Genomic DNA, 230,686 nt, shown 5'->3' with positions numbered 1-230,686 from the left:
ACAGATGCTCTCGTAACAATTCATCACGTTTGATATTGTCAGAATGCATCACCTTTGATAATTCTTCAAACACTTTTTCCTTATTGTACATTCTATATCAGTCCTATAAAGTAATTTTCGTCTTCTCTAAGTTAAATCCTACCCCACCATTATATGACGAAAACCCATGAAAGTTAAATGGTTTCAGTTGGCAGATGTGAATCCCCTTCGAATGAACCTCATTAATTGGAAAAGAATGCTTTATTATAGGTCGAAAATATGAAAAAAGAATGTTCCCATCTTAAGCAAAGTAAGATAGGATAGAACTAACAAAATATGTTATAACGTCTATTTAACTATTAAATTATACAATTTAGGGAGGAGGAAGCGAATTGGCCAGATTATATGTAGCCTTAATTGGTTTAAGCCTCATTTGGGGGATGTCGTTTGTTTTTATCAAGTGGATGGTGGATCCCGTTGGTGTGTGGGGGACGGTATTTTTACGTTGTTTAGCCGGGGCGCTTGTGCTTCTTCCGATCTTTTTCATACAGAGGAGAAAAAAGGAGAGGAAATCGCTCCCTATTTGGAAACTGATCGTCGTTGGGATTGGTAATGCGGCGTTACCATGGACCCTGATCGCTTTAAGTGAAACACAGATTAATAGTAATACAGCCTCCATTTTAAACGCAACGACTCCCATTTGGACGGGGCTGGCAGGATTTTTGTTTTTCTCTGTCACACTGACCGGGTATCAATGGATTGGAATTGTCGTTGGATTTATGGGAATTCTTGTCCTGATGAATTTCGAGGTGAGCGGGATTTTCACTTCTGATTTTGTAGGGGTAGGGACGATGGTGCTTGCGACCATGAGCTACGCGTTTGCTTCACAGTTCACAAAAAAATACCTGGCTGGAACGAGTGTCGTTGTCATTTCTACATTTCAGCTTTTGATTGGGGCAGCGGTAGGTTTTGTGGGAATGATATTGACCAATCCGATTTCTATTGGAGACTTGTTAACAGGAGAGGTCATCCTCGGTATCTTAGGATTAGGCTGTTTAGGATCAGGAGTAGCAACGCTTCTTTATTTCTATATCATGACGAATGGAAGTCCGGAGTTCGCTTCGACGGTGACATACTTGATTCCAGGTACCGCGATGATTTGGGGATTCGTTCTTCTGAGGGAACCTGTCACGCATAACCTGATACTGGGATTACTCATCATTTTTGCAGGAGTATTCCTATCGTCAAGAAAATCGAAAAAAATCGTCTCATCATTGCCTGTTGGCACGAGGTAAGACCTTTAAACAAACGTTTGATTAGGACATGGGACCCCTTGTACCATATGGGTTCAGAGTCTTAAACAAACGTTTGTTTCGTTTTGATGAGCCGAAACTCCCGAGAAACTAATGCAAACCAACTTGTTTTCATATAAAATGAAAAGGATACATAAGGTAGACTAGACAAGCTCGCAGCACGGGCTATAAAAATAAACAATAAGGATGGTAATTCTATGAAAACGGCAATTGTAACGGATAGTACCGCCTACATCCCGAAAGAATTGCGTGATCAACTGAACATACATATGATTCCTCTCAGCGTCATTTTCGGAGGAGAAACCTATCAAGAAGAAGTTGATATTACGGCAAGTGAATTTTATGAAGAGGTCAGCACCCAGGAAAAGCTTCCAACCACTTCACAGCCTCCAGTCGGAAAGTTCGTCGAGCTATTCGATAAGCTTTCAAAGGACTACGACGCCGTCATTTCCATCCATCTATCCAGTGGAATCAGCGGAACGTATCAAGGTGCCGTACAAGCTGGGGAAATGGTCGAGGGTATTAAAGTGTACCCCTATGACTCGGAAATCAGCTGCATGATCCAGGGCTTCTATGCCATTGAAGGGGCCAAACTTGGCCGTGAAGGGAAAACGGCTGAAGAAATCATTGCGCTATTGGATGAAATGAAGCAATCGGTACAGGCATACTTCATGGTTGATGACCTGGCTCACTTGCAGCGCGGAGGCAGGCTATCACAAGCTCAGGCCATCATCGGAAGCCTTTTGCAGGTGAAACCCTTGCTTCACTTTGTTGATAAAGTGATTGTTCCATTTGAAAAAATCCGTACGAAGAAGAAAGCGTTGAAACGGGTAGAGTCTTTGCTTGAAGAAGCTGTTTCTTCCAGAGAAGAGTTTCAGGCATCGATTATCCATGCGAATCGTGAAGAAGATGCGATTGAGTGGAAGAACGAGCTTCAAGAGAAGTATCCGAATGTGGAGTTCAATGTTAGTATTTTCGGTCCTGTGATCGGTACTCATTTAGGTGAGGGATCGATGGGGATGGGATGGGCTCGGAAGATGAGTCGATAGTTTTGATTGTACCAGGTACAAATTGCGTTTTTTGTACCTGGTACATTTCCCACGATTTGTACCAGGTACAATTTGGTCATCATGTATCAGGTACAATCCCTAACTCCCCGGTGCCCGGCACAAAACAACGTTTTTGTGCCGGGCACCATTTTTATTAGGCAGGATTTTCACGTCCTTATGTAGAATACATCACTATCCAAGATAAGGAGTGATGTTTTTGCGCTTTGCTTTTGCAGATAATGGGTTAATACCAGAACCCCTTATAGAACATGAAACCCCCGTTCTACAAAGGATATCAGAATTCCCTTTCCTTCCACCTCAACCTCTCAACCTGTCATTTCGTTTTTCTCCAGAGCTTCAATCCTTTCTTAGCGGACGTTCATTGCTACTGGACGAGATCCCGTTTTCAATCGACACCCTTCAAGATCACTACGTGAATGGCTTTGTATCCTATCAAAAAGGTGTGGAAAAAAGCTGTTGCCACCGTTGTGGAAATACCAGCCCCCATCTATTCACTTCATTTTCCTGCTCCAGATGCCACACTCCGTGCACCTACTGCCGTAACTGCATCATGATGGGCAGGGTATCGGAGTGCACACCACTCATAACCTGGAAAGGACCGGTGCCAACATCAGAAACGATTCCCACTATTAAATGGTCAGGCACTCTATCACAAGCGCAAAAGACAGCTTCTGAACAAATGGTATTGGCCGTTAAAGAAAGTAAGGACCTGCTCGTTTGGGCGGTGTGCGGGGCTGGAAAGACCGAGGTTCTCTTTGAGGGAATCCATGAAGCTCTTAGGGAGAATAAACGGGTATGCATTGCCGCACCTCGAACGGATGTCATCCTTGAATTGTCTCCACGGATTAAAAAGGTGTTCCCTGATACTGGGGTGACCACCCTTTATGGAGGCTCGGAAGAACGGAACACCTATGGCCAGCTTGTTCTATCCACCACCCACCAATTGTACCGATTCCATGACGCCTTCGATGTCATGATCATTGATGAAGTGGACGCCTTTCCATACTCCTATGATTCTTCCCTGCAATGGGCAGTGGAAAAAGCTCGTAAGCCTCAGTCCTCGATTATCTACCTTACAGCTACCCCTGATCGAAATACACAGAAGCAATGTGCAGCAGGAAAGCGCTCCTTTATCCAGATCCCGGCCCGTTTCCACCGCCATCCCATCCCTCTCCCAAAGTTTGTATGGTGCGGTCTTTGGAAAAAGACTTTGAAGAAAAATCGAATCCCACATCCTTTGAAAAAATGGACATTATCAAAACTCCAGCAATCCAAACAAGCCCTCATATTCTTCCCGACTGTCAAATTTATGGAAAAAGCCCTGCCATTATTTCAAAAAATGAATCCCCTTATCGAATCCGTCCATGCCGAAGACCCAGAACGAAAAGAGAAGGTAATGAAAATGCGAAACAAAGAGATTCCGATTCTATTGACCACCACCATTTTAGAGAGGGGCGTGACGATTCCGAACATCGATGTCGCCGTCCTGGGAGCAGAAGAAAAGATTTTTACGGAAAGCGCCCTCGTGCAAATCGCTGGAAGAGTAGGGCGCAGTGCTGACTATCCAAAAGGAGACATTATCTATTTTCATTACGGTCGAACGGGGGAGATGATCAAAGCCCTTCTTCATATTAATCAGATGAATAAAGAAGCAGGGAAAAGAGGATTGCTTAATGGTTAATAAATGTTTGATTTGTGATGATAAACTGGACGAGATCATGTCCTGGAGAGGGTTGTTTTACCGGGAACCTCAATTTCTGTGTTCTGCGTGTGATAAACAACTGGTGAAGATAGAAGGGAAGCGTTGTTTGGGGTGCTCCCGGTCATTAGATGATCTGGCTCCGCAATTAATTAAGGGCGACGTGTGCCTGGACTGTCATCGGTGGGAAGTGGATCCTGAGTGGAAAGGGATTCTACATCAGAATTTTTCATTATATCGTTATAATGACTTTCTTAAAGAGTATCTGGCAAAGTATAAGTATCGGGGGGACTACGTGTTGGCAAAAGCGTTCTCCCATACTATTAAAACCTATATCGCTAAAGTGGATTACGACCTCATCATTCCCATCCCGCTAAGTGAGGAACGCCTCTATGAGAGAGGGTTCAACCAATCTACCGCTCTATTGGAGGAAGCAGGGGTCCGTCCCTCCAACATACTCACACGACTGCATTCTGAAAAACAGTCGAAAAAGTCAAGGAAGGACCGTCTTCGTCAAGAACAGGTTTTTCAGTTGGTTGAATCCGATCTGAAGGGTAAATCGGCTTTGCTTTTTGACGATATTTACACGACGGGAACGACCTTGAGGCAGGCGGCAAAGCTTTTGAGGGAAGCGGGGGCTGAAAAGGTATCTTCCCTAACTCTTGCCAGGGGTTAAAGCAATTTTTATTACTGCCGATATAACGAATAAGAGAAGCTTCATCGGGAGGAACCAATTATGTCAGAGATTATCAACTGTCCACGCTGCAACGCTATTTTTATGAAAAATAAATTCCGTGATGTGTGTGACAAATGCTATAAAGAAGAAGAAACGATGTACGAAACTGTCTATCAATTTTTAAAAAAGCGGGATAACCGAGCTGCGACAATGGAGCGTGTCATTGAAGTGACGGGTGTAGATGAGGAACTTCTATATAAATGGGTGAAAAAAGGCCGCATTCAGACGAGACAGTTTCCAAATATGGGTTATCCTTGTGATAAATGCGGGAAGATTATAGGGATGGGTAGGATTTGCAGTGATTGTTCCTCTGAACTTGCCAGTGATTTGAAAAAGTTCGAAACCGAGCAGGAATGGAAGAATAAATCAAAGGACTCCGGTCAGAGAACGTATTACACCATGAGAGAGAAGAACTAGAAGGTCAGTACATAAATCAGGAAAAACTAACCAGGCCCTAAAGCTAAACAAACCACGTTTTTATCCGATATACTAGGTAGAAACAATGGACGTGATGAAAGCGAGGAGAAAATGATGAAGATTAACAATATCGGAAATCAGAACATCAATCCTTATAAGCGCAATCTTAACAAGATGGACCAGGTCGGCAAAACGGAAAAGAACATATCCGACAAAATTGAAATTTCTTCTGCTGCAAAAGAAATGCAGGAGGTTTCCAAACTCGGCAAAGAGCGCCAGGCTAGAGTGGAAGCTTTAAAAGATCAAGTTCAGAGCGGGAACTATACCATCGACCCGAGAGCCATCGCTAAAGGATTGAAGAATTTCTATAACGGACAATAAAAAGGGAGCGAACAAACATGTCAGCAACCAATCTAACGATAACTCTTGAAAAACTGTATAAGCTGCATAAAAGTTTGTTCGATCTTTCAATGGATAAAACGGACGTCATCAAAAAAGGTGATATGAGTGAACTCGATCGTGTCCTGAAGGATGAACAAAAGCACTTGGCTGCCATCAATACGGTGGAAGCTGAGCGGCAGCGGGAATCCAGTCACTATCTTCAATCACGGGGAGTGCCTTTCAACGGGGCACCCACGATATCTCAGTGCATCGAGCACAGTTCACCCCAAGACCAAGAAACGCTCGCCCATTGGCAGCAAAAATTAGTCGGAATCATCGGAGAGTTGAAAGTCCGAAATGAGCTGAATCAAAAGCTTGTCTATCAATCTCTTCAATTCGTGAATATGAATCTATCCATGACGCAACCGCAGCCGGATCAATCAACCTATTCACGTCCAAATGGTGAAAAGAAATCACCAACCGGAAGATCCATGTTTGATTCGAAAGCTTAGCACTTACTAATTGAAACGGAGGCAACACCATGCGATCCACTTTTATGGGCCTGGAAACGGCAAAACGAGGCATGTACACCCAGCAGGGCGCCCTTTATACAACCGGTCACAATATCTCCAACGCAAATACCCCTGGATATACCCGTCAACGAGTCAATTTTGAACAAACGACACCCTATCCTGCCCCCTCTATGAACCGTCCGCAAATCCCAGGTCAAATCGGAACCGGAGTCGACGCCGGTTCGATTCAACGCGTGCGTGATTCTTTCCTCGACATGCAGTATAGAGGTGAAAACCAAAAGCTTGGCTACTGGGAAACAAAAATGGAAGCGATGAAGAAGATGGAAGAGGTCATGAATGAACCATCGGATTCAGGCTTATCTAAAACGATGGATATGTTCTGGCAGTCCCTTCAGGATCTAGCCGTTAATCCGTCCAACTCAGGTGCACGGTCAGTCGTTGTTGAAAGAGGAAAAGCCGTTGCTGAAACATTCAATTACTTATCGTCATCCTTAACGAGTGTCAGGGGCGACCTGAAAAATGAGCTGTCTGTCAGTGAAAAGCAAATCAATTCCCTGTCCAGACAAATCGATAACATCAATAAACAAATAGCTTATGTTGAACCACATGGCTATCTTCCAAATGATCTATATGATGAACGGGACCGATTGATCGATGAACTTTCACAGCATGTCTCCATTCAAACGAGCTACCAATCCAATGGGGGAGCGTCTTCACCTATCGCAGAAGGTGCGGTCACTGTCACATTGGTCGGTAAGGATGGAAACCTGGCCGTCAACCTGGTCGGGCAAGGTGGAGTCAATGAACTTAAGCTTACCTATGAAGGCCCTCAAAATACGGTGGATTCCGTAACCATCGGTAATCAGACGCTCGACATTAAAGACTTCTTATCACAAGGCGAAGGGAAATTGAGAGCCCTTGTCGATACATACGGCTTCAAAAATAAAGAAGGTGAAGCAGAAGGCTCCTACATCAGCATGCTCGATGAACTGGACAGCATGGCGTACGAGTTCGCCAAAGCATTCAATGACCAGCATCAAAAAGGTTTCACACCTGAACAAATGAACGATCCAAACTTTGATCCTGACAACGATACTCCGGATACACCGAAGTTCTTCCAGGATGCAATGAATGCCGCAGCAGATTTGGACGGTGTGCCTAAAGCAGGATTCGCTCAAAGATTACAGGTTGCCGATGAAATGAGTAACCTCGATAACATCGCCACAGCGGGTGCAGATAATCCCACACTTGGTGACGCATCAAATGTTCTGGCGCTTGCCGACATCATCACTACGACTAAACTGCCTTATGGTGAAAAAGAAGCCTCATTCCAAGGGCACTTTGAATCCGTGATCGGAAAAATGGCAGTAGAATCACAAGAATCCGTGCGACTCGCAAGCAACTCCGGCGTACTAAGAGGAGCAGTGGACGAACGCCGAATGTCCGTCAGCGGTGTGTCCCTTGACGAAGAAATGACCGACATGATCAAATTCCAGCATGCCTACAACGCCTCTGCCAGAATGATCACACTGCAGGACGAAATGCTCGATAAAATCATCAACGGCATGGGAACCGTTGGAAGGTAGGTAGGTGAAATAATATGCGCGTAACACAAAGTATGCTGACAGCGAACTCAATGAGAAATCTTAGTTCTTCTTATGGACGAATGGGACAACTTCAGGACCAGTTGGCGACAGGGAAGAAGATTACGAAGCCTTCGGATGATCCGGTTGTTGCGATGAAAGGGATGTTTTATCGCTCGAATCTGACTGGGATTGAACAGTATAAACGGAATCTATCGGAACTTTATTTATGGATGGAGAACTCCGAATCCGGAATTGAGCAGGCAAATCAAGGGTTGCAGCGTGTCAGGGAATTGACGCTTCAAGGGAAAAATGGAACATTGAGTCCGGAAGACCGTAAAGCCGTAGCTGTTGAGATTGAACAGATTAAACAGGATTTGGTCAGTGTCGCTGAAACGAAAGTAGCGGGGAGATATATTTTTCATGGAACGGACGTTGGGAATTCTCCGATTAAGGATGGGAATCCTGCAGATGGCAGTGCTCCTAAGGTTGCTGATAATTTAGGAAGCGGTGCAATCGATGCTTATCCTGTAGAGGTTTCACAAGGTGTTTCTTTAAAAGCCAATGTTAATCCTAATAAGGTCTTTAATCAGAAACTGTTTGATACAGTGCACAACATTCAAAAGGCATTGGAATCTGGAGATGATTCGGCTCTTGATACCGAGCTTGAGAACCTGGACAGCGTAATGAACACATTATCAGCAGAACGATCTGAATTAGGTGCTCGCTACAATCGTCTTGAAATGGTAGATGACCGATTAGCGCAGCAGGAAGTGACAGCTAATCGCATTCTTTCAGACAACGAGGATGCTGATATTGAACGCGTTATCACGGACTTGAAAACCCAGGAAAGCGTACATCGCGCAGCACTCAGCGTTGGAGCCAGAATCATTCAGCCGACATTAATGGATTTTCTACGATAAAAGCAAGGGGACTGACCCTTTAAGGTGTTTTGTCACCTTAGGGTCAGTCCCTTTTTATATGGAGGTGAGTATGTGTGAACGTTCCACAAATAAGATTGCAGTCCACGTCAGCTGCCCTGAGCATCCGGACGACTCCAGGCCGTATGGACATTGAGCAGCCACCGGCAGAATTGGATATCCAACAGCCGCAGGCAAAGATGGAAATTGAACGGAAGCCATCCAAACTGACCATCGACCAAACTGAGGCACGAGCTGATATGGACTTGAAATCAGTGCGTCGCAGGATAGAAGAATATTCCCAACAAGGATATGAAGACTGGCTGGCGGGACTTGCCCGTGTCGCCAAGGACGGGGATGAACTGATGATGATCGAGAATGGCGGGGATGCGATTACCGCTCAGGCTAAGCGGAACAGTGAGGATCCGATGTATGAATTTAACATAGGATGGATTCCTTCGGCTGGAAGTGTCAAGATTGGATACGATCCTGGAAGCGTCAAGGTTAACATTGAACCGCAAAAAGTGGTGAATCACTCCCGTCCTCAAAAGCCCAATATACAGTATACTCCAGCCAATGTAGATGTCAGTTTGAAACGGTATGCAGACTTACAAATTGATTTTGCAAACTTAAAACACGTAGGGATCAACTACGAACAAGAAATATAGAATGAAGGAATGAAGCGGATGAAAATTGATACGAAATATCATGGAGTAATAGAAGTAATTCCAGAAGAAGTTTTGACATTCGAACACGGGATCCCCGGGTTTGGGGAAGAGAAGCAGTTTGTCCTATTGCCACTTCCGGAAAATGAGTGGTTTCATATATTACAATCGGTGAAGACTCCCGAGCTTGGGTTTGTGGTGACAGATCCGTTTGTGTTCTTTAAGGAATATGATTTTGAGCTGGATCAGGCGATCGTGGAGTTACTGAGTAATCCTTCTGAAAAAGAAGTACAGGTGCTTTCTATTCTTACCGTACGTGAAGTGCTAAATGAATCTACCGCGAATTTGCAGGCACCGATTATTCTTAATCTCGCAAATCGTAGAGGAAAACAAGTTATCTTAAACAACCCAGACTATCAAACCAAGCATCTGATCTTTGCTCAGCCTGCAGGAAAGAAGGGTTGAGGGGATGTTAGTACTGACAAGGAAGACGGGGGAAACCATTCAGATTGGGGATGACATTGAGCTAACGGTCATTTCTGTAAAAGGTGATCAAGTGAAACTCGGGATCAATGCCCCAAAGAACGTAGATATCCATCGGAAAGAAGTCTATCTGTCTATTCAGGAGGAAAACACCGAAGCTTCGAAAGGAATCGACAATCTGTTTAACCTTTTGCCAAAAAATGATTAATTATTTTTCTCAAACTATTAAACACCAGTAGAAACGACCGATAATAGTACTGTAAGCAATGAGGAGAAGGGCGGCCGACCTTTGTGACTTGTTGCAAACTACTAAACTTTTATAGTTCACATGGATGTGGGCTTACTTTCAAGGAGGAAATTTAAGTTATGAGAATTAATCATAATATTGCGGCTTTGAATACTTATCGTCAGTTGAATAGTGCTGGAAACTCACAATCTAAATCTATGGAAAAACTTTCATCAGGTCTTCGTATTAACCGTGCAGGAGACGATGCTGCCGGGTTAGCAATTTCTGAGAAGATGCGTGGGCAGATCCGAGGATTAGATCAAGCCTCTAAAAACTCACAAGATGGTATTTCTATGATTCAAACAGCTGAAGGAGCATTAAATGAAACACACGATATTCTTCAGCGTATGCGTGAATTAGCGGTACAATCTTCAAATGATACGAATACTGATTCTGATCGCAAAGAATTACAAAAAGAAGTAAACCAGTTAACTCAAGAAATTGATAGAATTGCTAACACTACCGAGTTTAATACTCAAAAATTACTTGATGGGTCAAAAGTTGGACTGAAAGATAAAGTAGATGGTTCTGTAACATTACAAAATAATAGTAATGCTACAATAACGGCAGTTGCTTCTGATAGTGATGCTCTAGCAAAATCAGGTACAATCACTATTACTAGAACTACTGAAGCTGCTAGTGATGATACTGCTTTCTCTATTTCTAACCCAAATGGATTAGGTACGATTGCATTAGCTGCTGATCTTTCATCTATTAGTTCAACTGACTTTGGAGCAGCGACAATCGATTTAACAGGGTTAGCTAACATGAAATCTGGAGAAAGTATTACACTTTCAATTGGAAAAATGGAAGCTGCAGAAACAGATGTTAGCGAAGCATTTTCTTTCCAAATCGGGGCGAATTCTGGCCAAAATATGCTTGTAGGCATAAACAGTATGAAAGCTGATGATTTAGGTGTAACAGACGGTTCAGGGAATGGTATTGACATTACTTCGGCCGAAAAGGCAACTGCTGCAATTACCTCCATTAATACAGCTATTGAAAAAGTATCAGGTGAACGTTCTAAACTTGGGGCTTCACAAAATCGTTTAGAGCATACTATTAACAACTTGAATACATCTTCTGAAAACTTAACAGCTGCAGAATCACGTGTTAGAGACGTCGATATGGCGAAAGAAATGATGAATCAAACAAAAAATTCCATTCTTTCTCAAGCAGCACAAGCAATGTTGGCTCAATCCAATCAAATGCCTCAAGGAGTTTTACAACTTCTGAGATAAATGACTCGAGGGCGTCCAGTTTGGTAACGAGCTGGAGAATAACTGGGTGAATTGCTGGAACTTCCTAAAGCTTTATCAACCACAACGTAACTGGAAACGGTAGGCGGAAGGGTTTGAAAATGATATAGATGCAACAATGGATAATCAGCAGCCAAGCTCCTGTGAGGAAACTCTGGAGAAGGTTCAACGACTAGAGAATACGGTCTAAGGCGAAAGCTATGACTATGAATCTCGTAGGACAGGGAATCCTGTTCGAAGTGCCCAGCCCCTTACATACAAGGGTGAAGATATAGTCTATTCTGTAATTGAAAGATACAGTCGCAAAGCAAGCGAACCAACAACCACAAGGAGTTTTACAACTTCTTCGTTAATTTTAAATTGTTTTCGAGAGACTCTAAGGCTTCCTAGAGTCTCTTTTTTTGATATTTCCAAATAATTATAATATCCCTTCACTTCGCAATTCTTTTAGTTTGTAAACTACGGACCAATAGCTTCTACCTAAAGTTTTGGCAATCTCTATATCTTTAACACCACTCTTCTTTAGGAGTATCATTTTTCTTACTTCTTCAGCAGTATAATTTTTGGATCTATCCGAGGAAGAAGCGATAATTTGATATTTAGGATATTGTTTAAAAAACTTTTCCTCCTCCTGTTTCAGCCTCCATTCCCAATTAGACTTATAGTACATACTTTCACATGTCAAAGTAATGGGAGAAAGTAAGTTCAAGAAATTGTATGTTAAGTCTGTTGAGGTTCCTTTTAAAATATAACCATGACCATCTCTTCTTTTACTTAGTTTGAAATCAATTTGAAATGTATTTAAAATGTGTTGCTGTAGTACTTCCAATCCCTCTTTGGGGTAATTTTGAAGGTATAAGTAAATATGAGGGGTTAAGTAAATCTTCTTGTTTCGATGATTAATTCTTTTAGAGATTGATAGAGAACCATCATCTAGATAAAGAGCTGTTAAAAAATAGGGAGAGGTACAATACTTCAGAATCTTTATTGGGATTTGCTTAGAATGATTATTGTAGAAGTATGGGAATAGCTCGGTGAAAAGTGGATCAGATTTTGAACGCATGGTTTGACTTTTCTTTGTTAGATATAAGAGCTCTGGGAAGAATGAAGCTTTCCAAATCCGGTAGCTTTCTTGTTCTATACCATAATGCTCACGATAACTATGATTTTTCCGACGTGAATGAGGGTATATTTTTGTGATTTCACCGTCACCCAGTATGCTCCCTACAAGTAAATTCCTTTGTATAGAAGACAGATTTAGGAACTTCTCCATCCATTACAACTCCCTTTAATAAGAACATATGCTCTGAATTTATTTTACTATATACCCTCATGGAAACAAAATAAAGCCTATTCTCCCTAAACTTTCCCCTTCAAAATCCGATATAACCCATATAACCCTCAGGAGGATCAAAAGATGATTGATAAAGTGACAGGCGGAGTTTCAGGAGTACAATCATTTACTAAATTAGAGAACCAAACAAGCGAAGAAGTGAAACAAATTCAAGCACAGGAGCGACACCATGAAGAAACCACAACCAAAGAACCTGTCACCAAAGTAAAATTGGAAGATGTCGTTCATGGGATGAATGAGTTTATGTCCACTTCGAATACACACCTCAAATTTGAATTTCATGATAAATTGAAAGAATACTATGTGACCATTGTTGATGATCGTACGCAGGAGATAGTGAAAGAAATACCGGCAAAGAAAATGCTAGATATGCATGCCGCAATGACGGAATTTGTTGGTTTACTAGTCGATAAGAAGGTTTAATGGAAGGAGATACATATGGCTGATATGCGAATTGGTGGCCTTGCCAGTGGTATGGACACGGATCAAATTATAAAGGACTTAATGAAGGCGGAGAGAATCCCTTTAGATAAACTGGAACAAAAGAAACAATACCTTGAGTGGCAGCGCGATGATTACCGAGATATGAATAAGATGATGTTTGATTTTAGTAATCTTATTTTTGACGGGGTGATGAAGCAGGGGACATATACTCAGAAGTCAGTTACAGTCTCAGATCCGAATGAAGTTTCGGTTAAAAACATCAATTCAACTACCGATTTTACCGGGACATTAAAAGTTGAGAAGCTGGCTACTGCTGCTACTATGTACAGTTCAGCTATTACTCAGTCTGACGGTGGCGCATTTGATTCTAAGAAAAAATTGAGTGAATCATTCGGAATGACTGGTGAGCAAAGTATTAAAGTAAAGGCAATCAAAGCAGACGGAACGATGGCGTCTGATTTTACTGAAATTAAATTTAATGCTGAAGATGAAACATTGGACAGTTTAATATCCAAAATCAATGCGCAAACAGGTGTGACGATGTTTTATGACCAGCATACAAAGCAAATGTCAGTGATGAGTAAAAATACAGGAAGTAATGCCAGTGGGGCTGAGATCGAGTTACAGGGTGATCTATTTACCACACACCTGAAATTGGATGCGGATAATGATGTTGCCCTGGCTAATAATCGGGGTTCCATCGGTGAGAATGCCAAATTTACATACAACGGAATGGCAACTGAACGGTCGTCCAACACGTTTACCATCAATGGTTTTGAACTGACACTGAAGAACGCATCCAATACAAATGTAACTTTCGCTTCACAACCCGACACCGACAAAATCCTGGAAAAAATCGTCAAATTCGTCGACGAATACAACAAACTCATCGAAAAAGTGAACGGCGAAGTAAACGAAAAGAAATACCGTGATTTTCAACCGTTGACTGCTGAACAAAAAGAGTCGATGGAAGAAAAGGAAATCGAATTATGGGAAGAAAAGTCACGCAGCGGTACTCTGAGAAACGATTCCGTTCTAACGTCTGGGCTCAACAAAATGAGAACGGACATGTACACACCAATCTCTGGTGGAACATCAGGTGTTGACCAGTTAGCCCAAATCGGTATCAAAACTTCAAGTAACTACCTTGATCGTGGAAAATTGATTATTGATGAAAGCAAGCTGAAAGAAGCGATTTCAAAAGACCCGAACGCCATCTATGAGATTTTTGCTAAAGATGGTGCCACGTCTAATGAACAGGGAATCGCCCGTCGTCTACGTGATACGTTGAAAGATACAATGGACAGCATTGAGCAAAAAGCAGGGAAAGCTTCGAGCACCAATAATACATTTACCCTGGGCCGTTTACTAAACAACATGGACAGTCAAATGGATCGATTCGAGGATCGGCTGATTCAAGTCGAAGACCGCTACTGGCGTCAATTCACCGCCATGGAAAAAGCCATTCAGCGTTCCAACCAACAATCCATGTTCCTCATGAACCAATTCGGCGGCTAATCATAAATAAAGGAGTGTCACTATGGCCATCAACAACCCGTATGCAACATACCAGAATAACTCGGTCAACACCGCATCACCAGGTGAACTCACCCTTATGCTCTATAACGGAAGCCTGAAATTTATTCATATCGCGAAAAAAGCGATTGAAGAAAAAAATATTGAGCTGAAAAATACCAATATCCAAAAGACCCAAGCCATCGTGAATGAGCTGATGGTTACATTGAACACGGATCTTGAAGTCTCACAAAATCTCATGTCCCTTTACGACTACATCAACCGTCGCTTAACAGATGCCAATATCAAGAATGATGTGGCGATTTTAGAAGAAGTAGAGGGACTCATCACTGATTTCCGTGATACATGGAAACAAGTCATTCAACTGAACCGCCAAAAGCAGCATGCCGGACAAGGTGGACAGGCGTAATGAGCTCGGTCCTTCTTTGCTATACGATCACGAAGCAATTGAAAGAAGCATTGGAACAGGTGAATGATGAAAACAGGGAATCTACGATTGAGGAAGTGGAATCTCTTTTAGAGAAAAGACAGAGTGTACTTGGGACAATTAAGCCGCCTTATACTCAGGATGAGCAGAAGCTCGGCAAGCAGATGATTGCCTGGAACCATCAGATTGATCGGCAGTTGTCTCAACTGCGTTTGGAAATCAAGCGAGATATGAATGGGTTAACGAAGAAAAAAACTTCCGTTCAAAAATATTCAAATCCATATGAATCACTGCAATATGATGGAATGTTCTACGATAAAAAGAAATAGGTGGTTCTTTGACAACGAAATTAGACGAAAAACAGTACGAATTGGTCAGCCAATACGTCGGAATGCTCGACACGATCGAAGAAGCACTGAAGTATGTAGAAGCAAGCTTCACGGATTTAAGCAAAACAGAAGGGGACAGGGTACTTTCAGATGTCTTCATGGCCATTGGTCAGATTTCAGAAAGCAATCTCTTGTTGAAAGAAATGTTTGATGGACGTGAAGACATTCAGCAAGCTCTAACTGGATTTGATACGGTGACGGATCAAGCATGGAAACTGGACGGACAGTTAGACAACAACACAGTCAAACAAAGTATCGTCCAGGAAAAACTGTCACCAGCCTTTTCTAAATGGAAAACGTCGATTGAAATCGAACTAAATCCTTATCTAACACACTAAGTCTCGAATCTTCGAGGCTTTTTTTTCTTTTTCCAAATAATCTCATGCTATAATAATAAAAAAATGCTGGAGGAAGACTTGATGAAAAATAGTCTGGTAGAAGAAATCAGAAGTCTTTGCGGAACCTACCCTGAAGTTCATGAACATATAGACGGCTTTGGACATACTTCTTTCCGGGTGAAGGACAAGCCATTTGTAATCATTGGAGAGGAGAACAATCTCTCCCTATCCATTAAAACGCTCCCCACCACTCAAGAAATCTTACTCGAGCAGCAAGGCTACACTAAAGCCCCCTACATTGGAAGACATGGCTGGGTGTTAGTAGAGACAGAGGAAGTAGGATGGCAAGCAATTGAAGCCTTGATTCACGAAGGTTATTTGAGAGTGGCTCCCAAAAAACTGGCAAATCAAGTACGAAACGGATGAAGACACATGATTAACCTAGTCACCAATGAACTTTTAAAACAACTTTCCCGTCCCCGCATGTGGATTTCCCTTGGGATCATCGTATTCATCAACTCCATCGCATCCCTATTCGTCTACATGCTATTCGAAGGAATCCAATTCTCCTTCTGGGAGTATATGCGAATCAGCTCAAACCTTATCATCGTCCTACAAGTCTTCTGCCTCATCATAGCAGGTGACATCGTATCCAATGAGTTTTCGTCAGGTACCATCAAGCTGCTACTCATACGTCCGGTCAACCGTGTGAAAATACTGCTCTCTAAATACTTAGCCGTTATCGTCATAGCAACCATTCTTACTTCTGCCCATTTTTTATTTTCTGCCGTACTGGGCGCTCTGTGGTTCTACGACAGCTTCTTTGAATTCAACGTAAACTTTTTCCTGGTAGCGGGCGCTTATGTCCTGAGATTTCTTGAACTGATCGCCATCTGTTCTGTGGCTTTCACTCTGTCTGTGCTGACGAGAAGCAGTTCCTTTGCCATTGGAACGACTCTTTTTCTGACGTTTTCCGCAGGAACGTTATTGATTGTCATGAATGAGCGGGGAATGGAATGGGGGAGGTATTTGTTGTTTGCCAATACCGATTTACAGCAGTATTTCTTCGGAACTCCACCTTTTGAAGGGATGACGTTTTTGTTTTCTGTTGGGGTGATTGCAGTGTATTTGATTGGGTTTGGTGGTTTGGCAGGGTGGGTTTTTGGACGGCGGGATGTGGATGTTTAGTGGATCTGTTCTGTATTAGAGAGCAGGTCTTTTTTTGTTTGTCTGTTAAGTTTAAGGTGATTTTGCCTGTTAAATATCACAGGTTTTTTAACAGGCAAATGTTCTGGATTATTTACCTGTTAAATTTCAGAGCTAATTCAACAGGCAAACTCCACGCTTAGCAGGAATTTTGTATAAGTATGTCGAAGATAGAGATACCAAAAGTAGAAAGGATGTTGACATGGCGAATAAAAGAGAGTGGTTCCCTGGTTATATCTATCATATTACGGCAAGAGGAAATCGGAGATATACCATTTTTCGTAACAAGGAAGATCGTTTAAAGTATTTAGAAATTGTAGAAGATGCAAAAGAAAAGTTCCCCTTTATTCTTCACTCCTATTGTCTCATGACCAATCACGTTCATCTCCTGATTGAAACCATCGATGAACCTCCAGGCAAGATCATACAATATATCCATTACCGTTATGCCCGTTATTTTAATAAGAGAAATGGGTTTGAAGGCCATCTTTTTCAAGGACGTTTTAAATCAGTCATTATACGGAACAACAAGCAAATGGTTGACACAAGCTGCTATATTCACTTAAATCCTGTAAGAGCCGGTATTGCAACTGAACCCGAAAAATATCAATGGTCCAGTTATCGATCCTTTATTACTAATAGAGAGAATAAGCATGTTGATACAAGAAAAATACTTTCATTTATGAATAATGGTTCGAAAAATCATTATAAATTTTATGTGGAAATTAGGTTGAAGCAATTTAATAACTGAGGATAAGAAAACACCTACTGAGTTCTGCAGGTGTTTCTACGTTTTGGCCTTAACAGATGAAAACAACTTTTAATTTGCCTGTTAAATATGACTGGAAATTTAACAGTTGAAATTCTAATATTATTTAACAGGCAAACTTATTGAGATATTTAACAGGCAAAAAAAGAACAAAATTCAACTGACAAATCTACCGCTATTTTTAACAGTTAAACTTATAACCCCCTTTCACAAATCCGCCCCAAACCATTCACAAATCCTCCAAATTCCCACCGTTTAATCTCTTCAAAAAGTGAGAAAATAATAATATAAAGAGTGAAAGGTGAACCCTACATACTCGCAACCCTCAACTCACTCTTTCATTCTCCAATCCCAGATCCATCAACACTCTCGACACCGTAATACAAACTTTACAAAAAATTGACAAAAAATTTAGAAAGTTTAAGAAGGAATAATTAAGGGAATGGAGAATATATAAACATAGCTTTATTTTTAAAAGGAGGAGTTTACATGTTGAATTACAACATTCGAGGCGAGAACATTGAGGTAACTCCAGCGATTCGCGAACACGTGGAGAAGAAGATTGGCAAGTTAGATCGTTACTTTAATGAAACTCCTGATGCAAATGTACATGTTAATTTAAAAGTGTATCCTGATAAAAATACGAAAACTGAAGTGACTATTCCAATGCCGCAATTAGTGTTACGTGCAGAGGAACGCAACACGGATATGTATGCGGCCATTGATCTGATTGTAGATAAATTGGAGCGTCAAATTCGCAAACATAAAACAAGAGTGAACCGTAAGATGCGTGAGAAGGGCAGCCCGAAGGAATTCTTCGCGGCTCAGGAAGATCTGAATCACGTTTCTCCAAATGGTGCAGCTGCGGTTGAACTGGAGGAAGAGGACGATACGGAAGTAGTAAGAACGAAGCAGTTCAATCTTAAACCGATGGACAGCGAAGAGGCGATCCTGCAGATGAACATGCTGGGTCATACATTCTTCATCTTCACGGATGCAGAGACTAACGCAACGAATATTGTGTACAAGCGTCGTGACGGGAAGTATGGCTTGATCGAAACAAACTGATACCCTTAAATCCTGCGGTCGCTGAGACCGCAGGATTTTTCAATTCCAAAGGAGGTTTTTTCCATTTTTTGTCGAAGTTTGAAAGTAGACAAAATTTAGGGGGATACCAAGTGAGAGATCCAAGACTAGAAAGGTTGGCAGAGGTACTGCTGACCCATTCCTTGAAATTAATAGAAGGGGAGAAGCTCTATATAATGGGAGAACATTCGACTAAACCGCTTGTAAAGGAGGTTCTCCAGAAAGCGTATGAGATGGGAGTGATTCCATACTATGAGCTCGGCGATCAGGAGTTACTGCGTATCATGGCCACTCATGCGAAACCGGAACAAATGATTCTGCAAAATAAATGGAATATGGAAAAATATCAGGATATCGACGCGTTTCTCAATATTTCAAGCGAAGCAAATGATGCGGAGATGAGTGAAGTTCCGGCCGAACAGTGGCAGCTCCTCATGCCCCATATGAAAGAATCCAATGACTATCTCATTCAAAATAAGAAATGGGTTCTATTAAACTATCCAAACCCGTCACTTGCCCAGAAAGCGAAGATGAGTTATGACACGTTCTTCGATTATCTTCTGGAAGTCTGTACGGTGGACTACAAGCAGATGGAAGAAGCCCAGAAGCCTCTTAAAGAGCTGATGGATAAAACCGATAAAGTACGGATTACAGGTGAAGGGACGGACCTCACTTTCTCCATTAAAGATATTCCCTCTGTCATGTGCTTTGGAGAGCGAAATATTCCGGACGGGGAAGTGTATACTGCTCCCGTGAAGGATAGTGTAAATGGGACGATAACATACAATACACCGACACTGTATCGCGGATTTTCTTTTGACAACGTTTCTTTGACGTTTGAAAACGGGAAGATCGTGAAAGCAACGGCAGATAAAACGAAGGAACTGAACGATATTCTGGATACAGATGAAGGTGCCCGTTTCATTGGGGAGTTTGCACTTGGTGTGAATCCGAAGATCAATGAACCGATGCTCGATATCTTATTTGACGAAAAAATAAACGGAAGCTTCCATTTCACGCCAGGACAGGCCTATGAAGGGGCGGATAATGGAAACCGTTCGAATGTGCATTGGGATATGGTCTGCATCCAGCGTCCGGAATATGGTGGAGGAGAAATTTACTTCGATGATGTTTTAATTCGGAAAGATGGGTTATTTGTAGTAGAAGAGCTAAAAGGATTAAATCCTGACGCTTTAATTTAAAGGAGGACTTCATCATGACGTATTCCATTGTAGGTTATGACCCGGAAGAGAAAGAGTGGGGGATTGCGGTACAATCCAAATTCCTCGGTGTTGGTTCTGTCGTACCTTTTGCGAAAGCGGGAGTGGGAGCCGTGGCGACTCAGTCTTACGCGAATACTTCGTACGGGCCTCATGCACTTCAATTAATGGAAGAAGGAAAGACGGCAGAGGAAGCGCTGGATATCATCACAAAGGATGATCCCGAGCGTCCATTACGACAGGTGGGATTGATTGATGCTGGTGGAAATGCTGCCACTTTTACAGGGGAAGGATGCTATGACTGGGCCGGTGGACAAACTGGTAAACACTTTGCTGCTCAAGGTAATATTTTAGTAGATGAAAATACCGTAAAAGCGATGGCAGAGACATTTGAGTCGACAACCGGATCTCTTGCTGAACGATTACTCCATGCACTCGATGCCGGTCAGGACGCTGGTGGTGATTCCCGGGGCATGCAGTCTGCTGCACTTCTAGTAGTGAAGGAAAACGGTGGATATGGTGGCTTCAATGATCGGTATATCGATCTCAGGGTGGATGATCACCCGTCTCCCATTAAGGAATTGAAACGAATCTACTTGATGCATCAGCTCTATTTTAAAGAGTCTGAGCCTGGTAGAGTCGTATTGCTGGAAGGTGAAATCCTTGATGAAGTGGAGCGGGAACTTACCCGTCTTGGTTATGCAAAAGAAAGACAGTCTCTTCATCAGAGCTTGAAAGACTATCTCCATACAGAAAACTTTGAAATGCGGGAGCAGGATGAGAACTATATTGATCTTGACGTGTTGGATTATATGAAAAAACAGGGACGATAGAAATTAAAAGAACCAATCCAAAAGCGATTGGTTCTTTTTTCTTGTTCTAAAACAGTTTAATGAACGCCAGAAATGTTATATAATGAACATTTGTGTACGGGACTCAAGAAGTTGGAGGTAAATACAAACATGAGTACAGTCGGAAGAAACGAACCATGCCCATGTGGCAGTGGGAAAAAATATAAGAAATGCTGTGAAAAAGAAAATGTTGTGAATATAGATACGCTGGTGAGTCAGGAGCTTGATGTGCTTCAGGCGCAGCTCTATGATTATATTGCTACGGCCCAGTCTACAGAGATGGAAGAATCCTATCACCACTACTTAGCAAAAATGGATCTGATGCAGGCTGATCCGGATATATATGAAATGGCATTTGTCAGCTGGTACGGAGCGACTCAAAAGGATGCTGACGGTGTTCGTTTGATCGAACGTTTTGTTGATAAGCAGTTGAGTACGGTGACTCGTCCTCAGACCGCTGAAGTACTGGAGTCGTGGAAAAACGTGCGTGTGACTGCAGGTACCGTAGAGAAGCTGGATGACAATACGTTACGTGTGGAAGAAGCCATCACCGGTGATGTGCTGATTGTAACGGAAAAGTTCGGTAAATTAGAAGAGAATAGTTTCTTCTTGGGGCTATTGCTCCCGAATGGGGAGAAGTATCTTCCCTTCGCTCAGTACTTCATTTACCCTGCGATTGAGAAAGCAGCGATGGAACTGGTGAAGATCCGATTTGAACAAGGTGAGTTTGGAAATCTACATGACTACTTATCAGGGCAGTACTTGGAAATAGCAGATGTAGGATTCGTCCTTTATAGTGCTGAGAAGAAAAAGACCGGAAAAGCAGCAGCATCTACTAAAACCACGGATGAAACAGATACTGCCAAGAATTCGGATGAGAAATCTGAAGAAGCAATCGAAGGAGTAGAAATCTGGAAAACGCCGGAATACGTTGAAGCGATCACTTCCCTTCAAAGCTTCCTGACTGAAAAAGGGGAAGACAAAAAAGAAAGTGAGCTGCTGGTAGCCGTATTGGAAAAATACTTCTACACAGAGCGCCCAACGATCCGCAATCCGAAAATCTACTCGGGAGCACTGGTGGACATGGCGAAAAACATCGACGAAATCAGTATCCGCCACGTCCAAAAAGAACTGGCTGAATACTTCGATGTCTCTGCCAACAGCATCTCAAGACGAAGCAAACAAATCTGGGAAAGCTACCAGGACACCGTCAACGAGCTACTGAAAGCTACCAAAGCCTGATCATTCACATACACAACACCTAAAAGTCGTCTGCATAGTCGGCTTTTTTGTTTTTGAGGGACGGACCTCGGATTTTACCCAATATATGAGGGAATGCTGTAAAGTCGCCAAACCTAGACTGATAAATATATTATGTGAGGTCCGTCCCTAAACCTGAATCGATGCTATTTCTAGACGTGACGAATATCGCGTCTCATGAGCAATCCAGGAATACCGCGTGATAGTAAAGCATCCAACCTTTGAAAGCTCTGTGATTGAGAGGTCCGTCCCTCCTTGAGTTGTAACCCATATAGGATAGTGGTAAGATTGGAAGGGAATATATCGTGTTTTTGTGGGAGGATATTTGGATTTTGTAGCGAATTTTAAGTAGAGTGATTGGAAACGGATATAGGTGACTTTTTACATGGATTTTTCATGATTCTCATCTGAATTTCATTTTCTTTCGTTATTCTAGTGACGTTCGGCTCTCATTTAAACACAGATAAAGGAGCGTTTATACATGCTTGGTCTATTAAACAAAGTGTTCGATGCGAATAAAAGAGAATTAAAGAGGCTTGAAAAACTGGCTGATCAAATAGAAGAATTAGGCCCCGATATGGAGCGATTGACGGATGATGAAATCCGTGAAAGAACAGAACGATTCAAGGAGCGCTATCAAAAAGGTGAAGACCTGGAAGATATGATGATTGAGGCTTTTGCTGTCGTGCGGGAAGCGGCTCGCCGCGTTCTTGGTTTATATCCATACCGCGTTCAGCTTATGGGTGGTGCCTCCCTTCATGGCGGTAATATCTCCGAGATGAAAACCGGTGAAGGTAAAACGCTGACAGCGACTATGCCTGTGTACTTGAACGCCATCACTGGAAAAGGCGTTCACGTTATCACAGTCAACGAATACCTGGCCAGCCGTGATGCTGAGGAAATGGGCAAGCTATACAATTTCCTTGGGCTCACTGTAGGACTGAACTTAAACTCGATGTCCAAAGACGAAAAACGTGAAGCATACAAAGCGGATATCACGTATGGTACGAATAACGAATTCGGATTCGACTACCTTCGTGACAATATGGTCCTGTACAAAGATCAAATGGTGCAGCGTCCTCTTCATTTTGCCGTAATCGATGAGGTTGACTCGATTTTAATCGATGAAGCACGTACACCTCTGATCATTTCCGGTAACGCTCAGCGTACACCTCAGCTTTACATTCAGGCAAACGCTGTTGTACGTACCCTGAAAAAAGATGAAGATTACACATATGATGAAAAAACAAAAGGTGTTCAATTAACGGAAGATGGGATAAGCAAAGTGGAAAGAGCGTTCCACATTGATAACCTGTTCGATATTTCACACGTAACCCTTAACCACCATATCAATCAAGCGTTAAAGGCTCACGTCAGCATGCACCGTGATGTGGATTATGTGGTTCAGGAAGGAGAAATCGTCATCGTTGACTCTTTCACAGGGCGTCTGATGAAAGGTCGCCGTTACAGTGACGGACTTCACCAATCAATCGAGGCAAAAGAAGGTCTTGAAATCCAGAATGAAAGTATGACGATGGCAACGATTACGTTCCAGAACTACTTCCGTATGTACGAAAAGCTTTCCGGTATGACAGGTACGGCGAAAACGGAAGAAGAAGAGTTCCGTAATATCTACAATATGAATGTTATTGTGATCCCAACGAATAAGCCAATCGTTCGTGATGACCGCGCCGATCTGATCTATGCTTCTATAGAAGGGAAATTCCTTGCTGTAGTCGAGGATATCAAAGAGCGTCATGAAAAAGGACAGCCTGTACTGGTTGGTACGGTTGCCGTTGAAACGTCAGAGCTTATCTCTAAACTATTGACGAAAAAAGGCGTTCGCCACAATGTATTGAATGCGAAAAACCATGGACGCGAAGCGGAAATCATTTTGGAAGCAGGTCAGCCTGGTGCCGTGACCATCGCGACAAACATGGCCGGCCGTGGTACGGATATCAAGCTTGGAGAAGGCGTCATCGAACGCGGCGGTCTAGCCGTTATTGGTACCGAGCGTCATGAATCACGCCGTATCGATAATCAGCTTCGTGGACGTTCCGGACGTCAGGGGGATCCTGGTGTGACTCAGTTCTATCTTTCAATGGAAGATGAATTGATGCGCCGATTTGGTTCTGACAATATGAAGAGCATGATGGAGCGCCTTGGGATGGATGACACTCAGCCAATCCAAAGTAAAATGGTCAGCCGTGCTGTAGAATCGGCTCAGAAACGAGTGGAAGGAAACAACTTCGATGCTCGTAAACAGCTTCTGCAATACGATGATGTTTTACGTCAACAGCGTGAAATCATCTATAAACAGCGTTATGAAGTAATCGATTCTGAAAACCTTCGTGAAATTGTTGAGGGTATGATCAAATCAGCGATCGAACGTCAGGTAGCAGCCCATACTGCTGAAGAAGACATGGAAAACTGGAACCTTCAAGGTATCGTTGATTACGTGAATGCGAATCTTCTTCCTGAAAACGACGTAACAGTTGATGATCTTCGTGGAAAAGAGCCGGAAGAAATGATGGATCTGATCTATGAAGATGTGAAACACCGTTACAATGAAAAAGAAGAAGAGCTTACGCCGGAGCAAATGCGCGAGTTTGAAAAAGTCATCCTGCTTCGCGCTGTTGATACAAAATGGATCGACCATATCGATGCCATGGATCAATTGCGTCAAGGTATCCACCTTCGTGCCTACGGTCAAACCGACCCACTGCGCGAATACCAGCATGAAGGATTTGCCATGTTCGAAAGCATGGTACTTGCAATCGAAGAAGACGTGGCAAAATACGTCATGAAAGCTGAAATCCGCAGCAATCTTGAACGTCAGGAAGTAGCTAAAGGTCAAGCGGTGAACCCGAAAGAAGAAGGCGGTAAGGCTAAGAAACAACCTGTCCGCAAGCAAGAAGACGTAGGGCGCAACGACCCATGCCCATGCGGAAGCGGCAAAAAGTACAAACACTGCCACGGCATAACTGGATAAATAAAGAGATGCTACCTGGTGCTTATTTTGATAAAATAAGTGCCAGGTACTTTTCCGTTTTTTATGGGTGCCTGGAATAGGGTTCACTAATAATTGGATTTTTCTTGTAATAGTGTTTTTAAAGTAGGTTATGTAATAGCATAACTTTAAATTTGATTTCCGCTCCAGGTGCTCAACTCACGCCCCGCGGAAAGCGAGCACCTGGAGCGGAAATCAACCACTACTGTCTAATAAAACACGGCCACTCTATTCCAGCTATCATCAATACAAAATAAATTCAACAACCCAAATAACTATAGAGGTGACCACACATGGAACTATCAGAAATCAGAGCAGAGTTAGAAAAATCAGCTAAAACATTAGCGGACTTCAGGGGGTCTCTTTGACTTAGAAAACAAAGAGGCAAGAATCCAGGAACTTGACGAAATCATGGTTCAACCCGACTTCTGGGATGACCAGCAAAAAGCTCAAGGATTAATCAATGAAGGAAACGGTTTGAAGGATCTTGTAAATGAATACAAATCATTGCTTGAATCCCATGAAAACCTTGAGCTTACCCTTGAACTTATCAAAGAAGAACCCGACGAAGAACTTCAAAAAGATCTTGAAGAAGAGCTGGGTGATTTGGTCACACGATTAAATGACTACGAACTACAGCTTCTTCTAAGTGAAGAACATGATAAAAACAATGCGATACTTGAGCTGCATCCCGGGGCAGGTGGAACGGAGTCACAGGATTGGGGTTCCATGCTTCTTCGCATGTACACGCGTTGGGGTGAAAAACGTGGATTCAAGGTGGAAACCCTTGATTATCTTCCTGGCGATGAAGCGGGAATCAAGAGTGTGACTCTTGCCATTAAAGGGCATAATGCGTACGGTTACTTAAAAGCTGAAAAAGGCGTACACCGTCTTGTTCGTATTTCACCATTCGATTCTTCAGGACGTCGTCACACTTCCTTCGTGTCCTGTGAAGTCATGCCTGAGTTTAATGAAGAAATCGAAATTGAGATCCGTACGGAAGACCTGAAAATTGATACGTACCGTGCAAGTGGAGCCGGTGGACAGCATATCAATACGACGGACTCGGCTGTCCGTATCACTCACTTACCGACGAATGTAGTGGTAACGTGCCAATCTGAACGTTCTCAGATCAAGAACCGTGAGTCAGCCATGAAGATGTTGAAAGCGAAGCTCTACCAAAAGCGAATCGAAGAGCAGGAACAGGAACTCGCCGAAATTCGTGGAGAGCAAAAGGAAATCGGGTGGGGAAGCCAGATCCGTTCCTACGTCTTCCATCCATACTCCATGGTCAAAGACCACAGAACAAACACAGAATCAGGAAACGTACAAGGCGTCATGGACGGAGACATCGACCCATTCATCAATGCTTATCTGCGTTCCAAAATTCAATAATCATACTCAAGCTGGATCCTCCATTCAATTGGAGGATCCAGCTTTTTTTGAGGGACGGACCTTAAAAGAGATGAGTTTCTTCCATTATATGTATAAATATGAACGTGGTTTGAACATGTAAAACACTCACAAACAAACGCCGATTACCGGTAATATCAGTTATTGCAGCAGCAGAATCAAAATTTGCCGTTGCAGAAATCCCATATTCAGTTGTAAAGCCTCTCATTAATCAAGGTCCGTCCCTCAGCACAACAACACCCCAACATATTAATGCTTTACCACGTTATTGAAGTGTTATTTACACCTCCAAGTACCCATGCTATACTCTCAAAGGTTGATACAGAGCGTGTTTGAAGGGTGGAGAAGTAAATTTGAACCTGATTCAAACATATGCTTTACAACTATATCAAGTGAAATTTATGTACAATTTTCATCTTCAGGGGTTCAAGACGTGACCAATTAGAGGTCCGTCCTTCTTCATACTGTCCCTCTGCATATTCTGCATGAATGGAAGAGGTTGTACTCATACTATAAATACATAGGTAAAAGGAGTCGTACTGGATGGGTTTGAAAGAGAGACGTCGTGGGCAGGCACTTAATCCGCGGAAAGAGAAGTTGTTAGAGTATTTGTTTGTTGTGATTGGGTCAACGATCGTTGCCCTTGCGTTTAATGTGTTTTTACTGCCGAATGAGGTGGCTTCAGGAGGGGTGAGCGGGATATCAACCATCCTGAAAGGTCTGTTTGATTGGAAGCCTGCCTTTGTTCAGTGGGCATTTAATATTCCGTTGTTCATTGCAGGATTAATTTTTCTGGGCCTTCAATTTGGTGTGAAAACAGCCATCGGTACGGTTTTCCTGCCGCTGGTAGTATTTTTAACAGAAGACTGGAAGCCGTGGACGGAAGATCCCCTGCTGGGTGCTTTATTCGGTGGGATTGGTGTAGGACTGGGATTGGGAATCGTCTTCCGAGGTAAAGCATCTACAGGAGGGACGGACCTTGCAGCCCAGATTGTAAACAAATTCACCGGATTGTCCCTGGGAACATGTGTCGCGCTTATCGATGGAATGATTGTTCTTTCTGCTGCGATCGTGTTTGACATCGAACGTGGTTTATATGCACTCATCGGCCTCTATGTGACAAGTAAAACGATTGATTTAGTCCAGGTCGGCATCAGCCGTTCAAAAATGGCACTGATCATTACAAACAGACAGGAAGAAGTTCGTGAAGGAATCCTGAATAAAATTGATCGTGGTGTGACAAAACTATCTGCATACGGTGGTTATACGGACGATGAGCGCCCGATCCTTATGTGTGTGGTCGATCAAACAGAATTCACAAAACTGAAACAACTGGTCAAAACCATTGACCCCTCTGCTTTCGTCGTCACAATGGACGCTTCAGAGGTGTTAGGTGAAGGTTTCAAACGGGTTTAACCTTGGTATAATTAAGTAATAGAGGGACGGACCTCGATACATCCCGTACCTCTTAAAATGTTTTCCTAGGGGGATAAAAAATGAAGAAAAAGCTACTTGGTATTGTATTTGGCGCTTCATTGGTACTTGCAGCCTGCGGTGGTGGCGGCGGTGAAGAAAGTACAGAAACAAGCTCCGGCGGAGTAGACCCTGAAAAAATCGTAAACAATAAATGCACCAGCTGTCATGGTGGAAACCTTGAAGGCGGAATGGGGCCAGCACTTAATAAAATCGGTGCTGAATTAAACAAAGATCAAATCTTGGAAGTCATTCAAAATGGTAAAGGTCAAATGCCTGCAGGACTCATAAAAGGTGAAGAAGCAGAAGCCGTGGCAGAATGGTTGGCGAATAAAAAGTAAGTAAGGAAGAAGAGTCCGGAACTGAGGATTCTTCTTTTTTGATTTATCTTCAAGCTTTCTCCTTTCCCTTCTTTAAAAATATGTTACAAAAGGAAATCTAATAAATATATTAAGAAATCAGCAATTGAACCGCAAATAATTATAACCTAGTAACTTACTGAGATTAGCACCCCCCTAAGGTTTACCCTCCTCTTATTATCAAACTTTTTTACTTGCTTATAGTACCAGGTAATAGATAAAAATACCTATGTTTATAACGGAAAATAGGTATAACTGACAATAAAAAAGGTAAAATATACACATTATTTCAATCTTTGAAACGTAAATGTAATAATTTTTTTCCTTAACAACATACAAAGTGATGTTATAATAATTTTCGGGAGAGCAATTCGAGGTTTTTCGCCATTTCATGTCTAATTATGGTAAAGACGTCGTTGTGTTCAAACCATGTACATATGTCGATAACAGCCAAGAGGGTAACTACATAATACAAATTAGGTGATTTTAAAATGATAGAAATGAAAGACGTGTATAAGCAGTACAGCAACGGTGTCATGGCTGCCAATGGCTTTAACGTCCACATTAAGCAAGGTGAGTTTGTGTATGTTGTGGGTCCAAGTGGCGCCGGGAAATCTACATTCATCAAGATGATGTACCGTGAAGAGAAGCCTTCTAAAGGCGATATCATCGTAAATGGTATTAATCTTGCAAAATTAAAAAATAGTAGAGTTCCATACTTAAGAAGAAACGTTGGAGTCGTGTTTCAGGATTTTAAGTTGTTACCAACTCTTACAATCTATGAAAACATTGCCTTTGCACTTGAAGTAATAGAAGAACATCCAAAGCAAATAAAGAAGAGAGTCATGGAAGTACTGGATCTGGTAGGGTTGAAGCATAAAGCAAGAATGCTTCCGAATGAATTGTCAGGCGGAGAGCAGCAGCGTGTATCGATCGCACGATCCATCGTGAATACGCCGAAACTTGTGATTGCCGACGAGCCTACGGGTAACCTCGATCCGGAAACATCCTGGGATATCATGAACATCTTAGAAGATATCAGCAATCGTGGAACAACGGTGATCATGGCTACTCATAATCGTGAAATCGTAAATACCATCAAGCATCGGGTAATTGCCATCGAGAATGGCCGAATTGTTCGTGACGAACAGCGAGGTGATTACGGTTATGAAAGCTAGGACGTATGGTCGACATCTAAGAGAAAGCTTCAAAAGTATCGGACGTAATGGCTGGATGACATTCGCATCCGTGAGTGCCGTTACTGTAACCCTGCTACTTGTTGGTGTGTTTATGGTACTTATGCTAAACATGAACAAGGTTGCAACCGATATTGAGAAAGACGTTGAAGTACGCGTACTACTTGAGATCGGTACTGAAAAAGCTCAAGTAGAAGAAATAGATAAGAAGATCAACCAAATTAGTGGAGTGGAATCCGTAGAATATTCTTCTAAAGAAGAAGAACTTCAGAATCTGGTAAAGGATTTAGGAGACGATTTCAGGTTATTTGAACAGGATAATCCATTATACGATGTATTTATCGTAAAAGCGGAAGATCCCCGTGATACTGGGAAAATCGCTGCTGAAGTCAGCAAGTATGAAGGTGTGAACGAAGCACTTTATGGTGAAGCGAAGATTGAAAGATTATTTAATGTACTGGAAATGAGTCGTAACGTTGGATTAGTGTTAATCATCGGTCTATTGTTTACCGCCATGTTCCTCATCTCAAATACAATTAAAATCACCATTGTCGCCAGAAGAAGGGAAATCGAGATAATGAAACTCGTGGGTGCAACCAACTGGTTTGTACGCTGGCCATTCATTCTAGAAGGATTATGGCTTGGAATTTTAGGTTCTATTATCCCGATCGCTCTTGTCACAACAGGTTACTACTATGCTTATGAATTTATTAAACCAAAACTACAAAACCATTTTATTCAGATATTAGATTTTACCCCCTTTATCTATCAAGTAAACGGATTGATTCTATTAATGGGTTGCTTGATCGGGGCTTGGGGAAGCTTTATGTCTGTTCGTAAATTCTTAAAAGTGTAAAATTTGATAGGTTGATAGAAGCTGAAAGGAGCATGCCGCTTGAACAAGAAGTATTTCGTATCATTATCAATTGCAGCAGCATTAACAATCGGGAGTCTACCAACGTTAGGAACAACTGCTAACGCTCATTCCCATTCTGTGGAGGAATTACAAAAGCAGCAAGAAGACATTTCTTCCAAAAAAGAGGAGATCAATGGCAAGATTGATGAAAAAAAATCTCAAATCAATCAAAATATCAATAAACAACAAGAAATCCAATCACAAATTGCTGAAATCAGTACAAAATTAAAAGATACTGAAACAAAGATTACCGAGAAAACAAAAGAGATTGACGAAACAACTGCAGAAATCAATAAACTTAAAGAAGAAATTGAAGTTCTAAAGCAAAAGATAGAAGAGCGTAACGAATTATTAAAAGAACGTGCCCGTGCGATCCAGGAAAAAGGCGGCTCTGCAAATTATCTTGATGTACTACTTGGCGCGGACAGTTTCGGTGACTTCATCAACCGTGTAACAGCAGTTAATACAATCGTAAGTGCAGATAAGAAGATCATGGACGAACAAAAACGTGATCAGGCTGAATTAGAAAAGAAACAAGAAGAAGTAGAAGGCAAGCTTGCAGATTTAGAATCTACTAAAGCAAGTTTAGAGTCTCTGAAAAAAGATCTTGATAGCCAAAAAGCTAAAAAAGCGGATTTATTCAAGCAATTAGAAGCACAGCAGGCTTCTCTTGAAGTGGAGAAAAAAGACCTTCAACAAGAATCTGATGAGCTTTCTAAAATGGAACACCAGCTTGAAGGTGAAATCCAGGCTGAACAAGCACGTTTAGCAGAACTTGCACGCCAGCGTGAAATCGAACGCAAGCGTCAAGCGGAAGCTGAAGCGGCAAAACGTGCAGCAGCACAACAACAAGCAACAACGAGCAGCAATAGCGGCGGTGGTTCTTCATCGACGCCTACTGATACAGCTCCAAGTGCACCAGTGAGTGCCGGTGCTTGGACAGCCCCAGCTTCTGGAACGATTACAACGAACTTTGGCTGGGATGTATTAAACGGTAAGAAACGTTTCCACTATGGTACGGATATCGCGGCAAGAGGCAGTGTTCCGATCTCAGCAGCAGCTGATGGATATGTCATCAAAAGCCACTATAGCTCAAGCTATGGAAATGTAGTATACATCACTCACTCAATCAATGGTCAAACGTTCACAACGGTTTATGCCCACATGTCTTCTTCATCAGTGAGTCAGGGACAAGCAGTGAACAAAGGTGACAGAATCGGTTACATGGGTAACACAGGATACTCTTTCGGACAGCATTTACACTTTGAATTACATGCAGGTTCTTGGAATGCATCTAAATCAAATGCTGTAAACCCGCGTCAATATATCAACTTTTAATTAGAAAACCCCGCCATGTGCGGGGTTTCTTTTATTGGAAATCTATTATTTAATCTTCATTACATTAAGATGTAAGGAAATGGAATGGAATATTATTCTCCTGCCTGTTTTCTTATCTTTTTCCTTCTAGTATAATGACAACTATATTACCTAAATATTAAAACAAATGATTTGTATAGTCCTTCGAAAAGGCAAACTAATTGAAAGATTAGGACGCAAAACCACGGGTCTTCTATTTTTTATAAGAAAATAATGATCGCCGGGTTACCGAAAACAATGGATTACAATGAATACTAATTAGGACGTTTTATTAGTATCATTTTACCTGCCATTTTGGTGGGGTTTTTTAATCTATATGTCCAGTATAGTAGGATTTGAATCTGTAGTAAGGATGATGATGTTGGAATTGACTGAATTAAAAAGGGAATTAAGAAGTTTTTGCAGAAGGAACCGTACCGCATTAAAGTATACGCATGTTGGGGAACTTTCAGCGGAAGAAATAAGTGAAATGCTTATCCGGAATCTGGGTGCTGAAGAAGTTAAGAGAATTCTAGCTGATATTGATATAATCAATAGCCGCAGGGGAGATACAGTTAAATATTTTATGCTTATTTTAGAGGGACTGAAAGCAGCATAAGAATACATAAAAACCGAATGCCGGTCTTAAATGGCATTCGGTTTTATTTATCTTTTAAAAGGATTGGGTTCTCTCCCATAGGTTATAGGCAAATATCGGTGCAAAAAGAAAAAAAGTATGGTTTAATAACCATATGCTTTTTAAAACGTAATCATTACGATTAACATAAGGAGTGAATCATATTGGCTAAGAAATCAAAGGTAGTAAAAGAGAAGAAGCGTCAGGAACTTGTTCAGAAATATGCAGATTTGCGCAGGGAGTTAAAGGAGAAGGGTGATTATGAAGAGTTAAGAAAGCTGCCGAGGGATTCCTCACCGACACGATTAAACAGTCGCTGTGAAGTGACAGGGAGACCGAGGGGGTATCTCCGTAAATTTAAAATGTCCCGTATCGCTTTTAGGGAGTTTGCTCATAAAGGGCAAATACCAGGTGTCAAAAAATCAAGCTGGTAATCCACGAAACTATAAGGAGGAATAAGAATGAAGAAAGAACTTCATCCAGAGTATCAACAGGTGGTATTTATGGACACGAATAGCGGTTTTTCCTTTTTAACAGGATCTACTAAAACTTCCAATGAAACGATTGAGTGGGAAGACGGGAACACATATCCCTTATTGAAAGTGGAGGTAAGTTCAGACACGCATCCATTTTATACAGGACGACAGAAGTTCTCAGATCGTGGAGGCCGTGCAGAACGCTTCTTGAGAAAATACAACATGAATTAGTGCATGTGTGGCTGTCAGAAAGAATATGTTATGGTATAGACCCATGCCGAGGTGACTATGATGAACGAACACTTAATGGAAATTGTCGCAAGGGATATTGTTGAAGGCTTGCCAAAGGAAAAAAGGGCCATCTATCAATATGTGGTCGGTCTTGAAGATGAATTGGCGAGACGGTCGGAGACTTCAGAGGAATTCATGGCATTACTTGTTAAGCATGCTCCTCATCAACAGGCAGCCTCTTATTTTAACATGAGCTTTGGAGAGTTGATGAAACGGATGAGGGATATTGAGCAAGAGATTAATACGAAATTAGATCAGAAGCTGAAGCATGCTACATGGATTGATTATACAGACACCATACGGTCGATGAAAGGATCAGGAGCAATAAATACAAGCTACTTCTTCTTCTCCATGGATCATGCTTATACTAAATAAAAAGAAGCCGTATTGAGTTTAAATCGTAATTATTCCGTTGTATGGGAATTTCTTAGTGAGAATACCGGATATAAATGAATAAGTGATTTTCGTTAAAGAAAATCAACAGAGAAAAAACCCTACTAAACTCAAATGAAGGAACAAAGGACTCTCCCATCAAGGAGAGTCCTTTTATTGTTCATATTTTTGACACCCATTACTCCACGCTATCTGTAATAATTTTTATATAGGTTACACTATGAGTTAAATAACTTGCTTGTACATTTAAAATTTAAGATACTAATACATAATAGGGTATTATCGCTGAACGGAGGAACCCCGATGACCGGAGATTTATATGAACATCACAAAGCTTCAAAGCTCCTCGATCCAAAACGTCAAGAGCTCGTGCCAGTGGACAAAGTACTCGAACTTCTCAAACTTAATAAAGACGATATCGTCGCCGATTTAGGCTGTGGCAATGGCTACCTGACTCTTCCAATTGCCAAAATGGTTGAAACAAAGGTTCAGGCGGTAGATCTGCAACAGGAAATGCTGGAGTATTTGAAACACCGTGCCACTGAAGAGAGTGTAGATAATATTATTTATGAGAAATCTTCCCTTGAATACCTCAGCTTCAACAAAGGTACTTTGGATAAAATCGTATCCGCATTCGTCTTACACGAAGTTCCCGACTTGATCAAAGTATTTCAGGATTTACACGATATGCTGAAGGAAGATGGAATATGGCTGATCCTGGATTGGGAAAAGGTAGAATCAGAAATGGGACCGCCATTAGATCATCGGATTTCTTCCAGTGATCTCGATCGACAGCTCCAATCATCCGGATTCCATACAATTATAGGTCACTTGCATCCATCGGTTTATTACATTGTTGTCAGAAAAAATATTAGATAAGCCAGAAAGTATCTGAAGGGAGGGGAATGCCTATGACTGAACAATGGTACACTATAGGCTCCTTCACATTTCCGGCTTCATGGGCAGCTATTATCATTTCGTTCATACTCACTTTCCTGGTCCTCTACTTCTGGAATAGAAAGGCGAGCGACTGGTATTCGAATAGTATTTTTACTTTTTTACTCGTCTGGAAGCTGAGTTTGATTGTAGTTGATTTTCAAACGGTTATGGAGCATCCCATTACGATCCTCTATTTTCACGGTGGAGTCATTGGGTACTGGTTAGGACTGATAGCAGCCCTTGCCTACATATTTGTTAAAAAAGTAGATCATCCGGCTACTGTCATCATTTCATGGATGGTCACGGTTCTTGTCTTTGAAGCTGTCCTTCATATGCTTCATCACCACTATCTTCTAGCTGGTATTCAAGTGCTATTCAATCTATTGATCCTTGTCTTTTTTATTAAAAAAACCAGTGATCCAGGCGCCGATATCTGGGCAGGACAATTATTGGTTATGTTTACTTTAGTCCAGTTATTTCTAAGTGCCTTCATTGGCGGATTTGAATTGACCGTCACTGCCTGGACGTATCTGATCATGATGACTTATCTCATCTTTCTTTTAAACGTAAGGAGGAAACACAATGAATAAACGAAATTTTGCTTTGGCGATCGTTGCGCTTCTGATTGGCATTTTCTTAGCGAACTTCTTTCAGGATCAGCAGGAAAAGAAAGCTAGGGAAGAGGCCGCTCAATTAGCCAATGAATCCATGGATCTGTCTAATGCAGCGCAGGGGCTTGCAAAAGGGGACCGCGCTCCGGATTTTGAATTAACCACCTTAGATGATAAAGCCGTAAAGCTTTCAGATTATCAAGGTAAGAAAGTGATCCTGAACTTCTGGGCTACCTGGTGTCCGCCATGTAAAGCCGAAATGCCCCATATGCAGAGCTACTACGAAGAGAATGCAGAGAAAGAAAACGTTGAAATCCTCGCCGTCAACCTGACTTCCATGGACGATGGGGAAAAGGCTGTCCAGGAATTCATCGACGGCTACGAACTTACCTTCCCCATCCCAATGGATGAAAAGGGTGAAGTCGGAGACGAATACCGGGCGTTCACCATCCCGACCACCTACATGATCGACACCAAAGGCATCATTCAACACAAAATCGTCGGCCCCATGAACGAAGACATGATGGGTAAAATGGTCGAAGGAATGGAATAATGGAGAGGGACGGACCTCTGAATATCGATGTTTGACGTTATACGCTATGAGGTATTAAATGAATGTGATAAAAAAAGGAGGAGATGTGAACATGTTTCATTACACTAAAGAAGTCTCGATGACTGTGAAAGAAGCTGTGGAAGCGGTAGAATCCAACCTTAAAGATGAAAGCTTCGGTGTACTATGGAATCTCGATCTTGCTCAGAAACTGCAGGACAAAGGCCTTGATTTCAATGAAGAAGTAGTCGTATTAGAGGTATGTAATCCTCATGAAGCCAAAAAAGTACTGGAAGAAAGCATGCTCGTAAGCTACTTCCTCCCATGTAAAGTCACGGTATACACAGAAGGCGGTACAACCAAGATCGGCATGGCAAAACCAAGCAAGCTGATCGAAATGGTGGATAACGATAAACTAAAAAGCCTGGCATTGGATATTGAAAATCGTCTGATCGGATGTTTAGATAACGTTCAATAAACGGAAGGCACCTGTTGCAATTGGGCAGGTGTTTTTTTATTTCTTGCAATACATCCTACTCCTCACAATCTTCTGAATATGATACACTTTTAAAAATACATAGATTCAGGAAGGATGACAGAGATGAAATTCACAACAAAGGTCGTACATAGTCAGTTAAAAGGAACTGAGGAAATTCGCAGTAAGACGACTCCGATTTATCAAACATCCGCCTTTTCTTTTACATCTTTAGAAGAGTTGGAGGGTTTCTATGAAGGGAAATCCCCTTATCTCTATACGAGAACGGGAAATCCAAATACAGACGAGCTTGGTAAGATGGTGGCGGACTTGGAAGGAGCTCCAGCGGGTGTCGCGACTTCCTCTGGATTATCGGCCATCCTTGTAGGAATCCTCGCTGTAGTGCAATCAGGCGATCATATCATCGCCGCAGAAGATTTATACGGCGGTACGTTTCATATGTTGAAAGAAGAGCTTAAGACATTCGGCATTTCGTCTTCATTTGTTGATTTTACGAGTGTTGAAGAAATCGAGGAGGCACTGACACCACAAACGAAACTCCTATACAGTGAGACGGTGACGAACCCATTTATGCGAGTAGAAGATATATCAAGAATGGTTGAACTTGCTGAGAAACACAACCTGAAAACAATGATTGATAACACGTTTGCCACACCTTTTCTGCGCCAGCCTTTCTTAGAAGGGGTGGACCTGGTCGCACACAGTGCCACGAAGTATATCGGTGGACACAGTGATATCACAGCAGGAGTCGTAGTTGGAAAAGAAGAGCTTGTTCAAAAAGCGAGAGAAAAAGTCGTCAACATCGGTTCGAACTTAAGCCCATTTGAAGCGTGGCTGACTTGCCGTGGAGCGAAAACGCTGGCTCTTCGAATGGGAACCCAAGCAAGAAATGCCGAAGTTCTTGCGGCAGACCTTCGATCAAATGATTATGTGAAAGGAGTCTATTACCCAACCGATTTATCGGATAAAGGGAATGGCGCAATCGTAACAATCGAGCTATCCAACACATGTGATATAAGCACATTCTTCAAATCACTTGGATGGATTAAAATCATCCCTTCCCTTGCAGGTGTAGAGACAACGGTTTCTTACCCATTAGGAACGTCTCATCGTGCTCTACCGAAGGATGCGCAGGAAAAACTCGGAATAAATACACATGTCGTCCGCATATCGATAGGTATTGAAGACGGGGAAGACATCGTCGCTCAATTTAACGAAGCGATTGCAGCTTCTGCTAAAAATTAAATAATGTAAAAATTCTAAAAATACTCTTGACGTTGAGGTCGTTTACCCCTTATAATTCATCTCAACGCAAGAATTTTCACATTGACAACTACATGCTCTTATCCAGAGAGGTGGAGGGACTAGGCCCGATGAAACCCGGCAACCTTCATGTACGCAGTAATGCGTCACATGAAAAGGTGCTAATTCCTGCAGGCGATCTGCCTGAAAGATAAGAGGAGGACCCTATTAAATTAGACCCTCTTCTTAGGAAGAGGGTTTTTTATTTTTCCTCTTCTATCTTCTTAGGAAAATAAACTTCTTCGATTTTTCAGTTTCTGAGTTCAACAGGGGGATTTGGCCTGGTCGGTATTTAACTGTTAAAAAAATGCATTATATTAACAGTCAAATATCATTCCGAAATCAACAGTCAAATTATTACTTAAATTCAACAGTCAAAATTCCAACAAACTTTAACAGGCAAACGTCCAAAACATCCAATCGCAAAACGGAAACCCAAACACAAAACCATTTAGGAGGAATTTTCTATGACAAAATCATTCGATTTCGACACACTACTACTTCACGGCGGCCAGGAGCCCGACCCATCCACAGGTTCAAGGGCAGTGCCGATTTATCAAACGACATCCTACGTTTTTGATAACAGTGATCATGCAGCAAAATTATTTGCCCTTGAAGAGCCGGGAAACATTTATACCCGTATCATGAACCCGACAGTAGACGTGTTGGAAAAACGCCTTGCTCTTTTAGAAGGGGGAATCGGAGCACTCGGTGTTTCATCCGGAATGGCTGCCATCTCTCTATCAATCTTAAATATCGCCGGAGCAGGAGATGAAATTGTAGCGGCCACCAATCTTTACGGCGGGACCTATAATTTATTTTCGACCACACTTCCGAAATACGGAATCAAGGTTCATTTTGTAGATCCGACCGACCCTGAAAATTTCCGCAAAGCAATCACTCCTAAAACGAAAGCCGTATTCGCTGAGACAATCGGAAATCCAAGTCTACATGTGCTTGATATTGAAGCGGTAGCAAAAGTGGCTCATGACCATCACATCCCATTGATCATCGATAATACCTTTGCCACTCCATATGTATGTAAGCCGATCGATTATGGAGCCGATATCGTCATCCACTCTGCAACAAAATGGATCGGCGGTCATGGTACAGCAATCGGGGGAGTCGTCATTGACGGTGGGAAGTTCGATTGGGATCATGAAAAATTCCCGGGCTTCACGGAAGAGGACCGGAGCTATAACGGACTGCGCTATGCACAGGATGTGGGACCGGCAGCCTTTATTACAAAATTAAGAGTGCAGCTGCTTCGTGACTTAGGGGCGTGCTTAAGTCCACAGAACGCATTCCTTCTGTTGCAAGGATTAGAAACCCTGCATCTTCGCATCGAGCGTCATACGGAAAATGCTTTGAAGATTGCGGAGCATTTAGATCAGCATAATGGTGTCGCTTGGGTATCCTACCCTGGGTTGCCTCAGCATCCGTCACATAAACTTGCTCAGAAATATTTGAAAAACGGAGCGGGATCCATCGTCGTCTTTGGGATTAAAGGTGGTAGAGATTCCGGACGGAAAGTTGTCGATAACATCTCCCTTTGGTCTCACGTTGCCAACGTAGGGGATGCAAAATCACTGATCATCCACCCGGCTTCCACGACCCATCAGCAATTAAACGACCAGGAAATCCGTGCGACAGGGGTAACCGAGGATCTTGTGAGACTTTCTGTTGGATTAGAGTCTGCGAAGGACCTCATCGAGGACTTGGATCATGCCATTGAAGTGGCGTTGGAAACATCACGGGTATAATGGAAACTGGGGGATTTAACCCTAAAAACGTAATTGAAATCACTTTACAGGGTGAAAAAGTGGATTTTGGATACTATTTATAGGGTATCCGGGGTCTACTTAGGGGAGATATCAGCGAAAATCTGATTTTATCAGCGAAATTTCGAATATATCAGCGATAACGGACCATTTATCAGCGAAATTCCCAATATATCAGCGAAATCGGAATTTTATCAGCAAACAGGATGCACGCCGTCACCTCGAATGATAATCAGAATTATTGACGATAGCCCTAACGACAAATTCTCAACGCCCATAATGCCAAATACTCAAAAACCGAGTCCATAATCAACTGTTTTACACACGGGGGGAACCTGATCACCCCCGCCACAACACCAAAAAAAGGAGGTGGAGGAGTGGAGAAACCATACACATATGAAGTTAGCTCCATTACCATCCCATCCCTAACATTAGAGTCAGGCACCACGTTGAAAAATGTAGATCTTACGTATGAACGAACAGGAAACAAAGAAGGACCGGCCATCCTGGTTTGCCATGCCCTCACCGGGACCCATATCGTAAAGGGGACGAGTGAAGACCGCGGCTGGTGGGACGGACTGATCGGTCCGGGCTCGTATATTGATACCGACCATTTTAATGTGATTGCCTTTAATGTATTAGGAGGATGTGAAGGAAGCACGGGACCGGCGTCCACCAATCAAGAAACGGGAGAGCGTTACGGTCCGGACTTCCCGGGTATTACGATAAGGGACATGGTCCATGCCCAATATAAAGCTCTCCAACAACTTTCAATCGACCACATCGAAGCGGTCATTGGAGGCTCCCTGGGAGGGATGCAGGCCTTGGAATGGGGAGTCCTTTATCCTGCCTATATTAATAAAGTATTCGCCCTTGCCGTCACCCCTGCCTTAAATGATTACGGTCTCGCCTTTAATCACATCGGAATCACAGCGATTGAAGAGGACCCCGACTTTCAAAAAGGCCATTATCCACCAGGCTCCATTTTGAAAGGGTTGGAGATTGCCAGAATGGTTGGAATGGTCACATACCGGACTCAGGAGTTGTTCGATCATCGTTTCCAACGTGAAAAGCAAAACGAACTGTTCAATGTCGAAAGCTATCTCGATTACCAAGGAAAGAAATTAGGAAAGCGGTTTGACCCTAACAGTTACCTTATCTTGCTGAAAGCGATGAACTCACATGATATCGGAAGAGGAAGAGGAGGAACAGAAGAAGTAGCGAAGAACTATCAGTGCGAACTGATTTCGATCAGTTATGAAGGAGATTTAATTTATTCACCTGGGTATCTAAAGGAGTTTACTCAGCTTGTACCAAATAGTGAACACTACTTTATCTCCACTTCCTTTGGTCATGACGGATTCCTGGTGGAATTTGAAAAGTGGGGAGGAATCATTGCTTCTCATCTCAAAAACCATCACGTACAAAGAGTTTTTACAGGTTCAAAATAAGAGCTCTCTTATCATAACTCGTCCCCGTCCGGCATATAGTTAGATAAGCAAAGACATCGCACCGCCTTAGCGCGTTTTTGTGTGGTGTCTTTTTCGTTGGATAAGAAAGGCTGGCGTCCTTAGTCGCACCACTCTTATCTATACAAAGACCAACAACAAGCTGGAGGGGAATATATGGAGTGGACGGGCAGAAAGCTCATCATCACAATCATCATCAGTATGCTGATCGGTGCCGGAGGAATGTATGGCGGCTTGGAATGGACGGGCAAGGATGGGGAAGAGCTTGCTCAGTTTGACGGAAAAGGCGAGCTCAATGACAAGCTGCACAAAGTGGAAGTGGCTTATGATCTGATCAGTGACAAGTTTTTTCAGGATGTGGACAAGGGGCAGCTTGTGGAAGGAGCCATTCAAGGGATGTTGAAGACCCTCGATGATCCATACTCGGTTTACATGAATGCCGAGACTGCCTCCCAATTCAATGACGCATTGGATTCTTCATTCGAAGGAATCGGAGCAGAAGTCACGATCATGGACGGAAAGCTGATCATTGTTGCTCCATTTAAAAATTCTCCTGCGGAAGAAGCGGGATTGAAACCGAATGACCGTATCATTAAAGTAGACGGAAATAGCATCGAAGGACTTGACCTGTACGAAGCTACTTTGAAAATCAGAGGGAAAAAGGGTACGGAGGTTCAATTGGAAATTACGCGGGAAGGACTGACGGATCCGATCAAAGTATCTGTGAAACGTGATGAGATTCCTGTCGAGACGGTCATCTCTGATGTGAAGGAAGTCAATGGGAAGAAAACAGGATACATCCAGATCACTACTTTCTCAGAAAATACGGCCGTTGATTTTAAAAAGCAATTAGAAGAACTTGAAAAGAAAAAAGTAGAAGGATTGGTCCTTGATGTGAGAGGGAATCCAGGAGGTCTACTTTCAAGTGTAGAAGAAATCCTTAAAGAATTTGTAACGGAGAAAAAGCCGTATGTGCAAATTCAAGAGCGAAGTGGAGAAGTGATGAAGTCCTTCTCAAACAGTAAAGCAAGAAAGGCTTATCCTGTTGTGGTGTTGATAGATGAAGGAAGTGCCTCAGCTTCTGAAATCCTGGCTGGAGCACTAAAAGAAGCGGAAGGGTATCCACTTATCGGAACGAAGAGTTTTGGGAAAGGCACCGTGCAACAAGCCGTTCCGATGGGAGATGGAAGCAATATCAAGCTGACGATGTTCAAGTGGCTGACACCGAATGGAAACTGGATTCATAAAAAGGGGATCAAACCGGATATCCCTGTTAGACAGCCATCCTATTTCTATGCCCACCCGCTTCAAGTCGAAAAGCCCCTTAAAGAAGGGATGAACAATGAACAGATTCAAAACGCCCAGGAAATGCTTCAAGGACTTGGATTCTCCATTGACCGCGTGGATGGATATTTCAGTAAAGAAACTGAAAAGGCTGTAAAGGATTTCCAAAGTCAGGAGAGCATTGACGTGACAGGGATCATTGATACTGTAACAGCGGAAAAATTACAGGAAGAAATCTTTGAAGCCGTAAAGAATGAGAAGAATGACCTGCAGCTGCAGGCCGCTTTAGAATATATTGAAAGAACAGCACAGCGTTAATAATTTAGGGGCCGACCATCATGATGATGGTTGGCTCTATTTTTATTTTGAAAATCACACATAATCACTTGTTTTTCCTGTCTATCCGACATCATTTCCCGGGAAAATATGCAGAATACTGTCGGAAATGAAATCGAATCGTAAAACTATCATATAAAATTGCAATAGGTTTTAGGGGAGTCTTTTGATAAAATAGTAGATAATGCAAATTTTCTTAAAAAAGGTGGTGACGGATCATTGGTTGAGCTTTGGTTGCTGGAGGTAGTGAAGGGATTTGGAAAGTTATTTCTTCATCCTGTATTATATTTGTCTGTGTTTTTCGCTATCATGACGGGCTATTATCGTGTTAAAAGTGAACGAAGAGACTTTAATACGAGATTGCTGGACGGATATCATGATACACGGGTTTTATTATCATATGGAATTGTACTTGGATTGCTGTTTTCTGTCGTAACTGTTGGAGCAGGGGTTGTGATTCCTTTCGCCGGAATCATACTGATAGGATTGGTGTCCATCCTGTTTGCATTGACGAGTCGTTTTCACCTCATGTCTGCGACCATGACGGTAGGGTTTTCTTATTTTATCCTGGTTGCGTTGGATTATTTTCAGTGGGAAATCCCATATGTGAATACATATGTAGAAAACTTGGATGTAGGGCTGCTGAGCTCCATCGTCGTGCTTCTTGGTGTGTTGACGATGATTGAAGGAAGCTTGATTCGATTGAACGGGTGGAAGCATACTTCACCCCGTCTACTTAAAAGTGCACGTGGACTGAAAGTAGGTGCCCATCAAGGGAAGAAACTGTGGCTTGTGCCGATGTTTGTGCCGATTCCTACCGGGGCATTGACGCTTCCATTTGAATGGTGGCCTGTGTTTGCTCTGGGGACAGAGACGTATTCTCTCCTTTGTGTGCCATTCCTCATTGGTTTTCAGCAGCTTGTTAAAAGTACCTTGCCTGAAGTTGCGATTAAACATACAGGTTATAGGGTTTTCTGGCTTGGAGCATTTGTATTAACGCTGGCTGTAGCAGGAATCTGGGCTCCTATGTTTTCAATCGGGGCAGTGGTTGTGGCAGTTGGTGGACGGGCATGGATTGCGTATCGCTACAGAATCTCTGAGGATTCTAAACCATATTTCTTCAAAAGACAGCCTAAGGGAGTCATGATCCTGGGAATATTGCCAGCTTCTCCAGCGAGGAAATTGACACTGGAAGTAGGAGAAATCGTTCTGAAAGTGAACGGTGTCGAAGTAAATACGGAAAGAGCGTTTTATGAAGCCCTTCAAAAGAACGGGGCGTACTGTAAGCTTGAGGTACTTGGGACAAACGGGGAAAACCGTTTTACGCAGGGAGCGTTGTACGAAGGTGATCATCACGAGCTTGGAATCATTTTTGCCGATGAATCCTCGGGTTGGGAGCATCATCAGGTTTCCTGAAAATTTCAAGAAAACTCCGTCTTAGAGAATAATACTATAATTAGAAGGACGTCCTTAAGTAGGGGGTCCTTCTGTTTATTCAGAAGAAATCAATCTGTTGTTTTCTAATGATTAAGGACTAAAGGAACAGGATGAAATACCTTCATATCTTTTCGGAGAATTCTGATATTCCCTTTTCTCAAAACTGGTTTATCGTTATAATAAATTTACTTTGTTAAAATACTTTAAGTGTGATTTGTGAGGTGATGTGATGAAGATTGATGACATTGATCGTAAAATATTACAGTTGTTAACTGAAAATGGACGACTTTCTTACGCTGATATTGGGAAAGAGTTGAATCTTTCACGTGTATCTGTCCGGGAAAGGGTACATCAGTTAATGGAAAATGGGGTCATAGAGCGATTTAGTGTAGTAATTAATTCTGAAAAGGTAGGAAAGCAGGTATCGGCTTTCTTTGAAGTAGATTGTGAGCCCGCTTATTTAGTGGAGGTCGCTCAAACCTTAGCAGATAATCCAAGTGTAGCAAGTTGCTATCAAATGACAGGGCCAAGCACATTACATATGCACGTACTTGTCGAAGATTTTACAGCGTTAGAGAAATTTGTTAATAATGAATTGTATTCTCTGGAGGGCATTTCCAGAGTAGAAAGTCACATTCTGCTAAGAAGGTTCAAAAGTAGAAGTGGACTTAAATTATAGGAAAAAGGGCTTAACCATCAATTTGGTAAGCTCTTTTTTTTGGTTTATTTTGAAAAACATTAAGAAAAGTTAAATATTCGAAATAAATAAATTTTTTAGAAAAATGTGTAGATTTTCCTTTCGGTATCCGATATAATCGTCAATAACATAAAATTAACTACGTTTGTTAGGTTAATATCAACTTTTTCCTAACAAACGTAAATTTCTTTCAGGTTAAAGGAAAAGGAGGTTGAACATTTTGGCAGCACTCATAACACGTAGATTTTTAGAGCTTATACTTTTACTCATCGGTATTTCGTTCCTGGTTTTCGGCAGTATGCATATCGCACCAGGAGATCCAGCATCCATTATCGGAGGACCCACTGCTTCAGAATCTGATATTGCAGCCATCCGCGATAATCTCGGCCTGAATGATCCATTCTTAGTACAATATTGGGATTATCTGAAAGGGGTATTTCAAGGTGATTTTGGTTATTCCTATCAAACAAAACAATCCGTATCTGAAGCGATTGCAGTCAGGTTCCCTAATACGTTGAATCTCGCTATTGCGAGCATGATCGTAGCAGTAGTGATCGGACTCATCGCTGGAATTATTTCAGCATTGAAACAAAATTCCTGGTTGGATGTTTCGAGCACGGTTGTGGCTTTAGCGGGTATTTCCATACCGAACTTCTGGCTTGGAACAATTCTGATTCTGGTATTTGCGGTAAATTTTCAGGTCTTACCAGTCGGAGGGCTGGATGCTCCTTTTTGGACAATAGAAGGGATGAAACAGTTGATTCTTCCAGCTATCACATTGGGCACAGGATCGGCAGCAATGATTGCAAGGATGAGCCGTTCCTCAATGCTTGAAGTCATTCGGGCAGACTACATACGTACAGCCAGGGCAAAAGGATTAAAAGAGAAAACCATCATTTGGATACATGCCCTTAAAAATTCGATGATTCCTGTCATAACTGTCATTGGATTGAACTTCGGTTTCCTCCTTGGCGGAACGATTATCACGGAGCAGGTCTTCGCCATCAACGGTGTGGGAAGGTTAATGATTGATGCGATAGCAGCCAGGGACTTCCCGATGGTTCAAGGTTCCGTTTTATTAGTGGCAACACTCTTTGTTCTTGTGAATTTATTGGTTGATATTATTTATGTCTTTATTGATCCACGAATTAGCTACGATTAATAGAAGGGAGGAAAGACAAAATGGCAGCTGAAGTGGTGACAAATAACTCTGTAAGAAGCTCCGCTCAATTGAAGAAAAAGGAAAAGTATCTGATAACGACCGTAAAACGCTTATTGAAAAATAAATTAGCCGTAATTGGCTTGATTATTATAACCATCCAAATTTTTCTGGCTATAGCAGCACCATTGATTACTAGCCACGGGCCGCTTAAACAAGATTTAGCGGCAAGTGAATTACCTCTATTCTCGGAAGGACACTGGCTGGGAACGGATAACTATGGCCGCGATATGTGGAGCAGGATTGTCTTTGGAGCAAGAATCTCCCTTGTAGTGGGGATCACTGCTGTAAGTCTGGGGCTGATTGGGGGAGTTACACTCGGTCTCCTGTCAGGTTATTATCGTAAGCTGGATGGATTCATCATGAGGATTGTGGATCTACTTTTTGCTTTCCCGGGTATCCTCCTAGCAATGCTGATCATTGCCGTTCTTGGAACGAGTTTAGTGAATGTGGCGATTGCAATTAGTATTTGGTCCATCCCAACTTGCGCACGTATCGTAAGAGGATCTGTATTATCCGTAAAGAAGCAAGAGTACATTCAAGCAATGAAATCACTTGGAGCCAGTGATCTGCGGATCTTGGTGAAACATATTCTGCCTAACTGTATAGCCCCCATCATTGTATTCGCGACCATGAGAATGGCAACAGCCATCCTATCAACGGCTGCCCTTAGCTATCTTGGTTTAGGGGCACAGCCACCGACACCCGAATGGGGGGCAATGATTGCCCAGGGACAGAATTTCATGTGGACGTCACCACATATGACGATCGTACCGGGAATCGCCATCATGCTGATCGTATTTGCTTTTAATGTAGTCGGAGATGGTTTAAGGGATGCACTTGATCCAAACATGGATCTGAATCAATAAAAATAGAGGGGGATGTAAGATGAAGAAGTGGCTTATCGTATTGGTAGGATTATTGGTAGTTTTCATGACGGCATGTTCAAGCAGTTCAAGTGGAGGCGGGGACAAAAGTAGCGGGGAAGTCTCCCAAGAGTTAACGTATGCGTCAACTTCCGATGTAGTGGGGCTTTCACCTATATTAACAAACGATTCGGTTTCCTCTAACGTCATTGAACAAGTCTATGAAACTCTTTTTACGAGAAATCCAGAGACGATGGAAATGGAGCCTTTACTCGCTGAATCATACGAAACACCAGACGATAAAACGTGGGTTATTAAACTAAAAGAAGGTATTAAATTTCATGATGGAACGGACTTTAATGCAGAAGCAGTTAAATATACGTTCGATAAATTTATGGACCCCGAGACAGCTGCACCCCGTGCGTCGCTATTGGAGCCTATTGAGTCAGTGAATGTGGTGGATGACTATACGGTTGAAATTAAAACGAAATATCCATATGGACCATTATTGGCAGCATTGTCCCATACAAATTCATCAATTGTCAGTCCGGCAGCGGATGAATCTCAAGATTTAATGAAGGAACCTGTAGGAACCGGACCCTTTACATTCGTAAGTTGGACACCGGGAGATCAGGTTGTAATCGAGAAAAATGAAGATTATTGGCAGGATGCACCTAAGCTTAAAAAAGTCGTTTTCAAAGTGGTACCAGAAGTGACGACAGCGATTTCTATGCTTCAAACAGGAAAGGTCCAATTTATTGATGCCATTCCCACCGAACAATTACAACGTGTAGAGACTCTAAAGAATGTAGAGGTATCAAAGCAGGAAGGGACCCCTGTTTACTATATGGGATTCAATATGGAAAAAGAGCCGATGAACAACCCCGAGTTTCGACAAGCGGTGGCATATGCACTCAATCGTGAAGCCTACGTGAAAAAGTTGAATGGACTTGGCATTGAAGGAAACAGTGTAATCGGCCCGAAGGTATTCGGATATGATGAGTCAGCAAACGAAGAAGGGTATCAACACGATCTTGAAAAAGCGAAAGAACTGGTGAAAAAGAATAACTTTGAAGAAAAAGAGCTTACGATATTAGTGGCGAATCGTGATAGTTATATGCTGATGGCAGAGATTGCTCAATCTCAGTTGCAGGAAGCTGGTTTAAAAGTATCCATTGAGACGATGGAATGGGGAACGTTCTTAGATACAGCCCGTGATGGAAAATATGATATGACGTTCCTTGGCTGGTCTAATACAACGTCAGATGGAAGTGAGCTATTGTATCCAAACTTTCATTCAGATAACGTAGGTTCGTCCAATAGAGTCCGATATAGTAATCCTGAATTCGATAAGCTCGTTAATGAATCGAGAGAAAATGTTGATCAAAATGTACGTGCCGAGAAACTGGATGAAGCGAATAAATTACTCGTTAAGGATGCACCGGTCATCGTCATGAATCATGGAGTGGTAACGGCTGCAACGGATCAATCTGTAAAAGGTCTTAAATTAGATCCGACTGGACAATGGTCGTTATACAACGTTTACAGAGAGTAGGGGTAAAGATGACAACAGATCTATTATCTGTAAAGAACTTAGTTACAGCTTTTCGGACGGCAGACGGTGATGTGTCGGCTGTCCGGGGAGTATCGTTCTCTATAAAAAAAGGAGAGACCCTATGTGTCGTAGGGGAGTCAGGGTGCGGAAAAAGCATTACATCATTATCCGTGATGGGTCTGCTCCCAAGCAATGGATTCATCAAGGATGGCAGTATTGATTTCAAGGGTCTGAATTTAACCCAAATCTCCTCAGAGGAACTTAGAAAGATTCGCGGTAAGGATATATCAATGATTTTCCAGGAGCCTATGACGGCGCTGAACCCGGTTTTGACAATCGGGTATCAATTGAGAGAACCGCTCATTTTACATCATAAGCTAAATAAATCAAATGCTCATAAACAAGGGATTGAACTATTGAAGCAAGTAGGCATCCCATATCCTGAAAAAAGAATGAAACAGTACCCTCATGAGTTAAGTGGAGGAATGAGGCAGAGAGTCATGATTGCCATTTCACTCGCCTGTCACCCCCAATTACTCATTGCGGATGAACCGACTACTGCCTTGGACGTGACCATTCAAGCTCAAATCCTTGATTTAATCCAAGATTTGAAAGATAAGCTTGGGATGGGGGTTATGATGATCACACATGATATGGGGGTTGTGGCAGAAGTGGCAGATCGAGTAATGGTCATGTATGCAGGGGAAAAAGTAGAGGAGGGGTCAGTAGAATCCATTTTTGAAAATCCCCAGCACCCTTATACCAAGGGGTTGTTGAATTCTGTACCCAATTTGGATGAACCCGATTTTGAACTTGAGGCAATACCTGGTTCACTTCCAAATATTAATGAAGAAATCAACGGGTGTCGTTTTCATCCCCGGTGTCCTTACGCAATGGAAAAGTGTGTCGTTCAAGTTCCAGATGATTTTGAATTGCACGGAGACCACAGAGTGAAATGCTGGCTACAGGAGGTAGACGAAGGTGCCGACAACCGTCAAAAAATCGTCCATACTTAAGTTAGAAAGAGTGAAAAAATACTACCCCATCAAGGGGGGATTACTCAAAAGAGTTCAAGGTCATGTGAAAGCAGTGGAGGATGTCAGTTTAGAAATGTTTGAGGGTGAGAGTTTAGGTGTAGTCGGGGAGTCCGGGTGTGGTAAATCTACATTAGGCAGAGCCGTACTAGGCTTGGAATCTGTGACTGAAGGAAAAGTGATCTTTCGGGGACAGGAGCTTCAGCATTTATCCGATCGTAACCGACTTCCATTCAAGAAACAAATGCAAATGATTTTTCAGGATCCATATGCTTCACTGAATCCAAGACAGCGAATAGGAGATGCCCTTGAAGAAGTTTTTATCATGCATACCAAGCTGTCCAGTAAAGATAGAAGAGAGAAAGTAATCGACCTGCTTAATGAGGTGGGTCTAAAGGAAGAACATTATGACCGATATCCACATGAGTTCAGCGGGGGGCAGCGCCAAAGAATAGGAATCGCTCGTGCCATAGCATTGAACCCTTCAGTCATTATTTGTGATGAAGCAGTTTCTGCACTCGATGTATCCGTGCAGGCACAAGTTCTGAAACTGTTAAAGACTCTTCAGTCAAAATACGGTTTAACCTATCTATTCATCTCTCATGATCTGGGAGTGGTACGTTATTTTTGTAATCGGGTAATGGTGATGTACTTAGGAAACACGGCTGAATTGGCATCTGCCAAACAGCTTTACGAAAACCCATTGCACCCTTATACGAAGGCTCTCTTGTCATCTATCCCCCGTCCTTCGATCGAGAGGAATCGGAAGAGAATCCGGTTGGAAGGGGAAATCCCAAACCCTGCAAATCCTCCTTCGGGATGTACATTCCATACACGCTGTCCGATTGCTACAGAGATATGCAAGCAAAAGAAGCCGGTTTGGCGTGATATGGGAGATCAACATTATGTAGCGTGTCATCATGTCGAAAAAGGAAGTGAAGTATTATGAAGATGGATCATTTATATCAACCGTATTCTTCAATACGTAATACCGTTTTTGCGAAGAAAGGAATGGTGGCTACTTCTCAGCCACTTGCATCTCAGGCTGGATTGGAGATCTTACAAAAGGGCGGAAATGCGATAGATGCTGCGATTGCCACTGCGGCTGCGCTGACAGTAGTTGAACCCACGTCCAATGGAATTGGTGGTGATGCCTTCGCCCTGGTTTGGGTAAAGGGGAAACTTCATGGTTTGAATGCAAGCGGACCTTCTCCAAAAGGTATTTCCATTGAAGATGTTAAACGGAAAGGGCATGAAGGGATGCCTGTGCATGGAGCTATCCCTATCACCGTTCCAGGTGCCCCTTCAGCATGGGCAGAGCTTTCAAGCAAATTTGGGAAGCTCCCATTGAATGAGGTGCTGGCTCCAGCGATCCGATATGCTGAAGAAGGGTATCCAATCAGTCCTGTACTTGGAAAGTATTGGGGCTTGGCCTATAAGAAATTCCGGGAATTATTTAAAGATGATAAAAAATTTCAGCCCTGGTTTGATACATTTGCCCCCAATCAGAGAGCCCCTCTTATAGGCGAGATATGGTCATCACCAGGTCACGCCGACACTCTCAGATTGATTGCAGAGTCAAATGGAGAGAGTTTCTATAGGGGAGAGCTCGCAGAAAAGATTTCTTCCTATGTCGAGAGGTGCGGTGGTTATTTATCCAAGGAAGATCTTTCAGAGTATAAAGCGGAATGGGTGACCCCGATCTCAACAAACTACAAAGGCTACGATGTTTGGGAAATTCCTCCTAACGGCCAAGGGCTGGTAACCTTGATGGGACTAAATATTGTGCAGGGCTTCCATTTATCAGAAAAAGACGCTGTTGATACATATCACAAACAAATCGAATCCATGAAGCTTGCCTTTACCGATGGAAAAGCATTTATCACAGAAGAAAAAGAAATGCCGGTTTCTGTGGAACACTTGTTATCTGAAGGATACGCACGCTCGAGACGGGAAATGATTGAAGAGGACGCGACCACTCCAAAAGAATATCAGCCCCAAAAAGGCGGAACAGTCTACTTGGCTGCTGCGGACGATGAGGGGAATATGGTTTCCTTCATACAAAGTAACTATATGGGATTTGGTTCTGGTATTGTGATTCCGGGTACCGGTATTTCCATGCAGAACAGGGGGCATGATTTCTCTTTAGATCCTGAGCATCCCAATGCACTCAAATCCGGAAAGAAAACATACCATACGATCATTCCTGGATTTCTGACAAGAGGAGAAGAGGCAATAGGTCCGTTCGGTGTGATGGGGGGATATATGCAACCTCAGGGACATTTCCAAGTGGTGATGAATACGATTGATTTTCATTTAAACCCACAAGCAGCTTTGGATGCACCAAGATGGCAATGGATAAAGGATAAAGATGTACTGGTTGAGCCCAATTTCCCCAACCACATTGCCCAGGCATTGGCTAGGAGGGGACATCATATTCAAGTAGCGACAGATCAAGGATCTTTCGGAAGAGGCCAGATCATTTGGAGAAATCCAGCATCAGGAGTTCTAATGGGAGGTACAGAGTCACGGACTGATGGGGCTATTTCGGCTTGGTGATGAATGGTGATTGATCGAATGGAAGAGGGGGTGACATCATGAAACAATGGCATTTATTTCTCGCTTTTTTTCGAGTAGGTATGTTGGGGTTTGGAGGGGGGCCTTCCTCCATCCCACTCGTTCACAAAGAGGTAGTGGAAAAATATAAATGGATGAACGATGATGATTTCTCCGATGTTTTGGCTCTTGGGAATGCATTGCCTGGTCCGATTGCAACCAAGATGGCGGGGTATATCGGATTTCGGGTCGGTGGCTACTTAGGGATGATTAATGCCGTGTTGGCCACCATCATTCCGACTATTGTTTTGATGGTTTTATTGCTGACCGTTCTAAATACTTATAAAGATAAGAATTGGGTACAGGGTATGGCCAGTGCAGTAGTTCCTGTAGTCGGCGTTATGCTTGGTGTCTTAACGTGGGGGTTTGTCCAAAAGTCTCAAAATAGTATGGGCTGGAAAATAACCATCATTCTGCTGGCAGTGAGTGTTCTATTACTTTCCGTCTTAGGAGTTCACCCGGCTATCGTGATTGGTGCTTTACTAGGATTTGCCCTTCTGTCACGAAATCCAGGTCAGGAAAAGCAGGTGAAAGCATCATGATATATATTCAAATTTTCTTGGCTTTCTTCATTCCGGGAGTATTGGGATATGGAGGGGGGCCGGCATCAATACCATTGGTGGAAAATGAAGTGGTTGATCATTACGAGTGGTTGACAGTAAGTGAGTTCAGTGAAGTTTTGGCGTTAGGAAATGCTTTGCCGGGACCTATAGCTACAAAGATGGCCGGTTACATAGGCTACCAGCAAGGCGGGGTGCCCGGGGCAATAGTCGGTGTGTTTGCAACAGTTGCACCTTCATTGATCTTGATGATTATGTTACTCGGTTTATTAATGAAATATAAGGATTCCCCCAGAGTGAAAAAGATGACAAATTTGGTTCGTCCGACAATTGCAGTATTGTTAGGGGTCATGACGATTGGTTTCTTTACCAATGCTTATGAGGGAATCGGAATTGTTCAAACTGGATTGATTGCAGTGTGCAGTTATTTTCTACTTGAAAAATGGAAAGTGAGTCCAGCATACGTAATAGGTGCTGCATTGCTATATGGGGCATTTTTCCTTGGTGCATAATGTGATGATGAAAGAGCTAACTCCGGAATGAAAGAGTTAGCTCTTTTTGTCGTGCTTTTCATTGGAGAACATATTAAGTCCAAATTATGAGATTGGTATTAGAAGGAAAATCACAGTATTGATATAATAGTATAGTTAGTTTAAAGGAGAGGTAGCCTATGAAGAGAGAAATCATCAACCACCACTTACTAACCTGCTCCAAGAATCAAATCATCCTCCAATCAACACGCCCACTCAAAACCATATCCTCAGGCGTCACCAATGCCGGAACAGGCTGGTATACAACATTTGTGAATCGCCATGTATCGAAAAACTACAATAGTGATAACCATCATGAAGAGATGCAAGGTTATCTCCAGCAAATAGGTGTAAAAAGAGATGAAACGGTCGGCATGATGACGGCTGTTCAATTGGAAGATGCGTGTTGGGGGTTTTATGAGGAGGAATCATTTTCTGTATTCATTGTCGTTACAGCAGGAGTCGGCAATGCCGTTGATGCAAGTATGAGTGATTGTCACTCGTTTGATCATTCACCCGGCACGATTAACATCTGGGTGTTTATCAATGGGAGAGTATCGGATGCTGCAAGCATCCAAGGGATTATGACTGCAACAGAAGCCAAGGTGAAAGCACTTGCAGCTCATAATGTAAATGACCCTGTTACAGGGAGTGGAGCAACGGGTACCTCTACTGACAGTATATTAATCGCGAGCACTGAAGAGGGAGTCCTTCTGGAATATGCAGGAACGATTACCCCCTTGGGAAAAAGGATTAGTAAAGGGGTTTATGAGTGCACCATCCACGCGATTTCCAAGTATAAGAAAAGGGTGGGGACCTGATGATTCATCACTTGTTAGCTATAACAATCGCCTATTTGCTGGACCTATGGATTGGAGACCCGCCCCACTGGCCTCATCCTGTTAAATGGATGGGAAAGGCGATTTCTCGTTTAGATCGCAGGTTGAATAAAGGAGGGTTTCTAAAAAGGAAAGGTATAGTGATGGTATCAATATTGGTAGTGGCAGCGTTTATTCTTACCTCTTGCCTCATTTGGGCAAGTTATTCTATGCATACAATCTTAGGGATCTTGGTAGAGGCCATCGTCATCACGACGACCATTTCCCAAAAGAGCCTTAGATTGGCTGCTTTAGAAGTATTGCAACCACTTGAAGAAAACAATCTGAAAACAGCAAGGGAAAAGCTTTCATATATTGTGGGCAGAGATACAGAAAACTTAAATGAAAGTGAAATTGTAAGAGGGACTGTTGAAACCGTTGCGGAGAATACAAGTGATGGGATAACGGCTCCTTTGTTTTGGGCATTGATTGGCGGTGCCCCTCTTGCCATCGTGTACAGATGTGTGAATACGTGTGATTCCATGGTGGGATACAAGAATAAGAGGTACTTAGACTTTGGGTGGGCATCAGCCAAGCTGGATGACGTCCTGAACTGGATTCCGAGTAGAATCACAGGATTCATCTTATTTTTCTGTATACGTCCTGTATATTTCACTTACAAAGAAGGATTTCGAATTCTATTGAACGATGCCAAGAAACACCCTAGTCCTAACAGCGGCTGGGGGGAAGCGGCAGTCGCGGTGAGTCTAGGGGTTCAACTGGGCGGCCTCAACACGTATAAAGGGATGGTTTCCCATCGAGAAAAAATGGGAAGAAAGGTTTTTGAATTAGAACGGAATCATATCCCTGCAACCATTAGCCGTATGCAGAAAGCGTGTTTCATTTTTATCATGATTCTTTGGATAGGGGGAGTACTTGTTGAAATTACCAGAACATGGATCGAATCCGCAATATACATATAGAGCAATGGATATTTCGATGCCTGATCAAATCGTCGACTTAAGTGCAAATATTAACTCCAGCGGTCCGCCAGATCGTTTGAAAAAGATCTGGCAGGATCTGTTAGAGGAAATCGTGACGTATCCGGATCCTCACTCTGTATCTTTACGAAGAAAAATTGCCCGTAAAGAAGGGGTGTTGGAAGAAGAAATTCTCATAGGGAATGGTGGTGCTGAACTGATCCATCTTATTGGGAGATGGTTGGCCCATTCGAATGTTCTCATCATTCATCCCACCTTTTCAGAATACGAGAAGGCTTGTCAAATCAATGACTGCACCATTCATCACCTACTTCTGGAAGAGAACGATTGGGATCTTGGTTCAAAGAAGTTGGCAGCGTATCTTTCAAAGGTGGATGCTGTCTTTATATGTAATCCGACCAATCCGACTGGTGTGTTATATTCAGCTTCAAAGATAAAAGAGATTGTTAAGGAAGCTCATAAAGAACATTGTTATGTGATTGTGGATGAAGCATTTTATGATTTCCCTTTGGAAGAGGTGACGGTAGCTCATCTGGTAAAGGAATACTCAAATCTACTGGTGTTAAGAAGCATGACGAAAATGTTTAGCATTCCCGGGATCCGCTTGGGTTTTCTGATGGCTGGTGAGACAGTCGTGAAGGAACTGGGAAACTATCAAGTTCATTGGAGTGTGAACGGAATCGCTCAAAAAGTAGGAGAAACACTCTTGGAGGAAACAGATTTCGTTTATCATACTAAATACATGGTGAAAAGGGAGAGGGAGAAGCTGTTTGCATTTTTCGACCAATCCCGATTCGACTATTCACCAAGTCAGACGAACTTTTATCTCTTAAAGGATCCAGATCTCAACGATCAAACCGAGTTATTTCGTTTTCTGTTGGAGAATGGTATTGTGAGCCGCCATACCCAAAATTTCAAAGGGTTGGATGGAAGGTGGTTAAGGTTTGCCATTAAGGGAAAAAAAGAGCACGAAAAATTGATGGATGCCTTAACGGAATGGAAATCCCATCCTTAAATAAAACAAGCTTGAGGCAACTCAAGCTTGTTTTATTATTCGATATTTATACGGAAGCGGATTTCTGATTGTCTTCATTCTCCGTCTTATCAATAATCGACGTACCAACCAAATCCCCCGTCACATTAAGAGCCGTACAACCCATACCAACCAGGGCATCAATCGCCGTCAGCAGGGCAACGGTCTCCATCGGTAACCCCAGCTGGGCGAATACAGTGGCAATCATAATAATGCCTGCCCCCGGAACGCCGGCAGTTCCGATTGAAGCCAGAGTTCCTACGAGGACAACGACCAGCATATCAGTCAGGCTTAATGGATTGCCGATTACGTTTGCAGCGAAAACAGCTGATACGGCGATCCGAATCGCAGCGCCATCCATATTGATCGTGGCCCCCAGTGGTAAGCTGAATCCATATAAGCTTTTAGGCAGACCAAGATTTTTTGCTGCGTTTAATGTTAGAGGCAGGGTACCTGAGCTGCTCTGGGTCACAAATGCTGTGATCATCGGTGTCCGTGCCTGGGCAAAGAACCTGCCGGGACTAATTTTGAATATGAGCAAGGCGACAATATAGATGGCAATTTGGACAAACAATGCAATGTAAAGCACCAAAATCATATTTCCTAATGATAACAATGTATCTAATCCCTGTTTTCCGACTGTATCAGCCATGATGGCAAAGATTCCGACCGGCACATATTGAAGGATCACCTTCATGATGGCTAGTGTCGCTTCGTTTAACCCGTTCACGACTTTATACACCTGTTCACCCAGTTCATGATGTTCCGATGATGACCTTAAATAGGAAATGGCAATACCAAACACAATGGCGGTAAAGATGATTCCAAGAAGGTTCATTTCCGTGAACGCTGTGACGATATTCTCCGGAATGATGTTCAGAAGTACACTGGTCATCCCTGGATTTTCCGGTACTTCAAATTTCTCCGTCGTATCGAGGGTCATGCCCGTTCCAGGGTTGAAAATACTTGCAACAGCAATCCCTACCATGATCGCTAATGCTGAAGAGAATAAATAATATAAGAACGTTTTTCCTCCCATTCGTCCGAGTTTGCTCACATTGGTCTGGTTCACGCCGACCATCAATGTAAACAGGATAAGAGGGATGATAAGAAATTTCAGCAAGCGAATCAATATATCGCCCAGGGGAGAAAGGACAGATGCATCTTTGCCGAATATCAATCCGACCGCAATTCCCAATACGAGAGCGACGGTTATTTTCACAATAAGCGATGTATCTAGATAACCTCTCCAAAGAGACTTCATTGTAGCCACTCCTTCTATTTAGTAATAGATTTCCCCAAATATCTCAAAAAAACTATTCATCATAATTCTGATAGGTTTAGTGAGGAATTATTGTCATAAGATACAATAGAATGAAAGGAGTGTCAAAATTCATGCTTAATCCATTATAAAGAAAGAGCCTGGATTCAAAATCCAAACTCTTTAAGAACGTAAGGGAATGGTAAAACCGGCAGTTGTACCTGAACCCTTATCACTTTTCACAAACAATTTTCCATGGTGCAATTCAATGATATTTTTACAGATCGCTAATCCTAACCCTACCCCATCTGAATTCTCCCTCTCCTTATAGAATAAGGTGGCAATATGTTGCAGGTGTTCCGGTTCGATTCCCTGCCCCTCATCTTCTATTCCAAAGGTAAAATGGGAAATCGCCTGGTTATAACGAATGAAAATCGTTGAATTCGGGTCCGAGTACTTAATAGCGTTATCTAAGAGATTGATCAATACTTGTCGGATACGATTTTCATCGGCGAATAGATCCACTGTCTCATCGCTTTCCAACATAATGGATATACCTTTTTCTTTCCGTTTTTGATCCAGCTGAAGAATGACTTCATTGAGAGTACGATTGAAAGAAAAGGTATTGGGGTGAATCGTAAATGATCCATTTGAAAAACGGGAGAAGTCCAATAGCTCCTCTACCAGTCCAATTAATCGATTCGTTTCGTTTGAAATGATGGTCAACCCCGTTTTGTTTTCCTGGACATTTTGTAAATCACCCGTCAGCAAAGTTTCGCTCCATCCTTTAATACTCGTAAGGGGAGTGCGAAGTTCATGGGAAACCGAGGAGATGAACTCATTCTTCATTTTCTCGGTTTTAAGGAGTTCCCTCGCCATATCATTGAAGGACGTACTCAAGGTTTGGAATTGGTCCTTATACTGTCCGACAATTCTAGTTTCCAATTCTCCTTTGGCAAGCTTCTGTGATGCTTCGGTCAGTTCAATCACAGGTTTCGTTAAATTACGGGCAAAAAGTGTACTCACCATAAATACGATAAGCAAAATAACGAGTCCAATTAAAAATAAAGAAAGCAAGATTGTTCGGAAATTGTTATCCAGTGATTCCAGGGATGTTATAAACCGGATCAAACCAATGGTGTTGTTCTCTCCTTTTAATGGTACCGACACAGCCAAAATATGCTCACCTGTTATTGGGTGATTGCCGATCCAAGTTCCGCTGCCATTTCGAAATGCCTCCTCAATATCCTTGAAGTCAGGCTTTTCATCCGGGATAAAACCAGTCGAAGAGGATAATAAGTCTCCACTCGCGTTCAAAATTTGTGTTTCGGCTTGAGGGATGGAGAAATTATTTTGGAGATTAGTCAATTCATTCCTCAGAGTAAAGGAATGCAGGTTCATATATTTATTGGCAAACTGAGATGAATTGACAGCATGATTCTTCAGCATATCTATTGTACCGTTGAAGTAATAAGAATAGATTCCTGAAACGAGAATGCCCAAAAATAACAGAATGGTTAAGGTAATAAGGGAGACGTTCTGAATGAGTAATCTTCTTTTAATTCCCATTTTCGTCATTCCAGCGATACCCATATCCCCAAACCGTCAGGATATAGTGAGGAAGGGAAGGGTCTTTTTCAATTTTTTGACGGATTCGTCGAATATTCACATCCACAATCTTCGGATCGCCTGCGTAGTGAAGTCCCCATACTTCATCCAAGAGATCATTGCGGGAGATCGCTTCTCCATTTGCCTTGAAAATGATGCTGAGTAATTCATACTCTATCGGTGAAAGGTCAATCTTCTTTCCTTGAACGAATAGTAGCCTCTTCTGTTCGTTTAGCGTGATGGGGGATTGGCTATCCTCCTTGACCCGATGAACATTCATTCTTCTTAATAACGCTTCAATTCGAGCGATGAGCTCATTCGGGCTGAATGGTTTCGGAATATAATCATCTGCCCCGTTCATCAACCCGTGTACCTTATCCATTTCCTGAACTTTGGCCGTTAACATGATGATTCCAATGGATGGATTCCAATTTCTGATTTCTTTACATGCTTCAAATCCGTTCATGCCGGGGAGCATGACATCAAGTAAGACAATATCGATTGGGGGGTGTGCTTTCTTGACCAGGTCGATTCCTTCCTCTGCGCTACCAGCTTGAAAGACAGCGTATCCGTATCGCATTAAGTTAATCTCGATAAAGCCACGGATGGATTCTTCATCTTCAATAATCAAAATGTGCTTCATCCAACTACACCTCCATTTTCTCATCAGATAGGCTGGAAGAGTTGCTTACCTATTGCCGGTGAGTATTTTGTTACATATGTGAATTGATTGGTTTCATATAATAGATTCCACCCTTTTGGAAGTGGTTGACCTTTGTCAATCGCGTATACATCAAATAGCACGCTGCCATCTTTCATGGAAAGAAACTTCACATAACGTCCGTCTTCTGATTCCTCCACTTCTACAGAGGGCCAGTCCTGTGGGATCTCGAACCTGTATAAATAAGCTGCATTGTCGTAGTATCGATGAATGAGCTCGGCTTGCTTTTGATCGTTGAGCTGATAATACTCATTGATGAAAGGCATCTCAGAATAGGCAAGATTATCATCGCCTGCCTCTTTTTGAAGAGTGAATTCAAGGATTCCATCCCCGTTCGAATCTTCACTATTCACGGCATATGCCCTGAAAAGCTCTTCCTCCTTCATGTTTTCCGGTAAAACATTCACCAACTTCTCGTCCTCTACACCAACAATGAATGACGTAGACGAATGAGCACCTACACCTGCATCCAGTATCGCTCCTTTTAAAGAAGGGGAGATGGACCCGGCTAAGGAATGGTAGTAAGGGTATACATATGGATCTAATCTCAGCTCATCTAACACGTTCATTTTATGATGGCTGAATTGATAAAGACGAACAGAATGAGACTGGTTTGGTACCAGTGAAGCCAGGATGATTTCCCCTTGATCATCTTTCGTGAAGTTCCCTGAAAAAAACGCACTATATTGGGATTCAAACAGCTTCTGCGGCTTACCTTTAGTCAGGTCGTACACGATCAGTGCTTTGTCTGAGGCGTCTTCTGAGAAAGAGAACCCAACCAGTATTTCTTTGTATCCATCCTGGTTAAAGTCCAGGAATTCCACTTTATGAAGCTCCCTTCCAAGGTCCTTCAATTTCATTTTTTCCTTCCATTCCCCTTTTTCTTCCTTTAGAACAATGGCTTCCAATTGAGAGGTTTGATCAGGTAGTCTATAAAATACGATCAATTCGTTAGTTTGATCGTGATCCAAATCTGCTTCAATCATTTTGTTTGCTTGTTTGTCCTCAATCGGTGAAACCCATTCTGCCTGTGACGGAACATATTTTCCGATCGCTTGTTTCACTTCCTGCTGTTTAACCGGAAGTTCAGGCGGCTTCAGTAATGAAGTGTTGGATTGGAATAAAGAGCAACCCGTACACATCAAAAGACAACCCGTAAGGAACAAAATCTTCTTCAATTGATCATCACATCCTGCCTATAGCTTTCACTAGTATAGTGTAAACTCAATCGACAAAAGTAACAAAAAAGTTACAAAAGTCGCCCTTGCTTTGTAACCGGGAAGTAACCCTTTTCATCGCCCATGATCCTATCATTAAACGTAACAAGAGCGCAGAAAGGTGATCGAGATGGGGAGACAAAGGGAAAAAAGAAAATGGATCAAACCTATTGAGTTGGGTGGATTGGCAGCAGTGATAGTACTGTTACTCATTCTTTCAACTTCGTGGGTATTGGACATTGGGGAAGCGAAGATTTCAAAGGAATCAACGACTCAACAAAATACAGTCCAGGAAGAACCCTCTGAAAAAGAAGATGGCGAATCGGGACAACCTGTAGTAGGGGATGACAGCGATACTCAAGAAGAGGAACAAGAAGCTAATTTCAGTGAAGAGGAGAGTGTGAAAGACGACGACAATTACTATGAGGAAGTGGAAATAGAAGACCATTCGTCCAATGAACAAGGGAATTTCGAGGATGAAAAGACGGTTTACATTACATTCGATGATGGTCCGAATGTAAATACGGGAGCGATTCTTAAAGTGCTAAATCAGTATGGGGCAAAAGCGAGCTTCTTTATGCTGGAACCGAATATGAAAAAACATAGTGAGGCCGTTCGACAGATAGTGGAAGAAGGGCATAGTGTCGGGTTGCATGGTGTCACCCATGATGTATCAGAAATCTACCAATCTAGTGAATCGGTTGTAGGGGAGATGCTGACGGCCCAATTTACGTTAGAGTCCATTACAGGTATTCGAAGCGAGTTGATTCGCGTTCCTTATGGGTCCGTACCCAATATGAAGCCGGAATATTTGAAAGCAGTAAAGAGAGAAGGATTTAGTTTATGGGATTGGAATGTAGATAGTGAAGATTGGAAATATCATAGTGGGGAGTATGTTCAGAATGTCATGGATCAGTTAGCTTCTTATTCATTTGAAAACCAGCCAAAAGTCATTCTTATTCATGAAAAACCTACGACACTCGCTTATTTAGATTCTTTACTTAAGAAGTTGACTGATCAAGGATATAATATGAAGGCTTTAACAGAAGAAATGAATCCAGTTACATTTTAACAATGTTGCCAGAAGAAAAAAGGAGCTGCCCTTTGGCTGCTCCTTTTCATTCTTAATAAATGCTCATATGACGGTTTTTACCTGTTAAAATTTGAAACACGCCATAAAGGATCAATCCTGCGGCTACAATTCCCAGCAGCCATTGTCCATAAGGTTGTTGAGCTATCTTGGAAAGTGCACCATCCAATCCTTGTGTTTTATCCGGATCGGCTGTGATCGCCGTTTGAATAAAGAAATAACCGATCAGTAAAAAGACGGTGCCTCGGGAATATAACCCGAGCTTTCCGGTTTTTCTTCCCAATTCCCATTCTTTCTCGGACATTTCATGCCGTTTAAATTTGTTCGTGTATTTTTCTGTATAAGCATTATGAATTTCATAGAGTGCATATCCAATAATGATAAGTCCGACAATTCCTACAACCCATTGACCAAAGGGCTGAGATAATAACTTAGCAGATAAGGTTTGTTTCGATCCCGAACCGGAGCTTTTGGCATGCATCGCAATGGCGAAAGCATTATAAGTCAAAGAACCGTAAGCAATCCCGGTGATCAGATTAGCGAGTCTTCTAAACATTGATTTCCCGTCATTTCTCACATGTTCCGGATCTTTTACCACTTGAATGAGGTGCCAAAGAACAATTCCGATCAGGCCGAGACCTAATATCCATAGAAGGACTTCCCCAAAAGGTTTGCTCGCCACTGCTGCAAAGGCACCACTCGAGTCTGAAGTGCTTCCTCCTATCCCGAGTGAGGCCATAACGGCCAATGTGCCAATCAGTATATAAACAATCCCTCTTGAAATGAATCCAATCCGTGCAAACCCTCTAATCCAAGGTTTTATATCATTTGATGAAACAGATGAACTTCTTGATGTTGTAATGGATGAAACTCCGGCCATATACACTTCTTCCCTTCTGGTTCTATTTTCGTAATACTTATGTATGCTATTCCCCTGATACAGAAAAGAGAAACCTTTTTAACGAACAGTAAATGCTGGATGGATTGAGATAATTTTGCCTGTTTTTCATTTAAAAAATTTTTACATAAAACCTATTTACAACGAATTAGGAGAGGAGTAATATATCTATCATCAAATGAATATTCTTTATCGCTTAATTCATTTTTGAAGCGGGGGACCCGAGTATTTTAAAGGGGTGAATCCTTTCTTTTGAAAGGTAGGGCTACTTCCATAACCCGAATCCGTCAGCTAACCTCGTAAGCGTAATGGGAGAGGATGATACTTGTGATCGATTATGGATGACCACAGGCTTAGTTCCTGCTGGTCTTTTTGCGTTGTTTAGAAGTCCGGCTCAGGAGGCTGGAGGCGAGAAGTCATGAGTCAAACCTGCCATAAAGGCACAGGAAGCCCCGCCAGGTTCGCCTTATGTTATCGCTTCTTTTGAAGTCACTTGGGCTTTTGTTGTAATGAAGAAGTACTAGATGGTTAAGCTATTAAAAAGGTTTTGGAGGATTTCATCATGAAAAAGCAATTTGCGGTTATTGGATTAGGGAGATTTGGAGGGAATCTGGTTCAGGAATTGGCTGATCTGGATGTTGAAGTGTTAGCCATTGATATTCATCATGATGTCGTCCAGCATTATGTAGACATTGCCACGCATGCCGTGCAGGCGAATGCCATGGATGAATCTGTATTGAAATCCCTTGGACTCAGAAACTTTGATCACGTGATCGTGTCCTTTGGGGATAATATAGAAGCAAGTATTCTTACCACCTTACTTTTAAAAGAATTAGGGGTTAAAGAAGTATGGGTCAAAGCTTCGAACTCTTATCATCAGAAGGTATTGGACCGTATCGGGGCCGATAAAGTCATTCATCCTGAACGTGACATGGCGCGGAGAATTGCCCATCACATTACGTCAGAAAAGATCATTGATTATATCGAACTATCCAAAGAGCACAGTATAGTTGAAGTGCGTGCCTCTAAAAAGGTGGCGGGCAAAACGTTAATTGATCTGGATGTCCGGGCGAAATTCGGTTGTAATATCATTGCCATTCACCGCGGGGAGGAAGTCATTGTATCTCCTTCTGCCGATGAAGTCATAAAAATGGAAGATCTATTGATCGTCATTGGACATAACAGGGATATCAATCGATTTGAAAAAGAAGGTGTATAACCTATGAAACATAAGGTGATCCGGTTAAGCCCTCCTCAACTTCTCGTTGTGACATTTCTATTCTTCATCATAGTAGGAATGGGTTTGCTTAAGCTGCCGTTTGCCACCACAGAATCGATTACATGGCTTGATGCCTTGTTCACGACGACTTCCGCCATGACGGTTACAGGGCTTGCGGTCGTTGATACAGGAGATGCCTTCACCCTCTTTGGAGAAGTGGTCATTATGAGTCTGATCCAAATCGGGGGACTTGGCATCATGTCCTTTGCCGTCTTGATCTTTATGATGCTCGGTAAGAAAATCGGGTTTAAAGAACGGCTTCTTCTTCAACAGGCATTAAATCAGACGTCTGTAGGAGGGGTCATCAAGCTTGTAAAATATTTATTTATCTTTTCCTTCCTTGTTGAAGGATTTGCCGTCCTATTACTGGCGTCTGAATGGGTTCCTGAATTCGGTTGGAGAAGAGGGCTTTACGTCAGTATATTTCATTCGATTTCCGCATTTAATAATGCAGGATTCTCTCTGTGGTCCGATAGTTTAATGGGGTACGTGGGAAATCCCATCGTCAACATCACAATTTCGTTTCTGTTTATTGTAGGAGGGATCGGATTCACTGTTTTAGTGGACCTATGGAAATCGAAAACGATTCGCAAACTTTCCCTCCATACGAAAATCATGGTAGTAGGGACATTTGTCATCAATGTATTCGCTTTTATGATGATTTTCATCTTGGAGTATAATAACCCGAATACACTGGCTCAGTTACCATTCCTTGATAAACTATTCGCTTCCTATTTTCAAGCGGTCACCCCCCGTACGGCCGGTTTTAACTCGCTTGATTATGGCAGCATGGAACGCTCCACATTGCTGCTTACGATTCTTTTGATGTTCATCGGGGCCGGAAGTGCTTCAACAGGTGGAGGAATCAAGCTGACCACCTTTGTTGTGATTTCATTGAGTGTGTTTGCTTTCTTAAAGGAGAAAAGAGAAATTCGTATTTTTCGTCGTACGATCGATCAAAACTATATTTTTAAAGCTTTGGCTGTGTCGATGATCAGTGTCCTCCTTGTTTTTACGGCCCTGTTTTTCCTTGATATGACGGAAAAGAATGCTTCTTTCCTGGCTATTCTCTTTGAAGTGGTATCAGCTTTTGGAACGGTGGGGTTGTCCATGGGGATTACAGGATCCTTGACAGCGATAGGTAAATGGATCATTATCATCGTGATGTTTGTCGGGAAACTTGGCCCCCTCACACTGGCCTTCTCCCTATCCAGACCAGACAAAGAAAAGATCCGCTATCCAAAAGAAGATATTTTAACAGGTTAATGCTCAACCAACCGGCTCTCTTCATTTTGCCCTCTGCGGGTAAGTGGGGGAGCTGTTTTTTTATTTTTTTAGGCTCTTTTCGTAAAGCTTGTTGATAAATAAAATTGAATCTGCCAGGGCTCTGTCAATAAATGTTTGCTAGATGATAAGGGGAACCGCTCAGCTTGCAGATAGCGTTCGGGCGAGCCTTCTAAGCTTAGCAGAACGGGGTCTGGGCACGCCGGAAATCCGCAATAGTCTTCGCAGTTCCACTTACCATCTATAAAAAAATTCATGGCAAAGCTTAATATAGAATACGGCTACTACTCTCTTTAAATGAAGTTACTTACGGTGGGAGCATTGTTTAGTTCATTTGAAAGATAATTTAATGATCCCTCGATTCATGAGTAAACATAAAATTTTCTTTTACTCCTATATAGATATTTTATAAAAAAAACGCTCAATATTCCTATAATAGGAGCTTTTTGTATTGGCTATACATCATTAGGAGAAGCACAGAGTGGAGCGGAAAGGAACGGTCCATGTTTTCGCACTACCACTCATCCAAAACAAAAATTCACTTTTGGGAAGTTATGTAATGCCACAATGTTTATGAAATGAGCTTTTTTCAAAAACGACAAAGAATCAATCCATAACCACGCATGAGTCTAAAAACGGTTCTGTTAAGCGTTTTCATCATTGGTTTTTGATATTGACTAAACCATTGTGCGCGATTATACTGTTGAAAAATTCTGAACTTTAGGCGGTGCTGTTGTTGAAGCGTGTGTATAATTTTTCTGCTGGTCCTGCGGTGTTACCTGAGCCTGTTCTGAAAAAGGTTCAAGGCGAATTATTGAACTATCAGGAAACGGGTATGTCTGTGATGGAATTGAGTCATCGATCTGCTCCTTTCCAAAATATAATAGAAGAAGCTCAGAGTTTATTGCGTGAACTGCTCTCGATCCCGGATGATTACCATGTCGTATTTATGCAAGGAGGGGCATCCCTGCAGTTTTCCATGATTCCACTAAACTTACTGGGTTCAGATCAAGAAGCTGATTATGTCCTGACCGGCAGCTGGTCGAAGAAAGCTGTCAAAGAAGCGGAGAAGGTTGGGAATGCCCGAACTTTATCACCCCATGAGAAGTTTGAGATACCTGCTTATACACCAGAAGATTTTTCACCACAGTCAAGCTATGTACATATTACCTCCAACAATACTATTGAAGGAACGCGTTATCATAAGTGGCCTGAAACCGGAGGCATTCCACTTATAGCCGATATGTCATCTCATATCCTTTCTGAGAATATAGACGTTTCCTCCTTTGGGATGATCTATGCAGGTGCTCAGAAGAATCTGGGTCCTTCGGGTGTAACGGTGGCGATCATTCATGACAGCCTGGTCGGTCAAGCATCTAATACATGTCCAACGATGCTGAATTACGAAACATATGTAAAGCATGATTCACTCTTTAACACGCCCCCGACCTTCTCTATTTATGTTTTAAAACTTGTACTGGAGTGGGTGAAAGAAAATGGAGGAGTCGAAGGGATGCAGGCTGATAATGAGAGGAAGGCAGGTCTTTTATACACCTGTATAGATGAATCATCTTTATTCCATAACCCTGTCCCGGAAAAAAATCGTTCCTTAATGAACATCCCTTTTTCAACACGTGATGAGGAGCTGGATGCCAGGTTTCTAAAAGAAGCCAAGGCAGAAGGGTTTGAATTTTTAAAAGGACATCGTTCCGTGGGCGGAATGCGAGCAAGTTTATATAATGCCATGCCGCTTGAAGGTGTGGAAGCACTGATCGGTTTCATGAAAAAATTTGAGTCTGAGCAAGGGGGAGTATGAAAATGATTTCAATCAATACGTACAATGCCATAAGTCAAAGCGGACTTTCACTGATCGAGGATGACCTGAACTACCATCTGAATGGGAATGGGGATCCCGATGGAATCCTGGTCAGATCAAAGAACTTGCATGATTACTCTTTTCCGGCTTCAGTCAAAGCCATTGCCCGGGCAGGAGCAGGAGTCAATAATATCCCGATTGATTACTGTACGGAAAAAGGAATTGTTGTCTTTAATACTCCCGGTGCCAATGCAAACGCCGTGAAAGAGCTCGTACTGGCTAATTTGATCGCTTCTTCACGTAACTTATATTCTGCTGTCGGCTGGACAAACACTTTAAGAGAAACAGAGGAAGATGTACCAAGTGTCGTAGAAGCAAAGAAAAAAGAATTCGTAGGAAGTGAAATTAAAGGGAAGAAGCTTGGTGTCGTAGGCTTGGGAGCGATTGGCGTCCTTGTCGCAAATGATGCCCTGTCCCTTGGGATGGATGTGGTCGCCTATGATCCATTTATATCAGTGGACGCAGCGTGGCGTTTATCCCAGGATGTGAAGCGCGCTCATCATATTGAAGAGGTATGGGCAGAGTGTGATTTTGTGACGTTACACATTCCACTAACAGACAAAACGGCAAGCTTTGTGAGTGAAGAAGGCTTCACGAAGATGAAAAAGGGTATGACGATCTTGAACTTTTCAAGAGGTGAGCTTGTGGAAGAAGATGCTCTGGAAAAGGCCCTTGAAGCAGGAATTGTCCGTAAATATGTGACGGATTTCCCTAATAAAAAGGTATTGAACATGAAAAACGTCGTCCCTGTTCCTCACCTGGGCGCATCTACCGTAGAATCGGAGGAAAACTGTGCCATCATGGCGACAAAGCAGCTGAAAACATATCTTGAAACGGGTAATATTAAGCATGCTGTGAACCTGCCTGACGTGGAGCTGCCTTATAGCGGGAAAATGCGTGTGACAGTCATGCACCAAAACATCCCGAATATGGTCAGTCAAATCGCCAATGTTCTCTCCGGGTGTGCGGTCAACATCGCAGATATGATCAACCGCAGTAAACATACGTGGGCCTATACCATGATTGATTTGGATCAGAAACTCCTCGAAGAAGAACAACATCAAGTGAAAAGCAGGATGAAAGAAATACACGGTGTTGTTTCCGTCCGCCTCATTTAAATAAAGTGACTAGAACTCCCTTAACCCGAGAACAATGTGTAGTAAAGCGGTTGAGGGAGGATTTATTTTTATGGCGATGATTCATTTAAAGGATAGAGATCTTTATTTTGACGATTTAGGAATGGGGACTCCCCTGGTCTTGATCCATCCCCCGGGCATGGGAAGGATGACCTTCATTAAGCAGCATGTACTTTCCAGGCACTTCCGCCTCATCATTCCGGACTTAACAGGACATGGAGACTCCTTTACCTTGGATCAGAATATATGTATCGCTGAGTTTGTAGAGGACATAAAGGCGATCCTCGACCACCTGAATATTTCTGACTGTGTGATGCTTGGATATTCTGCAGGAGGAATAGTAGGGCAAACATTCGCCTGTACCTATGAAGATCGGGTGTCCTCCCTCATCCTGGTTGGGGGATATCCGAAAGTCACGAATCCCAAGCTGAAATGGATGCACCATATGGGCATGAAAATGGTTCGTGACCACCCTGCCCGCCTATCCGGGATTATTTCCAGAGCGCATTTCAAGGACAAGCTTGAGCGTGAGAAGCTCAGGGGTCATATGAATAAGGCGAACCCCCATATTTGGTATAAGTTCTACGAGCAATCACTTCATTATGATGGAATAAAGCAGGTAGAGAAGCTTCCCATCCCGCTACTCTTGATTTATGGAGAAAGATCGGATTGGATCAATTCTCATCTTAAACTGTATAACGATTGCTATCCTAAGAAAATATATGTGATACCAGGAGCCTCTCATCAAATTCCCACACGTTATCACGATGCTCTAAATAATATACTGTTAGGAGAAATAGAAGGGTTGGAAGCTGAGGTATAATGGATTATCTTTGCTCTTATTCCTTCTACTTGATACTATTTTCATAAAGTAAAGTCGATCAATGAGAGGAGAATACAATGGGAATTCATCACTATTTTAAAAGCTTATCCGACCTTGAAACCCTCATTCGCTGTCCTGGGCGATTTAAGTATCACGAGCATAACGTAGCCAGCCACTCGTTTAAGGTGACCAAAATTGCACAGTTTTTAGGAACGGTGGAAGAACAGAACGGGAAAGAAATTGACTGGAAAGCACTGTATGAAAAAGCCTTGAATCATGACTACGCCGAACTTTTCACAGGTGATATCAAGACCCCTGTAAAGTATGCATCGGGAGAGTTGCGTGAGCTCTTCAGTCAGGTAGAAGATCAGATGGTCAATAAATTCATTACTACAGAATTTCCCCCGCAATTTCAAGAAGTGTACAGAGAACGGTTTAAAGAGGGAAAAGACGAAACCCTAGAAGGAAGGGTCTTATCTGTCGCAGACAAAATCGATCTTCTGTATGAATCCTTTGGAGAAATTCAAAAAGGGAATCCGGAACCTTTATTTATTGAAATTTATCAAGAAGCCCTGTCGACGATTGTGAAATACAAGGACCTGGAGTGTGTACAATACTTCTTGGAATACATCCTGCCTGATATGCTTTCTGAAAAATTCATCCCTCATAGTGAGTTGAAGGAAAGGACCCAGAGATTAATTCAGCAGGGTGAGGAGTAGGAAAACCCTTTCCAGATAGGGAAAACTTCGGTAGAATATGTGTTATTCCCTTATCTTTAAGGAGAGTTGAACGTGTCTAAAATCATTTTAGGTTTATTTTTACCAGGATTGCTTGTCGTTCTGTTCACACGGGTGACGTATAATCACTATGTCGGATTGATCTTGACCGTAGCCCTCATTGCGGCCTCGGTTTCAAAGGGTTATACAGATTCATGGTTCCTTATTGTCGTCGACGCGGCTTCGTTGACAGTCGGATTCTGGTACAGCGACCGGATGATGAAAAAAGCGAAGAGAAGTGCATGATTTTGGTGACAGGTGTATAGAAGTTCTTGAAAAACATGGGCTGTCTTTTTTAAAAAGACAGCCCATGTTTTTTTATGGAGTAGCTACAACATCTACATCGCTGGCTCTTACAAAGGCCAGGCGGTGGTTTAAGTGAATAAGATAGAATTCATCATTCCCCCAGACGATTTTATGAGTCGTCTCTGGGTTGTACGTGTAAACAGGTGCACTGTAGTAGCTTCCTTTTACTTTCTCGGTTGCTACATACTTTTGATCAGAAGTAAGCGTGTACTGAAGAGGAGACATTCCTCTTACCGGGATGCCATCAGGAAAAGCTTCTTCTTCTGGATAGGCCAGTCCATAAACAGGGATGCCCGAAGTTCCTTCCTTAGGTGTGATCACAATGCCTGATCCTTTTGTTGTATTCGTTCCTTTAGGGTTATAAAACCACGCTTTTTGTCCTGCGTACCAAATCGCTGTCCAGTCATCTTGTTTTTCTGCCTTGTAAAAGGTTTGCCCTGTAACCGCCTTGTTGCCCCAATTGGACGCATCGAGTGGGTGGGCGTTCGGTAGGGCAGCGTCTTTGATTAACGGAGCATCAAAGCTTGGAGCTGTATACAAATACACAAAATTTGCCGATTGTTCAGGTACAGGTTCTCCTGATGGAGTCTGAAGGATCGGTTTGTTTGTTTTGAAATTCGGTCGGATTTGGACGATGCCTTTTTGTCCTTTTCCTGACTCCAGGGGAGCTCCAAGGATTTGCATATAATGTGCCCAATCCCAGAATGGACCTGGATCCCAGTGCATAGCAGGTTGTCTTGCAGCTGTCGTCCCGGGTATCTCATCATGGGCAATGATATGATCGCGGTCCAATGGAATATTGAACTTTTTAGAAAGATGCTTTACTAATCGGGCTGATGCATGATACAGCTGTTCGTTATACCAGGCTGCCCCTTCAATGGCGATACCTTCGTGCTCGATACCAATGCTCTTGGAGTTGAAATACCAGTTGCCAGCATGCCAGGCTACATCTTTATTGTCCACCATTTGGGTGATATCACCGTCGGAAGAACGGATCACATAATGAGCGGAAGCTTGAGTCCATTCCCGCTGGAACACAGTTTTGGTTAAGTCATAGCTGATTTCTGTGTCGTGGAGGACGATGTACTTGATTTCCTGATTGTCATGTGGACGGTTTGCAATGTCGTAATTGCCGTATGAAGTTTCATAGTAGGTCCCGCCACCCCAGTCAATTTTCTTGTAAGCTGCCGGAACGTAATGACATGCGAGGCCATTCGGACAATCGGCTTCGGATTCTTCAGTGTCCATTTTTAAGTTTAATGATTGGAATGATTCTTTATTCGGTTTGGTTTGTTTTGCGGCTAAAGTTAAGGAGGAGCCATCCTCTGTTTGTTTAGTTACTCCAGCGTTGATTGTCTCGTATACACGGTCCGCAAAGTCCTTTGCTCCCGTATAGTCGGATGAACCGCTGTATTTAGCGACTGCCCCGTACCATTCATTTACATCAGAAGGTGTCCCTCCAGCGGTATCTTTGGCATACTGTGCCAGAATTGCTGCAGCACCGCGGATATTTTGCTTCTTATTTTCTTTTAACGTTTCTGGTTGAAGAGAGAGTAGTTCAGCTGCGGTATTCAGAGTGTGAAGTTTTGAATCATTGATGTCTAATGTAGATTCTATTTTCAGGGCTGAATTTTCCAACGGTTGAGTGTCTGCGTCCTCTTTACCGGATAAAAACATATGAGCGGGTTCATCGCTGTGGGTATCTTCTAAACTATCAGTATTAACATCCGTAAGATGCATCAATCCGTAGCCTCCGGAAGCACTTGGCTTTCCGTTATGATGCTCCCACAGTGATACGTTATAACCCACTGCAAGTAGAATTTCAACAGGGACATTGAATTCCCGCGCTGCTTGTTGGAACGCCTTTTGCAACTCGAGTGAATCGACAACTTCAGCTTGTGCCACTCCATGAGAGGCGATCGATGGTGACATCGGGGTGATTGTGGAACTCAGCAGGAATCCAGTTAAACTAAGGGAACCGGCGACTTGTAGCCATTTAGATTTTTTCATACATTCCTCCTAAACAATATGTATTTTTTTGTAGAACTTATAAGAAAGCTTATTGGAAATAAGACAGAATAGTCAATCAATTATTAGATATATGCCTAGATGAATAATTGGGTCGGGAAAAGCTTAATGAGGTGATAGAAATCATTTCAGATAGAAATGTCTTAATTGTGGATAAATAAAGAATAGTGTGAATAAGTAAGGGGGTGGACATGTTATTCACAAATTGAATCCGCATTCATCAACATTGTGCACAAGAAATTTGACGAATTGTGAATAAGTTTAGGGATTTTCCACAACGGATATCGACTTATACACATAGTTGTGCACAGGGTGTGTATAGAAATGCTCGGATTATGTCGAAAATTTCTTATATGCTCCTTGCTCCCTCCCGTAAAATGTCGAAATCATGATTCAAGCCTCTAAACGTTTTCTTCTTCAAAAGTTATCCACAAGCAGGATGATGTGAACTATACAAAAATAAAAAAACGAACTTTTGTTCGCTTATTGTTGGTTAATACTGTAGGAAATGTGGTAGAATGTGTATAGAAGAATGGACAGTGTTTAAGATGGATATAAGTAGGTAAATACAAGGTAGCAGTCCTTTATAATAGGAGGTTTCACGGTGAAAGATCAATTCGAGCTCAAGTCTAAATATAAACCAGAGGGAGATCAGCCCCTGGCAATTGAAAAATTAGTTCAAGGCATAAATGAAGGGAAACGTCATCAAACCTTACTTGGAGCTACAGGGACAGGAAAGACATTCACTGTCTCCAATGTGATCAAGCAGGTTGAAAAGCCGACCCTCATCATTGCTCATAATAAAACATTGGCGGGGCAGCTCTACAGTGAATTTAAAGAGTTTTTCCCTGATAACGCCGTTGAATATTTTGTCAGTTACTATGACTATTATCAGCCGGAGGCATACGTTCCTCAGACGGATACGTTTATCGAGAAGGATGCAAGCATCAATGATGAAATCGATAAACTCAGACACTCCGCCACATCTTCCTTGTTTGAGCGAAAAGATGTCATCATCATTGCCAGCGTATCCTGTATTTACGGTTTAGGTAACCCGGAGGAATACCGGGAGCTCGTTCTTTCCCTGCGTACAGGAATGGAAATCGAACGAAATCAATTGCTGCGTAAGCTTGTGGATATCCAATATGAACGAAACGACATCGATTTTCAGCGTGGAACTTTCCGTGTGCGAGGCGACGTAGTGGAAATTTTCCCGGCTTCCCGGGATGAACACTGTATGCGTGTAGAGTTTTTCGGAGATGAAATTGACCGGATTCGTGAAGTGGATGCCCTGACAGGTGAAATCATGGGCGAACGAGACCATATCGCGATTTTCCCGGCTTCCCACTTCGTAACCCGTGAAGAAAAATTGCAGGTAGCCATCAAAAATATTGAAAAAGAACTTGAAGAGCAATTAGTCATCATGAAAGAAGAAAATAAACTGCTCGAGGCTCAGCGTCTGGAGCAGCGGACACGTTATGATCTAGAAATGATGAGGGAGATGGGCTTTTGCTCGGGGATTGAAAACTACTCCCGTCACCTGACACTAAGGCCGTCAGGATCGACTCCGTATACTCTTCTGGACTATTTTCCAGACGATTTCTTAATTGTGGTCGACGAGTCCCATGTGACGTTACCTCAAATCAGGGGGATGTTTAACGGGGACCAGGCCCGTAAAAAGGTGCTTGTGGATCACGGCTTCCGTCTGCCTTCAGCCATGGACAATCGTCCCCTGCGCTTTGAAGAGTTTGAGAAGAAAACCCAGCAGCTCCTCTATGTTTCGGCAACTCCAGGACCATATGAGTTGGAGCATAGTCCTGAGATGGTCGAGCAGATCATTCGTCCAACAGGACTGCTGGATCCGATCATCGAAGTACGTCCCATCGAAGGACAAATCGATGACCTTCTGGGTGAAATCAACGAACGTATCGAGAAAAATGAACGTGTCCTTGTGACTACCCTTACGAAGAAAATGTCTGAGGATCTCTCGGCATACTTAAAGGAAATGGGTATTAAAGTTCAATATCTGCATTCAGAAATCAAAACCTTGGAACGGATTGAAATTATTCGCGACCTCCGTTTAGGTAAATATGATGTATTAGTGGGAATCAACCTGCTCCGTGAAGGATTGGACATTCCCGAAGTATCGCTCGTCACCATATTGGATGCCGATAAGGAAGGGTTCCTGCGTTCTGAACGTTCCCTTATCCAGACGATTGGCCGTGCAGCTCGTAATAGTAACGGTAAGGTCATCATGTACGCGGACAAAATTACCGACTCTATGCAAAAAGCACTGGATGAAACAGAACGTCGTCGGACGATACAGGAAGAATATAATGAAAAACACGGCGTTACCCCGACGACCATACAAAAAGAAATCCGTGATGTCATCAGGGCAACTCATGCCGCAGAAGAAGCAGGGGTTTATGAAGGAGAACAGACAAAAGTTTCGAATATGTCTAAACCGGAGCGACAAAAACTTATTGCTAGCTTAGAAGTGGAAATGAAGGAAGCAGCCAAGGCATTGGACTTTGAGCGAGCTGCACAGCTTCGTGATACCATTCTTGAGCTCAAGGCGGAAGGATGAACGAACTATGGCGCGAGATCAAATAATCGTACAAGGAGCTAGAGCTCACAATTTAAAGAATATAGATATTAAAATCCCCCGGGATAAACTGGTCGTTTTAACGGGGCTTTCAGGTTCAGGTAAGTCATCCCTTGCCTTTGATACTATTTATGCAGAAGGACAAAGACGTTATGTCGAATCCCTTTCTGCCTATGCCCGTCAATTTTTAGGTCAAATGGATAAGCCTGATGTCGATGCCATCGAAGGATTGTCCCCGGCTATTTCCATCGATCAGAAAACAACGAGTCGTAATCCACGTTCGACTGTAGGAACGGTAACCGAAATTTACGACTATCTAAGACTGTTGTTTGCAAGAGTAGGAAAACCGATTTGTCCAAATCACGGGATCGAAATCTCCTCCCAAACCATTGAACAAATGGTCGACCGTATTCTTGAATACCCGGAAAGAACTAAGCTTCAAGTACTCGCACCAGTTGTATCAGGCCGTAAAGGAACTCATGTGAAGACCCTTGAAGAAATCAAGAAGCAAGGGTTTGTTCGAGTTCGTATCAACGGAGAAGTCCAGGACCTAGGAGAAGAAATCTCCCTGGAAAAAAATAAAAAGCACTCCATCGAAGTGATCATTGACCGAATCGTCGTGAAAGATGGTGTGGCGGCTCGTCTGTCTGACTCCCTTGAAACTGCACTGAGACTGGCAGACGGTCAAGTAATCATTGATGTAATAGATGAAGATGAACTTTTATTCAGTGAGCATCACGCCTGTCCATACTGTGGTTTCTCTATCACAGAGCTTGAGCCAAGAATGTTTTCCTTCAATAGTCCATACGGTGCCTGCACAAGCTGTGACGGATTGGGAACGAAGCTTGAGGTTGATAAGGAGTTGATAATCCCGAATTGGGATCGCTCTTTGAACGAGCATGCGATTGCTCCGTGGGAACCGACAAGCTCCCAATACTATCCGTCTCTTCTTAAGGCTGTATGTGATCACTATGAAATTCCGATGGATATGCCAGTAAAGGACATTCCGAAACAACAAATGGATAAGATCCTATATGGATCCGGCAAGGATGAGATTTACTTCCGTTACGAGAACGATTTCGGCCAGGTTCGTGAAAACTATCTTCGTTTCGAGGGAGTCATACCGAATGTTGAGCGCCGTTACCGCGAAACAAGCTCTGATTATATCCGTGAACAGATGGAGAAATACATGGCGCAGCAGGATTGCCCAACTTGTAAAGGCCACCGTTTAAAAGAAGAGAGTTTAGCAGTAAAAGTAGATTCTCTTCATATAGGGGAAGTAACGGCATTTTCGATTGAAGAAGCAGAGGAGTTTTTCCATAAGCTCGAGCTATCGGAAAAAGATATGAAGATTGCCAATCTTATTTTGAGGGAGATCCGTGAGCGCCTCGGATTCCTGGTCAATGTCGGACTTGAGTACCTCACATTAAGCCGGGCAGCAGGAACGCTATCGGGAGGAGAAGCTCAACGGATTCGTTTAGCGACTCAAATCGGTTCCCGTCTGACGGGGGTCCTCTACATTCTTGATGAGCCGTCCATCGGATTGCACCAGCGGGACAATGACCGACTGATCGACACCTTAAAGAACATGAGGGAAATAGGAAACACCTTGATCGTAGTAGAGCATGATGAAGATACGATGATGGCAGCTGACTACCTCATCGATATCGGACCCGGAGCGGGTGTTCATGGGGGAGAAGTGGTGTCTGCTGGAACACCACAGGAAGTGATGGATGACTCGAACTCATTAACGGGTCAGTACCTTTCAGGGAAGAAGTTCATCCCTCTTCCACAGGAGAGACGTAAACCGGATGGCCGGTACTTAGAGATTGTGGGAGCGAAAGAAAATAACCTGAACAACGTCAAAGTGAAGCTGCCATTAGGCATATTCACAGCTGTGACTGGAGTATCGGGATCCGGTAAAAGTACTTTGATCAATGAAATCCTGCATAAGTCACTGGCTCAAAAGCTTCATAATGCAAAATCAAAACCTGGTGAGCATAAAGAAGTGAAGGGGATGGAACACCTTGATAAGGTCATTGATATCGATCAATCACCAATCGGTCGTACCCCAAGATCCAACCCGGCTACTTATACCGGGGTATTCGATGATATCCGGGATGTATTTGCCACAACCAATGAAGCGAAAGTTCGTGGCTATAAAAAGGGCCGTTTCAGCTTTAATGTTAAAGGCGGGCGTTGTGAAGCATGTCGCGGAGACGGGATCATCAAGATCGAAATGCACTTCCTTCCTGATGTGTACGTTCCATGTGAAGTTTGCCACGGGAAACGATACAACCGGGAAACACTTGAAGTGAAATACAAAGATAAAAATATTTCTGATGTACTTGAGATGACAGTCGAAGACGCAGTGAAATTCTTCGAAAACATCCCGAAGATCAAACGTAAGCTGCAAACCATCTTTGATGTAGGACTTGGCTACATCACATTAGGTCAACCCGCCACTACGTTATCAGGGGGAGAAGCCCAACGTGTGAAGCTTGCTTCAGAATTGCATCGTCGTTCTACCGGCCGCTCTCTATACATTCTGGATGAGCCGACAACCGGACTTCATGTGGATGACATCGCGAGACTCTTAGTTGTTCTTCAACGCCTTGTTGAAAACGGAGATACGGTCCTCGTCATCGAACATAATCTCGATGTCATTAAAGCAGCCGATTACCTTGTAGATCTTGGTCCTGAAGGTGGGGACAAAGGTGGTACGATTGTTGCAAGCGGAACCCCTGAAAAAGTGGCTGAAGTACAAGGTTCCTATACAGGAAAATACCTGAAACCTGTGCTTGAGCGCGACCGTGAACGAATGAAGAAGAAGATTAGGGAAAAAGAAGAAGTGACGAATTGATGATGGGAGAGATGCGAAGTGCATCTCTCTTTTTAACTAAAAACCATCCCCGTCGTCAATCCCTCAACAAAAACCACAACTCCATACCTACCTAAAATCAGCCTCAGGTTGGAGTGAAGAACATTCCCACTATGTGAAAATAAGATTACAAACAAATGCATTGAAACCTTTTGCTTCACGTATCGTAAATAATAGTAGAGGAGATGATGAAGATAAGATGGAGACCAATAAGGTATTATCAGCCCTGTGCTATTTCAGTATATTTTTTGCAGGCTTCCTTTTTCCGCTGATCGTTTATTTTGTATCAGATAATCCTTATGTGAAAAAGGATGCAAAAGCAGCATTTTTATCTCACTTATTACCGGTCGTTGCGGTGCCCCTTGTGATTGCAGGCTTGTTTTTGGATATGGGGGTTTTCGCGAGCGGTGCGGGATTGCCGATATTCACCGTCATCATGATCGGTTTAGCCATATTACTTAGTGTTGTCGTGGTCATTTGGAATGTATATAAAGGCATTAAAGTACTTTTATAATCAACAAAGGGGATGAAAGAGTATGAATGAAGAACGCAAACGCATTTTGGATATGTTGGAAAATGGGACGATTTCGGCACAGGAAGCAGTGGCATTATTGGAAGCATTGGACCAAAAGCCAAAACCATCAAAGGAAAAGCCAAAGGAAAAAGATTTCCTTGATGAATTTGTGTCCATCTTTCAAGAGGATAAAAAGGGTGAGAAAGAGCACTCTACTCATTCGGGAAATCCGAAAGATAAGCTTCTTGATTTCATGAATAGCGCTTTGAACAAGATTAAGAATTTTGATTTCGATTTTCAGTGGAATCAATCGGTGGAGCTGTCTCATGTGTTTCAACAGCCCGATACAGACTTCGAGAAAATCGATGTAGATGTGGCCAATGGAAAGGTGGAACTGATCCCCTGGGATGGTGAGGAAGTCCGGGTGGAGTGTGAGGCCAAGGTGTATCGTACGGAAGATCATGAAGAAGCAAGAAAGCAGTTCATGGAGAATACGTCCTTTGCTGTAGACGGGGATACACTGTATTACTCCACGCAATTAAAGTGGATGAAAGTGGACTCTAAACTCTACATTCCGAAACATCAATATAAAAGGATTTCTGTCCGTTTATTTAATGGGGGATTAAAGGCAAAACATTTAGATGTCCAGGATCTTCGTGCCAAGGCTGCTAATGGAAAGATTCATATCGATCACCTGACAGCGAAAAAAGCAGAAGTGGAAACATCCAACGGTGCGATTTCAATCCTGAACGCGAAAGCCCACCATGTTGAAGCAGAATCCATAAACGGAAAGGTCCATGTCGAAGGGGATATCTCAATCTCAGATGTGCAATCCCTGAACGGAAACGTGGTTTGTGCCTTGACCGGGGAGAAAGCCGACACGCTTCACGCAAAAACGGTAACGGGCAACATCGATTTATTCGTTCCTGAAAACATCAACATTTCCGGAGAGGCAAAATCAAACTTCGGTGGTTTTAAGCTTGAACTGCAGGGTATTGATGTATTGGAAGAAAAAAATGAAGTGGTCCAAAAGTCGATTCGTTTCAGTCGTAAAACCGATTCAGACGATAAGCTTCATCTTTTTGCGGAAACAAAAGCAGGATCTGTCCTCATAAAAAAGCATGAACAGAAGAATGTTAATAAGGACAACGCATAAGATGAGAAAGAAGGAATAACGATGAGAAAACAATTAGCACGATCAAGGTCTGACAGAAAGCTTGCCGGGGTGCTTGGGGGTTTGTCCCGTTATGTAAGGATCGATGCAACGATTCTAAGGGTGATTTTCATCATCCTGCTCATTCCGACGGGATTCTTCCCTCTGGCTGTCGTATACGGTTTATTGGCCTTCGTGCTGCCAAATGAGGAGGAAGCCATCAAATAATGAGATGGATTATTGGAATTTTAATCAATGCAGTAATCTTTATTGCATTGGCAGGATTTTTTGAAGGATTTGAAGTATCCGGGTTCGGGGCAGCGGTAGGAGCCAGCTTTATTCTATCGATACTGAATGTTCTGGTGAAACCGATTTTGATTATCCTGACTCTGCCGGTGACGATTTTATCTCTGGGGCTGTTTCTCTTCGTCATTAACGCCATTACGTTACTGCTGACTGATGGACTGATGGGAAGCAGCTTTGAGTTATCCGGTTTTGGCATGGCTTTTCTGGCATCGATCATTTTGTCCCTTGCCAATCTGGTGATTCAAAAAGCCGTCATGGATCCGATGGAAGAGAAGTAAATAGGAAAAGACTCCGGCTTGATTGTTGAGCCGGAGTTTTTTTGTGGGAAAAAAGGGGATTTTTATATTGATATAGAAATACTTGGGAATGGGAGGGTTGAATCATGAAAGTTACATCGGATGCAATTAAGGGGTATCGCGACATCGAAGTGCCTTACACATTATTAATGTCCCAAGGAGAAGAGGCGGAAGGAATCGCCATCATCCTGCCAGGATTGGGGTACACCGTGCAGGCACCTTTGCTTCACTATTCAACGGGAATCTACTTACATAAAGGATATGACGTGCTACATATTAACTATCAATATGCCACGCCAGACTATGAAGGATTTTCTATAGATGAAGTAGATGATGCTTTAAAGCACGATGTGAAGGAAATTTGATCAGGTTTTACGAGGAAAGAACTATCCGCATATTCACATGGTGGCTAAGTCATTCGGTACCATTGCATTAAGTAATGAATTAGCAAGAAAGTCTTTTCAAAATGCAAAGCTCATCTGGTTAACTCCGTTACTTAAAGAAGATGAGGTATTTCAAGCGATGCTGGGTAGTGAGCAGGAAGGTCTCTATATTATTGGGGATGCGGACCGTCACTATGAAGAAGCTCGATTTAATGAATTAAAGTCGAACCACCGCCTGCACATGCATCTCATTAAAGGGGCCAACCACAGCCTTGAACATGATTTTCATGTCCTGGATTCCATTTCTATTCATAAACAGATCTTGACGAACATCAAAGCATTTATAGAAGCGCAGCCAAGGCTGCGCTTCTATTCGTTTGTTTCAGTGCTTCTTCACCAAGTAAGCTGCCTTGCGCTTTTTTCTATAATTGCTAAAATAGGTTAGAGTAAGAATCGTTTATAAATATGAAGCGAGTGTAACGTGAAGGAGGAGCTGCATGTGGCAAAGGTCCGCACTAAAGATATCGTCGAGAAGTTTAAATTAGAGCTTGTCGGTGGAGAAGAAGGCTTACATAGACCAATTACAACGAGTGACATTTCCCGTCCAGGCTTGGAGATGGCCGGTTATTTCAACTACTATCCTGCAGAACGGATACAACTATTGGGAAAAACCGAGTTATCTTTTCTGGAGTTATTAGATGAAGCAGAACGTAAGCGCAGAATGGAAGCGCTTTGTACAGATATTACGCCTGGTATCATCATTTCCAGAGACCTGGAGATCCCGCCTGAGCTGGTGGAAGCATCGAATCGTTATGATGTTCCTGTCATGCGTTCATCCATGAAAACTACCCGATTCTCTTCGAGGCTGACTAACTATCTGGAAAGTAAGCTTGCCCCAACAACGGCGATTCATGGTGTACTAGTTGATATTTATGGAGTCGGAGTATTGATCACAGGAAAAAGCGGTGTCGGTAAAAGTGAAACCGCTCTTGAACTAGTGAAAAGAGGCCATCGTCTTGTAGCGGATGATTGTGTCGAAATTCGCCAGGAAGACATGGATACGCTGATCGGCAGCTCTCCTGAATTGATTGAACATCTGTTGGAAATTCGCGGTTTGGGGATCATCAATGTCATGACGTTATTTGGTGCAGGAGCGGTCCGCAGCCATAAGCGCATTACCCTTTGCATCAATCTTGAGCTATGGGATAAAACGAAACAGTACGACCGTCTTGGACTGGAAGAAGAGACGATGAAAATCATCGATACGGATATCACTAAATACACCGTACCTGTTCGTCCCGGACGAAATCTCGCGGTTATCATCGAGGTGGCTGCCATGAACTTCCGTCTGAAACGAATGGGCGTAAATGCAGCAGAGCAATTTACAAACCGGTTGTCTGATGTGATTGAAGATGGAGAGAATGAAGATATCTGATCCGATAACATTCATAAGCCAACTTAATGGAAAAAAAGGAGAGACAAAATGAACGAGAACATTACGCCAATAGATCCCATTGCCATTTCACTCGGTCCGATCCAAGTACATTGGTACGGTGTCATCATCGGACTTGGGATCGCATTAGGACTCTATTTAGTCATTCGTGAGAGCAAAAGACTGGGTCTTCACCCCGATACATTCATCGATTTGCTCGTTTGGGCGATTCCCATCGCCATCATTTGTGCCCGTGCTTATTATGTCATCTTTGAATGGGATAACTATTATGCCGATCACCCCGGGGATATCATTAAAGTCTGGAATGGTGGAATCGCCATCCATGGTGCGTTGATCGGTTCTGTCCTCACCACGATTGTATTTGCCAAAATCAAAGGGCTGTCGTTCTGGAAGCTAGTTGATATTGCGGCACCGAGCATTATTTTAGGTCAGGCAATCGGTCGCTGGGGGAACTTTGTAAACCAGGAGGCCCATGGTGGAGAAGTGTCCCGTGCGTTTCTTGAAAGTCTGATGCTTCCTGATTTCATCATTAATCAAATGTATATTAATGGAGTGTACTATCACCCTACATTCCTGTACGAATCTCTATGGAGTTTTGCCGGATTGATTCTTCTTCTTGTCCTGAGAAGAAAAGCAAGCAGTCTTCGTCGTGGAGAACTGTTCTTAACATATGTGATTTGGTATTCCATCGGTCGATTCTTTGTTGAAGGATTGAGAACGGACAGTCTGATGATGGGGTCTTTACGATTCGCACAAGTGATTTCGATTGTTCTTATCATTGGAGCGATCGGTGTGTTCTTTTACAGAAGAAAAGCCGGCCTTGCGAAGAAGGCATACGATGAAAAGACGGATAGCGTAAACGCTTAACAAAAGGAGAGTAGGGCGTATGTGGATGTCATCTTTGAAGAATGGCGGACTTACAGGTTTGAAAACAACGTGGTCACTGGGAAAAGTCATCTTTCCGATCACGCTGATCGTGTTTTTGCTTCAATATACACCTGTCCTTCCTTGGGTCATGGAGAAGATTTCTCCGTTCATGAAGCTTATCGGGCTTTCAGGTGATGCGGCCATTCCTCTTGTATTGGGCAATTTTCTTAACTTGTACGCAGGTATCGGAGGAATCCTATCCCTTGATTTAACGGTGAAAGAAGTATTCATCATTGCCGTGATGCTTTCCTTCTCTCATAATTTGTTCATTGAATCAACGGTAGCCGCAAAGGTGGGCGTGAAGATTTGGCTGATAGTCGCTGTAAGGGTCGGGTTGGCCCTGATATCTGCGGTTGTCATCAATCTCGTTTGGAAGGGTGGATCTGAAATCGCCAAGTACGGAATGATGCCTCCGCAACAAGCCGAGCCGGACGGATGGGGAGAAATCATTCTCCTGGGACTTGAAAAAGCAGGGTTTGGTGTCCTCCAATTAGCTCTTATCGTCATTCCTCTTATGATGATTATTCAAGTAATGAAAGATCTGAAATGGATGGATGTTTTTTCACGCTGGATGTCCCCTGCGACACGGGCACTTGGCATGAACGCAAATACATCTTCCACGATGGTAGCGGGACTCGTCATCGGGCTGGCATACGGAGCAGGAGTCATGATCCAGGCAGTAAAAGAAGATGGAGTGAGTAAGAAGGATGTCACAATCGCCTTTATCTTTTTAGTCGCATGTCACGCAGTGGTGGAGGATACGTTAATCTTTGTTCCACTCGGCATTCCTGTACTGCCCCTCCTGATCATCAGGCTGGTCACTGCGATATTGTTAACGATGGCGGTTGCCTACATTTGGAACAGGGTCGATGCAAAGAAAGAAAAGGAGAGACATTATGAGCAGGATTACAACAATATTATTTGACTTAGACGGAACATTGATCAATACCAATGATTTAATCATTTCTTCCTTTTTGCATACATTGAATCATTATTATCCAGGGCAGTACGAAGAAAAGGACGTTCATCCTTTTATGGGGCCACCATTGGAAGAGTCATTTGGAGGACTGGATCCTGACAGGATGGAGGAAATGTGTGTTCATTACCGTGCTTATAATCATGAGCATCATGATTCACTTGTGACTGAGTTTGAAGGGGTGTATGAAACCGTTCAAGCCCTTTACGAAAATGGATACAAATTAGCGATTGTCTCAACGAAAGTCCGTGACGTTGTGTTAAAAGGATTGGACCTTATGAATCTTCGTCCGTTCTTTGAAGTCATCATCACCCTGGACGAAGTAGAGAACGCAAAGCCTCATCCTGAACCGATTGAGAAAGCTCTCGTGGCATTGGGGTCCTCGCCTGAAGAAGCAATCATGATCGGGGACAATCACCACGACATTTTAGCCGGGAAAAATGCAGGAGTGCTGTCGGCAGGTGTCGCGTGGAGTGCAAAGGGAAGAGAGCATCTGGCTCACTACGAACCGGATTTCATGCTGGATAATATGAAAGACTTATTACCGATTGTTGGAGTTCCGACTGCATGAGACGAACGACCCGATACCCTGTAGAAGGAGCAAATTCTCTCTGGCATGTTTACAAAACCGTTCCTTTCGGGAAGGTCGTCAAAAATTTCATCGTGATTCAACTGGCAAGGTACACACCCTTTTTGGGGATGAAAAACTGGTTGTACAAGACTTTTTTGAGGATGAAGATCGGTGAACATACGTCATTTGCCCTCATGGTGATGCTTGACGTGATGTTTCCCGAGAAAATATCGGTCGGGCGTAATACGGTCATCGGGTACAATACGACGATCCTTGCCCATGAATACCTGATCAAGGAATACCGATTAGGTGATGTGGAAATCGGATCGGAAGTGATGATCGGGGCCAACACCACGATATTACCGGGTGTTCAGATTGGCGACGGAGCCATCGTATCGGCAGGTACCCTCGTACATAAAGACGTCCCGTCAGGAGCGTTCGTCGGTGGAAATCCCATGCGGATCATCTACACCAAAGAGGAACTTGCCGAACGCTGGCGAGAAGATGCCATCTACGGATTGAAAAGAGAAGAATAAGGGAAAAGGCAAAGATAGACTGAGTTCTATTTTTGCCTTTTTTATTTTATTAAAAAATCCACCAATCAAACGGTTGACGAATAAAATAAGAAACGCTACACTACAAATAACTTTATTTTATTAGCACATTAGCGAACTAAAGGATTTCTGAATAATCGAGAAGTAGTAGCAATCCCTTAACTGGGGAAAAATAGATGAATTAATACGCCAAAGGTGGTTCTTATGACTAAGTTATTCATGTTCGAGAAGCCATTGGGAATGAGAGATACATTTCCTGATTTATATGAAATTAAAGATCAGACGAAAAAAAAAATGGAACAGGCGATGAAGCTGTGGGGTTACAAGTTCATCGAGACTCCCAGCCTTGAATATTATGAAACAGTTGGTGAGGCATCGGCGATATTAGATCAGCAGCTATTCAAGCTTCTGGATCAACAGGGTCATACCCTTGTGTTAAGACCTGATATGACAGCACCGATTGCCCGGATTGCCGCGTCAAAATTATTAAAGGATGAAGCACCACTGCGACTGGCATACTCGAATTCTGTGTTCAGGGCCCAGCAGCGGGAAGGCGGGCGTCCGGCAGAATTTGAACAAGTGGGAATCGAATGTATCGGTGATGATTCAGTCAGTGCCGATGCTGAGGTAATTGCCCTGATGGTATCGGTTTTAAAAGAAGCAGGGTTGGAACATTTCAAGATTTCCATCGGCCACATCGGATTTGTTCAGGAACTGTTCACTCAAATCGTCGGTACAGAAGAACGGGCGGATACGTTAAGAAGATATTTATATGAGAAGAATTATGTTGGATATCGTCAGCATGTCAATGAGCTGGCTCTCTCATCCATCGATAAACAGAGATTGTTCCGTTTCCTGCAATTGCGGGGTTCAGAAAATGTGCTGGGAGAAGCCCACTCTCTTTTAGAAGGGGAAAAAGGACTGAACGCATTAAAACAGCTGAAAGATCTGTGGAGTATTTTAAAAGATTACGAAGTGGAGCAGTATGTGAAGTTCGACTTGAGTCTGGTCAGTCACATGAGTTATTATTCCGGTATTTTATTTGAAGTGTACGGAGAAAATGTGGGATTTGCGATCGGAAATGGCGGCCGCTACGACAAGCTGCTTGAAAAATTCGGGAAGAACTCCGGTGCGACAGGCTTTGGATTGCGTCTCGATTATGTGCTTGAAGCGATGCAGGTTGAGTTAACTTCCACCCTTCAGCAATGTGTGCTGTTCAGTGATGAGCGGAGGAAAGAGGCTATTGGCCTTGCCCATGAGCTGCGAAGCGAAGGAGTTAAAGTGGTGCTGCAGAACTGGAAGGGTGTAGGAGATGTGGACGAGTTTACGAAGGGCTTCAGCAATGTGCACTTCGTAGTGGGACAGGATCCGAAAGGCGGTGAAACATCATGAGTGCGTTAACCATTGCCATGCCTAAAGGCAGGATATTTGAAGAAGCCGTGGAACTATTAAGGAAGGCAGATTACAATCTGCCGCCTGAATTCGATGATTCGAGGAAGCTGATCATCGAAGTACCACAGGAAGATTTACGATTTATCCTGGCAAAACCCATGGATGTTCCGACGTATGTGGAGCATGGAGTCGCTGATTTAGGGATTGCCGGTAAGGACGTTATGTTGGAAGAAGAGCGGGACGTATATGAGCTCCTGGATTTGCGGATCAGTGGCTGTTACTTGGCAGTCGCAGGACTGCCGGATACAAAAATGAGTGATGTGGCACCGAAAATTGCAACTAAATATCCGAATGTTGCGTCTTCCTATTTCCGCGAGCAGGGTGAGCAGGTGGAAATCATTAAACTAAACGGTTCCATTGAGCTGGCCCCATTAATCGGACTTGCTGACCGCATCGTCGATATCGTCTCAACGGGAAGAACCCTGAAGGAAAATGGCCTGGTTGAATACGAAACCATCGTTAACATCACCTCCAGACTCATCGTCAACCCCGTCAGCTACCGAATGAAAGACGAAAAAATCGAAGACCTCGTCACCCGGCTGACACGCATCATCGGGTGAGAGGGACGGACCTTGCCTGGAGCAGGTCGATACAGGGATTTCAACACTAATAAAGAGACTCTGAGGTTCGGAAGCTTGTTTATTCAGGCAAGGTCCGTCCCTCTCGAAGGCTGGTGAATTGTATGAAGATTGTTAAGGATATAAGCGGGGCGTCGATTAAGCGCTCGGTCGACAGTGGTACAGAGGAGCAGCGAAGAGCGGTACAGGGGATTATTTCTTCGGTGCAGAAAAATGGTGACCTCGCAGTCCGTGAGTATACAGAGAAATTTGATAGGGTTCAATTAGAGAACTACAAAGTTTCGCAGAGTGAAATCGAGGTAGCCTTCGCTTCTCTGGATTCTGAGATGATTTCCATCATTGAAGAAGCAGCGGATAATATCCGTGACTTTCATGAGAAACAAAAAAGGTCTTCCTGGTTTACTACCAATGAGGATGGAACCATGATTGGTCAAAAGCTGACGCCCCTTGATTCAGTCGGCGTGTACGTGCCGGGTGGAACGGCTGCGTATCCTTCCTCTGTATTGATGAATGTGCTGCCTGCTAAAGTCGCGGGAGTCAAACGAATCACGATGGTTTCTCCTCCTGGAAAGGATGGGAAGCTTTCTCCCGGCGTGTTGGTTGCAGCGAAAATTGCCGGAGTGGAAGACATCTTTAAAGTCGGCGGTGCTCAAGCGGTAGCCGCACTGGCATATGGAACTGAATCCATCACTCCCGTGGATAAAATAACTGGACCGGGGAACATTTATGTCGCCCTGGCAAAACGCGAAGTATTCGGCGATGTGGATATTGATATGATCGCCGGTCCGAGTGAAATCGTGATCCTGGCCGATGAGCATCAGCGTGCAGATGAAATTGCCGCTGACCTTCTTTCACAGGCAGAACATGATGTGTTTGCATCTGCCGTTCTCGTGACGAATTCGTCTGCATTGGCAGAAGAGGTATCCTTACAGGTGGAACGACAGCTTTCCTCCCTTCCAAGAGAAGACATTGCCCGTCAGTCCATCAGTGATTTCGGGGCCATCTATGTGACGAGAGACATAGAAGAAGGTATTGATGTTGTGAATCAACTCGCAGCGGAGCATTTAGAGATATTAACGGAGAAGCCGTTTGAAACGATGGCGAGAATCCGTCATGCCGGAGCAATCTTCCTTGGCCGTTACAGTTCCGAGCCTGTAGGGGATTACTTTGCAGGACCGAATCACGTACTCCCGACGAACGGGACAGCACGTTTTTCAAGTCCATTAAATGTAGATGAATTTATGAAAAAGACAAGTGTCATTTCCTATAGTGAGACAGCACTGCAGCAAAATTATCAAAAAATCGCAAAACTTGCCCGCTTGGAAGGTCTTGAAGCCCATGCAAGGGCGGTGGAGATTCGATTCAATAAAGAAAAATAGGGAAGAGGGACGGACCTCTGCAGAGTTCCGTCCCTCCAATAAGGAGGACATCATGGTGAGAAGGGCAGAGATTGTGCGAAAGACGAATGAGACGGATATTCGTTTGAATTTTGGAATCGATGGAGAGGGGAACTCTAAAGTAGAGACAGGGGTCCCATTCATGAGTCATATGCTGGATTTGTTCATAAAACATGGACAATTTGATTGTACGATCGAGGCCAATGGCGATATTGAAGTGGATGACCATCACACCACTGAAGATATCGGCATTTGCTTGGGACAGGCGTTACTTGAGTCACTGGGAGACAAAAAAGGGATCAAGCGTTACGGCTCAGCCATGGTTCCCATGGATGAGGCCCTTGCCCAAGTCGTGGTGGACCTGAGTAATCGTCCTCACCTCGAGTTCCGTGCAGAACTTCCAAGTCAGAAAGTCGGGACCTTCGATACGGAACTGATTCATGAATTCCTTTGGAAGCTTGCTCTTGAAGCACGGATGAATCTTCATGTCATCGTTCATTATGGCCACAATACCCACCATATCATTGAAGCGATCTTTAAAGCACTGGGACGTGCCCTGGATGAAGCAAGCACGATCGATCCCCGGGTAAAAGGGGTTCCGTCAACGAAGGGAATGTTATAATTCATGATCGGTATTGTAGATTATGGGATGGGGAATCTGTTCAGCGTCAGTAAAGCACTCGAACGGTTGAACGTTCCTTATTTTATCAGTGATCAACAAGAGAAATTACTGAACGCAGATGGGTTGATATTGCCCGGAGTGGGAGCATTTAAAGATGCTATGAACCTTCTCGAAACCACTCATTTAAAAGAAACCATCCTTACTTTTGCCCAAAGTGGAAAGCCGCTCTTAGGCATTTGTTTGGGCATGCAGCTCCTTTTTGAAGAAAGTAAAGAGAATGGGTCAACAAAAGGATTGGCTCTTCTACCAGGTGAGGTGCTTCACATCCCGAAAGAGGACAGCCAAGGAAACTCATTCAAAGTCCCTCACATGGGGTGGAATCTTCTGCGTTACCAAAAGAAATCCCCTCTTTTAGAAGGGTTATCAGAAGGTTATGTGTATTTCGTTCACTCCTATTATGTACACGAAGGATCCAAGGACGTGATAGCAGCAAGTGCTGACTATGCAGGAGTTGAAATCCCTGCCGTCGTGAGTCGGGGAAATATATACGGAATGCAGTTTCATCCTGAAAAAAGCGGAGACCTTGGAATGAAACTGTTAGAAAACTTTACAAAACGAGTGAAGGAGGCGGTCTCGTGAGTTTTACGATTTATCCAGCCATCGATATGAGGGGCGGAAAGTGCGTTCGCCTTGTTCAAGGTGACTATAATCAAGAAACGGTTTATGGAGACTCTCCGTTTGATATGGCGAAGAAATTCGCCGATGAAGGGGCCGAGTGGATTCACATGGTAGATCTTGATGGGGCAAAGGAAGGCTCCCGAATCAATGATGAATTCGTGATCGCCGTTGCAGAAAAGCTGGATGCCAAGGTACAGATTGGTGGAGGTATCCGCTCCAAAGAGGATATCGAGCACTATTTAAGCCGGGGAGTCGACCGTGTCATCATAGGCAGTATCGCGGTTTCCAATACTGAATTAGTAAAGGAATGGCTGGCGGAATATGGTGATAAGATTGCCATCGGACTCGATGCAAAGGATGGCTATGTGGCCACTCATGGCTGGTTGGAAACTTCCTCCCTTAGAGCGGTGGATCTTGGAAGAGAATTGGCTGAAGCCGGCGCGGAGACGTTCATTTTCACCGATATTGCCACAGACGGAATGCTATCTGGTCCCAATGTTGAAGCGGTTGTGGATCTTGCCAAACAAACGGGGAAATCAGTGATTGCGTCTGGAGGCATTAGCTCACTTGAAGATCTGAAGAAATTAAAGCAATACGAAAACCAAGGCGTCTCCGGTGCGATTTGCGGAAAATCACTTTATACAGGAAAGTTCACGGTGGGCGAGGCAATAAACGAGGTGAAGACATGTTAACGAAACGGATTGTTCCGTGTCTGGACGTGAAGGATGGACGAGTGGTAAAAGGCATCCAATTTGTGGAGCTGAGAGATGCGGGAGACCCTGTTGAGCTTGCTAAAGTGTACGACGAGCAAGGTGCCGATGAACTCGTCTTCCTGGATATTTCAGCCTCACATGAAGGTCGGAAAACGATGGTGGAAGTCGTTCAGCATGTAGCTGCGGAATTGGCGATACCTTTTACAGTAGGTGGGGGGATTAACTCAGTAGAAGATATGAAAGCCATCCTTCGCGCAGGAGCTGACAAGGTTTCTCTTAACACAGCAGCCGTCCTGCGTCCTGGTCTTGTCCGTGAAGGAGCAGATTACTTTGGATCTCAATGTATCGTAGTGGCCATCGATGCCAAATTTGATGAAGAGAGCAAAGGTTGGAAAGTTTATACCCATGGAGGCAGAAAGCTGAAAGATCTGGATGCCGTTGAATGGGCGAAGAAAGTAGAATCACTCGGTGCGGGAGAAATCTTGTTAACGAGCATGGATAGCGATGGAGAGAAGCAGGGGTTCAATCTGGCACTGACGAAGGCAGTCAGCGAAGCGGTTTCGATTCCGGTGATTGCTTCAGGCGGTGCAGGAAATGCCGGGCACTTCAAAGAAGTATTCACCGAAGGCAAAGCGGATGCGGCCCTTGCAGCCTCCATCTTTCACTATAAAGAAACGAGCGTTGAAGAAGTAAAGAGCTACTTAAGAGAGCAGGAGGTGCATGTACGATGACAAATGAAAATTGGATCGCATCCGTGAAGTATGATGATAAAGGATTGGTACCTGCCATCATCCAGGACGCTTCTACAAAAGAAGTTTTAACACTGGCGTACATGAATGAAACGTCTCTCAAGAAAACGGTTGAGACAGGAGAAACGTGGTTTTACTCCCGTTCACGCCGGGAGCTGTGGCATAAAGGTGGGACAAGCGGGAACACCCAAATCGTCAAAAACATCACGTGGGATTGTGATAAAGATGCCATCCTTGTCCTCGTCGAAAAAAAAGGTCCTGCCTGTCATAAAGGGGAAGAAAGCTGCTTCCATGAAGGAGTGTATGGTGAGGAGAAATCATCAACAGAAAATATCCTTCTCACTCTGGAGAAACTCATTGAAAACCGTGAAATCGAGAGGCCGGAAGGAGCGTACACTACCTACCTCTTTGAAGAAGGTGTAGATAAAATCCTTAAAAAAGTAGGCGAAGAAGCGTCAGAAGTAATCATCGCTGCGAAAAACAGGGACAGTGAGGAACTGAAATGGGAAGTCGCCGACCTGTTCTACCATGTCCTCGTCCTTTTAAGAGAACAAAAACTTCCACTCCAGGATGTGTTAGAAGTCCTTGTGGAACGTCATAATAAATAACTCCCTGAGGGACGGACCTTCGCGCACGCGCAAAGGTCCGTCCCTCAAAATATGGTAGTTTAGTACAGGGGTTTTGTATGATATACTACTGTAGTTATACTATGAACGTTTCGGAGGACTTTGATGAGAAAAGGGTCAAAATTAGTTAGTGAGCAAGCGAAAGTGTTGTCTTTTGTCCCGACTGGCGAGTATTACTACAACAAAGGGATGAAGGCTTATCAACGTAGAGAGCTTAAGAAATCGTTAAAATATTTAAATAGAGCATTTCAATTAGAACCAGTAGAACCGATGATTGCCTGTCAATTATCGATTGTGTATACAGAGCTTGGTGAATACAAGCGTTCCAATGATTTATTGCATCAAATTTTGGATGATCTGGATCCCCGTATGGCAGAGTGTCATTATTTTCTGGCCAACAATTATGCTCATTTAGGCTTATTTAAAGAGGCGTACGAACAGGTTTCAGCTTATCTTGACAAAGAAGAATATGGTGAATTCGTTGAGGATGCAGAAGACTTAATAGAGCTTCTGGAGCTTGATTCCGATCTGATTGTGGACGATTTATACGAGCATGATGAGCTTATCGTCCAACAGGAGAAAGCAAGAGATCTTCTTGAGTCCGGGCATTTTCAGAAAGCCGTGGAAACTTTACAGAAGGTAATTGAAGATTATCCGGAATTCTGGTCAGCTTACAATAATTTAGCACTTGCCTACTTCTACTTAGGAGAAGTGGACCAAGCAGCTGCTACGTTGGAAGAGGTACTGGAGAAGAATCCTGGAAATCTTCATGCCTTGTGCAATATGGCTGTTTTTTATTTCTATCAGAAGCGTCATGACGAGCTGGACGAATTGATCCAGGGTCTTGAGAAGGTCCGTCCCTTACTTCATGAGCATCGTTACAAGCTGGGGGCTACGTTTGCGCTTGTTGGTCATTCGAAGCGGGCTTATGATTGGTTGAAGTCCCTTCAGAAGATTGGCTTCGAGGGCGATGCGAGCTTCTATTATTGGCTGTCGTATTCTGCTTATGAAACGGGTCATGAGGATACAGCCCGTAATGCGTGGAAGAGGGTATTGGAAATCAACCCTGAAAAAGAAGGACTCGAACCTTGGAACGATAAAAAGCAGGATGAGGGATTCGAAAATCACGTCACATCGATATTGAAGAAACTTCAAAGTGAATATACGGAAGAGAAATTATTCGGTCTGTTTCTTACGTCTATTTCGGATAATCAGAGAGCAATCCTAACTCATGCTGACTTCTGTGATGTGGAGGACCTGTCCATTGTCGAAAAGGTTTATTTAGCACAAGTGTTAAACAGCAACGGAAACAGCTCGATTAAAGTGAACCAGGAGATTCAGAATATGCATCAAGTGGCTCTGCACCTTTATGGGGATCATCGACCGATCACAAGCGTGGAGTCCGGATTGTTCCTTACTTGGTTTACGATCGCATACAGAGGCATAAAAGAACGGGAAACCTTCAAGAATGCCAAAGCTTTTGCAGCGGCAACAGAATTCGTATGGAATCGGCTGCGAAATGAAAAGGTCACGAAGAAGCAGCTTTGTGATCGATTCAATTTATCTGCAAGTACGCTGACAAAATATATCTCAGTCGTTGAAAGTTACCTTCCGTGAGCATATTTTTGGACGATGTGACCTTGTTTTTTATAGGATAGGTGTAGGAAGTTAATACTATGGGTGGAAGGCTCAAGCACCATTACTACCTCTAACCATAGTATTTTAATAAGGATTATGCTTACGACTGTTTCGGAAGGAGAATGTCATCATGTCTGAAGAAAAAATTTATGATGTAATCATTGCAGGTGCAGGCCCTGCAGGAATGACTGCAGCTGTTTATACGTCACGTGCAAGTCTTTCAACGCTTATGCTTGAAAGAGGAGTACCGGGCGGACAAATGGCGAATACGGAAGAAGTGGAGAACTACCCGGGCTTCGACCATATTCTGGGACCTGATCTTTCTAATAAAATGTTCGATCATGCGAAGAAATTCGGTGCGGAATACGCATACGGAGACATTAAAGAGATCGTTGATGGAGAAGAGTTTAAAATTGTCAAAACCGGTTCAAAAGAATTCAAAGCCCGTGCCGTGATCATCACAACGGGTGCAGAGTACAAAAAAATCGGTGTACCTGGTGAAAAAGAGCTTGGCGGACGCGGAGTTTCTTACTGTGCAGTATGTGACGGAGCATTCTTTAAAGGAAAAGACCTTGTTGTTGTAGGTGGAGGAGACTCTGCTGTAGAAGAAGGGGTTTACCTGACAAGATTCGCTAACAAAGTAACGATCGTTCACCGTCGCGATGAGCTTCGTGCTCAAAAGATCCTGCAACAGCGTGCCTTTGATAACGAAAAAGTTGATTTCATCTGGAACCATACGGTGAAAGAAATCAACGACAAAGATGGCAAAGTGGGAAGTGTGACGCTTGTATCCACTGAAAATGGAGAAGAAACTGATTTCCAGGCTGATGGTGTCTTCATCTACATCGGAATGCTTCCACTAACGAAGCCATTTGCTAACCTTGGAATCATCAACTCTGAAGGCTATATTGAAACTAACGAACAAATGGAAACAAAGGTTCCAGGAATCTTTGCTGCCGGTGATGTCCGCGAAAAACAACTTCGCCAAATCGTTACAGCAACAGGTGACGGCAGTATCGCCGCTCAAACGGCTCAGCATTATATTGAAGAGCTGAAAGAGAAGGTCAAAAACGGTTAATGTAAGAAAGCCTTACGAAAGGAGATTTCCTTCGTAAGGCTTTTTTTTGATGAATTCAACTTTTCTTATGCTTATTAAACACATACACCAACTCGGACAGCGTCAGCTTCTTCAACCCCTCATCACATGGCTTGTAAACACCAGCTTCTACTAACCGACGAATAAACTGCTGCCTCTGCTTTTCAACGGCTTCACGTAAAAATGGCATCCGGGTTCACTCCTTTTGGATTGTTATCCATAGTGTAGGGGGATTTTGAATATAAATCTTCTAGTTTGTTAAGTTTTCTACCAATTTAGAATTCTTTGTCAGATTTTCTAACATATTAGTCCAAATCCGTTAGAGGGACATGTATAATCAATATATTCCCTGCTTAGGAGGATGAGGAGAACGTGGATAATGAACCTTCCTATAAGGATAAAAAAGTGATATCAATTGGTGTCGTCAGTGAATTGACCGGATTAACCGAGAGAAAGATCCGCTATTACGAAGAGAAGAATCTGATCTTTCCACAGCGTTCCAATCGGGGATATCGCAAATACTCCTTTTCCGACGTGGAACGATTAATGGACATCGCCGACCAGCGAGAAGAAGGGGTCACCACGAAAGAAATCAAACATGAACTATCCAGAAAAGAGAGAAAAGAAGCGAAGCAGAAAATGATAAGAGGTCAGCTCAATGCGCGGTTCGGGGTTCAGAAGAAGTAAGGGGGCCGGACCTCTGAAGTGGATATCGTTCGTTTTTGACGGGGCATGTGTGCGTAGGGTATTTGATGCTTTTTTGTGCTGAAAAAAGTAAAACGGCTGGATTTTTCCTGATTTCGGCCGGATTAATCCCAGAAACGGCTGGATTATTATCGAATTCGGCTCCATTATCATCAAAGGCGGCCGGATTTTTTCAACTGAACCTCTATAAATACCCTATACCGCATAAAAACTGCTGCCCATCAAGGGATATTCCGTGAATGCCATGTCACCAATCAACGCGATTCATGTTATGTGCAATCAGATTCATACAATAGCAATCTACAACTCCTATCCAGAAAAGCCTGCGCCTCTCTATGCTATTTAAAAAGAAACGAAGAACGATTCGATTGGATGACAACTTCCAAAAATAAACAGGATTACAACCCTCTAAAAAGGGAATAACCAACATTATGAAAGTCATCCTAGTTTATTTCGGAAGGTCGGATCATGAATGAAAATATGGAAAATCGTTTCTTTAATAGCACTGTTTGCCCTTATCCCCATCGTGTATTTTAGTTTTTTTGCTGATGAGACCAAGTCATCATCTAAGAAACGGGTGATCGCATTGGGAGATTCCCTCACCTATGGATATGGTGATAAAAAAGAAGCGGGCTATATCGGTCGTTTAGAAGAGAAAGTAAATAAAGAGCATACAAAGAAATCATATAGCTTTCAAAACCTCGGAGTACCGGGACAGCAATCTGATCAACTCTTGGGACAGATTGTGAAACCAGAGGTAGCAGAAGATTTAAGTGAAGCAGATGTGTTTATTATAAACATCGGGACCAATGATTTGATTAAAAACAATGGGGGAGATTTATTTCCTCTACATCATGATGAGATTGTTGATGCCAAAAAGGATTATCTCGACCATTTGGATAAAATCTTAAACATCGTTGGTACCGCCAATAAAGAAGCCGACATCATCGTGTTAGGTTTGTACAATCCTTATCCAGATAAAGATAGTGATAAAATTGAGGCATACGTGGACGATTGGAATGAATCCATGATGAAAGAAGCCGAAAAACACAAGAACGTAAAGTACGTTTCAACCAATCCGTTGTTTAAAGGGAAGTCCAAGGAAAACTATTTCCATGATTCTCTTCATCCAAATGGTAAAGGATACGAATTACTCGCAGACCAAATCATGAAACACTATGAATTTTAACACTGAGATGACATTGTTCAACACAATCTGTGAAGTTTTGCAAATCCGTCGTGATACTTTAACAATTCCGTAATACCGTTTTAAATCTGTTGTAACACTAGTGAAACAATTTTCGGGTAATATAAATAATAAGAAATTGACCCCCTTTTAAGTAATAAATCCCGTAGACGACACAGGACTCGCCTGTGTCTATTTTTTTTGCTTTTTTTCCTGTTATAGTGCCGCACATATATCTGTACCAATCCTCTTCTTGTAGAAACATGTCCCAATATCTTTCGATTTCAATCGACAACCTTCAAACAACAAGCCAAGACATTGTAGCTTGTCTTCAATCATAGTATAATATAAGGAATGAGAATGACTGAAAGTGGGACTAATGTATTCATTGGCTCCCTAATCATCAAGATCGAGGTGAAGGCAGTGCAACGTGTCACAAATTGTTTATATCTGGATGGAGACAAGGTGCTCCTTCTCCAAAAGCCAAGAAGGAATTGGTGGGTCGCTCCAGGTGGGAAAATGGAGTCCGGCGAATCAATCCGGGATGCTGTCATTCGTGAGTATCGTGAGGAAACGGGCATCTATTTAAAGAATCCTGATTTGAAAGGTGTCTTTACGTTCATTATTAAAGAAGGCGATCAGATTAAATCGGAGTGGATGATGTTTTCTTTCTTTGCAACCGAAGCGGATGGGGTCAACCTTCAGGAATCGGAAGAAGGTAAGATTAAATGGCATCCGATCGAGGATATTAAGGACCTTCCGATGGCTGAAGGAGATTATCATATTCTGGACTACCTCTTGCACGGAAAGAATACGATTTATGGAACGTTTACCTATACTCCTGATTTCAAGTTATTGTCTTATCGATTAGATCCAAGTTGATCAACAAACTTTTCATATACAACATTACGAATAAAAGCGGGGGAAGAGTATGAGTACAGGTTCTACAAACGATGTTCAATTAGTAATCATAACAGGGATGTCCGGAGCCGGTAAGACGGTTGCCATTCAGAGCTTCGAGGATTTGGGATTCTTCTGTGTGGACAATCTGCCGCCGACTCTTCTGCCAAAGTTTTTGGAACTGATGAAAGAGTCCGGTAATAAAATGAATAAGGTCGCCCTTGTGATGGACCTTAGGGGAAGGGAATTCTTTGATCATCTATTTAAAGCATTGGATGAATTAGCGGAAACCTCCTGGGTGACACCGCAGGTTTTATATCTTGATGCAGATGATTCCTCACTTGTCAGACGATACAAGGAAACGCGCCGTTCTCATCCGCTCGCGCCTTCAGGTCTGCCTCTTGAAGGGATTCGTCAGGAGAGAGAGCTCCTTGAAGAACTAAAAGGACGTGCGCAGTTAATATATACAACTTCAACCATGAAGCCAAGAGAGCTTCGGGAAAAGATTCTAACGGAATTCTCGGTGAACAAGAAGACGATTTTCACGGTGAATGTCGTGTCTTTCGGTTTCAAGCATGGTATCCCGATCGATGCTGATTTGGTGTTTGATGTACGCTTTCTTCCAAATCCTCACTATATCGATCATATGAGACCAAAAACGGGATTGGATGAAGAAGTGTCCACCTACGTATTGAAATGGAATGAAACGAATAAATTCATCGAGAAAGTAACCGATTTATTGTCGTTCATGCTTCCTCAATACAAGCGGGAGGGAAAGAGCCAGCTTGTGGTAGCGATAGGATGCACTGGGGGGCAGCATCGATCGGTTGCGTTGGCAGAGTATCTGGGCCATTATTTTGAAAAAGACTATCAAACGAAAATTTCTCATCGGGATATTCAGAAGAGAAAGGGTCTAACAACATGACACATACACCCAAGGTCGTCGTGATCGGAGGAGGCACGGGATTACCTGTCCTTCTTCGGGGTTTGAAACGGCACCCTATTGATATATCGGCCATTGTCACTGTCGCTGATGATGGTGGCAGTTCCGGTCGTTTACGTGACAGCCTGGATATTCCTCCCCCGGGAGATATACGGAATGTCCTGGCTGCTCTTTCAGAAGTGGAGCCACTGGTGGAACAAATGTTTCAGCATCGATTTGAAACAACGAATGAACTTTCCGGTCATGCGTTAGGAAACTTGATCATTGCAGCCCTTGCTTCCATTACAGGTGATTTTGTCCATGCGATTCAGGAAATGAGCAGGGTATTGAACGTGAAGGGGAAGGTGCTGCCTTCAGCAAATCAAAGCGTCATCTTAAAGGCGGAGATGGAGGATGGAACGATTGTGACGGGAGAATCGACCATTCCGAAAGCCGGGAAGAAGATCAAAAGGGTCTTCTTAAAGCCGGATAGCATCAAGCCGCTTGGTGAAACCTTGCGGGCCATAAAGGAAGCCGACTTAATTGTGATGGGTCCGGGAAGCCTATATACTAGTATTTTACCGAATCTTCTTGTTCCGGGTATTGGCGATGCAGTATGCAGGGCGAAAGCGAAGAAAATGTATATTTGCAACATCATGACCCAGGCAGGGGAAACATTGGATTATTCAGCAAGTGACCATGTTAAGGCATTATACGATCACTTGGAAACGCCAAGTATTGATTATATCCTGGTCAACAAAAAGCAGGTACCCGATGAGGTGCAGGCCCGATATAATGAAGAACAAGCGAGTCCCGTCCACTTTGATGTGGATAAATTGAAATCCATGGGCTTAGAAGTGATTGCAGAAGAGATTCTCTCCTATGACAACCATCTTGTTCGTCATAACACGGAGAAGGTCGCTGATATCATATATTCTTATCTTAAAAAATCAACCAGCTAAACTACAAAAATTTCTTTTGTATAAGGTTGTGCAAGCGTTTGCTAGGAGGTGATGGGGATGTCGTTTGCGTCCGAAACAAAAAAAGAACTGACCAATATTGAAGTGAAAGATTGCTGCGCAAATGCAGAATTATCCGCATTGATTCGAATGAATGGTTCGTTGTCATTCTCAAATCAAATGCTCGTCGTCAATATTCAAACCGAAAACGCCGCCATTGCCAGAAGAATCTATACATTGATCAAAAAAGGGTACGACACCCCGGTAGAGCTTCTGGTTCGAAAAAAGATGCGGCTGAAGAAAAACAATGTCTACATTGTACGAATCAAAGAAGATACAAAGAAGATTCTTGAAGAACTGAAAATCCTGGGTGAAAATTTCACCTTTATCCATAATATATCGGAAGACTTGATCAAAAAGAAATGCTGCAGACGTTCATATTTGAGGGGAGCGTTCCTTGCAGGCGGGTCGGTTAACAACCCGGAAACCTCATCGTATCATTTAGAAATCTTTTCTCTTTATTCTGAACACAACGATGCGTTGTCCGAGCTGATGAATTCCTTCGGGTTGAATAGTAAAACCCTTGAACGAAAAAAAGGTTTCATTACGTATTTGAAGGAAGCAGAGAAAATCACGGAGTTCCTGAATATCATCGGTGCTCACAATGCCCTGCTGCGATTTGAGGATGTACGGATTGTCAGGGATATGAGAAATTCCGTTAACCGCCTTGTGAACTGTGAGACGGCTAACCTGAATAAAACCATCGGTGCGGCTTTAAGACAAGTCGAAAACATTAAGTTTATTGAAAGACATGTAGGCTTACAGATATTACCCGATAAACTAAGGGAGATAGCAGAATTACGGGTGAATTATCAAGATGTCACGTTGAAAGAACTAGGGGAAATGGTGTCAGGCGGCACCATCAGTAAATCAGGGATTAATCACCGCTTACGTAAAATTGACCAGCTTGCTGAGAAACTCAGAGCGGGAGAAAAGATTCAAACCTAAATAAGGAAAAAGGGGAGAGAAATGATTATGGTGGAAAAACAAGTAGAAGTGAAATTGAAGACAGGTCTTCAAGCACGACCGGCTGCATTATTCGTACAGGAGGCGAACCGCTTCTCATCTGAAATCTTCTTGGAAAAGGATGGGAAGAAGGTGAATGCGAAAAGCATCATGGGCTTGATGAGTTTAGCTATTTCGACGGGTACTTCCATTACGTTGGTAGCGGACGGAAGCGACGAAGAAGAAGCACTCGTTGCCCTCGAAGGATTCGTCCAAAAAGAAGCATAAGATCAACTTCATACCTTTGAAAAGCTGATGACCGGGGAGTGGTCATCAGCTTTTTTTGTTCTTTTTTCCGAGGAAGGATCAACTACTCCTTTAGAACTCTTTTCCATATATTTCACATTGAGGATGGATGTCTGCCCGCTTTTTTGTTACATTGTACTTTTCAGGATACTGTAAAAAGAAATAGCAAAAAAGACATATAATATTTCCAATCCCCACCTATTAAACCAGAGAATGCGGGAGTATAATAAAATGAGTTTGGAATAAATTCACTACATCAAATTATTTTATATAAAAGCTCATTTCGTGTAAATATTTTAGTTTTGTATAAAATTGCCAAAAGTGAATTTCTTTTTTAGATAAGTAGTAGTGTGAAAACGTGGGCCGTTCCTTTCCGCTCCAGGCACTTGCTTTCCGCGGGGAGGAAGTCGAGCCTCCTCGACGTTCCGTCTGTGGGGTCTCGACTTTTCCTCTATCTCCCGCAGGAGTCAAGTGCCTTCCGCTACAATCCACTCTGTGCTATTACATTCTGACTGCTATAAGTATGGATACAAAAACGAAAAAATACTCCTATCGTAAATAGGTTGTGCATTTATTTCCAAAATAGACAATCCACAAAGGAGTAAAAGAAAATTTAATATTAACTCATAGATCGGTGGATCATCTAACACAAATTTTCTTATTGATGGTGAGGGGAACTGCGTAGACTCCTGCGGAAGTACGGTCGTGCCGAGACCCCGGAAGCGAAGCTGAGGAGGCTCGGCCGAACGTCCGCGGAAAGCGGAGCAGTTCCCCTCACCATCAAGCACACGCTTGTTGACGGTGCTCCTAGCTGATCTTATGTTACAAAACAATATTTTTTGCAAATAGACCCTTATTAATTATAGAAGTTTACGATAAAGGAAGACGATGCCGAATGGAAAAATACACAAAGCATTTCTTTAATAATATTCGAAAAAAAATAGAAGAATGGGAGGCAGCAGAAGCCATCCCACATGAAGAAGTTTACCGGTTCATCCATTCCATGGCGGGCTCTGCCTCGATTCTTGGATTACATAAAATGGGGGAATGTGCCCGGGAATTGATGGATCAGTACAAAGAAAAAGAAGAGCGGTCGTGGACGATTGCAGAAGTGAAGGAAGAGCTCTTCGACATTATCCAATTCTGTTATCACTATGAGGAGGAATCCGTTGAGGTATTCCCCGGCAAACAAAGTCGAACAGGGGAAGAGCCTGTCGTGCTTATAATCGATGATGATACATCCTTCCTCATGTATATGAAAGAAGAGCTGGAGAAAGTCGGATGGTATGTGGTTCCGATTGCCAACCCGGAAAAGGCAATCATGTCTTATTACGATGTAAGGCCGGACTGTGCCATTATCGATATCTATATGAACGGGACAAATGGATTTGAGGTGCTGGATTTTTTCAAGAAGAAGTTAAAGCAGCAGTTTATTCCAACGGTCATGGTGAGCGTGGACGATAGCAAGGAAGTCCGAATGAAGTGCTATCAGATGGGAGCAGATGATTTCATCCCTAAGCCTTTCGATCTGGATGAGTTTATTGTGCGTGTGGAAAGACAGATGGAGCGAAAGAAGCAGATGGAAGAGCTCGTGTTGATCGATGAATTGACGCTTGTTTATAATCGCAAATATTTGAGTCAGGCGTATGCCCAGGTTCAGAGTGACTGGTCTCGTACTGGTGATTCATATTGTGTGGCCGTTCTCGATATTGATCATTTTAAAGGTGTGAATGACCGGTACGGACATCTTGTAGGGGATGTGGTGCTGAAGGAGTTTGCTTCACAATTAAAGTTCAAAACCAGAATTCAGGACATCGTTTTTCGCTTTGGAGGTGAAGAATTTGTCATTCTATTCCCTAATACATCCCTAAAAGAAGCCTGCTCGTTTGTAGATGAAATACGTGAAGGGTTCAGCGAGTATGTGTTTGGGATGGATCCGTCCTTCTCCTGCACATTTTCCGCGGGGGTGGCAGAAATTTCAGATCCGATGAAACCGTTTGATACGTGGCTGAAGCTTGCAGACAATGCACTTTATGAAGCGAAAAGCAGTGGCAGGAACCTTGTGAAAATGGACAGTAAAGCAAGTGAACATACTCCTCATAAACGTATTAAAATCGCCATTGTAGATGATGATCCCATCATAAGGACAGTGATGAAGGATATTGTATCGAAGTTGCCTTCTGAACAGCATATTCAGTACGATATCCAGACATTTAAAGATGGAGCGGCATTTATAGGGTCGGACTGGCATAGGGAAGATCCTTGTCTTGTGATTTTGGACGGGGTCATGCCGAAGATGGATGGCCTGGAAGTACTGGAGCAGCTCCGTAAGATGAGTGATTCAGATCGTTACAAAGTGTTGATGCTTACTTCAAGGAAGAGTGAAAGGGACATCTCGAGATCACTCCAGCTTGGTGCGGATGATTATATGACGAAACCTTTTAAACTACTCGAACTTGAGGCACGTTTAGGACAAATGCTGAAAAGGATGAGGTAGATCAGTGTTCTCGCAAGAGCTTTTTTATTTTTTTGTTGTGTTAGTCGGTTTGCTGGTGGTGTTAACAGGGGTGTGCCTGTACTTGTTGATAAAGAAGATAATAGACAATAAGAATCGGGCGCATATTGAGCAGTATAAAGAAGAATATCAGCTAGCCCTCTTCCAATTTCTACATGAAGGTGTCAAGAGTGAATGTTTGAATGATCGTTCCCCCTTGAAGATCAGGGCATTAGTGGAATTACTGGCCGGCTTTTCAAAAATGTTTGCCTCTGATGACATTCAAGAACGATTACAAGGGTTTGCAGAAGAACGCTTTCAAACGTTTATCCTTTCTCAGCTTAGACACAGCAGATGGAGTATCAGGATGAATGCCCTCTATTGGATACAGGATTTTAAGATGAAGAGTATGAAAGAACCGTTGACGGAGCTTCACGCTTCAAAAAATGTAAGCAAGGCAGAAGAAATCCAACTTTTGAAGATAGCTGCGCTGTTTGAGGAGGAAAATCTGGTTTCAATATTAATAGAACCGAAGCATGAACTGACGGAGTTTGAATACAGTCTTTTGCTTCACACGTTAAGGAAAGAGCAGTTCGGGCCATTGGTTCATGTTTTTGAAGAACTTCCTGAGGTGATGAGGTTTGCCCTTATCGATTCGATCGGGGCAAGGAACAGAATGGAGCACGTACCTTTCCTTCAAAGACTATTGGAAGACGGCTCCACAGAACTAAAGGTCCGCGCTTTGAAGGCAGTGGTAGGCATGGAGTTTTATCTTGATGTTGAGAGACTATCAGTTCACCTGCGTGCAGATTCATGGCAGGAGCGGCTGATGGCCATTAAGGCGTGTGAGTACATCCGTTCGAAGCAATTGACTCCTTACTTAACGGAGCTTATGAGTGACCCGTCCTTTTACGTTCGTTCTCAAGCGGCTCAATCACTTTTGCGTCTGGAAAACGGAGAAGGTGCGTTAAGGGAAATAGCTGTTCATGCAGAAGATGAATATGCCAGGGATATGGCAGAACAGTGGTTGGAAAGGGGGACGGTTACATGAGTGTAACAGCAGAGTGGGGAAGTATCCTGATGTCTATTGGATGGTTTGTTCTAATTTATATGATTCTTGTCATCTCTTTTTATACGATTCTCCTCGTAATTTCCCTTTTTCAATTAAGGAAAACCTATGGACTGGATGATTGGGAGCCGTACGAAGAGCTCTTACACCTCCATCAAACGAAGCCGGTTTCCATACTGGTCCCTGCTTACAATGAATCAGTCGGCATTATGGCCACAGTGAGGTCATTGCTCAGTATTGAATACCCTGAATACGAAATCATTATCATAAACGATGGTTCAACGGATGATTCCATGGGAAAACTCGTGGAGTCCTTTCAATTGGTGAAGATCAAATGGGTGATTCGGGAGCAGCTGGATACACAGCCGGTTAAGGGTGTTTACCAATCCAGACTGTACAAGAATCTATTGGTGATCGATAAGGAAAACGGGGGCAAGGCGGATGCTTTGAATGCCGGAATCAATGTATCAAATTATCCTTATTTCTGTTCAATAGATGGAGACTCGGTTCTGGAGCGGACGGCCTTCCTGAAAGTGATGAAACCGATCGTCGAGTCCGACGGTGAGGTCATTGCATCCGGGGGAAGTATCCGAATCGCCAACGGATGCGAAATAGAAAGCGGGGAAATTGTGAAGGTTGGTCTGTCCAGGTCGCCTCTTGTGGTCATGCAGGTAATAGAGTACTTAAGGGCATTTCTTATGGGAAGAATCGGCTTAAGCCGGCACAACCTTCTTCTGATCGTATCAGGTGCTTTCGGGGTGTTCTCGAAACGCTGGGTCGTGGACGCGGGAGGGTACTCCCACACAGTAGGGGAAGATATGGAACTCGTCGTCAGGCTCCACCGGTATGTGAAGGAACAGAAAGCAGATAAAAGAATCGTGTATGTACCTGATCCTGTTAGCTGGACGGAAGCACCGGAATCTCTGAAATACTTACGCCGTCAACGAAGCAGGTGGCATCGAGGATTGTTTGAAAGCCTTTGGATTCATCGGCGCCTTCTATTCAACCCCAAGTACGGTTCGATCGGGATGGTTTCCATGCCATATTTTTTGATCATAGAATTTTTTGGCCCGGTTGTAGAATTGATGGGGTATGTGATTATGATTCTATCCCTATTTCTTGGCGGGGTTTATCTGGAATTTGCCATTCTATTATTCTTCCTCTCTATCCTGTATGGATCGATCCTCTCCATGGCAGCCGTACTCTTGGAAGAATGGTCCGTCAGAAAGTATCCGAAAGCATCCGACATCGGGAGGCTTTTCGCCTATTCGTTAACCGAGACATTATGGTACCGACCGTTAACCGTTTTATGGCGTTGTGAAGGAATTCTCGACGTGATCCGCAAAAAAAGGGGCTGGGGAGAAATGGCCAGAAAAGGAGTGTCAAAATGACGAAGCTGAAATCCTATTCGTTTCTCTTGTTCATCATTAGCATTGTCCTCATTGTTTCTGCTCCTTTTTGGCTATGGCAAATAAAGAAAGAGCAGAACCTGGATTTGCTCATCATCGATAAAACGGTACCCGATACTACTTACCGGGAACATAAAGGGCTAATGTGGCTTTTGAATCAACAGAAATATGTTCAGTCAGACGGGAATTCGTATGATCTTCAAAAGGACTATATTGGATTCGTACCGAAAGACAATCAAACCTATGACATTAAAAATATACCCTCCTCCTATGAAAAATACGATGCAGTTTACATAGCAGACACGTATGGAGTGTATGAAGAGGAATTCCATCATAAGAATGTATCGGGGCAGCGCTCCTCAAAGCTATATGGAGGCTTGACCGACAATGATATGGACGCATTAAAAGACATGGCGATGAACGACGGGAAAACGTTGATTGCCGAGTTCAATTCCATGGCACAGCCTACCACTGAAGAAACGAGGAAGAAATTCTATTCCCTGTTCAACCTGGAGTGGTCGGGCTGGATCGGAAGATATTTTTCCGAGTTGGAAAATAGTGAAGTACCCCAATGGGTCCGGGACAATTATGAAAATCAATATGATGAGTCGTATCATTTCACAGGTCCGGGATACGTGCTCGTGGACGAAAATGATCAACTGGTCATTTTAGATAAGGAAGACATCGGGAAAAAAGGTGTGGTCTTTTCAACGACCGAACGAGGTGAAGACTTCATTGGGGAAGAAATCAATGTCCCATATTCGTACTGGTTTGACATCGTAGAAGCGATCGATCCTGATGAGGTGATGGCGAACTACACATTGTCTTTATCCAAAAGCGGGGAAGGCATCCTTAAAGCATTGAATCTTCCCGTAACGTTCCCTGCCGTCATTCATGGTGAGAACCGGCAATACGACACCTACTATTTCAGTGGGGATTATGCGGATCAGGCTGATGTGCCCAATCTCTATCAAACCGTCGGATTTTCAACATGGAGAAAATGGACGGAATCATCCAGTCCGGATAACATGTCTCAATTTTATTGGAAGGCATACAGTCTGATGATGAAGGAGATTCTTGAGAGAATTCAAAATAGGAAGGACAATAATGTGCCCGAAACCATTCCTGTCACCTCGGAAAATGGTCTGAAGCTTGCAGGAAAAGTTGGATCCGACTACATTCAAGTCAATCAGGATGGAAAATGGGAAGACCTCCTCCTCAAGGGGGTCAATATGGGAATCGCAAAGCCTGGTTCATTCCCGGGCGAAACAGCGATTTCGAAAGAGGAATACTTGAGATGGTTCAAACAAATCGGTGCCATGAATGCCAACTCGCTCCGGATTTACACCATTCATCCGCCTGCCTTTTATGAAGCCTTTTATGAGTACAATCAAATGGCGGAAAAACCACTGTACTTATTTCATGGAGTATGGGTAAATGAAGAAATCTTCCTGAAGTCAGAGGATGCTTTCGCAAAGGAAAACACCGTTGAATTTTCGGAAGAAATCAAGAAAACCATCGATCTTGTTCATGGAAACGCAGAGATTCCAGAGCGGAAAGGACATGCTTCCGGTTCTTACACATACGATATATCTCCATACGTCCTTGGGTGGATATTCGGAGTGGAGTGGGACCCGGAAGTTGTGTCAGCTACAAATGAAAAACATAAAGGTCTCCAGGACTTCGAGGGAGAATTCATTGAAACAGAAGGTGCCCAGCCTTTTGAAATATGGCTGACAGCAAGAATGAATGAAGGAATCGCTTATGAAACCGATACGTATCAATGGCAAAGGCCCGTAAGCTTTACCAATTGGGTCACTACCGATTTGTTGGATCATCCAAGCGAACCCTTGGAGAAAGAAGATATGGTTTCCGTGAATCCGAACGTCATGAAAGGAACCGGTCGATTACACACCGGCCTGTTCGCTTCCTATCACATATATCCTTACTATCCGGATTTCTTAAATTATGAACCCAAGTATATCAATTATATCGATCATCGCGGGCAAAAGAACAACTATGCCGGCTACTTGAATGATATGAAGAAAGCCCACTCCATGCCGTTAGTAGTAGCAGAATTCGGTGTACCGGGATCCCGCGGACTCACTCACCGGAACGTCTATGGGATGGACCAGGGCCATCATTCAGAGAAAGAACAGGGTGATATCGACCGCCGGTTATTCGAGGATATCGTAGAAGAGAAAATGGCAGGTGGAATGTTGTTCGCATGGCAGGATGAGTGGTTCAAACGGACTTGGAATACGATGGACTATGACAATCCTGACAGACGACCTTTCTGGCAGAATGCCCAAACCAATGAGCAGCAGTTCGGAATGCTGAGCTTTGATCCCGGGATTGACAAGACCTGGATGATTCACGTGGACGGGAGACCTGATGATTGGACCTTTAACAGGATAGAGCCTGCTTTTGACAAGGATGGGCACAGCATGTATGTAACAAGCGACGAGCGTTATGTATATGTTCGGGTTGATTCAGATATCATTTCCGAGGATAAAGAAACCTATCTTCTATTCGATACAATCAAGGGGCAGGGGCAATCGACTATCTTGGAGGAAAGCGGTGTCACCACATCAGGTGTTGACTTTGTCCTTCAGATTCAAGGTAAGAAGGAAGCCCGCCTGTGGGTTGACAGCTATTATGATACATTCAACTATCACTACGGTCATGATCTTAATATGATTGATGAGGAAGCTTATGCGAAGCAGAAAAACAATGGTTTCTATCATCCGATTCGATTGACATTGAACAAATCGTTGGACGTCCAAGGGAAAAACATCCCTTTCCAATCCTATGAAACAGGAACCCTTCAGATCGGAACATCCAATCCCGGTGACCCGGAATATAACTCGTTAACCGATATCAGTGTCAACTCATCGGGTAACCGCTACGAAATCCGAATACCATGGCAGCTGTTAAACATGAAGGATCCCAGCCTTAAAGAAGCGATGGGAGACATTTGGTCGGATGAAGGATTGGATAGTACAACGACCATAGAATCCATTCATATCGGGTTATATGAAAAGGATGGAGAAAAAATCTTCTCCTTTCCGAAGCAAACGAAAGACGGGATGATCGATTCCAAGCAATTTTATCCTTACTCCTGGAACCCTTGGGATCAACCCTCCTCACATGAACGGTTGAAACAGTCCTACTATGAAATGAAAGAAGCTTTTGAAAAAGAAGGAGAATAAAAATGGCGAGAATATTAATTGCTGAAGATGAAGAAGTGCTTCGGATGTTGATGGTGGATACACTGGAAGATGAAGGCCATGAGCTGCATGAAGCCGCCGATGGTCAAGTAGCCATTAATCTAATCATGGAGAATGACTACGACCTCATTCTTCTCGACTACATGATGCCTCTTTTCACAGGACTGGAAGTAATCGGGAAAGTAAGAAATACACCTGAAAAGAGTGATGTGAAAATCATGATGGTGTCGGCTAAGAGTCAGCAATCAGATAAGGATCTTGTATTGAAATCAGGAGCAGATTACTTCATTGCAAAGCCGTACAGTCCACTCGAACTGGTTCAGCGGATTGAGGAAATATTGAATGAAGAGAATTAAAGAATTATTTCAAACGAGCTTACGTAATCAATTCATTGGATTGATGAGCGGCTTTATCATCATCTTTTTCATTGGGGCGGCCTGTTTGTTCCTATATGATCAATCCATAACAACTGAGTACCAGGTTCAGAGGGATCAGTTAAATAAAAAAGAAGACGTGGCTGAACAATTGGATAGAGACTTTCAAAAGGCTTTCTTTGATGCGAGGGGATACCTCGCATTTGGAAGACAAGAGTTTAAAGAAAGTATCTTTGATCAAGGTAAAAAAGTGGATGACACGTTGAAAAAGTTAAAAGGATTAGAAACAGAACCTGAAGATCAACGCTTCCTTATAGATGTTGAGGAATTCTCTACTCTGTATTTTAAGGAAATGGTGCCCAGTGTCATTAGCGATTTCGAAAAGGGGAATAGCGAGGCTGTGAAAGATGCATCGGCTGATGGTGCAACAGCTACAATTGAAACCTTTCAAACACAGCTCAATAGGTATGCTGACTCCATTGAACAAAGTAAGCGGAATGCCTATGACGAATTGAAACGTAAAGAGTCCTTAAGTCAAACAGCCTTTGTGATCTTTATTTTTCTCATGCTCCTTGTTCTTATGAGAATGATGAGAATGATTGCAAAACAAATCGGTCAGCCTCTGAACCAGGTGGCTTCAGCCGCTGAACAAATTGCTGAAAATGAAGTCTATCAGCAATGGTCTTTTGAAAACAAACGTAAAGATGAAATCGGTAAGATGTCCAGGGCATTCGAAAAGATGATTTACAAAATTCAGGAAAAGGAAGAGCATCTCCTTTCCCAAAATGAAGAGTTGATCGCTCAGCAGGATGAGTTGGAATCCCAGCAATCAGAACTTGAACATTTGCTTAATATGACGAAAAGCCGTGAGTCTCAGCTGGAGCGCAGAAATGAATTCATTCATGGGATATCAAGTTCCCTGAATAAACAAGAGGTTTTAGAGAGCATTGTCAAAAGCATGAGTCATGTGATGGGGGCTTCCCGGGGTATGATCGTTCTGATGGATGATCAGAAGTCCAATGCGACGTTTGGTATATCCGAAAGTGGTGCGAGTCAGTTCTTGATGTATATCGACAATGGAATTCATCAAAGATTGTTTGATTCCAGAGAGCCCTTCTCACTCAAACGGGAGATGAGGCCATTGGAAAAAGGATATCATGAAGAAACTCTTTATTCGTATGATTTATTCTTACCTATCCTTTCTGTGGACCAACAGGTGGAAGCTATCATGGTATTCAGTAGATTTGGAGATGATTTTAATAAGCAGGAATTAGAGGAATATTCGAGCTTAGGGAAGCAAATCTCCATCTCTTTGCAGAAGATATACCTTTTCGAAGAATCCGAAACGAATCGTCAACTAACACAGGATATCCTCAACAATATACAGGAGGGGATACAGCTCATTGATAGGGATGGCAACAACTTATTAATGAATACGAAATTATCGGCATTAATTCAAGGGAAGATTGACGAACTTCAACAAGCAAACTATCAAACCTGGAAGCAAGCATTGGTTGTTCGGGTCGAAGATAAAGAGAAACTGGATGAGTACTATGAAACGATTGTGACGGAGGGGAAGACAGGCAAGCATCTCCTTACCTATCACCTGGTGGATAGTAAAGAAGTTTTCCAGGTTTATTCTGAAACCCTCTATCGTGGAGACGAACAGATAGGGACAATCTTTGTACACAGGAATATCACGAAAGAATTCGAAGTCGATCAAATGAAGTCAGAGTTTGTGAGTACGGTCAGCCATGAGCTTCGCACCCCTCTTTCAAGTGTGCTTGGTTTTACGGAACTGATGCTGACAAAAGAACTGAAACCGGAAAGAACGAAGAAATATTTAACGACGATCTATCAAGAAGCAAAGCGATTGACGTCTCTCATCAATGATTTCCTGGACGTCCAGCGAATGGAGTCCGGACGTCAAACCTTTGATAAGAAATATGAAGATGTTGTTCCCGTCATGCAACATGTGATTGATACCCAGAAGGTAAACGCACCTCACCATTCCTTTAATATCGCTAGGGACACAGACTGTACGATCGTTCTTGGCGATAAAGACAAATTATCTCAGGCATTCACTAATCTGATCAGCAATGCCATCAAGTATTCCCCGGAAGGAGGTACCATCACCATCCATTTCCGTGAAGGAGAGGAATGCATTCTCATCGATATCCGGGATGAAGGGCTCGGCATACCTCAGGATGCCATTCCAAACCTCTTCACTAAATTCTATCGGGTCGATAATTCTGACCAGAGAAGAATTGGAGGTACCGGCTTGGGCTTGACCATCGTGAAGGAGATCATCGAAACCCATGATGGGGACATCACTGTTTCATCAGAAGAAGGGAGAGGGAGCGTGTTCACCATACGTCTCCCAATCGTGACCATTGAAACCTTCAAAGAGGATGAGAATTGCGGTGATGGAATGAATATCATCGTCATTGAAGACGATATCAATCTGGCATCCCTCTTGAAAGCTGAGTTGTCCGACAGTGGTTTCAAGGTGCAGCACACGCCGTCAGGAGCTGAAGCCCTAACAAAAATGCAGGAGGAGAAACCAGATGCCATCGTCCTTGATATTATGCTTGAAGGAAGCATGTCCGGGTGGGATGTATTAGAAAAGATGAAAGTGGATGAAGAGCTTTCCCAAGTCCCGATCATCGTATCCTCCGCGTTAGATGAGAAAGAAAAAGGACTCACACTTGGAGCCAATGATTATTTGGTGAAACCGTATCATCCCAGCAGGCTGTCCAAAACAATCCTGCATCTCTTATTGAAAAAAGGGATGAACGGTGAGATTCTGATTCCGGTTTGTGAGAAAAAAGCTGAAAAAGAATAAAGGAGAGAGGCTTTCGTTGACGGAAGTCTCTTTTTTTTTGAGGAGTTATAAAGATATAAGGTGTAGGTTCGCAGGTGGCAAGAGTATTATTCTATTCCCAATTGAATAATAAAAAGCCCCTCCCGGAATTCCGGGAGGGGCTTTCAGTCAGTTTACTTATTATTCATATCGTTACGAGTGATGATGCGATCGATCAATCCATATTCAAGCGCTCTTTCAGCTGTCATGAAGTTATCACGATCTGTATCTTTTGAAATCACATCAAGTGGTTGACCAGTACGATCAGCCAGGATCTGATTCAGTTTTTCACGAAGGAATAAAATACGCTTCGCTGCGATTTCAATTTCTGTAGCTTGACCTTGAGCTCCACCAAGTGGTTGGTGAATCATCACTTCAGAGTTCGGAAGGGCCAAACGCTTGCCTTTTGCACCTGCTGCAAGAAGGAACGCACCCATTGAAGCAGCCATACCGATACAAATTGTTTGTACATCAGGCTTGATGTATTGGATCGTATCGTAGATTGCCATACCCGCCGTGATACTTCCGCCAGGAGAGTTTATGTAAATCGAAATATCCTTCTCCGGGTTTTCAGATTCAAGGAAAAGAAGTTGTGCTACAATGGAGTTTGCCACATTGTCATCAATGCCGCTTCCAAGCATGATTACACGGTCTTTCAATAAACGTGAATAAATGTCATACGCACGTTCACCGCGGTTTGTTTGTTCAATTACTGTAGGAATTAAATTCATCCTCGTTCCTCCTTAGAAATCCTTTTTTATTTTTCTGAATTACTTATTCACTTTGTACTGTAATCATACACCCATGGTCAATAAAGGTCAAACTAAACGCTTCCTTTATTACCCTGTATATAAATCCTTTCTACATGATACCCATTCATTCCTTTTTTAAACAGATCTCTTTTCATGAGTATGTTGGTATTATGAAAAAAAAAGAGTAGTAAAACATAGTTCATATATCCTCCAAAATCAGGGGGAGATGTACTGTGTGTAATACGTAGACCGTTCCTTTTCGCTCCAGGCACTTCCTTTCCGCGGGGAGGAAGTCGAGCCTCCTCGGGCTTTGCCCTGCGGGGTCTCGACTTTTCCTCTACTTCCCGCAGGAGTTAAGTGCCTTCCGCTACAATCCACTCTGTGGTTCTATTTTATGAATGCCTAATTACAAGGATAGAAATAGAAAAACAGATTCTAATGCAGATCAAACTTTCTACAAAGGAGCTCCCAACCAACTTTCACGTCTTTAAGAACCAACTATTTATGAGGTTAGGTCTTAAAGAATAAAAATATTGCAAACAAGCATTTTCTGGCTTATAATATATATTCGTGACGGTCATTCATTTCTTGCCCTCGTGGTGCAACGGATAGCACGTAAGATTCCGGTTCTTAAAATGGGGGTTCGATTCCCTCCGAGGGCGTATATTGATTCGAAGAGTTCCTGTGTTTGTAAAAAGTTCTTACAAGCATGGGACTTTTTTTGTTCCTGCGGGAAATGACGGGAGAGTTGAGACCCCGCGGAAACCGAGCACCTGGAGCGGAAATCAACTACGACATTCCATGTGAAATTTTTCGAGAAATTTCATATACATAATACATACCCACCAACTACCAACGAATTCCCATTAACGAACCACCAATTTTATTGTAGAATAGATAAATGGGAGGTTAGTAATCATGAATTTGAAAGCAGGACTTTTTCAAAATCAACAATTAAAACTTCAAATGACGCAGCAGCTTTCTCAAGCCATCACCATCCTCCAATATTCTACGATGGAACTGAATGCTTATCTAGAAGCTAAGCAATTAGAGAATCCCCTTATACAATTAGAACCGCCTAAGCAAGACCCCCTTCATCAACGAGAACCTCATACATTTAAACGAAATGCAGGCAATCACGAAAACACGGTGGATTGGTATGAATATGTATCCTTACCAAAGAGATCCCTTGCGGATGCATTATCTGTTCAAATAAATTTGAAATCGCTTACTTCTTCAGGAAGAAAGATTATGGATGAATTAATATATAGCTTGGATGACAACGGCTATTTGAGAATAGACGAAGAATCCTTCGTTCAAAAACATGGTCTGGAAATGGCACAACTAGAAAACTATATTAGTAGGCTTCAGGAATTAGAACCAGCCGGAATAGGAGCAAGATCCCTGAAGGAGTGCATAGCCCTTCAACTGCAGAGGAAAGCCAATGTTCCCCCGCTGGTTACGATGATTGTAGATAACCATTTTCAAGCTTTTGCCGAAAAGAAGTGGAAGGCGATCGCCAGGGATCTTTCTGTAGAACTAAAAGACATCCAACAGGCAGCGGATTTCATCCAGCGTTGCAATCCGAGACCAGGCTCAAAGTATTCTCAGCATATCGCTGAATACATTATTCCTGAACTGGTCGTAAAAGTGATCGATGGTCATACCGTGGCCGTATCGTTGTATGACGGTACGACTATAAACGTCACATATAATGAAGAGTACACAGATTTCCTAAAATATCACCCGGATAAGGAAGTCCAGTCCTATCTCCAGGAAAAGGAGCAGGATTTCCAATGGCTACTACAAAGTTTACGCCAGCGAAAACAAACCATCCTGAAAGTGGGAAAGATGCTTGCAGAAAAGCAGAAAGCATTCTTCTTAAAAGGACCATCAGCAATCCAGCCATTGACCTTGAGACAGGTGGCAGATGAAATCGATGTTCATGAATCGACCATCAGCCGTGCTGTGAAGGGTAAGTATATGCAAACTCCATATGGGATTTTTGAACTGAAGTACTTTTTTACCTCGGCGATCAAATCGGTCAAGCTCGATGATTCAGAAGCAGCTTCAGCCACATCGGTAAAAAATGAGTTACAAAGGCTTATTGATGAGGAAGACAAGAAAAAGCCTCTATCTGATCAGAAAATAGTGAACCTATTATTGGATAAAGGGTATGATGTCTCTAGAAGAACGATAGCGAAATACCGCGATCAATTAGGGATTGCTTCTTCCATGATGAGGAAAAGGTATGAATAGATGAATGTGTTAGTGGTTGTACCAGGTTACATTCCAACCATCCTGTACCTGATTCAAACCAAGTTCTCAACCAATAAAAAAGCGAGGCTCCAACATGAAACAAGTCCTATTCTATACACGAAACCAATGCGGACTATGCCAAGACGCAAAAATTACATTAAAATTACTTGAGGATGAACTTGGATTCGAAATAAAAGAAATCGACATTGATGAAAATGACGATTTGACAGAACGTTTCGGATTGATGATTCCAGTCGTGGAGATGGAAGGTGAAATCCTTCAATATGGGCAAATTGATTATTTTACGCTCAGCAAGCGTTTACATGAAAAAACCCGATAGTTTCTAGTTGAATTACGATTCATACCCTGATAAAATGAACTTTGAAAGCAGGGATGAATTTTTTTTGGAGGTAGTGGGACATAATATGTCTAGGTGGGACTTTTATAGTCCATCACATCCACGCACTTCATTTGAAGGAGCTTTTATCTATGGAATCTTTAATTGACATACAAAAGCGATTATTACCTGACCTGCTTGAAGTTATGCAAAAAAGGCATCAAATTCTTCGTTCCATCCGATTCATGCAGCCTGTCGGACGCAGAAGTCTTGCTCAGAACATGGGCCTGACCGAACGTGTACTGAGAAGCGAAGTGGAGTTCCTGAATAACCAAGATCTCATTGATATCAAAACCTCTGGAATGATCATGACGGAGGATGGCATTCAGCTTTTGGAAAGCCTTGAAAGTATGATGAGAGAAGTTTCAGGAATCAACGTAATGGAGCAGGAATTAAAATCTTTACTTAATCTTCATGAAATTGTAATCGTTCCTGGGAATAGTGATGAGTCTCCTTGGGTAAAAGAAGAATTAGGGCGTGCATCAGCTTCTAGTATGAAACGTCGCCTGAAAGGAAATACTATCATCGCTGTGACTGGAGGCTCGACGATGGCCGCTGTAGCAGAGATGCTTACACCGGATTTCTCTGACTCTACCTTGTTTGTTCCTGCTCGGGGTGGAATTGGAGAAGACGTTAAAAACCAGGCTAACACCATATGTGCCAAGATGGCTGAGCATACGAGAACGCGACATCGCGTTTTATATGTGCCGGATCAGGTTAGTAAAGAAGTATACAAGTCCTTCTTGAAAGAACCGATGATCAAAGAAGTTTTGAATTTGATCAAATCGGCTAACATGGTTCTCCATGGGATTGGAGATGCTATCACAATGGCTGAAAGACGAAAGACCACTGATGAAGACTTTGAGAAGATCACAGATGGTCATGCTGTCGGGGAGGCATTTGGGTATTATTTTAACGAAGCGGGTGAAGTGGTACATAAGGTGCCAACGATCGGCCTGCAATTAGAAGATTTAAGTCACATCGAAAGTGTCATCGCCGTCGCAGGCGGCAGCTCGAAAGCGAAAGCGATTCGGGCGTATATGAAGAGTGCTCCACCGAAAACCGTGCTCATCACGGATGAGGGAGCCGCAAGAGAGCTTTTAAAAGGGTAAGCCCTTTTGAAATATAAAAAAATCATCCTTAACTATCTAAAGGAGGAAATTATTCATGGCAACAAAAATTGGTATTAACGGATTTGGACGTATCGGACGTAATGTATTCCGTGCAGCACTTAAAAATAACGACGTAGAGGTAGTAGCGGTTAATGACTTAACTGATGCAAACATGCTTGCTCACCTTTTACAATATGATACAGTTCACGGAACTCTTCAAGAGAAAGTAACTGTTGACGGTGACTACCTTGTAGTCGGCGGTAAAAAAGTAAAAGTATTGGCTGAGCGCGATCCTGCTCAACTTGGTTGGGGAGATCTTGGTGTAGATATCGTTGTTGAATCTACTGGACGTTTCACAAAGCGTGCTGACGCTGCGAAACACATCGAAGCTGGTGCGAAGAAAGTCATCATCTCTGCTCCTGCATCTGATGAAGATATCACAGTGGTTATGGGTGTTAACGAAGACAAGTATGACGCGGCTAGCCATGATGTTATCTCTAATGCATCTTGTACAACAAACTGCTTAGCGCCATTCGCTAAAGTTCTTAACGATAAATTCGGAATCAAGCGTGGAATGATGACAACTATCCACTCTTACACAAACGACCAACAAATCTTAGACTTACCACATAAAGATTACCGTCGTGCACGTGCAGCTGCTGAGAACATGATTCCAACAACTACAGGTGCTGCGAAAGCTGTATCTCTTGTTCTTCCTGAGCTTAAAGGGAAACTGAACGGTGGAGCGGTTCGTGTTCCGACTCCAAATGTTTCTCTAGTAGACTTAGTTGCTGAACTTGATAAAAACGTAACAGCTGAAGATGTGAATGCTGCACTTAAAGAAGCGGCTGAAGGCGATCTTAAAGGAATCCTTGCGTACAGCGAAGAGCCTTTAGTATCAACTGATTACAACGGTAGCCCGGCTTCTTCTACAATTGATGCATTATCTACAATGGTTCTGGAAGATAACATGGTAAAAGTAATTTCTTGGTATGACAACGAGAGCGGTTACTCTAACCGTGTAGTTGACCTTGCAGGTTATATCGCTTCTAAAGGACTTTAATCGATAAAGTTTTGTAAATTGACATCATTAGCATGGTGATTGATGGATAAATTTTGTCCCACCATCTATAATGAAGATGTGATGAAGGGGAGCGGGGAAGATTCCCCTCTCCCTTTTCTTATTGCTATTTCTATTTTTTTGAAAAAGATGTAGAAATTGAAAACTAAAGGAGGCCTTTTACGATGAACAAAAAGTCGATTAAAGATGTCGATGTAAGAGGAAAACGCGTATTTTGCCGTGTAGACTTCAACGTACCGATGTCTGAAGGCAAGATTACAGACGAAACTCGTATTCAAGCTGCTCTTCCTACCATTAAGTACTTAGTGGATGGCGGGGCGAAAGTCATTCTGGCTAGTCACTTAGGTCGTCCTAAAGGTGAAGTAGTGGAAGAACTGCGCTTAACGCCGGTTGCTGAAAGACTTTCCGAACTTCTTGGGAAAAATGTAGCAAAAGCCGATGAAGCTTATGGTGAAGCTGTTCAATCCAAGATCAGCGACATGGCTGAAGGCGACGTTCTTGTACTGGAAAACGTCCGCTTCTACCCGGGAGAAACAAAGAATGATCCTGAACTTGCAAAAGAATTTGCAGCTCTTGCTGATCTTTATGTAAACGATGCATTTGGTGCTGCTCACCGTGCTCATGCTTCTACTGAAGGAATTGCCAAGCACCTTCCAGCTGTGGCAGGCATTCTAATGGAGAAAGAGCTGGACGTATTAGGAAAAGCTCTATCTAACCCTGAACGCCCATTTACAGCGATCGTTGGTGGAGCAAAAGTTAAAGATAAAATCGGTGTCATTGACAACCTATTAGATAAAGTGGACAACCTGATCATCGGCGGTGGACTTGCTTACACATTTGTGAAAGCCCAAGGCCATGAGGTAGGGAAATCCCTTCTTGAAGAAGACAAGATTGATTTAGCGAAGCAATTCATGAAAAAAGCAGAAGAAAAAGGCGTCAAATTCCTTATGCCTGTTGATGTAGTCGTTGCTGATGACTTCTCAAATGATGCAAATACGAAGGAAGTGGATATCGATTCGATTCCTTCTGATTGGGAAGCACTTGATATCGGGCCTAAGACTAGAGCATTATTCCAGGATACGATCAAAAGCTCTAAGCTTGTAATCTGGAACGGACCGATGGGTGTATTCGAATTAGAAACATTTGCAAATGGAACGAAAGCCGTAGCGGAGGCGTTAGCCGATGCAACAGATACATATTCTGTTATCGGTGGCGGTGACTCTGCAGCAGCCGTTGAGAAATTCGGCTATGCTGATAAGATGAGTCATATTTCTACAGGTGGTGGAGCTTCACTAGAGTTCATGGAAGGAAAAGAACTTCCTGGAGTAGTGGCTCTTAACGATAAATAATCGCTTTTCAAAGACCAACAATTTTTGGAACCGATTATAAAACAGAAAGGATGAGTACAATGCGTAAACCGATCATTGCAGGTAACTGGAAGATGAACAAAACGTTATCGGAAGCAAAATCTTTTACTGAAGAAGTACAAGGATTAGTTCCTGATCAAGAGGTTGTCGATTCTGTCATTTGTTCTCCAGCTCTATTTTTAGAAAGCTTAGTGAACATTTCAAAAGAATACAAGGTGGAAATTGGTGCTCAAAATATGCACTTTGAAGAAAACGGAGCATTCACAGGAGAAGTCAGTCCTGTAGCGCTTTCTGATTTAGGCGTAAAGTATGTCATCCTTGGACACTCAGAGCGTCGTGAAATGTTCAATGAAACAGACGAGTCAGTGAACAAAAAGACTCTTGCTGCTTTCAAACACGGCTTAACTCCAATCGTTTGTGTAGGGGAGACGCTTGAGCAACGCGAAAACAATGAAACAAAAGAACTTGTTGGCAGCCAAGTGAAAAAAGCACTTGCCGGCCTATCAGCAGATCAAGTGAAACATACCGTCATTGCTTATGAACCTATCTGGGCAATCGGAACAGGTAAATCTTCTACAGCTGAAGATGCGAACGAAGTATGTGCTCATATCCGTCAAGTGGTTGCAGGAGAATTTTCTCAAGAAGCAGCAGACGCAGTGAGAATTCAATACGGTGGTAGTGTGAAACCTAACAACATTAAAGAATACATGGCCCAATCGGATATCGATGGTGCCCTTGTCGGTGGAGCAAGCCTTGAACCACAAAGCTTCTTGCAGCTTTTAGAAGGGGCAAGTACACATGAGTAAGTCACCAGTAGCGTTAATCATCTTAGATGGTTTTGCTTGCCGTAACACAAAAGAAGGAAACGCTGTAGCACAAGCGAACAAGCCGAACTTTGATCGTTTGTGGAATCAGTACCCTCATAATCAACTAACTGCAAGTGGCGAAGCGGTAGGACTTCCTGAAGGACAAATGGGGAACTCCGAAGTGGGTCACTTAAATATTGGTGCCGGACGTATCGTGTACCAAAGCTTAACACGTGTGAATTTAGCGATTCGTGAAGGTGAATTCGAAACGAATGCCACTTTCCTGGATGCGATCAATCACGCGAAAGCAAAAGGAACGAATCTTCATATCTTTGGACTACTTTCGGATGGCGGTGTGCACAGCCATATCGAGCATCTTTATGCCCTTCTTGGTTTAGCGGCTAAAGAAGGAATGAAAGATGTCTATGTCCATGCCTTCCTTGACGGCCGAGACGTCGGCCCTCAAACGGCGAAGAAGTATATTGAAGATGCAGAGGCGAAAATGAAAGAAATCGGCGTTGGCCAATTTGCGACGATTTCTGGTCGTTACTATTCCATGGACCGTGACAAGCGCTGGGAGCGTGTGGAGAAATCCTACCGTTCCATGGTTTACGGTGAAGGCCCAAGCTATCATGATCCGATGGAACTTGTGAACGATTCATACGAAAATGGAATCTACGATGAATTCGTCATTCCATCTGTGATGACGAAAGAAAACGGAGAGCCGGTTGCAACGATTAAAGACGATGATGCTGTAATCTTTTACAACTTCCGTCCTGACCGAGCGATCCAGATTTCGAATACATTTGCGAATGCAGACTTCCGTTCATTTGAGCGCGGAGAGAAGCATCCGAAGAACCTTCACTTTGTCTGCTTAACACGATTCAGTGAAACAGTTGATGGATTTGTTGCATTCAAACCGACAAATCTTGATAACACACTTGGTGAAGTCCTTTCACAAAACGGACTGAAGCAATTGCGTATCGCCGAGACGGAAAAGTATCCTCATGTCACGTTCTTTATGAGCGGCGGTCGTGAAGATGAATTCCCGGGGGAAAAACGAATATTAATCGATTCCCCTAAAGTGGCAACGTATGACCTGAAGCCTGAAATGAGCGCGTATGAAGTGACGGACGCCTTACTTGAAGAAATTCGTGAAGACCGTCAGGATGCAATTATCCTGAACTTCGCAAACCCGGATATGGTCGGTCACTCAGGAATGCTTGAGCCGACGATCAAAGCCGTGGAAACAGTGGATGAGTGTCTAGGGAAAATCATTGACCTCATCACTGAAAAAGGTGGAACAGCCATCATCACAGCAGACCACGGGAATGCAGATGAAGTTCTGACTGAAGAAGGCAGGCCTATGACGGCTCACACAACGAACCCGGTTCCTGTCATCGTAACGAAAGAAGGAATCGAGCTTCGTGAAGGTGGAAAGTTAGGAGATCTTGCTCCAACTATGCTAGATTTGTTAAATGTCAATCAACCAGCTGAAATGACTGGAAAATCATTAATTAAAAAATAAGGAGAGATTCTAAATGCCATTTATTACAGACGTATATGCTCGTGAAGTATTGGATTCACGCGGTAACCCAACAATCGAAGTAGAAGTTTACACACAATCAGGTGCTTTCGGACGCGCGCTAGTTCCATCTGGAGCTTCAACAGGTGAATACGAAGCAGTTGAACTTCGTGACGGTGAAAAAGGCCGCTACCTTGGTAAAGGGGTACAAAAAGCAGTTGATAACGTAAACAACGAAATCGCTGAAGAACTGATCGGTTATGACATCACTGAGCAAGTAGCAATCGACCAGGCGATGATCGCTCTTGACGGTACAGAAAACAAAGGCAAACTAGGTGCGAATGCAATCCTTGGTGTATCCATGGCTGTAGCTCGTGCAGCTGCTGACTTCTTCGGAGTTGAATTATACCAATACCTAGGCGGATTCAACGCGAAGCAACTTCCAGTACCAATGATGAACATCGTTAACGGTGGAGAGCACGCTGACAATAACGTAGACATCCAGGAATTCATGATCATGCCTGTAGGAGCTTCTACATTTAAAGAAGGTCTGCGCATGGGTACAGAGATCTTTCACAGCCTGAAATCAGTCCTTAAAGGAAAAGGCTACAATACTGCAGTAGGTGACGAAGGTGGATTCGCTCCAAACCTTAAGTCAAACGAAGAAGCACTTTCTACAATTATCGAAGCAATCGAAAAAGCTGGTTACAAGCCAGGGGAAGAAGTTCTTCTTGCTATGGACGTTGCAGCTTCTGAAATCTACAACAAAGAAGACGGTAAATACCATCTTTCAGGTGAAGGTGTTGTTCGTTCATCTGCAGAAATGGTTGATTGGTATGAAGAAATGTGTAACAAATATCCAATCGTTTCAATCGAAGACGGTCTTGATGAAAACGACTGGGATGGATTCAAACTTCTAACTGAGCGAATCGGTAAGAAAGTTCAGCTAGTTGGGGATGACTTATTCGTTACAAACACAACTAAGCTTTCTCAAGGTATCGAGCAGGGTATCGGTAACTCGATCCTGATCAAAGTGAACCAAATCGGTACACTTACTGAAACATTCGACGCAATCGAAATGGCGAAACGCGCTGGTTACACAGCAGTCATCTCTCACCGTTCTGGTGAAACAGAAGACAGCACGATCGCTGACATTGCAGTAGCAACAAACGCTGGTCAAATCAAAACAGGTGCTCCATCACGTACAGACCGCGTAGCGAAATACAACCAACTTCTTCGCATCGAAGATCAATTAGCTCACACAGCTCAATATCTTGGAGCGAAAACATTCTATAACGTAAATCGCTAATACAAGCAATTTGAAAAGCAGTCCCGTCTTTGGATGGGGCTGCTTTTTTTGACATGAATTCGTATGATGATCTCAGGTTGAAGGAGGGGTCTGATGAAAATAGAGCCGTTTTTTTGAAAATCCGACCGATTAACATATAATCCCAAAAACGAAACGCACATCGAATCTCAATCCACACCGATGCACACTCTAATTCCCATAACCAACTCTTTCCACAATTCAAACAATATTACCTTGTCCACTGCATAATCCCTATGGTAAACTAGTAGTAATGTTATGTTCGTATCAGGAGGTGGGACTCATGCACACTTTATTAGTCACTTTACTTATTATTGTATCAATCGCACTTATCGCCATTGTATTACTACAGTCAGGTAAAAGTGCTGGACTTTCAGGGGCCATCTCTGGTGGTGCAGAACAACTTTTCGGAAAACAAAAAGCACGTGGTATTGACTTAGTACTTCACAGAATTACAATCGTATTATCGGTACTATTCTTCGTGCTAACCATTGCCATCGTAGCTATCTAATACGTACAAAAACCTGATCACTAAGGTCAGGTTTTTTTATTTATCATGAATAATTCTTAAAGATTATTTTTTAATTTATGAACTTATGATCTGCTTAGGCTCTGTCAATAAGGGCTTGCTTGTTGGTGTGGGGTGTGCGTGACAGAGCTAAAAGTGTCGAAAAACTATCCAATTAGAAATATACTTCATATTACACAAGGCAATTTTAGCAAAGAAGAGACAACAAACAGTCGAAAGAATTAGTGTATCTACTATAATTTGAAATGTACTTATACATACGATGGAAAAAAGCTTTTTTTGAAAAATGATGACATATTTATTAGTTTATAATCTCATGCTTAGAAAGTTGTTTGGAGCGGAGATCAACCAGTACTCACTCTTTCGACGGGAATCTTACAAAAGAACTTTGAAACAAAAACTAAACTGTTTTTTTAAGCGAAATATTGGATTGTCTGACCAATGTTTGCTAAAAATAGAGAAGAAGAGTGAACTAAACGATCGTTTAAGAGAAATAAGCCTGTAATATCAAGCTTTTCCACAACTAATCAAACGTTTGTTTAACAAAATTCAATTGAATAACCCATTACATAAAGAAATCATTTAAACAATCGTTTAACAGGTTGAGGCCCTACAACTCAAGGTTCCAATCAACTAATCAAACGTTTGTTTAAAATCAGATAAAAGGAGTCACTAGCTATGAAAACCGTATTACCAAAACCATTCACCTTTGAAGCAGGTCCCCGTGCCGTTTTATTACTTCACGGATTCACTGGGAATTCCGCTGACGTCCGGATGCTAGGCCGTTACTTAGAAAAGAAAGGCTATTCATCCCATGCCCCTCACTATAAGGGACATGGTGTACCACCAGAAGAATTGGTTCATACAGGACCTGAAGATTGGTGGCAGGATGTCATGAACGGATATGAGCTTTTAAAGAGTAAGGGATATGAAGAGATTGCGGTTGCCGGCCTTTCCCTTGGAGGGGTATTTTCTCTTAAATTAGGTTACACTGTACCTGTAAAGGGTATTGTCCCTATGTGTGCGCCGATGTATATAAAAAGTGAAGAAGTCATGTATAAAGGGGTCGTGGATTACGCCCGTGAATTTAAGAAATTTGAAGGAAAACCTGGAGAACAAATTGAAAAAGAAATAGAAGAGTTTAAGAAAACGCCGATGAATACATTGAAGGCCCTGCAGGAATTGATTGCAGACGTGCGTGAAAATGTGGATATGATCTATTCACCGACGTTTGTGGTACAGGCAAGGCATGACCATATGATCAATACGGATTCTGCGAATATCATCTATGATAACGTTGAATCCGATGACAAAGACATTAAGTGGTACGAAGAGTCCGGTCATGTGATTACATTAGATAAAGAAAAAGAACAGCTTCATGAAGACGTCTACGGTTTCTTAGAGAAATTGGACTGGACGGTTTGATGAATTCGATGATCAGGAGGGATTGTCATGGACGAAAATATTAAACAGCATGTGGATAGGCTCCTTTCCTACATGAAGGAAGAAGCATACAAGCCATTGACGGTACAGGAGCTTGAAGAAGCATTCGGAATTGAAGGGTCCACGAACTTCAAGGAATTCGTAAAGGCTCTTGTCGTAATGGAAGAGAAAGGGCTGGTCGTACGCACAAGAAGTAATCGCTACGGCTTACCTGAAAAAATGAATCTGGTAAGAGGGAAAGTATCCGCTCATGCAAAAGGATTTGCGTTTGTGATACCGGAAGAATCAGGAATGGACGATATCTTCATCCCTCCTAATGAAACGAATAACGCCATGCACGGCGATATAGTATTAGTAAGAGTGTCTACTTCTTCTTCAGGTTCCAGAAGAGAAGGAACCGTTGTAAGAATCGTAGAGCGCGGTGTCGACCAAATGGTTGGGACGTTCACGGAAAGTAAACATTTTGGATTCGTCATTCCGGATGATAAGAAGTTTGCGAGTGATATCTTTATCCCAAAGTCTGCTCAAATGGGTGCAACGGAAGGACATAAGGTCGTCGTGAAATTAACTTCCTATCCTGAAGGGCGCAAGAGTGCAGAGGGTGAGGTCATTGAAATCCTTGGTCATAAAAATGATCCCGGAGTCGATATCCTCTCTATCATCCACAAACACGGGATTGACATCGAATTCCCTGAAGAAGTCATGGATCAGGCGAATAATGTGCCAAGTGAAATCGATGAATCAGAAATCCCGAATCGAAAAGATCTGCGTGACCAGACGATCGTGACGATTGATGGTGCTGACGCCAAGGACTTGGATGATGCTGTGACGGTAACGAAGCTTGCCAATGGAAACTATAAGCTTGGGGTACATATTGCTGACGTAACGTACTATGTAAAAGAAAGCTCTCCGATTGACCAGGAAGCGTTTGATAGAGGTACATCCGTATACTTGGTAGACCGGGTAATCCCTATGATTCCGCATCGATTATCAAACGGTATTTGTTCTCTTAATCCCAAGGTGGATCGTTTAACTCTATCATGTGATATGGAAATTTCACCTGAGGGGGATGTCGTGCAACACGAAATCTTCCAAAGTGTCATTAAGACAACTGAACGAATGACGTATTCAGACGTGAATAAGATTCTAGTGGATAAAGATGAAGAACTTCGGAAAAAATACGAACCTTTGGTACCGATGTTCGAGGAAATGGAAGACCTGGCACAGGTTCTCCGTACGAAACGTATGAAACGTGGAGCCATCGACTTTGATTTCAAAGAAGCGAAAGTGCTTGTAGATGAAGAGGGAGAACCGACGGATGTGGTCCTCCGTGAACGCTCGGTAGCCGAAAAGCTGATCGAAGAGTTCATGTTAGTGGCAAATGAGACGGTTGCTGAGCATTTCCACTGGATGGAAGTACCGTTCATCTATCGTATCCATGAAGACCCGAAAGAAGATAAGCTGCAGCGCTTCTTCGAATTCATTACGAATTTCGGCTTGATTGTAAAAGGAACAGCCAATTCGATCCATCCACGTGCTCTCCAGGAGATTGTCGAGGATGTACAAGGGCAGCCGGAAGAAATGGTTGTATCGACAATGATGTTGCGGTCCATGCAGCAAGCGAAATACGATCCTGATAGCCTGGGTCACTTTGGACTGGCGACAGAGTTCTATACTCATTTCACATCACCGATCCGTCGTTATCCTGACTTGATTGTTCACCGATTGATCAGAACGTACCTGATTGAAGGCAAGGTTGATCAAGCAACACGGGAAAAATGGGGTGCCCAAATGGGTCATATCGCTGAGCACACGTCAAGCCGCGAACGCCGTGCAGTGGATGCAGAACGTGAGACCGATGAGCTGAAAAAAGCAGAGTATATGGAAGACAAAGTGGGAGAAGAGTACGACGGTATCATCAGTTCCGTCACGAACTTCGGAATGTTTGTCGAACTCCCTAACACAATTGAAGGTCTTGTCCATGTGAGCTATATGACTGACGACTACTACCGATTTGATGAGCGTCATCTTGCCATGATCGGTGAAAGAACCGCAAACGTATTCCGGATCGGAGACGAGATCACCGTTCGTGTCGTGAGCGTCAATAAAGATGAGCGTGCCATCGACTTTGAAATCGTAGGAATGAAGAATAATCGCAAGGAGCGCGAAGACCGCGTTCGCTCGATCCGCTCTGATAAAGGAAAATCAGATCGTGGGAAATCGCATCGATCTTCAGACCGAAAAAAAGACGGAGAATGGTCAACGCGTCCACCGAAAAACAACAAGAAGAAAAAGACGAATAAGAAACACTTTGAAAATGCGCCTCGAAGCAAACGCAAAAAGAAGAAATAAAGGTTCAGGAGCAATGGGATAACCTTTGCTCCTTTTCTTTTCCAAGTGTAACAATACAATTTTTCTAAGAAATATGAGATAATAATGAGTAAACCAGCGATGACTAGGGGGATTCCAATGCCAAAGGGAGAAGGCAAGCTTATTGCCCAAAATAAAAAAGCGCGTCATGACTACGCCGTAGAAGAAACATATGAGGCGGGTCTTGTGCTGCAGGGAACAGAAATAAAAGCAATACGTGGCGGCCGCGTGAACTTGAAGGATTCTTTTGCCCGTGTTCAAAATGGAGAAATTTTCGTTCATAATATGCACATCAGTCCATATGAACAAGGAAATCGATTTAATCACGAACCTCTCCGAACACGTAAGCTCCTCCTTCATAAAAAGCAAATCAATAAACTGATCGGTGATTCGAAGGAAGCAGGATATAGTATTGTTCCATTAAAGCTTTACATCAAAAATGGTGTAGCCAAGCTTCTGATCGGTCTCGCCCGTGGTAAGAAGAAGTATGACAAGCGTGAAGATTTGAAACGAAAAGAAGCAAATCGCTCTATCCAGAGAGAACTGGCTCAGCGTCAAAAAGGGATGTAATTGTACAGATTTCCGGAATCTGGTATTTGCAATTATCTCAGGATTTGTTATACTAATAGATGTCGCGAGGTAATCAAGCGGCTGTAAGAACAATTGAATAAGTGACTTACACGCTGAACTTATTCTTTCCCGTTCTTCCCTTTCTATCATGGGGACGTTACGGATTCGACAGGGATAGTTCGAGCTTAGGTTGCGAGCCGTGGGGATCGTCCACGATAAAACGTCAAAGCCAATAATAACTGGCAAAACTAACAATAACTTAGCTTTAGCTGCGTAATAGCGCTTTAGCTGTTCCTCCCTCCATCGCCTATGTGGTAGGGTAAGGGACTCACTCTTAGTAGGCTACGCCGGAGTCCACCGTCTGAGGACAAAGGAAGAGACCAATCAGACTAGCTGCACGGACGCCCGTCGATAGGCAGAAGCTGCAGTGAACTTGCGAATATATCGACTACGCTCGTAGACGCTTAAGTGGCGATGTTTCTGGACGTGGGTTCGATTAGTTATAGTCGCCTTATGTGGCAACACATAAGTGAAAATTTGGCTTTATCGGTGAAACCTAAGTCACACACAGTGTGATAGGGCAATGCCGAGCGGTATGTGGAGCAATCCAACAGCCGTGTATCGACTTATAGGCTGCCGAAGTTCGGTAGTACTAGGATGCGGAATTTATATCTCTCAACAGATAAATCTATATTTCGCATAATACGCCAAAGGACCTCTACTACAGGTTCAAGATATAGTCAGTGCCATGTCGAAAGCATGGAAGTGCACGTCCCACCGTCTCCACCAAATACATATTTGGTGGTTTTTTATTTTTTATAATTTGAAAAACTCATCTTCAAATATTAATTTTTGCTTAAGACATTCTGGATTGTATTTCCCATTTCTAATTGTTACTCTATCATAATGTTTAAGGATCCAGTCCGCACGTTTTCTCTTTTTTCTACTTTAAGAAAAGGCAGAACGAATTTCAATATGTCTAGAATTTGATTTTTAGTCTTAATGGTTTATGTAAAGGAATTCTGATGACGAGCGGGACGGTAGTTTTTCTTTTTAGTAATGTGTCCGTTTGTTAGACTTTTGAGGTATTCTAAAAGTTCTAGGTCTGTCGAGGCGATAGTAATACAAGGTCTCCTATGTTCTTTATCATGCATACGTGTTAATGTAATTGAACCTTTCCCGTCGATAATCCCTGCAAGATAAACAGCTTCCCAATCTTTCAATCCTTTCAACTCCTATCATTTAACCTTACTCTTTTCTTAATTGCTCATTTCCATCTTAATTAATGATTACCCATACAGTGGTTGAATTAAATACATAATATAGAATTTATAATAATAAGTTTTAACTTATTGAAACGAGTTTTTCAAAAGTGATTCTGGGGATACCTACAAAATATATCTAAAGTATTTAGAATAAACATTCTTTCAATTATCACAATAATCAACCTATAAACCGCTCTCAAAATTATTCTCAAATAATTTTGAGAGTTATTTTTTTGAGTTGTGAGCATTTCTTTCCAACATTGTTACCGTTCTGTGAATAAACTTCGACGAAATTTCGAAAATCTGTTTAAAGTGCAGTGAAACAAGGGTACCTTTTAATAGAATTTGATAGTATAAGTCTACAGTGATAAATCCGACATAAAGGAAGGTGAATTCCCTATGTTTAATAAATTCAAGCCATACTTGATTGTGTTGATCAGTCTGGTTTCATTATTTTTCATCATTATATTCAGTTCGGGAAGTGAAATGATCATTCTCGATCCTAAAGGACCTGTTGGGGCCCTGCAGAAAGATCTGATCATGCTGTCAATCTACTACATGCTTGGCATTATGGTTGTCGTTCTTTCCTTCTTTACTGTTATTCTCCTAAAATATCGTAGCAGTAAAAAGGATAGTGATTACAAGCCCGAAATGCACGGGAGTACGAAATTAGAAATTATATGGACGCTTATTCCTGTATTGATTGTAATTGCCTTGTCTATCCCAAATACAAAGGCATTATATGAATTAAGGGAAGCTCCAAAAGCAACGGCTCATAAAGATCCGATTGTGATCCATGCCACTGCTGCTGACTGGAAGTGGATCTTCAGTTATCCGGAGGAAGGGATTGAGACCGTTAATTATATCAACGTTCCCGAGGATCATCCGATTTTATTCAAAGTGACGGCTGCCGATTCCATGGCTTCTTTCTGGGTGCCGCAACTTGGCGGACAGATTTATGGGATGCCGGGAATGGTGAATGATTTATACTTACAGGCTGATGAGCCGGGTACTTATGATGGAAGAAACTCAAACTTCACTGGTGAAGGAATGACACACCAAAAGTTTGATTTTGTTGCGTTAGAAGAAGAGAAGTATAGAGAGTGGGTTAAAGATTCTCAGGAAAATGAGCCGAAATTAACCGAAGAGACATATGAAAAACTCATGCTGCCTGACACGGTTGATAAAATGACCTTTTCATCCACTCATTTAGCCTTTGTTGACCATGGAAAGAACTCTGAATATGCCATGGCGATCCGTGAGAAATATGGTGTGGAGGCTTCTTCCCATGGTGCGGATAAAGATGCTGAGTCAGGTCATGGAAATCATGGTGATCACGGAAATGGAATGAAAGATCATGAAGATCATGACGAAGAAGAGCATAAAGATCATCAAAATAACGAAGGACATGAGCACTAAGAAAGGAGGACTCTAGATGTTTGATTTTATTAAAGATAATTTAATCCTCAATGATCCGTTGATTCTTGGAGCCAACATTTCCATCGTTTTTACCGTAATTGGGATCGTTGCGACCCTTACGTACTTTAAAAAATGGAAATGGCTGTGGAATGACTGGATCACGAGTGTTGATCATAAAAAAATCGGGATCATGTATATCATTGCTGCATTGATCATGCTCTTCCGCGGAGGAGTAGATGCCCTTTTAATGAGGGCGCAATTAACGGTGCCTAACAATGAATTTTTATCATCACAGCACTACAATGAAATCTTTACGACTCATGGTACGATCATGATTCTATTCATGGCGATGCCATTTCTATTGGGATTAATGAACGTCGTCGTTCCCCTGCAAATCGGGGCAAGAGACGTCGCCTTTCCATTCCTGAATAACTTAAGTTTCTGGTCATTCATGTTTGGGGCGATCCTTTTCAACATGTCATTCGTATTCGGTGGATCACCGGATGCCGGATGGACGAACTACGCACCATTGGCGATTGAAGGGAGTCCCGGACCGGGAATTAATTATTACCTCCTCGGCTTGCAGATTTCCGGAATTGGTACATTATTAACGGGGATCAACTTTGTTGTTACGATCATCAAAATGCGTGCACCAGGCATGACGCTTCTTCGTATGCCGATGTTCACGTGGACGACATTGATCACAGCATTCATCATTGTATTTGCTTTCCCGATCTTAACGGTGACATTAGCGTTGATGACGTTTGACCGATTATTCGGTACCCATTTCTTCACGCTGACAGCAGGCGGGAATCCGATGCTCTGGTCGAATTTATTCTGGTTATGGGGTCACCCGGAAGTATATATCGTTATTTTGCCTGCTTTCGGTATTTTCTCAGAAATCATTGCAACATTTGCAAGAAAAACATTGTTTGGTTATAAATCGATGATTATATCACTTGTTGCAATCTCAGGGTTAAGCTTCGTTGTGTGGGTTCACCATTTCTTCACGATGGGCGGAAGCGCTGCGGTTAACAGTGTATTCTCGATTTCGACGATGGCTATTGCCATACCGACCGGGATCAAGATATTTAACTGGTTGGGTACCCTTTATAAAGGACGGATTGAATTTACCGTCGCCATGATGTGGTCGGTTGCGTTCATTCCGACCTTCCTGATCGGTGGAGTGACAGGGGTCATGCTCGGTATGGCTGCAGCTGACTTCCAATATCACAACAACTACTTCCTGGTTGCTCACTTCCACTACACGCTGATTGCCGGTGTGGTATTTGCCTGCTTCGCAGGACTCGTGTACTGGTATCCAAAAATGTTTGGACATAAGATGAATGAACGCATAGGGAAATGGGCTTTCTGGTTCTTCTCTATCGGTTTCAATGTATGTTTCTTACCTCAATTCGTATTAGGATTTTCCGGTATGCCAAGACGTGTGTACACATACGGGCCAGAAGATGGCTGGATGGCATTGAACGTTATCTCTTCTGTCGGGGCTTTCGGAATGGGAGTAGGATTCATGATTATCGTCTATAACGTTTACTACAGCTACCGTTTTGCAAAACGGGAACTATCAGGGGATGCTTGGGATGGACGTACGCTTGAATGGGCGACTAGTTCGGCGATTCCACCTCATTATAACTTCGCACATGTTCCTGAAGTGAAGAGTGCGGATGCATTCTACTATATGAAACAAGAAAGAAAAGAATCCGGTAAGCCGGAAAAGGTTGAGTATAAACCGATTCATATGCCGAGCAATGCAGGGACACCATTCATCATGTCCGGGTTATTCTTCGTTGGAGGATTTGGCTTGGTGTTTGAACTGTGGTGGATGGCGATTCTTGCCCTTATCGGTATCTTCGGTTGCATGGCATACCGTTCACTATTTTCACACAAACAGGATGCTGGTTATTATGTAAGTGTGGAAGAAATAGAAAAAGCAGAAAATCCGTATAAGAGGGAGGCGTGAATATGGCACATAGTACGAATGTAGATCCAAATACGCCACTTGAATATCAATCGGAGATCGGCAAACTGAATATTTTTGGATTCTGGGTCTTCTTGGGTGCGGAAGTAGCTCTATTTGCCACTATTTTCGCGACATTCTTTGCCCTTGAAAGCGGCACGGTTGGAGGTCCGCTTCCATCTGAAGTGTTTGATCTGAAGAATACAATCATCATGACGTTACTGTTATTAATCAGTAGTTTCACGTCAGGGTTATCAATAAATGAATTAAGAAGAAGAAATGTCAAAGGGATGATGGTCTGGCTGATCATCACATTGCTCTTTGGCGCAGGGTTCCTTTATATGGAAATAACGGAATTCCTTCACCTGATCCATGAGGGAGCCGCCATGGGAACCAATGCATACTGGTCTTCTTTCTATCTATTGACCGGTACGCATGGTCTACACGTATCATTAGGTATCCTATGGATAATACTTGTGATGTTCCAGGTGAAAAGACAAGGGTTAAATCCAGATACCGCTAAAAAACTATTCGTATCCAGCTTGTATTGGCACTTCTTGGACTTTGTATGGATCTTCGTGTTTACAAGCGTGTACTTACTAGGGATGGTGGGATAATGGATCACAATACAGCGAATCATAGTCGTATTCCTTGGACACAGATCATTGGTTTTGTCTTATCGATTGCATTGACATTCTTAGCCGTTTGGTTCGGACTATACGCAGGACTGGCGTACAATGTGATGGTTGCTCTTGTATTTGTTCTTGCCTTTATCCAGGCGGCAATCCAACTGTTTATGTTCATGCACGTAACAGAAGGAGAAGGCAGATGGCAGGTAGGAAAAATGATGTCAGCTGCATTTATAGCCCTTGTAATCGTACTTGGATCAATCTGGGTATTGAGCAATATGCATTAAAGATTGATAGAAAGAGGTTGTTGAATTTTATTTCAGCAGCCTCTTTTTTTATTTTAGGTTCCTTTTTGTAAAGTCAGTTGGTCTGGTCAGAGAGTATACATAGGTCAAAAGGTTGGTTGACAAGTGTAATCTCATATTCATATAATATCAATGTGCGTGATAATGATAATCATTATCACTATAGTTGAATGAACAGGGGGATTGACCATGATTAAAACAGTTAATGAATCAGAATTCTTCATTATAAAAGGAGACAAGGCAGACAATTTTTTGTTCCGTCCGGTGGATTTTGAACGGGATTTGTCCACTCTCCATGAATGGATGCAACAACCTCACATAGCCCCATTTTGGAAGTTGAACCTGCCGATGTCAGAGTTTAAACAATGGTTAAAGCAGTCTATCGAAGCAGATCATAAAGATATTTACATAGGAACATTTAACGGCAAACCAGTATGCTACCTGGTTGCATACTCCATTGAAAAAGATCCAATCAAGGAATTCTATGAGTATCGGAATGGAGATTTAGGGATGCACTTATTGATTGGTCCCAAGGAATATTTAAATAGAGAAGACGGACTTTCAATGATTAGATCCATGATCATTTTTTTATTTGATCACTATAAGGAAGCAAGAAGAATTATCGGAGAACCTGACATTCGCAATCGGATTGTGATACCAATATTAAAAAAATTGGGAGGGGAAGTAATAAGCAAAATTGATCTACAGAATAAAAAAGCTTCGTTGATAGTGGGAGAGAGAGGTTCGGTTATTGAGAAAATGAAGGACGAGAATATTCAGGTAGAGTGGCTGAAATCTATGAATTGGCAAAGGAATGAATTAGTCTGATGAAAGTGAAGGCGCCTCTTAATCCTCAAGTAAGCGAACTATTACATACTATTAGTGAGAAAATGAAAGAACTTAATCATCCCCCATTGGATATTCTGACTCCAGAGCAATCCAGAGAATACTATAAAAGTGCCAGAGAATTCTTCACTACCATTTCTATCGATGACTTGGTTGTGGAAGATACCTTCATTCCTTCATCAGAGGGGCATGACATTCCGGTTCGAATCTATACACCAAGTGGAGAAGGTCCTTACCCTGTCCTCATATATTCCCATGGGGGAGGATGGGTATTTGGAGATTTGGATAGCGCAGATAACCTATGCAGGTATTTTTCTAAGCATGCCGGCATCGTCGTCGTTTCAGTCGGTTATCGCCTCGCCCCTGAACATAAATATCCTTCGGCGTTTCTGGATGTAATTGAATCCATTAAATGGACATTTAGAAATGGAGAAAGATTGAAAGGGGACGTAACAAAAATCGCCGTCGGTGGTGAAAGCTCTGGAGGCAACTTGGCTGCCGCTGCTGCCATATATTTCAGGGGTTCTGAAGAATACAAGTTGTCCCTTCAAGTTCTTATTACCCCGGTTATGGACTATAACTTTGACACACTTTCCTACAGAGAAAATCATACATACAATCTAACAAATGAAAAAATGAAATGGTTTTGGCAACATTATTTGAATGATCCTTCTGAAGGCTCGGATGTATATGTTTCACCTCTAAGAGTACACTCAATGGAGGGTTTGCCAGAAACACTGCTTGTTACAGCTGAATTCGATCCTCTGAGGGAGGAAGGGCTAGCTTTCGGGGATCGTCTGGAGAAGGCAGGGATTAACGTCGAACTGCTGCATTATCAAGATATGGTCCATAGTTTCATTAATATGATAGGAACGGCGGATGAAGCCAAACGTGCCCTTGATGAAATGACTTTAAAGCTTAAATGTATGCTGTACACTGTTGAAGAGAACGCATAAAAAAGGTTCCATTACCTTTAGTTAAATAAAGGTAATGGAACCTTAATCATTTGCTTATTAAACTATTTACAAGTCTTCACTCTCATAGTTAAACTGCCACTGAATACCAAATTTATCAGTAACCTGACCATACAACTTACTCCAGAACGTCTCCTGAAGCTCCATATCCACCTTACCGCCTTCTTTCAATTTGTGGAAGCGGGTCGTCAACTCTTCAGTATCCTTGCTTACCAGAGCAAGGGTGATATTGTTTCCTTCTACAAATGGCATATCAGGAAACACATCTGAAAACATGACGTTGCTGCCATCGATTGTCAGTCTTGTATGTAATACCAGGTTCTTAGCTTCTTCAGGAAGGGGATAATCAGGGTGGGGAGGTGCCTCCGCAAACGTCATGATCTGTGGTGGCTCTGTACCGAATACCTCTGCATAATACTCAACGGCTTCTCGACAATTCCCATTAAAATTCAGGTAAACATTGACTGACATGTCTATCACTCCTATTGATTATAATGAATACATTTTTTATTGTATCATCATCTTATGATTACTAGTTATAAAAAAATGAATAATCAAAAAATAATGCAATGATGGAGCGAGATTCTCGCTTCAGAATCTGAGGTATTTCATGGATAAAAATGGTATTGTCAGGTAATCACTGTGATAAAACCCAATATCCTTCATTCAAGCGTATCTTAAGAGGTGCGCTTTTTTATATGGAGAGTAATGAAATAAATGGGGATTTGTCATTAATCGTTGCCTACTGTGTCAGGAATTGATAGAATCATCAATTAGAGTAACTGTAATTCGAAAATGAGGAGAAAAAAATGATAAATGTCACTAGTGGATTTAGAATAGAAAAAGATTTTCTTGGAGAAAAAGAAGTTCCTGAAGATGTGTACTATGGAATTCAAACCTTACGGGCAGTGGAGAACTTTCCGGTTACGGGGTACAAAATCCATAAAGAGATGATCGATGCCTTAGCAGTCGTGAAGAAAGCGGCAGCACTGGCAAACATGGAAACCACACGTCTTTATGACGGGATCGGTCAAGCCATCGTGCAAGCTTCTGATGAAATATTGGAAGGGAAGCTTCATGAATTCTTTATTGTCGATCCCATCCAGGGAGGGGCAGGGACTTCCATCAACATGAATGCCAATGAAGTCATTGCCAATCGTGCCCTGGAACTCATGTCCCATCGTAAAGGGGAATATGGCAAGGTAAGTCCGAACAGTCATGTGAATATGTCACAGTCAACCAATGATGTATTTCCGACGGTCATCCATATTTCCACGCTGAAATTATTAGAGAAGCTTCTTATCACCATGGAACATATGCTGACCGCCTTTAAAAAGAAAGCACAGGAGTTTGATCACGTCATTAAAATGGGACGTACCCACCTGCAGGATGCTGTTCCGATTCGCCTTGGCCAGGAATTTGAAGCGTATAGCAGGGTGGTGGAGCGTGATATTAAACGGATCGGACGAACACGTGATCACCTCTATGAAGTAAACATGGGGGCGACTGCAGTAGGGACTGGATTAAACGCTGATCCTGTTTATATCAAGAGTGTCGTGAAGCATCTGGCTGATATCAGTGGTTTGCCACTTACCGGAGCTGAGCACCTTGTCGATGCTACGCAAAATACCGATGCATACACTGAAGTTTCGGCTGCATTGAAGGTATGTATGGTCAATATGTCCAAGATCGCCAATGACCTGCGTATGATGGCTTCAGGGCCGCGTGCCGGACTTGGTGAAATATCACTGCCGGCAAGACAGCCTGGTTCTTCGATCATGCCTGGTAAAGTAAACCCGGTCATGCCAGAGCTGATCAATCAGGTAGCCTTTCAGGTGATGGGAAATGATCAGACCATTTCATTGGCATCCGAAGCCGGCCAGCTTGAACTGAATGTGATGGAACCTGTACTCGTATTCAATCTTCTTCAATCCATCAGCATCATGAACAATGCGTTCAGAAGCTTTACGGACAATTGTCTTGTGGGAATTGAAGCGAATGAGACACGTATGAAAGAGTATGTGGAAAATAGTGTGGGAATCATTACTGCGGTCAATCCTCACTTAGGATATGAAGTTGTATCACGTATTGCGAGGGAAGCTATTCTAAAAGGGAAGTCTGTAAGGGAACTTTGCCTGGAATATGATGTTTTGACTGAGGAAGAGCTTGATTTGATCCTGAATCCTTATGAAATGACGAATCCTGGGATTGCGGGTCGTGTGTTATTTGATCGTCATTGATATGCATAAGCGATGAAATATAGAGAAACCTTCTTTGTTAAAAGAGGAGTTTCTCTTTTTCTATTTATGAATCTTACTTGGGATATACCATATTACATAAAAAGGTAAAAATATATAATTATAAAAATTATATAGTTAATCCACATCTATAAGGATAGATACTTAACTATAATAGCTTATATGATATCTATTTCCCCTGTATAATGATAGATATATACAGGGGGGAAGTGACACGATGTCTATCGGCAGAATTATCTACTATCATCGAAAAAAACAAAATAAAACACAAGAGCAACTTTGCAAAGGGATATGTTCAACGACTCACCTAAGTAAGATTGAGAATAGTTCTAAAGAGGGGAACCTGGAAACATTAGAATTACTTTGTAAACGACTCGGTGTATCGATCGAAGAGGAAACGGCAAAAACGCTGTATTTAAAAAGGCAGTTGGCGCAATTCTATGAAGCGATCGAAAGACTTCATCGAGATCATGTCGAAAGACTATATCATGAGTTGGAAAAGCATAGAGACTATATTCAATGTACGGAAATGGTTTACTTATATGAACTTTACATGCTTCGATATCTATTATTCACAAATAACCCGACCGAATATGAACATGCTTCTCTAGGATTAAAAAAGAATATGAGCAAGTTTTCTTCGTTTGAAAAATATCTCTGGGAGTTCTTTCAGGGGATCTACTATGGACAGAAGCAGCAATATTCCAAGGCGATTACCATCTTTGATAAAATAGAGGATAAAGCCGATCTGTATAGTGAAAAAGTGACAGATTATTATTATTATAAAGCCGCCAATCATGGGCTGTTGAAGCATTTTACGTTGTCACTTCATTACTCCCACAAGGCTTTGCGAATCTTTCAGAACACAGGGAATATCTTACGGATCCTTCATGTGAAAATAGGACTTTCAGCTAATTTAATTTATATTAACGATCTTGAACGTGCAGAAGTCATGCTGCATACGGCCTTAAACGATGCAGAAATGTTAAAGGATGACGAAACGAAGATTACAGCTCTTCATAATTTCGGTTTATTAAATAAGAAAAAAGGAAGGCTTCAAGAGTCGTTAGAGTATTTCTCCCAGTCGCTCACATTGAAAAAGAAGCAAACAATCAGTTATTATGGCACATTGGTGGAATTGGTACAAGTATTGATGGAGTTGAAAGAGAATGAACGGGCGATTAATCTATTACAGGAGAATCTAAGAGATTTTAAAGATCAGCAGTCCAGTAAGTATGTAGAATTGATGGTGTTGTATTTAGATGCGATAAAGGATGACAAACGGCTTAGCGATTTTTTAATCGATCGTGGTCTGCCTATGATGAAACAATATGATCTCTATAAGGCCGCAACATTTTCGGAGCGATTAGCGGTATATTTTAAAGAAAAGGGAGACCTGATTTCTTCCAATCAATATCTTCATTTATCCAATGAACTATTAAAAAAATTGATCTTTAACCATAATGAACCAATCTAAATGAAACGCTAAACAAGCAACTGTTAATGGTTGCTTGTTTTTGATTTTTTATGAAATTTAATAGGTGTTAAACACCCTTATCGAATAGTAGGATATACCTGTTTTGTGAGATAGGAATATGACTATATAGGTATAATTACTTCTTCATTAGAAACTTTCCCAACTTTCACCCTACCCTGACCTCTTAAGTTACGCTAATGACTCCATGAAATGAACAGGAACTTGAGAGAAGTTTCGGGATGCGTAAAGAATTTTCCCAATTAACAGACTTATCAAAAAAGATTACTATTTAGGTTGTAAACAAATCTGCGTCACGGATGAATATCAGAGGGGGAAGAGTATGAATAAGAAGAGTTCAGCTAAAATCTTGACGGTTGCACTGGCTGCAAGTCTATTAGGTACATCAGGAATTCCATTTAACGTTATGGCAGAAAATGCGCCTGGTACGTCTAAGTTCACACAGATAAAAGATGTAGAAGAGACGTTGATGAGTCTATCGGATGAGCAAAGAAAGGCTCTGAAACAGATCGAAGCAAAACCGGATTTTGAAATCGCTCCGAATATCAATACGGAAAGTGAAGGGCTTGTTGATGTAATCGTTGAATTTAAACAGGCACCTGCCAAAGTTGAAGTGATGAAGCAGGCGGCTAAGGGAGCCCGTACGACTACTAAAGCAGCGGCTGAAAAGGTAGAGAAATCTCACAGTGAATTTAAACAAAACTTCCATTCTATGAAAAATAAAAAGAGTGCAACCCCGCAATTACAAGAGGCGAAAATCAAGAAAGAATATCGTTCTGCCATTAATGGTGTAGCGATATCCATCCCGGGAAATGAGATTGAGAGTTTACTGGATACTGGAATAGTGAAACGGGTATGGAAAGATGAAGAGGTTCAGCTTGATCTTCCGGATATGGAAGGGGAAGCTTCCGAATCGAAAATGATGGATAGTATCCCTCAAATCAATGTGGACAAGCTTCATGCTGAAAACGTGACAGGTGAAGGCATCAAGGTTGGGGTACTGGACACAGGAATTGATTATAACCACCCTGATTTAAAGGATGTATATAAAGGTGGATATGATTTCGTTGATAACGATAACGACCCGATGGAAGCAACCTATGAAGATTGGAAGGACTCCGGTCTACCTGAAATCAATCCAAATTCGGGATCTGCTTATTATACCGAACATGGAACACATGTGTCAGGGACCATCGCGGGGGACCAACAAAATTCGGTTGATTATGCCGTAAAAGGGGTAGCACCGAACGTAGACCTTTATGGCTATCGTGTTCTTGGACCATATGGATCGGGAGCGACAGCAGGGATCCTTGCAGGAATTGACAAAGCCATAGCTGATGGAATGGATGTCATCAATCTTTCATTAGGAGCGTCTACTAACGATCCATTATATCCAACCTCTGTAGCAGTTAACAATGCAATGCTATCGGGATTGGTGACAGTTGTGGCTGCTGGGAACAGTGGCCCGAATGAAGGAACCCTTGGAGCTCCTGGTGCGGCGGCGCTCGGAATTACGGTTGGGGCTAGTGATTTTGCCATGGATATTCCTACCTTCAGATCCATGAGTGTTAATGGTGAAACATTTGAAAACGTCTTATTAATGGGGAAGAATTTTTCCGATGATTTAACCACTCTAGAAAATCAGTCCAAACAAGTGGTTTTCGCTGGACTTGGTTATGAAGGTGATTTCGAAGGGAAAGATTTAAAAGGAAAAATCGCTCTGATTCAACGAGGGGAAATTACCTTTGTAGATAAAGTGAAACATGCGAAAGAAGCAGGGGCAGAAGCTGTTATTATCTACAATAATGCAGACGGAAATATTCCTTCTTATTTAGGGGAAGGTTCAGAACTCGTTCCGACCTTCCGTATGACAAAAGCTGATGGAGAACATTTGAAAGGGTTGGGAGATAACGTATCCCTCACGTTTGGGGATTTAGCAAGCGTTCAAACAGAAGGGGACAACTTGGCTGCCTTCAGTTCAAGAGGACCTGTGGGAGGCAGCTATGATATAAAACCGGATGTTGTGGCACCTGGGGTAGCGATCTTCTCAACTATTCCTGAATATATCAACAGTCCAGAAGAAGGAGTAGATTACTCTTCAGCCTATGCCCGTCTACAGGGAACTTCGATGGCAGCTCCTCACGTTGCAGGAGTGGCTGCCCTCTTGCTTGAAGAAAATTCAGAACTGACACCGTTTGATGTAAAAGCGGCACTGATGAACACGGCAGAAGACTTGAATGGTGACGTATCCGTTTTCGAACAAGGAGCGGGACGAGTCGATGCCTATGAGGCGGTGCATGCCGATGTATCCGTCAAAGTGATGGATACAACAAAGAGTTTAAATGAAAATGGCGAAGAGGTAGAGATAGATGAAGAGACGGCATCCATCTCTTTCGGAAGTCACTACAAAGATGACAATGGAATTAAAGCAGACAGCAACATGATCATCGAGAACGATGGTGGAGAAGAAAAGTCATTCAAGGTAGAAGTCGAATACCATGGTGAACGTACAGGCATCAAGGATTCTGCCGAAAACGGTATTCATTTAGACGTTCCGACGAGTGTATCGGTTGCCGCAAGCGATTCGAAAGAAATTTCACCAACGATCACAGTTCCAGAAGATGCAGAAGAAGGCCGTTATGAAGGGTATATTCATTTGACGAATGCAAGTGACGCGAGTGAAACGTACCAGGTTCCGTTTGCTGTTCGAGTCACGGGAAAAGGGTTCGACTATCTTGAAACAGACCGGCCAACACTAGCAAATAATACACCAAAGTGGCAGTACTACAACCCGTTCATCACAGCAGCATTTCAAATGAAAAACCCGCTGACGAGGATAGACATTGTGGTGAAAGATGGACAATCAGGTGAAGCTATTGGATTCATTGCTTCCCTTCAACAAGCGAATGTAAAGCCTGACTACCGATACTACATTCCTGCTGTTTTTGCTGGAGTCGTTTATCCATTTACAAATGACGAACAAAATCCGATATCAGAACAATCCGTTGATTTGCCTGAAGGGGACTATGAATTAGAGTTCATAGGGTATGATGAAGAAGGAAAAACGTATACGATCGATACTCCTGTCATCGTTGACAATACAAAACCCCAAGTGACATTTGATAAAGCTCCTGATGTGTATGAAATCAGTGAAGATATGTACACAGAAGAGTTTGGAAAGACAGCATTCTGGCTTCACGGAAATGTGCAGGATGAAACAGTGGAAGTCTTACAATCAAAAGGTATGGATTATGATCAATCATCGAACAAATTTTTGATAGCAACGGGATCCCGTGAGTATTATAATTGTTGTTTCCCTTCAGCGGATTCAGAAGGGGATACTCAGTTTGGAATCGAACCTTCTGATATTGCAGATGGACCATTAAGATTAAGTTTAGCTGGTGCTGATATGGCAATGAATGTCAATTACCAAAGATATATCTTCTTACAAGAGGGCACTGAGTATGTAACGTCTGACTACAACAAGAAAGAAGTCGGGATAGACGATACACTGACCATGACTCTGAGCTTGAATAACGTAAAAGACCTTATTTCCGGAGAGTACACGATTCAATATAAAGGAGAAATGTACTCATTCGAATCGGCAAAGCTGAATGATGAATTTAAAGCCTATGCAGAAGAAAACGGACTTCAAGCATCACTTCAAGACCCTGTTGAGGGCAGTCCAGGATATTACCAGACAGTCAAAGTAGGAGCTTCATTGAACGGAGAAGGGTACTCAGGTTTGAATGGCGATATGCCTATGGTAGATGTTACGTTCAAGGTCAATAAAGATGACTGGTTTTACGGGTATGACAAACTTGATGTAACACAGTCAAGTTACACAAAGGCCGGTGAAGATGAGGTGGTATCTCTTCCTTATTACAGCACTTCATCATTTGATTTCGTGTCCAAACATTCAAGGATCGAAGGGTTTATTAAACCAGAAGCATTTATGAAGAAAAGTGGTAGTGGCAATCTTAGTTTACCAACTGGTGTTGCTCAAAATATCGGATCGAAGGTATACGCCTTATCACCGGCTGGTAAAAAATATGAAGGCAGCATCGACTCAAGAGGGAAATACACAATCGAACGTGTTCCTGCTTCACGTGAGACATACAATGTCGTAGTGGAAATCCCAGGACATTTAAAGACCTACACGCCATTCATACCTGGTTTTGAATTGAAAGGTGAAGAGTATGGAAGGTTCGTTTCAACAGGATCCAAGATGAATCTGGCGGGTGATGTCGATGGAGATCATATGATTGATATTAATGATGCCATCATCACAGTCTTCTCTTATGGAAAAGAAGGGGTTGGAGTAAATAAAGGTGACCTTAACCAGGATGGCAAAGTAGATGAGACGGATCTGCGTTTGATTGAGAAGAATTTCTTAGAAAAAGGTCCAGATGCCAAAAAGAATAAAAAACCAAAAGAAAAACATGGCAAGGTGACTCTGGAAAAATTATTTCAGTCAATTGGTCTTGAATTAGTAGAATAACAAAAACGGAAAAAGAGGTGTCCTATGGGGCACCTCTTTTCTTGTATAAAGAAAGTGCTAAGTTCACCAGAACGAATGATAACTCTGACTGATGGAATTATCAGCAATGAAAGACTAAATAAATTTGATGAAATTCCTCAGAAATAATATCATCTCAAATCTCTATAGAATGAAATGGAAACTAACTGGTTAGGGAGAAATGAAATTTTATAGTGCCCACAGAAAAAAAGAAAGAATTAGAATGCGAATAGCAGGTGAGAAAAATGAATGCAACTTTATTTCAGAAGATTCAGCACTCTATGAAAGAGTTGGGATGGAGAAAAGTAGACTTAGCACAACGCTCGGGGATTCATATGAGTGATATAAGTCGTACTTTCAATCACAAGCAACCACTTTCACTAAAGCATCTGGATGCCATTACAAATGCTCTTGGATTGGGGGAAGGTTCTCTTTATCCGTTTTATGTAGAGGAATGCTTTAACGAAAACCAATTATTGGACAAACGTAGAAGTATTCAATTCCTGTATAAGTGTATAACGCTTGGGTATGAAAAACAGAAGAGTGATCTGTTGCTTATCATGATAGCAGAAACGTCAGACAACTATTTGTCCTATATTTTTACCGTCGCAGAGAAGCTATTGAAAGCAAAAAAAGAGGAGAAGGCGTTACCCCTGTACGAATTGATCATTAAAAATGAATCGAATGATTTCTCAACACAACTGGCAACCAGTTATTTTAGGCGATTTTACATTCTGAGAATGACTGAGAACGCACAAATGGCACTTACACATGTGTTAGAGCATCTGATGTGTTTGCCAAGAGAAGTTAGGATGGAAGCGTATTTATGGATTACAGCGTATTACTATCGACGTGAGCAATGGAAAGAAGTTCTGTATTACGCTGAGAGATTGGAAAGCATGCTCAAGGAGGGTGACTATTATGCCAGGGCTCTTATGTATAAAAGTTTTGCATTGGTACGCCTGGGTGGTTCACTTGAAGATGTATTGGCTCTTACTGCTCAATACGCTCAAGAAAACGAATATTTTGCTGAAATAGCCGCCGGTAACCGGTTTGCTGCTTATTTAGATTTTGGATATTTGGAGTATGCAGATGAGTATCTTGCTTGGTTAGAAGGTAGAGAGGATACATATATTGGTTTGCCAAAGGTGCTCGAGGCATATGTTCAACTGAATCGTATTGAGGATGCGAAACGGCTTTTGGATTGGTATCAACATATCATTGATGACATGGCTTTTGGTGGAGAGCTATGGCTGAAGCAAAAGGTGAATTTAGATTTTCGGTACGCCTATGCTCTGTACCAGTGTGAAACCCTTCTATTGCCGGACGGATTGGATGAACTATTGAATGTGGCGAATACAGCAAATCAAATAGGTAATATAGAGAGATTTAAAAAATGTCTTCTCATTTACTGGAAATACAGGCACCATGCGACAGATGACCAAAGAAACAAGTATATACAACTGTTAGGTATAAATGAATACGAAGAAATCTATTGAAGCAGTTATACACAGAGACATAGCCAATCTAATTTTCTTAATAATCCTGGTAATTAAGGATATATGATAAAGAAAATTAACAAACTGAAACTCTCTTGTTTAAAAAACTGAATTTGATGAAATTTTGCAAAAGTTAAATTCTATCAAATTTAAATAGTATGAATATATCACCAGATAAGAAAGAAGGGAAAAGACGGATGAAAAAGAGAATCACCAAAAATGTCACAATGTTGGCACTTAGTGCAGGTCTTGTAGGCAGTAGTCTAGCACCGGCCACACTAACACACCAAGTTCATGCACAGCCCTCTTCGGGTATTGATCAAGTACTGTCGAAGTTGACTCCAGAGCAGCGTCAAGCGATTAAACAATTACAAACGAATGTCCAAGGAGGGCTGCAGCTATCTCCAGAGGTAGATCAAAAGAGTAACGATACCATTTCTGTCATTGTAGAATTTAAGGATAAGCCTGAAAAGACAGCGGTGCTGGAAGCGGAGTTAGAAGGAAAAAAACTATCTAAGACGAAAGCAAAAGAAAAAGTAGACGCAGCACATGAAACCTTTCATAAGGATCTGCAAACGATTTTCAAGAATGATTTGAAACAAAAGAAATCCCCTATCAAAATCAAGCAGACCTACAAGCATGCATTTAATGGTGTGGCGATGACCATCCCTGCCAATAAAGCAAAAGCACTGCTTGATTCTGAGGCGGTAAAGGCTGTCTGGAGTGATAAGGAAGTTCACATCGAGCCACCTGTCACAGAAGAAGAATCCAAGCAGAAGGAAGAAACGCATACGAATACCACTTTTCCTGGCATTGAGAAACTTCATCACGAAGGTTTTACAGGAGAAGGAGTGAAAGTTGGAATTCTTGATACAGGAATCGATTATGATCACCCTGACTTACAAGACGCCTATAAAGGCGGATATGATTTCGTGGATAACGATAATGACCCGATGGAAACAACGTATGATGATTGGGTGAAAGCAGGAAAGCCGGCAACAGGAACACCTTATTTCACGGAGCATGGAACGCACGTAGCAGGAATCATTGCCGGACAAGGTAAGAACGAATCTGACTATGCAGTAACCGGTGTAGCGCCGGATGCTGATATTTATGCGTATCGTGTGTTAGGTCCTCAAGGCACAGGCAGTACTGGGGCGATTTTAGCCGGGATCGATCAAGCAGTGGAAGACGATATGGATGTCATTAACATGTCCCTTGGTGCAAATTACAACGACCCGCTCTATGTGACAAGTATTGCCGTTAACAATGCTGTCCTTGCAGGTGTAACGGCAGTAGTGTCAGCAGGAAACTCAGGGAATGGAATGTATACACTTGGTTCACCTGGTACCTCCCCATTGGCGCTTACTGTCGGGGCAAACGACACTTCTGTCACGATTCCAACATTTACAGGAACGCTCCATGCAGATGCAAGTGTATCAGCGGATTTAAAGCTGATTGCCAGAGGGTTTGACGATAAAATAGAAGAATTAAAAGGACAAAATTTGCAGGTTGTAGATGGAGAAAACGGCTCTTATTTTGACAAAGATGTGAATGGGAAAGTGATCCTTGACACACGTGGATATATTGATCTTCGCTCTATGATAAATAATGCGAAAAAAGAAGGGGCGAAGGCACTTCTGTTATACAACGCCTATCCGCTGGAAGATGTGTATTTAGGAGAAGGTTTTGACTCTCTTCCTGTATTCTCTATAAGTGATGAACAAGGAGCCGAAATGAAGGAAGCACTGGCTTCTGGGAGTGCAACGTTCTCCTTTGATGAGTTAGGTGATCCAGTGGTGACCGGAGGGGATGTTCTAGCTGACTTCAGCTCTCGGGGCCCATCCCGCGTCTTATATGATATAAAGCCTGAAGTAACTGCACCTGGAGTGTCGGTCTTATCTACCGTACCATCGTATGTGCATGGAGAAGACCAAATCGGGAATTACAAAAATGCTTATGAACGTTTATCCGGTACATCCATGGCATCGCCAAATGTTGCAGGGGTTGCGGCACTATTAAAACAAACTGATCCTGACATGACGCCTGCCGAAATCAAAACAAGGCTCATGAATACGGCAGCACCATTAAATGGAGATTACAGCGTATTTGAAGTTGGCGCAGGACGTGTGGATCCTTATAAAGCAATTCATGCACAAGCAAATATTCAAGTAAGTGACGAGACGAAAACGAGTAATGGGGGAGCATGGACTCTTGCAGATGAGGGAATCCAGACGATTAAAGAGACGACAGGTGCCCTCAGCTTCGGGGCTAAGACTGTCAATGGAAAGCATATAAGAGAGACTCGTTCTGTCACACTGTACAACAGCAGCGAAGAAACGAAAACGTTTGAAGTGAAAGTCGAGTTCCAAACACTTGGAAAAAGGTTTGATAACGATTATTCACGCATGGCCAACGATGCGAAGGCCAACGGTGTCACCGTGGAGACAAAGGACACGCTAAAAGTGAAGGCAGGTAAGAACAAAAAAACTGCGGTTACCATGTTAGTTCCGAAAACGGCTGATATAGGAAACTATGAAGGCTATGTGGTGTATACAAATAAAGAAAATCCGGATGAAACGTATCGTGTTCCATTTGGCATTCATACTGCAGAAGAAGGCATTGATCATATTGAGGTGAATCCGCCTGCTTTTACGACCGCTGTCGAGGCTGGTTATAATGGTATCCGATGGTCAGTCGGGCTTAATTTCCAATTAAAATCTCATATGCGTTCTATGGATCTCTTCCTTGTCAATCCAAAAACGAACAAAGAAATCGGTTTTCTTGGTTCATTTGACGGAATGGGTGCTGATGAAAATATTGAATACTATCTAAGAGGTGTGCTGAACGAAGGTTATTACCATCCGTTAACAGGAAATCCAGATCAGCCAATTGCTTATGATAAGGAACAAACCGAGCCAGGATTATACAATATCAGGATGGTAGGGACAAATGATCAAGGGAAAACCTTTACCTCAGATGCCCCGGTTTACTATAGCGTTAAGCAGCCAACCCTCGATCTCAACGTAGACTCTGGTGTGGTTGAATATAGTCCTGATCAAACAACGGTACCATTAACAGGTTCTGTTTACGATCCAGGTGTAGAAGAAATGAAAGCCGGCGGTATGGATGTGTCCCAAGCTAATAATAAATTTGTTTATGAGTTTGGTAGATACAGCACCGAAGTTCCATTAGACGCTGACGGGAATTTTTCGACAGAGCTCTCACTGATCCCGGGTGTATCAGTGCTGCCAGTGAAAATGTATGCAGAGAACATGGCAACAGTCAGGAACTATGCTAGTTATAAACAGGTATATTATGTGAAACAAGGAACTCAGTATGGAACAGCCATTCCAGATAAAAAGAAAGTAACAGCGGGCGATACGGTGACGGTTACACTTTCGATGAACAATATGACAAACATGAAGCAAGCAGTATATTCCTTTGTGAATCCACAGAATGTAGATGTAACAAGCATTAAACCGCACGGAACATTGAATGGGAAACTGGATATTCAGACAGTAAATACGGATGTAACCATCGGCGGACAGAAGATGGTGAAAACGACCATTACTGCGACTGTAACCGGTGATGCTGGACAAACAGGGGAATCAGGTAAGGTTCCAATGGTAGATGTGACATACAAAGTAAATGGGGATTCCAACGCGGAGGATCTAAGTTTTAAACAATTCGATGTATCGTACACCAATACAGATGATACGATGAAATCCGCCACTGGTATTAGTATCCCTTATCATGTGGAGCGGACGTACTCCATTTTGAAATCACATGTATTTCCGGAAGCATTTAAGAATCCTTGGGTACCGAGTGAGCCATTAACACAATTTGATTATGTAAAAGCAGGCGCAAAAGTGAAAGTGACAGATGAAGCAGGAAAAGAATATCAAAACAGTTTTGGGACTGAAAATCATACGACTACTGCTTTCTTCACAGCTAAATTACCACTAACGGATAAACCATTCGCTTTCGAGATAGAGGTGCCGGGACATTTCAAGGTGAAGAAAACGTTTACAGTCGGGTTGAAAGAAAATGGAGAAGTGAAACCTTATGGGAAAGCAATCTTTCCTGAACCTGCACCTGCAGGAGATGTGAACCAAGATAATGTAATTGATGTGAAAGACGCACTTTCCATTCAATCGAATTGGAACACAGACAAACGTGAAGCGGATATTAACTTTGATGGAGAAGTAGACGCGAAGGATATGCAATTTGTCATCAATAATTACATGATGCAAAATCCTTGGGTGGATAACTCTCCAGAACCTGTGAAAACACATGAAGGTAAAACAATAGACAGTGTGTTGGAGGAATTAAATATTCAGTAAGGAATAAATGGGAGCAACGGCCAATGGTCGTTGCTCTTTTTTATGGAGAAAAACTTCCAGTGGGTATCACAGCATTCAACAAATTCATCAAGAAGATAAGTGATACAGGCACTAATCCTTTCCAATGTAATAGGATTAACATAAAGGAGTGATGATATGCCTTGGCAACAAAAAATCAGATATTTAACGGGCCAGCCTGTAGGAATTTCATTAACAAATGGACAGGGAACATCAGGAGTTTTGTGCGGTGTTTCGGGGTCCAAGGTTCTTGTTATTGAATATTTGTATCAAACGCAATTCGCTCTGAAACAGTATGATTATTATATGATTCAAGATATTAATGGATTTCCCCCTTGCCAGAACAGTCAGCCGCTTTATTAACATACACGTCCCTCTTTGGAGGGCTTTTTTTCTATTAAACTATCCCTCTGGGTCATAATATCCAAAGTGAAAACTAATATATCAAGTGTTTCAGCTAATCTCCCACTTTATCTGCTTACATCCGCGAATGGAATTTAAAATATTCTAAAAATTTCTTTGTGTTTATGGAAAAATGATTATTCTCTGAACGAACCCATCCCAAACAGATCGTTACTTGTTCATAGCCTTTTATTTCAATAGGGACGATTTCTCCGCTTAAAACAAAAGGGTCATTTTTTAAAGCAAAGTCTGGCCCGAAGCTGATTCCGAATCCTTCAATAATCGCATTTTTTATTACTTCTGTATTATCCGAAGTAAATAAAATATTCATTGGTCCAAATGTACTAATTAAATGATCGGCAAACCTTTTTACATAATCCCCATTATATAAAATAACATTTTGACTCATTAATTGTTCAGGAGTGATTGATTTAAGTGAAGCCAAAGGTGACGATCTACCAACAAATACCTTCACTTGTCCTTCAAGTATTGCGTCAAATGATAAATCTTCTCTTTTTTTTACCAATTCTTCATATATCGTGATAAGGCCAATGTCTATTTGATTCTTTTCGATAAGCTCAATAATATGCTGTGTGCCTTTTTCAGAGATTTCTATATTCACATTGGGATAAGCGTTTTTAAAAGCAGATAAAGGTTCTAACAGTAGCAGCATAAAGCCGGGGATAGATGATAATTTTAAATCTCCGGACACGATTGTGTTAAGAGATTGTGCTTCTTCCTTAAATTCTTGAAGTCTTATTAACACCTCATATGCCTTTTTAATTAATGTTTTGCCTTCTTCAGTTGGAATGGCACCAAGACGTCTGTAGCGTTTAAATAGTTTCACGCCCAACTCATCTTCTAATTTCGTAATGGATTGGCTGATACCAGATTGAGAAACATGAAGGTCTTGTGCAGCTAATGAAATCGATTTGGTTTCCGCAACCTTTACTATGTATTCCAGTTGTTCAATATGCATTGGATTCCCCTTTTAATATATAAGTATAGGTAATGTTTTCATTATTAATAGTAAATTTATTTCAGTGTAAATTATATATATACTAAATTCAAGCAATTGATAATATTCTGAAAAATAAAAAGTTGGGGAGGGAAATAAATATAGAGTTGAAAATATAGAGAGAAATCAAAGAATTTGAGAATGGTAATTTTCACAGTCTCCATCAAGTCTCTATGAACATGGAAGCATGATAAATAAGAAACTAAAGATATTATTGAAAGCGCTTCCTTCGTGAAGGACAAGCTTGCAAAGTACCAGAGGCACAATCAAGTTTTGAAGGAATCTAATAATTGTACAGGTGAAATTTTAAGAAGAACTCTGCGAGTTGAACGGGTTGAAGTTAAATAGTTTGATAAGAGAGCATTATTTTATTTTGTGGTCTATAAAAGAATGAAAAAGGAGGAGTTTCTAAATGGAAGCAGCGATGCAAATCCTAGATTATCCACTCTATATTAACGGGGAGTGGAAACCGGCGAAAAGCGGAGAAACGTTTGAGGTAGTAAACCCTGCAACAGGTGAAGTGGCGGCAAAGGTAGCGAAAGCTGGGAAAGAAGATGTAGAGGAGGCTGTTTCATCTGCCAGGCGTGCTTTTGATTCGGGAGTATGGTCTAAAAAGTCTCCTCAGGAACGTGCAGACGTACTTGTCCAATTTGGAAATAAGATTCTTGAACATGCTGAAGAACTAGGTTACTTAGAATCTATCAGCTCGGGAGCTACCGTTCGACGTATCTCAAACCTAGACATACTATCCATAGTAGATCTCCTGCAGCAAACAGCAAAGTTCACTGTAGAGTATGCCTACGTCGAATCCCTCCCAACAGTACCATTTCCTGGCCCAAGTAATAACCAGATCTGGCGGGAACCAATTGGTGTTGTAGCGGCCGTTACACCTTGGAATTTTCCAATGATTCTTGCTATGTGGAAGTTGGCTCCTGCGTTGGCGATGGGGAACTCAATTGTAATCAAGCCAGCATCCAATACGCCGTTGTCTACCTTGAAATTAGCAGAATTGGCTGCTGAAGCCGGTATACCGGCAGGTGTATTTAATGTTGTATCCGGTCCTGGAGCAAGCATCGGTGAGGAGCTTGTGACCCATCCAAGTATAGACAAGGTCGCGTTTACAGGTTCTACAGAAGTCGGGAAACGCATCATGCAAATGGCATCGGGAACGGTCAAACGCGTCACTCTAGAATTAGGGGGAAAATCACCAGCCATTGTATTGCCGGATGCCGACTTGGATATTACCATTCCAGGGATTTTATTCGGGTTCTTGACACACTCCGGGCAAGTTTGTGAATCAGGCACTCGAGTCCTTGTGCATGATTCCATTTATGAACAAGTAATCGAACAATTATCCGAGCTTGCAAGCTCCATTAAAATTGGAAATCCATTAGATATGGGAACGGGTATGGGGCCGCTTGTATCAAAACAACAATTGAACAGCGTTCTTTCTTATATTGAATCCGGTGTTCAAGAGGGTGCACGATTGGTTTGCGGAGGAAAACGTAGAATCGTAGAAGGATTTGAAAATGGATATTATATTGAACCTACCATTTTTGCAGAGGTTCATAATGACATGAAGATTGCGAGAGAGGAAATATTTGGACCTGTACTTTCAGTCATTCGTTACTCCACAGTTGAGGAGGCAATTGAGATTGCGAATGATACGATTTATGGTTTAGCAGGTGGAGTTTGGTCTAAGGATGTCAATAAAGCAATGAAAATAGCACGTGAATTAAAAGCTGGTACGATATGGATTAATGATTGGCATATGATGAGAAGTGATGCTCCATTCGGTGGATACAAACAAAGCGGTTTTGGAAGGGAATTGGGACGCCATGCGCTGGATGAATATTCTCAAGTCAAGCATGTTCACTGCTCACTCGTACCTGAAGTAAGCCAAAGACCTTGGTATCAAATGTTATTGGGATAATACAGATCGCGTTAAGAATACAAAAATTAAAAAAGCAGGTGATTCAATGTCGACATCATATTTTCAATTTTCTGTAAGAACTGTTGTTAATAGCGGGGCGGGATCCAGAACCCTACTTCCTGAGATGATTAAAGGGCTTGGAGGTAAACGGGCAGTACTCTACACAGATAAAGGTTTGACTCAGGCTGGAATTACAGATCAAATCAAAGAATTATTTGAACTCATACCTGGTACCCCTCAGCTCGTTGGAGTTTTCGAAGGAATCGAACAGGACGCGAAAGGTGAAATCATTAATCGGGGAGCTCGCTTCTTTAAAGAGTGCAACGGTGATTCCTTGATTGCTCTTGGCGGGGGCAGCGTCTTAGATACAGTCAAAGGGATCAAGTGGATGCTACATAAAGGTCTGGATGATATCCGTGATTCCCTTCTTACTGGAAATGTGATGGAGTGGTGGCCGGAGGCACAATTTATTCCGATTCCGCATGTAGCCATTGCGACAACGGCTGGGACAGGTGCTGAAGTATCACCGGCAGCTGTGATCTTTAATGAAAAGCTTGGGATAAAAACAAACCTGCTTCATCCGTTCATCAGTGCAGATATGGCCATTTTGGACCCTGATTTAACCGTAGGGCTTCCTCCTAAAATCACGGCATTTACTGGATTTGATGCCTTGACTCATGCAGTAGAAGCGTATTTTTCACCAAAGGCAAACCCAATGACAGATGCTTATGCCCTACAATCGGTTCGTATGATTGCAGACAATTTACAAATTGCCGTTCGTAAAGGAGAAAATCTTTCAGCCAGGGCGAATATGCTAATGGCGAGTTCGATGGCGATTTCTGCATTCTGTCTGTGCCTGAATGCGATTCCGGTTCACAATTTGGCCCATGCGATAGGGGCTAAATTTAAAATCCCTCACGGACTGGCTAATGCTGTACTATTGCCAAATGTAATGGAATCAATGCCTGAATTCTATCTGCCCCGAATCACTGGGTTTGCCCAAGCGTTAGGAATCAAGGATCTTTCAGAAGAACCTGAAAAATGTTTAGAGGATGTTATCCACTATATAAGGGATCTCCGCAAAGCAGTTAATTTACCCGACACATTTGCTGAATATGGAAGTAATCAAGATCAGCTGCAACATTTGGTGCCGGCTGTTCATAATGACCCTGCCGGAGTTTTCTATAAGATACCAGCAACGGTTATTACCAAAGTGACCAACGAAGTGTTTGAAGAAACGACTATAAAGGCTTAGCTTCGGCCGCAATCTAATTATATTCAAAATCTGGTATTCCAGTTACAAGGAAAACACTTGAAAATCTACTATTCATGTATGGTTGGGGAACTACCATAAGTGCCAGGGATTTCAAAGTGTTTTCCTTTTTACTTAATGACAAAATAACAATTCTTGGAGGCTTGTATGATAAGCAAACTATCAAATCAATCTATGCCCGCTACTTCGTATACTAAAAAGTCAAATTCAGAAGTGTACGATTCCCTGAATTTTGAAGATCGACAGGATTTCGAAGATGCCAAACGAGGTTTTATTGCACCATTGGAATCTACAATGATTAAGGACGATTCCGGGGAAGTCGTCTGGGACATCGATAAGCTGGATTTTCTACAGGGTACTGCTCCTGAGACTGTAAATCCAAGCCTGTGGAGAAATGCACAATTACAGGCTATATCCGGTTTGTTTGAAGTGGTAGAAGGAGTCTATCAAATTCGTGGACAATCAATTGCCACTACTTTTTTTATAGAAGGCAACCAAGGAGTCATTGTCTGTGATACATTAGCAAGTACTGAATCTGCTGAAGCTGCGATGGAATTATATTATAAACATCGTCCAAGGAAGCCAGTTTCAGCCATCATTATAAGTCAAAGTCACGCGGACCATTTTGCTGGTATTCAAGCTGTTCTGAAGTATGCACAAAATCCGGATATCCCTATTGTCGTTCCCCAACATTTTACGGAAGAAGTGTTAAGTGAAAATGTCCTTTTAGGTACGATTATGGCGCGCAGGGCAGAGTATCAGTTTGGTAAAAACATTCTAGATGGCAGTAAGGGTTCTGTATCTATTGGGCTTGGTCCGACTATGAGTTCTGGGACCATGAGTTTTGAAATGCCTACTGTTGAAATCGAAGATGAAGTCCAAACGATGGAAATTGATGGGATAAACTTTCGGTTTTTGTTAACTCCAAACACAGAAGCACCAGCAGAAATGCATTTTTATATACAAGAGTATAAGGCATTATTTGTATCAGAGAACGCCAATCAATTGATGCATCAAATCTACACAGTAAGAGGGGCAAAAACTCGGGATGCTCTCCATTGGGCTAATTCACTGGAAAAAACAATCGATTTATTTGAAGATGAAGAGATTGATGCGTTGCTCATGATTCATGCATGGCCAGTATGGGGAAAAAATCGTGCTATACAACACTTACAATTGCAACGTGACTTGTATAAGTATATGCACGATCAGACAGTGCGTCTGGCCAATCACGGATATACGATGGACGAAATAGCTGAAACAATCAAACTTCCCAACTCTTTAGATACGTATTGGGGGAATCGCGGGTATTATGGTACTTTAAAGCATAATTCAAAGGGAATTTACAATTTTTATTTAGGTTATTATAGTGCACATCCTTCAGATTTAGATCCATTGCCGCAAGTAGAAGCTGGTCGTAAATATGTAGAATACATGGGTGGCGCGAATGCTGTTTTGAAACAAGCAAAAGCAGACTTTGAAAACGGTGAATATCGATGGGTCGCTCAAGTACTAAAAAATGTAGTAATGGCAGATCCAGAAAATCTGGAAGCGAAACATTTATTAGCAGATGCATTCGAACAATTAGGTTACCAAGCAGAATCTGCCAATTGGCGCAATATATATCTGGTTGGAGCATCCGAACTGAGAAATGGAATGAATAAAGACCTTTCCCCATTAGATGTTTCTGGAATTATTAACTATATGCCAGTAGCTGATTTTTTAAAGCTGATGGCTATTAAACTTAACGGTCCAAAAGCAGATGGAAGAAACATAACATTGAATGTTACACTTACGAATTCTAACCAAACATATACCCTTAGGTTAGAAAATGCTGTTTTGACCTATAAAGAAGGTAATGTAGACGCTGATCCGGATGTCGCCCTGGCTCTTGATCAAATGACATTCTATGGAATCGGTCTTAAATTGCTTTCCGCAGAACAAGCAGTAGCTGCCGGTAAATTAATCATCTCTGGTGATCAAACGATACTGAATGAATTTTTATCACTATTAGATGAGTTCGGCTGGTCTCCTGCTATCGTAACTCCTTAATCATATTTCATCGCTCACTATAAGAAATGGAATGAATATCGCAATCAGTTTCATACGGGTTGTATATTTAGTTACAAGGGAGGGTTGGAATAATATGCGTTGGGGGATACTTGCGTTCTTATTTTTTCTTGCGGTGATCAACTTTGCAGATAAATCCATCGCAGGGCTTGCGGCTGTTCCAATTATGAAAGATCTTAATCTGACTTATTCACAATGGGGAGTGGTAGGTAGCAGTTTTTTTTGGTTCTTTTCGATTGCTGGTGTGATCGGAGCTGCATTGTCCGACAGAATAGGAACAAAGAAAATGTTGGCCATTATGGCACTCATTTGGTCTGTTGTACAATTTAGTGCGTTTATCATTACGGGGCTCCCTTTACTTCTACTGTCCCGTGTTCTATTAGGAATTGGGGAAGGACCGTTTTATGCAACGGCTGTCAACCATCTGAACAAATGGTTTCCTCCAGAATCCCGTAGTTTGCCGCTCTCTATCCTGAATTTCGGCAATTCAATCGGCGCATTGGTATCCGCTCCGATTTTGGTTGCTTTGATCGTAAGCAGCGGCTGGCGTATAGCTTATGGAATATTAGGATGTATAAGCTTAGTTTGGTTTATTCTTTGGATGTGGTTAGGACGTGATAAACCGGAGAACAAGGTGATGGCAAGTGATACCAAAGAACCTTTAGAAAAAATTAAATGGTCCGAACTCGTAGTCATTTTACGATCGAGAACCTTTATATTTACTAGTCTTGCTGGGTTTGCCGCTTACTGGATGGTGGCGTTCATTCTTGTATGGATGCCTACTTATCTTACTGAGGTCAAAAGCTTTACGCAAACAAACATGGGGTACTTTATAGCTGCAGCTGGTGTTATCGCAAGCGTTTTATATATTACGCTATCATGGCTGACAGATCATTTATTCAGAAAGAATCAGAGTTATAGGAAATCACATGTATTTGTCTCTGGACTTTCTTTGATACTGGCGGGATTACTCTTTTATTCTATTACACTCCTGTCTCATTCAGCCTGGATTTTTGCTGTAATGTGTTTTGTTCAGGCTTCAGCGATTCTCATGTTTATCATGGGACCGCAGATTGTCACTTATTTACTTCCTGAACGTGGAGGATTAATGTCGGGTCTAATGATGGGGATTGCGACATTAGCAGGGATTGTTGGGTCGGCTGTTGTCGGAAACTTTGTACAATCGGCAGGAAATCACGCAGTTCAAGGGTTTAATCATGCTATTGTATTATCTTCAGCCTTATTATTCATCTTTGGAATCTGTTTCTTACTTCTCGCTAATCCAGAAAGAAGCGTAGGTGTTAATAGCTCTTCCATCAAAACCGCTCAGGTGAATGGACGAATAGTAAATTAGGTTCTATTTGGCAGATTGATATCAGGAATAAACGAAGTTTGGGATATCCTATTATTCCAAGCTTTTTTTCGTTTGCTCAGTCTCGTCACAATCCGTTTAGACTACATGATAGTTCCTTTTGGGGGAATTCCATTACAAAATTTCAGGTCTTAAAACCTATTACTATTGTAATGTGTTGATAGGTTGCAGATTCAGAGGATAACAGACTGACATATAGTATTCTTTCTAAGTGACTTAATCCTAATTGTAGGGAGAAGCTATTGTCACTTGCAGATAAAACTTCAAAACCAATAAAAGCGTATTGACCACATATTCATTGTTGATAACGCTTTAAGTCCGAAGTAGATCTTTTTTCCTGTAGACGATTTCTATTTAATTGTAAAAGGTTGGATATTATCGAACAATTCCCCCCATTGTCGCATTATGGAAGGTTATATAAAATTTGAACTAGGGTACCCATTTGTTTTAAATAGATCTATTTATTAGTTGATTGTCTGACTCTTCATTCATCCGTAAACCGTTGTATTAGTAGTATTTAACCATTAAAAACAATCAGGGGGAACGTTATGAATACAGGAAAGCTTAAACCCATTTTTAAGGGAACTTTAATTGCCAGTTTGTTAGTTTCCGCAGGGATTCCATCAGGAGCTATTGCTGAAGAAAATTTTCAGAATAAACAGAAAAACGTAGAGCAAATGTTAATGAACTTAACGGATCAGCAAAGGAAGGCATTGAAAGAGCTGGAGATCTCGCCTGGTTTCACCATATCACCAGAGATAAACCAAAACAGCTCTGAAATGGTTGACGTAATCGTCGAATTTAATCAGGCTCCTGCAAAAGTAGAGGTCGCAAAGCAAGCTGTCAAAGGGAAAAGAATGTCTCTATCTTCTGCAAAAGAAAAAGCTGAAAGCGAGCATGATACGTTTAAAAAAGAGTGGAAAAAGGTCAAAAAATTAAATAGACCAGATGATGAAAATATGGATGATGCCAAGATAACGAAAGAATTCCATGCAGCCTTCAATGGTGTAGCGATGACGTTGCCGGCCAGGGCAGTTCAAGAGCTTCTCAGTACAGGAGTCGTGAAGCGAGTGTGGAAGGATAATGAAGTTAAGCTTGATCTCCCACAAGAGGCAAAAGAAATGAATTCAGGGACTCCATCCCATGTCGATGACAGTCTTTCACAAATTGGTGCGGACAAGCTTCACCAAGAGAATATCACTGGTGAAGGGATTAAAGTAGGGGTTATTGATACAGGTATTGACTATAACCATCCGGATTTAAAAGGCTCTTATAAAGGCGGATACGATTTTGTCGATAATGATTCAGATCCCATGGAGGCGACTTATCAAGAGTGGAAGGATTCCGGGAAGCCTGAATTCAATGGTTCCAGTTATTATACATACCATGGAACACACGTATCAGGGTCCATCGCAGCATCCAAGGAAAACAGCTCTCCAGCAGCCTTAAAGGGGGTAGCCCCTGATGTCGATCTTTATGCATACCGGGTATTAGGTCCATATGGGAGTGGATCCACCGCTGCTGTAATGGCAGGGATTGACAAGTCGGTAACAGATGGTATGGATGTTATCAACCTGTCTCTAGGGTCGAATATCAATGACCCTCTTAATCCGTCGTCTATAGCGGTTAACAATGCAATGCTCTCAGGCGTTGTTACGGTCGTTGCGGCAGGTAACACAGGCCCTAATGAAAAAACACTGGGATCTCCAGGATCGGCTGCATTAGGAATAACAGTTGGTGCCAGCGATGTGTCAGTAACGATCCCTACCATTACTGCCAATTCGGGAGATCAAGAAATTAAGGATATGAAGCTATTAGCACAAAATTTCACAGATAACTTGGAAGACCTCCAGAATATGACCCTTCCTATTGTTGAAGTGGGAATCGGTGCAAAAAGCGACTTTACTAATAAAGATGTAACTGGTAAGGTAGCGTTCATAGAACGCGGCCTCATTACTTTCGATGAAAAAGTGCAAAATGCTAAAGATGCAGGTGCTAAAGCGGCGATTATTTATAACAATGTCGATGGTGAAATAGAAGCTTTTATAGGCGAAGGGACTAATTATATACCTGCTTTCCGCATATCAAAGGCTGAAGGGGAACAACTTAAATCACAATCAGAAATTACCTTTGAGTCGTTAGGAAGCGTCAAGACAGGGGGAGATCACTTAGCGGAATTCAGTTCGAGAGGGCCAGCTCACGGGAATGATGACATTAAACCAGATGTCGTAGGACCAGGTGTGGCGATATCCTCAACTTTTCCTGAGTTTATCAATCATCCAGAAGAGGGAGAAAGTTATGATGCTGCATATGGCCGTCTAAGTGGAACATCAATGGCCTCTCCTCACGTAGCAGGTGCTGCAGCACTCATCATGCAAGCTCATCCCGAATACACACCTTTTGAAGTGAAAGAAGCTTTGATGAATACTGCTGATGAAATGAATGGTGACTATTCCGTTAATGAAGTTGGCGCAGGCCGGATTGATGTCCATGAGGCAGTCCATGCGGATACATTGGTGAAGGTTCTGGACAAAACGATGCATGAACAAGATGGCAGCCTTGTCGAAATTGATGAAGAAACGGGTTCCATTGCTTTTGGCACTCACTTTAAAGAGGAAGAAGGACATATTGAAGACAGCAGAAAAGTCGTAATTCAAAATCTAAATGAAAAAGATACGAAGGAATTTATCACAAATGTTGAATTTTTACCGGCTAAGGGACAGGTTCAAGATGCCGGCAAGAATGGGGTAGAAGTAACGATGCCCGATACGATTTCTGTAGAAGCAGGAAAATCTGCAGAAATTGAGCCGGTTATCCGTGTTTCAGAAGTTGCGGAAATCGGACGTTATGAAGGATACATTCACCTTGTCAATTCGAAAAATGAAGAAGAGAACTACCAAATCCCTTTTGCCATCCGTGTGACAGATAAAGGATTTGAGAAGATGGAATTGACAAGACCGATGATTACGAATGATCCCATCAATATGCATCCGTATACGACGCCATATACCAATGCAATCATCAATTTATCAAGCCCATTAAAGACGATTGATATGTTGGTGAGAGATGAATCCGGAGAAGCAATTGGATTTATGGGAACCATCGATACAAGCCATTTAATGACTGGTATTGATTATTGGGGCGATAAAATTTTTACTGGACTGGTATACCCATTCACCAATGATCCTTCGCAGCCAATTTCTGATAAAAAGGTGAAATTGCCGGAAGGTATTTATACGTTTGAAATGATTGGGTATGATGAGCAGGGTAAAGCATATAGTAAGGACGACATTGTTATGATTGACAATACGCCTCCAAAAGTAGAATTATCCATGGAACCTGGCCTGTATGAAGTGAATGATTCAATGTATACCACAGAAGATGGGTATGATGGCCAAGCAATATGGCTACATGGAAATGTATACGATGATGCCGTCGACAAGCTCAAAGAGAAGGGTATAAATATTGATCAATCAATCCATGGTGTACTTTGGTGGGAATATAGCTTCTATAATCATTTATTTCTTAACCTGGATAGTGAAGGAAACTTTAGACTTCCTGCTATGAAGGAAAGAATTGACAGCATGACCTATTTAGATACCAACGTGTTTGCCTTCAATAATGCTACTGCATCTGAAGCATATCCACAAGGTATTAAAAACTACAAGTTCATAAAAGAAGGAGCTGAATATGCCGTTCCTACTTATGACAAAGAAAAGCTTCTTATGGGTGACGAAATTACAATGACATTGAATTTGAACAATATTAAGCAATTCGCCTCCGGAGAATACAACGTACCTTTTTATAATAAATTACTTGAATTTCAAAATGTAAAAGTCAATGATACATTTAAACAATATGCCGATGAAAAAGGCGTTAAAGTAAATCTGGATGAGCCAACATTATCTTCTGGGAACGTTAAAGTAGGGGCTTCGATTGACCAAAATGACTTCCTCATTGATAAAGATCTGCCATTCTTAGATGTCACATTTAAAGTCATTAATGATGAATACTATGCTCAAGAGGAAATAACATTTGAAACGAGTTCCTTTAAGTATAAGAAAACATCAGATTCCAGTCCTACAATGATTCGTGTAATTAAAGACAAGTCATTTACAATTCTAGCCGGACACTCTGTTGTGAATGGACATATTCAACCCGAAGCTTTCTATAATGAAAATGGACAATTGGATGCTTCGATTGACTACTCTAAACTTGGTGCAAAAGTATATGCAAAAGCGGCAGATGGTAAAACCTATGAAGCGTCTGAGATTTTCGGTAATGGATACTTTACAATCGATAACCTTCCATTATCAGAAGAAGAGTATGAAATCTATGTAAAGGTACCAGGTCACCTCATGACCAAAGCCTCGGCGAAATTAGTGAAAAACGTCGATGGAGATCTCGCCGGGGTACGGATCTTAATAGATGCGGGCAAAGCTCTGGCTGGTGATGTTAATGGGGATAAGGTGGTTGATATACAAGATGCGATCGTCTCCGTTTTCTCATACGGAAAAGAAAATGTAGGGGTTAACAAGGGAGACGTAAACCAAGACGGAAAAGTTGATGAAACAGATCTTCGTTTCATAGAGAAAAACTTCCTTGAAAAAGGTCCTGATGCCAAAGAGAATAAAAAGCCAAAAGAAAAACATGGCAAGGTGACGTTGGAAAAATTATTCCGCTCAATTGGTCTTGAGACACTAAATTAGTGAGTACAAATAAATGCCAGGGGTGAATTCCTGGCATTTATTTTCCATTATTAATTAATCCGAAAATACTTTTGTCGCCAGCTCAAGAGCCTTATTGGTTTCGTCTGTTTTCATATAATAATGAAAGAGTTCCTTTTCGTATTGTTGGACCAACGATACATAACCACGCTTTTTAAAGTAGGGTAGAGCGTTAGTAATTAGGTAGTTATAATATTCAGCTTGCTGGTTGTTTAGTAGAAGATGAAGAAGTTTAAAGTTGATTGAAGATAAATATTCATTGAGCTCCCTTGCAATGGAAATCCCTTCAAGTACTAGGTTTTCTAGTTCGTTAATCGCCAATAAATTACCTTTATGGCAGCTCCAAATGAATCCTTCCAGGGAAGTTAAATAACATGTTGATTTTTTTTCTTTTAGGCACATGGATTGTTCGTACAGTCGTTTTGCAGATTCATATTCATTTCTATTATAGTATTCATAAGCTAAGTTATGAAGCACACGTGCCTTCTTCTCAAAAGCATGACATAAATTACAAGTTTGAATTAAAGCATCGTATTGTTCAACTTTCTGTTGAAAATCACTGTATCCGTCACTTTCGCGCGTCATCAACATAATCATTTCTGCGTCGATCATTTTTAGCAAATTATTACTATTGATAAAGTATCGCAACGACTTTTCTGCATAGTAATAAGCCATTACCTTTGAACCTGTGGCAAGGTAGGAGGTCGCTAACGTTAAATAGTACTCTTCATTATTGTAATCATCAACGTTAATTGTTCCTAAGGTAGCGAATGCTTTTAATACATCCTTTTTGGATAAGTAATACATGCCTGATAAATGCTTAAGTAAGTTTCTTTCGTACGGTGGCAAATGTTTATGCTTCTTATTAATAGCTTTTATGATTTTATCGGCCTGTTTAAATTCCTGATGCAGTAGATGGTATCTAGCATTCAGAAGTTCATAAAGAACTTGGTAGTCACTGAGCGTTATTAATGGTTCTTTCTCCAGTTCGTTTTTTATCGTTTCGATTTCTTCATCCCGTTGCCTGATCATCGCATCATGCCAACTATGAAGGAGCCTCTTGATATTTTTGTACCGCATTAACTCCTCTTCAATATTAATTCCGAGCCGTTTAGAAAACAAAGAGGTGATCTCTGATGAATAATCCGTTTTCCCCTGTTCGATTTTACTAACATGTGTATTTGAACAAATCCCATATCCAAGCTGTTCTTGTGTTAGTTTGGCTTTCTGACGATAAAATTTAATGATTTTTCCTTTATCCATGCCACATCCACTCCAAGGTTGAAAGAATAGTAATGAATAAATACCTTCCATTTAAGGTATCAACAAAGCCTGTTTAGTCCTCTCTTATTGTTACTTTTCTATCATTTTCCTTTGATTATAATTGAATTTGATGGGATAATGTTTTTGAAAAATTCTATCAAATAAACATCAATCAAGGGAGTTTGTTCATGGCAACAGCTCAATTCGTTTTATGAAAAGGAACAGGTGAATCAAATGAATGCTGCTCTCTATCAAGAAATACAAAAGTATATGCAAATGAAAAATTGGAATAAAACAGAGCTTTCCAAGGAATCCGGTATTCATATAAGCGAGATTAGCCGTCTCTTTAATCACAGGCAGCCTCTTTCCTTGCAAAATCTGGATGTGATAACAACTGCATTCGGTCTACCTGAGGGTACACTTTATCAATACTATGTTGAAGAGTGCTTAAATAAAGGAAATCATGTGGACAAACGCAGAAGTATACACTTCTTGTATAAGTGTGCAGCGGAAGGATATGTTAACCATTACAATGCCTTATTAAATCTAATGCTTGAAGAACAGTCAAAAACGATCAGAAAGAAGAATTTGTTATATATCTTTACTGTTGCCGAAGAACTTCTTCAAGGAGGCAAAGGCGAACAGGCACTTCAGCTCTATGAGGTGATTATTGAGAATGAGTCGGATCGCTTTTCAGAAAAAGTCGCGGTAAGTTATTTCAGGAGATTTTATATTGTAAGAGGGACAGAAAAAGGACAGCATGCCCTTTCTTTTGTATTGGATCAATTAGCATACATGCCTAATGAGATAATGTTGGAGGCCTACATGTGGATCATGGCAGATTACTATCGGCGCGAGGAATGGTGGCAGGTGCTTAATTATGCAGAAAGGTTAAAGAAATTGGCACCCGAAGGCGACTATTATGGACGGGCTCTAATGTATAAGGGACTTGCCCTTTCAAGAGTAGGGGACTCCCTTGAAGAAGTATTGAATATAATAGATGAATACTCAATAATAAGTGAGTATTATGCGGGAATTGCTGCAGGCAATCGCTATGCTGCCCTGTTGGATTTTGGTAAGTTGGAATATGTAGACGAGTATCTCTCCTGGCTGGAAAAAAGGGAAGATATATATGTGGGACTGCCTAGGATATTTGAGACATATGTTCGATTAGATCGTTTAAATGATGCCAATTCACTCATAGAAAGGTTCCAACATGTAATCGACGATATGGCCGAGAGCAAGGAACCGTGGCTGAAAGAAAAAATGAATTTAGACTTTCGCTATGCTTACGCCTTGTTTTTATGTAAAAGCAGTCAATTTGAAAAAGGTTTGGATGAACTAGTGGAAGTAGCTGATTTATCAAATAGGATAGGAAATTTAGAAAGGTTCAAAAGATGTTTGTTAGCTTTTTGGAAATACAGGGTTTATGCAACATCCCAACATGATAAAAAATATACTAATCTGTTACAAACAGGAAAAATGGAATAGTTACTTTGAGGAAAAGAGCTGCAGAAGTGCTCTTTTTCTTTTTTTTTGATTTGATTGAATTTTCCGAAAATGATATCCCGTCAAGTCCAAATATAATCGAAATGAGGTTTAGTAAAAAGAAGAAGGGAAGAGATGAATGAAGGACAAATTGACAAAAAGTTTAACAACTTTAACGTTAGGCACGGGGTTATTGCTTAATCCTGTTGCACAGACTCCTCTTGATCAGGTCGCCGCCGCATCAACAGCATCACCCATTGACCAGGTACTGGAAAAATTGACTCCCGAGCAGCGGCAAGCATTAAATCAATTAAAAGTGAACAATTTAGAAGGACTGCAACTATCCCCAGAAACGAATCTCGAAAGTAAAGAAGAAATATCTGTCATTGTAGAATTTAAGGACAAGCCCGCTGAGACAGCGGTGGTAGAGGCTGCTGCTAATGGTAAGAAGCTGTCACTTGACGAGGCTAAACAAAAAGCTGAAGCAGCACATAAAACATTCAAATCAGATCTGCAAAAGATTTATAAAAATGAAACTAAAAAGAAAAAAGAAGTTTATAAAGTAAAAAGGTCGTATAAAAATGCCTTTAATGGTGTTGCGATTGAACTGCCTGCCAACAAAGTGAAGGCTTTATTGGAATCCAACGAAGTAAAAGCGGTATGGTCAAATGATGAGGTACATGTAGAGCCTCCTGTACAACAAGGTAAATCCTCTAACGAAAATAATGAAACAGGAATGCGTACCTTTCCAGGAGTGGATAAATTACATGCTGAAGGACTTACCGGCGAAGGGATAAAGGTAGGGGTACTGGATACAGGCGTTGATTATAACCATCCTGATTTAAAGGATGCCTATAAGGGCGGCTATGACTTTGTGGACAATGACAATGATCCAATGGAAACGACGTATGAAGACTGGAAGAACTCAGGATACGGAGAAAGGAATCCCCTCACAGGTGCATACTATTATACTCATCATGGGTCACACGTTTCGGGGATCATTGCCGGTACAGGGGACAACAGTGTCGATCATGCCGTAACAGGGGTAGCGCCAGATGCTGATTTATATGTCTATCGTGTCTTGGGGCCCTATGGTTCCGGATATACAGAAGATGTATTGGCAGGGATTGATCAAGCGGTAGCGGATGGACTGGATGTCATCAATCTTTCACTTGGAGCAAACTACAACAACCCAATGTATGCAACAAGCATTGCAGTAAATAATGCCGTACTTGCCGGCGTGACAGCTGTCGTATCAGCCGGAAACAGCGGCAGTGGCTTGTATACACTTGGTTCTCCGGGAACTGCCCCATTAGCTATAACGGTTGGTGCCAGTGACACTTCCGAAAATGTTGTTACGGCGAAAGGAACACTGCATGCAGACACCACGATTCCTGCAGATTTGAAATTACTTGGAAAAGGGTATGAAGATAACTTGGAGGAGCTAATGGGACAAAGTATTCCAGTTATCGATGTTTCCCTCGGATATGAATCCCATTATAATAATAAAAATGTGGAAGGGAAAATCGTTTTAATTCAACGTGGCATTACAAGTTTCGTGGATAAAATTACAATAGCCTATAAAAAAGGTGCAAAAGCTGTTTTGCTCTATAATAATATTCCGGAAGAAGGCTTCATCCCGACCTATTTAGGGGAAGGCTATCAATTTGTCCCGACATTCAATCTATCTTACGAACAAGGAAATGAGCTGAAAAAGAAAGTCTCTGCCGGAGAAGCAACATTCTCTTTTGATGAAATGGGACAAGAAACGACCGAAGGAAACAAATTGGCAGACTTCAGCTCCCGTGGTCCCGCACGTACAACATATGACATTAAACCGGAAGTAACAGCTCCTGGTGTCTCTGTATTCTCAACAATCCCATCCTATATGCATGGAGAAGATCAAATAGGGAAGTATGAATACGCCTACGACCGATTATCCGGAACGTCAATGGCAAGTCCAAATGCCGCGGGTGTGGCAGCGTTATTAATACAATCAAATCCAGAATTATCACCATCAGAAGTTAAGCAAATTTTAATGAATACGGCAGATCCGTTAAATGGAGATTACAGTGTGTACGAAGTAGGTTCCGGTGTTGTCGATCCATATGAAGCTATCCATTCAAACACAAGAATTGAAGTGCTGGGCAAAACGTTGCATCCAGTTGATGGAAAAGAAAAAAGCATAGACAATAATACGGGAGCTATCAGCTTCGGTACATTTGCCCCAAATGGCAAACATCTAACAGAGGATCGTTCCGTTGTCCTATACAACAACAGTAAAGAATCCAAAACATTTGATGTAACGGTACAGTTCAAAAAGAATCGCAGAAGCTCAAAGGATGCTTCGGAAAACGGAGTGAACCTTACAACCAAATCAACAATAAAAGTTAACGGAAATGCCAAGAAGAAAACGAATGTATTCATGACGATTCCAAAAACAGCAGAACTGGGCACATATGAAGGATATGTCGTGTATACCAATAGAAACAATCCGGATGAAACCTACCAGGTTCCTTTTGCCATTCAAACGGTGGAAGAAGGAATCAATTATTACAACCTTAGCCACGAAGCAATGACCTTCCCTTACAATTATTTTGATGTAAGTATGACTCGCTTTATTGACGCAACATTCAATTTAAAATCACATATGAAAACACTTGACCTATTCCTAGTAGATGGAAAAACAAACAAAGAAATCGGATTTATTGGATCAGTTGATGGATTTGCTTCGAGTTTAACGAATGGTGACTTGACTTTAAGGAATGCCTTTGATGGGATCTATTACCCACTGACAGGAAGTCCAGATAAACCACTTGCTCATCATCCGGAACGTGCTGAGCCTGGTTTTTATAAAGTAAAGGTCGTTGCAACAAACGATGATGGAAAGACTTTCTCGGAAACGGATACACTATACATTGACTATAATGCACCAAAGCTTTCTCTAAAACCTGAGTCGGGTGTATATGAATACAAACCAGAAGAAACAACAGTCAAGATTACAGGTTCAATCTTCGATAAAGAAATTGGGGAAATGAAAGAAGCAGGTGTTGATGTTACTCAAGGAGATAATAAGATTATCTATCGGGATTATCTTAATTTCCGAAATAGTGGAGAACTGCCGGTTAATGAAGATGGAACGTTTTCAGTTGACATTCCAATGGACGAAACAAGACCAATGCATCTCGATTTTACCGGGATCGATCCGGCAACTAACAGAACATATGTAGAAAGCAGTGACATTTACTTCATCAGAGAAGGGGAGCCTTATGCACTCGTGCAGCCAGACAGACGGGCAGCAGGTATGGGTGAAACTTTGGATGTCGCTCTCTCCTTAAATAATGTGGAGAATGTAAAAGAAGCAGTTTACACATTCAATTATAATAATTATTATGTTGATATTGCAGAGGTTAAACCAGCATCAGCCATGAGTGATAAAATTTCAGTGAAAGTTGAAAATGATAATTCTTCCCCTTATTCTTCCCAGTTAAAGGTTACAGCAACCTTGAAGGAAGGACAGCAGCCTTTGTCTGGAGACCTGAATTTAGTCAACGTGACGTATAAGGTAAAAGATGAGTGGTATGGGGGAACACTTTCACCAAGCAGTCTGAGGACTTCCATTACCGATGCTGAAGGAAACACTCAAGACATGTTGTTTAATGCAGCACCTCATTTTCGTATGAATCCCGAAGCAAGGGCTGAAGGTACCATTAAAGCGGAGGCATTCATGAACCCATATAATGGTGATCCTGCAACGAATATTGACTATTCAAAGCTCAGTGCAGAAGCAAAAATGACTGGTGTGGATGGAACCGTTTATGAAGGAACTATAGAGAATGGACCAGGGTTTGACTTCAATTTACCATTAACAGTAATTGGTGAACAATTCAATATGGAATTGGATGTACCAGGACATTTCACATTCCATAAAATGTTTAAGATGGGTCCTCATGGGAATAAAGATATCTTGTTCACGACACTCGAAGCTGGTGATGTAAATAAAGACGATGTCATTGATGTGATGGATGCTGTTTACATTCAAGAGAAGTGGGGGACATCCGATCGTAATGCAGATATTAACTTCGATGGCAATGTCGATGCAGCAGACATTGGATTTGTGAAGAAGAATTATCTCCTGCAAAATCCATCAGCAGAGAATGCTCCGAAAGCGAAAAAGAACTACAAAGGCAAATCCTTGGAGAGGATTCTGGAGGAGCTTGGAGTCCAATAAAATCAAAAAAAATTGAGCAATTTTATACTAATCTGTTAGAGTGTTTAGGGGTTAATTCCTTAAACACTCTATTTTAATGCTCATCTAAGTAACAAAGAATCTCTATTTTAGCACTATGTCATATAGAATTATTGCCTTGTTTCAGGCTGAAAATGTTCCCCGCATTTTTTGTAAGATGAGCCATGTAATCACGCTAATTACAATTAAGACGGTTTCAAGCGTTAAGATATACCATGGATACGGTCCCAGTACATCAAATAGACTAGGGCTATTTGGTTTGTGGCGTAAGAACCAATAATTTCCGTCTGCCTGCTTATTCACGAACAAGATGATCGGCATTAGGAGGTTAATAAAGACAATAAGTTTTGTAAACGACCGGAATGTAGGGTGATACCCTTTTACCCACGTAAAATACAACGTTACCCATACGACGAACAAATGGGAATAGAAAAAGTGAAGAAATCGAAAGTGGGGAAAATCATATGTCAATGCAGGGGTAATGATTGCTTGTGTCGCACCTAAAACAGCAATAAAAAACAATAATTCAAAGAATATCTTTTTTCTGGTCAATAGTAAACAGATACATAAGATGACAGCGATATTACACAACTCCAAAGGCATGGAACGGCCGAATTTCCATACTCCATGTACATACATCCATACATGATTCATAATCTCCATTAAAATCAAGGAATAAGCTGTTCCTTTTTCAATTCTTCTCCATTTACTATCATTCAAATTTTTTCGGTATAGAAAAATGATGACTGCAACAAATATAAAGATGGCTAACGTAGCGACGTGACTTACAGAAAACAAGCTAAAATGGAAAGATTGATGACTTTGGCCAAACCAATCCATGATTTCCCACCCCTGGTTTAAATATAGAGCAAACTTATGGTGTGCTTTTTGGAAGGTTTTTATACGGCTATTATGCTTTTTATACTAAAATATTGAGGTTGAGATCAAGGTGAAAGCAAATTTAAACGTTGTGGAGTTTCCTGAAGGTAAATTAAAAGGCCGATCCTAGTGATCGGCACTTTATATTTAGAAAAGATGTAAAGAGGATAGGGAAAATCGAGTGAATGACAAAGTCGACTCACTTGATTCTTTCTTCCTGCTTCTTTTTTCTACGATATAAATCCAGCGTCTTATATCCTTCAGACAAGATTTCAATCATCTGATGGGTTCTTTTGTCACGTGTGGATTGCTGTTTAGCAGAAAAGATTTGCCTCGCCCAGTCCTTTTGATAACCAGGAGTCAGGTTTTGATAGAAATTCAACTCTTCCGGATGGTCTTTAAGTAATGCTTCAACATCCTTTACATTATCCTCATAATCTGCGACACATTGACTGGAAGCAGATGTCTTCACTACTTTTTTCTTTTCACGTTTCATGCCGACAACCGTAAAGACATCGTCCATACTCACCATACGTGAAAACTTGATATCGCTTTCCCCGATATAACCATCATCTCCCACATTTAATGCCGGAAACATTTCATCACGGTGAATATAGGTATCAAATCGAGTATTCCCTTTTTTGGGATAGGCAAAAAACACATATCCTTTTGGAAGCAGGACTTTTTCGTTCTGAAGGATCTTGTTTAAATTTTCAGTCATCTCCCCCAGAGTTTTAACAAAAATAAAGATAGCGTCATGATTCTCCGAAAGAGTAGCCGGCATGCCTGTAAAGACCGTGTAATCATCAGGCTGATGAAGGACAGCCATATTCTTATATTTGGTTAATTTTAATTTGTCAATGATAGTAGTCAAATGTAATTCCTCCAAGAAGTATAGTAGAGTGAAAGTGAATTTTGAAATAATTTCAGTTTTAATTAACGAATGGAATTCTAACTTTGTCGATCGATTTAACGATTTACTAGCGGAAACCAACCACTGCTCTCCTGGCTAAAAAACAACAATGTTGACGAAAACAGCCTGATACTACAAGTAGCATTCTTTCCCATTTCTTATTATAGAATACAGATGTTTTGTAAAGAAATGGGCGGATTAATTTCATCGATCCTATCAGCTATGATCAACAAGTCGGGGGTTAATTGATCATAAATTGATCCTTCATCTATCATTTTCCTTTTTCCACAACGGTTCGAGAGTTTCCCCAAATAACTAATTATTTTTTCATTCTTTTGTCACTGTCAACAGGTGAAATACAAACATTTAATGAAGCATTCAAGGATAAAACTCCTATTATTTATAAAACTTTCACTTATTTTCCCCCAATAGGAAAATGTCGATTTCAGTAGAATATGTATAAGAGGTGCACGCTATTTCTAGATTGATAGAAAAGGAGGGGGAAGTTTGACACAAAGGTATAGGCGGCATTTATCAAGGAGAGTTCAAAGCACGTAGCATGCATCTGTTATCTATGTCTTTTACTGATAGTTGGTGCATCCTGTTTCAAACAGAAATATTACATGATTGCTAGGGACTATTTTGTACTAGCATAATCCTAATCTACTTCTAAGATTCTTCATCATGTGTAATAAGAATGAAATTTATAAAAAAGGGTGAGAAGATGAAGGGTTCCTTGAAAAGAAGGCTATCAATCGCATTAATGTTCGTCCTACTGCTAAGCAGCTTTGTAACACCTGTGGGTGCGGAATTCCATTTTTCAAAAGACGGACAATCAGCAGTCCCTAACAAACAAAAAGCTGAACTGCCTATAGCTGATTCAGCTGAAGATATTGGTGATCATCCATTATACGGACAAGATGGGACTTCACTTGATCTAAATGAAAAAGTTCGTTTAATCGTCGAAGTCGATGTAAATGAAAAGGCAAAATCCATGCCTGAAAAACAGGTAGAACAAGTGAAAAATTCGTTTATGAAAAAAAGAGATAGTTCTTCTAAAGTCATACATACGTATTCAACAGGTTTTTATGGATTCAGTATGGAAACGACGATGAAAGAAGCACATAAAATCAAAGAGGCAGACGGAGTAAAGGATATCCGTATCGCGAAAACGTATGAACACATGGATGTAAAGAGCAATGAGCTTGTGGAAGCGATGAATGTATGGTCAAAATACAATTACAGCGGTGACGGAATGGTCGTTGCGATTGTAGACTCAGGAATCGATTATGAGCATGAGGCTCTGAAGCTTTCCGAAAAAGGGAAGAAGAAAGCAAAGTATAATGAAGAGAATATTCAAGCGAAACTGAATGAAACAGAAGTAAATGATATTTGGTATACGGACAAAGTACCGACAGGTTATGACTGGGCAGATAAAGATACCAACGTTATACCGGCTAGTAGTTCCCACGGTACACACGTTGCTGGAATTGTCGGGGCATATGAAGAATCCCAGAAAAAGGCAATCGGAGTCGCTCCTGATGTTCAGCTTTTAGCTGAGAAGGTGTTCTCGGATAATAATGGCGGTGCGTATGATGATGATATTGTCGCAGGTATTTATCATGCGGTAGAGTTCGGAGCGGATGTCATCAATTTAAGCTTGGGATCTGATGCAGGGGTGGTGGATCCGAATGACCCTGTCCAACGAGCGATCCAATATGCTACTGAACAAGGAGTACTAGTCGTAGCTGCTGCAGGAAATGCTTCATATAGCACGAAGCAGAACATACTTGAACGTTCTCAACTACCATTAGCGAAAAATCCAGATATCGGACTCGTAGGTGATCCAGGGATTACACCATCTGCACTACAGGTTGCTTCATCAGAGAACGATCAGATGAAAGTCGATACCCTTCGTCTGAGTGATGGAAGCTTGTTAGGATATCAGATATCGCCATATGCAAAAAAATTGATTGGTACGTTAGATGCCGACAAGGAGTATGAGCTCATTTTCGCTGGTGAGGGATTTGGGAAACATCTAGAAGGTTTGGACTTGGAAGGGAAAATGGTTATTGCCAAACCAGCAAGATATTCCACCTATTCAACCCTTCAACATGATTTAAAGAAAAAGGGTGCTGCAGCTCTGATTGTTATACCACCAAGTGACTTTACACCGTATTCTACATTGATATTTTCTGCTAACTCCATTCCGGCCGTGACAACTGACCAAGAAACTTCTATACAATTGGTGGAAAGGTTAAAAAGTGGAGAGAAGGTGACCGCTCAATTGTCAGATGAAGGGCTTTGGGTGCAAAACCCTGAAACGGAACCAATGTCGTACTTTTCTTCATATGGTTCACCAACTGATTTAAGTTTTAAACCGGAAATTACAGCTCCTGGCGGGAAAATAAGTTCTACTGTCCTTAACAACCAGATTGAAACAATGAGTGGAACATCAATGGCTGCTCCACACGTTGCAGCCGGTGGAGCTTTACTTCTTCAAAAGTACTATGAAGAGCTTCAATTACCTAAAAATAAAGCTACTGTTTTAAAGGCCAAGAATGCTCTGATGAATACATCAAAAATTTTAACAAACCCGGAAAATGATAATACGCCTTACTCGCCTAGACGCCAAGGTTCAGGGTTGATGAAAATTGAACAAGCGGTCAAGACACCTTACCTACTGCAACATTCAGGTGCTCCTTTAGAGAAGTCCTCATCTGTTGCATTAAAAGAAGTGGATCGCACGTTTGATTTCACATTAGATGTGGAGCCAATTGCTAAAAATCTAGAAAAAGCGAATCATCAGTATGAAATTGTAGTAGATGTGTTAATGGATGAAACAGAAGAAAAAACATATGGCGGAGTAGAAAGAAATTACTTGACGTTGAACTCTGTTCCTATAGAAGATGCCGTTGTTAAAATAAACGGGAAACAAGTAACTGATAAAAGCAGATTCCAATACAAGCCGCGTCGAGATGACGAAGTGAACATCTCTGTGACACTGCCAGAAGAGTTAAGTGATGGGCGATTTGTGGAAGGGTTCGTTCGATTTGTACCAAAAGGCAGTTCTGTAAAAGATTTAACGACTTTAACGATGCCGTTCATGGGCTTTTATGGTGATTGGGATTCACTTGATAATATCGACGAGAGTCCAGTGAATGGAGATCCCTATTTAGCGTATACAGTTTTATGGAATGACATGTTCGAACTTCCATTGGGTTATGATCAACAGACAGGTAAATTTGATCAAAACGCGGTTGGTTATTCGCCTAGGTCAATTGCTTCGGGTATACATCCTTCCTTCACTGCATTTCGTAATTTGAAAGAAATGTCCCTTAGTGTCCAAGATGAAGAGGGAAATACAGTTTCCAACATAACAGATTTTAGTGAATATACGGAAGGTGGAAGTCCTTATACTTTTAGAAAGAATATCATGAGCTACCGGGATTTTTATTACAAATTTGATGGAATCGTATGGAGCGGTAAAGATGATGAAGGAAACCTTCTCCCTGATGGAAACTATTATTATGTGTATGAGAGTACGTTGAATTATGATGGAGCTGAGCCTCAACAAACGAAAATTCCTATTAGTCTGGATTCTGTCTCACCTGTTGTTGAAAATATAAAAATAACGAATCAACCGGATGGAAAGTATAAGATTACATGGGATGTCATAGAAGAAGGAAGCGGTTATATCGGAAGCTTCGTTTGGGTCAATGGCAAACGCAAGAGTGTGGCAGATGGGTCCACAGAGGTTATTTCTGATGAAAAACCTGAAATTGTGATGGTGTCAGCAATGGATAATTTCCGGAATGCAGGCGTTGGATATACCGGTAATGAAGACCTGCTGCATGCAGATCCATTTATCAATTACTTCTATGTATCTGGAACTAACATCAATGAAAACAAGCCTGCATCCATCCTGATCTTTGGTTACAAACGAATGGATTGGCATATTGAAATCTCGGATGCAGAAGGCAATGTAATAGAATATGCCGATATTGAAAACGAACATTCCATTTATGGATTGAAATGGTACCCAGGTGCTGAATACCCAGACGGGGACTACTATGTAACCGTCACAGGTACAGATGAAACGGGATTATCGTTAACGTCCGATCCGAAGAAAATAACTGTTAAACATTAATTTATAAGCCAAGAACAGCCTTCAATTAAGGTTGTTCTTGGCTTTTTTCATTAAAGTAATAGTCTATATCGTTAATTTAAGATCCATTTATTATGCACTTACACAAAAGCCGTACCCACGAACCTTAGTTCACGGGTACGGCTCACTAATATTAGTTTGTAATCCCTAATTCCTTTTTCACTTTCTCCAGTGTCATACCTTGATGACTTTTAACAGCATCTTTTAATTCATCCAATGTATGGTTTCTCGTCAGATAATTCTTTTCTACATAACTCCAATCCTTCTGATCGACAATGCCATCTAAATTGATGTCAGCGGAACGATCATCAGTCTGCCATTTTTCTTTCAGGTATAGCGCATCAAATATATCAATGACATCGTCTTGGTTCACATCACCTGCATACGTAAACGCAGTGATGGATGTCAATGTCCCGGTAATTTCTCCATCTTCCTCTTTATTCACCATGATTTCTTTAAGATATGTGAAGTGACCCGGGATATTCACTTTTAGAGTATATGGTTCAGGATTTACCGGTATGTTATCGAAACGGAAGCCTGCTCTATTAGTAATTCCAGCTGTGTATTCTTTTCCGTCTGGACTAATCAACGCAACGGAAGCACCGACTTTCGTATAGTCTCTCGAAAAATCAATGGAAGTGTCAGGATTTAAGAAACCTTGACCGACAAATCCCCCACTGATGATACCCGTTTGTTTGAGTAGCTTCAACCCTTCAATATATCCTTGTGCCGTGATGGTGTCTCCATTCGTGTCAATGTATCGATTACTGGTAAAGTTGAACCCTGCATAGTCAGTCCATTTCTTATCGGTCACTTTAAAAGTAACATCCAGCATTGGAAGTTCTCCTGTAATCTCTTGATCTCCTTTAAGGGTAAGGTCTACCTTGGCATTAGAAACTGAACCAATAGACATATCAGTTTGTACATTTACATCGTAACCGGATAACGCATCATTTTTTTTAATATCGAGGATTTCCATCGAATCAGTATAGTATAAAGTGAACTTTGCCTCTTTTAATTGTTTTACATTGTTGGCCGTCATCGTAAATGTAACAGTGTCTCCAGGTTTAGCGGATTTCTTATCGTAGGTTCCTGTCATGTAGGAAGTACCTTCAGGAAGAAAATTATACGTCTTTTTTTCCGTTTTGTTCGTCGCAGCATCAAGGGCATCCAATGCTGCTATATTATATGTCGGTCTGACAAGAGGGATATCCATTTCAAACGTACCATCTTCATCGGGGAAGATTCTATATTCATGAAGCATCGTGTACAAATATTCATAGATGAAATTATCTGCCTGACTAATGTCAATACCTGCATCTTGAATATCCTTTACTTCCTTGTCAATTAATGTTCCGCTTACTGGGTAGGATTCCTGACCTTCTGAGAATTCATAAACAAGCTTATCATCAATACTCGTTTTAAATTCTGGTTTCGTATTATCGACAAAAATGTCTTCTTCTTCAGTAAAGGTTCTGCCATTTTCATTCGTTGCAATAAATTTCAATTTATAGTGTCCTTGTTTGGCGAACATTTCCTTTAGGTGGACGGGATAATCCTCATCTCCTGTAAACGGATAATAATTCCCGCCATATCCGTACAGTCCATATGGGACACCAATTTGTAAGTCACTTCCATCGAAGTTTCCGACATATCCAATATCTTCACCTGTTTTTCCATCAGCTAACACAACATCCACTTGCTCCACGTTGGAATTTAACTGGAAACCAAAGGCAGCAACAGGGAAAAATCCAAAATAGCTTCCTGGATTGGTGGTTAATATTTGTTTATCGAATGTTAAGAAGTCAAATCCTTCTCCAGCAACACGGATCGAAAACGGAATTTGATAGACTTCATCTGAATCGTTTTCATTTTCATAGGTGATGTATCCTTCGTAAAACCCTTGATCTGCTGTTTTTGGAATCATGACAAAGGCATTGGTTTTCTTAGATTTTCCGGGTTTAACCGAGATCTTCTTATCAAATACAACCTGAACACCGTTCTTGTTTGCACCAAGGGATTGACTTGTAAATTCAACCTTTCCTGTGAAGGTTTTCGTTTCCTTGCCATGATTGCTTACTTGTATTGTGCGCTGATCACGAATATGTTTCCCATCGTTGTATTGGAGGCCAAAGCTGATGGAGCCTGTTTTCTCATCAATGATGACTTCTTCTCCATTTGCAATGTTGGCTGTCTCATCGATTACTTGGAATTGCATGGATGAATGAATCGCTTCATATGGGTCGACTCTTCCTGCACCCACTTCAAAGACGCTATAATCCCCGTTTAACGGATCAGCCGTATTCATCAATAGTGTTTTTATGTCTTCTGGCTGTAGATCCGGATTGGATTCTAATAGAAGGGCAGCGATCCCGGCTACTTGAGGAGCAGCCATGGATGTCCCTGATAATCGCTGATACGCATATTCATAGTTGTCTACATCCTCAGGATTTATCATGTAAGATGGAACAGTGGATTGAATACCTACTCCAGGAGCTGTCACTTCAGGTTTGATATCATAATTAAATTTAGAGGGTCCTCTTGAACTGAAATCGGCTAAATGATCACCCTCTGTTTGAACGGTGCCGATTTTATTAAACATGAAGTCTTCAGAATTTGAGAGTTTTTCAAGTAATGTTTCTCCATCGCTTTTTGTTAAACTGAATGTTGGGATGAAATCCTTATTTTCACCCAGGAAGTAAGGGATATGCCCTTCTTCTTCGTTATTGTTGTAGATCATGATCGCTTTAGCCCCATTTAGCTTTGCATATTTGATCTTGTCATTCAACGTAATTTCCCCGCGACTTACAAGAACGATTTTGTCATGTACATCTCTCCCGGAATAATCATCAGACCTTCCTAATCCGACTTCTACGATTGGCAGTGCCTGACCTTCGAAATCTTCTATTTTATCACTATAGTGTTTTCCTAATAACTGTAGGGTAACAGATTGCGATGAAAGCTGACCTACGTATGTAATGATATCAAGTTGAGTATCACTTGCACCAACCGTTAATGCCAGTGCAGAAGATCCCGGTGATCCAAGAGTATAGGCTTCATCACCTGCGTTTCCTGCAGCTACGATTGTCGTTACCCCACTAAGGACGGCATTGTTAACCGCGACACTGGTCGGAAAATAGGGATCATTGATGGATGCACCTAATGATAGGTTAATGATGTCCATGCCATCTTCTACTGCTTGGTCGATTCCTTTTAGCACATTTTCTGTGGTCCCGCTGCCATATGGGCCAAGCACTCTATACCCATAAATGTCTGCATCAGGAGCTACGCCTTTCGTGGCATAGTCACTACCATTTGTACCTTGACCGGCAATGATTCCGGATACATGAGTACCGTGTTCCGTATAATAAGAATGTCCCATTGAAAATTCTGGTTTGTATTTAGCATTCTTCCAGTCCTGATAGGTTGTTTCCATTGGATCTTCATCATTATCTACAAAGTCATAACCACCTTTGTAGGCTTCTCTTAAATCAGGGTGATTATAATCTATTCCAGTATCTATGACACCAATTTTGAGTCCTTTACCGGTCAAACCTTCTTCATGCAATCGATCAATTCCCAGGTATGGATTGCTATCTGCCATTCTAGTAGAAATACCGAGACTTGTTACCTCAGTTGAACTAGGTGGATCAATTCTAAATGTTTCATTCCCCCAAATCGTCTTTACAGTTTGAGTTTGTAATAATGATTTTACCTTATTTGCTGGTAAGGTGATCGCAACTCCATTAAACGCCTCAGTATAATGATATTTAATGTTATATGACTCTTCTTTGGTCTTTTCCTTTTTGAATATTGCCCCAAGTTCTTCTTTAAACTTCTTTTGCTCTTGGTCAATGGCTTTTTTAGCGTCTGTTTTTGTCAGATTCTTACCTTCTGAGCTTGCTAGAAGTTGAGCTGCTTTGACCGGCTTCTGATGTAACTCCACAATAATAGAGATCTCTTCATCGGTATCAAGGTTGACGGCAGAGGATAACTGCAGCCCTGTTTTGTCGTTTAATTCTAAGTTCTTTAAGGCCTTTCTTTGGGTATCAGTAAGTTTACTTAGCATTTCCGTATGAGAAACGGGAGTTTTTTCTACTGTCTCCCCCAATGCACTTTCAGGGGAATAGGATATTGTGCTGAATACCATCCCCAATGAAAGTCCGGCTGTGGCTGCTTTTTTTACTAACTTGCTCTTGTCCAAATGATACACTCCTTCTTGATAGGTATTTAGTAAGAGGGGTGAATTTTCTTACTATTATAAAAATCATCTCATAAATATAATGGGGAATGTATGGGGGTAATTTAGAGAACGAAGAGCAACGGATGTATCTATAATTCTGGGTAATTCGATTTATTATTTTGTGTATTTTCATCATTTAGCTGAAAGTTATTAAAATGGTTTAGTTCATTTGATAGTCTGGTTTTTCCCAAATGTTCATTCGAATTATCCCATCTAGAGAAATATGTGCATGTCTAGGTAGCTGTATGATCACGGATTTTCAATATTGCCCAATTTATATGGTAGTAAAGACCTGGTATAATGGTTTGCTTTTGTGTGCAATACTCTGAAAATATAGATTTTTCAGTATTCATCTACTCATTAGAAGTAAAAACAATTGAGAACGCCCAATGAAAATGGACTAGAATTCCCCCAAATGACATCATGAAGATTCGACAATATAATTGGAAGTAGTATCAATGGGGGGGTAAAAATGATGAAAAATAGCAAATTTCCTAAGGTTGCTCTAAGCATGGGACTTCTGCTGGGAGCAGCTGGGCCAATCGGTTTTGACCCGGTTGTACAAGCAGAATCAGGATCGAATGCCATGAACGTACTTGCGGATCTTTCGAAAGAACAGCGTGAAGCACTTGATAAATTAGAGGCCAACCGAACATTGAGAGGACTTCAATTGTCGAGGGAAATAGATTTAAAAAGTGAAGAAGATATAACCGTTATTGTCGAATTTGAACAGCTTCCTGCAAAAGCAGAGCAAATTCAAATGTCCCTCAAGGGTGAAGAAGTTTCTCTTGAAAAGGCAAAGAAAAAGGTGGAAGAGTCCCATAAAAAATTCAAAAAAGACCTGGATGAGAAGGTCGTAAAAAAGACAAAATCCGGGAAAGATAACTACGAGCTCAAACACTCCTATAAGAATGCGTTTAATGGAGTGGCCATCACTCTACCAGCCAATAAGGTTGAAAATCTATTAGACTCAAACGTTGTAAAAGCTGTATATAGCGAATTAGAGGTTCAGCTCACTCCTCCACCTAAATCAACAGTGGAAGAAGGGACAACGACCAAAGTGGATAGTATTCCCTTCATGAATATCGACAAGTTACATAAAGAAGGGTTTACAGGTGAAGGAGTGAAAGTTGGGGTTATTGACACAGGGATCGATTATCATCACCCTGATTTAAAAGAAGCATACAAAGGTGGATATGACTTTGTAGACAATGATGATGACCCGATGGAAACAACGTATGAGGATTGGGAAGCGGCTGCTGGATACCCTGAAGTAAACCAAGGTAACACATACTACACAGAACACGGGACCCACGTATCAGGGACAATCGTTGGCCAAGCTGAAAATGATTCTGATTATAAGGTAATAGGAGTGGCCCCTGATGCAGAATTGAACGTTTATCGTGTACTGGGCCCCTATGGAAGTGGATCGAATAGCGCCATAATCGCCGGAATAGACCGTGCTGTTGCAGACGGGATGGATGTCATTAATCTATCTCTCGGAGCACAGACGAACAATCCATTAGATGCTTCAAGCTTAGCGGTGGATAATGCCGTTTTAAGTGGTGTGACGGCAGTCGTAGCTGCCGGGAACTCAGGGGATCTCGGGAATAGTACATTAGGTTCACCGGGTGCTGCCGCACTTGCTTTGACAGTGGGCGCAAGTTCTGCTCCATCTTTTGTCACCACTTATGATGGTGCGTTTTCAGCAGAAGGTAAGGAGCTGGACGGAAACCTTCAATTAATGACCAATAAATGGACGGATGAGTTTAGTAAGCTACAGGGACAAAGTTTTGAAATGGTTGAAGTGGGAGAAGGCGGACCAGCTGATTACAACGGAAAAGTTGTCAATGGGAAAGTAGCCTTTGTTGCCAGAGGTACATATGCCCTCATTGAAAAAATGAACTATGCAAAACAAAATGGCGCGGTTGGAGTTGTGATATATAATAACAATCCAGACGAAGGCCATATTCCACATTATCTAGGTGAAAGTAACGATAATATCCCTACTTTTTCATTATCAAACCATTCCGGATTAGAAGTAAAAGAGCTATTTAAGGAAGGTACACCTATAATCACTCTAGGTGAAGCAGGGCGGGCAGAAATCAGTGGAGACGAGCTGGCTTCCTTTAGTTCGAAGGGCCCGTCAGGAACGTTATATGATATCAAGCCAGAAGTGACTGCACCGGGAGTGAATATTTTATCAACCGTTCCCGCTTATGTTCAAAATAAAGAAGATACTACGGATTATTCGCATGCCTACCAACGATTATCTGGGACATCAATGGCGTCACCTCAAGTGGCTGGTATTGCAGCATTGTTACTTCAGGCACATCCCGGGTACACGCCAAGTGATATTAAATCTGTGTTAATGAATACCGCTGATCCCTTGAAAAATCAATATAGCGTATTTGAGGTGGGAGCTGGAAGAGTAGATCCAATGCAGGCGATCCACTCTGATACAATGATTTCTGTTCTGGATGAAACGCCATTTATTGAAAATGGGGAAGAAATCATCATCCCGGAAAAAACCGGTGCCCTAAGCTACGGTTTCATACCGATGGGGGATGAACACATCACCAAAACAACGAATCTATCAATCACAAATAAAAGTGATAAAAACAATAAATATGACATCTCCGTTGAGTATAATATCGGAGCGGAAGCATCAGGATCACTCGATGCGGAGAAAAACAGAGTAAGGCTGACTGTTCCCGACTCGATTAAAGTAAAGAAAAATAAAGAGGAACGCTTCAATGCATTCCTTACGATTCCGAAATCAGCCCAAAAAGGGACATACGAAGGATATATTGTGCTCAAGAACCAAAAGAATCCTGAAGAAATCTACCGTATTCCATTTGGAGCAAAAGTCGTGGAGGAAGGAATTAGCTACTTTGAAGTATATACACCGAGTATTTCAACAAACCGTGTAAAAAATTCTTACAGCAGAAAGGCGACTGATCTTGATTTCAGGTTAAACTCGCCAATGGAAAGGTTGGACTGGGTATTAGTCGACCAAGAAACGAAAGCAGAATTGGGCTGGATTACAGGAGTGAATGCAACAGGAGCGGCTATTGACTATGATTATTTCATTGATGATGGATTTGCAGGGTATTATTACCCGCTAACTGGACATGAAAAGAAGCCAATCAGCTATACAAAAATAAGGGCAGAAGATGGTATATATGAAGTCAAAATGATCGGTACGACGAAAGATGGCAGACAGTTTGCTAAAACGTCGACAATTAGCCTTGATAATGGCGCGCCGAAAATTACCTTTGATGAGACAAATGCCCTGCCGAAAGGAGATCTTCCAATTGTTGAACTTCCAAAAGGCCAAGATACAGTAACATTATCAGGTACAGTGGTGGACCCGGAAATGAGTGAAACCCAAAAAGCAGGTATGTCACTAACTCCGGCAAGTAACAACATATGGTATGGTCCAACAGGCCCGAATTACCAACTTGAAGTAGATGAAAATGGAAAGTTTTCAAAAGAATTAAATGTCGGAACAAACTCCATAAGGGAAATGCAATATCTTGGTGCAGATTATGCAGGAAATACGGCAATGCCAAAGGTTGTTTATTATGTGAATGAGGAATCACAGTTTGTTTTCGCACAACCAGATAAAGATTCGTATCAGATGGGTGACGAAATCAAATATACCTTCTATGCTAATAATCTGAAAAATGCCCAGCATTTATCTATGACCTTCTATTATCAAAATAAATACTTTGATGATTCTGTTGATTTCCAATTGGGGGCTGATCTGCCAGAAGGTTCAGAATTAGTAGAGACAACGACTACTCCAGGAACTACCAAGACGATAATCGATATTACTATTCCTGACGAAGGAGTCTCTGGGGATGTTGTTTTATTTGAGGTCGTAGTAGATACCAGTGCAGATGAGTTTAGAAATGTTTATTCACCACTGTTCAGTAACTCTACAATGCAGGTGAATCATGGTCCGAGAATTCAAACGAAGATCGGACTTCATCCCATTTATCCGGCGTTTTCAAAGGTGGATGCGGGATATTTAGGTGCAGAAGGACTGCTTACAGACAAAGGTGGAATGGACCACAGTAGAGATTACTCGACTGTAGGAGCAACTCTTCAATTAAAAGATACAAAAGGGACCATTTATCCAGCGAGATTAGAACCGAATGGAGTCATTTACTTCGACAAACTCCCAATAACAGAGAAGAAATATACTATGATCATCGATATCCCAGGACACTATACGACATATACCCCGCTTGAGGTTGGACGAGAAGAGAACGGTATAAATATTGGAGAATGGATTTCTTATAGAACAGCCGTATCAAAGCCTGGTGATATTAATAAAGATAATGTCATTGATATCCATGATGCATTACTGCTGCAAGGGCACTGGGGAACAGACTATCGAAATACTGATATAAACCTTGATGGGACGACAGATGAGCAAGACTTTACACTTCTTGAAAAGTATTATTTATCAGAAAATGAATTTGTTCTTGATACACCCGATCCTCAATCTGAAGTGAATGGCAAAACGATAGACACGATTAAAGATGAATTGACCATTAATCCTTAACAGTTTCTTTCCACAACATCTTGGTAATCATCCAGAAAGGGTAGTCCATTAAAGGACTACCCTTCTTAGTACTTTAGTTGGTGAAAATACCCTATGATTTCAATGAATCTTGAGTAAAAAATTCAGTTGGGAGTGGTAACGTTGAGTTCAGGGATCTTAATAAAATTTTATAGAGAAAAAAAAGAACTAACACAAGAAGAACTGGGAAAAGGGATATGTTCTGTTACACATATTAGTAAAATTGAACGTGGAAACACACAATATTCCCCTGAAATCACTCATTTGCTAAGTAAGAAACTGGGGATTGACCTTGAAAAAGAAATGCAATCGCTTCAGAAATATGAGCGCTTACTTGATCAGTGGCTTGATAGTATGGTGTTACAGCAACAAAGTGAAATTGAGAGATTAAAGAATGAGGTAGAAGACAATTCATTATTCCTTATTCAATCTGTGAAAAATAAGTATTTCTTATTGCAATCAAGATACTACCTTTTGCAAGGAAACATAACCCAAGCAGAAATCCTTCTGAATAAAATGAAAAAACACCATAAAGAATTAAACGCATATGAAATTCACTTGCTTCATCACCTTTTGGGAATCACAGAAGTACTGAAAGGGGACTTCAAGAAAGCACTGGAGTACCTGCTTGAAATCAATGAAAAAGAATATTTAAATCATGAGTTTTTCTATCAAATCGCCATTGCCTATCATAACCTTCATTTTAAAGTAAAGGCTTATTACTATAGTGAACTAGCCCTGGATTACTTCAGGAAAACGAATAATTTTAAAAAAGTCATTGATGCTGAAACGATCAAGTTGATAAACGAAGGAAGAAACGAACTTTGGAATTTTGAAGATCTCGTTGATCGATATAATCGATTAATAGCACAATGTGATATTCTCAATGAAACCTCTAAAAAGGCGGCTTTATTAAGCAATTTGGCTTATGAACACTCCTATGCAGGGGACAATGAGAATGCGAAAAAGTATTATGAGAAGACATTATCTTTACTGGGAAAAAATAAAAACTCTCCTACCTACCTTAATAATCTGATTGGGTACGTTTATTGCTGTTTACACATTAAAGAAGATCAAGACAAACAGCAACTCAAGCAATTAATTGAAATAGGCAGTCAAATCGCAAAGGACATCCATGATCAAAGCAGCTATCAATTCTTCAAAATGCTTCGTTTATTATTTGAGAATAAAAAAAAGCAGTACTATCAATTTATTGAAGAAAAGATCATTCCTATGTTAGAGGAAAAAGGAAAACATCAACAATTACAAACATATGAAAAGACCATGTATCAGCATTATTTAGACGAGGGAAATCAAGAGAAAGCTCTCCAGTATGCGGGTAGGTTGGTTCAAAAATGTTAGAGGAAATTTATACTTTGGAGTCGTCTCCAAATTAAGCAAATAGGAAGGCGTGTATTTCGTAAATAATCCCAAAATTAGAAAGGGAGAGTCGATAATAAAAGTGGCGAAGTCGATAATATAATTCAAAAGGCGATAATATATAGTCCCAACTCGATAATAAAACCTTCAAAGTCGATAATGAAATTTGAAACTGAGTAAAGGTAGAATAGAATTCTTTCCAGACCAAGGATACAGGAAAAAAGTACCTTGGTTTTTTATTTTCAGAAGCAAAACCTCTACTAATCCCTTATAAAAACAGAAAGAGTGGACGTTATCATCAAGGCCACCACCATTTTAATTCTAATCAGTAGACTTAACCCACAGTAAATTTACAATAGGTGCCTCCAACCGACAAAATTGGGGGAAGGAGATAGTGATATAAGACTGGTTATTCTGTCACGTTCAAGGATTTTTCTTAGGAGAATATAGACTTCTTCCATTTTAACACCAGAGAATGTTAGGTAATAATGCCTATTCCCCTGGAAGTTCCTCCCCCTGCAAACCCCAATACACCAAGTCACCGAGCTATGTAATAATATAAATAGAAATCAGAATCTTAACGAAATTCTGATTAGAATAGGACTTTTTTTACTTCCATCTGAAATTACACACAACACAACCAGAATAGAGGGTGAGATATGGAGCAGGTAGTGAAAATGGTCAAAAAAGCCATACCAATCGTAATCTTTTTACTCATCATGATGATCATCGGTTCCATCTTCATAAGCCTGAACAGCAGTAAACCGCTATCCCTTTTTGGATACAAGCCGCTGACCGTATTGTCGAATAGTATGGCTCCTACCTTTGAGGCTGGAGACGTGATCATTACCCGGGAGATGGATGCAGATGATCTTAAAGAGGGAGATATCATCTCCTATTACAACCAGGAGAAAAACCTGATTACTCACAGGATCACCTCCATTGTTGGAGAAGACGGCGTAAAGCACTTCTATACTCAAGGTGATAACAATAATACGGTGGATGAAGATGTTACAACAGCAAATGAAATCGTAGGGAAGGAGCTCTTTCATATTCCAAATATGGGTTTTCTTTCTCAATATACGAAAGGCCCGATGGGTTTCTTGCTATTCATCATTGTTCCATTAACAGGGTATGTGTGTTTAACGGTTTATGAAAGAATCAAGCAGAAGAAGAAGGAAGAGGAGTTTACCAAATCATAATAAATAATGGGGGATTGACATGTTTAAGTTGAAGAATGCATTTTTAGGAAGCGCTTTAGTAGGAGCAATCGTAGTATCTGGAAGCTTTGGTACATATTCTTGGTTCACATCCGAGACAAATGCCACAGGAGAGATCACAAACGGTACATTAGAAATCAACAACTCACAAGACATGGAAACAAAGATCATCGAAGCTACTGGTTTTGCCCCTTCTCAATTAAAGTACGGTGAATGGTTAAAGATTGAAAACACAGGTGATATGGATGCATATCTTAAAGCTACCTATAACCAGTCTCTAAGTACAGATGTACCTTTAGATGCTTATAAAGTGGGGTATATCGCTTATAAGTTCTCTGAAGGACAAGAAATGACAGACGACATCCTGGAAGAATCAAGAATCTACTTAGATGAGTTATTCAATGGGACAACCAATGAAGTAAAATCTATGTCCAAAGCGATCGCTCCTGGAGTTGAAATGGTTGTCGGATTTGTAGAGGAAGAAGAAGTTCAACCTGGTGCAAAAGGCATGAGCGGGAAAGCCAAGATGGTACTTGGGGATGGTTCTAAAGAAGGCGAGAAGCATGAATTCTGGCAATTAAATGATGACCAATATATTGATCTTTCTTTCGCAATCAAACTCGACGAAAAAGCTGGTAATGAGTATCAAGGAGTTACTTATACATCGAATTTGAATGTAACAGCCAAGCAAATGGATGATGGAGCAAAAAACTAAGGTATCCCTAAAATAGAATAACTTCGTGAATAACGTTTGAAAAGGCAATCGATAGGAGACAATCCTGATAGATTGTCTTTTTTTTAACTCTTAACTAAAGGAGATCAAAAGTTAATGAAGAAGTGCTACTGGAGTGTCCTTTTCCTGGTCTTTATGATGTACATGGGAGGATGTCAGGAGAACGTAGGGGAAAATACCTATCAAATCGGGGAAGAGGCGGTGAAAGAAACTATGAATTCGTCAGTCAAAGTTGATCCATCGATTAACCTTTCAAGTGAGAAGGTTGTTTCCGTTATTATTGAGTTTAAGACAAAACCTGCACAAATCGCCGTTTTAGAAGCAGAAGCTCAAGGCGTGGATATGACCTTGGAGAAAGCCAAGGAACACGTTGAACAAAGTCATCAGGCTTTCGAACAAGAACTTCATGCCTTCCTGGATGATAATGAAGTAAAATATCGAATCAAACACAGGTATAAGACAGCCTTTAATGGGGTGTCAATAGAATTACCGGCAAATGAAATTAAGAGATTAACGGGGTCTTCCGTTATTTCAAAGATTTATCCAAACCAGGAAATCCAATTGGATCCTCCTATCCAACCTTCAGATCAAATGTAAAAAAGATAACCGGCACACCTTGAATCAGTCTGGTGCGCCGGTTATCTTTTTTCTCTAATTTTAAAAGCTACAATCATTTTCGGAAAATAGTATAAAAAATGTGAGAGAAATCGGGAAAATAGATTAGGTATTAAGAATTACATCCGTCTTCGTTCTATTGCTAAATAATTGAAAAATTTTCAAATATGCAAGAACTAGTGTGTAAATTTCATTGAAATGTATTTTGTGGAGTGAAATTATCAGGGTGTTGAGAAAAAAGAACTAGGTAAATAGTTCTGGTGTGGACGGATGGACATCCACTGAAAACCCCAATTTTTTCATGATCACTTACTAGTATAATAGAAATAGAACCTATATTAAAATAAAAAATCAAAAGCGTTGGAACCGTTGTTTGGATGAAATGAACCAACTTATACTACATCACCCTGGAGGTTAAAGCATGCATATTGGGACATTTATTAAGTATTATAGGATCTTTAAGGGGATGACCCAAAAGCAGGTGGGAGATGGGATCTGTACCCCTGGGCATATCAGTAAGATTGAAAGCGGACACTTACAGATTACGGAAGATAAAATTAAATTGTTCAATCAAAGGTTCAATATTAACGTTGAGAAAGAGTTAAAGGCGTATAAAAAATTACAATTAGATTTGGAATTGTGGCATGATGTCATGATCAAGCAGGTAAACGGAAAAATTGAATTATTGAAGGAGACCATCGAACAAAATCCCTTAACCAAAATTGAAACCCTGAATGGCACCTTTAAGCTACTGAAAGCAAGGTACTTTATCATGAAAGGGGAGGTAAAAGAAGCTGCATTCTATTTAAGTCAGTTTTCTAATAAGCGTCTGTCCTTCCATATGTTCGAATACGATTTTCAGTTATACTATCATATAAAAGGCATGTATGAGCTTGCAAAAGGAAATCCACATACAGCCCTGAAGTATTTGGAGAAAATAGATCGAGATATTTATTCAAACCCTGAAGCCTACTATTATATGTCAGTTTGCTACCATGATCTTGGGCAGTATGACAAGTCCCTGCATTATAGTCAGCTGGCTCTGAACTATTTCAAGGAAACGTTTAATTTTACAAGATGTGTAGACGCTGCTACGATTCAGTTGGTAGCGGAAGGCAGAAGCGAAGAATCGAGTCTGGCCTCGTTGGTAGAGAAATATGATGAGTTGATCCAACATTGTGATAATCTCCATGATCATAGGAGAAAAGCCGTTCTTCAACTGAATTTAGGGAATCTTTATCGAGATGTCTTTGATGATAGAAAGGCAAGAGATGCATTTCAAATGGCATATGGATTATTGAAGCATGAGTCCGATAAAGAAATGTATGCAAACAGCCTTTTTGGTTATATTGATAGTTCCATGAATGTAGACGGTTCCGCAAATAATGAAAAATATGCAAGTTTAGTAGAAGAGGGACAGGCATCTGTGAGAGATATGAAAAATCCCTGTATGGAAACTTTCTTTACAATGCTTGAGATCAGGGTCCATGAGGGAGAGCAAGCATATTATCAATATATAGAGAATGTCATCATCCCCCTATTGAAGGAAGAAGGGAAATACGCTCAGTGTAACTATTACATTCAAAAACTCTACATTCATAATCAAATGGATGGGATAGAGGCAAAAGGAAAAGAATGCGTTTTAAGCTGACGGTTATATGAACAGAAATTACAGTAAAGGAGTGGTTTGATGGAAAACCCGGATCGTTTAATTTCTTCATTTGATGAGGTGACATTAAGTGATTATAAGATGCCCATCATCTGTATTTATTCCAGCCCGCAAGATTATCAAGGCATGTTTGTAGCAAGGCTATTCGACGTGAATCAACCGACTCATTATATTTTGATGAGACCTACATTAGAAGCAATCAGAAGTGAAATTCCCGAACGTTTCTCAATCGTTCCGAAAGCAAAAGAGGAAGATCCGAGCATTGTCGAGACATGGATTTAATTCAAAGTAAAATGAGACTTGGACAAAAGTGTTTTAGTCTAAGTGAAACTCGAACAAATCTGCATCCTAGTATTTAGATTTGTTCGGGTTTATTATTTATTTTCGGACCACTTGATTTTAGCTGTTTCCAGCGGTTGATTGGAGTGCAAGACGAAGACTCCTGCGGGAAAAGTAGCTTATGTGAGACTTGTCCAGCTATAGGGCTTAGAGGCAAATGTCATAAGGCAGATCGTCCATGAAGGCAAAGAACGCCTTCAAGGCCGCTCCGCCTTATGCCAACCGCCTCTGAGCGAAGCCCCTCCCGCTTTTCTACCCGCAGGCTTGCCGAGGAGGCTCACGGGCTACCCGCGGAAAGCGTAGTCTTGCACGGAAATCATTAGCGGTATTAAGAACCGACACTTCTATTATTCGTCTTTATACCGTGGTTTTTTAGTTTTGCCCAGTCTCTTTTACGTATTTTCATTGGCAGAAGGGTAGAATTTACTTTCGATTTTCTTATATTCCCCAAGGTTTTCAGTTAAGCGTGCCAGCTTATGAACTTCTTGAAGAAGAAACGTTTTATCTAATTCATAAATGACCTCCCTTTCAATATGATCAATGGTATTACAGGCAAATTCCCAGATGTCCTTGTGTTTGGATGGCTGGATGGATTCTGCAATGAGCGCCAGTGCCCGCACAATGTCAGTAATGATTAAATGATTGTCTTTAGCATAATGTCGAATATAGCCAAACCCGCGATACAGGTAATAATCAAATGCTTCGGACTGGAGAATGACCCGGACTCTTCCTTCCCGGTCGATCAAATAAGGAGTGAAGGATAAGTGATCCTCCACCGTCAGCATAAGGTCAGCCATTTGATCAATCGTATTAGAGGCCGTTTTTGGATCATCATTCCCGAGTGCTTTGATTGCAACTTCAGCCAGCTTGTGAATCCCCATTTGCAGGTCCTGGATTTCGGTTTCTTTATGTCCCATTTCAATGAAAGTGAGATAGAAACCATCCGAAATATCGTTTGTCTCAGGTCCCCAAATACTCATGATTTTATTGCCGGCCAATATATAATCTCCTACTTTGTAATGAAGCTGAATGATGAGGTTATCCTGCATAGCCCGTTCGATTATTCCATGGAAATCGATTAACTGAATATACCCTGATTCCCTTGCCTGTAAGTGAATGATGTTCTCCTTCTCTTGTTCCATAAGGTCGCCATTTTCTGTTGTTCGATGGGTTTCTAAATCATTTTTTAACGTCTGATTGATCATCACTTCAGAAACCTGCTTCATATTGTACGTAATATTGTGCACCTGCATCCATGTGGAAGCATGGTTAATGAAGAAGATAAATGTGACAGCAGTAAGGAATGCAAGTCCGATCGTCATGATCGGAGCAGCTACGAACAGTTCTTCCTTTGAATCTCCGATAAAAAGAAAGAGGAGCAAGACATATACAAAACTGCCATTAAAAATTCCGAGGGCATGCTGTGTTTGTTTGTCCGAAATGAAGTCCAGGAGCATCCTGGGGGAAAATTGACCACTGAACATTGTGAGTACAACGAGCAGTGAATTCAAAGTGAAAGCACTGAGCGTCAGGATAGCCCCGATGAGTGTACTGACAAGCATGCGTGTAACAGATGCATCCATACTTAAGAAATCGGATGTATACTGAGAGATGTCGGCATACAGATCTATATAGAGGGTGAGTGCGACAAGCAGTATGGAAAAACAAATATAAAAGAACGGCATATACCATATGGTCAGCCGTATCTCACGCATTCTCTGCCGTTTGGACATAACCACATATTTTCTGATGGATAGTGGAAGCATTTTCTTCAACATAATTGATTTGTTTCCTTTCAAATAATGGGATATGGATTAGTTTTCCCTGCCAGAACATGTTAAAACGTCTCTTTGCAAAATAGATTTATAGGTTGTTAGACGATGCTGAATTTCAAGTAAACCGGTAGGAAATATAATCGCCTGTGACATTTGAAAGAATTTTTAAAAAATACTAAAAATAGTATTGACGAGGGAATAAATCCCCTTTATAATCCAATTCATACTCAAATAGCAAGTAATACCAAAACGAAACATTATATCTCTTATCAAGAGCGGCGGAGGGATAGGCCCGATGAAGCCCGGCAACCTGCAGGATCAGACTGCAAAGGTGCCAATTCCTACAGATTCCAAACGAATCTGGAAGATAAGGGGAGGAGCATGCTCATTTAGCCCTCTTCTTAAAAGAAGAGGGCTTTTCTGTATACCTTTTTCTTTTCCGCTTATATCCCTCAAGTGGATCTTCAACTGGAACGAATCATTCTTACGTATAAAGTGAAAAGTCGATAAAAGGAGGCTGAATGATGTCAGCGATTAATGTGGCACTTCTGGGGTTTGGAACGGTTGGGCAAGGGGTCTGTGAAGCAATCGATACTCATCAGGACAGATTGAAGGAAGTACTGGGTAAAGAGGTGAAGGTAAAGGCAATCCTTATTAAAGATCCCACAAAGGAGCGAAATATTGAATCATCCATCAACGTCACAACGGATTTCCAAGAAATCCTGGATATACCGGATCTACACGTTATCTTTGAAGCGATCGTGGGGGAAGAGCCGAGCTATACGTATTTAACACAAGCCATTGAGAAGGGGATTCATATTGTCACGGCCAATAAAGCGATGTTTGCCAAATATGGTCCTGAGCTATTGGAGAAGGCGAAAATGAAGGGAGTATCGGTCGGATTTGAAGCGACGACAGCCGGAGGGGTCCCTGTGATCGGCAGTATCAGGCAGCTTCTGAAGGTGAATGAGATCAGACAAATTCAAGGGATTCTGAATGGGACGTCAAACTTCATCTTATCTCAAATGAGAAAAAGAGGTCTTGCCTTTGATACAGCCTTAAAGATTTCTCAGGAGAAGGGATACGCTGAAGCCGATCCGACAAATGACATCGAAGGCCATGATGCGTTCTATAAATTGCTTATTTTAAGTCAAACGGCCTTTGGCAGACAGCCCGATTGGAAAAATATCCGACGAAAGGGGATATCCCATCTGACTGCAGAATGGCTCCAGGCAGCGGAATCCTTTCGATTGCGGTTTAAGCACGTAGGTTCTCTTAGACGGGATTCAGTGGATCACATCCAAGGTGAAGTAGAGCCGATCCTTGTACATGATACCCATCCTTTTTACGGTGTGGAGGATGTGGAAAATGCCATTTCCCTTAAGGGTAGTCTTGTAGGAAGGATCACCCTGCTTGGTCCAGGCGCTGGAAAGTTACCTACAGGCAGCGCCATGGTAGAGGATTTTCTGTCGTTGATAGAGAGAAAGTATACCGACTCTGCGGAAAGTACCGTGAATACGGGAGAGATTCATGATGAGAGCAGTCACAACTGGGTCTTGAGAATCCGAGAAAATGATGTGTATCAAAACTGGCTCCCTTCGTTCATATTAAAGGATCGTATTCAATTGGGCGATAACTTGTACGTATTTGTTGAAGGCACGAAAGAGACACTGGAATCGCTCCTTCATACACATGAACATATTCAAGCCGTTCCTATTTTAAAAGAAATTCCGTTGGAAAATGAAGTGAAAACTGGAGCTGCAGTTTCTTAAAAGTAATCTTTAATAAATAAGATCTGATGGAAAGTAGGGGTATCATTGAGTATGATCGTTCAAAAGTTTGGTGGAACCTCTGTTGGTTCTACAGATCGGATCAAACGCATGGTCTTTCATGTCATGAAGGAAAGAGAAAAAGGCCATGATGTTGTCGTAGTAGTATCAGCTATGAACAAAACGACTGATACACTTGTAAGATTGGCAGGGGAGCTCTCCGAAAAGCCAAGTAAGAGAGAAATGGATATGCTCTTAAGTACCGGGGAGCAGGTGACGATCTCTCTTTTGACCATGGCCCTGCAGCATAAGGGGCTGGAAGCCGTATCCCTGACAGGCAGACAGGCGGGAATTCAAACCGATGGAGTATTTGGGAATGCCAAGATTACCTCGATCAATACCGATCGGATAAAATCGGAGTTATCCAAAGGACGAATCGTCGTGGTAGCCGGTTTTCAAGGAATTACGGATAAAGGAGAGGTGACTACATTAGGGAGGGGCGGTTCCGATACGACGGCAGCTGCTCTTGCTGCCGCTTTAAAAGCGGATAGGTGTGATATTTATACGGATGTAGATGGGGTGTATACGTCGGATCCGCGAAGCGTTCCCCGGGCAGCGAAAATTGACACCCTTTCCTATGATGAGATGCTGCGTTTAGCCACTATGGGAGCTGGAGTCCTGCATCCGAGAGCGATTAAACATGCAAGGGAACATCATGTGCCGCTTGTGGTTTGTTCCAGTTTGAATGAGGGGAGTGGGACCGTCATTAGTGGAAGGTCAAAGAGAAATGCCCCTATTGTGGGAGTGGCCTATCAGAGTGATATCTCTGTTCTGACAATAATAGACTGTAATGGTGGGGAGTCACTGATTCTTTATGATCTCGATTCCCATCATATCGAGACAGAAATCATTAAATACGAGGAAAACCTTGTTCTCATCGTTAAAGACCAGGATTTTCATGAAGTGAAAAGAATCGTTGGACAATATAACCAGGCATACTCTCGTATAGAGGAAAGGGAGGACCTGTCTAAGGTATCCGTGATCGGTCGGATCAACTCATCACATGAAGTGAGGGAAAAGGTTACCAACGTTTTTCATGACTACCATATTGGAAAGGCATCCATTTGGGAATCCCCGGTAGGATTAAGTGCACTGGTTGATAGATGCGATGTAGAAAAAGCAGCCAGAGTCCTTCACATGCACTTCGGTTTGGATTATGTGGAATCAAGGAGAGCTATTTTGTAAAAGGAAAAAGTGTATAGGCGCCTATACACTTTTTTCACTTATGGACTGATCAAAACAGGCGTACCGATTGGAACGATTCCCGCTAACTCTTCGACGTCTTTGTTATACATTCGTATACAACCCCTGGACACGGCATTTCCAATCGAGCTTGGGTCATTTGTTCCATGAATCCCATAACTTTCTTTCGATAAACTCATCCACATCGTACCAAAAGGTCCGCCGGGATTTGGTGCTTTGTTAATGATGATAAATTCCCCAATGGGAGTTTCAAAGAGCACTCTCCCCACTGCAATGGGATACTGCTTGATTTGAACCCCATCCTTGAATAAACGCAGCCACCGGTTATTAACAGAAACCTGAATGCGGTAAGGGTTATTGGTTGTATCCGGAATCCCCGGTATCGTAATCGTTTGACCTGGATAAATCACATCCGGATCAATACCGGGATTGGCATTAAGTATAGCAGGAAACGGAGTCCTGTAATCCCTTGAAATTTGACTGAGTGTTTCCCCCACCCTGACTGTGTGAATCAGCTCAAACACCTCCCAATTTCACTCTCCCTCTATCCTATGTGCGTGAGAGAAAGTCGTTCAAGAAGATGAATAAATAAAATAGCCTGCGCCTCTTAAAATAAAAGAGACGACAGGCATCCATCCAACGTTATTGAGGCATGTTTTGTTGTGGAACGGTTGTATAGCTTTGAAGCATAAGGGTCATATCCTGGTCGTTTAATTGAGGGACCTGATAGTATCCGTGTTTATTTTGATAGAGGTAGATCTCATAGCTCATTTCAATGAAATTCGGGACGCTGTCAGCTACGACACGCCGTAATACAGGGTTTGTCATCTCAAGGGCTGTCATGGCAAGAAGCATGGCCAATGACTTGGTTTGTCCCAGCATATAAGCAGACAAACCTTTATCGGAAAGATCGTTGACCGATTGATTCGGTTTTTTAGGTGCTCCTGGTTTGATGCCGTATGTGGTGGTATTGGTTTGAGTCATTTTGTATTGTTGGGTTGGAACGATGGGGTCATGCCCTGTCGAAAAGCTGCCCACAATCGTATTATACATAGTCGTGACGAATGTTGACTGGCGTTTTAGTATATCCTTTAGTTCAGGATCCTGAATGTGCTGATCATACATTTGATACTGATCAAGCATGCTGATGATGCCTGCTATGATCTCATGGGCATCAAAGAGCTCATGGCCCCCATGGTTTTTACTCTGAGTATTCATCATATTCGGTGGCATCTGAGTTCCTGGTGGTGTCATATTCGATTGTTGTCCTTGGTTTTGCATCTTTTTTCCTCCTTGAAAATAGCATCGATGATTAGAATATCCTTATTACGCACAATTATGTATTTCGGTTTAATACTTGCCAGCCTGTCCGAATACAATAGGAAGAAGTCAATTTGAAGGTGGTCGTAGATGAGTATATTCATAAGCTATATCATTTTGGGATTATCGCTTTCTGCCCCTATGGGACCGATAAATGCCGCTCAACTGGACAAGGGGATCCGCTTTGGCTTTTTTCATGCCTGGCTTGTGGGGGTAGGGGGAATGGTAGCGGACGGCATTTTTATGCTTCTTATATACTTCGGAGTCTCTCAATTTATTGATACACCGGTCATTAAATTGTCCTTGTGGGTATTCGGCTTCTTTGTATTGACCTATACAGGGATTGAAGGCATCCTGAAATCGGGATCCATTACAAAAACCTCCCATCAAAATCCTCATGAAACAAAAGGAAAAGCTTTTCGCACAGGATTTTTTATGGCCATTTCCAATCCATTAAGCATTCTATTTTGGCTTGGTATCTATGGTTCCATGTTAGCTCAGGCTTCCGGTTCCTATGAAGCAGGTCAGCTCTTCCTGTATAGCATGGGGATCTTTCTTGGTATCACCCTTTGGGATCTTACGATGGCCGGTGTTGCGACAGGGGCAAGGAAACTGGTCAGTCCTGTTGTTTTGCGTGTCATATCCATTATTTCCGGTCTCATCTTGATGGGGTTTGGGATCTACTTCGGTGTCCAGGCCTGCCGTTTATTATTCGGCTAGACAGACACCCACTAAGTTCCTTCCTAATAGGATAAATGTGTACTATTTAGGAGGGATCGGCTATATGCTATGGTCTAAAAGTTTGATTGATCAACTAGGGGAGGAACTCGCTCCATGGCAAAGAGCAGCCTATGGGCATTTCTCGGCCGCAATGTGCGACGAAGAAAAACCTTACCCATGCGTACCTGGAAAACAAGGCTTTCAGACAGATACATTACGCTTCGGATTTGCAGAAGATCCAAGAAAACAAGCAGCTTCTGAAAAACTTGCCTGCTTACTCAAACATTATGGTGAAATCTCAAGGGATACAGGGAAGTATGCATCTCTTGTTGTCTTTTTTAATTCAGAGGAGATAGTGGCTGAGAATCAATCGATTGATTCTTATCAGGATATTTTCTGGGGGCTATTGAATCGGATTCATGAATTGGATAAATCACCATGGCCGGAAGATATAGCGAAGGATCCCCATCATCATACATGGGAATTTTGTTTTGACGGGGAGCCATACTTTGCCTTCTGTGCAACACCTGCCCATACCGTGCGGAAAAGCCGTCATTTTCCTTATTTTCTTGTAGCCTTCCAGCCCCGGTGGGTGTTCGATGAAATCAACTCTTCAACTGCATTTGGCCAGAAGTTAAAGAAAGTGATTCGGAAGCGGCTCATTGAGTATGATGAGGCAGAACCCCATCCCAGCCTTAAATGGTATGGTCAGGAAGACAACTATGAATGGAAACAGTATTATCTGAGTGATGATGATTCATCTCTATCGAAGTGCCCATTTTTAAATATGCATAAGAAAATCAAGAGTTAAAGCGTTCAGGCTTAACTCTTTTTTCTTTTACAAATGTCGCAATCGCAATCAGCACAATGAAGCCGATGCTTACAAAAAATCCAATGCGACTTACATGATCAAGAAGCGTGCCGCTGATCGTCAATAAAATGAGGATGAGTGCAAAGATTGTTTGGGAACGGTCCCACCAACCTTTGCTCATCAGCTTGTGAAAGGAAGCAAGAATAAACATCCACGTGTAGAGAAGCATGAGTCCCGCCGCTGTAGTGATATACTCGAATAATTTGTCCGGCAGTAGCATGGCGATCATTATCGAAGCTGCGACAACAAGCGTGATGAGTCCGAAAGCAGGGAGGGGGACCTTCCATTTCCCCTTTCTGGCGAAAACCTTAGGAGCATCCCCTTCTTCAGCCAATGACACCAGCATCGTCGTGACTGCATATAAGGAAGCGACCATGGTGGAGAACCCCGCAATAATCAGAATGGCGTTGAATACATGTGGGACCCAGGGAAGGTCATATTGTTTAAGCGCCGTTAGAAATGGACTTTCATTGGGATTAATTCTTCCTGACGGTACGAGCTTTAATACGAGATAAAAGGATAAAAGGTAAAGGATGGTCAGGATAAGGAGCATGATATTCCCTGACTTTGGAGCATCCTTCGGGTCTTTAAGCTCCTGAGCCATCAGTCCCATCACTTCAATTCCCCCGAATCCATAAAAGGCAAAAAGAAGTGCGAGCCATAAGCCCTTTCCATCATCCGGCAGAATCTCTTTTATTGGAGATTGAAGCGTTTGGGTTTTAGCATCGGTCCCTAACCACCCGAACACGGCGGCGGCAGCGATGATGACGAACATCACGATGGCGGCTACTTTCATGATTCCAAATAGATTCTCCATCTGTTCCACTTTCTGCACGCCCATCAAAATGATCAATAATCCAAGGCTTGCAAATCCGGCAGTGAACATCCACAGAGGAATGGCAGGAAACCAGAATTGAGCAAATAGAGCAAGAGCGGTTAGTTGACTCCCCATAATAAGCATTTCTGCCGACCAATAGACCCATCCGTTACTGAACCCTGCCCATGATCCGTAAGCCTGCTTTGCATATGTACGGAAGGACCCCTTTTCCGGATGATGGGAAGTTAATTTTGCAAGGGCTTGAAACACCAACCATGTTCCAATTCCGGCCACTAAATAAGCAATCAAAACAGAGGACCCCGCCCTTTGAATAGGTATGGCTGATCCCAGAAAGTAACCTGTTCCAATGATACAGCCCACCCCGATTAAAGAAAGCTGCCACCATGTAAGATTTGTTTGATTCGTACATTTACTCATCTGTTTTCACCTGACCTTTACGCTTCATAGTTTGACGTTGAGGCTCATGAATTATGTGAAGGGAACAGAATGATTTCCCCTGCGAAAGGAGAAAGTAAATGATACTGATACTAAGGAGGCTGGCTCATGATAAAGATTCATCCGAATTGCTGGAGTGAACATGGAGAGTTAAAGACGGTGATGGTGTGCACGCCTTCTTCATTGGACATTCCTGACCAAAGAACGGCGGATTACGTTGGGTGGGAAAAGCCTGTAAACCAGGATATTGCGAAAGAAAACCATGAAGGTATGAAGAAGGCAATGGAAGACGCAGGAATAACAGTTATTGATTATTCCCTGTACCTAAAGGGAGATAAGGCTGAACTTAATCATCAGCTTATCAATAGGGTATTTGTAAGGGACCTGGCATGTGTATATGGAAATACTGTCATTCCGGGTGATGCGGGGATTACAATGAGGGCGCCTGAATACGTACATAGTCATGAGCTGTTTCAAACATGGTTTGACGAAAAAACGTTTTCGATCAAGGAGAATAACCGATTAAGGGCATTGGAAAATGGGGATGTATTCGTTCTGAATAAAGATGCTGTCTTTATTAATACAGGCATGCGGACAAGTATTGAAAGTATCGAAGAGATCCAACAGGAGATTTTTCGGGCAGGCTTCTCGGAGATCGGGATCATCGACTTGCCGCGAACCGGGGAAACCATGCATTTGGATATGAACTGCAATGTAGCCGGATCGGACCTTCTCATAGCCAAGAGCTATATGAGGCTCTTTCCAGTACAAATCATCACAGAGAATGGTGGCAGGTACGTGATGATGGAGGAATTCATCCGACGTCAAGGCTTCGACGTTCTCTGGACGGATGATGTAAAACACACGGTTGCAGATATCAATTTTCTGAACTTGGATCCGGAGACCCTGTTAATCAGCACCAAAGCCAATAAGAAGATATTGAAAGGGCATACGAAATTACGAAGGAAGAAATTGATAGAAGTCGAAGTGAATGAACTTGAGAAAGGTGGAGGCGGGATAAGGTGCATGACGCTCCCTTTAGAAAGAAAATGAAACATGAAGAGCTGATTGGAACAAATAGACTGGAGATTACTTCTCCGGTTTTTTTTATGACATCAAGCATTCTCATTTAAATTAAATTAACACTACTTTTATCCCTGTTATGGGGTCGGGATAAAAGACTTGTATATCACTTTACGTAAAATTGTAAACGCATAAATCTGTTAACTATTTTACTTTAAACCTATGTATGACAGCAACTCGATGACAATCGATAGATTAGTACCTTTCCCGTACGAAATGACTAGAAGTCGATGAAAATAATTGAGAATAGTTATCAACTACTATTGACATTGATAATCATTATCAATTAAGATGACGTTGGAAGCAAAAGCCAATCTATCACGAAAGGAAGAGTTGATTATGAATGTACAAAGTGCCATTTCAAATAGAGAATTACTGGATCAACAAGAGAGACGCGAGTCAAATGCGAGATCCTATCCGAGAAGAATCCCACTGGCAATCAGTGAAGCAGAGGGAATCTATGTCACGGACATGGAAGGGAATAAATACTTGGATTGCTTAGCGGGAGCGGGAACATTAGCGCTGGGGCACAATCATCCAACGGTCATTGAGGCCATGGAGCAAGTGATCCGTGATAAACGACCATTACATACGTTAGATATTACGACTCCTGTGAAAGAGGAGTTTGTGAATGAATTATTCTCTTCCTTGCCGGAAGGATTTCGTCATCGTGCAAAGATCCAATTTTGTGGACCGACAGGCGGTGATGCGATTGAGGCTGCGTTGAAATTAGTGAAGACGGCAACCGGGAGACAAAGTATTCTTACGTTTCAAGGAGGATACCACGGTGCCACTCACGGAACGATGTCGATCAGCGGAAATCTGGGTCCAAAAAAGAACGTACAAGGACTGATGCCTGATACTCACTTCTTACCTTATCCATATACATACCGCTGCCCATTTGGGATTGGAGGAGAAGAGAGTCATCGTATCAGCAGTCAATACATCGAGAATCTCCTGGATGATCCAGAGAGCGGAATATTACCTCCGGCTGCCATGATTTTTGAAACGGTCCAAGGTGAAGGTGGTTCCATACCGGCACCGATCGAATGGATCCGGGAAATGAGAAGAATCACTGAAGAGCGGGGAATTCCACTCATCATCGATGAAGTGCAGACGGGAATCGGACGCACTGGAGAACTATTTTCATTTGAGCATGCAGGAATCGTACCGGATGTGTTTGTTCTTTCAAAAGCAATCGGCGGGAGTCTGCCACTATCCGTTGTGATATACGACCGCGACCTGGATGCCTGGGAACCGGGGGCCCATATCGGCACATTCAGAGGAAATCAAATGGCCATGGCAGCAGGAACAGCAACATTGAAGTTCATTAAGGAGAATCACTTGGTTGCCCATGCCGGGGAAATGGGACAGAGACTCCTTCATTCCTTAAAAGAGCTTCAACAAGAATTTCCTGAGATAGGGGATGTAAGAGGCAGAGGACTGATGGTAGGTGTGGAAATAATTGATCCCGCTAAACCTCATTCAGCGAGCGGAAGTCAGCCGGCTAATCCTGCCGTCGCAAGCGGAATCCAGCGTGAATGCTTCAAACGGGGATTGATCCTTGAGGTAGGGGGAAGACATGGGGCAGTTGTCCGTTTCCTTCCGCCATTGATCATCACAGAAGAGCAAGTCGATGAAGTGGTATCGATATTCAGAGAAGCTTTAATCGCCTCTCTTGCGGGGTGAAATCATGAAAATGAAAACAATCGAAAGAGAAACCAGCCAGGACTCCTTCTTTCTACATCAAGGGGGAGAAGGAATCCGTGCATTTAATGAACTGATAGATGGGGTTAGCAGGAAACTGCAAGACCTATATGAAGGTACCGGGAAACCTTTTATCGGAAAAATGCCCGGTGCAATAAAAGAAGAAATCCAACCGATCATGGCGATTACTCCTGAAGGGAAATCCTTTGCAGAAGTCCTGGATGAAATCGATGAACCGATTTTAAAAAACAGTCTTCATATTTCCCACCAGAAGAGTATGGCACATTTACATTGTCCACCCCTTCTTCCTGGAGTGGCGGCGGAATTGATCATCGCAACGCTCAATCAATCAATGGATTCCTGGGATCAGAGTACAGCTGCCACCTATGTGGAAGCGGAAATGGTGAAGTGGTTAACTGAAAAAATTAAGCTTCCGGCATCATCCGGCGGAGTCTTTACAAGTGGTGGAACCCAATCCAATTATATGGGACTCCTGTTGGCACGCGATGCCTTCTGTCATTCGAAATGGAACCATAACGTACAACGGGATGGGTTACCCGAAGGCTTTAACCGATTAAGGATTCTTTGTTCAGAAGAGGCCCATTTCACTGTGAAGAAAGCCGCTTCCCAATTAGGGTTGGGAGAACAAGCGGTTGTGACGGTTATGACCGATGAAAATCATCGGATGAGCGTCCGGGAATTGAATGAAACACTCCAGAAGCTTGATCAGGAGAACTTATTGCCCTTTGCCCTTGTTGCTACATGTGGGACCACCGATTTTGGAAGTATCGACCCAATGGGGGAAGTGGCAGAAATAGCCCGTGGGCAGGGGTTATGGTTCCATATCGATGCCGCTTACGGCGGCGGTCTGATGCTGAGTCATTCTCATGCAGACAAACTGAAAGGGTTGGGGAACGCCGACTCCATTACGGTGGATTTCCACAAATTATTTTTCCAGCCGATCAGTTGCGGAGCTTTCCTCGTTAAGGATGAGGCCCATTTCCGTTATCTATCCTATCATGCTGATTACTTGAATCCCGTCAAAGACGATGAAGAGGGCATCTTGAACCTGGTGAATAAGTCGGTTCAAACGACGAGAAGATTCGACGCGTTGAAACTGTATCTGTCCTTAAAGGCAGTAGGGACCGACCTTTTTGGGGATATGATCGATGAAACGATGAAGCTCGCCAGATACACAGCTTCTTATATGGAAGTGTTAGAGGACATTGTGATACAAAACCCTGAGCCGGAAATCAATACAGTCATCTTTCGCTATCAGCCGAAAAGGATGGAAGGAAAGGATCTCGATCTCAATCATTTGAACCGGACGATCCAGCAAACCCTGCTATATAAGGGGAAAGGGGTTATTGCGAAAACAGTGATAAAGGGTCAAACCTTCTTGAAATTGACGTTATTAAATCCAAGAACAAAGCCGGAAGATATTCATTCCCTTCTACACGAGATTGAAGAAATCGGGACTGAAATAGTAAATGGAGGGGTCATACATTGAGAAATTCTAAGGAGATTGCTGAACATGCAACAATGCAAAGCTTTCTGAATTGCTATTTAAGAGAAACAGGGAACTACACTGAAGAGAGCTGCTACGACAATGATCCGTCACTTGGACAGTTTGAGAAAGTCATCGTATCTCATTTGGTTCTGCAGCAGATTGAATTGATTATACCAGTGAGATATTGGTCTCTTACGGATCGTCATCTATTCGGCTTCCCACTTTATTACCGAGTGGGTAAAAGCGAATTGAAACCACTCGACTACATTACCCTTACAACACTAGTGGTAAAAGAGTTCTTACTTGATAAGAGTCAAAGTGGTGCAGAGGACGAACTGCTCTTAAGAGTGATCTTAAGCTGTCGAAGTATAAAAAGCTATGTTGAAAGTCGGGTACAGGACAACGAGGCACTTACGGATGAAGAATTCGACTACATCGATGCTGAGCAGTCCCTTCTATTCGGACATATGCTTCATCCAACCCCGAAAAGTAAACAAGGCCTGACGGAACAGGAAGACCACCTGTATTCTCCTGAATATAAAGGGGAATTTCAGCTACATTACTTTAGTGCGGAAAAATCGTTGGTAGAACAGGATTCAAGTGACGACAAATCTGCAGCTTCCATCATTCTTGAAGAGTTAAAGGATGATCCTGATGTAGATCAGAAATGGTTACAGATGCTGATGGAAGAGGGTGGGCGCGTCTTGCTTCCTGTACACCCCCTTCAAGTGAAGACATTATTGGAAAAGGTATACGTTCAAGACCTGATGGGAGAAGAACGACTGGAATACATCGGTCCGTTAGGGAAGCGCTTCACGGCTACGTCATCATTTAGAACGGTCTATAGCAAAGAATCGCGATACATGTATAAATTCTCCGTACCTGTCAAAATCACAAACTCTCTTCGCATCAACCAAAAGAAGGAACTGGCAAGGGGAGTAGAGGTTTCGAGATTACTAGAAACGGAAGTGGGAAAAAGCCTTAACAGAGAGTTCCCACGATTTAAGGTCATCCAGGATCCTGCTTATTTAAACTTGGACCTGAATGAAGAAGTTTCCGGGTTTGAGCTTGTCATCAGGGAAAATCCTTTCTATAAAATCAGTCGCGGAACCAGCTTGATCGCAGCCCTATGCCAGGACCATGCTTATGGAGGAAAAGCAAGAATACATTCCATCATTAAAGGGATAGCACAAAGAGAGAATAGAAGTCTGGAAGAAGTGAGCCTGGATTGGTTCGATCGATACTTATCCCTGACGCTTGATCCGATGATCTGGTTGTTCCACGCGTACGGGATCGCCCTGGAAGCCCATCAGCAGAACTCGGTGATCCAGCTGAGGAACGGTTACCCTGAAACCTTCTATTACAGAGATAATCAGGGATACTATTATAGCGAATCCAAAGTAGAAAAACTAAAAGAATTCCTTCCAGAATTAAATCAGGAAAGCGACACCATTTGTGCCGATGAAGTGGCAGAGGAACGATTGCGCTATTACTTCTTCTTTAACCATTTATTCGGACTGATCAATGGTTTTGGAGCAAGTGGTCTCATTGATGAAGAAAAACTTATGAATCTTGTAAAGGAACGTCTGGAGTACCATGAACAGCAGTGGGGGGAAGATTCCAATCTACTGAGCAGTTTATTATATCAACCGGTCCTTCCGTGTAAAGCGAATCTATTAACCCGATTCTATGACATGGATGAACTGGTCGGTCCGATGGAAGCTCAATCGGTCTACACGATGGTGAAAAACCCACTTGCCAAAGAGGTGGAAATCCATCATGTTTTATGACTACGAAGTGTATGATCAAGAAATCCAAAAGACGATTCAATTTAAGAAGATTGATTTTGACCGGGACGGGGAGCTTATTCACAAATGGATGATGGAGGAACACGTCCACCCATTCTGGAATTTAAATATTCCATTTGAAAAGTTTCAAGACCATTTGAAAAAAGCTTTGTCCGATTCACATCAAACCCTGTACGCAGGGTATCTTGACGGTGTGGCGATGAGTTACTGGGAGGCCTATTGGGTAAAAGGTGACGTGGTCGAGGAGACGTATACTCCTGCTCCTTTCGATCAGGGAATACATCTGTTAATTGGAGAGAGGGAGTATCTTGATAAAGGACTTTCCCTGCCATTATTACGAGCGATGGTTTCGTATCAGTTCCAAGAAAAGAAGACTAATAAAGTCATAGCGGAGCCGGATATTCGAAATGACAAAATGATTCATGTTTTTGAGAAATGCGGTTTTAAACCCGTTAAGCCGATTACTCTCCCCGACAAAACCGGAATGCTCATGTTTTGTGAGAGAAGCGAATTTGAAAAGAGGTGGCTGAATGATGGACTTCACGAACAGATCAAATGAATTATATGACGTCATCGGGATCGGATTGGGTCCGTTTAATCTGGGGTTAGCTGCCTTATTGGATTCGGTACCAGAAGTGAAAAGCGTATTTTTGGAAAAGAAGAAAGCCTTCAATTGGCATCCGGGCATGCTGATTGACGGAACGACCTTACAAGTGCCGTTCTTTGCGGATTTAGTCAGTATGGCAGATGTAAGAAGTGATTACAGTTTTCTCCGCTACCTGGAGGCTCATAACCGCTTATATCACTTCTATTTTCTGGAAAAATTTCATATCCCTCGAAAAGAATATAACCATTACTGCCAGTGGGTGAGTGAGCAGTTGGACACATGCCGATTCGGAATGGATGTCCAAAGTGTCGTCCCGGTCCAATTGGGAAGTGGGGACAGCGTATATGAAGTCACCGTGTGGAATGATGCCCTTCAACAAACTGAGACAATGTTTACGAAACATCTCGTGCTTGGAATAGGTTCTGTTCCTTCTGTACCTGAAGCTTTTCAGGAAATGCTGGGCAAATCCGTATTTCACAGTGCCGATTATTTATCCAATAAGGAGATTTGTGCAAATGCTGAATCTGTTGCCGTGATCGGATCCGGCCAAAGTGCAGCCGAAGTGTTTCTCGATGTAGCCAAAGACCAGGAGAACCAAGGGTTTTCACTGCAATGGTATACACGTTCAAAGGGATTCTTCCCGATGGAATATTCAAAACTGGGCCTTGAGTATTTTTCACCCGATTATACCCGTTTCTTTTATCAGCTTCCGCAGGAAAAGAAGGATCAGCTCCTAAAGGAACAAGATCTTCTTTATAAAGGCATCAGTTCAGAGACAATCGCCGATATATATGATTATTTATATGAACGATCTGTAGGAAGCGAGGAGCCGGACATCTGCTTACAGGCCATGACAGAGATCGTGGGAATCGAAAAAAATGAAACAGGGTTTGAACTGCATGGCTATCACCGGATCAAGGATGAACGTTTTGTAGATAAAGCAGATGTCATCATTCTTGGGACTGGCTATAAGCCTGCATTCCCGGGATTCCTTTCAAAAATGAAAGAGTGGATTGCATGGGACGAATATGACAGATATAAAGTGAAAGAAGATTATCGATTGGAAACCTATGTAGAAGGATCGGGTGAAATTTTTGTTCAGAACGGTGAAATGCATACTCATGGAGTCGGGGCACCTGATCTTGGACTCGGTGCACACCGTAATGCGATCATCATCAATACCATTACAGGGAGAGACGTATATCCGGTTCAGACCAAAAATGTGTTTCAAACCTTTGGAACGAAAGCGGCTCACATTCCGGTTCCTCTCTGATGCAAAGGAAAAATAGACTAAGTGAAAGAAGGGATAATATGTTATTCAGTGAAGAAATTCAACGTGTTTTTAAGAGTGATACCTGGACAAAAGTAAACAAGAAATTGATTGGTAAAATGCTGTCTGAGTATATGTATGAAGATATGATACGTCCTGAAATCCTTTCGGAAAATGGGGAAGGGATTGAATATTCCCTGCAGGTCACAGATTCAAAGCACTATCACTATATCGCACAAAAACGATTGTTTGATAGTTTCGATGTGAAATGGACGACGGTATATATCGTTGAAAATGGAGGAAGAAAGGAAGCTGATAGCGCAATAGAGCTATTGGTCGATCTCCAGGGGGTCATCGGGATGTCATCTGAGACGGCGGGGCACTTAATCAAGGAAATGAACAGCACATTAATAGCCGATGCCCATCTTCTTGAAAAAGAAACGAAAACATCGGACGAACTGATTCATGAAGACTACGCCACCCTCGAAGGTTATATGACAGGGCACCCATGGATTACATATAACAAAGGGAGAATCGGGTTCGGATATGATGATTACCTTGCCTTTGCTCCTGAACAACAGAAGGAGGTCCAGCTTTCCTGGATTGCTGTTCATAAGGACCTTGCATCGTTTCAATCTGTAGAAGGATTGGATTATGAAACGTTGATTGCCGGTGAACTAAGTGAGGAAGACCGAATCCGTTTTGACAAGATCGTAAAACAAAATGGAAGCGAACCATCGGAATACTATTTCTTGCCGGTGCACGAGTGGCAATGGAAAAACACACTCATTCAGAATTTCCCTGAGGAGCTGGCAATGGGGCGCATCATTCCCTTGGGAGAGGGAGAAGACCGCTACCTTCCTCAGCAGTCGATCCGCACATTTGTGAATCGAACGAACAAAGATAAGCATCATGTGAAGCTTCCGATGAGTATTTTGAACACGCTGGTTTATCGGGGACTGCCATCTGAACGAACGCTGATTGCTCCTAAGGTTACTGAGTTCATTAAAGGAATGGCTGAAAAGGACCCATTTTTAAAAGATGAATGCCGGGTCATCCTGCCAGGGGAAAATGCCAGTATGAATGTAAATCACCGCTACTATACACAATTAAAGCAGGCACCTTATCAATACTTGGAGATGCTTGGAACCATATGGAGAGAAAGCATCTATACGTATTTGGAAGACGGAGAACAAGCGATTACACTTGCCGCCTTACTGTATGAAGATCATAACAATAAACCGTATGTTGTGAGTTTAATTGAACAATCAGGCCTGGACTCAGAAGAATGGATGAAACAATTTTTCAAAGTCGCAATGGATCCTCTTCTCCATTACCTTTACCAATACGGAACGGTTTTTTCTCCTCATGGCCAAAATACAATTGTCGTGTTGAAGGATGGGAAACCACACCGATTAGCCATTAAAGATTTTGTGGATGACGTCAATATTTCAGACCAGGATTTCCCTGAGCTGCAAGGGCTGTCAACTGAATTTAAAGCGGTCCTTCGAACGGAGCCGCCTGAAGGGCTTACACAGTTTATCTTCACAGGTCTCTTTATCTGTCACCTGAGATACTTGAGTAACTTGTTAATGAACAATCAAATGATGGAAGAAGAAACCTTCTGGGGTCTTCTTGCTGACTCAATACTTAACTATCAGAAGAGATTCCCGCAATTACAAGAACGTTTCAAGCTATTTGATTTCTTTAAGCCAGAGCTTACGAAATTATGCCTGAACCGGAACCGTATGGTGGATTACGGATACTCTGATGACGATGACCGTCCTCACGCTTCTGAATTCGGGAAAGTAACAAACGCTCTGGCTGCATTTAAAATAAACCCGACTGTTGGGTCAATCTGAAAATCCAATCAATAGCGTCAATTTATAAATAGAAAGGAGGACCACCTTTGAGTACAGTTGTTGTGCAGAAATTCGGTGGAACCTCTGTTGGTTCTACCGAGCGCATAAAACGTATGGCGGACAGAGTCATACAGGAAAAGAAAAAAGGTCATGACGTCGTTGTAGTGGTTTCTGCAATGGGGAAAACTACCGATGCACTTGTGAAAATGGTTGGTGATATCACAAGTGAACCAAGTAAGCGAGAGATGGATATGTTACTGTCAACCGGAGAACAGGTTACGATTTCCCTTCTTACAATGGCTCTTCATCAGCAAGGGGTGGAGGCAATTTCTTTCACAGGATGGCAGGCAGGTATTCAAACGGATTCCGTCCTTGGAAATGCTCATGTTCAATCTATTGATACCAAACGAATCAGGAACGAATTAGATAATGGGCAAGTGGTTGTGGTGGCAGGTTTCCAAGGAATGACGGAGGATGGGAATATTTCCACTCTGGGAAGAGGGGGATCCGATATCACGGCAGCTGCTCTTGCATCGGCGTTGCAAGCAGATCGGTGTGAGATCTATACCGATGTGGATGGAGTGTATACCTCTGATCCCAGATTTGTGCCTAAAGCATCAAAAATCAATTCCCTTTCTTATGAAGATATGCAGAATTTAGCTATCATGGGAGCGGGTGTACTTCATCCAAGGGCAGTCAAACACGCGAAAAAATTCGGAGTTCCATTGATAGTGAAATCCAGTTTTGAAAATGGCAGGGGAACCATGATCCATGGAAAGGCAAAGCAGAATGGATCAACCCCTGTGATTGGTATCACGTTCGAAGAGGATATTAATCGAATTGAACTGTTTGATTGTGAAGATATTGAAGGGTTAAAGAAAGCATTGATGTGTGAGCTGGCATCTCGTCACATTCAGGCCGATGTATATAAACAAAGCTGTAGAAATATCCTGTCCTTATTGATCAAGAAAAACGATCATCAAGAGGTATTATCGATATTAAATGAAGGAAAAGATAAAGAGAATTGGGTGTACTCCCGGATCGAGGGGAAAAGCGGTCTGTCAAAGGTGTCGGCAATCGGACAAAATATTAAATCACAGCCAATCATTAAAATGAACATGTGCAAAATTCTATTGGAAAATGCCATCAGGGTGAAATTGGTAGGTGAGTCTGCCATAAGCATAACGGCTGTCGTTGAGAAAAGCCAGGTCCAGCTGGCGGCAGAACGTTTGCATACCGGATTCGGCTTAGATTATGAAGTCGTGATGAAGGCTTCAGTATGAATCAAAGGAGCTTGCAACCATTATTTTAGGAGCCATACTATCATAAGTGAAAAGGAGAAAAAATCGATTTTGATGAAATCGATTTTTTCTCCTTTTTTCACGTGGTTACGATAAGACTCAACATCATTTCCTGGGAAAAGATGTTGAATCTTGTCAGTTGATATCATGAATGCTTCAACCATTTGGAAATCACATATTTTATTCCGCCCCGTTCTATTATCAAGCTAGAGTTATTTCTCCGCTTGCTCAAAGATTTCTTCAACATAAGGAGAAACCATTTTATCGGAATAGTGGGTATAAATGCCACCCTGGTAGGCTTTTCTGTAGAAGTAGCGAAGGAATGGGAGAAGGCTTTCTTTTCATTTGATTTAACCTATACTCGGCAAGCGGCCTTACGTATCGCCATCGTATTAGGTCCGGATGGAGGAGTGATGAACCCCTACAAAAATCTGGTCAAGTTTGGTCTGGGAGGAGTGCAGGGACCGGGGAATCAGATGTTTAGTTGGATTCATATCGAAGACTTGTTCAGAATCATTTTATTTCTCAAATATAAGAAGGGGTTAAGTGGTGTATTCAATTGCTCTTCTCCAAATCCTGTCACCAACCGAGAGTTTATGGAACACTTGCGTACTGTCATGAATAAGAAAGCAGGGCTGTCGACATCAAAGTGGATGCTAGAAATTGGCGCTTTCTTTATTAAAACTGAACCCGAATTGGTACTAAAAAGCAGGTGGGTCTTTCCGAAAAGATTGGAAGAAGAGGGGTACCAGTTTAAATATGAAACGGTGGGAATAACCCTTCGGCATATACTTTCCCATTAGTCACAAAAAAGGACTTAGCCAATTTGGCAAGTCCTTTTCATCAACTCTCCATGAAATCATATGAAGTCCAACAGCGATTCATCGCTATGCCTTTTTGCTCTGCATACTCATCTCCCCATTTACACATTTCAAAAAGAGTCGTTTGCAGTTTCTTCCCCATTTCGGTCGTGGAATATTCTACACGCGGAGGGACTTCCTGATATACCTTACGTGCAACCAATCCATGTTCCTCCAGCTCCCGAAGCTGCTGAGTGAGCATTTTTTGGGTGATATTTGGCATGGAGCGCTTCAGCTCATTAAACCTCTTTAGTCTTTCATTTAAATTCCAAAGAATGAGTACCTTCCATTTCCCTCCGATGACGTCGATGACCAGGTCGATGGAACATTGGTATTCCGGATGTAGTTGTTTCATGGTACCTCCTTAATTTAGGTGGATGGCTATTGGAATTGAGTCACTCAAATTACTAAGATTCATTCCAGGTTCCTAAATGGTAACTAGGATACTAAATAGTGCCTACTTGTGCTTTTTCCTTATAGTATATATTATATACCACGAGAACAAAATAATGAAAATACTCTCCAAGGAGATGAATGTATATGAAAGCACTGCTTTTAAAAGATAAAGGTTCATGGAAGGACATGAAGGTTGAGGAAATTGAAACACCTTCACCACAAAAAGGGGAATTGCTTGTAGAAGTTCATGCTGTCGGTTTGAATCCGGTTGATTATAAAACAGCGACCAATGGAATGCCAGTCTGGTCTTACCCGCATATTCTCGGTCTTGATGTAGCAGGAGTGGTAGTAGAGACAGGAGAGGGAGTGACTGGTTGGAAGAAAGGTGATCGAGTCGTTTACCATGGAGACTTCACCAAAAAAGGTGGATATGCAGAATATGCGGTTATCAATGCTCATACCGTTTCCCGTATCCCTGAACAAGTTACATTTGAAGACACTGCTGCCCTTCCAACAGCGGGATATACAGCCTATCAGGCGCTTCACCGTAAACTGCCGTTGGAGAAGATAGATACGATCCTGATTCATGGGGGAGCAGGTGGCGTCGGAGGATTTGGTGTCCAGCTTGCCAAGCTTGCCGGCAAAACAGTAATATCCACAGCTTCTTCCCATAATCATGAATATGTAAAATCACTTGGCGCAGATTACGTAATCGACTATCGAGAAGAAGACGTGAATTTAAGAGTGATGGAAATAACAAATGGACGTGGAGTGGACGCCGTTGTGGATGCGGTGAGCAGACAAAGTGCTACAGACTCATTAGACGCACTGGCGTATATGGGTCACATGGTTTACATTGCGGGAGCTCCTGATTTTACAAAAATTAAACCATTCACAAAGGTTGTATCCTATCATGAAATCGCCCTGGCAGCTGCCCATCAATCGAATGACATGGTTGCCCAAAAGGATTTTGCTGTAATTGGGGACCAAATGCTTTCCTTAGTAGAGGAAGGGAACTTAGACACAATGTTAACAGAGGTAGTGAGATTGGAAGAAGTTCCTGAAGCACTGATACGTTTATCAGAACGTCATGTGAAAGGAAAGATCGTGGCCAAATTAAAATAATGCTGATGAAAAAGGAGAGTCTGTTGTGCCAGACTCTCCTTTTTTCATTAAATTTTGTTCAGACGTAAATAATCTAAGCTCTTCCGGACGCTTTCAATAGGAGAGATCCTGGACTCATCCTGCTCAACGATCCACCAATCCACATCACTGTGTATACCATAGTCGAGAACAGAAGTGAGGTCCACACCACCCGTTCCCAGCTCGGCAAAAAATCGTTCACCGTCCAACGTCATATCTTTCAAATGAACAAGTGGGGTTCGTCCCTGATATCGTTTCAGCCATTCCACCGGCTTTTCTCCTGCGAAGGTCAGCCAGTAAATATCGAACTCTGCTTTCACCCAATGAGGATTCGTTTCATTCAGAATCATTTCGAGTGCCGGTTTCCCGTTCGATAACGTCGTCAATTCGAAATCATGATTGTGATAGCAAAGCGTGATTCCTTCATTAAAACATTTTTCCCCAATTGAATTTAAATCATCAATCAATTGAATATAGTGCTTCTCTGTTCTCTCTTCAGGTGGAAGATACGGACAGACAACGTAGCTGCTGCCCAGCTCCAGTTGATCATGAATCACTTTGTGAACATCATTTCTTAATTCAGATAGAGGAATATGACTTGACGCGACACGAAGATTCAGACTATCGAGTGTCCCCTTAAGCTCTTTCGGGGGTAATCCTCCATAGCCGGCAAGTTCCACACCTGCATATCCTAACCCGGCTACTTTTTGAAGGGTGCCGGTAAAATCTTTTTCCGTTTCGTTGCGCAATGTATACATTTGCAGGGCAATCGGTATTTGTTTCATGTCCATCCTCCTATCACTACGCTATTTTCTAGTAATGTTCTCATTCATTTGAGCAAGAACACTCTTATATACTTCTAAGTTCTCTTCTGAAATCCCTTTAAGAATCGTTTCTTCATATAACCCCTCTATAAAAGGAGACAGCTCATCCTTGGCAGCCATACCTTTCTCTGATATGAAAATGAGGAATGATCTTCTATCATCAAGGTTTCTCTGTTTGTAGATCAATTCCTTCCGTTCCAAAATGTCTAAGATCCTCGTTACGGTCGGCTGATCTTTTTCTGATTTCATCGCAAGTTCTTTTTGACTGATTCCATCCTGCTCCGCTAATCGCTTCAACACAGTCCATTGCTCGGGTGTCACATCAAATTCTTTCAGATGAAATGTAAGAAATCGAATAATATTCTTTACTGTATGGCTCGTATACAAGCCAATGGATTCGTCACGGGACATTGTCATTATTTTTCACCTACTACATTCATTTCTTCTCTTTATCATACATGAAATTCAGGATGATTTGAGAAGTTCGATAAAAGTAATTCAATATAGTTGTCACAACAACTATATTTACAAATATACATGTTATAGATATAATTAGTATAACAATTAATTAAGGAGAATGAGAATTTTATGAGTCATTCCAATCAAACATCTATATGGACACGGCCATTTTTTATGGCATTAGTGAATAATTTTTTTATCTTTTTAGTTTTCTATTCGTTGTTAACCGTCCTGCCACTCTATGTGATCGATGAACTTCACGGAACGGAAGGGGAAGCCGGTCTCGCTACAACGATTTTTTTACTTTCGGCCATCATTATTCGGCCATTCTCGGGGAAAATCATTGAGCTGTTGGGAAAGAAAAAGACGTTGATTATTAGTGTCATGTTTTTCGGGATTTCATCATTCATTTACTTCTGGGTGAATGATTTTTATCTTTTAATGGGGCTTCGTTTTTTTCATGGCATTTGGTTTAGTATTGGCACAACGGTTTTAGTCGCGATTGCCGCAGACATGATCCCTCCCCACCGGAAAGGGGAAGGGCTTGGTTATTTTGCCATGTCAATGAACTTAGCCGTGGTGGTCGGACCGTTTATTTCATTAGCATTGATTCAATGGGTTGCTTATTCAACATTGTTTATGGGTCTTTCCTTTGTTATCGTCATCGGATTCCTTTGTTCATTCGGCATTCAGGTTTCGGAGGACGATGGGGTGGAAGCAAAAACGCCGGGGAGATTAACCTTTAAGGATTTGATAGAAGTTAAAGCGATTCCGATTTCCCTTGTAGGATTCTTAACATCATTTGCTTACTCCGGGATCATGTCGTTTATATCCGTCTATGCGAAGTCTGTCGGTATATTCGAATCCGTCAGCTTATTCTTCGTCGTCTTTGCAGCTGCTATGCTGTTATCGCGACCATATACAGGACGCTTATATGACAGGTCAGGACCAAACGCTGTCATCTATCCGTCCCTTATTATTTTTGCCATCGGTTTGATTCTTTTGAGTATCGCTCAATCAGTCCTTTTACTAATGATTGCAGGAACGCTTATCGGACTTGGTTACGGTGCTTTGCTTCCGAGTTTTCAAACCATGTCCATTCAGGCTGCCCCTAAGAGGAGAACAGGGCATGCGACCGCTACATTCTTTATTTTTTATGACCTTGGAATTGCCGTTGGATCATTTGTACTGGGAGTCGTTTCATCCCAGTTTGGATTTTCCGCTTTGTATATTATTTGCAGTGGAATGATCTTCGTCACGATCGTGGTTTATAAAGTAGTAACTAACCGTGGAAATCATAATAAAAATCAGAAAGCGGGCGTATTGGAGTTGTAATGAATTTGTAAGATAGCATCTCTCATAAGGGGGATGCTTTTTTATGTCCTAATTGAGAATTATTTTCAATTAATTATTGACAAATAGAAGGAAAGTTTGTATGGTTTACTTATAGTGATAATGATAATTATTATCAATTAGGTATACATTGGAGGTTTATCATGACCAATAAAATTATAATGATCTATGCAAGCATGAGTGGAAATACAGAAGAAATGGCGACGGCCATCGAGACAGGTGTGAAGGAAACCGGAGCTGAAATCGATGTAATTGATATAAATGACTGTCCGAATGTTCAGGTCCTTGAAGAATATGCAGGGATCCTGTTAGGTGCGTATACCTGGGGGGATGGCGAACTTCCTTATGAGTTTGAGGATTTTTACGATGACATGGACGACGTGGACTTAACGTCTAAGATTGCCGCAAGCTTCGGTTCCTGTGACTCTTTTTATCCTAAGTACGGGGCAGCGGTGGATTTATTAAATGAGAAATTGCAAGAAAGGGGAGCCCGTTTGATTCATGATGGTTTGAAAGTGGAATTAACACCAGAGGATGAGGATGTGGAGGCGTGCAAAGAATTTGGGCGTACATTTGCTAGTGAGCTCTTGTTCAGTAAACAAGAGGGCTAGAGAAAGGAGAGGCATTCGTGAACTATTCACTTTCGATTAAAACATTATCGGATATACATCTAAAGGAATTCATCAATTGTCCCCACAAGTTTTACTATCACTACATCCAGCGTGAAGAAGCAAGTAAAGTTGAATGGAAAAAGGTTATGCAGTTCATTGTGAACCAAGTAGTAAAGGACTTCTTTATGCTTCCCGTCAAAATGAGGACTCCCATCAAAGCACTTGAGATCATCGAGAAGCACCTTACCTCTATTAAAACAAACATCTTTGATTCGAAGATTGATTATTACTTAGTGGTGGCGAAAGTGACGGATTACTTAATGCAGGATTTAACGAAGAACTATGGGACATTACCACCTCTTTTTATAAATGAAAAGTTTCGACAATACTTTGAAGAACTTGAAACTCACTTATCCCTCACGATAGAAGTGGCAGAATGGGAACAAGAATCGTTCACAGTCACCAAGTATCTTGTGGATACAAATAACGAAATGATTACCTTGTATTATTATTTGACGGTGGTTTTCTGTGAAAGATCCTTTGGAAGACTTCCTTCGTCGATAAGAATCGTTTCCTTGTTAAATGGAGAAGAATTTGTCCATTGCCCGTCACCGACAGAGATGAAGAAAGGTTTGCATTACATAGAGAAATTAATAGATACGCTGTCTGCACCACTATCATCCAGTACCAAACCGAATGGGGAAGTATGTTTGAGCTGTCCTTTTGTGGAGGTTTGTGCCAATGATGAAATAGAATTTCTTTTTAAAAAAAAGCATTAAATAGAAGAAGAGGACTTACCATATTTCGGTAAGTCCTCTTTCTCATTCAATTAAAGCGGATGCTGATTGTTTATCAAAATTTATTCGGGCAACTTTTTTCTCGTTTTTAAACAATATATAATGGGCGGTGGCAATTTTTTCTTCAACATAATCAATAGAGAAAGTCCCAGATGGATCTGTAAGACTCCCAATTGCACGGGATAAATGATCGATCACATGCTTTAAATGATCTGGCTTCTTCCATTCGTTATCGGTATTCATTTGATCCATTATTTCAAATGCAAGATTTTGAACATGATACAGTCGTCTCTGCTCCATACCGAAGATTCTCCCTTCATATCAAACATATCTCTTTGATTATATGGTGAAAGCTTCAGATATATGATGATTACTCTCCACGAATCAGGTATGAAAAAGGGTGGGAAAGTACACTCTAAAGATAATAAGGGAGGTGTTTGAAGATGGCACAAGACGTACTATGTGAAGTAAGCAACTGCAAATATAACCGTGAAGGTAAGAAGTGCTCTGCAGACCAGATTTTCGTTGTCAGTCATAAAGGAAACAAAGCCCACAACAGTGAAGAAACAGATTGTAAAACATTTGATCCGGGTATGTAATGGAAGAGAAGGCAACCATAGGCGTGGTTGTCTTCTTTTTATATAGTATTGATAATAATTCTCATTCTTATACAAAAAAAGCTCACAAAAGTGAGCTGGTTAACTTGCCTGTTCCGATAATGTGGTCGTTTTGAGCTGTCGGTATCTTGAATAGAACAGTCCAGTCATCATAAGGGACAGACATCCGAATAATACCGTCATGATTTGGAGTCCTACGAGATCCAGCAGCAATCCTGTGAGAAGGAGCACAACCTGGAAAATCAGTCTGTCGAGCATATTACGGAACGAGAAGAAGCGGCCGTGAAATTCTTTCGGTATACGCGTTTGAAAAATCGTGGCAGCAGTCGGGAAGAAGCATCCCACGGCAAATCCAAACACTGTAAACGCAAGAACTGACAAGATCGGACTGGTTGCAAAATAAAGAATCATTTGCGCAATCCCGATGATGAAGCTAAAAAAGAATAATATTTTATACGGTGACATTTTTTCGCCCATTTTCTTGACGGCAAAAGCACCTGTCATAAAGGCAATCCCTTCGGCGGTATAGATCCAACCTTTAATCGCCGAGCTATCCTGAAGCTCGCTGATGTTGATGACCATTAAGTTGAACCCGCCGATAAATAGCAGTGGTATCAACGTCATCACAAGAGTCATAAATACGATCGGAAGCCCTTTTATAACAGGAAATACTTCATTGAAGCTTGCCCCTTTTGGTTTTTCACCTTGTGTAGAGGTAGTCGCGGTTTCTTCAATTGATAAGAACCAGGTCATCACAAATAGTGCCAGATACGCCACTAATGAGAGAACGTATACCATCGTTAAAGATATGATCACTAATAGGACGCCTGCTAACGCAGTTCCAAGGATCCTTGAGAGGGTGGCAACATTCATATGGACCCCATTCATCTGCAGTAAATCCTTCTCTTTCACCACCATCGGAATGGCAGCTTGCAGAGCAGGGAAATAGAAGGCAGCAGAGATTTGGATGCTCACTAAGAAAACGACCATCCAAAGCACCGAGCCGGTATCAATCGCAATCAACATGAAAATAACACTTAATGCCCTGGTGAAGCCTGAGATGAGCATCACCGTCTTTTTATTTGCTTGATCCGTAATTCTGCCGGCTAAAGGTCCAACAGCAAGACCCGCAAGCAGTCCGGAAGCGAGAATCACCGATTTCAGAAAATCCGAAGGCACCTTTTCCTGCATAAACTCCAGATTACCGATGATCCCTAACCACAATCCGAGACCTGCTATAAATTCACCTATCAATAATATCCATACATTTTTATTTTTCCACATATAGGTCCGTCCCTCGCAGTCGATTTATTTCGCTTCTCTAAATATACTATGGCGGGAGGGGAATGGGAATGATTTTTTTGGTTGGGATTGTTGTAGTTATCTGGAAGAGAAGCAGTTCGCTGATAAAATTAAGATTTCGCTGATATAATTTGAATTTCGCTGATATATCGGAAATTTCGCTGACATAAGTAAAATTCCGCTGATAAAATTAATATCTGCCATCTCGAAGCAGGATTTTCTGCAGTCCAAGGAGAATACACGTAATATAAAACCCGATTGGAGTGATAAAATGATCGAAAAAGAACGAATCATCCCTCGAATTATCCTCATTTTGCAAGCTTTACTCCGCCGACTTCCCCTCAACCATCCAAAACTGCCCATGATATCCGAGGAACTTGGTAAAAGAACGGCCGGATTCAAAGGAGAGACAGCTTTAGATTACACTTTAAGCTTTTTAGACCCCAAAAAATATTACATTCTCCACGACCTGAGAATTCCCTACAAAGACAGCTTTTTTCAAATAGACACCCTGCTCATCTCAACCAGATTCATCCTCAATATTGAAGTCAAATACCTTGCGGGCACTGCTTACTTCGACCCCATCTTCAATCAACTTATTCAAACAAAAGATGGTATTGAATCAGCTTTACCGGACCCTACGATTCAAATTAAAAGACAGGAAAGCCAACTTATAAGCTGGTTATCGAAGCATGGATTTCCCAACATCCCCATTTACTCTTGCGTAGTCATGAGCAACGATCGGACTATCATTAAAACTTCTCCAGATAACAAAACCCTTAATAAAATTGTCATCCATCGCCATTCTCTACTGGACAAGGTGAAGTATATAGAGGTTTCTATTCGACAAGAAAACGTAACACCTAAAGATATGAAAAAAATAATTCGCACATTAAAACGACATCATGAAGAACCTAATCCCTCTGTCTTGGAGCGATATAACATTACAGAAGGAGAGCTGTTAAAGGGGGTCATATGTGAAGCTTGCAATCATCGGCCGTTAGTGAGAAAGCATGGAAAATGGCTTTGTATGAATTGTAATAGTGAAAATATCAATGCTCATATCCAAGCCTTTAAGGACTATGAACTTTTGATAGGACCTACTATAAGTAATGCGGAACTAAGAAAATTTTTAAAAATCAATTCCTCTCATGTTGCAAAAAGACTCCTCCAATCCCTAAACCTCCCCACAACAGGCACCAAAAAAGGAACACAATACATCCTATCATCCGATGAAAGCCCGGCCCGAAAGCACAAACAAAAAAACCCGCCAACAATCTGACGAGTTTTCATTCCTTCTCAATCCACTCCTGGGACCACTTCTCTATATCTTTCATTAAAGGTTCTAAAGAATACCCTTTTTTAGTTAGTGAATACTCAATACGCACGGGTGTTTCCGGATAGACGTCCCTCTGTACGATGCCTTCTTCTTCAAGGTCCTTCAGTCGCTCTGAAAGAAGCCTGCCGCTGATGCCTATTGCGTCTTTGATGGTACAGTTTCGTTGTGGTCCGGAAAGCAATTGATAAATGATGAGTGCTGTCCATCGTTGACTTAAGATGCCGATGGCTTTCTCGAACCTTGGACAAATTTCTGACTGATTCATTCTGTCAATGCCTCCTTCTTTATAACTAGTATACCACATCATCACCATTTTAGTAATTTAATTACTTGACAGTTCATAGTTATTAAAATAATATAAGTTACATAAAGTAACTAACTTTAATAAAATAACATAAAGAAAGGAAGAATAGACAATGCTACAGAATCACTTACTAGGAGCACTCATTTTAAGAATATTTTTAGGAATCACCTTCTTCATCCACGGTTTGACTAAGTTTCAGGGAGGGATCGAAAATACGGTCGGTTTCTTTCAAAGCTTAGGACTGCCAGGGTTTGCAGCTTATGTAGTCGCCATCATTGAATTGGTCGGTGGATTGGCAATGATTCTGGGAATAGGTACTCGTGTCGTGGCTGGAATATTTGCGTTAATCATGTTGGGAGCAATCGTTAAAGTAAAATTAGCTGCAGGTTTCTTAGGGAATGGACAGATGGCCGGGTACGAATTTGACTTAGCACTGCTTGCGATGTCTTTATATTTTGTCGTGGCAAAGGAATCATTGTTCTCATTAGATCAAAAGTTTTCACAGCAAAATTGAAAGGGAGGAATAAAGATGAATTTTCATAAAGAACCACATACATTCGTTGGGGAAGTAAATATAAAAGTTGAAAACTTAGAGCGATCTCTTTCCTATTACCAAGAAGTAATCGGATTTAAAGTGATGGAACAAACAGAAAATAGAGCGACTCTGACGGCAGATGGATTCCACCCATTGCTATCTCTGGAACAACCAGCAAATGTTTCACCTAAGGAGCCGAGAACGACAGGTTTGTACCATTTTGCCCTGTTGCTGCCGAATAGAACAGATCTGGGGAAAATATTAGATCATCTCATAAAGCTGAATATTCAACTGGGCTCTTCTGATCATCTCGTCAGTGAAGCTCTGTATTTATCTGATCCGGATGGAAATGGAATCGAGATCTACATGGACCGTCCTTCATCGGAATGGACATGGAATGGCAATCAGGTAAAGATGGCCGTTGATCCAATCGATGCAAGGGGGATATTGGCTGAGGCAATGGGACAACCGTGGGAAGGACTTCCTGCCGGTACGGTCATGGGTCATATCCATTTGCATGTTTCTGATTTGAAATCAACAGAGGAATTTTACGGGAAGGGACTTGGTTTCGATGTAGTCAGCCGATTTGGAAGTCAGGCACTTTTCATTTCAACGGGTGGATATCATCACCATATTGGACTGAACACCTGGAATGGGGAAGGAGCTCCGGCACCAGCTGAAAACAGTGTCGGTTTAAACTGGTTCACTCTTCACATCCCAACCGAAGAAAAACGAAACACCATCATCCAAAAGCTTCAATCCATGGGAGCGACCATCCGCGAACAGAACGGAAAAATCCTGACTGAAGACCCATCAGGCAACCGGATTTATCTAAGCGTGTAAGAGAAGAGGGACGGACCTCAATGTGAGGTCCGTCCCTCTTGATGGATGAATATCAGGAATATCTTAAAAAGGAGCCTAAGCACATTGAATGTGGCGCTGGCTCCTTTTTTTGTATGATTTTATTAATAATAATAAGGGTAAGGAGGATAACCATAGTAAGGTGGGGGATATCCGTATCCATATCCATATGAGTATGGACTCAATAATGCAGCTCCAAGCAGTCCACCGGCGAGGCCACCTAAAAACGGGTTGAATCCAAATCCAAACGGTCTTCTTCCAAACCCACCAAAGCCAGGCCTGCCAAATCCCACTCGTCCGATCGGGCGTCGTACATCATGAAAATTGAAAAAAGTTTCATTATTTAAAGTGTGAAAGTCATTCATAACATAAACCTCCTCTCTATCTAGGTTATGAATATTCGCCCGGATTCGAAATGGATTGGGCATTAACCCATCTGGAGAGACTTTGTGAAATTAGACCTATGGTTAGCAACAGCTAACCTGGTTGTATACATTCTCACATATAGAGTATGTATAACAACCTCAGGAGGAAGATTCTTTCGTTTGCACCAATGCAGAAATGACAGAACCCACTGCCTGGATCCAGCTTCCCACTACATTGATATTCCCGCTGTCTCTTTGATTTAACTCAAGGATGCCTGAGATGGCCTGCAGGGAGTTACCGATAATTTGGAGGAGATTTCCATAAATCGAATAAAGCTCTTCTAACGTATGTTCTTCATTAAAGGAATCTGCGAGGGCAGCCCCTCCACCCAGTGCCTGGAGGAGATTTCCTTTAATATTCAACTCTTGCTTTGTTATGTCATTGAACTTAATCAGTATGCCGGCTATAACAGTGACATTTCCGATCGCTTGAATTTCATTTCCTGCTTTCGTCAGGGTGAAATCATCTATTGCATCTGCCTCTAATGCATTTCCCGTTGCTTGCAATTCATTTCCTACGAGATTGAACGACTGTAAAGTATCTTCTGGAATGCTTTTAATAGGGGTACTGCCAATAGCGGCAAGGACCGTTCCGATTGCCGCAACCCATGCTCCGAACGTGAGTTTTTGTTCATTGCTCATAGTATAATCGCCTACTTTAAGGTTCTTAGATATTGTATACAACTAGGCGATGGTTGGTTCATCCCCACCATATTGAAGAGGGGTAGGAATCACCTTCTACAGGAAAAGTTTCTCCGATTCGGGGGGTAACAACATGAACCCCTTGTTCTGCGCCGCTTTTCGTCACTCTCATTATGGGATCTGTCCATTCATGGAAAGATAACGTGAAAGCACCCCAATGAATGGGCAGTAGCCATTTCCCCTTCACATCAAGGTGGGCTTGTACAGTCTCTTCCGGACACATATGTATCGGTGCCCATCTGGGATCATATTGACCACATTCCATCAGGGACAAATCGAATGGTCCATAAACACTGCCTATTTCTTTAAAATGAGGGCCGTATCCACTATCACCGCTAAAGAAGAGTCTGGAAGAGTTCCCGATGATACACCATGAACACCATAAGGTAGCATTACGATCATGTAAGCTTCTGCCGGAAAAATGTCGTGCCGGGGTACACGCCAGAGTAAGACCACTCCACTCAACCTCGTCCCACCAATCAAGCTCTACAATGTGATCAGAATGGATTCCCCACTTCTCAAGGTGACTCCCTACTCCGATGGGAACAAAGAACTGATTCACTTTGCCTCGAAGCTTTCGAATCGTGCCATAATCCAGATGATCGTAATGATCATGTGAAAAGATCACAGCATCAATAGAAGGGAGTTCATCCATGTGAAAAGGAAGGTCTTTGCTATACCGCTTCCCGCCTATCCAAGGAAACGGGGATGGCGCACGACCAAACATGGGGTCAAGAAGTAGTCTTTTTCCATCAATCTCAATCATCGACGCTGAGTGCCCAAACCAGGTTACATTCGTAACGTAATGAGGATGTTTAAAGGACGGAAATCCGACTCTTGGAATATCGGTACCAGGCTTACGGTTGGCATTTCTTTTCATAAGATCCCGAATCATTGTAAGCGACGTGGAAAAGCTGGTATCCATAGAAGTTGGGATGGGATTTTTAAATGAGCCTTTTGAATGCTGGGGAGAGGACTGAACACGTTCAAGGGAAGGCTTCTCACCAAATGCAGGATAAAACCGGATAACCAGGAAGGCAATCACGATCAAAGCGGCTAGTAAAAGTATAGATATAAGCATGGATTCTGCTCCTTTTCATTCGATATCTATTACTATCTCAGATAAGCTTGCGACTGTCCAAAATGAAAGGAGTATAACATTTAAGAATTATTTAAGATTTTCGTTAAGAATCCATAAGGTTTGTTTATTATACTATCGTTAATCATAACGAGGGGATGAGCAAATGAAAAAATGGATGATTGGAATAGTTGCAGTAGGAGTATTAGTAGTGGGATGGTGGCTGGTTTCTCCGTTATTTTTTGATAAGGTGGTGAACGAAGCGCCTGTTTCATCGTCTTCTGGCTCAAATATGAAAGAACAAGAAGAGAATACTATGAAAGAAACCGATTCATCTTCGCAAGACGAAATGACAAACGATACAATGAACGTAAATGAATTAGTCGGGATTTTTCAAGGCGCAGATGAAAATCACGATGCAAAAGGAAAAGTGAGTATATCAGGAAAAAATATTCGATTGGAAAATTTTGAAGTGACCAATGGACCGGATCTATACGTTTACTTAGTAGAAGAAGGTCAGGAAACGAAAAAAGGGATTTCACTGGGTGAATTAAAGGGGAATATCGGCAATCAAAATTATGTGATTCCAGGAGATCATTCTGCATCATCAGGAATGCAAATTGTGATTTGGTGTAAACAATTTAATGTGGATTTCGGTCGTGCTGAGATAGGTAAGGCAATGTAAAGGAGAGTAAGCCATGGCAAACAAAGTGCTGTTAGTAGATGATGAAGAAAATATTGTGGATGTATGCTTACGGTATCTCATGAGGGAGGGGTATGAAGTGAGTACTGCCTCTAATGGATATGAGGCAATCGAACGATACAAAACGTTCCAACCGGACATCGTGATACTGGATATCATGATGCCACAAATGGATGGGTGGCAGGCAGCTGAAAAGATAAGGGAAGACAGCGACACACCCATTATCATGCTGACAGCATTGGGGCAGGAGAAGGATCGGATTTATGGGTTGACGATAGGTGCTGATGACTATGTCACCAAACCTTTCAGTCCCCGGGAATTATTGCTCCGTGTCAAAAACGTATTAAGAAGGACCTACTCCACTCCAACCCGGGAAGGTCAAAGGGAAGTTCTTAAGTGGAGAGACTTACTCATTGATCGGAATAAACGAAAAGTAGTCGTTAATGGGAGAGAAATTGACATGACCGTGAAAGAATTCGATTTATTAACCCTGTTAGCAGAGCATCCTTCACAGGTGTTCTCCAAATCCCAGTTGCTCGAAACCTTATGGGGGTATGAATATCTGGGTGATGCGAATACGATCAATGTTCATATTCGCAGGTTAAGAGAAAAGATAGAGGTCGATCCTTCTGAGCCTCAATGGATAAAAACCGTGTGGGGAATAGGTTATAAGTTTGAGGGGCAGCAGCATTATGAAAATTAGAACCCTCCTTATTTTAGCCAACACGATTTCACTCTCCGTAATCTTAGTATTTCTCACAATCTCGTATGTTCAGATGTTTATCTCAACCAATATCATCATCCTGCTTTCCCTTATTGCGCTTGGAGCGGGGATCCTATCCTTTGCCGTGAATTTGATGATTACATCGCCTTTATTAAAGTCAGTAAAGCAGATGAGCAATGAAGCAGAGCGAATGGCTAAGGGTGACTTTGATGTGAAGGTGACAGAAGCAGGACCTCAGGAAATTAGAGAGCTCGCTGCTAACTTTAATCATATGTCCACTAGAATAGAAGCTATGTTCGACGAATTAAGGGAATCAGAGAAGTTCAAGAGTGAACTGATCGCCAATGTTTCCCATGATCTTAGAACACCTTTATCATCGATCCATTCTTTTGTTGCCGCTTTGAACGATGACATTATTGAAGATCCTGAAGCACGGAGGAGATATTACGAGACCATTTTGTCAGAAACCGAAAAACTGGGTCTATTAATTGAAGAAGTACTGGAGTTTTCACAGTTGGAAAATAGGAAACTGCCATGGAATCCGCATCCGACACCAATCGATAAACTCCTGATTGAAACCATTCAGCAGTTCGAAAGGGTTTTACAAGAGAAGCATGTTGAAGTGATTGTACAGTACGATGAAGATTTACCTCTGGTTCCTTTAATGCCTGTTCAAATCAAAAGAGTGATGACGAACTTCATACAAAATGCCCTATCCTTTTCTCCTGATCAGACGTCACTTGAAATTAAAGCAGTAAAGGATGGAGAGATGATGAACTTTTCAGTCACAGACGAAGGAAAGGGTGTTCCCCTTGAAGAACAGGCATCGATATTTCAGCGTTTTTATCGGGTAGAGAAGTCCCGTAACAAAGCAGGAGGAGGATCTGGCCTGGGGCTGTCCATAAGCAAAGAAATTGTTGAACTTCATGGAGGAGAGATCGGAGTCGAAAGTGATGGTGAGTCGGGCAGCACTTTTTGGTTCAGACTGCCTTTAGAAATGAGTAAGGAGGAGAGATGATGAAAAAAGTGATGATTGGAATCGGCCTGATGCTGGTAGTAAGTCTGGCGGTATTTTTCGGACCTAAACTGTATGCAAGTATGACCGAGAAGTCTTTGGGAAGTGAGCCCGTAAAGACTGCTATGGTGGATGATGAACATGCGGTTGCGACCTTTGCAGGAGGATGCTTCTGGTGCATGGAGCCACCTTTTGAAAAATTGGATGGTGTGTATTCCGTCATTTCCGGATACACAGGTGGCGAGGAAAAGAATCCAACGTATGATGAAGTTTCCACGAAACAGACGGGTCATGTGGAAGCCGTCCAAATTGAATATAATCCTAAAGTGATTACGTATGAGCAACTATTAAAGATTTTTTGGAGACAAATCGATCCTACTGATAATGGTGGACAATTCGTCGACCGGGGTCCTCAATACGTGAGTGGTATCTTCACTCATAGTGAAGAACAGGAGGAAATAGCACAGCAATCAAAACAGGAGTTAGGAGACTCAGGGCGTTTTGAAGAAGAGATCGTCACAGAGATCCAGCCTGCTGCCACCTTTTACAAAGCGGAAGAGTACCATCAGGATTATTATAAGAAAAATGAATTAAGCTATAAGTTTTACCGAAACAACTCAGGAAGGGATGACTTCCTTGATGAAGCTTGGGGAGAAGACCGGTACATCAAGCTCGACACGAAGCCACTTTACCCCACCTATTCAGAAGAAGAGTTAAAAGAAAAACTTACGGATATCCAGTACAAAGTGACTCAGGAAGACGGGACCGAGAAAGCATTTGATAATGAATATTGGGACAACAAAGAAGAAGGGATTTATGTGGATATCGTTTCAGGGGAGCCTCTCTTCAGTTCAAAAGATAAATATAAAAGTGGCACCGGATGGCCGAGTTTCACGAAGCCCCTGGTAGCGGAAAACATTGTGGAAGTCGAAGATCGCACACTATTCATGGTGCGGACCGAGGTAAGGAGTAAACACGCAGACTCCCACCTGGGGCATGTGTTCGATGATGGTCCTGAGCCAACAGGTTTAAGATATTGCATGAATTCAGCAGCCCTTCGATTTGTCCCGAAAGATGAGTTAGAAGATCAAGGCTACGGAGAGTTCGTTTCTCATTTTAAAAAAGTGGAGGGGGAGTCGTCTTGAATGCAGCAACGTCATTACGATCTGCTTCAGCCAATAGTGATCTTCCGGGAAAGCTCGCAAACTACTCAAAAAAAGAAGTGATCTTTCAACCTTTTTCACTTAGTCAAAATCTGTACAGGATTCAATCCGGGAAAATAAAGCTATATAAGAATAGTGAGGATGGACGCAAAACCATCCTCACCATGCTGGGTGAGGGAGATTTCTTCAGTAATATAGCGCGTTTCAGCTTAGACGACGAGGGAGTTTACGCAGAAGCTATCGATGAAACGATCTTAACAGTCATCTCTCTTAAACAACTGGATAGTTTAAGCGTGTCGCAACCTGCTTTTCTTGCAGAGCTCTTCTACACCTTCAATCAACATATGAAACAACGAAACATGTTCCTCGAACGCATCATGTACGCACCGGTTAAAGAACGAATCCTTTACCTCATGTCATTCCTAATGAAGAATTTTGGAGAAAAACAAGGGAGGTTCATGAAATTAACGGTCCCCCTAACCCACCAGGACATCGCAAGCTTCATTGGCTCTACAAGAGAAACTGTGACCAGCCTCACGAAAGAACTGATAACAGAAGGGCATATCCAAAAAAAAGATAAGCATTATCTTGTGATGGGAGGGACGGACCTTTGAAGGCCCGTCCCTTATTTTCACCTGTCTAATTTAACGATGTCTGCGTCTTGGTTTGTACGGTTTAAGATGAGGTCACGGAGGATGTTAGATCCGAGCATACTATATACCGTACCGTTTCCACCGTAGCACAATAAGTAATATGTTCGTTCTTTTTCAGGGTGCTTTCCTATATAAGGGAGGTTGTCCAATGATTCTCCAAAGCTTGCTCCCCATGCATAGTCCATTTTGATGTCCAAGTCGGGAAATAGCTTTTGAACCTCTATCTCAATTTGCTTTCCCCTTTTTTCAATTTTCTTCTCATTCTGAGGTGCCTCGGGAGGATCTTCATCCAAGCCCCCTGCAATGATTCGATTATCCACTGTAGAGCGCATATATAAATAGGGGCGTTTCGTCTCCCAGATGAGGGCACGTTCATGCCATTGAGATAAATCTTCAATGGGCTCAGTGGCAATGGCATAAGATCGATTGACTTCAGTGCCTATTTTCTTATCGATCGGAGGAGTTTCATATCCGGTTGCATGAACCAAGTGAGATGCCTGAATAATACCTTCAGAAGTATGAATGTTGACACCGTCAGCTGCCTCTTCTACTCGGCCAGCTTCAAGATTTTCAAAGATTGTTGTCTTTTGACCTGCCTTTAAATAGTCGATTATGCCGTTCACAAATCGGTATGGATTTACTTCTGCATCTCCATTGGTGATCAATGCTCCCGGTTTTGAAAAAGGCAAGCGCTGTTTGATTTCTTTCTTGGACCAATATTCTACCGGAAAGCCATGTTCCTTCAATACTTTGTATTCTTTTTTCAGCTTTGATACATGCCGCGTAGAGCTCGCATAGTAGATGCTCTTCCTCCGGATGAATTCGGGAGACAATGGTAAATTCATAGCGACTCTTTCAAGGTTATCAATTGCTTCAAGACACAGCTTATAAAAGCGGACAGCTTTTTCTTCTCCGATTTGATCAATCAGATCATGGAGCATGATATCGTTGGAAAATTGCAGTAAACCAGTGTTGGCAGCGGAACTTCCTGAAGCCATAGTCCGTTTTTCAATGATTGCAACGTTCAAACCCGCTTCGGTAAGTGAATAGGCACATAATGCTCCGGACATTCCCCCTCCGATAATCGCTACATCATAATGTTTATCGAAGCTTCTGTTTTTATCTTTTAATGTAGAAGGCCAATATAAGCGGCCATTATGCAAATCCATTTTGTTTCCCCCAATAAGTATCGTATTTAAATAATGTTCATATTCCATTCCCTTTAACAGTCTTGGATAAAACATATATTTTGTACCGCAGGGTCTTAGTGGGTTCCAGCATCATATAAGTAAAGCGGGATTAATTCGAATGAGGATAGTGAGATATTTCAGTCGGAAGAAATTCAATCGAAATGTATCAGTATAAACGTGGAAAAACGGCTACTGCATGGTTTATGTATGTTGAAGATGCAGTAGCCGATGAGTTATTTTTCCGTGTAATTCAAGTCCCAATGGATTCCATAAGGATCTTTCACCTTTGCATATTTAGCACCCCAGAACGTGTCTTGAAGTTCCATTACTACGGTTCCTTTTTCAGTTAAACGGCGATAGTAAGTATCGATGTCCTCTTCACTTTCCAGCTCCAGGACAAGGGATATATTGTTACCTACCGTTGGCTGATGACCCGGAAAGCTATCTGACATCATAAAGGAAAGCTCTCCTTTTTTAAAGTGGGCATGCATGATTTGATCAGCGATTTCCGGTGGACTTGGGTAATCGGCCTCGCCAAAAGTCTGAACTGCCAATACTTCTCCTTCAAACACTTCTTTGTAATAGTCTAATGCTTCTTTCGCTTCGCCACTAAAACTAAAATAAGGTGCAGCCTGATGTTTCATCATTTCTCCACTCCAGTCCGTATGAATTTTAATACATCTTTATTATAGTCCAAACTGTTGGAATAAAACAAGAACAAATGTTCGGTTGTTAAAAAATGGATAGGCAGTTAACTGCCTACCCACGATTATTTATAATAATTCAGTATTTAATTCAACATCGATATTCCCACTCGTTGCTTTAGAATACGGGCAAACTCCGTGTGCCTTTTCGACTAATTGCTTCGCTTCATCTAATTCAACACCCTTTACTGCTACTGTTAACACAACGCCGAGTTTGAATCCACCATCTGTATCTTTTCCAAGGGAAACTTCAGCTGCCACTTTCGATTCAATCTTTTTCTTTTCTTGACGAGCCACTAAGTTAAGAGCGCTATCGAAGCAAGCCGCATATCCAGCTGCGAACAATTGTTCAGGATTCGTTGACCCTTCTGCTCCAGAACCCCCAAGTGATTTAGGCATCGCCAATCCGACGTCCAATACTCCGTCACTGCTTGTTACTTTTCCTGCGCGTCCACCTGTTGCTGTTGCTTTTGCTGTGTATAATGCTTCCATTTCATTCACTCCTCAATTGTTTTTTTTTTTTTTTTGATTGTGCAAAATTCAATATTACAAAATTAATATTAACGGCTTTGTTTTTAATTGTCAACAATTAAATTTTGCACAATTAAATTTGATAATTGATATCTTTTTTTGTATGATGATCTCAGGTTAGTATGTTCAAGAAAGGAATACACATGTATGAAAGATCCATTATTATTAGAGAATCAAATATGTTTTAAGATCTATACAGCAGAGCGGGAGATTACCAAGTTATATCGAGGGCTACTTGAAGAAATCGGTGTGACTTATCCGCAATACCTTGCATTGTTAGTGCTTTGGGAAGATGGAACGGTATCTGTAAAAGAATTGGGGCGGAAATTGTTCTTGGACTCGGGAACGTTAACTCCGATGCTGAAAAGAATGGAATCGAACGGACTCGTCGAGCGTCACCGATCTGTTGAAGATGAACGGAGCGTCGTGATAACTCTTACAAAAAAAGGAATAGCCATGAAAGAAAAAGCAGCTTGTGTTCCGGCTCGGTTGCTCGAGCGATTAGAGATGGATGGGGAAGAGTTGGAGAGATTGGATCAGACATTGACGACGATATTGGGAAGACTGCAAGGATAGTAGAGAGAAGGGATGACTGTGGTCATCTTTTTTTGTGGAAATTGTAGAATCATGGTGATATTTCCTTATCAGTGTAGAATTTAAAAAAAGATGACCCCTTAAAAGGGATCATCTCATTTAAATAACGCATTCCACCGCTCAGCTTTTTCAAGTGCTGCTATGTCATTCACAATCTCTCCAGGCTTCACTCCGGCACCAATCATATAGTCTGCAAATTCCATATGGACGAATTCAAAAATATAATTGAACTGCTGTACCAGGGGCAGGCCTTTAATCTTTGCTGAGCTTCCACCG

200 protein-coding genes, 1 tRNA gene, 1 other RNA gene, 1 pseudogene and 4 riboswitches (2 of these 207 cut by a window edge) are annotated in these 230,686 nt (G+C 41.9%); of the genes and pseudogenes, 169 read left to right on the top strand and 34 right to left on the bottom strand.

Annotated features, from left to right (window positions below; genetic code table 11):
* Nucleotides 1–91: the beginning of a UDP-N-acetylmuramate dehydrogenase gene (murB, locus tag RSX31_RS15905; RefSeq protein WP_148970291.1), read on the bottom strand. 830 nt of this gene lie to the left of the window's left edge; 91 of the gene's 921 nt are visible here — the first part of the coding sequence; it begins with the start codon at nucleotides 89–91; its stop codon lies beyond the left edge, outside the window.
* Nucleotides 92–371: 280 nt separating this feature from the next.
* On the opposite strand from murB, the gene RSX31_RS15900 reads away from it, so the two are divergent.
* The 13 genes from RSX31_RS15900 to RSX31_RS15840 all read left to right on the top strand — a co-directional run bounded on the left by RSX31_RS15900 (nucleotide 372) and on the right by RSX31_RS15840 (nucleotide 11,306).
* On the top strand, nucleotides 372–1,274 hold the full coding sequence (locus RSX31_RS15900; RefSeq protein ID WP_315635153.1) for a DMT family transporter: 903 nt from the start codon (nucleotides 372–374) through the stop codon (nucleotides 1,272–1,274).
* A 215-nt stretch (nucleotides 1,275–1,489) separates the two neighbouring features.
* Entirely contained in the window at nucleotides 1,490–2,341 is an 852-nt protein-coding gene (locus RSX31_RS15895) for a DegV family protein (RefSeq protein ID WP_315635152.1), read from the top strand.
* Between the two features lie 622 nt (nucleotides 2,342–2,963).
* Nucleotides 2,964–4,043 (top strand): DEAD/DEAH box helicase, encoded by a 1,080-nt coding sequence (locus RSX31_RS15890; RefSeq protein WP_315635151.1) that lies wholly within the window; start codon nucleotides 2,964–2,966, stop codon nucleotides 4,041–4,043.
* Nucleotides 4,036–4,737, top strand: a complete 702-nt coding sequence (locus tag RSX31_RS15885; protein ID WP_315635150.1) for a ComF family protein — start codon at nucleotides 4,036–4,038, stop codon at nucleotides 4,735–4,737. The genes RSX31_RS15890 and RSX31_RS15885 overlap by 8 nt, the downstream gene beginning before the upstream one ends.
* Nucleotides 4,738–4,797: 60 nt before the next feature.
* Complete coding sequence (locus RSX31_RS15880) at nucleotides 4,798–5,214, top strand: TIGR03826 family flagellar region protein (protein ID WP_315635149.1); 417 nt, start codon at nucleotides 4,798–4,800, stop codon at nucleotides 5,212–5,214.
* 114 nt (nucleotides 5,215–5,328) lie between these two features.
* On the top strand, nucleotides 5,329–5,595 hold the full coding sequence (gene flgM, locus RSX31_RS15875) for a flagellar biosynthesis anti-sigma factor FlgM (RefSeq protein ID WP_315635148.1): 267 nt from the start codon (nucleotides 5,329–5,331) through the stop codon (nucleotides 5,593–5,595).
* 17 nt (nucleotides 5,596–5,612) lie between these two features.
* Entirely contained in the window at nucleotides 5,613–6,107 is a 495-nt protein-coding gene (locus RSX31_RS15870) for a flagellar protein FlgN (protein ID WP_315635147.1), read from the top strand.
* Between the two features lie 29 nt (nucleotides 6,108–6,136).
* A complete protein-coding gene (gene flgK, locus RSX31_RS15865; protein WP_315635145.1) occupies nucleotides 6,137–7,714 on the top strand; it encodes a flagellar hook-associated protein FlgK in 1,578 nt (525 codons plus the stop codon).
* Between the two features lie 14 nt (nucleotides 7,715–7,728).
* A complete protein-coding gene (gene flgL, locus RSX31_RS15860) occupies nucleotides 7,729–8,634 on the top strand; it encodes a flagellar hook-associated protein FlgL (RefSeq protein ID WP_315635144.1) in 906 nt (301 codons plus the stop codon).
* A 74-nt stretch (nucleotides 8,635–8,708) separates the two neighbouring features.
* Nucleotides 8,709–9,299: a DUF6470 family protein gene (locus RSX31_RS15855; protein ID WP_315635143.1), complete on the top strand. Its 591-nt coding sequence runs from the start codon at nucleotides 8,709–8,711 to the stop codon at nucleotides 9,297–9,299.
* A gap of 18 nt (nucleotides 9,300–9,317) precedes the next feature.
* A complete protein-coding gene (gene fliW / locus RSX31_RS15850; RefSeq protein ID WP_315635142.1) occupies nucleotides 9,318–9,761 on the top strand; it encodes a flagellar assembly protein FliW in 444 nt (147 codons plus the stop codon).
* Nucleotides 9,762–9,765: 4 nt separating this feature from the next.
* Nucleotides 9,766–9,987: a carbon storage regulator CsrA gene (gene csrA, locus RSX31_RS15845; RefSeq protein WP_315635141.1), complete on the top strand. Its 222-nt coding sequence runs from the start codon at nucleotides 9,766–9,768 to the stop codon at nucleotides 9,985–9,987.
* Nucleotides 9,988–10,145: 158 nt separating this feature from the next.
* On the top strand, nucleotides 10,146–11,306 hold the full coding sequence (locus tag RSX31_RS15840; RefSeq protein ID WP_315635140.1) for a flagellin N-terminal helical domain-containing protein: 1,161 nt from the start codon (nucleotides 10,146–10,148) through the stop codon (nucleotides 11,304–11,306).
* Between the two features lie 436 nt (nucleotides 11,307–11,742).
* On the opposite strand, the gene RSX31_RS15835 is transcribed toward RSX31_RS15840, so the two are convergent.
* The gene (locus RSX31_RS15835; RefSeq protein ID WP_315635139.1) at nucleotides 11,743–12,597 is read right to left on the bottom strand and encodes a DNA endonuclease; all 855 of its coding nucleotides are present in this window, start codon (nucleotides 12,595–12,597) and stop codon (nucleotides 11,743–11,745) included.
* A 144-nt stretch (nucleotides 12,598–12,741) separates the two neighbouring features.
* Between RSX31_RS15835 and flaG the strand changes: the two genes are divergently transcribed.
* The 44 genes from flaG to cobD all read left to right on the top strand — a co-directional run bounded on the left by flaG (nucleotide 12,742) and on the right by cobD (nucleotide 55,840).
* Nucleotides 12,742–13,101: a flagellar protein FlaG gene (flaG, locus tag RSX31_RS15830; protein ID WP_315635138.1), complete on the top strand. Its 360-nt coding sequence runs from the start codon at nucleotides 12,742–12,744 to the stop codon at nucleotides 13,099–13,101.
* Between the two features lie 15 nt (nucleotides 13,102–13,116).
* Complete coding sequence (locus tag RSX31_RS15825; RefSeq protein ID WP_315635137.1) at nucleotides 13,117–14,640, top strand: flagellar hook-associated protein 2; 1,524 nt, start codon at nucleotides 13,117–13,119, stop codon at nucleotides 14,638–14,640.
* Between the two features lie 22 nt (nucleotides 14,641–14,662).
* On the top strand, nucleotides 14,663–15,067 hold the full coding sequence (gene fliS, locus RSX31_RS15820) for a flagellar export chaperone FliS (protein WP_315635136.1): 405 nt from the start codon (nucleotides 14,663–14,665) through the stop codon (nucleotides 15,065–15,067).
* On the top strand, nucleotides 15,067–15,414 hold the full coding sequence (locus RSX31_RS15815; RefSeq protein WP_315635135.1) for a flagellar protein FliT: 348 nt from the start codon (nucleotides 15,067–15,069) through the stop codon (nucleotides 15,412–15,414). Before fliS ends, RSX31_RS15815 begins: the two co-directional genes overlap by 1 nt.
* A gap of 8 nt (nucleotides 15,415–15,422) precedes the next feature.
* The gene (locus RSX31_RS15810) at nucleotides 15,423–15,812 is read left to right on the top strand and encodes a hypothetical protein (protein WP_315635134.1); all 390 of its coding nucleotides are present in this window, start codon (nucleotides 15,423–15,425) and stop codon (nucleotides 15,810–15,812) included.
* 81 nt (nucleotides 15,813–15,893) lie between these two features.
* Nucleotides 15,894–16,238, top strand: a complete 345-nt coding sequence (locus RSX31_RS15805; RefSeq protein WP_315635133.1) for an MmcQ/YjbR family DNA-binding protein — start codon at nucleotides 15,894–15,896, stop codon at nucleotides 16,236–16,238.
* A gap of 6 nt (nucleotides 16,239–16,244) precedes the next feature.
* The gene (locus RSX31_RS15800) at nucleotides 16,245–17,000 is read left to right on the top strand and encodes an ABC transporter permease (protein WP_315635132.1); all 756 of its coding nucleotides are present in this window, start codon (nucleotides 16,245–16,247) and stop codon (nucleotides 16,998–17,000) included.
* 220 nt (nucleotides 17,001–17,220) lie between these two features.
* Complete coding sequence (locus RSX31_RS15795) at nucleotides 17,221–17,769, top strand: REP-associated tyrosine transposase (RefSeq protein ID WP_315635131.1); 549 nt, start codon at nucleotides 17,221–17,223, stop codon at nucleotides 17,767–17,769.
* Between the two features lie 507 nt (nucleotides 17,770–18,276).
* A complete protein-coding gene (hpf, locus tag RSX31_RS15790) occupies nucleotides 18,277–18,855 on the top strand; it encodes a ribosome hibernation-promoting factor, HPF/YfiA family (protein WP_113971339.1) in 579 nt (192 codons plus the stop codon).
* A gap of 110 nt (nucleotides 18,856–18,965) precedes the next feature.
* Entirely contained in the window at nucleotides 18,966–20,075 is a 1,110-nt protein-coding gene (locus RSX31_RS15785; RefSeq protein WP_315635129.1) for an aminopeptidase, read from the top strand.
* Between the two features lie 14 nt (nucleotides 20,076–20,089).
* Entirely contained in the window at nucleotides 20,090–20,926 is an 837-nt protein-coding gene (locus RSX31_RS15780) for a DUF1028 domain-containing protein (RefSeq protein ID WP_315635128.1), read from the top strand.
* 129 nt (nucleotides 20,927–21,055) lie between these two features.
* Nucleotides 21,056–22,186: a YecA family protein gene (locus RSX31_RS15775; RefSeq protein ID WP_315635127.1), complete on the top strand. Its 1,131-nt coding sequence runs from the start codon at nucleotides 21,056–21,058 to the stop codon at nucleotides 22,184–22,186.
* A 499-nt stretch (nucleotides 22,187–22,685) separates the two neighbouring features.
* Nucleotides 22,686–25,196, top strand: coding sequence for a preprotein translocase subunit SecA (gene secA, locus RSX31_RS15770; protein ID WP_315635126.1), 2,511 nt, complete (start codon nucleotides 22,686–22,688; stop codon nucleotides 25,194–25,196).
* A 311-nt stretch (nucleotides 25,197–25,507) separates the two neighbouring features.
* Nucleotides 25,508–26,609 (top strand): peptide chain release factor 2 gene (gene prfB, locus RSX31_RS15765; protein ID WP_148970265.1). Its coding sequence is split into 2 segments (ribosomal slippage): nucleotides 25,508–25,579 and nucleotides 25,581–26,609, totalling 1,101 coding nucleotides; the frame shifts between segments, so codons are not numbered across the junction.
* Between the two features lie 561 nt (nucleotides 26,610–27,170).
* Nucleotides 27,171–28,043, top strand: a complete 873-nt coding sequence (locus RSX31_RS15760) for a YitT family protein (RefSeq protein WP_187443642.1) — start codon at nucleotides 27,171–27,173, stop codon at nucleotides 28,041–28,043.
* Nucleotides 28,044–28,123: 80 nt separating this feature from the next.
* Nucleotides 28,124–28,441 carry a cytochrome c551 gene (gene cccB, locus RSX31_RS15755; protein WP_148970264.1) on the top strand — a complete coding sequence of 106 codons (318 nt, stop codon included), beginning with the start codon at nucleotides 28,124–28,126 and terminating at the stop codon, nucleotides 28,439–28,441.
* Between the two features lie 509 nt (nucleotides 28,442–28,950).
* Nucleotides 28,951–29,637 carry a cell division ATP-binding protein FtsE gene (gene ftsE, locus RSX31_RS15750; RefSeq protein ID WP_148970263.1) on the top strand — a complete coding sequence of 229 codons (687 nt, stop codon included), beginning with the start codon at nucleotides 28,951–28,953 and terminating at the stop codon, nucleotides 29,635–29,637.
* Nucleotides 29,627–30,511: a permease-like cell division protein FtsX gene (ftsX, locus tag RSX31_RS15745; protein ID WP_282138595.1), complete on the top strand. Its 885-nt coding sequence runs from the start codon at nucleotides 29,627–29,629 to the stop codon at nucleotides 30,509–30,511. Before ftsE ends, ftsX begins: the two co-directional genes overlap by 11 nt.
* A gap of 39 nt (nucleotides 30,512–30,550) precedes the next feature.
* Nucleotides 30,551–31,909: a murein hydrolase activator EnvC family protein gene (locus RSX31_RS15740; protein WP_315635125.1), complete on the top strand. Its 1,359-nt coding sequence runs from the start codon at nucleotides 30,551–30,553 to the stop codon at nucleotides 31,907–31,909.
* Between the two features lie 180 nt (nucleotides 31,910–32,089).
* Nucleotides 32,090–32,181: riboswitch (cyclic di-GMP riboswitch) on the top strand.
* An 83-nt stretch (nucleotides 32,182–32,264) separates the two neighbouring features.
* Nucleotides 32,265–32,546 (top strand): hypothetical protein, encoded by a 282-nt coding sequence (locus tag RSX31_RS15735; RefSeq protein WP_148995423.1) that lies wholly within the window; start codon nucleotides 32,265–32,267, stop codon nucleotides 32,544–32,546.
* A gap of 182 nt (nucleotides 32,547–32,728) precedes the next feature.
* A complete protein-coding gene (rpsN, locus tag RSX31_RS15730) occupies nucleotides 32,729–32,998 on the top strand; it encodes a 30S ribosomal protein S14 (protein WP_315635124.1) in 270 nt (89 codons plus the stop codon).
* A 27-nt stretch (nucleotides 32,999–33,025) separates the two neighbouring features.
* Nucleotides 33,026–33,271: a type B 50S ribosomal protein L31 gene (locus tag RSX31_RS15725; protein ID WP_148970258.1), complete on the top strand. Its 246-nt coding sequence runs from the start codon at nucleotides 33,026–33,028 to the stop codon at nucleotides 33,269–33,271.
* 60 nt (nucleotides 33,272–33,331) lie between these two features.
* Nucleotides 33,332–33,706 (top strand): hypothetical protein, encoded by a 375-nt coding sequence (locus tag RSX31_RS15720; protein WP_315635123.1) that lies wholly within the window; start codon nucleotides 33,332–33,334, stop codon nucleotides 33,704–33,706.
* 321 nt (nucleotides 33,707–34,027) lie between these two features.
* Nucleotides 34,028–34,603, top strand: a complete 576-nt coding sequence (locus RSX31_RS15715; protein ID WP_315635122.1) for a class I SAM-dependent methyltransferase — start codon at nucleotides 34,028–34,030, stop codon at nucleotides 34,601–34,603.
* A gap of 32 nt (nucleotides 34,604–34,635) precedes the next feature.
* Nucleotides 34,636–35,253 (top strand): hypothetical protein, encoded by a 618-nt coding sequence (locus RSX31_RS15710; protein ID WP_148995418.1) that lies wholly within the window; start codon nucleotides 34,636–34,638, stop codon nucleotides 35,251–35,253.
* Nucleotides 35,246–35,827 carry a peroxiredoxin family protein gene (locus RSX31_RS15705; protein ID WP_148995417.1) on the top strand — a complete coding sequence of 194 codons (582 nt, stop codon included), beginning with the start codon at nucleotides 35,246–35,248 and terminating at the stop codon, nucleotides 35,825–35,827. Before RSX31_RS15710 ends, RSX31_RS15705 begins: the two co-directional genes overlap by 8 nt.
* A 91-nt stretch (nucleotides 35,828–35,918) precedes the next feature.
* On the top strand, nucleotides 35,919–36,302 hold the full coding sequence (locus RSX31_RS15700) for a DUF302 domain-containing protein (RefSeq protein ID WP_315635214.1): 384 nt from the start codon (nucleotides 35,919–35,921) through the stop codon (nucleotides 36,300–36,302).
* 123 nt (nucleotides 36,303–36,425) lie between these two features.
* On the top strand, nucleotides 36,426–37,565 hold the full coding sequence (locus RSX31_RS15695) for a trans-sulfuration enzyme family protein (RefSeq protein WP_148970251.1): 1,140 nt from the start codon (nucleotides 36,426–36,428) through the stop codon (nucleotides 37,563–37,565).
* A gap of 95 nt (nucleotides 37,566–37,660) precedes the next feature.
* Nucleotides 37,661–37,780: riboswitch (SAM riboswitch) on the top strand.
* 309 nt (nucleotides 37,781–38,089) lie between these two features.
* On the top strand, nucleotides 38,090–39,385 hold the full coding sequence (locus RSX31_RS15690) for a homocysteine synthase (RefSeq protein ID WP_148995415.1): 1,296 nt from the start codon (nucleotides 38,090–38,092) through the stop codon (nucleotides 39,383–39,385).
* 395 nt (nucleotides 39,386–39,780) lie between these two features.
* Nucleotides 39,781–40,854, top strand: a complete 1,074-nt coding sequence (metX, locus tag RSX31_RS15685) for a homoserine O-acetyltransferase MetX (RefSeq protein ID WP_315635121.1) — start codon at nucleotides 39,781–39,783, stop codon at nucleotides 40,852–40,854.
* Between the two features lie 174 nt (nucleotides 40,855–41,028).
* Nucleotides 41,029–42,474 carry a S41 family peptidase gene (locus RSX31_RS15680; RefSeq protein ID WP_148995413.1) on the top strand — a complete coding sequence of 482 codons (1,446 nt, stop codon included), beginning with the start codon at nucleotides 41,029–41,031 and terminating at the stop codon, nucleotides 42,472–42,474.
* Between the two features lie 237 nt (nucleotides 42,475–42,711).
* Complete coding sequence (locus tag RSX31_RS15675) at nucleotides 42,712–43,908, top strand: PDZ domain-containing protein (RefSeq protein WP_315635120.1); 1,197 nt, start codon at nucleotides 42,712–42,714, stop codon at nucleotides 43,906–43,908.
* A 250-nt stretch (nucleotides 43,909–44,158) separates the two neighbouring features.
* Nucleotides 44,159–44,608 (top strand): Lrp/AsnC family transcriptional regulator, encoded by a 450-nt coding sequence (locus tag RSX31_RS15670; RefSeq protein WP_148970246.1) that lies wholly within the window; start codon nucleotides 44,159–44,161, stop codon nucleotides 44,606–44,608.
* 238 nt (nucleotides 44,609–44,846) lie between these two features.
* Nucleotides 44,847–45,788, top strand: a complete 942-nt coding sequence (gene nikB, locus RSX31_RS15665) for a nickel ABC transporter permease (protein ID WP_148970245.1) — start codon at nucleotides 44,847–44,849, stop codon at nucleotides 45,786–45,788.
* Nucleotides 45,789–45,808: 20 nt separating this feature from the next.
* A complete protein-coding gene (locus RSX31_RS15660; RefSeq protein ID WP_148970244.1) occupies nucleotides 45,809–46,714 on the top strand; it encodes an ABC transporter permease in 906 nt (301 codons plus the stop codon).
* 19 nt (nucleotides 46,715–46,733) lie between these two features.
* Complete coding sequence (locus RSX31_RS15655; protein WP_148995410.1) at nucleotides 46,734–48,266, top strand: glutathione ABC transporter substrate-binding protein; 1,533 nt, start codon at nucleotides 46,734–46,736, stop codon at nucleotides 48,264–48,266.
* Nucleotides 48,267–48,274: 8 nt separating this feature from the next.
* Nucleotides 48,275–49,282, top strand: a complete 1,008-nt coding sequence (locus tag RSX31_RS15650; protein WP_315635119.1) for an ABC transporter ATP-binding protein — start codon at nucleotides 48,275–48,277, stop codon at nucleotides 49,280–49,282.
* Nucleotides 49,248–50,249, top strand: coding sequence for an ABC transporter ATP-binding protein (locus RSX31_RS15645; protein WP_148970241.1), 1,002 nt, complete (start codon nucleotides 49,248–49,250; stop codon nucleotides 50,247–50,249). Before RSX31_RS15650 ends, RSX31_RS15645 begins: the two co-directional genes overlap by 35 nt.
* Entirely contained in the window at nucleotides 50,246–51,859 is a 1,614-nt protein-coding gene (locus RSX31_RS15640) for a gamma-glutamyltransferase family protein (protein ID WP_282138586.1), read from the top strand. Before RSX31_RS15645 ends, RSX31_RS15640 begins: the two co-directional genes overlap by 4 nt.
* Nucleotides 51,860–51,897: 38 nt before the next feature.
* Entirely contained in the window at nucleotides 51,898–52,458 is a 561-nt protein-coding gene (locus tag RSX31_RS15635; protein ID WP_148970239.1) for a chromate transporter, read from the top strand.
* Entirely contained in the window at nucleotides 52,455–52,988 is a 534-nt protein-coding gene (locus tag RSX31_RS15630) for a chromate transporter (RefSeq protein WP_148970238.1), read from the top strand. The genes RSX31_RS15635 and RSX31_RS15630 overlap by 4 nt, the downstream gene beginning before the upstream one ends.
* 158 nt (nucleotides 52,989–53,146) lie before the next feature.
* Nucleotides 53,147–53,827, top strand: coding sequence for an adenosylcobinamide amidohydrolase (locus RSX31_RS15625; RefSeq protein WP_315635118.1), 681 nt, complete (start codon nucleotides 53,147–53,149; stop codon nucleotides 53,825–53,827).
* The gene (gene cbiB, locus RSX31_RS15620) at nucleotides 53,827–54,807 is read left to right on the top strand and encodes an adenosylcobinamide-phosphate synthase CbiB (RefSeq protein WP_315635117.1); all 981 of its coding nucleotides are present in this window, start codon (nucleotides 53,827–53,829) and stop codon (nucleotides 54,805–54,807) included. The genes RSX31_RS15625 and cbiB overlap by 1 nt, the downstream gene beginning before the upstream one ends.
* Complete coding sequence (cobD, locus tag RSX31_RS15615) at nucleotides 54,764–55,840, top strand: threonine-phosphate decarboxylase CobD (RefSeq protein ID WP_315635116.1); 1,077 nt, start codon at nucleotides 54,764–54,766, stop codon at nucleotides 55,838–55,840. The genes cbiB and cobD overlap by 44 nt, the downstream gene beginning before the upstream one ends.
* A 46-nt stretch (nucleotides 55,841–55,886) precedes the next feature.
* Here cobD and RSX31_RS15610 read toward each other — a convergent pair whose 3' ends face one another.
* From RSX31_RS15610 to RSX31_RS15595, 4 genes are all read right to left on the bottom strand, one after another.
* The gene (locus RSX31_RS15610; protein ID WP_315635115.1) at nucleotides 55,887–57,122 is read right to left on the bottom strand and encodes a dicarboxylate/amino acid:cation symporter; all 1,236 of its coding nucleotides are present in this window, start codon (nucleotides 57,120–57,122) and stop codon (nucleotides 55,887–55,889) included.
* Between the two features lie 180 nt (nucleotides 57,123–57,302).
* Nucleotides 57,303–58,697: a sensor histidine kinase gene (locus RSX31_RS15605; RefSeq protein WP_315635114.1), complete on the bottom strand. Its 1,395-nt coding sequence runs from the start codon at nucleotides 58,695–58,697 to the stop codon at nucleotides 57,303–57,305.
* On the bottom strand, nucleotides 58,678–59,370 hold the full coding sequence (locus RSX31_RS15600) for a response regulator transcription factor (protein WP_315635113.1): 693 nt from the start codon (nucleotides 59,368–59,370) through the stop codon (nucleotides 58,678–58,680). Before RSX31_RS15600 ends, RSX31_RS15605 begins: the two co-directional genes overlap by 20 nt.
* A gap of 23 nt (nucleotides 59,371–59,393) precedes the next feature.
* On the bottom strand, nucleotides 59,394–60,626 hold the full coding sequence (locus RSX31_RS15595; RefSeq protein WP_315635112.1) for a hypothetical protein: 1,233 nt from the start codon (nucleotides 60,624–60,626) through the stop codon (nucleotides 59,394–59,396).
* Nucleotides 60,627–60,795: 169 nt separating this feature from the next.
* On the opposite strand from RSX31_RS15595, the gene RSX31_RS15590 reads away from it, so the two are divergent.
* Nucleotides 60,796–61,737: a polysaccharide deacetylase family protein gene (locus RSX31_RS15590; RefSeq protein WP_315635213.1), complete on the top strand. Its 942-nt coding sequence runs from the start codon at nucleotides 60,796–60,798 to the stop codon at nucleotides 61,735–61,737.
* A 52-nt stretch (nucleotides 61,738–61,789) separates the two neighbouring features.
* Here the strand turns inward: RSX31_RS15590 and RSX31_RS15585 are convergent, their stop codons facing one another.
* The gene (locus tag RSX31_RS15585; protein ID WP_315635111.1) at nucleotides 61,790–62,635 is read right to left on the bottom strand and encodes a DUF1206 domain-containing protein; all 846 of its coding nucleotides are present in this window, start codon (nucleotides 62,633–62,635) and stop codon (nucleotides 61,790–61,792) included.
* A 201-nt stretch (nucleotides 62,636–62,836) separates the two neighbouring features.
* Nucleotides 62,837–62,975, top strand: a riboswitch (cyclic di-AMP (ydaO/yuaA leader).
* 240 nt (nucleotides 62,976–63,215) lie between these two features.
* Here RSX31_RS15585 and RSX31_RS15580 point away from each other — a divergent pair.
* From RSX31_RS15580 to RSX31_RS15550, 7 genes are all read left to right on the top strand, one after another.
* A complete protein-coding gene (locus RSX31_RS15580) occupies nucleotides 63,216–63,872 on the top strand; it encodes a potassium channel family protein (protein WP_187443639.1) in 657 nt (218 codons plus the stop codon).
* A gap of 3 nt (nucleotides 63,873–63,875) precedes the next feature.
* Complete coding sequence (locus tag RSX31_RS15575; RefSeq protein WP_187443638.1) at nucleotides 63,876–65,198, top strand: TrkH family potassium uptake protein; 1,323 nt, start codon at nucleotides 63,876–63,878, stop codon at nucleotides 65,196–65,198.
* Nucleotides 65,199–65,952: 754 nt separating this feature from the next.
* Entirely contained in the window at nucleotides 65,953–67,032 is a 1,080-nt protein-coding gene (serC, locus tag RSX31_RS15570) for a 3-phosphoserine/phosphohydroxythreonine transaminase (RefSeq protein WP_315635110.1), read from the top strand.
* Between the two features lie 2 nt (nucleotides 67,033–67,034).
* Nucleotides 67,035–68,210 (top strand): phosphoglycerate dehydrogenase, encoded by a 1,176-nt coding sequence (locus tag RSX31_RS15565; RefSeq protein ID WP_148995396.1) that lies wholly within the window; start codon nucleotides 67,035–67,037, stop codon nucleotides 68,208–68,210.
* Between the two features lie 70 nt (nucleotides 68,211–68,280).
* Nucleotides 68,281–69,051, top strand: a complete 771-nt coding sequence (locus RSX31_RS15560; RefSeq protein ID WP_187443637.1) for an alpha/beta fold hydrolase — start codon at nucleotides 68,281–68,283, stop codon at nucleotides 69,049–69,051.
* A gap of 77 nt (nucleotides 69,052–69,128) precedes the next feature.
* Complete coding sequence (locus RSX31_RS15555; RefSeq protein ID WP_148995394.1) at nucleotides 69,129–69,770, top strand: HD domain-containing protein; 642 nt, start codon at nucleotides 69,129–69,131, stop codon at nucleotides 69,768–69,770.
* A 72-nt stretch (nucleotides 69,771–69,842) separates the two neighbouring features.
* Nucleotides 69,843–70,073, top strand: a complete 231-nt coding sequence (locus tag RSX31_RS15550) for a CsbA family protein (protein ID WP_148995393.1) — start codon at nucleotides 69,843–69,845, stop codon at nucleotides 70,071–70,073.
* Nucleotides 70,074–70,145: 72 nt separating this feature from the next.
* Here the strand turns inward: RSX31_RS15550 and RSX31_RS15545 are convergent, their stop codons facing one another.
* Complete coding sequence (locus RSX31_RS15545; RefSeq protein ID WP_262371871.1) at nucleotides 70,146–72,143, bottom strand: N-acetylmuramoyl-L-alanine amidase; 1,998 nt, start codon at nucleotides 72,141–72,143, stop codon at nucleotides 70,146–70,148.
* Between the two features lie 622 nt (nucleotides 72,144–72,765).
* Here RSX31_RS15545 and uvrB point away from each other — a divergent pair.
* The 23 genes from uvrB (at nucleotide 72,766) to trxB (ending at nucleotide 94,311) form a co-directional block, all read left to right on the top strand.
* A complete protein-coding gene (gene uvrB / locus RSX31_RS15540) occupies nucleotides 72,766–74,748 on the top strand; it encodes an excinuclease ABC subunit UvrB (protein WP_148995392.1) in 1,983 nt (660 codons plus the stop codon).
* A 7-nt stretch (nucleotides 74,749–74,755) separates the two neighbouring features.
* Nucleotides 74,756–77,629 carry an excinuclease ABC subunit UvrA gene (gene uvrA / locus RSX31_RS15535; RefSeq protein ID WP_315635109.1) on the top strand — a complete coding sequence of 958 codons (2,874 nt, stop codon included), beginning with the start codon at nucleotides 74,756–74,758 and terminating at the stop codon, nucleotides 77,627–77,629.
* Nucleotides 77,630–77,846: 217 nt separating this feature from the next.
* Nucleotides 77,847–78,161, top strand: coding sequence for a DUF4870 domain-containing protein (locus RSX31_RS15530; RefSeq protein WP_113970834.1), 315 nt, complete (start codon nucleotides 77,847–77,849; stop codon nucleotides 78,159–78,161).
* A 22-nt stretch (nucleotides 78,162–78,183) separates the two neighbouring features.
* Complete coding sequence (locus tag RSX31_RS15525; RefSeq protein ID WP_148995390.1) at nucleotides 78,184–79,317, top strand: DUF4097 family beta strand repeat-containing protein; 1,134 nt, start codon at nucleotides 78,184–78,186, stop codon at nucleotides 79,315–79,317.
* 21 nt (nucleotides 79,318–79,338) lie between these two features.
* Nucleotides 79,339–79,542 (top strand): PspC domain-containing protein, encoded by a 204-nt coding sequence (locus RSX31_RS15520; protein WP_148995389.1) that lies wholly within the window; start codon nucleotides 79,339–79,341, stop codon nucleotides 79,540–79,542.
* Nucleotides 79,542–79,898, top strand: a complete 357-nt coding sequence (locus tag RSX31_RS15515; protein ID WP_148995388.1) for a phage holin family protein — start codon at nucleotides 79,542–79,544, stop codon at nucleotides 79,896–79,898. Before RSX31_RS15520 ends, RSX31_RS15515 begins: the two co-directional genes overlap by 1 nt.
* Before the next feature lie 104 nt (nucleotides 79,899–80,002).
* Nucleotides 80,003–80,281 carry a hypothetical protein gene (locus RSX31_RS15510; RefSeq protein ID WP_148995387.1) on the top strand — a complete coding sequence of 93 codons (279 nt, stop codon included), beginning with the start codon at nucleotides 80,003–80,005 and terminating at the stop codon, nucleotides 80,279–80,281.
* A gap of 40 nt (nucleotides 80,282–80,321) precedes the next feature.
* Complete coding sequence (locus tag RSX31_RS15505; protein ID WP_315635108.1) at nucleotides 80,322–80,744, top strand: hypothetical protein; 423 nt, start codon at nucleotides 80,322–80,324, stop codon at nucleotides 80,742–80,744.
* A 54-nt stretch (nucleotides 80,745–80,798) separates the two neighbouring features.
* Nucleotides 80,799–81,734, top strand: a complete 936-nt coding sequence (gene hprK, locus RSX31_RS15500; RefSeq protein ID WP_148995385.1) for an HPr(Ser) kinase/phosphatase — start codon at nucleotides 80,799–80,801, stop codon at nucleotides 81,732–81,734.
* A 48-nt stretch (nucleotides 81,735–81,782) separates the two neighbouring features.
* The gene (lgt, locus tag RSX31_RS15495) at nucleotides 81,783–82,619 is read left to right on the top strand and encodes a prolipoprotein diacylglyceryl transferase (RefSeq protein ID WP_315635107.1); all 837 of its coding nucleotides are present in this window, start codon (nucleotides 81,783–81,785) and stop codon (nucleotides 82,617–82,619) included.
* 19 nt (nucleotides 82,620–82,638) lie between these two features.
* Complete coding sequence (locus RSX31_RS15490) at nucleotides 82,639–83,604, top strand: nucleoside recognition domain-containing protein (RefSeq protein WP_315635106.1); 966 nt, start codon at nucleotides 82,639–82,641, stop codon at nucleotides 83,602–83,604.
* Nucleotides 83,576–84,226 (top strand): pyrophosphatase PpaX, encoded by a 651-nt coding sequence (gene ppaX / locus RSX31_RS15485; RefSeq protein ID WP_148995382.1) that lies wholly within the window; start codon nucleotides 83,576–83,578, stop codon nucleotides 84,224–84,226. Before RSX31_RS15490 ends, ppaX begins: the two co-directional genes overlap by 29 nt.
* Nucleotides 84,223–84,762: an acyltransferase gene (locus RSX31_RS15480; protein ID WP_148995381.1), complete on the top strand. Its 540-nt coding sequence runs from the start codon at nucleotides 84,223–84,225 to the stop codon at nucleotides 84,760–84,762. Before ppaX ends, RSX31_RS15480 begins: the two co-directional genes overlap by 4 nt.
* A gap of 222 nt (nucleotides 84,763–84,984) precedes the next feature.
* Complete coding sequence (locus tag RSX31_RS15475; protein WP_148995380.1) at nucleotides 84,985–86,172, top strand: ATP phosphoribosyltransferase regulatory subunit; 1,188 nt, start codon at nucleotides 84,985–84,987, stop codon at nucleotides 86,170–86,172.
* A complete protein-coding gene (hisG, locus tag RSX31_RS15470) occupies nucleotides 86,169–86,792 on the top strand; it encodes an ATP phosphoribosyltransferase (protein ID WP_148995379.1) in 624 nt (207 codons plus the stop codon). The genes RSX31_RS15475 and hisG overlap by 4 nt, the downstream gene beginning before the upstream one ends.
* A 122-nt stretch (nucleotides 86,793–86,914) precedes the next feature.
* A complete protein-coding gene (hisD, locus tag RSX31_RS15465) occupies nucleotides 86,915–88,189 on the top strand; it encodes a histidinol dehydrogenase (RefSeq protein ID WP_315635105.1) in 1,275 nt (424 codons plus the stop codon).
* Nucleotides 88,190–88,241: 52 nt separating this feature from the next.
* Complete coding sequence (gene hisB, locus RSX31_RS15460; RefSeq protein ID WP_148995377.1) at nucleotides 88,242–88,829, top strand: imidazoleglycerol-phosphate dehydratase HisB; 588 nt, start codon at nucleotides 88,242–88,244, stop codon at nucleotides 88,827–88,829.
* Nucleotides 88,830–88,832: 3 nt separating this feature from the next.
* The gene (gene hisH, locus RSX31_RS15455; protein WP_148995376.1) at nucleotides 88,833–89,468 is read left to right on the top strand and encodes an imidazole glycerol phosphate synthase subunit HisH; all 636 of its coding nucleotides are present in this window, start codon (nucleotides 88,833–88,835) and stop codon (nucleotides 89,466–89,468) included.
* Entirely contained in the window at nucleotides 89,465–90,199 is a 735-nt protein-coding gene (hisA, locus tag RSX31_RS15450; protein ID WP_315635104.1) for a 1-(5-phosphoribosyl)-5-[(5-phosphoribosylamino)methylideneamino]imidazole-4-carboxamide isomerase, read from the top strand. The genes hisH and hisA overlap by 4 nt, the downstream gene beginning before the upstream one ends.
* Nucleotides 90,193–90,951, top strand: coding sequence for an imidazole glycerol phosphate synthase subunit HisF (hisF, locus tag RSX31_RS15445; protein ID WP_148995374.1), 759 nt, complete (start codon nucleotides 90,193–90,195; stop codon nucleotides 90,949–90,951). Before hisA ends, hisF begins: the two co-directional genes overlap by 7 nt.
* Complete coding sequence (hisIE, locus tag RSX31_RS15440) at nucleotides 90,948–91,577, top strand: bifunctional phosphoribosyl-AMP cyclohydrolase/phosphoribosyl-ATP diphosphatase HisIE (protein ID WP_315635103.1); 630 nt, start codon at nucleotides 90,948–90,950, stop codon at nucleotides 91,575–91,577. The genes hisF and hisIE overlap by 4 nt, the downstream gene beginning before the upstream one ends.
* Before the next feature lie 123 nt (nucleotides 91,578–91,700).
* Complete coding sequence (locus RSX31_RS15435) at nucleotides 91,701–93,212, top strand: tetratricopeptide repeat protein (protein ID WP_315635102.1); 1,512 nt, start codon at nucleotides 91,701–91,703, stop codon at nucleotides 93,210–93,212.
* Between the two features lie 151 nt (nucleotides 93,213–93,363).
* A complete protein-coding gene (gene trxB / locus RSX31_RS15430) occupies nucleotides 93,364–94,311 on the top strand; it encodes a thioredoxin-disulfide reductase (RefSeq protein ID WP_148995371.1) in 948 nt (315 codons plus the stop codon).
* 55 nt (nucleotides 94,312–94,366) lie between these two features.
* Here the strand turns inward: trxB and RSX31_RS15425 are convergent, their stop codons facing one another.
* Entirely contained in the window at nucleotides 94,367–94,519 is a 153-nt protein-coding gene (locus tag RSX31_RS15425) for a Fur-regulated basic protein FbpA (protein WP_148995370.1), read from the bottom strand.
* Nucleotides 94,520–94,701: 182 nt separating this feature from the next.
* Here RSX31_RS15425 and RSX31_RS15420 point away from each other — a divergent pair, with 182 nt between their 5' ends.
* The 13 genes from RSX31_RS15420 (at nucleotide 94,702) to RSX31_RS15360 (ending at nucleotide 111,733) form a co-directional block, all read left to right on the top strand.
* Nucleotides 94,702–95,016: a MerR family transcriptional regulator gene (locus RSX31_RS15420; protein ID WP_148995369.1), complete on the top strand. Its 315-nt coding sequence runs from the start codon at nucleotides 94,702–94,704 to the stop codon at nucleotides 95,014–95,016.
* A 490-nt stretch (nucleotides 95,017–95,506) separates the two neighbouring features.
* Nucleotides 95,507–96,223, top strand: coding sequence for a GDSL-type esterase/lipase family protein (locus RSX31_RS15415; protein ID WP_315635101.1), 717 nt, complete (start codon nucleotides 95,507–95,509; stop codon nucleotides 96,221–96,223).
* A gap of 420 nt (nucleotides 96,224–96,643) precedes the next feature.
* The gene (locus RSX31_RS15410) at nucleotides 96,644–97,102 is read left to right on the top strand and encodes an 8-oxo-dGTP diphosphatase (protein ID WP_113970858.1); all 459 of its coding nucleotides are present in this window, start codon (nucleotides 96,644–96,646) and stop codon (nucleotides 97,100–97,102) included.
* A gap of 49 nt (nucleotides 97,103–97,151) precedes the next feature.
* Entirely contained in the window at nucleotides 97,152–98,045 is an 894-nt protein-coding gene (rapZ, locus tag RSX31_RS15405; protein WP_315635099.1) for an RNase adapter RapZ, read from the top strand.
* Nucleotides 98,042–99,004, top strand: a complete 963-nt coding sequence (locus RSX31_RS15400; RefSeq protein WP_148995367.1) for a gluconeogenesis factor YvcK family protein — start codon at nucleotides 98,042–98,044, stop codon at nucleotides 99,002–99,004. The genes rapZ and RSX31_RS15400 overlap by 4 nt, the downstream gene beginning before the upstream one ends.
* Nucleotides 99,005–99,061: 57 nt before the next feature.
* Nucleotides 99,062–100,009, top strand: coding sequence for a DNA-binding protein WhiA (gene whiA, locus RSX31_RS15395; RefSeq protein ID WP_148995366.1), 948 nt, complete (start codon nucleotides 99,062–99,064; stop codon nucleotides 100,007–100,009).
* Between the two features lie 27 nt (nucleotides 100,010–100,036).
* Complete coding sequence (locus RSX31_RS15390) at nucleotides 100,037–100,294, top strand: HPr family phosphocarrier protein (protein WP_148970361.1); 258 nt, start codon at nucleotides 100,037–100,039, stop codon at nucleotides 100,292–100,294.
* Nucleotides 100,295–101,207: 913 nt separating this feature from the next.
* A complete protein-coding gene (locus RSX31_RS15385) occupies nucleotides 101,208–102,809 on the top strand; it encodes a diguanylate cyclase (protein WP_315635098.1) in 1,602 nt (533 codons plus the stop codon).
* A 4-nt stretch (nucleotides 102,810–102,813) separates the two neighbouring features.
* Nucleotides 102,814–103,857: a HEAT repeat domain-containing protein gene (locus RSX31_RS15380; RefSeq protein WP_315635097.1), complete on the top strand. Its 1,044-nt coding sequence runs from the start codon at nucleotides 102,814–102,816 to the stop codon at nucleotides 103,855–103,857.
* Nucleotides 103,854–105,266, top strand: a complete 1,413-nt coding sequence (locus RSX31_RS15375; protein WP_315635096.1) for a glycosyltransferase family 2 protein — start codon at nucleotides 103,854–103,856, stop codon at nucleotides 105,264–105,266. Before RSX31_RS15380 ends, RSX31_RS15375 begins: the two co-directional genes overlap by 4 nt.
* A complete protein-coding gene (locus RSX31_RS15370) occupies nucleotides 105,263–108,496 on the top strand; it encodes a hypothetical protein (protein WP_315635095.1) in 3,234 nt (1,077 codons plus the stop codon). Before RSX31_RS15375 ends, RSX31_RS15370 begins: the two co-directional genes overlap by 4 nt.
* 2 nt (nucleotides 108,497–108,498) lie before the next feature.
* Nucleotides 108,499–108,870: a response regulator transcription factor gene (locus RSX31_RS15365; RefSeq protein ID WP_315635094.1), complete on the top strand. Its 372-nt coding sequence runs from the start codon at nucleotides 108,499–108,501 to the stop codon at nucleotides 108,868–108,870.
* On the top strand, nucleotides 108,857–111,733 hold the full coding sequence (locus RSX31_RS15360; protein WP_315635093.1) for an ATP-binding protein: 2,877 nt from the start codon (nucleotides 108,857–108,859) through the stop codon (nucleotides 111,731–111,733). Before RSX31_RS15365 ends, RSX31_RS15360 begins: the two co-directional genes overlap by 14 nt.
* 152 nt (nucleotides 111,734–111,885) lie before the next feature.
* On the opposite strand, the gene clpP is transcribed toward RSX31_RS15360, so the two are convergent.
* Nucleotides 111,886–112,482, bottom strand: coding sequence for an ATP-dependent Clp endopeptidase proteolytic subunit ClpP (clpP, locus tag RSX31_RS15355; RefSeq protein ID WP_315635092.1), 597 nt, complete (start codon nucleotides 112,480–112,482; stop codon nucleotides 111,886–111,888).
* 611 nt (nucleotides 112,483–113,093) lie between these two features.
* Between clpP and RSX31_RS15350 the strand changes: the two genes are divergently transcribed.
* The 14 genes from RSX31_RS15350 (at nucleotide 113,094) to ssrA (ending at nucleotide 127,788) form a co-directional block, all read left to right on the top strand.
* Nucleotides 113,094–113,165, top strand: a tRNA-Arg gene (locus tag RSX31_RS15350).
* Nucleotides 113,166–113,421: 256 nt separating this feature from the next.
* Entirely contained in the window at nucleotides 113,422–114,762 is a 1,341-nt protein-coding gene (rpoN, locus tag RSX31_RS15345) for an RNA polymerase factor sigma-54 (protein ID WP_315635091.1), read from the top strand.
* 94 nt (nucleotides 114,763–114,856) lie between these two features.
* On the top strand, nucleotides 114,857–115,102 hold the full coding sequence (locus RSX31_RS15340) for a glutaredoxin family protein (RefSeq protein ID WP_315635090.1): 246 nt from the start codon (nucleotides 114,857–114,859) through the stop codon (nucleotides 115,100–115,102).
* Nucleotides 115,103–115,251: 149 nt separating this feature from the next.
* A complete protein-coding gene (locus tag RSX31_RS15335; protein ID WP_315635089.1) occupies nucleotides 115,252–116,271 on the top strand; it encodes a sugar-binding transcriptional regulator in 1,020 nt (339 codons plus the stop codon).
* Nucleotides 116,272–116,326: 55 nt separating this feature from the next.
* Nucleotides 116,327–117,334 carry a type I glyceraldehyde-3-phosphate dehydrogenase gene (gap, locus tag RSX31_RS15330; protein ID WP_044338275.1) on the top strand — a complete coding sequence of 336 codons (1,008 nt, stop codon included), beginning with the start codon at nucleotides 116,327–116,329 and terminating at the stop codon, nucleotides 117,332–117,334.
* 182 nt (nucleotides 117,335–117,516) lie between these two features.
* Nucleotides 117,517–118,701 carry a phosphoglycerate kinase gene (locus tag RSX31_RS15325; RefSeq protein ID WP_282138550.1) on the top strand — a complete coding sequence of 395 codons (1,185 nt, stop codon included), beginning with the start codon at nucleotides 117,517–117,519 and terminating at the stop codon, nucleotides 118,699–118,701.
* 59 nt (nucleotides 118,702–118,760) lie between these two features.
* On the top strand, nucleotides 118,761–119,525 hold the full coding sequence (gene tpiA, locus RSX31_RS15320) for a triose-phosphate isomerase (RefSeq protein WP_315635088.1): 765 nt from the start codon (nucleotides 118,761–118,763) through the stop codon (nucleotides 119,523–119,525).
* Nucleotides 119,518–121,053: a 2,3-bisphosphoglycerate-independent phosphoglycerate mutase gene (gene gpmI / locus RSX31_RS15315; RefSeq protein ID WP_315635087.1), complete on the top strand. Its 1,536-nt coding sequence runs from the start codon at nucleotides 119,518–119,520 to the stop codon at nucleotides 121,051–121,053. The genes tpiA and gpmI overlap by 8 nt, the downstream gene beginning before the upstream one ends.
* A 13-nt stretch (nucleotides 121,054–121,066) precedes the next feature.
* A complete protein-coding gene (gene eno / locus RSX31_RS15310; RefSeq protein WP_044338271.1) occupies nucleotides 121,067–122,359 on the top strand; it encodes a phosphopyruvate hydratase in 1,293 nt (430 codons plus the stop codon).
* 301 nt (nucleotides 122,360–122,660) lie between these two features.
* On the top strand, nucleotides 122,661–122,888 hold the full coding sequence (gene secG, locus RSX31_RS15305) for a preprotein translocase subunit SecG (RefSeq protein WP_148995353.1): 228 nt from the start codon (nucleotides 122,661–122,663) through the stop codon (nucleotides 122,886–122,888).
* A gap of 696 nt (nucleotides 122,889–123,584) precedes the next feature.
* Entirely contained in the window at nucleotides 123,585–124,331 is a 747-nt protein-coding gene (locus tag RSX31_RS15300) for an alpha/beta hydrolase (RefSeq protein ID WP_315635086.1), read from the top strand.
* A gap of 27 nt (nucleotides 124,332–124,358) precedes the next feature.
* Nucleotides 124,359–126,701: a ribonuclease R gene (gene rnr / locus RSX31_RS15295; protein WP_315635085.1), complete on the top strand. Its 2,343-nt coding sequence runs from the start codon at nucleotides 124,359–124,361 to the stop codon at nucleotides 126,699–126,701.
* 117 nt (nucleotides 126,702–126,818) lie between these two features.
* Nucleotides 126,819–127,289 (top strand): SsrA-binding protein SmpB, encoded by a 471-nt coding sequence (gene smpB, locus RSX31_RS15290; RefSeq protein WP_044338267.1) that lies wholly within the window; start codon nucleotides 126,819–126,821, stop codon nucleotides 127,287–127,289.
* A gap of 158 nt (nucleotides 127,290–127,447) precedes the next feature.
* Nucleotides 127,448–127,788, top strand: a transfer-messenger RNA (tmRNA) gene (gene ssrA / locus RSX31_RS15285).
* 508 nt (nucleotides 127,789–128,296) lie between these two features.
* On the opposite strand, the gene RSX31_RS15280 is transcribed toward ssrA, so the two are convergent.
* A complete protein-coding gene (locus RSX31_RS15280; RefSeq protein ID WP_315635084.1) occupies nucleotides 128,297–128,512 on the bottom strand; it encodes a hypothetical protein in 216 nt (71 codons plus the stop codon).
* Between the two features lie 441 nt (nucleotides 128,513–128,953).
* Between RSX31_RS15280 and qoxA the strand changes: the two genes are divergently transcribed.
* The 6 genes from qoxA to RSX31_RS15250 all read left to right on the top strand — a co-directional run bounded on the left by qoxA (nucleotide 128,954) and on the right by RSX31_RS15250 (nucleotide 134,687).
* Nucleotides 128,954–129,973, top strand: a complete 1,020-nt coding sequence (gene qoxA / locus RSX31_RS15275; protein WP_315635083.1) for a cytochrome aa3 quinol oxidase subunit II — start codon at nucleotides 128,954–128,956, stop codon at nucleotides 129,971–129,973.
* A 16-nt stretch (nucleotides 129,974–129,989) separates the two neighbouring features.
* Entirely contained in the window at nucleotides 129,990–131,954 is a 1,965-nt protein-coding gene (qoxB, locus tag RSX31_RS15270; RefSeq protein ID WP_282138544.1) for a cytochrome aa3 quinol oxidase subunit I, read from the top strand.
* A gap of 2 nt (nucleotides 131,955–131,956) precedes the next feature.
* Nucleotides 131,957–132,568, top strand: a complete 612-nt coding sequence (gene qoxC / locus RSX31_RS15265) for a cytochrome aa3 quinol oxidase subunit III (protein WP_148970166.1) — start codon at nucleotides 131,957–131,959, stop codon at nucleotides 132,566–132,568.
* A complete protein-coding gene (qoxD, locus tag RSX31_RS15260; RefSeq protein ID WP_148995347.1) occupies nucleotides 132,568–132,867 on the top strand; it encodes a cytochrome aa3 quinol oxidase subunit IV in 300 nt (99 codons plus the stop codon). The genes qoxC and qoxD overlap by 1 nt, the downstream gene beginning before the upstream one ends.
* Before the next feature lie 207 nt (nucleotides 132,868–133,074).
* Nucleotides 133,075–133,713 (top strand): GNAT family N-acetyltransferase, encoded by a 639-nt coding sequence (locus RSX31_RS15255; protein WP_315635082.1) that lies wholly within the window; start codon nucleotides 133,075–133,077, stop codon nucleotides 133,711–133,713.
* On the top strand, nucleotides 133,713–134,687 hold the full coding sequence (locus RSX31_RS15250) for an alpha/beta hydrolase (protein ID WP_315635081.1): 975 nt from the start codon (nucleotides 133,713–133,715) through the stop codon (nucleotides 134,685–134,687). The genes RSX31_RS15255 and RSX31_RS15250 overlap by 1 nt, the downstream gene beginning before the upstream one ends.
* 66 nt (nucleotides 134,688–134,753) lie before the next feature.
* Here RSX31_RS15250 and RSX31_RS15245 read toward each other — a convergent pair whose 3' ends face one another.
* Nucleotides 134,754–135,176, bottom strand: a complete 423-nt coding sequence (locus RSX31_RS15245) for a VOC family protein (protein WP_148995345.1) — start codon at nucleotides 135,174–135,176, stop codon at nucleotides 134,754–134,756.
* Between the two features lie 338 nt (nucleotides 135,177–135,514).
* On the opposite strand from RSX31_RS15245, the gene aspA reads away from it, so the two are divergent.
* The 6 genes from aspA to RSX31_RS15215 all read left to right on the top strand — a co-directional run bounded on the left by aspA (nucleotide 135,515) and on the right by RSX31_RS15215 (nucleotide 149,203).
* Nucleotides 135,515–136,945, top strand: a complete 1,431-nt coding sequence (gene aspA, locus RSX31_RS15240; protein ID WP_315635080.1) for an aspartate ammonia-lyase — start codon at nucleotides 135,515–135,517, stop codon at nucleotides 136,943–136,945.
* A 235-nt stretch (nucleotides 136,946–137,180) separates the two neighbouring features.
* Complete coding sequence (locus RSX31_RS15235; protein ID WP_315635079.1) at nucleotides 137,181–138,440, top strand: helix-turn-helix transcriptional regulator; 1,260 nt, start codon at nucleotides 137,181–137,183, stop codon at nucleotides 138,438–138,440.
* Between the two features lie 340 nt (nucleotides 138,441–138,780).
* Entirely contained in the window at nucleotides 138,781–142,959 is a 4,179-nt protein-coding gene (locus RSX31_RS15230) for a S8 family serine peptidase (RefSeq protein WP_315635078.1), read from the top strand.
* 263 nt (nucleotides 142,960–143,222) lie between these two features.
* The gene (locus RSX31_RS15225; protein ID WP_315635077.1) at nucleotides 143,223–144,476 is read left to right on the top strand and encodes a helix-turn-helix domain-containing protein; all 1,254 of its coding nucleotides are present in this window, start codon (nucleotides 143,223–143,225) and stop codon (nucleotides 144,474–144,476) included.
* A gap of 197 nt (nucleotides 144,477–144,673) precedes the next feature.
* Nucleotides 144,674–148,822: a S8 family serine peptidase gene (locus RSX31_RS15220; protein ID WP_315635076.1), complete on the top strand. Its 4,149-nt coding sequence runs from the start codon at nucleotides 144,674–144,676 to the stop codon at nucleotides 148,820–148,822.
* 156 nt (nucleotides 148,823–148,978) lie between these two features.
* Entirely contained in the window at nucleotides 148,979–149,203 is a 225-nt protein-coding gene (locus RSX31_RS15215; protein WP_282138535.1) for a hypothetical protein, read from the top strand.
* A 115-nt stretch (nucleotides 149,204–149,318) separates the two neighbouring features.
* Here RSX31_RS15215 and RSX31_RS15210 read toward each other — a convergent pair whose 3' ends face one another.
* Entirely contained in the window at nucleotides 149,319–150,221 is a 903-nt protein-coding gene (locus tag RSX31_RS15210) for a LysR family transcriptional regulator (RefSeq protein WP_282138534.1), read from the bottom strand.
* 451 nt (nucleotides 150,222–150,672) lie between these two features.
* On the opposite strand from RSX31_RS15210, the gene RSX31_RS15205 reads away from it, so the two are divergent.
* The 5 genes from RSX31_RS15205 (at nucleotide 150,673) to RSX31_RS15185 (ending at nucleotide 161,617) form a co-directional block, all read left to right on the top strand.
* Entirely contained in the window at nucleotides 150,673–152,193 is a 1,521-nt protein-coding gene (locus RSX31_RS15205) for an aldehyde dehydrogenase family protein (protein WP_315635075.1), read from the top strand.
* Between the two features lie 46 nt (nucleotides 152,194–152,239).
* The gene (locus RSX31_RS15200; RefSeq protein ID WP_315635074.1) at nucleotides 152,240–153,448 is read left to right on the top strand and encodes an iron-containing alcohol dehydrogenase; all 1,209 of its coding nucleotides are present in this window, start codon (nucleotides 152,240–152,242) and stop codon (nucleotides 153,446–153,448) included.
* Nucleotides 153,449–153,613: 165 nt separating this feature from the next.
* On the top strand, nucleotides 153,614–155,518 hold the full coding sequence (locus RSX31_RS15195) for an alkyl/aryl-sulfatase (protein ID WP_315635073.1): 1,905 nt from the start codon (nucleotides 153,614–153,616) through the stop codon (nucleotides 155,516–155,518).
* A gap of 94 nt (nucleotides 155,519–155,612) precedes the next feature.
* Entirely contained in the window at nucleotides 155,613–156,890 is a 1,278-nt protein-coding gene (locus RSX31_RS15190) for an MFS transporter (protein ID WP_315635072.1), read from the top strand.
* Nucleotides 156,891–157,456: 566 nt separating this feature from the next.
* Nucleotides 157,457–161,617: a S8 family serine peptidase gene (locus RSX31_RS15185; RefSeq protein ID WP_315635071.1), complete on the top strand. Its 4,161-nt coding sequence runs from the start codon at nucleotides 157,457–157,459 to the stop codon at nucleotides 161,615–161,617.
* Between the two features lie 54 nt (nucleotides 161,618–161,671).
* Here RSX31_RS15185 and RSX31_RS15180 read toward each other — a convergent pair whose 3' ends face one another.
* Nucleotides 161,672–162,898, bottom strand: coding sequence for a transcriptional regulator (locus tag RSX31_RS15180; protein WP_315635070.1), 1,227 nt, complete (start codon nucleotides 162,896–162,898; stop codon nucleotides 161,672–161,674).
* A gap of 234 nt (nucleotides 162,899–163,132) precedes the next feature.
* On the opposite strand from RSX31_RS15180, the gene RSX31_RS15175 reads away from it, so the two are divergent.
* Both RSX31_RS15175 and RSX31_RS15170 read left to right on the top strand, forming a co-directional pair.
* Nucleotides 163,133–164,389, top strand: a complete 1,257-nt coding sequence (locus RSX31_RS15175) for a helix-turn-helix domain-containing protein (RefSeq protein ID WP_315635069.1) — start codon at nucleotides 163,133–163,135, stop codon at nucleotides 164,387–164,389.
* A 136-nt stretch (nucleotides 164,390–164,525) separates the two neighbouring features.
* Nucleotides 164,526–168,617 (top strand): S8 family serine peptidase, encoded by a 4,092-nt coding sequence (locus tag RSX31_RS15170; RefSeq protein WP_315635068.1) that lies wholly within the window; start codon nucleotides 164,526–164,528, stop codon nucleotides 168,615–168,617.
* 141 nt (nucleotides 168,618–168,758) lie between these two features.
* Here RSX31_RS15170 and RSX31_RS15165 read toward each other — a convergent pair whose 3' ends face one another.
* Both RSX31_RS15165 and RSX31_RS15160 read right to left on the bottom strand, forming a co-directional pair.
* Complete coding sequence (locus RSX31_RS15165) at nucleotides 168,759–169,475, bottom strand: YwaF family protein (RefSeq protein ID WP_315635067.1); 717 nt, start codon at nucleotides 169,473–169,475, stop codon at nucleotides 168,759–168,761.
* Between the two features lie 238 nt (nucleotides 169,476–169,713).
* Nucleotides 169,714–170,343, bottom strand: coding sequence for a YdeI/OmpD-associated family protein (locus RSX31_RS15160; protein WP_315635212.1), 630 nt, complete (start codon nucleotides 170,341–170,343; stop codon nucleotides 169,714–169,716).
* A 781-nt stretch (nucleotides 170,344–171,124) separates the two neighbouring features.
* Between RSX31_RS15160 and RSX31_RS15155 the strand changes: the two genes are divergently transcribed.
* Nucleotides 171,125–174,577, top strand: a complete 3,453-nt coding sequence (locus RSX31_RS15155) for a S8 family serine peptidase (protein ID WP_315635066.1) — start codon at nucleotides 171,125–171,127, stop codon at nucleotides 174,575–174,577.
* Nucleotides 174,578–174,728: 151 nt separating this feature from the next.
* Here the strand turns inward: RSX31_RS15155 and RSX31_RS15150 are convergent, their stop codons facing one another.
* Nucleotides 174,729–178,799, bottom strand: a complete 4,071-nt coding sequence (locus tag RSX31_RS15150) for a S8 family serine peptidase (protein ID WP_315635065.1) — start codon at nucleotides 178,797–178,799, stop codon at nucleotides 174,729–174,731.
* A gap of 514 nt (nucleotides 178,800–179,313) precedes the next feature.
* On the opposite strand from RSX31_RS15150, the gene RSX31_RS15145 reads away from it, so the two are divergent.
* The 7 genes from RSX31_RS15145 to RSX31_RS15115 all read left to right on the top strand — a co-directional run bounded on the left by RSX31_RS15145 (nucleotide 179,314) and on the right by RSX31_RS15115 (nucleotide 189,331).
* Nucleotides 179,314–183,414 carry a S8 family serine peptidase gene (locus tag RSX31_RS15145; protein WP_315635064.1) on the top strand — a complete coding sequence of 1,367 codons (4,101 nt, stop codon included), beginning with the start codon at nucleotides 179,314–179,316 and terminating at the stop codon, nucleotides 183,412–183,414.
* A 141-nt stretch (nucleotides 183,415–183,555) separates the two neighbouring features.
* Nucleotides 183,556–184,794, top strand: a complete 1,239-nt coding sequence (locus tag RSX31_RS15140) for a helix-turn-helix domain-containing protein (RefSeq protein WP_315635063.1) — start codon at nucleotides 183,556–183,558, stop codon at nucleotides 184,792–184,794.
* A 677-nt stretch (nucleotides 184,795–185,471) separates the two neighbouring features.
* Entirely contained in the window at nucleotides 185,472–186,014 is a 543-nt protein-coding gene (locus RSX31_RS15135; protein WP_315635062.1) for a signal peptidase I, read from the top strand.
* Between the two features lie 19 nt (nucleotides 186,015–186,033).
* Nucleotides 186,034–186,747 (top strand): hypothetical protein, encoded by a 714-nt coding sequence (locus RSX31_RS15130; protein ID WP_315635061.1) that lies wholly within the window; start codon nucleotides 186,034–186,036, stop codon nucleotides 186,745–186,747.
* Nucleotides 186,748–186,861: 114 nt separating this feature from the next.
* On the top strand, nucleotides 186,862–187,362 hold the full coding sequence (locus RSX31_RS15125) for a protease inhibitor I9 family protein (protein ID WP_315635060.1): 501 nt from the start codon (nucleotides 186,862–186,864) through the stop codon (nucleotides 187,360–187,362).
* Between the two features lie 439 nt (nucleotides 187,363–187,801).
* Nucleotides 187,802–189,031 (top strand): helix-turn-helix transcriptional regulator, encoded by a 1,230-nt coding sequence (locus RSX31_RS15120; protein ID WP_315635059.1) that lies wholly within the window; start codon nucleotides 187,802–187,804, stop codon nucleotides 189,029–189,031.
* A 39-nt stretch (nucleotides 189,032–189,070) separates the two neighbouring features.
* On the top strand, nucleotides 189,071–189,331 hold the full coding sequence (locus RSX31_RS15115; protein ID WP_282138516.1) for a hypothetical protein: 261 nt from the start codon (nucleotides 189,071–189,073) through the stop codon (nucleotides 189,329–189,331).
* Between the two features lie 449 nt (nucleotides 189,332–189,780).
* Here RSX31_RS15115 and RSX31_RS15110 read toward each other — a convergent pair whose 3' ends face one another.
* The gene (locus RSX31_RS15110) at nucleotides 189,781–191,166 is read right to left on the bottom strand and encodes a DUF2254 domain-containing protein (RefSeq protein ID WP_315635058.1); all 1,386 of its coding nucleotides are present in this window, start codon (nucleotides 191,164–191,166) and stop codon (nucleotides 189,781–189,783) included.
* Nucleotides 191,167–191,426: 260 nt separating this feature from the next.
* Nucleotides 191,427–191,537, top strand: a riboswitch (SAM riboswitch).
* A 150-nt stretch (nucleotides 191,538–191,687) separates the two neighbouring features.
* Between RSX31_RS15110 and RSX31_RS15105 the strand changes: the two genes are divergently transcribed.
* Nucleotides 191,688–192,935: a homoserine dehydrogenase gene (locus tag RSX31_RS15105; RefSeq protein ID WP_315635057.1), complete on the top strand. Its 1,248-nt coding sequence runs from the start codon at nucleotides 191,688–191,690 to the stop codon at nucleotides 192,933–192,935.
* A gap of 45 nt (nucleotides 192,936–192,980) precedes the next feature.
* Nucleotides 192,981–194,177, top strand: a complete 1,197-nt coding sequence (locus RSX31_RS15100; protein WP_148970132.1) for an aspartate kinase — start codon at nucleotides 192,981–192,983, stop codon at nucleotides 194,175–194,177.
* 38 nt (nucleotides 194,178–194,215) lie between these two features.
* On the opposite strand, the gene RSX31_RS15095 is transcribed toward RSX31_RS15100, so the two are convergent.
* Both RSX31_RS15095 and RSX31_RS15090 read right to left on the bottom strand, forming a co-directional pair.
* Nucleotides 194,216–194,710 (bottom strand): L,D-transpeptidase family protein, encoded by a 495-nt coding sequence (locus tag RSX31_RS15095; RefSeq protein WP_148970357.1) that lies wholly within the window; start codon nucleotides 194,708–194,710, stop codon nucleotides 194,216–194,218.
* A 127-nt stretch (nucleotides 194,711–194,837) separates the two neighbouring features.
* Complete coding sequence (locus RSX31_RS15090) at nucleotides 194,838–195,476, bottom strand: spore coat protein (protein WP_397548102.1); 639 nt, start codon at nucleotides 195,474–195,476, stop codon at nucleotides 194,838–194,840.
* Between the two features lie 129 nt (nucleotides 195,477–195,605).
* Here RSX31_RS15090 and RSX31_RS15085 point away from each other — a divergent pair, with 129 nt between their 5' ends.
* Together RSX31_RS15085 and RSX31_RS15080 are read left to right on the top strand one after the other, a co-directional pair.
* Nucleotides 195,606–196,235, top strand: a complete 630-nt coding sequence (locus RSX31_RS15085) for a LysE family transporter (RefSeq protein ID WP_282138512.1) — start codon at nucleotides 195,606–195,608, stop codon at nucleotides 196,233–196,235.
* A gap of 64 nt (nucleotides 196,236–196,299) precedes the next feature.
* Nucleotides 196,300–197,046: a YqcI/YcgG family protein gene (locus RSX31_RS15080; RefSeq protein WP_315635056.1), complete on the top strand. Its 747-nt coding sequence runs from the start codon at nucleotides 196,300–196,302 to the stop codon at nucleotides 197,044–197,046.
* Here RSX31_RS15080 and RSX31_RS15075 read toward each other — a convergent pair.
* Nucleotides 197,036–198,361, bottom strand: a complete 1,326-nt coding sequence (locus RSX31_RS15075) for an amino acid permease (protein WP_315635055.1) — start codon at nucleotides 198,359–198,361, stop codon at nucleotides 197,036–197,038. The two genes, RSX31_RS15080 and RSX31_RS15075, sit on opposite strands and share 11 nt — an antisense overlap.
* Nucleotides 198,362–198,487: 126 nt before the next feature.
* Between RSX31_RS15075 and RSX31_RS15070 the strand changes: the two genes are divergently transcribed.
* The 9 genes and pseudogenes from RSX31_RS15070 to RSX31_RS15030 all read left to right on the top strand — a co-directional run.
* Nucleotides 198,488–199,432 carry an arginine deiminase family protein gene (locus RSX31_RS15070; protein WP_315635054.1) on the top strand — a complete coding sequence of 315 codons (945 nt, stop codon included), beginning with the start codon at nucleotides 198,488–198,490 and terminating at the stop codon, nucleotides 199,430–199,432.
* A gap of 369 nt (nucleotides 199,433–199,801) precedes the next feature.
* The gene (locus RSX31_RS15065; protein WP_397548101.1) at nucleotides 199,802–201,151 is read left to right on the top strand and encodes an aspartate aminotransferase family protein; all 1,350 of its coding nucleotides are present in this window, start codon (nucleotides 199,802–199,804) and stop codon (nucleotides 201,149–201,151) included.
* 4 nt (nucleotides 201,152–201,155) lie between these two features.
* Nucleotides 201,156–202,679, top strand: a complete 1,524-nt coding sequence (locus tag RSX31_RS15060) for a pyridoxal phosphate-dependent decarboxylase family protein (protein WP_315635053.1) — start codon at nucleotides 201,156–201,158, stop codon at nucleotides 202,677–202,679.
* Nucleotides 202,676–204,469 (top strand): IucA/IucC family protein, encoded by a 1,794-nt coding sequence (locus RSX31_RS15055; RefSeq protein ID WP_315635052.1) that lies wholly within the window; start codon nucleotides 202,676–202,678, stop codon nucleotides 204,467–204,469. The genes RSX31_RS15060 and RSX31_RS15055 overlap by 4 nt, the downstream gene beginning before the upstream one ends.
* Nucleotides 204,459–205,046: a GNAT family N-acetyltransferase gene (locus RSX31_RS15050; protein WP_397548100.1), complete on the top strand. Its 588-nt coding sequence runs from the start codon at nucleotides 204,459–204,461 to the stop codon at nucleotides 205,044–205,046. The genes RSX31_RS15055 and RSX31_RS15050 overlap by 11 nt, the downstream gene beginning before the upstream one ends.
* A complete protein-coding gene (locus tag RSX31_RS15045) occupies nucleotides 205,021–206,367 on the top strand; it encodes a lysine N(6)-hydroxylase/L-ornithine N(5)-oxygenase family protein (protein ID WP_315635051.1) in 1,347 nt (448 codons plus the stop codon). The genes RSX31_RS15050 and RSX31_RS15045 overlap by 26 nt, the downstream gene beginning before the upstream one ends.
* Nucleotides 206,368–206,405: 38 nt before the next feature.
* A complete protein-coding gene (locus RSX31_RS15040) occupies nucleotides 206,406–208,226 on the top strand; it encodes an IucA/IucC family protein (RefSeq protein ID WP_315635050.1) in 1,821 nt (606 codons plus the stop codon).
* A gap of 47 nt (nucleotides 208,227–208,273) precedes the next feature.
* Complete coding sequence (locus RSX31_RS15035) at nucleotides 208,274–209,509, top strand: aspartate kinase (protein WP_315635049.1); 1,236 nt, start codon at nucleotides 208,274–208,276, stop codon at nucleotides 209,507–209,509.
* Nucleotides 209,510–209,823: 314 nt separating this feature from the next.
* Nucleotides 209,824–210,330 (top strand): annotated as a pseudogene (locus RSX31_RS15030) (DUF1731 domain-containing protein); the annotation flags it as partial.
* A 40-nt stretch (nucleotides 210,331–210,370) separates the two neighbouring features.
* Here the strand turns inward: RSX31_RS15030 and RSX31_RS15025 are convergent.
* Complete coding sequence (locus tag RSX31_RS15025) at nucleotides 210,371–210,742, bottom strand: winged helix-turn-helix transcriptional regulator (RefSeq protein ID WP_315635048.1); 372 nt, start codon at nucleotides 210,740–210,742, stop codon at nucleotides 210,371–210,373.
* 185 nt (nucleotides 210,743–210,927) lie between these two features.
* Here RSX31_RS15025 and RSX31_RS15020 point away from each other — a divergent pair, with 185 nt between their 5' ends.
* On the top strand, nucleotides 210,928–211,908 hold the full coding sequence (locus tag RSX31_RS15020) for a zinc-binding dehydrogenase (RefSeq protein WP_315635047.1): 981 nt from the start codon (nucleotides 210,928–210,930) through the stop codon (nucleotides 211,906–211,908).
* 47 nt (nucleotides 211,909–211,955) lie between these two features.
* Here RSX31_RS15020 and RSX31_RS15015 read toward each other — a convergent pair whose 3' ends face one another.
* Complete coding sequence (locus RSX31_RS15015; protein WP_315635046.1) at nucleotides 211,956–212,711, bottom strand: sugar phosphate isomerase/epimerase family protein; 756 nt, start codon at nucleotides 212,709–212,711, stop codon at nucleotides 211,956–211,958.
* Between the two features lie 21 nt (nucleotides 212,712–212,732).
* Nucleotides 212,733–213,167 carry a MarR family winged helix-turn-helix transcriptional regulator gene (locus RSX31_RS15010; RefSeq protein WP_148995324.1) on the bottom strand — a complete coding sequence of 145 codons (435 nt, stop codon included), beginning with the start codon at nucleotides 213,165–213,167 and terminating at the stop codon, nucleotides 212,733–212,735.
* A gap of 171 nt (nucleotides 213,168–213,338) precedes the next feature.
* Here RSX31_RS15010 and RSX31_RS15005 point away from each other — a divergent pair, with 171 nt between their 5' ends.
* The 3 genes from RSX31_RS15005 to RSX31_RS14995 all read left to right on the top strand — a co-directional run bounded on the left by RSX31_RS15005 (nucleotide 213,339) and on the right by RSX31_RS14995 (nucleotide 215,952).
* Nucleotides 213,339–214,544 (top strand): MFS transporter, encoded by a 1,206-nt coding sequence (locus RSX31_RS15005; protein WP_315635045.1) that lies wholly within the window; start codon nucleotides 213,339–213,341, stop codon nucleotides 214,542–214,544.
* 179 nt (nucleotides 214,545–214,723) lie between these two features.
* Nucleotides 214,724–215,173, top strand: a complete 450-nt coding sequence (locus tag RSX31_RS15000; protein WP_315635210.1) for a flavodoxin — start codon at nucleotides 214,724–214,726, stop codon at nucleotides 215,171–215,173.
* A 17-nt stretch (nucleotides 215,174–215,190) separates the two neighbouring features.
* Complete coding sequence (locus RSX31_RS14995) at nucleotides 215,191–215,952, top strand: hypothetical protein (RefSeq protein WP_315635044.1); 762 nt, start codon at nucleotides 215,191–215,193, stop codon at nucleotides 215,950–215,952.
* Nucleotides 215,953–215,994: 42 nt separating this feature from the next.
* Here the strand turns inward: RSX31_RS14995 and RSX31_RS14990 are convergent, their stop codons facing one another.
* Nucleotides 215,995–216,270 carry a hypothetical protein gene (locus RSX31_RS14990; RefSeq protein ID WP_315635043.1) on the bottom strand — a complete coding sequence of 92 codons (276 nt, stop codon included), beginning with the start codon at nucleotides 216,268–216,270 and terminating at the stop codon, nucleotides 215,995–215,997.
* 143 nt (nucleotides 216,271–216,413) lie between these two features.
* On the opposite strand from RSX31_RS14990, the gene RSX31_RS14985 reads away from it, so the two are divergent.
* Entirely contained in the window at nucleotides 216,414–216,569 is a 156-nt protein-coding gene (locus RSX31_RS14985; protein WP_082051198.1) for a DUF1540 domain-containing protein, read from the top strand.
* Nucleotides 216,570–216,668: 99 nt separating this feature from the next.
* On the opposite strand, the gene RSX31_RS14980 is transcribed toward RSX31_RS14985, so the two are convergent.
* Nucleotides 216,669–217,871 carry an MFS transporter gene (locus RSX31_RS14980; protein ID WP_315635042.1) on the bottom strand — a complete coding sequence of 401 codons (1,203 nt, stop codon included), beginning with the start codon at nucleotides 217,869–217,871 and terminating at the stop codon, nucleotides 216,669–216,671.
* Nucleotides 217,872–218,160: 289 nt separating this feature from the next.
* Here RSX31_RS14980 and RSX31_RS14975 point away from each other — a divergent pair, with 289 nt between their 5' ends.
* Nucleotides 218,161–219,171, top strand: coding sequence for a nuclease-related domain-containing protein (locus RSX31_RS14975; RefSeq protein ID WP_315635041.1), 1,011 nt, complete (start codon nucleotides 218,161–218,163; stop codon nucleotides 219,169–219,171).
* Between the two features lie 7 nt (nucleotides 219,172–219,178).
* Here the strand turns inward: RSX31_RS14975 and RSX31_RS14970 are convergent, their stop codons facing one another.
* Nucleotides 219,179–219,493, bottom strand: a complete 315-nt coding sequence (locus tag RSX31_RS14970) for a winged helix-turn-helix transcriptional regulator (RefSeq protein ID WP_148995318.1) — start codon at nucleotides 219,491–219,493, stop codon at nucleotides 219,179–219,181.
* A 151-nt stretch (nucleotides 219,494–219,644) separates the two neighbouring features.
* Between RSX31_RS14970 and RSX31_RS14965 the strand changes: the two genes are divergently transcribed.
* Nucleotides 219,645–220,046: a DoxX family protein gene (locus RSX31_RS14965; protein ID WP_315635040.1), complete on the top strand. Its 402-nt coding sequence runs from the start codon at nucleotides 219,645–219,647 to the stop codon at nucleotides 220,044–220,046.
* A 15-nt stretch (nucleotides 220,047–220,061) separates the two neighbouring features.
* Complete coding sequence (locus RSX31_RS14960) at nucleotides 220,062–220,910, top strand: VOC family protein (protein WP_315635039.1); 849 nt, start codon at nucleotides 220,062–220,064, stop codon at nucleotides 220,908–220,910.
* 122 nt (nucleotides 220,911–221,032) lie between these two features.
* Here RSX31_RS14960 and RSX31_RS14955 read toward each other — a convergent pair whose 3' ends face one another.
* From RSX31_RS14955 to RSX31_RS14945, 3 genes are all read right to left on the bottom strand, one after another.
* Nucleotides 221,033–221,293 carry a spore coat protein gene (locus RSX31_RS14955; RefSeq protein ID WP_187443632.1) on the bottom strand — a complete coding sequence of 87 codons (261 nt, stop codon included), beginning with the start codon at nucleotides 221,291–221,293 and terminating at the stop codon, nucleotides 221,033–221,035.
* A gap of 159 nt (nucleotides 221,294–221,452) precedes the next feature.
* Nucleotides 221,453–221,995: a DUF6944 family repetitive protein gene (locus RSX31_RS14950; protein WP_148970111.1), complete on the bottom strand. Its 543-nt coding sequence runs from the start codon at nucleotides 221,993–221,995 to the stop codon at nucleotides 221,453–221,455.
* A 58-nt stretch (nucleotides 221,996–222,053) separates the two neighbouring features.
* A complete protein-coding gene (locus tag RSX31_RS14945) occupies nucleotides 222,054–223,136 on the bottom strand; it encodes an MBL fold metallo-hydrolase (RefSeq protein WP_315635038.1) in 1,083 nt (360 codons plus the stop codon).
* A gap of 163 nt (nucleotides 223,137–223,299) precedes the next feature.
* Between RSX31_RS14945 and RSX31_RS14940 the strand changes: the two genes are divergently transcribed.
* From RSX31_RS14940 to RSX31_RS14920, 5 genes are read left to right on the top strand one after another with little or no spacing between them, the layout of a single operon-like run.
* The gene (locus RSX31_RS14940; RefSeq protein WP_315635037.1) at nucleotides 223,300–223,818 is read left to right on the top strand and encodes a DM13 domain-containing protein; all 519 of its coding nucleotides are present in this window, start codon (nucleotides 223,300–223,302) and stop codon (nucleotides 223,816–223,818) included.
* 13 nt (nucleotides 223,819–223,831) lie between these two features.
* A complete protein-coding gene (locus tag RSX31_RS14935) occupies nucleotides 223,832–224,539 on the top strand; it encodes a response regulator transcription factor (protein WP_315635036.1) in 708 nt (235 codons plus the stop codon).
* Complete coding sequence (locus RSX31_RS14930; protein WP_315635035.1) at nucleotides 224,529–225,578, top strand: HAMP domain-containing sensor histidine kinase; 1,050 nt, start codon at nucleotides 224,529–224,531, stop codon at nucleotides 225,576–225,578. Before RSX31_RS14935 ends, RSX31_RS14930 begins: the two co-directional genes overlap by 11 nt.
* On the top strand, nucleotides 225,578–226,720 hold the full coding sequence (gene msrB / locus RSX31_RS14925) for a peptide-methionine (R)-S-oxide reductase MsrB (protein WP_315635034.1): 1,143 nt from the start codon (nucleotides 225,578–225,580) through the stop codon (nucleotides 226,718–226,720). The genes RSX31_RS14930 and msrB overlap by 1 nt, the downstream gene beginning before the upstream one ends.
* Complete coding sequence (locus RSX31_RS14920) at nucleotides 226,717–227,352, top strand: Crp/Fnr family transcriptional regulator (protein WP_315635033.1); 636 nt, start codon at nucleotides 226,717–226,719, stop codon at nucleotides 227,350–227,352. The genes msrB and RSX31_RS14920 overlap by 4 nt, the downstream gene beginning before the upstream one ends.
* A gap of 17 nt (nucleotides 227,353–227,369) precedes the next feature.
* Here RSX31_RS14920 and RSX31_RS14915 read toward each other — a convergent pair whose 3' ends face one another.
* The 3 genes from RSX31_RS14915 to RSX31_RS14905 all read right to left on the bottom strand — a co-directional run bounded on the left by RSX31_RS14915 (nucleotide 227,370) and on the right by RSX31_RS14905 (nucleotide 229,777).
* Complete coding sequence (locus RSX31_RS14915; protein WP_315635032.1) at nucleotides 227,370–228,560, bottom strand: NAD(P)/FAD-dependent oxidoreductase; 1,191 nt, start codon at nucleotides 228,558–228,560, stop codon at nucleotides 227,370–227,372.
* Nucleotides 228,561–228,814: 254 nt separating this feature from the next.
* Entirely contained in the window at nucleotides 228,815–229,225 is a 411-nt protein-coding gene (locus RSX31_RS14910) for a VOC family protein (protein ID WP_148970351.1), read from the bottom strand.
* A 129-nt stretch (nucleotides 229,226–229,354) separates the two neighbouring features.
* Nucleotides 229,355–229,777, bottom strand: a complete 423-nt coding sequence (locus RSX31_RS14905) for an organic hydroperoxide resistance protein (protein WP_148995309.1) — start codon at nucleotides 229,775–229,777, stop codon at nucleotides 229,355–229,357.
* A 186-nt stretch (nucleotides 229,778–229,963) separates the two neighbouring features.
* Between RSX31_RS14905 and RSX31_RS14900 the strand changes: the two genes are divergently transcribed.
* Nucleotides 229,964–230,392 carry a MarR family winged helix-turn-helix transcriptional regulator gene (locus tag RSX31_RS14900; RefSeq protein ID WP_148995308.1) on the top strand — a complete coding sequence of 143 codons (429 nt, stop codon included), beginning with the start codon at nucleotides 229,964–229,966 and terminating at the stop codon, nucleotides 230,390–230,392.
* Between the two features lie 113 nt (nucleotides 230,393–230,505).
* On the opposite strand, the gene RSX31_RS14895 is transcribed toward RSX31_RS14900, so the two are convergent.
* Nucleotides 230,506–230,686 carry the 3' end of a flavodoxin family protein gene (locus RSX31_RS14895; protein ID WP_148995307.1) on the bottom strand. Its footprint extends 356 nt past the window's final position, so 181 of the gene's 537 nt are visible here — the last part of the coding sequence; its start codon lies beyond the right edge, outside the window; the stop codon is at nucleotides 230,506–230,508.

This window comes from Rossellomorea yichunensis (assembly GCF_032337515.1).
Lineage (GTDB): Bacteria > Bacillota > Bacilli > Bacillales > Bacillaceae_B > Rossellomorea > Rossellomorea yichunensis.
This window is presented reverse-complemented; position numbering and strand designations above follow the sequence as displayed.

What these genes read in the sequence shown, in the direction of transcription:
- RSX31_RS15895 (WP_315635152.1), top strand. Translation starts at nt 1,490, where the DNA reads ATGAAAACGGCAATTGTAACGGATAGTACCGCCTACATCCCGAAAGAA.
- RSX31_RS15885 (WP_315635150.1), top strand. Translation starts at nt 4,036, where the DNA reads ATGGTTAATAAATGTTTGATTTGTGATGATAAACTGGACGAGATCATG.
- RSX31_RS15880 (WP_315635149.1), top strand. Translation starts at nt 4,798, where the DNA reads ATGTCAGAGATTATCAACTGTCCACGCTGCAACGCTATTTTTATGAAA.
- flgM (WP_315635148.1), top strand. Translation starts at nt 5,329, where the DNA reads ATGAAGATTAACAATATCGGAAATCAGAACATCAATCCTTATAAGCGC.
- RSX31_RS15870 (WP_315635147.1), top strand. Translation starts at nt 5,613, where the DNA reads ATGTCAGCAACCAATCTAACGATAACTCTTGAAAAACTGTATAAGCTG.
- flgK (WP_315635145.1), top strand. Translation starts at nt 6,137, where the DNA reads ATGCGATCCACTTTTATGGGCCTGGAAACGGCAAAACGAGGCATGTAC.
- flgL (WP_315635144.1), top strand. Translation starts at nt 7,729, where the DNA reads ATGCGCGTAACACAAAGTATGCTGACAGCGAACTCAATGAGAAATCTT.
- fliW (WP_315635142.1), top strand. Translation starts at nt 9,318, where the DNA reads ATGAAAATTGATACGAAATATCATGGAGTAATAGAAGTAATTCCAGAA.
- csrA (WP_315635141.1), top strand. Translation starts at nt 9,766, where the DNA reads ATGTTAGTACTGACAAGGAAGACGGGGGAAACCATTCAGATTGGGGAT.
- RSX31_RS15840 (WP_315635140.1), top strand. Translation starts at nt 10,146, where the DNA reads ATGAGAATTAATCATAATATTGCGGCTTTGAATACTTATCGTCAGTTG.
- RSX31_RS15835 (WP_315635139.1), bottom strand. Translation starts at nt 12,597, where the DNA reads ATGGAGAAGTTCCTAAATCTGTCTTCTATACAAAGGAATTTACTTGTA.
- flaG (WP_315635138.1), top strand. Translation starts at nt 12,742, where the DNA reads ATGATTGATAAAGTGACAGGCGGAGTTTCAGGAGTACAATCATTTACT.
- RSX31_RS15825 (WP_315635137.1), top strand. Translation starts at nt 13,117, where the DNA reads ATGGCTGATATGCGAATTGGTGGCCTTGCCAGTGGTATGGACACGGAT.
- fliS (WP_315635136.1), top strand. Translation starts at nt 14,663, where the DNA reads ATGGCCATCAACAACCCGTATGCAACATACCAGAATAACTCGGTCAAC.
- RSX31_RS15815 (WP_315635135.1), top strand. Translation starts at nt 15,067, where the DNA reads ATGAGCTCGGTCCTTCTTTGCTATACGATCACGAAGCAATTGAAAGAA.
- RSX31_RS15805 (WP_315635133.1), top strand. Translation starts at nt 15,894, where the DNA reads ATGAAAAATAGTCTGGTAGAAGAAATCAGAAGTCTTTGCGGAACCTAC.
- RSX31_RS15800 (WP_315635132.1), top strand. Translation starts at nt 16,245, where the DNA reads ATGATTAACCTAGTCACCAATGAACTTTTAAAACAACTTTCCCGTCCC.
- RSX31_RS15795 (WP_315635131.1), top strand. Translation starts at nt 17,221, where the DNA reads ATGGCGAATAAAAGAGAGTGGTTCCCTGGTTATATCTATCATATTACG.
- hpf (WP_113971339.1), top strand. Translation starts at nt 18,277, where the DNA reads ATGTTGAATTACAACATTCGAGGCGAGAACATTGAGGTAACTCCAGCG.
- RSX31_RS15780 (WP_315635128.1), top strand. Translation starts at nt 20,090, where the DNA reads ATGACGTATTCCATTGTAGGTTATGACCCGGAAGAGAAAGAGTGGGGG.
- RSX31_RS15775 (WP_315635127.1), top strand. Translation starts at nt 21,056, where the DNA reads ATGAGTACAGTCGGAAGAAACGAACCATGCCCATGTGGCAGTGGGAAA.
- secA (WP_315635126.1), top strand. Translation starts at nt 22,686, where the DNA reads ATGCTTGGTCTATTAAACAAAGTGTTCGATGCGAATAAAAGAGAATTA.
- RSX31_RS15760 (WP_187443642.1), top strand. Translation starts at nt 27,171, where the DNA reads ATGGGTTTGAAAGAGAGACGTCGTGGGCAGGCACTTAATCCGCGGAAA.
- cccB (WP_148970264.1), top strand. Translation starts at nt 28,124, where the DNA reads ATGAAGAAAAAGCTACTTGGTATTGTATTTGGCGCTTCATTGGTACTT.
- ftsE (WP_148970263.1), top strand. Translation starts at nt 28,951, where the DNA reads ATGATAGAAATGAAAGACGTGTATAAGCAGTACAGCAACGGTGTCATG.
- ftsX (WP_282138595.1), top strand. Translation starts at nt 29,627, where the DNA reads ATGAAAGCTAGGACGTATGGTCGACATCTAAGAGAAAGCTTCAAAAGT.
- RSX31_RS15735 (WP_148995423.1), top strand. Translation starts at nt 32,265, where the DNA reads ATGTCCAGTATAGTAGGATTTGAATCTGTAGTAAGGATGATGATGTTG.
- RSX31_RS15725 (WP_148970258.1), top strand. Translation starts at nt 33,026, where the DNA reads ATGAAGAAAGAACTTCATCCAGAGTATCAACAGGTGGTATTTATGGAC.
- RSX31_RS15720 (WP_315635123.1), top strand. Translation starts at nt 33,332, where the DNA reads ATGAACGAACACTTAATGGAAATTGTCGCAAGGGATATTGTTGAAGGC.
- RSX31_RS15715 (WP_315635122.1), top strand. Translation starts at nt 34,028, where the DNA reads ATGACCGGAGATTTATATGAACATCACAAAGCTTCAAAGCTCCTCGAT.
- RSX31_RS15710 (WP_148995418.1), top strand. Translation starts at nt 34,636, where the DNA reads ATGACTGAACAATGGTACACTATAGGCTCCTTCACATTTCCGGCTTCA.
- RSX31_RS15705 (WP_148995417.1), top strand. Translation starts at nt 35,246, where the DNA reads ATGAATAAACGAAATTTTGCTTTGGCGATCGTTGCGCTTCTGATTGGC.
- RSX31_RS15700 (WP_315635214.1), top strand. Translation starts at nt 35,919, where the DNA reads ATGTTTCATTACACTAAAGAAGTCTCGATGACTGTGAAAGAAGCTGTG.
- RSX31_RS15695 (WP_148970251.1), top strand. Translation starts at nt 36,426, where the DNA reads ATGAAATTCACAACAAAGGTCGTACATAGTCAGTTAAAAGGAACTGAG.
- RSX31_RS15690 (WP_148995415.1), top strand. Translation starts at nt 38,090, where the DNA reads ATGACAAAATCATTCGATTTCGACACACTACTACTTCACGGCGGCCAG.
- RSX31_RS15680 (WP_148995413.1), top strand. Translation starts at nt 41,029, where the DNA reads ATGGAGTGGACGGGCAGAAAGCTCATCATCACAATCATCATCAGTATG.
- RSX31_RS15670 (WP_148970246.1), top strand. Translation starts at nt 44,159, where the DNA reads ATGAAGATTGATGACATTGATCGTAAAATATTACAGTTGTTAACTGAA.
- RSX31_RS15660 (WP_148970244.1), top strand. Translation starts at nt 45,809, where the DNA reads ATGGCAGCTGAAGTGGTGACAAATAACTCTGTAAGAAGCTCCGCTCAA.
- RSX31_RS15655 (WP_148995410.1), top strand. Translation starts at nt 46,734, where the DNA reads ATGAAGAAGTGGCTTATCGTATTGGTAGGATTATTGGTAGTTTTCATG.
- RSX31_RS15650 (WP_315635119.1), top strand. Translation starts at nt 48,275, where the DNA reads ATGACAACAGATCTATTATCTGTAAAGAACTTAGTTACAGCTTTTCGG.
- RSX31_RS15640 (WP_282138586.1), top strand. Translation starts at nt 50,246, where the DNA reads ATGAAGATGGATCATTTATATCAACCGTATTCTTCAATACGTAATACC.
- RSX31_RS15635 (WP_148970239.1), top strand. Translation starts at nt 51,898, where the DNA reads ATGAAACAATGGCATTTATTTCTCGCTTTTTTTCGAGTAGGTATGTTG.
- RSX31_RS15630 (WP_148970238.1), top strand. Translation starts at nt 52,455, where the DNA reads ATGATATATATTCAAATTTTCTTGGCTTTCTTCATTCCGGGAGTATTG.
- RSX31_RS15625 (WP_315635118.1), top strand. Translation starts at nt 53,147, where the DNA reads ATGAAGAGAGAAATCATCAACCACCACTTACTAACCTGCTCCAAGAAT.
- cbiB (WP_315635117.1), top strand. Translation starts at nt 53,827, where the DNA reads ATGATTCATCACTTGTTAGCTATAACAATCGCCTATTTGCTGGACCTA.
- RSX31_RS15610 (WP_315635115.1), bottom strand. Translation starts at nt 57,122, where the DNA reads ATGAAGTCTCTTTGGAGAGGTTATCTAGATACATCGCTTATTGTGAAA.
- RSX31_RS15605 (WP_315635114.1), bottom strand. Translation starts at nt 58,697, where the DNA reads ATGACGAAAATGGGAATTAAAAGAAGATTACTCATTCAGAACGTCTCC.
- RSX31_RS15600 (WP_315635113.1), bottom strand. Translation starts at nt 59,370, where the DNA reads ATGAAGCACATTTTGATTATTGAAGATGAAGAATCCATCCGTGGCTTT.
- RSX31_RS15590 (WP_315635213.1), top strand. Translation starts at nt 60,796, where the DNA reads ATGGGGAGACAAAGGGAAAAAAGAAAATGGATCAAACCTATTGAGTTG.
- RSX31_RS15585 (WP_315635111.1), bottom strand. Translation starts at nt 62,635, where the DNA reads ATGGCCGGAGTTTCATCCATTACAACATCAAGAAGTTCATCTGTTTCA.
- RSX31_RS15580 (WP_187443639.1), top strand. Translation starts at nt 63,216, where the DNA reads ATGAAAAAGCAATTTGCGGTTATTGGATTAGGGAGATTTGGAGGGAAT.
- RSX31_RS15575 (WP_187443638.1), top strand. Translation starts at nt 63,876, where the DNA reads ATGAAACATAAGGTGATCCGGTTAAGCCCTCCTCAACTTCTCGTTGTG.
- RSX31_RS15565 (WP_148995396.1), top strand. Translation starts at nt 67,035, where the DNA reads ATGATTTCAATCAATACGTACAATGCCATAAGTCAAAGCGGACTTTCA.
- RSX31_RS15560 (WP_187443637.1), top strand. Translation starts at nt 68,281, where the DNA reads ATGGCGATGATTCATTTAAAGGATAGAGATCTTTATTTTGACGATTTA.
- RSX31_RS15555 (WP_148995394.1), top strand. Translation starts at nt 69,129, where the DNA reads ATGGGAATTCATCACTATTTTAAAAGCTTATCCGACCTTGAAACCCTC.
- RSX31_RS15545 (WP_262371871.1), bottom strand. Translation starts at nt 72,143, where the DNA reads ATGAAAAAATCTAAATGGCTACAAGTCGCCGGTTCCCTTAGTTTAACT.
- uvrA (WP_315635109.1), top strand. Translation starts at nt 74,756, where the DNA reads ATGGCGCGAGATCAAATAATCGTACAAGGAGCTAGAGCTCACAATTTA.
- RSX31_RS15530 (WP_113970834.1), top strand. Translation starts at nt 77,847, where the DNA reads ATGGAGACCAATAAGGTATTATCAGCCCTGTGCTATTTCAGTATATTT.
- RSX31_RS15525 (WP_148995390.1), top strand. Translation starts at nt 78,184, where the DNA reads ATGAATGAAGAACGCAAACGCATTTTGGATATGTTGGAAAATGGGACG.
- RSX31_RS15520 (WP_148995389.1), top strand. Translation starts at nt 79,339, where the DNA reads ATGAGAAAACAATTAGCACGATCAAGGTCTGACAGAAAGCTTGCCGGG.
- RSX31_RS15515 (WP_148995388.1), top strand. Translation starts at nt 79,542, where the DNA reads ATGAGATGGATTATTGGAATTTTAATCAATGCAGTAATCTTTATTGCA.
- RSX31_RS15510 (WP_148995387.1), top strand. Translation starts at nt 80,003, where the DNA reads ATGAAAGTTACATCGGATGCAATTAAGGGGTATCGCGACATCGAAGTG.
- lgt (WP_315635107.1), top strand. Translation starts at nt 81,783, where the DNA reads ATGAACGAGAACATTACGCCAATAGATCCCATTGCCATTTCACTCGGT.
- RSX31_RS15490 (WP_315635106.1), top strand. Translation starts at nt 82,639, where the DNA reads ATGTGGATGTCATCTTTGAAGAATGGCGGACTTACAGGTTTGAAAACA.
- ppaX (WP_148995382.1), top strand. Translation starts at nt 83,576, where the DNA reads ATGAGCAGGATTACAACAATATTATTTGACTTAGACGGAACATTGATC.
- RSX31_RS15480 (WP_148995381.1), top strand. Translation starts at nt 84,223, where the DNA reads ATGAGACGAACGACCCGATACCCTGTAGAAGGAGCAAATTCTCTCTGG.
- RSX31_RS15475 (WP_148995380.1), top strand. Translation starts at nt 84,985, where the DNA reads ATGACTAAGTTATTCATGTTCGAGAAGCCATTGGGAATGAGAGATACA.
- hisG (WP_148995379.1), top strand. Translation starts at nt 86,169, where the DNA reads ATGAGTGCGTTAACCATTGCCATGCCTAAAGGCAGGATATTTGAAGAA.
- hisD (WP_315635105.1), top strand. Translation starts at nt 86,915, where the DNA reads ATGAAGATTGTTAAGGATATAAGCGGGGCGTCGATTAAGCGCTCGGTC.
- hisB (WP_148995377.1), top strand. Translation starts at nt 88,242, where the DNA reads ATGGTGAGAAGGGCAGAGATTGTGCGAAAGACGAATGAGACGGATATT.
- hisH (WP_148995376.1), top strand. Translation starts at nt 88,833, where the DNA reads ATGATCGGTATTGTAGATTATGGGATGGGGAATCTGTTCAGCGTCAGT.
- hisF (WP_148995374.1), top strand. Translation starts at nt 90,193, where the DNA reads ATGTTAACGAAACGGATTGTTCCGTGTCTGGACGTGAAGGATGGACGA.
- hisIE (WP_315635103.1), top strand. Translation starts at nt 90,948, where the DNA reads ATGACAAATGAAAATTGGATCGCATCCGTGAAGTATGATGATAAAGGA.
- RSX31_RS15435 (WP_315635102.1), top strand. Translation starts at nt 91,701, where the DNA reads ATGAGAAAAGGGTCAAAATTAGTTAGTGAGCAAGCGAAAGTGTTGTCT.
- trxB (WP_148995371.1), top strand. Translation starts at nt 93,364, where the DNA reads ATGTCTGAAGAAAAAATTTATGATGTAATCATTGCAGGTGCAGGCCCT.
- RSX31_RS15425 (WP_148995370.1), bottom strand. Translation starts at nt 94,519, where the DNA reads ATGCCATTTTTACGTGAAGCCGTTGAAAAGCAGAGGCAGCAGTTTATT.
- RSX31_RS15415 (WP_315635101.1), top strand. Translation starts at nt 95,507, where the DNA reads ATGAAAATATGGAAAATCGTTTCTTTAATAGCACTGTTTGCCCTTATC.
- rapZ (WP_315635099.1), top strand. Translation starts at nt 97,152, where the DNA reads ATGAGTACAGGTTCTACAAACGATGTTCAATTAGTAATCATAACAGGG.
- RSX31_RS15400 (WP_148995367.1), top strand. Translation starts at nt 98,042, where the DNA reads ATGACACATACACCCAAGGTCGTCGTGATCGGAGGAGGCACGGGATTA.
- whiA (WP_148995366.1), top strand. Translation starts at nt 99,062, where the DNA reads ATGTCGTTTGCGTCCGAAACAAAAAAAGAACTGACCAATATTGAAGTG.
- RSX31_RS15390 (WP_148970361.1), top strand. Translation starts at nt 100,037, where the DNA reads ATGGTGGAAAAACAAGTAGAAGTGAAATTGAAGACAGGTCTTCAAGCA.
- RSX31_RS15385 (WP_315635098.1), top strand. Translation starts at nt 101,208, where the DNA reads ATGGAAAAATACACAAAGCATTTCTTTAATAATATTCGAAAAAAAATA.
- RSX31_RS15375 (WP_315635096.1), top strand. Translation starts at nt 103,854, where the DNA reads ATGAGTGTAACAGCAGAGTGGGGAAGTATCCTGATGTCTATTGGATGG.
- RSX31_RS15370 (WP_315635095.1), top strand. Translation starts at nt 105,263, where the DNA reads ATGACGAAGCTGAAATCCTATTCGTTTCTCTTGTTCATCATTAGCATT.
- RSX31_RS15365 (WP_315635094.1), top strand. Translation starts at nt 108,499, where the DNA reads ATGGCGAGAATATTAATTGCTGAAGATGAAGAAGTGCTTCGGATGTTG.
- RSX31_RS15360 (WP_315635093.1), top strand. Translation starts at nt 108,857, where the DNA reads ATGAAGAGAATTAAAGAATTATTTCAAACGAGCTTACGTAATCAATTC.
- clpP (WP_315635092.1), bottom strand. Translation starts at nt 112,482, where the DNA reads ATGAATTTAATTCCTACAGTAATTGAACAAACAAACCGCGGTGAACGT.
- rpoN (WP_315635091.1), top strand. Translation starts at nt 113,422, where the DNA reads ATGAATTTGAAAGCAGGACTTTTTCAAAATCAACAATTAAAACTTCAA.
- RSX31_RS15340 (WP_315635090.1), top strand. Translation starts at nt 114,857, where the DNA reads ATGAAACAAGTCCTATTCTATACACGAAACCAATGCGGACTATGCCAA.
- RSX31_RS15335 (WP_315635089.1), top strand. Translation starts at nt 115,252, where the DNA reads ATGGAATCTTTAATTGACATACAAAAGCGATTATTACCTGACCTGCTT.
- gap (WP_044338275.1), top strand. Translation starts at nt 116,327, where the DNA reads ATGGCAACAAAAATTGGTATTAACGGATTTGGACGTATCGGACGTAAT.
- RSX31_RS15325 (WP_282138550.1), top strand. Translation starts at nt 117,517, where the DNA reads ATGAACAAAAAGTCGATTAAAGATGTCGATGTAAGAGGAAAACGCGTA.
- tpiA (WP_315635088.1), top strand. Translation starts at nt 118,761, where the DNA reads ATGCGTAAACCGATCATTGCAGGTAACTGGAAGATGAACAAAACGTTA.
- gpmI (WP_315635087.1), top strand. Translation starts at nt 119,518, where the DNA reads ATGAGTAAGTCACCAGTAGCGTTAATCATCTTAGATGGTTTTGCTTGC.
- eno (WP_044338271.1), top strand. Translation starts at nt 121,067, where the DNA reads ATGCCATTTATTACAGACGTATATGCTCGTGAAGTATTGGATTCACGC.
- secG (WP_148995353.1), top strand. Translation starts at nt 122,661, where the DNA reads ATGCACACTTTATTAGTCACTTTACTTATTATTGTATCAATCGCACTT.
- RSX31_RS15300 (WP_315635086.1), top strand. Translation starts at nt 123,585, where the DNA reads ATGAAAACCGTATTACCAAAACCATTCACCTTTGAAGCAGGTCCCCGT.
- rnr (WP_315635085.1), top strand. Translation starts at nt 124,359, where the DNA reads ATGGACGAAAATATTAAACAGCATGTGGATAGGCTCCTTTCCTACATG.
- smpB (WP_044338267.1), top strand. Translation starts at nt 126,819, where the DNA reads ATGCCAAAGGGAGAAGGCAAGCTTATTGCCCAAAATAAAAAAGCGCGT.
- qoxA (WP_315635083.1), top strand. Translation starts at nt 128,954, where the DNA reads ATGTTTAATAAATTCAAGCCATACTTGATTGTGTTGATCAGTCTGGTT.
- qoxB (WP_282138544.1), top strand. Translation starts at nt 129,990, where the DNA reads ATGTTTGATTTTATTAAAGATAATTTAATCCTCAATGATCCGTTGATT.
- qoxC (WP_148970166.1), top strand. Translation starts at nt 131,957, where the DNA reads ATGGCACATAGTACGAATGTAGATCCAAATACGCCACTTGAATATCAA.
- qoxD (WP_148995347.1), top strand. Translation starts at nt 132,568, where the DNA reads ATGGATCACAATACAGCGAATCATAGTCGTATTCCTTGGACACAGATC.
- RSX31_RS15255 (WP_315635082.1), top strand. Translation starts at nt 133,075, where the DNA reads ATGATTAAAACAGTTAATGAATCAGAATTCTTCATTATAAAAGGAGAC.
- RSX31_RS15250 (WP_315635081.1), top strand. Translation starts at nt 133,713, where the DNA reads ATGAAAGTGAAGGCGCCTCTTAATCCTCAAGTAAGCGAACTATTACAT.
- RSX31_RS15245 (WP_148995345.1), bottom strand. Translation starts at nt 135,176, where the DNA reads ATGTCAGTCAATGTTTACCTGAATTTTAATGGGAATTGTCGAGAAGCC.
- aspA (WP_315635080.1), top strand. Translation starts at nt 135,515, where the DNA reads ATGATAAATGTCACTAGTGGATTTAGAATAGAAAAAGATTTTCTTGGA.
- RSX31_RS15235 (WP_315635079.1), top strand. Translation starts at nt 137,181, where the DNA reads ATGTCTATCGGCAGAATTATCTACTATCATCGAAAAAAACAAAATAAA.
- RSX31_RS15230 (WP_315635078.1), top strand. Translation starts at nt 138,781, where the DNA reads ATGAATAAGAAGAGTTCAGCTAAAATCTTGACGGTTGCACTGGCTGCA.
- RSX31_RS15225 (WP_315635077.1), top strand. Translation starts at nt 143,223, where the DNA reads ATGAATGCAACTTTATTTCAGAAGATTCAGCACTCTATGAAAGAGTTG.
- RSX31_RS15220 (WP_315635076.1), top strand. Translation starts at nt 144,674, where the DNA reads ATGAAAAAGAGAATCACCAAAAATGTCACAATGTTGGCACTTAGTGCA.
- RSX31_RS15215 (WP_282138535.1), top strand. Translation starts at nt 148,979, where the DNA reads ATGCCTTGGCAACAAAAAATCAGATATTTAACGGGCCAGCCTGTAGGA.
- RSX31_RS15210 (WP_282138534.1), bottom strand. Translation starts at nt 150,221, where the DNA reads ATGCATATTGAACAACTGGAATACATAGTAAAGGTTGCGGAAACCAAA.
- RSX31_RS15205 (WP_315635075.1), top strand. Translation starts at nt 150,673, where the DNA reads ATGGAAGCAGCGATGCAAATCCTAGATTATCCACTCTATATTAACGGG.
- RSX31_RS15200 (WP_315635074.1), top strand. Translation starts at nt 152,240, where the DNA reads ATGTCGACATCATATTTTCAATTTTCTGTAAGAACTGTTGTTAATAGC.
- RSX31_RS15195 (WP_315635073.1), top strand. Translation starts at nt 153,614, where the DNA reads ATGATAAGCAAACTATCAAATCAATCTATGCCCGCTACTTCGTATACT.
- RSX31_RS15190 (WP_315635072.1), top strand. Translation starts at nt 155,613, where the DNA reads ATGCGTTGGGGGATACTTGCGTTCTTATTTTTTCTTGCGGTGATCAAC.
- RSX31_RS15185 (WP_315635071.1), top strand. Translation starts at nt 157,457, where the DNA reads ATGAATACAGGAAAGCTTAAACCCATTTTTAAGGGAACTTTAATTGCC.
- RSX31_RS15180 (WP_315635070.1), bottom strand. Translation starts at nt 162,898, where the DNA reads ATGGATAAAGGAAAAATCATTAAATTTTATCGTCAGAAAGCCAAACTA.
- RSX31_RS15175 (WP_315635069.1), top strand. Translation starts at nt 163,133, where the DNA reads ATGAATGCTGCTCTCTATCAAGAAATACAAAAGTATATGCAAATGAAA.
- RSX31_RS15170 (WP_315635068.1), top strand. Translation starts at nt 164,526, where the DNA reads ATGAAGGACAAATTGACAAAAAGTTTAACAACTTTAACGTTAGGCACG.
- RSX31_RS15165 (WP_315635067.1), bottom strand. Translation starts at nt 169,475, where the DNA reads ATGGATTGGTTTGGCCAAAGTCATCAATCTTTCCATTTTAGCTTGTTT.
- RSX31_RS15160 (WP_315635212.1), bottom strand. Translation starts at nt 170,343, where the DNA reads ATGGCTGTCCTTCATCAGCCTGATGATTACACGGTCTTTACAGGCATG.
- RSX31_RS15155 (WP_315635066.1), top strand. Translation starts at nt 171,125, where the DNA reads ATGAAATTTATAAAAAAGGGTGAGAAGATGAAGGGTTCCTTGAAAAGA.
- RSX31_RS15145 (WP_315635064.1), top strand. Translation starts at nt 179,314, where the DNA reads ATGAAAAATAGCAAATTTCCTAAGGTTGCTCTAAGCATGGGACTTCTG.
- RSX31_RS15135 (WP_315635062.1), top strand. Translation starts at nt 185,472, where the DNA reads ATGGAGCAGGTAGTGAAAATGGTCAAAAAAGCCATACCAATCGTAATC.
- RSX31_RS15130 (WP_315635061.1), top strand. Translation starts at nt 186,034, where the DNA reads ATGTTTAAGTTGAAGAATGCATTTTTAGGAAGCGCTTTAGTAGGAGCA.
- RSX31_RS15125 (WP_315635060.1), top strand. Translation starts at nt 186,862, where the DNA reads ATGAAGAAGTGCTACTGGAGTGTCCTTTTCCTGGTCTTTATGATGTAC.
- RSX31_RS15120 (WP_315635059.1), top strand. Translation starts at nt 187,802, where the DNA reads ATGCATATTGGGACATTTATTAAGTATTATAGGATCTTTAAGGGGATG.
- RSX31_RS15115 (WP_282138516.1), top strand. Translation starts at nt 189,071, where the DNA reads ATGGAAAACCCGGATCGTTTAATTTCTTCATTTGATGAGGTGACATTA.
- RSX31_RS15110 (WP_315635058.1), bottom strand. Translation starts at nt 191,166, where the DNA reads ATGTTGAAGAAAATGCTTCCACTATCCATCAGAAAATATGTGGTTATG.
- RSX31_RS15105 (WP_315635057.1), top strand. Translation starts at nt 191,688, where the DNA reads ATGTCAGCGATTAATGTGGCACTTCTGGGGTTTGGAACGGTTGGGCAA.
- RSX31_RS15090 (WP_397548102.1), bottom strand. Translation starts at nt 195,476, where the DNA reads ATGCAAAACCAAGGACAACAATCGAATATGACACCACCAGGAACTCAG.
- RSX31_RS15085 (WP_282138512.1), top strand. Translation starts at nt 195,606, where the DNA reads ATGAGTATATTCATAAGCTATATCATTTTGGGATTATCGCTTTCTGCC.
- RSX31_RS15080 (WP_315635056.1), top strand. Translation starts at nt 196,300, where the DNA reads ATGCTATGGTCTAAAAGTTTGATTGATCAACTAGGGGAGGAACTCGCT.
- RSX31_RS15075 (WP_315635055.1), bottom strand. Translation starts at nt 198,361, where the DNA reads ATGAGTAAATGTACGAATCAAACAAATCTTACATGGTGGCAGCTTTCT.
- RSX31_RS15070 (WP_315635054.1), top strand. Translation starts at nt 198,488, where the DNA reads ATGATAAAGATTCATCCGAATTGCTGGAGTGAACATGGAGAGTTAAAG.
- RSX31_RS15065 (WP_397548101.1), top strand. Translation starts at nt 199,802, where the DNA reads ATGAATGTACAAAGTGCCATTTCAAATAGAGAATTACTGGATCAACAA.
- RSX31_RS15060 (WP_315635053.1), top strand. Translation starts at nt 201,156, where the DNA reads ATGAAAATGAAAACAATCGAAAGAGAAACCAGCCAGGACTCCTTCTTT.
- RSX31_RS15050 (WP_397548100.1), top strand. Translation starts at nt 204,459, where the DNA reads ATGTTTTATGACTACGAAGTGTATGATCAAGAAATCCAAAAGACGATT.
- RSX31_RS15045 (WP_315635051.1), top strand. Translation starts at nt 205,021, where the DNA reads ATGGACTTCACGAACAGATCAAATGAATTATATGACGTCATCGGGATC.
- RSX31_RS15040 (WP_315635050.1), top strand. Translation starts at nt 206,406, where the DNA reads ATGTTATTCAGTGAAGAAATTCAACGTGTTTTTAAGAGTGATACCTGG.
- RSX31_RS15025 (WP_315635048.1), bottom strand. Translation starts at nt 210,742, where the DNA reads ATGAAACAACTACATCCGGAATACCAATGTTCCATCGACCTGGTCATC.
- RSX31_RS15020 (WP_315635047.1), top strand. Translation starts at nt 210,928, where the DNA reads ATGAAAGCACTGCTTTTAAAAGATAAAGGTTCATGGAAGGACATGAAG.
- RSX31_RS15015 (WP_315635046.1), bottom strand. Translation starts at nt 212,711, where the DNA reads ATGAAACAAATACCGATTGCCCTGCAAATGTATACATTGCGCAACGAA.
- RSX31_RS15010 (WP_148995324.1), bottom strand. Translation starts at nt 213,167, where the DNA reads ATGACAATGTCCCGTGACGAATCCATTGGCTTGTATACGAGCCATACA.
- RSX31_RS15005 (WP_315635045.1), top strand. Translation starts at nt 213,339, where the DNA reads ATGAGTCATTCCAATCAAACATCTATATGGACACGGCCATTTTTTATG.
- RSX31_RS15000 (WP_315635210.1), top strand. Translation starts at nt 214,724, where the DNA reads ATGATCTATGCAAGCATGAGTGGAAATACAGAAGAAATGGCGACGGCC.
- RSX31_RS14990 (WP_315635043.1), bottom strand. Translation starts at nt 216,270, where the DNA reads ATGGAGCAGAGACGACTGTATCATGTTCAAAATCTTGCATTTGAAATA.
- RSX31_RS14985 (WP_082051198.1), top strand. Translation starts at nt 216,414, where the DNA reads ATGGCACAAGACGTACTATGTGAAGTAAGCAACTGCAAATATAACCGT.
- RSX31_RS14980 (WP_315635042.1), bottom strand. Translation starts at nt 217,871, where the DNA reads ATGTGGAAAAATAAAAATGTATGGATATTATTGATAGGTGAATTTATA.
- RSX31_RS14975 (WP_315635041.1), top strand. Translation starts at nt 218,161, where the DNA reads ATGATCGAAAAAGAACGAATCATCCCTCGAATTATCCTCATTTTGCAA.
- RSX31_RS14970 (WP_148995318.1), bottom strand. Translation starts at nt 219,493, where the DNA reads ATGAATCAGTCAGAAATTTGTCCAAGGTTCGAGAAAGCCATCGGCATC.
- RSX31_RS14965 (WP_315635040.1), top strand. Translation starts at nt 219,645, where the DNA reads ATGCTACAGAATCACTTACTAGGAGCACTCATTTTAAGAATATTTTTA.
- RSX31_RS14960 (WP_315635039.1), top strand. Translation starts at nt 220,062, where the DNA reads ATGAATTTTCATAAAGAACCACATACATTCGTTGGGGAAGTAAATATA.
- RSX31_RS14955 (WP_187443632.1), bottom strand. Translation starts at nt 221,293, where the DNA reads ATGAATGACTTTCACACTTTAAATAATGAAACTTTTTTCAATTTTCAT.
- RSX31_RS14950 (WP_148970111.1), bottom strand. Translation starts at nt 221,995, where the DNA reads ATGAGCAATGAACAAAAACTCACGTTCGGAGCATGGGTTGCGGCAATC.
- RSX31_RS14945 (WP_315635038.1), bottom strand. Translation starts at nt 223,136, where the DNA reads ATGCTTATATCTATACTTTTACTAGCCGCTTTGATCGTGATTGCCTTC.
- RSX31_RS14940 (WP_315635037.1), top strand. Translation starts at nt 223,300, where the DNA reads ATGAAAAAATGGATGATTGGAATAGTTGCAGTAGGAGTATTAGTAGTG.
- RSX31_RS14935 (WP_315635036.1), top strand. Translation starts at nt 223,832, where the DNA reads ATGGCAAACAAAGTGCTGTTAGTAGATGATGAAGAAAATATTGTGGAT.
- RSX31_RS14930 (WP_315635035.1), top strand. Translation starts at nt 224,529, where the DNA reads ATGAAAATTAGAACCCTCCTTATTTTAGCCAACACGATTTCACTCTCC.
- msrB (WP_315635034.1), top strand. Translation starts at nt 225,578, where the DNA reads ATGAAAAAAGTGATGATTGGAATCGGCCTGATGCTGGTAGTAAGTCTG.
- RSX31_RS14915 (WP_315635032.1), bottom strand. Translation starts at nt 228,560, where the DNA reads ATGGATTTGCATAATGGCCGCTTATATTGGCCTTCTACATTAAAAGAT.
- RSX31_RS14910 (WP_148970351.1), bottom strand. Translation starts at nt 229,225, where the DNA reads ATGAAACATCAGGCTGCACCTTATTTTAGTTTTAGTGGCGAAGCGAAA.
- RSX31_RS14905 (WP_148995309.1), bottom strand. Translation starts at nt 229,777, where the DNA reads ATGGAAGCATTATACACAGCAAAAGCAACAGCAACAGGTGGACGCGCA.
- RSX31_RS14900 (WP_148995308.1), top strand. Translation starts at nt 229,964, where the DNA reads ATGAAAGATCCATTATTATTAGAGAATCAAATATGTTTTAAGATCTAT.